The sequence below is a fragment of the Halolamina sp. C58 genome, assembly GCF_051195095.1.
Lineage (GTDB): Archaea > Halobacteriota > Halobacteria > Halobacteriales > Haloferacaceae > Halolamina.
This window is the reverse complement of sequence record NZ_JBNTJY010000001.1, coordinates 1,808,924-1,980,262: the sequence shown is the minus strand read 5'-3', so window position 1 is coordinate 1,980,262 and position 171,339 is coordinate 1,808,924. Positions and strand designations below refer to the sequence as shown.

The 171,339-nt window shown below is 69.3% G+C and carries 175 protein-coding genes, 3 tRNA genes and 1 pseudogene (1 of these 179 running past the window's edge); 88 read left to right on the top strand and 91 right to left on the bottom strand.

The annotated features are described in order from the left end of the window. The first annotated feature begins 209 nt into the window (after positions 1-209). A tRNA-Cys gene (locus ACQUSM_RS10370) sits at positions 210-285 on the top strand. 114 nt (positions 286-399) lie between these two features. On the opposite strand, the gene ACQUSM_RS10365 is transcribed toward ACQUSM_RS10370, so the two are convergent. After that, positions 400-867 (bottom strand): nucleotidyltransferase domain-containing protein, encoded by a 468-nt coding sequence (locus ACQUSM_RS10365; protein WP_435118242.1) that lies wholly within the window; start codon positions 865-867, stop codon positions 400-402. 2 nt (positions 868-869) lie between these two features. After that, on the bottom strand, positions 870-1,319 hold the full coding sequence (locus ACQUSM_RS10360; RefSeq protein ID WP_435118240.1) for a universal stress protein: 450 nt from the start codon (positions 1,317-1,319) through the stop codon (positions 870-872). A gap of 105 nt (positions 1,320-1,424) precedes the next feature. Here ACQUSM_RS10360 and ACQUSM_RS10355 point away from each other — a divergent pair, with 105 nt between their 5' ends. Then, the gene (locus tag ACQUSM_RS10355; RefSeq protein ID WP_435118238.1) at positions 1,425-1,928 is read left to right on the top strand and encodes a hypothetical protein; all 504 of its coding nucleotides are present in this window, start codon (positions 1,425-1,427) and stop codon (positions 1,926-1,928) included. A 12-nt stretch (positions 1,929-1,940) separates the two neighbouring features. On the opposite strand, the gene ACQUSM_RS10350 is transcribed toward ACQUSM_RS10355, so the two are convergent. The 6 genes from ACQUSM_RS10350 to ACQUSM_RS10325 all read right to left on the bottom strand — a co-directional run bounded on the left by ACQUSM_RS10350 (position 1,941) and on the right by ACQUSM_RS10325 (position 7,563). Continuing rightward, on the bottom strand, positions 1,941-2,315 hold the full coding sequence (locus tag ACQUSM_RS10350; protein ID WP_435118236.1) for a CHY zinc finger protein: 375 nt from the start codon (positions 2,313-2,315) through the stop codon (positions 1,941-1,943). A gap of 87 nt (positions 2,316-2,402) precedes the next feature. Then, complete coding sequence (locus tag ACQUSM_RS10345; protein WP_435118235.1) at positions 2,403-2,987, bottom strand: 2Fe-2S iron-sulfur cluster-binding protein; 585 nt, start codon at positions 2,985-2,987, stop codon at positions 2,403-2,405. A gap of 62 nt (positions 2,988-3,049) precedes the next feature. Continuing rightward, entirely contained in the window at positions 3,050-5,209 is a 2,160-nt protein-coding gene (gene ligA / locus ACQUSM_RS10340; RefSeq protein ID WP_435118233.1) for an NAD-dependent DNA ligase LigA, read from the bottom strand. A 50-nt stretch (positions 5,210-5,259) separates the two neighbouring features. Further along, the gene (locus tag ACQUSM_RS10335; RefSeq protein ID WP_435118231.1) at positions 5,260-5,928 is read right to left on the bottom strand and encodes an MBL fold metallo-hydrolase; all 669 of its coding nucleotides are present in this window, start codon (positions 5,926-5,928) and stop codon (positions 5,260-5,262) included. Between the two features lie 69 nt (positions 5,929-5,997). Beyond that, positions 5,998-6,606, bottom strand: coding sequence for an SIMPL domain-containing protein (locus ACQUSM_RS10330; protein ID WP_435118229.1), 609 nt, complete (start codon positions 6,604-6,606; stop codon positions 5,998-6,000). A 45-nt stretch (positions 6,607-6,651) separates the two neighbouring features. Continuing rightward, complete coding sequence (locus ACQUSM_RS10325; RefSeq protein WP_435118227.1) at positions 6,652-7,563, bottom strand: serine/threonine-protein kinase RIO2; 912 nt, start codon at positions 7,561-7,563, stop codon at positions 6,652-6,654. 350 nt (positions 7,564-7,913) lie between these two features. Between ACQUSM_RS10325 and ACQUSM_RS10320 the strand changes: the two genes are divergently transcribed. The 6 genes from ACQUSM_RS10320 (at position 7,914) to ACQUSM_RS10295 (ending at position 13,752) form a co-directional block, all read left to right on the top strand. Beyond that, on the top strand, positions 7,914-8,732 hold the full coding sequence (locus tag ACQUSM_RS10320; RefSeq protein WP_435118225.1) for a lipoate--protein ligase family protein: 819 nt from the start codon (positions 7,914-7,916) through the stop codon (positions 8,730-8,732). 73 nt (positions 8,733-8,805) lie between these two features. Continuing rightward, a complete protein-coding gene (locus tag ACQUSM_RS10315) occupies positions 8,806-9,636 on the top strand; it encodes a deoxyribonuclease IV (RefSeq protein WP_435118221.1) in 831 nt (276 codons plus the stop codon). A gap of 67 nt (positions 9,637-9,703) precedes the next feature. Then, a complete protein-coding gene (locus tag ACQUSM_RS10310) occupies positions 9,704-11,680 on the top strand; it encodes a hypothetical protein (RefSeq protein ID WP_435118218.1) in 1,977 nt (658 codons plus the stop codon). 44 nt (positions 11,681-11,724) lie between these two features. After that, on the top strand, positions 11,725-12,576 hold the full coding sequence (locus tag ACQUSM_RS10305; protein ID WP_435118216.1) for an NEW3 domain-containing protein: 852 nt from the start codon (positions 11,725-11,727) through the stop codon (positions 12,574-12,576). Between the two features lie 50 nt (positions 12,577-12,626). Further along, entirely contained in the window at positions 12,627-13,415 is a 789-nt protein-coding gene (locus ACQUSM_RS10300) for a class I SAM-dependent methyltransferase (RefSeq protein WP_435118213.1), read from the top strand. Positions 13,416-13,461: 46 nt separating this feature from the next. Next, the gene (locus tag ACQUSM_RS10295; RefSeq protein ID WP_435118211.1) at positions 13,462-13,752 is read left to right on the top strand and encodes a hypothetical protein; all 291 of its coding nucleotides are present in this window, start codon (positions 13,462-13,464) and stop codon (positions 13,750-13,752) included. Here ACQUSM_RS10295 and ncsA read toward each other — a convergent pair whose 3' ends face one another. Further along, on the bottom strand, positions 13,753-14,718 hold the full coding sequence (gene ncsA / locus ACQUSM_RS10290) for a tRNA 2-thiolation protein NcsA (RefSeq protein WP_435118208.1): 966 nt from the start codon (positions 14,716-14,718) through the stop codon (positions 13,753-13,755). It abuts the gene before it with no gap. Positions 14,719-14,938: 220 nt separating this feature from the next. Between ncsA and ACQUSM_RS10285 the strand changes: the two genes are divergently transcribed. Continuing rightward, positions 14,939-17,521, top strand: coding sequence for a heavy metal translocating P-type ATPase (locus ACQUSM_RS10285; protein WP_435118206.1), 2,583 nt, complete (start codon positions 14,939-14,941; stop codon positions 17,519-17,521). Positions 17,522-17,985: 464 nt separating this feature from the next. Here the strand turns inward: ACQUSM_RS10285 and ACQUSM_RS10280 are convergent, their stop codons facing one another. Beyond that, positions 17,986-18,951 carry a transcription initiation factor IIB gene (locus tag ACQUSM_RS10280; RefSeq protein WP_435118204.1) on the bottom strand — a complete coding sequence of 322 codons (966 nt, stop codon included), beginning with the start codon at positions 18,949-18,951 and terminating at the stop codon, positions 17,986-17,988. 236 nt (positions 18,952-19,187) lie between these two features. After that, a complete protein-coding gene (ubaA, locus tag ACQUSM_RS10275) occupies positions 19,188-20,003 on the bottom strand; it encodes an SAMP-activating enzyme E1 (RefSeq protein ID WP_435118202.1) in 816 nt (271 codons plus the stop codon). Positions 20,004-20,263: 260 nt separating this feature from the next. Here ubaA and ACQUSM_RS10270 point away from each other — a divergent pair, with 260 nt between their 5' ends. Continuing rightward, the gene (locus ACQUSM_RS10270) at positions 20,264-21,439 is read left to right on the top strand and encodes a YeeE/YedE family protein (protein ID WP_435118199.1); all 1,176 of its coding nucleotides are present in this window, start codon (positions 20,264-20,266) and stop codon (positions 21,437-21,439) included. 47 nt (positions 21,440-21,486) lie between these two features. Continuing rightward, entirely contained in the window at positions 21,487-22,491 is a 1,005-nt protein-coding gene (locus ACQUSM_RS10265; RefSeq protein ID WP_435118198.1) for an NADP-dependent oxidoreductase, read from the top strand. A gap of 244 nt (positions 22,492-22,735) precedes the next feature. Here the strand turns inward: ACQUSM_RS10265 and ACQUSM_RS10260 are convergent, their stop codons facing one another. The 3 genes from ACQUSM_RS10260 to argS all read right to left on the bottom strand — a co-directional run bounded on the left by ACQUSM_RS10260 (position 22,736) and on the right by argS (position 26,658). Continuing rightward, on the bottom strand, positions 22,736-23,326 hold the full coding sequence (locus ACQUSM_RS10260; protein WP_379731748.1) for a 50S ribosomal protein L15e: 591 nt from the start codon (positions 23,324-23,326) through the stop codon (positions 22,736-22,738). A 209-nt stretch (positions 23,327-23,535) separates the two neighbouring features. After that, positions 23,536-24,786 carry a peptide chain release factor aRF-1 gene (gene prf1 / locus ACQUSM_RS10255; RefSeq protein WP_435118195.1) on the bottom strand — a complete coding sequence of 417 codons (1,251 nt, stop codon included), beginning with the start codon at positions 24,784-24,786 and terminating at the stop codon, positions 23,536-23,538. A 123-nt stretch (positions 24,787-24,909) separates the two neighbouring features. Further along, a complete protein-coding gene (gene argS, locus ACQUSM_RS10250) occupies positions 24,910-26,658 on the bottom strand; it encodes an arginine--tRNA ligase (protein ID WP_435118192.1) in 1,749 nt (582 codons plus the stop codon). Between the two features lie 124 nt (positions 26,659-26,782). Here argS and ACQUSM_RS10245 point away from each other — a divergent pair, with 124 nt between their 5' ends. The 3 genes from ACQUSM_RS10245 to ACQUSM_RS10235 are packed head-to-tail and all read left to right on the top strand — an operon-like array spanning position 26,783 to position 29,143. Beyond that, positions 26,783-27,481 (top strand): DUF120 domain-containing protein, encoded by a 699-nt coding sequence (locus tag ACQUSM_RS10245; RefSeq protein WP_435118190.1) that lies wholly within the window; start codon positions 26,783-26,785, stop codon positions 27,479-27,481. Further along, positions 27,478-28,158 (top strand): 3,4-dihydroxy-2-butanone-4-phosphate synthase, encoded by a 681-nt coding sequence (ribB, locus tag ACQUSM_RS10240; protein WP_435118188.1) that lies wholly within the window; start codon positions 27,478-27,480, stop codon positions 28,156-28,158. Before ACQUSM_RS10245 ends, ribB begins: the two co-directional genes overlap by 4 nt. A gap of 49 nt (positions 28,159-28,207) precedes the next feature. Beyond that, positions 28,208-29,143 carry a branched-chain amino acid transaminase gene (locus ACQUSM_RS10235; protein ID WP_435118186.1) on the top strand — a complete coding sequence of 312 codons (936 nt, stop codon included), beginning with the start codon at positions 28,208-28,210 and terminating at the stop codon, positions 29,141-29,143. Positions 29,144-29,189: 46 nt separating this feature from the next. Here ACQUSM_RS10235 and ACQUSM_RS10230 read toward each other — a convergent pair whose 3' ends face one another. The 5 genes from ACQUSM_RS10230 to eif1A all read right to left on the bottom strand — a co-directional run bounded on the left by ACQUSM_RS10230 (position 29,190) and on the right by eif1A (position 32,387). Then, on the bottom strand, positions 29,190-29,585 hold the full coding sequence (locus tag ACQUSM_RS10230) for a DUF6276 family protein (RefSeq protein WP_435118184.1): 396 nt from the start codon (positions 29,583-29,585) through the stop codon (positions 29,190-29,192). A gap of 3 nt (positions 29,586-29,588) precedes the next feature. After that, a complete protein-coding gene (locus ACQUSM_RS10225; protein WP_435118182.1) occupies positions 29,589-30,284 on the bottom strand; it encodes a V-type ATP synthase subunit D in 696 nt (231 codons plus the stop codon). Positions 30,285-30,391: 107 nt separating this feature from the next. Then, positions 30,392-30,934, bottom strand: coding sequence for a KH domain-containing protein (locus tag ACQUSM_RS10220; protein ID WP_435118180.1), 543 nt, complete (start codon positions 30,932-30,934; stop codon positions 30,392-30,394). A 47-nt stretch (positions 30,935-30,981) separates the two neighbouring features. Beyond that, positions 30,982-31,860 (bottom strand): serine/threonine-protein kinase Rio1, encoded by an 879-nt coding sequence (gene rio1, locus ACQUSM_RS10215; protein WP_435118178.1) that lies wholly within the window; start codon positions 31,858-31,860, stop codon positions 30,982-30,984. Positions 31,861-32,090: 230 nt separating this feature from the next. Next, positions 32,091-32,387, bottom strand: coding sequence for a translation initiation factor eIF-1A (eif1A, locus tag ACQUSM_RS10210; protein ID WP_379731289.1), 297 nt, complete (start codon positions 32,385-32,387; stop codon positions 32,091-32,093). Between the two features lie 96 nt (positions 32,388-32,483). Between eif1A and ACQUSM_RS10205 the strand changes: the two genes are divergently transcribed. From ACQUSM_RS10205 to ACQUSM_RS10195, 3 genes are read left to right on the top strand one after another with little or no spacing between them, the layout of a single operon-like run. Continuing rightward, complete coding sequence (locus tag ACQUSM_RS10205) at positions 32,484-33,212, top strand: ABC transporter ATP-binding protein (protein WP_435118177.1); 729 nt, start codon at positions 32,484-32,486, stop codon at positions 33,210-33,212. Further along, complete coding sequence (locus ACQUSM_RS10200; protein ID WP_435118176.1) at positions 33,209-34,801, top strand: hypothetical protein; 1,593 nt, start codon at positions 33,209-33,211, stop codon at positions 34,799-34,801. The genes ACQUSM_RS10205 and ACQUSM_RS10200 overlap by 4 nt, the downstream gene beginning before the upstream one ends. Positions 34,802-34,842: 41 nt before the next feature. After that, on the top strand, positions 34,843-35,022 hold the full coding sequence (locus tag ACQUSM_RS10195; RefSeq protein ID WP_435118175.1) for a DUF7470 family protein: 180 nt from the start codon (positions 34,843-34,845) through the stop codon (positions 35,020-35,022). Positions 35,023-35,044: 22 nt separating this feature from the next. On the opposite strand, the gene ACQUSM_RS10190 is transcribed toward ACQUSM_RS10195, so the two are convergent. Then, complete coding sequence (locus ACQUSM_RS10190; RefSeq protein WP_435118174.1) at positions 35,045-36,043, bottom strand: tyrosine--tRNA ligase; 999 nt, start codon at positions 36,041-36,043, stop codon at positions 35,045-35,047. Between the two features lie 116 nt (positions 36,044-36,159). Here ACQUSM_RS10190 and ACQUSM_RS10185 point away from each other — a divergent pair, with 116 nt between their 5' ends. After that, entirely contained in the window at positions 36,160-37,044 is an 885-nt protein-coding gene (locus tag ACQUSM_RS10185; protein ID WP_435118173.1) for a mechanosensitive ion channel family protein, read from the top strand. Positions 37,045-37,069: 25 nt separating this feature from the next. On the opposite strand, the gene ACQUSM_RS10180 is transcribed toward ACQUSM_RS10185, so the two are convergent. Both ACQUSM_RS10180 and rnz read right to left on the bottom strand, forming a co-directional pair. After that, complete coding sequence (locus ACQUSM_RS10180) at positions 37,070-39,073, bottom strand: DUF460 domain-containing protein (protein ID WP_435118172.1); 2,004 nt, start codon at positions 39,071-39,073, stop codon at positions 37,070-37,072. A gap of 62 nt (positions 39,074-39,135) precedes the next feature. Continuing rightward, positions 39,136-40,068, bottom strand: coding sequence for a ribonuclease Z (rnz, locus tag ACQUSM_RS10175; RefSeq protein ID WP_435118171.1), 933 nt, complete (start codon positions 40,066-40,068; stop codon positions 39,136-39,138). 162 nt (positions 40,069-40,230) lie between these two features. Here rnz and ACQUSM_RS10170 point away from each other — a divergent pair, with 162 nt between their 5' ends. From ACQUSM_RS10170 to ACQUSM_RS10160, 3 genes are all read left to right on the top strand, one after another. Beyond that, positions 40,231-41,787 (top strand): DUF4382 domain-containing protein, encoded by a 1,557-nt coding sequence (locus ACQUSM_RS10170; RefSeq protein ID WP_435118170.1) that lies wholly within the window; start codon positions 40,231-40,233, stop codon positions 41,785-41,787. A 114-nt stretch (positions 41,788-41,901) separates the two neighbouring features. Next, positions 41,902-42,924 carry an AAA family ATPase gene (locus ACQUSM_RS10165; protein WP_435118169.1) on the top strand — a complete coding sequence of 341 codons (1,023 nt, stop codon included), beginning with the start codon at positions 41,902-41,904 and terminating at the stop codon, positions 42,922-42,924. After that, entirely contained in the window at positions 42,924-43,535 is a 612-nt protein-coding gene (locus ACQUSM_RS10160; RefSeq protein WP_435118168.1) for a protein sorting system archaetidylserine decarboxylase, read from the top strand. The genes ACQUSM_RS10165 and ACQUSM_RS10160 overlap by 1 nt, the downstream gene beginning before the upstream one ends. Positions 43,536-44,032: 497 nt before the next feature. Here ACQUSM_RS10160 and ACQUSM_RS10155 read toward each other — a convergent pair whose 3' ends face one another. Next, complete coding sequence (locus ACQUSM_RS10155; RefSeq protein WP_435118167.1) at positions 44,033-45,097, bottom strand: TIGR01177 family methyltransferase; 1,065 nt, start codon at positions 45,095-45,097, stop codon at positions 44,033-44,035. Positions 45,098-45,217: 120 nt separating this feature from the next. Between ACQUSM_RS10155 and ACQUSM_RS10150 the strand changes: the two genes are divergently transcribed. From ACQUSM_RS10150 to ACQUSM_RS10120, 7 genes are all read left to right on the top strand, one after another. Next, the gene (locus ACQUSM_RS10150) at positions 45,218-45,778 is read left to right on the top strand and encodes a TATA-box-binding protein (protein WP_435118166.1); all 561 of its coding nucleotides are present in this window, start codon (positions 45,218-45,220) and stop codon (positions 45,776-45,778) included. Positions 45,779-45,782: 4 nt separating this feature from the next. Continuing rightward, positions 45,783-46,184 (top strand): DUF7473 family protein, encoded by a 402-nt coding sequence (locus tag ACQUSM_RS10145; protein WP_435118165.1) that lies wholly within the window; start codon positions 45,783-45,785, stop codon positions 46,182-46,184. A 59-nt stretch (positions 46,185-46,243) separates the two neighbouring features. Beyond that, positions 46,244-47,545: an amidohydrolase gene (locus tag ACQUSM_RS10140; RefSeq protein WP_435118164.1), complete on the top strand. Its 1,302-nt coding sequence runs from the start codon at positions 46,244-46,246 to the stop codon at positions 47,543-47,545. 8 nt (positions 47,546-47,553) lie between these two features. Beyond that, positions 47,554-48,756: an MFS transporter gene (locus ACQUSM_RS10135; RefSeq protein ID WP_435118163.1), complete on the top strand. Its 1,203-nt coding sequence runs from the start codon at positions 47,554-47,556 to the stop codon at positions 48,754-48,756. Between the two features lie 185 nt (positions 48,757-48,941). Then, positions 48,942-50,225 carry an adenosylhomocysteinase gene (locus ACQUSM_RS10130; protein ID WP_435118162.1) on the top strand — a complete coding sequence of 428 codons (1,284 nt, stop codon included), beginning with the start codon at positions 48,942-48,944 and terminating at the stop codon, positions 50,223-50,225. A gap of 589 nt (positions 50,226-50,814) precedes the next feature. After that, positions 50,815-51,363 carry a Holliday junction resolvase Hjc gene (gene hjc, locus ACQUSM_RS10125; protein WP_435118161.1) on the top strand — a complete coding sequence of 183 codons (549 nt, stop codon included), beginning with the start codon at positions 50,815-50,817 and terminating at the stop codon, positions 51,361-51,363. Between the two features lie 44 nt (positions 51,364-51,407). Beyond that, the gene (locus ACQUSM_RS10120; RefSeq protein ID WP_435118160.1) at positions 51,408-51,614 is read left to right on the top strand and encodes a DUF7472 family protein; all 207 of its coding nucleotides are present in this window, start codon (positions 51,408-51,410) and stop codon (positions 51,612-51,614) included. Here the strand turns inward: ACQUSM_RS10120 and ACQUSM_RS10115 are convergent. After that, positions 51,605-52,744: a DNA primase gene (locus tag ACQUSM_RS10115; RefSeq protein ID WP_435118159.1), complete on the bottom strand. Its 1,140-nt coding sequence runs from the start codon at positions 52,742-52,744 to the stop codon at positions 51,605-51,607. The two genes, ACQUSM_RS10120 and ACQUSM_RS10115, sit on opposite strands and share 10 nt — an antisense overlap. A gap of 191 nt (positions 52,745-52,935) precedes the next feature. Next, the gene (locus tag ACQUSM_RS10110; RefSeq protein ID WP_435118158.1) at positions 52,936-53,925 is read right to left on the bottom strand and encodes a replication factor C small subunit; all 990 of its coding nucleotides are present in this window, start codon (positions 53,923-53,925) and stop codon (positions 52,936-52,938) included. A 764-nt stretch (positions 53,926-54,689) separates the two neighbouring features. Between ACQUSM_RS10110 and samp2 the strand changes: the two genes are divergently transcribed. Then, positions 54,690-54,890: a ubiquitin-like small modifier protein SAMP2 gene (gene samp2 / locus ACQUSM_RS10105; protein WP_435118157.1), complete on the top strand. Its 201-nt coding sequence runs from the start codon at positions 54,690-54,692 to the stop codon at positions 54,888-54,890. A 53-nt stretch (positions 54,891-54,943) separates the two neighbouring features. Further along, positions 54,944-56,068, top strand: coding sequence for a GNAT family N-acetyltransferase (locus tag ACQUSM_RS10100; protein ID WP_435118155.1), 1,125 nt, complete (start codon positions 54,944-54,946; stop codon positions 56,066-56,068). 7 nt (positions 56,069-56,075) lie between these two features. On the opposite strand, the gene ACQUSM_RS10095 is transcribed toward ACQUSM_RS10100, so the two are convergent. After that, entirely contained in the window at positions 56,076-56,285 is a 210-nt protein-coding gene (locus ACQUSM_RS10095) for a TOBE domain-containing protein (RefSeq protein ID WP_435118154.1), read from the bottom strand. Between the two features lie 80 nt (positions 56,286-56,365). Continuing rightward, complete coding sequence (locus tag ACQUSM_RS10090; RefSeq protein WP_435118153.1) at positions 56,366-57,778, bottom strand: phosphoglucomutase/phosphomannomutase family protein; 1,413 nt, start codon at positions 57,776-57,778, stop codon at positions 56,366-56,368. A gap of 92 nt (positions 57,779-57,870) precedes the next feature. Here ACQUSM_RS10090 and ACQUSM_RS10085 point away from each other — a divergent pair, with 92 nt between their 5' ends. Then, the gene (locus tag ACQUSM_RS10085) at positions 57,871-58,482 is read left to right on the top strand and encodes an NADPH-dependent FMN reductase (protein WP_435118152.1); all 612 of its coding nucleotides are present in this window, start codon (positions 57,871-57,873) and stop codon (positions 58,480-58,482) included. A gap of 29 nt (positions 58,483-58,511) precedes the next feature. On the opposite strand, the gene ACQUSM_RS10080 is transcribed toward ACQUSM_RS10085, so the two are convergent. Next, positions 58,512-58,772: a GIY-YIG nuclease family protein gene (locus ACQUSM_RS10080; protein WP_435118151.1), complete on the bottom strand. Its 261-nt coding sequence runs from the start codon at positions 58,770-58,772 to the stop codon at positions 58,512-58,514. Between the two features lie 126 nt (positions 58,773-58,898). Beyond that, positions 58,899-59,054, bottom strand: coding sequence for a DUF7563 family protein (locus ACQUSM_RS10075; protein WP_176330522.1), 156 nt, complete (start codon positions 59,052-59,054; stop codon positions 58,899-58,901). 297 nt (positions 59,055-59,351) lie between these two features. Between ACQUSM_RS10075 and ACQUSM_RS10070 the strand changes: the two genes are divergently transcribed. Then, entirely contained in the window at positions 59,352-59,519 is a 168-nt protein-coding gene (locus tag ACQUSM_RS10070) for a DUF1931 family protein (protein ID WP_053946871.1), read from the top strand. Positions 59,520-59,579: 60 nt separating this feature from the next. Here ACQUSM_RS10070 and rpiA read toward each other — a convergent pair whose 3' ends face one another. The 5 genes from rpiA to ACQUSM_RS10045 form a co-directional block, all read right to left on the bottom strand. Then, a complete protein-coding gene (rpiA, locus tag ACQUSM_RS10065; protein ID WP_435118150.1) occupies positions 59,580-60,266 on the bottom strand; it encodes a ribose-5-phosphate isomerase RpiA in 687 nt (228 codons plus the stop codon). A gap of 60 nt (positions 60,267-60,326) precedes the next feature. After that, entirely contained in the window at positions 60,327-61,460 is a 1,134-nt protein-coding gene (locus ACQUSM_RS10060; protein WP_435118149.1) for an ORC1-type DNA replication protein, read from the bottom strand. Positions 61,461-62,063: 603 nt separating this feature from the next. Then, positions 62,064-63,059 (bottom strand): radical SAM protein, encoded by a 996-nt coding sequence (locus ACQUSM_RS10055; protein WP_435118148.1) that lies wholly within the window; start codon positions 63,057-63,059, stop codon positions 62,064-62,066. Between the two features lie 91 nt (positions 63,060-63,150). Further along, entirely contained in the window at positions 63,151-63,996 is an 846-nt protein-coding gene (locus tag ACQUSM_RS10050; protein ID WP_435118147.1) for a VOC family protein, read from the bottom strand. Between the two features lie 70 nt (positions 63,997-64,066). Then, entirely contained in the window at positions 64,067-64,921 is an 855-nt protein-coding gene (locus ACQUSM_RS10045; RefSeq protein ID WP_435118146.1) for a hypothetical protein, read from the bottom strand. 80 nt (positions 64,922-65,001) lie between these two features. Here ACQUSM_RS10045 and ACQUSM_RS10040 point away from each other — a divergent pair, with 80 nt between their 5' ends. Further along, complete coding sequence (locus ACQUSM_RS10040; RefSeq protein WP_435118145.1) at positions 65,002-66,093, top strand: DUF373 family protein; 1,092 nt, start codon at positions 65,002-65,004, stop codon at positions 66,091-66,093. Here the strand turns inward: ACQUSM_RS10040 and ACQUSM_RS10035 are convergent. Further along, entirely contained in the window at positions 66,090-66,932 is an 843-nt protein-coding gene (locus tag ACQUSM_RS10035) for a polyprenyl synthetase family protein (RefSeq protein WP_435118144.1), read from the bottom strand. The genes ACQUSM_RS10040 and ACQUSM_RS10035 overlap by 4 nt on opposite strands. 105 nt (positions 66,933-67,037) lie before the next feature. Here ACQUSM_RS10035 and ACQUSM_RS10030 point away from each other — a divergent pair, with 105 nt between their 5' ends. Further along, on the top strand, positions 67,038-67,661 hold the full coding sequence (locus tag ACQUSM_RS10030; protein WP_435118143.1) for a methyltransferase domain-containing protein: 624 nt from the start codon (positions 67,038-67,040) through the stop codon (positions 67,659-67,661). 22 nt (positions 67,662-67,683) lie between these two features. Here ACQUSM_RS10030 and ACQUSM_RS10025 read toward each other — a convergent pair whose 3' ends face one another. Next, positions 67,684-68,175 (bottom strand): type IV pilin, encoded by a 492-nt coding sequence (locus ACQUSM_RS10025; protein WP_435118142.1) that lies wholly within the window; start codon positions 68,173-68,175, stop codon positions 67,684-67,686. 38 nt (positions 68,176-68,213) lie between these two features. Then, positions 68,214-69,512, bottom strand: a complete 1,299-nt coding sequence (locus ACQUSM_RS10020) for a DUF7096 domain-containing protein (protein WP_435118141.1) — start codon at positions 69,510-69,512, stop codon at positions 68,214-68,216. Positions 69,513-69,608: 96 nt separating this feature from the next. Between ACQUSM_RS10020 and ACQUSM_RS10015 the strand changes: the two genes are divergently transcribed. The 12 genes from ACQUSM_RS10015 to thsA all read left to right on the top strand — a co-directional run bounded on the left by ACQUSM_RS10015 (position 69,609) and on the right by thsA (position 82,794). Next, the gene (locus tag ACQUSM_RS10015; RefSeq protein WP_435118140.1) at positions 69,609-70,652 is read left to right on the top strand and encodes a helix-turn-helix transcriptional regulator; all 1,044 of its coding nucleotides are present in this window, start codon (positions 69,609-69,611) and stop codon (positions 70,650-70,652) included. Positions 70,653-70,719: 67 nt separating this feature from the next. Further along, positions 70,720-71,517, top strand: a complete 798-nt coding sequence (locus ACQUSM_RS10010; protein ID WP_435118139.1) for an electron transfer flavoprotein subunit beta/FixA family protein — start codon at positions 70,720-70,722, stop codon at positions 71,515-71,517. Continuing rightward, positions 71,514-72,467: an electron transfer flavoprotein subunit alpha/FixB family protein gene (locus tag ACQUSM_RS10005; RefSeq protein WP_435118138.1), complete on the top strand. Its 954-nt coding sequence runs from the start codon at positions 71,514-71,516 to the stop codon at positions 72,465-72,467. Before ACQUSM_RS10010 ends, ACQUSM_RS10005 begins: the two co-directional genes overlap by 4 nt. Positions 72,468-72,796: 329 nt before the next feature. Continuing rightward, positions 72,797-73,129, top strand: a complete 333-nt coding sequence (gene ahaH, locus ACQUSM_RS10000) for an ATP synthase archaeal subunit H (RefSeq protein WP_435118137.1) — start codon at positions 72,797-72,799, stop codon at positions 73,127-73,129. After that, the gene (locus ACQUSM_RS09995; RefSeq protein ID WP_435118136.1) at positions 73,116-75,260 is read left to right on the top strand and encodes a V-type ATP synthase subunit I; all 2,145 of its coding nucleotides are present in this window, start codon (positions 73,116-73,118) and stop codon (positions 75,258-75,260) included. The genes ahaH and ACQUSM_RS09995 overlap by 14 nt, the downstream gene beginning before the upstream one ends. A gap of 182 nt (positions 75,261-75,442) precedes the next feature. Next, the gene (locus ACQUSM_RS09990) at positions 75,443-75,700 is read left to right on the top strand and encodes an ATP synthase subunit K (protein ID WP_053946888.1); all 258 of its coding nucleotides are present in this window, start codon (positions 75,443-75,445) and stop codon (positions 75,698-75,700) included. A 21-nt stretch (positions 75,701-75,721) separates the two neighbouring features. Next, positions 75,722-76,303: a V-type ATP synthase subunit E gene (locus ACQUSM_RS09985; RefSeq protein WP_435118135.1), complete on the top strand. Its 582-nt coding sequence runs from the start codon at positions 75,722-75,724 to the stop codon at positions 76,301-76,303. Continuing rightward, positions 76,300-77,355, top strand: coding sequence for a V-type ATP synthase subunit C (locus ACQUSM_RS09980; protein WP_435118134.1), 1,056 nt, complete (start codon positions 76,300-76,302; stop codon positions 77,353-77,355). Before ACQUSM_RS09985 ends, ACQUSM_RS09980 begins: the two co-directional genes overlap by 4 nt. After that, positions 77,352-77,678 carry a V-type ATP synthase subunit F gene (locus ACQUSM_RS09975; RefSeq protein ID WP_053946891.1) on the top strand — a complete coding sequence of 109 codons (327 nt, stop codon included), beginning with the start codon at positions 77,352-77,354 and terminating at the stop codon, positions 77,676-77,678. Before ACQUSM_RS09980 ends, ACQUSM_RS09975 begins: the two co-directional genes overlap by 4 nt. 2 nt (positions 77,679-77,680) lie before the next feature. Then, on the top strand, positions 77,681-79,447 hold the full coding sequence (locus tag ACQUSM_RS09970; RefSeq protein ID WP_435118133.1) for an ATP synthase subunit A: 1,767 nt from the start codon (positions 77,681-77,683) through the stop codon (positions 79,445-79,447). Then, positions 79,447-80,886, top strand: coding sequence for a V-type ATP synthase subunit B (locus ACQUSM_RS09965; RefSeq protein ID WP_435118132.1), 1,440 nt, complete (start codon positions 79,447-79,449; stop codon positions 80,884-80,886). Before ACQUSM_RS09970 ends, ACQUSM_RS09965 begins: the two co-directional genes overlap by 1 nt. A 255-nt stretch (positions 80,887-81,141) precedes the next feature. Beyond that, the gene (gene thsA / locus ACQUSM_RS09960; protein WP_435118314.1) at positions 81,142-82,794 is read left to right on the top strand and encodes a thermosome subunit alpha; all 1,653 of its coding nucleotides are present in this window, start codon (positions 81,142-81,144) and stop codon (positions 82,792-82,794) included. A 672-nt stretch (positions 82,795-83,466) separates the two neighbouring features. Here thsA and ACQUSM_RS09955 read toward each other — a convergent pair. Then, positions 83,467-83,566: transfer RNA gene (locus ACQUSM_RS09955), tRNA-Arg, on the bottom strand. A gap of 84 nt (positions 83,567-83,650) precedes the next feature. Here ACQUSM_RS09955 and ACQUSM_RS09950 point away from each other — a divergent pair. From ACQUSM_RS09950 to ACQUSM_RS09940, 3 genes are read left to right on the top strand one after another with little or no spacing between them, the layout of a single operon-like run. Beyond that, a complete protein-coding gene (locus ACQUSM_RS09950; RefSeq protein ID WP_435118131.1) occupies positions 83,651-84,232 on the top strand; it encodes an AAA family ATPase in 582 nt (193 codons plus the stop codon). Next, positions 84,229-84,645: an RNA-binding domain-containing protein gene (locus ACQUSM_RS09945; RefSeq protein ID WP_435118129.1), complete on the top strand. Its 417-nt coding sequence runs from the start codon at positions 84,229-84,231 to the stop codon at positions 84,643-84,645. Before ACQUSM_RS09950 ends, ACQUSM_RS09945 begins: the two co-directional genes overlap by 4 nt. A 4-nt stretch (positions 84,646-84,649) precedes the next feature. After that, positions 84,650-85,123, top strand: coding sequence for an HPP family protein (locus ACQUSM_RS09940; RefSeq protein WP_435118128.1), 474 nt, complete (start codon positions 84,650-84,652; stop codon positions 85,121-85,123). Here the strand turns inward: ACQUSM_RS09940 and ACQUSM_RS09935 are convergent. The 8 genes from ACQUSM_RS09935 to ACQUSM_RS09900 form a co-directional block, all read right to left on the bottom strand. After that, positions 85,113-85,670 carry a magnesium transporter gene (locus ACQUSM_RS09935; RefSeq protein ID WP_435118127.1) on the bottom strand — a complete coding sequence of 186 codons (558 nt, stop codon included), beginning with the start codon at positions 85,668-85,670 and terminating at the stop codon, positions 85,113-85,115. The genes ACQUSM_RS09940 and ACQUSM_RS09935 overlap by 11 nt on opposite strands. After that, positions 85,667-86,248 (bottom strand): magnesium transporter, encoded by a 582-nt coding sequence (locus ACQUSM_RS09930; protein WP_435118126.1) that lies wholly within the window; start codon positions 86,246-86,248, stop codon positions 85,667-85,669. Before ACQUSM_RS09930 ends, ACQUSM_RS09935 begins: the two co-directional genes overlap by 4 nt. Before the next feature lie 43 nt (positions 86,249-86,291). Continuing rightward, the gene (locus tag ACQUSM_RS09925) at positions 86,292-87,542 is read right to left on the bottom strand and encodes an MFS transporter (RefSeq protein WP_435118125.1); all 1,251 of its coding nucleotides are present in this window, start codon (positions 87,540-87,542) and stop codon (positions 86,292-86,294) included. Between the two features lie 116 nt (positions 87,543-87,658). Then, a complete protein-coding gene (gene nirK, locus ACQUSM_RS09920) occupies positions 87,659-88,783 on the bottom strand; it encodes a copper-containing nitrite reductase (protein WP_435118124.1) in 1,125 nt (374 codons plus the stop codon). 166 nt (positions 88,784-88,949) lie between these two features. After that, positions 88,950-90,335, bottom strand: a complete 1,386-nt coding sequence (locus tag ACQUSM_RS09915) for a signal recognition particle protein Srp54 (protein WP_435118123.1) — start codon at positions 90,333-90,335, stop codon at positions 88,950-88,952. A gap of 53 nt (positions 90,336-90,388) precedes the next feature. Further along, entirely contained in the window at positions 90,389-90,964 is a 576-nt protein-coding gene (locus ACQUSM_RS09910) for a hypothetical protein (RefSeq protein ID WP_435118122.1), read from the bottom strand. Between the two features lie 38 nt (positions 90,965-91,002). Next, positions 91,003-91,656 (bottom strand): hypothetical protein, encoded by a 654-nt coding sequence (locus ACQUSM_RS09905; protein WP_435118121.1) that lies wholly within the window; start codon positions 91,654-91,656, stop codon positions 91,003-91,005. A gap of 53 nt (positions 91,657-91,709) precedes the next feature. After that, the gene (locus ACQUSM_RS09900) at positions 91,710-92,231 is read right to left on the bottom strand and encodes a hypothetical protein (protein WP_435118120.1); all 522 of its coding nucleotides are present in this window, start codon (positions 92,229-92,231) and stop codon (positions 91,710-91,712) included. Between the two features lie 78 nt (positions 92,232-92,309). Between ACQUSM_RS09900 and ACQUSM_RS09895 the strand changes: the two genes are divergently transcribed. Further along, positions 92,310-93,458: a PQQ-binding-like beta-propeller repeat protein gene (locus tag ACQUSM_RS09895; RefSeq protein WP_435118119.1), complete on the top strand. Its 1,149-nt coding sequence runs from the start codon at positions 92,310-92,312 to the stop codon at positions 93,456-93,458. Positions 93,459-93,467: 9 nt separating this feature from the next. On the opposite strand, the gene ftsY is transcribed toward ACQUSM_RS09895, so the two are convergent. From ftsY to ACQUSM_RS09855, 8 genes are all read right to left on the bottom strand, one after another. Continuing rightward, a complete protein-coding gene (gene ftsY, locus ACQUSM_RS09890) occupies positions 93,468-94,556 on the bottom strand; it encodes a signal recognition particle-docking protein FtsY (protein WP_435118118.1) in 1,089 nt (362 codons plus the stop codon). Positions 94,557-94,562: 6 nt separating this feature from the next. Next, positions 94,563-95,024: a prefoldin subunit alpha gene (pfdA, locus tag ACQUSM_RS09885; RefSeq protein WP_435118312.1), complete on the bottom strand. Its 462-nt coding sequence runs from the start codon at positions 95,022-95,024 to the stop codon at positions 94,563-94,565. Then, positions 95,024-95,200, bottom strand: a complete 177-nt coding sequence (gene rpl18a, locus ACQUSM_RS09880; RefSeq protein ID WP_435118117.1) for a 50S ribosomal protein L18Ae — start codon at positions 95,198-95,200, stop codon at positions 95,024-95,026. Before rpl18a ends, pfdA begins: the two co-directional genes overlap by 1 nt. Before the next feature lie 136 nt (positions 95,201-95,336). Continuing rightward, on the bottom strand, positions 95,337-96,002 hold the full coding sequence (locus ACQUSM_RS09875) for a translation initiation factor IF-6 (protein ID WP_435118116.1): 666 nt from the start codon (positions 96,000-96,002) through the stop codon (positions 95,337-95,339). Between the two features lie 7 nt (positions 96,003-96,009). Beyond that, positions 96,010-96,288, bottom strand: coding sequence for a 50S ribosomal protein L31e (locus ACQUSM_RS09870; RefSeq protein ID WP_435118115.1), 279 nt, complete (start codon positions 96,286-96,288; stop codon positions 96,010-96,012). After that, complete coding sequence (locus ACQUSM_RS09865; RefSeq protein WP_049981178.1) at positions 96,288-96,440, bottom strand: 50S ribosomal protein L39e; 153 nt, start codon at positions 96,438-96,440, stop codon at positions 96,288-96,290. The genes ACQUSM_RS09870 and ACQUSM_RS09865 overlap by 1 nt, the downstream gene beginning before the upstream one ends. Before the next feature lie 50 nt (positions 96,441-96,490). Further along, the gene (locus tag ACQUSM_RS09860; protein ID WP_435118114.1) at positions 96,491-97,015 is read right to left on the bottom strand and encodes a hypothetical protein; all 525 of its coding nucleotides are present in this window, start codon (positions 97,013-97,015) and stop codon (positions 96,491-96,493) included. Positions 97,016-97,044: 29 nt separating this feature from the next. Further along, positions 97,045-97,734, bottom strand: a complete 690-nt coding sequence (locus ACQUSM_RS09855; RefSeq protein WP_435118113.1) for a DUF5828 family protein — start codon at positions 97,732-97,734, stop codon at positions 97,045-97,047. Between the two features lie 117 nt (positions 97,735-97,851). Between ACQUSM_RS09855 and ACQUSM_RS09850 the strand changes: the two genes are divergently transcribed. The 3 genes from ACQUSM_RS09850 to ACQUSM_RS09840 are packed head-to-tail and all read left to right on the top strand — an operon-like array spanning position 97,852 to position 100,264. Further along, on the top strand, positions 97,852-98,232 hold the full coding sequence (locus ACQUSM_RS09850; protein WP_435118112.1) for a helix-turn-helix domain-containing protein: 381 nt from the start codon (positions 97,852-97,854) through the stop codon (positions 98,230-98,232). Positions 98,233-98,274: 42 nt separating this feature from the next. Beyond that, positions 98,275-99,576, top strand: coding sequence for a threonine synthase (gene thrC, locus ACQUSM_RS09845; RefSeq protein ID WP_435118111.1), 1,302 nt, complete (start codon positions 98,275-98,277; stop codon positions 99,574-99,576). 43 nt (positions 99,577-99,619) lie between these two features. Next, entirely contained in the window at positions 99,620-100,264 is a 645-nt protein-coding gene (locus ACQUSM_RS09840) for a DUF7095 family protein (protein WP_435118110.1), read from the top strand. 42 nt (positions 100,265-100,306) lie between these two features. Here ACQUSM_RS09840 and ftsZ read toward each other — a convergent pair whose 3' ends face one another. From ftsZ to ACQUSM_RS09825, 3 genes are all read right to left on the bottom strand, one after another. Further along, on the bottom strand, positions 100,307-101,506 hold the full coding sequence (ftsZ, locus tag ACQUSM_RS09835; protein WP_435118109.1) for a cell division protein FtsZ: 1,200 nt from the start codon (positions 101,504-101,506) through the stop codon (positions 100,307-100,309). A gap of 3 nt (positions 101,507-101,509) precedes the next feature. After that, entirely contained in the window at positions 101,510-101,683 is a 174-nt protein-coding gene (locus ACQUSM_RS09830; RefSeq protein ID WP_435118108.1) for a ribbon-helix-helix domain-containing protein, read from the bottom strand. Positions 101,684-101,868: 185 nt separating this feature from the next. Then, complete coding sequence (locus ACQUSM_RS09825; RefSeq protein ID WP_435118107.1) at positions 101,869-102,348, bottom strand: double zinc ribbon domain-containing protein; 480 nt, start codon at positions 102,346-102,348, stop codon at positions 101,869-101,871. 155 nt (positions 102,349-102,503) lie between these two features. Between ACQUSM_RS09825 and ACQUSM_RS09820 the strand changes: the two genes are divergently transcribed. Continuing rightward, positions 102,504-103,115, top strand: coding sequence for a translation initiation factor IF-2 subunit beta (locus ACQUSM_RS09820; RefSeq protein ID WP_435118106.1), 612 nt, complete (start codon positions 102,504-102,506; stop codon positions 103,113-103,115). Between the two features lie 57 nt (positions 103,116-103,172). After that, the gene (locus tag ACQUSM_RS09815) at positions 103,173-103,529 is read left to right on the top strand and encodes a hypothetical protein (RefSeq protein WP_435118105.1); all 357 of its coding nucleotides are present in this window, start codon (positions 103,173-103,175) and stop codon (positions 103,527-103,529) included. Positions 103,530-103,622: 93 nt separating this feature from the next. Here the strand turns inward: ACQUSM_RS09815 and ACQUSM_RS09810 are convergent, their stop codons facing one another. The 9 genes from ACQUSM_RS09810 to ACQUSM_RS09770 form a co-directional block, all read right to left on the bottom strand. Further along, positions 103,623-104,162, bottom strand: coding sequence for a DUF7261 family protein (locus tag ACQUSM_RS09810; RefSeq protein ID WP_435118104.1), 540 nt, complete (start codon positions 104,160-104,162; stop codon positions 103,623-103,625). Then, the gene (locus ACQUSM_RS09805; protein WP_435118103.1) at positions 104,159-104,566 is read right to left on the bottom strand and encodes a DUF7262 family protein; all 408 of its coding nucleotides are present in this window, start codon (positions 104,564-104,566) and stop codon (positions 104,159-104,161) included. Before ACQUSM_RS09805 ends, ACQUSM_RS09810 begins: the two co-directional genes overlap by 4 nt. Next, on the bottom strand, positions 104,559-105,215 hold the full coding sequence (locus tag ACQUSM_RS09800; RefSeq protein WP_435118102.1) for a DUF7263 family protein: 657 nt from the start codon (positions 105,213-105,215) through the stop codon (positions 104,559-104,561). The genes ACQUSM_RS09805 and ACQUSM_RS09800 overlap by 8 nt, the downstream gene beginning before the upstream one ends. Continuing rightward, the gene (locus tag ACQUSM_RS09795; protein ID WP_435118100.1) at positions 105,212-105,682 is read right to left on the bottom strand and encodes a DUF7266 family protein; all 471 of its coding nucleotides are present in this window, start codon (positions 105,680-105,682) and stop codon (positions 105,212-105,214) included. Before ACQUSM_RS09795 ends, ACQUSM_RS09800 begins: the two co-directional genes overlap by 4 nt. Beyond that, complete coding sequence (locus ACQUSM_RS09790; RefSeq protein ID WP_435118099.1) at positions 105,679-106,404, bottom strand: DUF7289 family protein; 726 nt, start codon at positions 106,402-106,404, stop codon at positions 105,679-105,681. Before ACQUSM_RS09790 ends, ACQUSM_RS09795 begins: the two co-directional genes overlap by 4 nt. Next, entirely contained in the window at positions 106,401-108,305 is a 1,905-nt protein-coding gene (locus ACQUSM_RS09785; protein ID WP_435118098.1) for a type II secretion system F family protein, read from the bottom strand. Before ACQUSM_RS09785 ends, ACQUSM_RS09790 begins: the two co-directional genes overlap by 4 nt. After that, a complete protein-coding gene (locus ACQUSM_RS09780) occupies positions 108,302-110,518 on the bottom strand; it encodes a type II/IV secretion system ATPase subunit (protein ID WP_435118097.1) in 2,217 nt (738 codons plus the stop codon). The genes ACQUSM_RS09785 and ACQUSM_RS09780 overlap by 4 nt, the downstream gene beginning before the upstream one ends. Positions 110,519-110,635: 117 nt before the next feature. After that, positions 110,636-111,340, bottom strand: coding sequence for a DUF7530 family protein (locus ACQUSM_RS09775; RefSeq protein ID WP_435118096.1), 705 nt, complete (start codon positions 111,338-111,340; stop codon positions 110,636-110,638). Further along, positions 111,341-112,246 (bottom strand): NAD(P)H-binding protein, encoded by a 906-nt coding sequence (locus ACQUSM_RS09770; protein ID WP_435118095.1) that lies wholly within the window; start codon positions 112,244-112,246, stop codon positions 111,341-111,343. A gap of 126 nt (positions 112,247-112,372) precedes the next feature. Here ACQUSM_RS09770 and ACQUSM_RS09765 point away from each other — a divergent pair, with 126 nt between their 5' ends. Both ACQUSM_RS09765 and ACQUSM_RS09760 read left to right on the top strand, forming a co-directional pair. Beyond that, a complete protein-coding gene (locus tag ACQUSM_RS09765; protein ID WP_435118094.1) occupies positions 112,373-112,801 on the top strand; it encodes a nuclear transport factor 2 family protein in 429 nt (142 codons plus the stop codon). Positions 112,802-112,849: 48 nt separating this feature from the next. Beyond that, complete coding sequence (locus ACQUSM_RS09760) at positions 112,850-113,908, top strand: zinc-dependent alcohol dehydrogenase family protein (RefSeq protein ID WP_435118093.1); 1,059 nt, start codon at positions 112,850-112,852, stop codon at positions 113,906-113,908. Here the strand turns inward: ACQUSM_RS09760 and ACQUSM_RS09755 are convergent. Continuing rightward, positions 113,895-114,926, bottom strand: coding sequence for an NAD(P)/FAD-dependent oxidoreductase (locus ACQUSM_RS09755; protein ID WP_435118092.1), 1,032 nt, complete (start codon positions 114,924-114,926; stop codon positions 113,895-113,897). The genes ACQUSM_RS09760 and ACQUSM_RS09755 overlap by 14 nt on opposite strands. Before the next feature lie 127 nt (positions 114,927-115,053). Between ACQUSM_RS09755 and ACQUSM_RS09750 the strand changes: the two genes are divergently transcribed. The 8 genes from ACQUSM_RS09750 to ACQUSM_RS09715 all read left to right on the top strand — a co-directional run bounded on the left by ACQUSM_RS09750 (position 115,054) and on the right by ACQUSM_RS09715 (position 121,754). Next, positions 115,054-116,022, top strand: coding sequence for a DUF4129 domain-containing protein (locus ACQUSM_RS09750; RefSeq protein ID WP_435118091.1), 969 nt, complete (start codon positions 115,054-115,056; stop codon positions 116,020-116,022). Continuing rightward, positions 116,019-116,579 (top strand): DUF7269 family protein, encoded by a 561-nt coding sequence (locus ACQUSM_RS09745; RefSeq protein WP_435118090.1) that lies wholly within the window; start codon positions 116,019-116,021, stop codon positions 116,577-116,579. The genes ACQUSM_RS09750 and ACQUSM_RS09745 overlap by 4 nt, the downstream gene beginning before the upstream one ends. After that, the gene (locus ACQUSM_RS09740) at positions 116,576-117,850 is read left to right on the top strand and encodes a DUF58 domain-containing protein (protein ID WP_435118089.1); all 1,275 of its coding nucleotides are present in this window, start codon (positions 116,576-116,578) and stop codon (positions 117,848-117,850) included. Before ACQUSM_RS09745 ends, ACQUSM_RS09740 begins: the two co-directional genes overlap by 4 nt. After that, on the top strand, positions 117,847-118,341 hold the full coding sequence (locus ACQUSM_RS09735) for a DUF7519 family protein (RefSeq protein ID WP_435118088.1): 495 nt from the start codon (positions 117,847-117,849) through the stop codon (positions 118,339-118,341). Before ACQUSM_RS09740 ends, ACQUSM_RS09735 begins: the two co-directional genes overlap by 4 nt. 41 nt (positions 118,342-118,382) lie before the next feature. Continuing rightward, positions 118,383-118,467, top strand: a tRNA-Ser gene (locus ACQUSM_RS09730). A gap of 306 nt (positions 118,468-118,773) precedes the next feature. After that, entirely contained in the window at positions 118,774-119,886 is a 1,113-nt protein-coding gene (locus ACQUSM_RS09725; protein ID WP_435118087.1) for an ABC transporter substrate-binding protein, read from the top strand. Between the two features lie 68 nt (positions 119,887-119,954). Then, positions 119,955-120,191, top strand: a complete 237-nt coding sequence (locus tag ACQUSM_RS09720) for a hypothetical protein (RefSeq protein WP_435118086.1) — start codon at positions 119,955-119,957, stop codon at positions 120,189-120,191. Positions 120,192-120,203: 12 nt separating this feature from the next. Continuing rightward, positions 120,204-121,754 (top strand): TrkH family potassium uptake protein, encoded by a 1,551-nt coding sequence (locus ACQUSM_RS09715; protein ID WP_435118085.1) that lies wholly within the window; start codon positions 120,204-120,206, stop codon positions 121,752-121,754. Here the strand turns inward: ACQUSM_RS09715 and ACQUSM_RS09710 are convergent. Beyond that, on the bottom strand, positions 121,751-122,590 hold the full coding sequence (locus ACQUSM_RS09710) for a fructosamine kinase family protein (protein WP_435118084.1): 840 nt from the start codon (positions 122,588-122,590) through the stop codon (positions 121,751-121,753). The genes ACQUSM_RS09715 and ACQUSM_RS09710 overlap by 4 nt on opposite strands. A 73-nt stretch (positions 122,591-122,663) precedes the next feature. Between ACQUSM_RS09710 and ACQUSM_RS09705 the strand changes: the two genes are divergently transcribed. Continuing rightward, positions 122,664-123,131, top strand: a complete 468-nt coding sequence (locus ACQUSM_RS09705; protein ID WP_435118083.1) for an NUDIX domain-containing protein — start codon at positions 122,664-122,666, stop codon at positions 123,129-123,131. Between the two features lie 33 nt (positions 123,132-123,164). On the opposite strand, the gene ACQUSM_RS09700 is transcribed toward ACQUSM_RS09705, so the two are convergent. The 3 genes from ACQUSM_RS09700 to ACQUSM_RS09690 form a co-directional block, all read right to left on the bottom strand. Then, positions 123,165-123,932 (bottom strand): Nif3-like dinuclear metal center hexameric protein, encoded by a 768-nt coding sequence (locus tag ACQUSM_RS09700; RefSeq protein WP_435118082.1) that lies wholly within the window; start codon positions 123,930-123,932, stop codon positions 123,165-123,167. Between the two features lie 69 nt (positions 123,933-124,001). Next, the gene (locus ACQUSM_RS09695) at positions 124,002-125,378 is read right to left on the bottom strand and encodes an ATP-binding protein (protein ID WP_435118081.1); all 1,377 of its coding nucleotides are present in this window, start codon (positions 125,376-125,378) and stop codon (positions 124,002-124,004) included. A gap of 52 nt (positions 125,379-125,430) precedes the next feature. Next, positions 125,431-127,224, bottom strand: coding sequence for a flippase activity-associated protein Agl23 (locus tag ACQUSM_RS09690; protein ID WP_435118080.1), 1,794 nt, complete (start codon positions 127,222-127,224; stop codon positions 125,431-125,433). Between the two features lie 109 nt (positions 127,225-127,333). On the opposite strand from ACQUSM_RS09690, the gene ACQUSM_RS09685 reads away from it, so the two are divergent. After that, a complete protein-coding gene (locus ACQUSM_RS09685; protein ID WP_435118079.1) occupies positions 127,334-128,470 on the top strand; it encodes a thiolase family protein in 1,137 nt (378 codons plus the stop codon). Between the two features lie 521 nt (positions 128,471-128,991). Beyond that, a complete protein-coding gene (locus ACQUSM_RS09680; protein ID WP_435118078.1) occupies positions 128,992-129,897 on the top strand; it encodes an MBL fold metallo-hydrolase in 906 nt (301 codons plus the stop codon). Positions 129,898-129,973: 76 nt separating this feature from the next. On the opposite strand, the gene ACQUSM_RS09675 is transcribed toward ACQUSM_RS09680, so the two are convergent. The 4 genes from ACQUSM_RS09675 to ACQUSM_RS09660 all read right to left on the bottom strand — a co-directional run bounded on the left by ACQUSM_RS09675 (position 129,974) and on the right by ACQUSM_RS09660 (position 132,104). Continuing rightward, on the bottom strand, positions 129,974-130,552 hold the full coding sequence (locus tag ACQUSM_RS09675; protein ID WP_435118077.1) for a hypothetical protein: 579 nt from the start codon (positions 130,550-130,552) through the stop codon (positions 129,974-129,976). Positions 130,553-130,589: 37 nt separating this feature from the next. Next, the gene (locus ACQUSM_RS09670; RefSeq protein ID WP_435118076.1) at positions 130,590-131,120 is read right to left on the bottom strand and encodes a DUF1102 domain-containing protein; all 531 of its coding nucleotides are present in this window, start codon (positions 131,118-131,120) and stop codon (positions 130,590-130,592) included. A 367-nt stretch (positions 131,121-131,487) separates the two neighbouring features. After that, on the bottom strand, positions 131,488-131,868 hold the full coding sequence (locus tag ACQUSM_RS09665) for a PIN domain-containing protein (protein ID WP_435118075.1): 381 nt from the start codon (positions 131,866-131,868) through the stop codon (positions 131,488-131,490). Then, entirely contained in the window at positions 131,865-132,104 is a 240-nt protein-coding gene (locus ACQUSM_RS09660; protein ID WP_435118074.1) for a hypothetical protein, read from the bottom strand. Before ACQUSM_RS09660 ends, ACQUSM_RS09665 begins: the two co-directional genes overlap by 4 nt. Positions 132,105-132,221: 117 nt before the next feature. On the opposite strand from ACQUSM_RS09660, the gene ACQUSM_RS09655 reads away from it, so the two are divergent. From ACQUSM_RS09655 to serS, 4 genes are all read left to right on the top strand, one after another. Beyond that, positions 132,222-134,195, top strand: a complete 1,974-nt coding sequence (locus ACQUSM_RS09655) for an AMP-dependent synthetase/ligase (RefSeq protein ID WP_435118073.1) — start codon at positions 132,222-132,224, stop codon at positions 134,193-134,195. A gap of 87 nt (positions 134,196-134,282) precedes the next feature. Next, positions 134,283-136,160 (top strand): cation:proton antiporter domain-containing protein, encoded by a 1,878-nt coding sequence (locus tag ACQUSM_RS09650; protein ID WP_435118072.1) that lies wholly within the window; start codon positions 134,283-134,285, stop codon positions 136,158-136,160. A 206-nt stretch (positions 136,161-136,366) separates the two neighbouring features. Beyond that, positions 136,367-136,759 (top strand): hypothetical protein, encoded by a 393-nt coding sequence (locus ACQUSM_RS09645; protein ID WP_435118071.1) that lies wholly within the window; start codon positions 136,367-136,369, stop codon positions 136,757-136,759. Positions 136,760-137,351: 592 nt separating this feature from the next. Continuing rightward, positions 137,352-138,728, top strand: a complete 1,377-nt coding sequence (serS, locus tag ACQUSM_RS09640) for a serine--tRNA ligase (RefSeq protein WP_435118070.1) — start codon at positions 137,352-137,354, stop codon at positions 138,726-138,728. A gap of 3 nt (positions 138,729-138,731) precedes the next feature. Here serS and ACQUSM_RS09635 read toward each other — a convergent pair whose 3' ends face one another. Next, positions 138,732-139,079 (bottom strand): nuclear transport factor 2 family protein, encoded by a 348-nt coding sequence (locus tag ACQUSM_RS09635; RefSeq protein ID WP_435118069.1) that lies wholly within the window; start codon positions 139,077-139,079, stop codon positions 138,732-138,734. Positions 139,080-139,156: 77 nt separating this feature from the next. Here ACQUSM_RS09635 and ACQUSM_RS09630 point away from each other — a divergent pair, with 77 nt between their 5' ends. Further along, positions 139,157-139,654, top strand: a complete 498-nt coding sequence (locus tag ACQUSM_RS09630) for a DUF367 family protein (protein ID WP_435118068.1) — start codon at positions 139,157-139,159, stop codon at positions 139,652-139,654. Between the two features lie 485 nt (positions 139,655-140,139). On the opposite strand, the gene ACQUSM_RS09625 is transcribed toward ACQUSM_RS09630, so the two are convergent. Next, on the bottom strand, positions 140,140-141,000 hold the full coding sequence (locus ACQUSM_RS09625) for a hypothetical protein (protein WP_435118067.1): 861 nt from the start codon (positions 140,998-141,000) through the stop codon (positions 140,140-140,142). A gap of 269 nt (positions 141,001-141,269) precedes the next feature. Further along, positions 141,270-141,655: pseudogene (locus tag ACQUSM_RS09620) on the bottom strand (IS5/IS1182 family transposase); the annotation flags it as partial. Positions 141,656-141,753: 98 nt separating this feature from the next. Here ACQUSM_RS09620 and ACQUSM_RS09615 point away from each other — a divergent pair. The 4 genes from ACQUSM_RS09615 (at position 141,754) to ACQUSM_RS09600 (ending at position 146,122) form a co-directional block, all read left to right on the top strand. Beyond that, the gene (locus tag ACQUSM_RS09615; RefSeq protein ID WP_435118066.1) at positions 141,754-142,710 is read left to right on the top strand and encodes a hypothetical protein; all 957 of its coding nucleotides are present in this window, start codon (positions 141,754-141,756) and stop codon (positions 142,708-142,710) included. Between the two features lie 416 nt (positions 142,711-143,126). Continuing rightward, positions 143,127-144,137 carry an ABC transporter ATP-binding protein gene (locus tag ACQUSM_RS09610; RefSeq protein WP_435118065.1) on the top strand — a complete coding sequence of 337 codons (1,011 nt, stop codon included), beginning with the start codon at positions 143,127-143,129 and terminating at the stop codon, positions 144,135-144,137. Further along, positions 144,134-144,904 (top strand): ABC transporter permease, encoded by a 771-nt coding sequence (locus ACQUSM_RS09605; protein WP_435118064.1) that lies wholly within the window; start codon positions 144,134-144,136, stop codon positions 144,902-144,904. The genes ACQUSM_RS09610 and ACQUSM_RS09605 overlap by 4 nt, the downstream gene beginning before the upstream one ends. A gap of 48 nt (positions 144,905-144,952) precedes the next feature. Next, entirely contained in the window at positions 144,953-146,122 is a 1,170-nt protein-coding gene (locus ACQUSM_RS09600; RefSeq protein WP_435118063.1) for a CBS domain-containing protein, read from the top strand. A 1-nt stretch (position 146,123) separates the two neighbouring features. Here ACQUSM_RS09600 and ACQUSM_RS09595 read toward each other — a convergent pair whose 3' ends face one another. Both ACQUSM_RS09595 and ACQUSM_RS09590 read right to left on the bottom strand, forming a co-directional pair. Further along, positions 146,124-146,474, bottom strand: coding sequence for a P-II family nitrogen regulator (locus tag ACQUSM_RS09595; RefSeq protein WP_435118062.1), 351 nt, complete (start codon positions 146,472-146,474; stop codon positions 146,124-146,126). Continuing rightward, the gene (locus ACQUSM_RS09590; protein WP_435118061.1) at positions 146,467-148,011 is read right to left on the bottom strand and encodes an ammonium transporter; all 1,545 of its coding nucleotides are present in this window, start codon (positions 148,009-148,011) and stop codon (positions 146,467-146,469) included. The genes ACQUSM_RS09595 and ACQUSM_RS09590 overlap by 8 nt, the downstream gene beginning before the upstream one ends. Positions 148,012-148,361: 350 nt before the next feature. On the opposite strand from ACQUSM_RS09590, the gene ACQUSM_RS09585 reads away from it, so the two are divergent. Continuing rightward, positions 148,362-149,327: an NOG1 family protein gene (locus ACQUSM_RS09585; protein ID WP_435118060.1), complete on the top strand. Its 966-nt coding sequence runs from the start codon at positions 148,362-148,364 to the stop codon at positions 149,325-149,327. Here the strand turns inward: ACQUSM_RS09585 and ACQUSM_RS09580 are convergent. The 3 genes from ACQUSM_RS09580 to ACQUSM_RS09570 form a co-directional block, all read right to left on the bottom strand. After that, a complete protein-coding gene (locus ACQUSM_RS09580) occupies positions 149,225-150,664 on the bottom strand; it encodes a TIGR00341 family protein (RefSeq protein ID WP_435118059.1) in 1,440 nt (479 codons plus the stop codon). The genes ACQUSM_RS09585 and ACQUSM_RS09580 overlap by 103 nt on opposite strands. A gap of 166 nt (positions 150,665-150,830) precedes the next feature. Next, on the bottom strand, positions 150,831-151,073 hold the full coding sequence (locus ACQUSM_RS09575) for a hypothetical protein (protein ID WP_435118058.1): 243 nt from the start codon (positions 151,071-151,073) through the stop codon (positions 150,831-150,833). Next, the gene (locus tag ACQUSM_RS09570) at positions 151,070-152,764 is read right to left on the bottom strand and encodes a sugar-transfer associated ATP-grasp domain-containing protein (protein WP_435118057.1); all 1,695 of its coding nucleotides are present in this window, start codon (positions 152,762-152,764) and stop codon (positions 151,070-151,072) included. The genes ACQUSM_RS09575 and ACQUSM_RS09570 overlap by 4 nt, the downstream gene beginning before the upstream one ends. Positions 152,765-153,021: 257 nt before the next feature. On the opposite strand from ACQUSM_RS09570, the gene engB reads away from it, so the two are divergent. The 3 genes from engB to mutL are packed head-to-tail and all read left to right on the top strand — an operon-like array spanning position 153,022 to position 158,012. Then, positions 153,022-153,645: a GTP-binding protein EngB gene (gene engB / locus ACQUSM_RS09565; protein WP_435118056.1), complete on the top strand. Its 624-nt coding sequence runs from the start codon at positions 153,022-153,024 to the stop codon at positions 153,643-153,645. A 51-nt stretch (positions 153,646-153,696) separates the two neighbouring features. Beyond that, positions 153,697-156,357, top strand: a complete 2,661-nt coding sequence (gene mutS, locus ACQUSM_RS09560; protein ID WP_435118055.1) for a DNA mismatch repair protein MutS — start codon at positions 153,697-153,699, stop codon at positions 156,355-156,357. Further along, positions 156,354-158,012 carry a DNA mismatch repair endonuclease MutL gene (mutL, locus tag ACQUSM_RS09555; protein ID WP_435118054.1) on the top strand — a complete coding sequence of 553 codons (1,659 nt, stop codon included), beginning with the start codon at positions 156,354-156,356 and terminating at the stop codon, positions 158,010-158,012. The genes mutS and mutL overlap by 4 nt, the downstream gene beginning before the upstream one ends. 6 nt (positions 158,013-158,018) lie before the next feature. Here the strand turns inward: mutL and ACQUSM_RS09550 are convergent, their stop codons facing one another. Then, a complete protein-coding gene (locus ACQUSM_RS09550; protein WP_435118053.1) occupies positions 158,019-158,333 on the bottom strand; it encodes a DUF7573 domain-containing protein in 315 nt (104 codons plus the stop codon). 83 nt (positions 158,334-158,416) lie between these two features. On the opposite strand from ACQUSM_RS09550, the gene ACQUSM_RS09545 reads away from it, so the two are divergent. From ACQUSM_RS09545 to ACQUSM_RS09530, 4 genes are all read left to right on the top strand, one after another. Then, on the top strand, positions 158,417-158,911 hold the full coding sequence (locus ACQUSM_RS09545; protein WP_435118051.1) for a DUF7529 family protein: 495 nt from the start codon (positions 158,417-158,419) through the stop codon (positions 158,909-158,911). Positions 158,912-158,986: 75 nt separating this feature from the next. After that, a complete protein-coding gene (locus ACQUSM_RS09540; protein WP_435118050.1) occupies positions 158,987-159,382 on the top strand; it encodes a 30S ribosomal protein S6e in 396 nt (131 codons plus the stop codon). An 18-nt stretch (positions 159,383-159,400) separates the two neighbouring features. Then, positions 159,401-159,877 carry a DUF7112 family protein gene (locus ACQUSM_RS09535; protein ID WP_435118049.1) on the top strand — a complete coding sequence of 159 codons (477 nt, stop codon included), beginning with the start codon at positions 159,401-159,403 and terminating at the stop codon, positions 159,875-159,877. 49 nt (positions 159,878-159,926) lie between these two features. Further along, a complete protein-coding gene (locus tag ACQUSM_RS09530) occupies positions 159,927-160,361 on the top strand; it encodes a DUF5807 family protein (RefSeq protein WP_435118048.1) in 435 nt (144 codons plus the stop codon). A 600-nt stretch (positions 160,362-160,961) separates the two neighbouring features. On the opposite strand, the gene ACQUSM_RS09525 is transcribed toward ACQUSM_RS09530, so the two are convergent. Together ACQUSM_RS09525 and ACQUSM_RS09520 are read right to left on the bottom strand one after the other, a co-directional pair. Continuing rightward, on the bottom strand, positions 160,962-162,149 hold the full coding sequence (locus tag ACQUSM_RS09525) for a DHH family phosphoesterase (RefSeq protein ID WP_435118047.1): 1,188 nt from the start codon (positions 162,147-162,149) through the stop codon (positions 160,962-160,964). A gap of 43 nt (positions 162,150-162,192) precedes the next feature. Next, the gene (locus ACQUSM_RS09520; protein WP_435118046.1) at positions 162,193-162,654 is read right to left on the bottom strand and encodes a universal stress protein; all 462 of its coding nucleotides are present in this window, start codon (positions 162,652-162,654) and stop codon (positions 162,193-162,195) included. 606 nt (positions 162,655-163,260) lie between these two features. Here ACQUSM_RS09520 and ACQUSM_RS09515 point away from each other — a divergent pair. Both ACQUSM_RS09515 and ACQUSM_RS09510 read left to right on the top strand, forming a co-directional pair. Further along, entirely contained in the window at positions 163,261-164,547 is a 1,287-nt protein-coding gene (locus tag ACQUSM_RS09515) for a glucose-6-phosphate isomerase (protein ID WP_435118045.1), read from the top strand. 69 nt (positions 164,548-164,616) lie between these two features. Continuing rightward, entirely contained in the window at positions 164,617-165,330 is a 714-nt protein-coding gene (locus tag ACQUSM_RS09510) for a CPBP family intramembrane glutamic endopeptidase (RefSeq protein WP_435118044.1), read from the top strand. 6 nt (positions 165,331-165,336) lie between these two features. Here ACQUSM_RS09510 and ACQUSM_RS09505 read toward each other — a convergent pair whose 3' ends face one another. Continuing rightward, positions 165,337-165,795, bottom strand: a complete 459-nt coding sequence (locus ACQUSM_RS09505) for an NOB1 family endonuclease (RefSeq protein WP_435118043.1) — start codon at positions 165,793-165,795, stop codon at positions 165,337-165,339. Between the two features lie 2 nt (positions 165,796-165,797). Then, positions 165,798-166,043, bottom strand: a complete 246-nt coding sequence (locus tag ACQUSM_RS09500) for a PRC-barrel domain-containing protein (protein WP_053947046.1) — start codon at positions 166,041-166,043, stop codon at positions 165,798-165,800. Between the two features lie 145 nt (positions 166,044-166,188). On the opposite strand from ACQUSM_RS09500, the gene infB reads away from it, so the two are divergent. After that, positions 166,189-168,009, top strand: a complete 1,821-nt coding sequence (gene infB / locus ACQUSM_RS09495; RefSeq protein ID WP_435118042.1) for a translation initiation factor IF-2 — start codon at positions 166,189-166,191, stop codon at positions 168,007-168,009. Positions 168,010-168,187: 178 nt separating this feature from the next. On the opposite strand, the gene ACQUSM_RS09490 is transcribed toward infB, so the two are convergent. From ACQUSM_RS09490 to ACQUSM_RS09480, 3 genes are all read right to left on the bottom strand, one after another. Further along, a complete protein-coding gene (locus tag ACQUSM_RS09490; RefSeq protein ID WP_435118041.1) occupies positions 168,188-169,726 on the bottom strand; it encodes a sensor histidine kinase in 1,539 nt (512 codons plus the stop codon). Between the two features lie 85 nt (positions 169,727-169,811). Next, complete coding sequence (locus tag ACQUSM_RS09485; RefSeq protein WP_435118040.1) at positions 169,812-170,186, bottom strand: DUF5811 family protein; 375 nt, start codon at positions 170,184-170,186, stop codon at positions 169,812-169,814. A gap of 81 nt (positions 170,187-170,267) precedes the next feature. Beyond that, positions 170,268-171,339, bottom strand: partial view of a DUF2298 domain-containing protein gene (locus ACQUSM_RS09480; RefSeq protein WP_435118039.1) — the end only. The gene runs 1,304 nt beyond the window's last position; 1,072 of the gene's 2,376 nt are visible here — the last part of the coding sequence; its start codon lies off the right edge, out of view; its stop codon occupies positions 170,268-170,270.

The following is a 171,339-nucleotide window of genomic DNA, read 5'->3' as shown; positions in this document are numbered from 1 at the left end:
CACGGAAGTTAAGCTCACCTACGTGTGGGCGAGTACTGGCGTGGGCGACCCGCTGGGAAAGTGCACTCGCCGTCTCTTCATTCATTGCGGTATTCTCGTCTTGTCGAGCGGTGAGCGAGTCGATCGCTCCCCGTTCGTACTCTTCCGACACACAGCGAAAGCGCCCGATACGGTACGCTTAAACGATTGAGTGTCCAACCACCAATCGCGCCAAGGTGGCAGAGTTCGGCCTAACGCAGCGGCCTGCAGAGCCGCCCATCGCCGGTTCAAATCCGGCCCTTGGCTTACTACTGACGACGATTGACGAGTAGCGCCAGCCGTCGCGACCGTCTCTATTCGTTCGAGGACCGTGACGAGATTCTCCGTCGATGAGAGTTCGGATATCCGGACGAACCCCGACTACCGATCCGCGTGCGCGGCGAGCAGTTCCGCGCGCTCGTGTCGTCCCAGTCGCTCGTAGGCGTCGGCCTCGTACTCGAGCGAGAGCACCGGCACCGATCGCCCGTCGAGATCGACGAACGCCCGGTGTGGCTCGATCTCGACCGGCGGTTCCCACGTCCCGTCGGGGCGCCGCTTCTGGACTGCGCCCATGATCTCGACCCGCAGTCCGTGCAGTTCGACTGCACCGAAGTGGGACGCGATACGTTCGGTCGCCGAGTGTGAGACGGGATCGAGAACTCGGTCGGCGAACGCCTCCTCGATCGCGTACGCGCCGGCCGCGGTCGTCTGCACGTCGATGTCGTCGGGCTCGACGGGGACGCCCTGGAGCGCGAAGCTGGCGCTGCCGGTCAGCGCCCACGGCACCTCGTCCAGTCGGGCTGCCAGCGTTTCGATCGCGTCCCGGTACTGCCCGTCGAGCGGCGGCACCGCTACGCTTCGACCTCGGTCTTCTCCACCAGCACGGGCCGCTCCGTCAGTCGAAGCACCCGGTCGGTAACGCTGCCCAGCAGCGCGCGGTACTCGTCGGGTCGGCGTTTCGTCCCGAGCACGAGCAGGTCGGCGTCGGTCTCGTCGGCGTAGTCGACGATCGTGTTCGAGGGGCGACCGTGCCGGAGCGTTTCGACGCAGTCGACGCCGGCGTCGCTCGCGCGCTTCCGGACGCCCGCGGTCGTCTCCTCGCCGTGTTCCTCGAGCGCGTGCTCGGGACCTTCGGCCTCGTCGACGTACTCGTCGCCGCTGTAGGCGTTGTAGACGGTCTCGTCGACGACGTACAGCACGTGGAGTTCGGCGTCGTGTGCGGCAGCGAGCTCGATCGCGTGGGACTCGGCGTCCGTCGAGGCGGCAGTTCCGTCGGTCGACAGCAGGATTCGGTCGTACATTCGTCCAGACGTTACACTGACAGCTACAAATTACCTCGGCATCGGGGCCGGCGATCGTCGCCCAAAGAGGAACCGTTTTTACGCCGGGTCTACCACCATCAGGACATGCAACGACGCGCTGTGGCAGTCGCCGCCGCCCTCTTCCTGATCGTGGGGGCGCTGTCGCTCGGACTGGTCCTCACTTCCGAGGCACCGGCGCTCAATGCGGCGGACGACTCGGTCTACCAGGAAGGTGACGAGTTCACCGTCGGCGACCGGACGTACACCGTCGCGACGGTCGAGGCGAGCGAGTCCAGCGGCGGCGGCCACGGTGGTGGGGGCGGCGTGACGTACGAGGCAGTGATCGAGTGGCAGAACGAGACCGGGGCGACCCAGAGCGCCTCGGTCGGCCAGCACGGCAACGTCACGCTCTCCGGCGAGACGTTCTTCGCCCACTTCGAGTCGGGCGAGGAGGTCGTCATCTCGTCGAACTTCGAGACGCTCCGGCAGTACAACACCGCGACCGAGCAGTACCAGGAGCACACCAACGGGCTCTGGGGCGTCAGCATCCTCACCGGCTCGACGCTCATCCTCCTGCTCGGGATGGCGTACCTCCCCTCGCGGTACTGAACGGCCTCGTTTTCACGCCGCCGTTTCGAACAGTTCTTCGGCGAAGTAGCGGTCGTAGTGTCGCCGACAGCCGGGGTTGAACTCCGCGCCACAGTCCGGACAGCGGTCGTCGCAGTCGACGTACTCCGCGACGGTCAGCACCGTCCCGCAGACGCCACACAGCACCGCGTCGGCGCTCTCGTCCTCGGTCGGTGAGCGCCCCGCCGCGTCGTCGCCCCACCGTTCGGGCTCGTGGTCGGCGGCCGCGAGGTGACACTCGTAACACGGGTAGAACGTTTCACAGCACGGGAACCGGATCGCGATCACGTCGAGCTCGCTGTCGTAGTGGCGACACCGCGTCTCTGGGCCGACGTCGACGCCGCGGACCGTGTGGCCGTGGACATCCATGCGTGACACTCGGGCGTCCTGTCACAAGGGCGCATCGGCGCACCGGCTGTCCGGGCGGGGAGGTGTCGAAGAAGAACCGTGCCGCAGTCAGGGTGCTTCGCCCGTCTCCAGCGTGAAGTCGTCACGCGGGTAGGCGACGCAGGTCAGCGTGTAGCCGTTCTCGAGCTCCTCGTCGGAGAGCATCTCCTGGTTGTCGTGCTCGACGAAGTCCTCGCTCGGGCCGTCCTGAATCTGCCCGGCACAGGAGACACACTGCCCCTGCCGGCAGGCGTAGGGGAGGTCGAACCCCTCGTCCTCGCCGGAGTCGAGGATGGGCTGGTTGTTCGGGAGCTCCACCGTCTCGCCCTGCTTGGTGAACTCCACTTCGAAGTACTCCACCTCGTCCTCGGGGATGTCCCCGGGCCCCGAGCTACCGGCGTCGGTCTCACCTTCGAGCTCGCCCTCCTCGGCGGCCTCGCCACCGACCGCGGCCGCGGGCGCGCCCCCGCCACCGATGGATCGGTTGTACGGCTCCGGGAACTCCGTCTCGGGCACGCTCGCGGCCCGGCGTTCGAGCACCTCCTCGGAGATATCCGGGGCGGACTCCCACTCCGTGCCGCGGACGTAGTGGAACACCGCGACCGCCCCGCTGAGGACGACGGCGAGCCCCAGCGCGGTCGTGTTCACAGCCATACTCGGGATTATTGGTTGCCCGGGTTAAGGTGGTTGTGATTCCGCGCGTCGGCTGCCGGCGTTCACTCGGGTGGATACTCGATCCCGCGGTCGTCGAGGAGCTCCGCGAACCCGTCCTCGTCGACGATCGGCACGTCCTCGGCCGCCGCGTCCTCGCGTTTCGTCCGTCCGGGATCGTCGCCGGCGACGAGGTAGTCGGTGTTGCCCGACACCGAACTCGTCGCGTTCGCGCCGTGGGCCTCGACCAGCGACTGCGCCTCGTCGCGCGTGACCGAGAGCGAGCCCGTGAACACGAACGTCAGCCCGTCGAGTTCGTCGCCCGCGGTCGTCGACTCGGGTGGTTCGGGCTCGACGCCGGCCTCGCGTAGGCGCTCGATCACTCGGCGGTTGCGCTCGTTCCCGAAGAACTCCGCGACGTGAGTGGCGACCGTCGGGCCGAACCCTTCCACCTCCCGGATCTCGGCCTCGTCGGCCGCCATCAGGCCGTCGAGATCGCCGAACGCCGCCGCCAACTCCGACGCCATCGTCGGCCCGACCTCGGGGATCCCCAGCGCGGAGAGAAAGGCCCCCAGCGACGGCGACTTCGAGTCCTCGATCTCCTCGCGGAGCTTCTCGGCGCTTCTCTCGCCCCAGCCCTCCAGTTCTGCCAGTTCCGCGGCGTCGATCGCGTAGAGGTCGGCGATCGACTCCTCGATCAGCCCAGCCTCGACCAGCTGATCCGCCGCCTCTTCGCCGAGCCCCTCGATGTCCAGTCCGCTGTCGCCGGCGTAGTGCTCGACGGACCGCTTGAGCTGGGCCGGACAGGAGAGCCCGCCCGTACAGAACCGCAGCGGGCCGTCCGCCTCCACGTCGCTGCCACAGACCGGGCACTCGTCGGGCAGTTCGAAGTGGCCCGCGGAGTTGTCCTCGACGACCTCGTCGACGTACGGGATCACGTCGCCCGCGCGCTCGACCGTCACCACGTCCCCCACGCCGACGCCCAGTTCGGCGATCTCGGACTGGTTGTGGAGGCTGGCCCGCGAGACCGTCACCCCGCCCACGTCGACGGGATCGAGCAGCGCGACCGGGGTGAGTCGGCCGGTCCGACCGACCTGCACGACGATGTCGGCGATCCGGGTCTCCTCGGTGCGGGCGGGGAACTTGTAGGCGTACGCCCATCGGTAGTGCCGCGAGGTGGTGCCCAACTGCCGGCACTGATCGCGGTCGTTCACCTTCAGCACGGTGCCGTCGATCTCGTAGTCGAGCTCCTCCCGGACCGCTTGGAGATCGTTCCGGAACGCGATCGCGTCGTCGACGCCGTCGACCAGTTCGTGGCGGTCGTTGACCTGCAGCCCCCACTCCGGCAGCTGCTGGTGTTCGTCCCAGTGGGTGTCGATCCCGTCGAGCGCCAGCCCACCCACGGAGGCGGCCTCCTCGCCGTTCTCGGGGCCGATCTCCTCGATCGGCGCGGGCTCCTCCTCGATCCACAGCACGTCGTAGAAGAAGCAGTCGAGCGGGCGCTCGGCGGTCACCGAGGGGTCCAACTGTCGCAGGCTGCCAGCGGCGGCGTTGCGGGGGTTCGCGAACGGCTCGTCCCCCCGTTCGACGCGCTCGCGGTTGTGTTCCTGGAACCCCGACAGCGGCATGTGGATCTCCCCGCGAACGACCAGCACCGCGGGCGGGTCGCCGCGCAGGCGTTGGGGGACCGACGCGATCGTCCGGACGTTCTCGGTCACGTCGTCGCCGGTCTCGCCGTCGCCCCGCGTCGCCGCGCGCTCGAAGCGCCCCTCGACGTAGATTATCTCGATCGAGAGCCCGTCGAACTTCGGCTCACAGACGTAGTCGACCGCGGCGTCGTCGCCGAGTTCGCGGCGAACGCGGTCGTCGAACGCCCGCACGTCCTCGGCCTCGCCCGAGGAGTCGATCGACAGCAGCGGCACCACGAGATCGACGCTCTCCAGTTCGTCCATCGGCTCGCCGCCGACGCGCCGCGTCGGCGACCCCTCGGTGTCGAGGTCGAACGCCGACTCCAGCGTCTGGAGGCGCTGGAACAGCTCGTCGTACGCACGGTCGGAGATGACGGGGTCGTTCTCGACGTAGTAGCGGTAGTCGTGGTAGCGGATCGCCTCGCGGAGCTGTTCGGCCTGCTCGCGGGCCTCGTCGGTCGAGAGCGCCTCGGTCGGCGCGAACTCGGTGTCGGGCTCCCGGACGTAGGGGTTGTCCGCGGGCGCGTCCTCGGTCATGGCTCGGGCTGGGGCGGGCGGCGTGAAAAACGGTCCCGTCGGCGCGGGCGCTACTCGCCGTTCGCGATCTCGCGGACCCGGTCGTCGCCCGCTTCGACGTAGCCGCCGTGGAAACAGATCGTGTGGTCGAACTCGAGTTCGCCGAGCAGCGCGACCGACTCCATCGCCCGCTCCATGTCGGGGGTGTGCTGCTCGGCGGGCCCGTGGAGCTCGCCGTCGGCGGCGGTCAGCGCGTCGCCCGCGATCAGCAGGTCGGCCTCGGGCAGGTGGAACGAGCTGTGGCCGGGCGCGTGACCGAACGTCTCGACCAGTTCGAGCGGGCCGGCGAGCGTGCTGAAGCCGACGCCGTCGATGAGCTCCACGTCGACGCGGGCCGGCGGGTAGCGCTCGTCGTCGGATTTGACCGGGAACTTCCGGCCGTCGACGTAGGGGGCCTCGGCCCAGTGGGCGAACGTCGGCGCGCCCGTGCGGTCCTGCACGGTCGCGAGTGCGCCCGCGTGGTCGCCGTCGTGGTGGGTGAGCACGACGAACCGCACGTCGTCGAGCCCGAACCCGTGCTCCCCGAGCGCGGCGTCGAGCTCGTCGGCGTACCCGGGCAGCGTCGTGTCGAACAGGATCAGCCCCTCCTCGGTCTCGACGGCGGTCGGCGTGAACGTCCGTTCGGCGCCGCCGAGGTCGAGCGTCACGGGCAGGCTGTAAACGTGGTCGGTGATCTCCATGCGCCGCCGTTGGAGCCGACGGGTGGTAGAACTGACGGCGGCGGCCCGTCGGCGGGTTCGGGGAGGTCGCTACTCCAGTTCGTACGTGGCGTCGACGCTGGCGGTGAACTCGATCTGCCCGGCCGGCACGCCGGCGCTGACCTCGGTCGCCAGCGCCTCCTCGACGATGCTGTCGAACCCCATCGTCTCCTTCGTGGCGAGGCTGACGACCGGCCCGAGCGCGTGCCCGTCGGCGGCCGCGACGATCTCGGCCTGCGCTCGGGCGTTCTCCGTGGCGGCGGCCAAGAGTTCCTCGCGGAGCTCCTCGCGCCGGGACTCGGTCACGCGGGGCTCCGTCCGGGTCACCGTCCCCCCGGCGGCCGCGACGGCGTTCGCAATGTCGTCGCCGGGGAGCCCGTCACACCGGAGTTCGACGGTCGCGCTGGCGACGTACGGGTCGTCGCAGTCGGGGTCGAACAGCTCGTCGGCCGAGGTGACCGAGCGCCCGGTGATGCCGTCCTTCGCGTCGTCGACGGCGTCGGGGAGCTCCCGGTCGAGCTCGGCGAGCCGGTCCTCGACCCGGCGCTGTGCGCCCGACACCGTCTCGCCGTACCCTTCGACTTCGACGACGAACACCGCGTACTCCGGCTCGGTTTCGACGGCGGCCTTCCCGGTGACTTCGACGGTCGGACTGCTCATACTCATGTTGGTGAAGCGAACGGTATACGCTTTCGGGCGAGAAGCCTACGCCTCGAACTTCGCGACGCTCCCGAACTCGCCGTCCCGGATAGCTTTCGCTAGCGCCCGGGTGTCGACCTCGTCGGGCATCTCCTGTGGGTACTTCTGTCGGAAGAAGCCGACGACGTTCTCCACGTCGCGTTCGAGCAGCTCGTCGGCGTTCTCGTGGTCGGTCGCGACCGCCTGCGGCCAGTCGAACACCGTCACGCCGCTCTCGGCGACGGCGACGTTGTGCTGGCTCATGTCGGCGTGGACGTAGCCCGCCGCGTAGGCGTCGCGGATCTCCCGGAGCACGAGGTCGCAGACGCCGACGACCTGCTCGCTGGGCAGCGACGCTCGCTTGAGTTCGACGCCCTCGAACTTCTCCATCAGGATCGCGTGGCGGTTCTGATCGACGGGTCGCGGGACGGACACGTCGGGGTAGAGGTCGGTGAGCACCTCGTGCTCGCGCTCGGCCGCTTTCCGGGCGGTGTAGAACCACGAGACGTGGTTGCGGTCGGCGGTGTACTCCCGCTCCTTGTCGACTTTCCGGAACTCCGTGTAGCCTTCGCGGTGGAACTTCAGCGCCATCGGCTCGTAGGACTGCACCTCGTACACGTCGCTCTCCTTCCCCACCCCGAGGGAGGCGCCCATCCCCTCGATCGTGCCGCGTTCCGAGAAGGCTCGGAGGGCGAGGCAGTCGTACCCCTCGAACGTGAGGCGGTACCCCTCGTACTGGATCGTCTTGCGCTCGATCAGTTCCCGGTCGGCACAGCGATCGATCCGGTAGTCGACCTCCTCGGCGGTCATGTCGGCGTACTCGGGGAGCTTCTCGCGCTGGACCCACTCCGAGAAGCGCATCCCCTGTTCGAGCCCGGAGAGGAGGTAGAAGTCCTCGGGTTCGAGCTCGGCCATCACGCTCGCGACGTTGCCGACCATACGTGGATTCCGTGTTGCGTGGGAAAAAGGGTGCCGCGTTCTTCGTCTGATTCGTTCTCTTTGGTGCAGCGACGACGGTTGTCAGCTACTGGAACGCTGGAGTCAGCAACACCGTGAAAGCCCCTGCCTGCTCCGGTCGGGGGGCTCGCTGCGCGCGTTCGTTCGCTTCGCTCACTCACGTGCTTACTTCGCCCGCCGTCCCGGAGCAGGCAGCCCCTTTCAGTCCCGCCCGGACTGCACAGCCCACACACCTCCCCAGCCGACTCGCTCCCTTCGGTCGCTCGCGCACGGAGGCGCGACCGCTTCGCGCCACCGCAACCGCTTTTCCCGCTCCCCCCTCACTCCGACCCATGACCGACCACGCCGACCGGGAGTGGCGGCTGATCCGCGAGGAGGCCCGCCCCGGCCCGCTGCAGATGGCGCTGGACGAGGTGGCCGCCGAGACCGCGGCCGCCGGCGGGCCACGAACGGTCCGTGTGTACCGCTGGGCGCCGTCCTGTCTCTCGATGGGGTACGGACAGGCCGTCGAGACCGTGGACTGGGACCACTGCGAGGCGGCGGGCGTCGACGTGACCCGGCGGCAGACGGGCGGCGGCGGCATCTACCACGACAACGAGGGCGACATCGCGTACTCGATCGCCGCGCCCGCCGACGAGCTCCCGGGCGAACTGATCGAGAGCTACCACGAGCTCTGCCCGCCGATCCTCGACGCGTTCGCGCGGCTGGGAATCGACGCCGACTTCGTCGAGGAGGAGCGCCCGCCGATCTACGAGCCCGCCTGTTACCTCCGCGGGCTTCACCCCGCCCACGACGTAGTGAGCGACGGCGGCGCGGGCCGCAAGCTGGCCGGGAACGCCCAGTACCGCCGGAAGGACGCCGTGATCCAGCACGGCTCGATCACCTACGACGCCCGGCCCGAGGCCCACCTCGCGGTCTTTTCGAACCCCGACGTGACCGTCGAGCAGTTCGAGGAGCGCGTGGCAGGGATCACCGACCTCGTCGACGCGAGCCGCCCCGAGGCCGTCGACGCCTTCGAGAGCGCGCTTTCGGAGTGGGCCGACGCCGACGAAGGAAGCTGGACCGACGAGGAGCTGGCGCGCGGCCGGGAGATCGCGGCCGAGAAGTACGAACACGACGCGTGGGTCCGCGAGCGCGACGCGGAGCGGTAGCGCGACATCGTCCGGTTGCCGGCCGCTCCCCCGCCTTCGAACCGCTTTTGGGAGTCGCTCGCGCAGTCGAACCATGCTCAAGATCGGCGCACACGTCTCGATCGCCGGCGGCGTGGACAACGCGGTCGAGCGACAGGTCGAGATCGGCGGCAACTGCGGGCAGGTGTTCACCCACTCGCCGCAGGTCTGGGACCACGGCAGCATCGAGGACGACGAGGCCGAACAGTTCCGCGAGGAGACCGAGGCGGAGCTCGCCGGTCCGTGGGTGATCCACTCCTCCTACCTCGTGAACCTCTGTACGCCGAAGGAGGATCTCCGGGAGAAGAGCCGCGACTCGATGCAGCAGGAGGTCGACGCGGCCGACCGCCTCGGCATCGAGTACGTGAACGTCCACCTCGGCGCCCACACCGGCGCGGGCGTCGAGGGCGGCATCGAGAACGCCGCGAACGTGATCGACAGCCTCGACGTGCCCGACGGCGTGACCGTCCTGGTCGAGAGCGACGCGGGCAGCGGCACCAAGCTCGGCGGCCAGTTCGAGCATCTCGCGAGCGTGATCGATCAGACCGACGAGGAGATCGGCGTCTGTCTCGACACCGCCCACATGTTCGCGGCGGGCTACGACCTCTCGACGCCCGAGGCCGTCGACGAGACGGTCGCAGAGTTCGACGACGTGGTCGGGACCGAGTACCTCCACTGCATCCACCTCAACGACTCCAAACACGAGTGCGGCACCAACAAGGACGAGCACGCCCACATCGGCGACGGCCACATCGGCGACGACGGCATGCGCCGGATACTCAACCACCCCGAGTGGCGCGACCAGCCGTTCGTGCTGGAGACGCCGACGGAGGACGGCCGCAGCTTCGCGTGGAACGTCGAGCACGTCCGGGAGCTCCGAGAGTAGCTGTCACGCCCCAAGTAACACATATACGTCTCTACCGACTCGCTCCTCCCATGTATCGGGGGCAGCGATGACGCGGGCCGCGGTGTCGTTCTCGTTCTCGGACGGCCAGCTGACGGTCCGTGACGAGGCCGGCGGCGGCGAGATGACCCTCACCGTCGACGGCGACGCGACCCCCACACCGGCGACCGACGCGTGGTTCGACGTGCCGGTCGACGACGCGGTGAGCGTGCCGAGTTCGTCGATCGAGATCCACGGTGGGGCCTCCGCCCAGATCCGCTGCCCCGACGGCGAACACTACGGGGCGATCGACGACGGCGAGTTCACGATCCCCGGCGAGGCGTACGTCGACATCGACGCCGCGCTCAAACTGCTCGTGTACGTCGACGGCGAGATCACCGGACGGCTGGTGGGCGGCGGGGAGAACCCCGAGTCGCTGCTCGTGACTGTCGGCGAGCAGTCCCAGGTCGTCGTCGGCGCTCGCTCCTACCACGAGGCGCCGGTCGCCACGCTGTCGGTGACCGACGACCCCGAGGACCTGATGACGGCAGCGTCGTACCTCGGCTCCGCGATCAAGGAGTGGTCGGCCGAGCGCTCGTGGCCGACGCTCCGGGGCCACCCGCCGGCGATCGAACACGGCGAGGAACTCCACGTCCCCGACGATCTCTCCAAGCCCGAACCCGACGTGACGGTTGCCGTCCCCCGGAACACGGCCGACGTGCTCCGGGTGACGCCGCTCGCCCACTACTTCGGCGCCGACGTGGTGCCCGGCGACCGCGCGGAGCTCCGACTCGGCAGCCAGCACGTCGAGCCGCTGGGGACGGGCGCGGATCTGGAGCGGTCGGTCGACGACCTGCTCGGCCACGCGCTCGTGCTCGACAGCCTCGTCCGCATCGGCGGCTACTACTCCATGCCACGCTACGAGTACGACGAGCTCGGGCCCGAACTCCCGTTCTACCCGCCGGAGCTGTACGACGAGCCGATCCACCGACAGCTGCTCGAGTACCTCGAAGTGCCGTTCGACACGGTGGCCCCGTACGTGCCGGACTGGCCGGCTGTCGGGACGCTCCGGCCGACGGCGACCGACGCCGAAGCGGTGCCGTACCTCCTGAACACGCTCGCCCGCGTCCACGTCACCGACGACGGAATCCCGCGAACGCCCGCCGACGCCGAGAAGCCGGTCGACCTCTCGACCAGTCCCGACGTTCCCCAGCACGTCGCCGCCCTCCCGCCCGCTGCCCGTACCCGTGCGAACGCCCACGAGCGCCGACCCGCCGAGGGCGCCGCCGTGCTGTTCGTGGGGTTCGATCAGCCGGAAGGGGACCACTTCGCCGCGGTCGACTGGGAACGGTTCGATCTCGACGAGCCGCCGACCGCCGACTACCGATCCGCCGTCACCCGCGACGAACTCCGTGCGTTGCTCCGGGAGCCGTACGCCCACGTCCACTACGCGGCCGACGTCACGCAGTCGGGGTTCGTCTGCGCCGACGGCGTACTCGGGTTCGACGAGCTCCCCGACGGCACCGTCGGATCCGTGACGTTCCGGTGGGGGCGGCCGTCGACGGAGGGGATAACCGGCCTCCACGACGCCGTCTCGGTCGCCTGTCTGACCGACGAGTCGCTCTCGTTCGAGGCCGCACAGGAGCTCGCGGTGTACCTCGTGCTCGGCTGTTCGGTCGCGTCCAGCGCCCGCCTCGCGGGCGTCGATGGAGTTCGGTACCTCGGCATTCCCACGCTCGCGGTCGCGCGCCGCCCCGTCGGCCACCCGCCGCTCGTTTCCCGGATCGAGCGCGTCGGCGACGAGGAGTACCACGTCTCCGCTCGGCTCGACTCCCACGAACACGATCCCGTCGGCCGGGTCGCCGCCCTCCGCGCCCAGAAGGCGCCGAGCACCTACCAGCTCGCGGGCACCCGGCAGCTGTTCGACGAGCCCGTCTCCCGGGAGGAGCTGTCGACGTATCTCACGCACGACAGCATCTTCCGGTTCGACTGGTGCTCGGAGGCCGAGCAGACGCCGTCGGTGCCCGACGACCTGCTGCCGGAGTAGCCCGCTTCCGAGGGAGACTTACGACGGCGCGCCCAACACCGCCTATGCGACCGCTCCTCCTCGTCGCGCTGCTCTCGCTGGTCGTCGCGCCCGCGGCGGGCGCCGGGACCGCCGCGGCGTCGGCGCCGGCAGCCCAGACCGACACCACGCTGTCGGGCACCGTCAGCTACCTGAACGGCACCGCCGTCGCGGACGCGACGGTGATCGTCGGCAGCGAGGCCCGCCTCGGCGACGCCACCGAGGCCGAACTCCGCGAGATCGCGGCCGACCCGCCCGAGGGCGTCGTCACGGCGACGACCAACGACTCCGGCGGCTACGAGCTGACGGTCCCCGGCGAGATCGACGCCGAGGTCGTCGTCGCCGTCGCCGACGACGGCGCGAGCCCGCCACGGAACTACGTCGCCGGCGAGATGGATCTCACAGTCCGCACGACCGCGACGCTCTCTTTCGAGCCGGGCGAGGTGACCGCCGAGCCGGGCGAGCGCGTCTACGTGCCGTTCTCGCTGACCAACACCGGCGACCAGCCCGTCGAGGGACTCTCGCTCTCGCTCACGCTGCCGGAGGGGTGGAACCACGTTTCGGCGAGTTCCGAGACCGGGACGTACCACCAGAGCAACCGGACGTTCACTTGGCGGACCGTCGAGCCCGGCGAGCGCGTCGAGGCGGAGTTCCGGATATTCGTCGGGCTGAACGCGATCAACGACTCGGCGGAGACGTACGAGCTCGCGTCGTTCGCCGACAGCCGCACCCACCCGATCCGGGTGCCAGCGGCGGCGGTCACCGTCCGCTACCCGACCGAGGCGACGCAGGCGGATATCCCCGGCTTCGGTCCGACGGCCGCGATCGCGGCGATCGCCGCCCTCGCCGGCGCGGCCGCGCTCGCTCGCCGGGACTGATCGCCCGTCCGACCGACCCGTTTTTCCTCGCCGCGCCCCGACCGCCGGCCGTGCGGGAGTTCACTCCGGAGTATCTCGACCACACGCGCCGCGGGATGTGGGAGTCGACCGCGGCGCTCGAACCGCTGGATCTCGGGCGCCGCGAGCGCGTGCTCGACGCCGGCTGTGGGACGGGCGAACTCGCTCGCGTGCTCGCGGCCGAGACCCCCGGCGAGGTCGTCGGCGTCGACGCCGACACGGAGCTGCTGGCGGTCGCCCGCGAACGGACCGGCATCCCGACGATCGCCGGCGACGCGACGCGGCTGCCGCTTCGCGACGATGCGGCCGATCTCGCGGTCTGTCAGGCGCTGCTGATCAACCTCCCCGACCCCGCCGCGGCGGTGCGGGAGTTCGCCCGCGTCTCCGACGACCTCGTCGCGGCGATCGAGCCGAACAACGCGGCCGTGGAGGTGTCATCGACCGTCGACGCCGAGGAGCGACTGGAGCGGGAGGTGCGGGCGGCGTACCTCGCAGGCGTCGAGACGGACGTGGCGATGGGCGAGCGCGTCGCCGACCTGTTCGAGGACGCCGGGATCGAGGTGGTCGACCGCCGGACCTACGAGCACGAGAAGCTGGTCGAACCGCCGTACAGCGAGCCGGCGATGGAGAGTGCCGCCCGGAAGGCCAGCGGCGCGGGCATCGCCGAACACGAACGGGAGCTTCGCAACGCGGGCGCGGACTACGACGAGCTCCGGGCTGCGTGGCGGGAGATGGGCCGGACGGTCGTCGACGAGATGGGCGAGGCGACGTATCGCCGCCGCGAGGTGGTGCCGTTCGAGGTGACCGTGGGGCGGGTCTGACTCGCGTCCCCGACTATTTTACCGCTTCCACGGGAGCTACTCCCCGATGCCCTCCCGAATCAGCGAGATCGTGTTCAGCGAACCGTCCGGGCGCCTCCACTCGATCGTCATGTTCGCGAGCGCCACCTTCTTCCTCGGGTTCTACGCCTACGCCCACGCCGACACCTCGGCGGGGTGGCTCCTCGTCATGGCGGCCGGGAACGTGCTGTCCGGGATCGCGGAGTCGCTCCCGGCGGACCGACGGCGCGCGGCCGGCGCCTTCCGGATCGCGGCGGTCTCGGTGCTTCTCTGTCTGTTGATCGGGATGGTGGTCGCGCCCGAACTCGTCGTCGGGTAGCTACACCGCTTCCATCGACGCCAGCAGCCGACACTTCCGGCAGACGTCCGCCGAGGTCGTCGAGCCACACTCCTCGCACTCGCCGAGGTTCCCCGCCTCGTCGCCGCCGTACGCCTCGGCGGCCAACTCGGCGAGCTCCTCGTACCCCGACATGATCGAGTGGCGCGTCCCGGGGTGGTTCTCCTCCAGTTTCAGCAGCAGCTCCTGTATCTCCCCGCGGTACGCCTCGCTGGCGTGGGGGCACTCGGTGATGTGGGCCGGCAGGTCGTTCACGTGGGCGTACAGCGCCACCTCCTTCTCGGGAATGTCCCGCAGCGGCTTGGCCCGCGGGACGAACGAGTCGCTCTCCTCGCGGTCGTCGAAGCCGCCGATGGAGGCGTCGAAGTGCTTGGCCACCTGCTTCACGTCGCCCTCGAGGAAGTTCATCAGCGCCGTCTGGGCCTCGTCGTCGAGGTTGTGGCCCGTCAGCAGCTTGTCGGCGTCCAGCTTCTCGGCGTACTCCTCCAGCAGGTCACGGCGGAACACGCCGCAGTACGCACAGGGCGCCATGTTCTCGGGGTCGTCCTCGACAACGTCGTCCATCCGCACGCCGAACTCCTCCTCGTAGCCGACGACCTCGTGGGCGATCCCCAGCTCCTCGGTCAGCTCCTCGCTGGCGGCCAGCGACTCGTCGCGGTACCCTTCGATCCCCTCGTGGATCGACAGCGCCACCAGTTCGATCCGGGGGTCCTCGCCGAACGTGTCCGCGAGGATCTCCGTCAGCACGACCGAGTCCTTCCCGCCGGAGAGCCCGATCACCCACGTCTCCGGGTCCTCGGGCGTCGCCTCGCGGGAGACGAGGCTGTCCTCGCGCACCCGGCGGCGCACCCGCTTCTCGACCGACCGCGTGAAGTGCTCCTCGCAGAGATGCGCCCCGGAGTAGGCGGCGTGCATCACCGCCTCGGAGCCGCACCGGTCACAGTCCATTTGTCGGCGGTAGCCGACCGCCGGGGATACGGGTTTCGCTCGGCGGGGCCGCGGCGGCTCGCCGTTTTCCCGCTCCATCACCCCATCGCCCTCCCAACAGTACCACCCTGGCGCGATCGAAACCGGGGGTTTGCTTTGGTTTCCAAAATCTGAGCGCGTTCGAGCGTTGGTTCTGAAGGCGCAAACGCACTAAGGGAGGAGCCCCTACACGTACCTAACCATGGGAACACGCACAGCACAACTGAACGTCACGGGGATGTCCTGCGCCAACTGTTCGGCGACGGTCGGCGAGGCGCTGGACGAACTCGACGGCGTCGTCGAGGCGAACGTCAACTACGCCACCGACGAGGGGTCCGTCGAGTACGACCCCGAGGAAGTATCGCTCGGCGAAATCTACGACGCCGTCGAGGCGGCCGGCTACGGCGTCGTCTCGGAGACGGCGACGATCGCCATCTCCGACATGTCGTGTGCGAACTGCGCCGACACGAACGAGAAAGCGCTGGAGGGCGTGCCGGGCGTCGTCGACGCCGAAGTGAACTACGCGACCGACGAGGCGCAGGTCACCTACAACCCCGAGGATGCCTCGCTCGCGGCGATGTACGACGCGATCGAGGACGCGGGGTACACGCCGGTCCGCGAGGACGGCGACGACGAGGGCGAGTCCGCCCGCGACGCGGCCCGAAACGAAGAGATCCGCAAACAGCGCCGGCTCACGCTGTTCGGTGCCGCGCTGTCGGCCCCGCTGCTGTTCTTCCTGCTCGAACACTTCTTCTTCGATAGCCTGCTCGCCGACTCACTGTTCGGCGTGCCGCTGGGCTGGGTGATGTTCGGGCTCGCGACGCCCGTGCAGGTCGTGCTCGGCCGGCCGTTCTACAGGAACTCCTACAAGGCGCTCGTCACGAACGGCCGCGCCAACATGGACGTGCTGATCGCGCTCGGCTCCACCACCGCGTACGTCTACTCCGTCGCGGCGCTTTTGGACCTGATCGCGGGCAGCCTCTACTTCGACACCGCGGCGCTGATCCTCGTGTTCATCACGCTCGGCAACTACCTCGAAGCCCGCTCGAAGGGGCAGGCCGGCGAGGCGCTGCGGACGCTGCTGGAGATGGAGGCCGACACCGCGACCGTCGTCGACGACGAGGGGAACGAGGAGGAGATCCCCCTCGAGGACGTGGAAGTCGGCGACCGGATGAAGGTCCGGCCGGGCGAGCAGATCCCGACCGACGGCGTGGTCGTCGACGGGCAGTCCGCGGTCGACGAGTCGATGGTGACAGGGGAGTCCGTCCCCGTCGAGAAGACCGAGGGCGACGAGGTCGTCGGCTCGACCATCAACGAGAACGGCGTGCTGGTCGTCGAGGCGACGAAAGTCGGCGCGGACACGGCGCTCCAGCAGATCGTGCAGACGGTGAAGGAGGCCCAGTCCCGCCAGCCCGACATCCAGAACCTCGCGGACCGCATCTCCGCGTACTTCGTGCCGGCGGTGATCGCGAACGCCCTGTTCTGGGGCGTCGTCTGGTACCTGTTCCCCGGGACGCTGGCCGGCCTCGTGAACGCGCTCCCGCTGTGGGGGCTGGTCGCCGGCGGCCCGGCGATCGCGGGCGGGACGGTCTCGGTGTTCGAGTTCGCGATCGTCGTGTTCGCGTCGGCGGTGCTGATCGCCTGCCCCTGCGCGCTGGGGCTCGCGACGCCCGCGGCGACGATGGTCGGGACGACCATCGGCGCCCAGAACGGCGTGCTGTTCAAGGGCGGTGACGTGCTCGAACGCGCGAAGGACGTCGATACGGTCGTGTTCGACAAGACAGGGACGCTCACCGAGGGCGAGATGGAGCTCACCGACGTGGTGGTGTTCGACGCTCCCCGCGCCGACGGCGACGCCGCACCGGACGGCGGGCAGCTAACCGAACGCGAGCGGCTCGACGAGGACGACGTGCTGCGGCTCGCGGCGACGGCCGAGAGCGGCAGCGAGCACCCGCTGGCTCGCGCGATCGTCGACGGCGCCGAGGAACGCGGGATCGAGGTCGGCTCGGCCGAGGAGTTCGAGAACGTTCCCGGCCACGGCGTCCGGGCGACGGTCGACGGGAGCGAGGTGCTGGTCGGCAACCGGAAGCTGCTCCGGGACAATGGCGTCGACCCCGAGCCCGCCGCCGAGACGATGGAACGACTCGAAGGGGAGGGGAAGACGGCGATGCTGGTCGCCTACGAGGGCGATCTCGTGGGCGTCGTCGCCGACGCCGACACCGTGAAAGAGAGCGCGAAGTCGGCGGTGAGCCAGCTCCGCGAGCGCGGGCTCGACGTGATGATGCTCACCGGCGACAACGAGCGGACCGCCCGCGCGGTCGCCGAACAGGTCGGGATCGACCCCGACAACGTCCGCGCGGAGGTGCTGCCCGAGGACAAGTCCGACGCGGTCGAAGCGATTCAGGAGCAGGACCGGCAGGCGATGATGGTCGGCGACGGCGTCAACGACGCCCCCGCGCTCGCGGTCGCGTACGTCGGGACCGCGATCGGTTCGGGGACGGACGTGGCGATCGAGGCCGCCGACGTGACGCTGATGCGCGACGACCCCGTCGACGTGGTGAAGACGATCCGGATCTCCGACGCGACGCTGCAGAAGATTAAGCAGAACCTCGTCTGGGCGCTGGGCTACAACACGGCGATGATCCCGCTGGCGTCGCTGGGGCTGCTCCAGCCGGTACTCGCCGCGGGCGCGATGGCGATCTCGTCGGTGTCGGTGCTGACGAACAGTCTGCTGTTCCGGCGGTACGACCCCGAGGAGGATTACGAACTGCTGGGGCTGCGCTAGGGGGTGTTCCCTCTCCTTCGTTCGTTTCTGTTGATATTCTCGAGACCGATCGGTGTTTGATATCGGTAAGTACAGCAACCTCTTTTACCGGGGTCCTCCCTCGCTTTGCTCGGTCGAACCCCGGTAAAACCCGTTCATGCCAAAAGCCGGACCCTCCCTCCGGTCGGGTCCGGAGAACCGCTCGCTTCGCTCGCGGATGCTGCTCAGGAGAGTTACTCACCGCGAACGAGCGAAGCGAGTGAGCGGCCAAGAGCCGACCGGAGGGAGGCTCGTAGGCTTTTGGTCGAGCTTTTGCAAGGGCCCTCCGGGGCCCGCAGCAAAAGGTCGGTTTGCAGTGCTACTTATCAGCTGTTTCACCGCCGGATTCGACGATTCGGATTTCGTCGCGGACGAAGGGAGTAGGTTCGGCGAAGAAGCCACAGACGCGTCGATTATCGCCGCCGGCCGTCGATCTCCACGTCCGTTCAGGCGGCGCTCGCGGTCGGCCCCGTCTCCGCGGCCTGCAGCAGCTCCTGGTAGCGGTTGCGGATCGTGACCTCGCTCATGTCCGTCGCCGCGCTGACCTCGCTCTGGGTGAGCGCGTTGTTGGTCAGCACGCCCGCGGCGTAGATCGCGGCCGCGGCCAGCCCCACGGGCGACTTGCCCGAGTGGACGTTCTGGGCCTTGGCGGTCTCGAGCAGCTCGCGGGCGCGGCGCTCGGTCTCGTCGTCGAGCTCCAGATCGCTCGCGAACCGCGGGAGGTACTCCAGCGGGTCCGCGGGCTGGACCTCGAGCTTCAGCTCCCGCACGATGTAGCGGTAGGCGCGCTTGAACGTCGCCTGATCGACGCGGGAGACGGCGCTCATCTCGTCGAGGCTGCGGGGGACGTTCCCCATCCGTGCGGCGGCGTGGAGGGAGGCGGTCGCGATCCCCTCGATCGAGCGGCCGGGCAGCAGGTCCTGATCGAGCGCCTGTCGGTAGATCACCGACGCGGTCTCGCGGACGTTCTCCGGCAGCCCGAGCGCGGAGGCCATGCGGTCGATCTCGCCGAGGGCCTGCTTGAGGTTGCGCTCCTTGTGGTCGCGGGTGCGGAACCGCTCGTTCCACGTCCGCAGGCGCTGCATCTTCTCGCGCTGGCTGGCCGAGAGCTGGTTGCCGTAGGCGTCCTTGTTCTGCCAGCCGATGTTGGTCGACAGGCCGTCGTCGTGCATCATCTTCGTCGTCGGGGCGCCGACGCGGGACTTCTGGTCCTTCTCGCCGGCGTCGAACGCACGCCACTCGGGCCCGCGGTCGATGGCGTCTTCGTCGACGACGAGGCCACAGTCCGCACAGACCGTCTCGGCCTGTGACTCGTCGGTCTCGAGGTCGCCACCGCACTCGGGGCAGTGGTGCTCCTGCTCGTTCTCTGCCCGCTCGGTCTCGGCTTCGCGGTGGGTGGTGTTGGTGCTCATTGGATCGGAACCGAAGTGATACCCGGCTCGGTGCCGGGCTGTCTTCACTCTAGGGTAGGAGAGAAAAGTATATAACTCTTTTGCCCGCTTCGATACCGCTTCTCACGCTGCTACCGGCCGATTTTGGCATGTAGAATCGATACAGACCGACCGATAGCTTCTTACGTGGTATAACCTTGGGTAAGCCTCACACGGACGCCACGCTGGGCGGGAGTTTCGGCCACGAAGAGGGAGGATCAGTCGCCGGCGATCTCACAGCCGCCGTCGTAGTCGACGCCGGACAGCGAGTCGATGCCGTCGTCGCCACAGACCGGGCAGTCGGGGTTCTCGCGGTACGGCACGGTCTCGAAGCTGAGCTCCCGGGCGTCGTAGAACAGCAGCCGGCCCGAGAGCGCGTCGCCGAGCCCGAGCAGCACCTTCACCGCCTCGGTCGCCTGCAGGCAGCCGACGGTGCCGGGCAGCACCCCCAGCACGCCCGTCGTCGCACAGTCCGGCACCGTGCCCGGCTCGGGCGGTTCGGGGAACAGACAGCGGTAGCACGGCCCGTCGGGAGTGAGCGTGGTGATCTGCCCCTCGAACTTGTAGATCGCGCCGTGACACAGCGGGACGCCTTCGATCCTGCAGGCGTCGTTGAGCATGTACCGCGTGGGGAAGTTGTCGGTGCAGTCGACCACCACGTCGTACTCCGTCACGAGCTCCCGGGCCTCGTCCGGCGCGATCCGGCGTTCCATCGCCTCCACGTCCACGTCGGGGTTGAGTTCGGCCACGAACTCGGCGGCGCTCTCGGCCTTGGGCCGCCCCACGTCGGCGTCGCGGTGGATGATCTGGCGCTGGAGGTTCGAGCGCTCCACAACGTCGTCGTCGACGATGCCGAGGTGGCCCACGCCCGCGGCCGCGAGGTACTGGATCACGGGCGCGCCGAGCCCCCCGGCGCCGACGACCAGCGCGCTGCCTTCCAGCAGGCGCTTCTGCCCCTCGGGCCCCACGTCGTCGAGGATGATGTGCCGGGAGTAGCGGTCGAGCTGCGTGGCGTCGAGCGAGAGGTCGGTCATGGAGCCGTGTTCGGGTCCGGCGAGGGTTAAGCGTACGGACGGTGGCGAACCCGACACGGCACCGTTCGCCGCCGGACTCCCGCCTTTACAGGCAATTATTGCCGTAGGCGCCGATCACGGTTTTCGCCGGTATCGAACGCAATCCCGGCGGAAACGGGCGATACGGCTGGATACGCCCGCTGTGGCGTGCACTCGATCGAGGCGCGATCACCCGCGGCGGCGCCGTTCATACCCCTCGGGCAGGTAGCGGTGCTCACCCAATGGACTCGACGTTACTCGTCGCGTTGACCGTCGGCCTCGGGCTCGGCGTGTTCCTACAGAAGGGGCGGTTCTGCTTCGTGCACGCGTTCCGCGACCTCTTCGCGTTCAAGGACACCCGGGTCACGAAGGGCGTGCTGGCGGCGACGACGCTGACGATGGTTTTCTGGAGCATCGCGTACTCGCTGGGCTACTACCAGGGGTTCTGGACCCCGGGCTGGGGGCTGACCGGCCTGTTCGGCGGCTTCGTCTTCGGCGTCGGGATGACGTACGCCGGGGGCTGTGCGACGGGCACGCTGTACCGCGCCGGGCAGGGCTACCTCCACTTCTGGCTCACGCTGCTGTTCATGGGCGTCGGCTACGTCGCGTTCACGGTCGCCTACCCCACGCTCCAGAGCACCTACTTCGCGCCGCTGACGTTCGGCGAGGGGATGACGCTGTTCGAAACCTCGCCCATCCCGGCGCCCGCGCTGGCGCTGCTGATCGCGGCGGTCGTCGTGCTCGTGTACGCCACCATCGTCGGACGCAACGCGGCGGGCGGCGAGGGTCGCAGCGGCGAAGCCCTCGCCGACGGCGGCGTCCCGTCGGCGCGCTCGGCGCCCGTCGCGGGCCTGCAGTCGTTCGTCCGCGGCACTCGCGCGTACGCGGACGGTCTCCGCGAGGCGTGGCGCGATCCGATCGCGAACAGCAAGCGGCCGTGGGACCCCCGGACCGCCGCGCTGGGGATCACCGCGCTCGCGGTCGTCTGGTTCACGCAGGTCTCCATCGTCGGCGTCACCGGTCCCGAAGCGCGCTGGGCGGGCTACCTGCTGAACCTCACGGGCGTCGACGCCGGCTCGTTCGAGTACTGGGGCTCGGTGCTGTTCCAGGGCGCCGGCGTCACGCTCACCGTCGACATGGTGATGATCGCGGCCGTGATCGGCGGCGCGTTCCTCGCGTCGCTCTGGAGCGGCGACTTCTCGATCCGCGTCCCGAAGCGCCGCCGCCTCCCGAACGCGGTGTTCGGCGGCTTCCTCATGGGCGCGGGCTCCCGGCTGGCGCCGGGCTGTAACATCGGCAACATCTACTCCGGGCTCGCGGAGCTGTCGGTCCACTCCTTCATCGCCACGGTGGGGATCGTCGCGGGCGTCTACGTCATGACCCACTGGCTCTACCGCGACGTGGGCTGTGCGATCTAGCGTGTCGGCGCCGTAGCCTCCTTCCCGGCGGCGCCCCACGTCCCTGTATGGTTACGACAGCGCGCTACTTCCTCGCGGAGCGACCCGACGGCGTGCCGGACGACGACACGTTCGACCGGCGGACGGTCGAACTCGACGACCCCGCACCCGGCGAGGCGCTCGTCAAACTCCGCTACCTCTCGGTCGACCCGTACATGCGCGGCCGGATGGACGCCGGCGAGTCCTACGCTGAACCGTGGGAGGTCGACGAACCACTGCAGGGCGGCGCGGTCGGCGAAGTCGTCGACGAGACGGGCACCGAGTTCGAGTCCGGCGACACCGTCGTCGGCAACATGTCCTGGTCGGAGTACCACCTCGCCGACGGCGACGACCTCCAGCGCATCGAGACCGGCGCGCTTCCGGTGTCGACCGCGCTAGGCGTGCTGGGCATGCCGGGCCGGACGGCGTACTTCGGCACGCGCGAGGTGCTCGAACCTCGTGCCGGCGATACGGTGGTCGTCAGCGCCGCCGCCGGCGCGGTGGGGTCGGTGGTGGGCCAGCTCGCGAAGCTGCAGGGCGCCCGCGTCGTCGGCTTCGCGGGTAGCGACGAGAAGTGCGAAGTGGTCGAGGACGAGTTCGGCTTCGACGCCTGCATCAACTACAAAGCGACCGACGACTACGTCGCGGCGCTCGCGGAGGCCGCACCCGGGGGCGTCGACGGCTACTTCGACAACGTCGGCGGCCCGATCACCGACGCGGTGTTCAGCCACCTGAACGTCGACGCCCGCGTGGCGGTGTGCGGGCAGATCGCGCTGTACAACGCCGAGGAGACCCCGACCGGCCCGCGGAAGCTGGGGAAGCTGATCGAGACCCGCGCTCGGGTCGAAGGGCTGCTCGTCGGCGACTTCGCGCCGCGGTTCGAGCAGGCCACCGCGGATCTCGCGGAGTGGGTGGCGGCGGGCGAGATCGAGTACCGCGAGACGGTGACCGAGGGGCTGGAGAACGCCCCCGACGCCTTCCTGGGGCTGTTCGAAGGCGAGAACGTCGGGAAGCAGGTGGTGCGAGTCGAGTAAGGTCTACGGTGGTTTCGTAGTTGCTCCTTCGACGACAGCCGCGAACAGCAGCTCACTCGTAGACCACTTGCGACCGCACCGCCCCGTACAGCCCACGAGTCTCCCCAACCGATTCGCTCGTTCGCTGCGCTCACTCGCTCATCCCTCGCGCTCGGGTCGCGCACGGAGGCGCGACCGTTTCGCGCCGACCGCACAGCAGCAGCTACTCGGTCTGCATCGAAAGAAAACGGACCAGTGATCGACCTTACTTCCCGCCGCGGTCGCCCGACGCGACGCTCGGTCGGACCTTCTCGGCACCCTTCCCGCGAGTGCGGAGACCGCGGTTGGACTTGCCGGCGTTGGTGAGGCCACGGAACGCGCGGCCGGTCTGGGAGTCGTCGCATATCCAGTTGAGGTCGTCGTCGTTCTGGATCGCGGCGTGTTCGGGGTCCACGAGGATCGCCTCGAACCACTTCTGGGAGCCGTCCTCACCGACCCAGTAGGAGTTCAGCACGCGGAGGTTCGGGTACTTCCGGGTCGCGCGCTCCTCGGCGATCCGCTGGATCGAGGTCCGGCGGCCGAGGCGGTTGACGCCCTGTCGCTTCGAGCGGCGGCCCGCCTTGTGTCGGCGCTTGCGCGCGCCGCCCTTGCGGACGGCGATGCGGACCACGACGATGCCCTGCTTGGCCTTGTAGCCGAGTTCGCGGGCCTTGTCGAGGCGGGTCGGGCGCTCGATGCGCTCGATGGCGCCCTGTTCGCGCCACTCCTGTTTTCGCTGCCACTGGAGCTCGGCGAGCTTGCCGTCGCCGGGCTGCTTCCACGCGTCCTTGATGTGGGAGTAGAAACTTCGTGCCATGGTTCTCTGCGGGCGCTTGCGATTCAGTCTGAGGGGGCTCCGCCCCGTCGGACCACATTTCGTCCCGAGCTATCGGGTGCCCGCTGGCGTCCCGTCGACCAGCGAGTTACCCGTCAGTATTCGGGATTCGGTGGTAAGGGTTTCGAAGCGCCCCGGATTCCGTGCCTGTCCTGAAGCGGACGGAGCGGACCGACGCCGAAGAACCCGGCTTAGACGCCCGTCTCGTACCGCAGGATCCCCGCGATCCCGCCGAAGGCGTTGAGCAGCTGTTCGCCCTTCTCGAAGTCGGTGCTGATGAACTTCGTCTCGGTGCCGCGCTGGTCGGCGATCTCCATCAGGTGGTCGACCACGTCTTCCCGCTCCTGCACCTCGGCGGGCTCGCCGCACTCCGAGCACTCGTGGTCGGTCGTGTTGTGCCGACGCTCGACGGTCTCGTACTCGGTGTGGCCGTTGGGACACTCGTAGATCACCACGTCCTCGGTGAGATCCTCCGAGAGCAGCAGGCGGTCGACCGAGCCCATCACGAGGTTCTCCCGGGTCGGCCCCAGCCCGTAGGTGGCCTCGCCGCCGGTGTGGAGGTTCTCGAAGAACTCCTCCATCTGGTTCTTGTCCTCGACCAGCTCCTGGTCGGCCAGCGCCTCCTGCCCGGCGTCGACGAGGTCGTACAGTCCCGACTCGTCGGTGTACGCGATGTCGAACTTCCCGAGCACCTTGTCCTGCAGCTCGTGGTGGAGGTAGTCGCCGTCGAGGAACTCGTCTTTCGTCGGCGACGGACCGCCGACGAGGATCCCGTCGAGCTCGTGGCGCTTGGGCACCATCAGGTCGTCGGCCATCTCCGCGACCTCCTGATAGAAGTTGTCGATCGCTTCGAGGCGCAGTCGGGCGAATCGCTGTGCTGACTGGCCACCCTTTCGCTGCTTGCCCGGCACCAGCGAGGAGGCCGACTTCACGGGCTCGACGCGCTTGCCCTTGAGCCAGCCGACGTTGGCCTCCCGGCGGTCGAGCACGATCAGGCCGAACAGCCCCGAGTCGGCCATCATGTGCTCCAGCGGCTCGATCAGGAAGTTCGAGTCGCAGTGGTAGCGGAACGACTCGATGGGGTCCGGCGGCGACTCCAGCGTCCGGGTGATCATCTCGGTCTGCCCGCCGCCGGAGTCGATCGCGCCCGAGAAGATCACCATCCCGTTCTCCGGCGGGTAGGTGTCGTAGTAGCGCAGGCGGTCCTTGATCGACGTGAGCGCGTCCTGCACGTTCGTCCGCGTCTGCTTGGACTTGATGTTGGCCGCCTCGGAGTGCTCCTGCGTGACGTGGGCGACCACGTCGGAGACCTGTCGGTCCTCGGGGATGTAGATGGTGACGAGCTGCGTTCCTGATCCCTCGTACTCCTCCAACTCTTCGAGGAGCTTGCGGAACTCGTACTTCCGCCTGTCCTCGCTTGTCTCTTCGGCGTCGGTACTCATTAGTTCAGGATAGGCGCCATCGCGTGTAAGTACCTGTTGACTGCCCCGTTCGTCGAACACGCCTCCGGCGACGCCGAAACCGGCCGCGAACGGGACGCTGGCCGGCCGTGACGCTCCCCGGCGCTACATCGACTCCGGCGCGGCGACGCCGAGCACGTCGAGCGCGTTCCCGACCGTGTGTGCCGCCGCGGCAACGAGCGCCAGCCGCGCGTCACGCAGTTCCTCGCTCTCGGCTTCGAGCACCGGACACTCCCGGTAGAACGCGTTGAACCGCTCGGCGAACGTCCGGGTGTACGTCGCGACGCGGTGGGGTTCGAGATCCTCGGCGGCCCCCTCGACCACCGCGGGGAAGCGGGCGATCGTCCGGAGGAGGTCGCGCTCCTCGGGCGTTTGGAGCAGGTCGCCGTCGACCTCGGCGGGCACCGACTCGCCGTCGAGGATTCCGCGACAGCGGGCGTGGACGTACTGGACGTACGGCGCCGACTGCGCCTCGAAGTCGAGCGCGCGCTCCCACTCGAACGTGATCGCCTTGCTCGGCTGCTTGGCGACGATGTCGTAGCGAACGGCGCCGATCCCCACCTGCCGGGCGATCCGATCCACGTCCTCGTCGTCGAGCTCGTCCTCGCGGATGCGGTCGTCCATGCGGTCCTCGACCTCCTCGCGGGCGCGGGCGACGGCCTCGTCGAGCAGGTCGTCGAGATCGACGCCCGTCCCCTCGCGGGTGCTCATCCCCTCGCCGCCGGGGAGGTTCACCCACGAGTAGAACTGCTGGTCGAGCTGGTCGGTGTCGTGGCCCAGCAGCTGCAGTGTCTCGTTCAACTGTTCGAACGTGAGCTTGTGGTCCTCGCCGATCACCGTCACCGCGCGGTCGAAGTTCTCGAACTTCCACTCGTGGTGGGCGATGTCCCGGGTGGTGTACAGCGTCGTCCCGTCCGAGCGCAGGAACACGAAGTTCTTCTCGATGCCGTGCTCGGAGAGATCGAGCTGCCACGCCTCCTCCTCGTAGACGGCCTCGTCCAGCGCCTGCAGGCGTTCGACCACGTCGTCGGTGGCGCCGGTGCGCATGAACCGCGTCTCCTTGACGAACTCGTCGAACGTCGCGGGGAGCCGTGAGAGCGTCTGTGTCATGCCGTCGAGCACCGTGTCGACCACCTCGCTCACGCGCTCGTACGTCTCCTCGTCGCCCGCTTCGAGCCCCTGCATGATCGACTCGATCTCCTCCTCGGCGGCCGCAGTGGCGGCCTCGTCGGCGTCTTCGAGGTAGCTGTTCCCCTTCCGGTAGTACCGCACCAGCTCGTAGTCGGGCTTCTCGCGTTCCGGCTCCGGCAGCTCGCTCTCGTCGAACGTCTCGTACGCCCACGTGAACAGCGCCATCTGTCGGCCGGCGTCGTTGACGTAGTAGTGCCGCTCCACGTCGTAGCCCGCGTAGTCGAGCGCGTTGGCGATCGCGTCGCCGATGATGGGGTTGCGGGCGCGGCCGACGTGGACCGGGCCGGTGGGGTTCGCGGAGGTGTGCTCGACGACGACCGACTCGCCCGTCGGCGGGCGCTGGCCGTACGCCTCGTCGCCGGCGGCGACGAGCGTGTCCTCGTAGTACGACTCGTCCGGCGCGAAGTTGAGGTACGGCCCCTGTGTGGTGATCTCGCCGACGTACTCGTACTCCGCGGGGTCGATCTCCGCGGCCACTTCGGCGGCGACCTCCGGCGGCGGCGCGCCTACCTCGCTCGCGAGCCGGAACGCGACGCTGGAGGCGAGCACCGCGTCGACGTCCGCCGGCGGCTCCTCGATCCCGAGGTCGTCGGTCGGCAGGTCGCGCGCGGCCAGCGCGGCCGCGACCGCGTCCTCGACCGCCGACCGGAACTCGATGAACATGGGCGACCGTTCCGCCCGGTGAATAAAGGGGCTTCCGAAGCGTTCGGCCGGGGCAGCGCCCGTCACGGTTCTGCACCGCACCGCATCCAGTATCGTTAAGCGTCTCGATACTGAACTACGTCCCATGCAAGAGACGACTGCGGGCGTCGACGCCGCCGAGGTGGCGGCGCTGAAGGAGATCGCGCTGTCCGGCGGCGTCGACGGCGAGCGGAAGGTGTCGTGTGCGGCGCTGGGCGAGCGTCTCGACGCGTCGAGTCAGACCGCCTCCCGACGGCTCCAGCGGCTGGAGTCCGCGAACCTGATCGAGCGGGAGGTCGTCGCGGACGGGCAGTGGATCTCGCTGACCGCCGACGGGAAGTCCCGGCTCCGCGGGGAGTACGCCGACTACCGCCGGCTGTTCGAGGACGACGCCGCGCTGACGCTCTCGGGGACGGTGACCGCCGGCGCCGGCGAGGGGCGACACTACATCTCGCTGTCGGGGTACAAGCGCCAGTTCGAGGAGCGACTCGGCTACGAGCCGTACCCGGGCACGCTCAACGTCGATCTCGACGAGGGGAGCACCCGGAATCGGAGCGAGCTCGCGGCCGTCGAGGGCGTCCGCATCGACGAGTGGGAGGACGAGGAGCGCACCTACGGCGCCGCGACCTGCTACCCCGCGCGGCTGGACGCCGACGCCGGCAGCGTCGAGCCGGTCCACGTGATCGTCCCCGACCGCACCCACCACGACGAGGACCAGATCGAGCTCATCGCCCCCGAGATGCTGCGCGACGAGCTCGGGCTGGCCGACGGCGACGAGGTCGCCGTGGAGATCGAGGCGGCATGAGTTCGACGACCGACACCGTCGACAGCGTGGCGGCCGCACGGGACGCCTTCGCCCGCGGGGAGCCGGTGCTGATCCACGACGCCGCCGACCGCGAGGGGGAGGTCGACGTCGTCTACCCCGCGCGGGCGGTCGACGCCGACGCGGTCCGCCGGCTGCGCAACGACGCCGGCGGGCTGATCTGCGTCGCGATCACCGACGCGGTCGCCGAGGCGTGGGGGCTGCCGTTCCTCGCGGACGCGCTCGACCACCCCGCCGCCGAGGCGGCGCATCTGGACTACGACGACCGCTCGTCGTTCTCGCTGCCGGTGAACCACCGAGAGACGTTCACGGGGATCACCGACGACGACCGCGCGCTCACGATCGGCGAACTGGGCGCGGCGGCCGACGGCGCCGTCGCGGGGACGTTCGACGCCGACGACTTCGCGGAGTCGTTCCGCTCGCCCGGCCACGTCACGCTGCTGCGGGGCGCGCCGGACCTGCTCGCCGACCGGCAGGGCCACACCGAACTCGGCCTCGCGCTCGCCGCGGCGGCCGACCGCGAGCCGGCGGTGGTCGTGTGTGAGATGCTGGACGGCGAGACCGGCGACGCGCGAACGCCCGGCGACGCGCGTGCCTACGCCGAGCGCGAGGGGCTGGTCTACGTCGAGGGGCGGGATCTGCTGACCCGGCTCGACTGAGGCCGGCGTTTCTGACGATTTTAAGACCCCGCCGTCCCCATACGCGGGTATGAGCGCCTTCGAGGAGATGGAGCAGGACGGGACGATCTGGATGAACGGCGAGTACGTCGACTGGGAGGACGCCCAGGTCCACGTGCTCACCCACGCGATGCACTACGGGACGGGGATCTTCGAGGGCGTCCGCGCCTACGACACCGAGGAGGGCACCGCGATCTTCCGCTGGGAGGAACACCTCGATCGCTTCTACAACTCCGCGAAGCCGTACGACATGGAGATCGAGTTCTCCCGCGAGGAGCTCACCGAGGCGACGCTGGAAGTGATCCGGCGCAACGACCTCGACTCGGCGTACGTCCGTCCGCTGGCGTACTACGGCTACAACTCGCTCGGCGTCTCGCCCGGCGACTGCCCGACCGACGTGACGATCGCCGCGTGGCCGTGGGGCGCCTATCTCGGCGAGGAGGCGCTGCAGAACGGGATCGAGGTGAAGGTGTCCTCGTGGCGCAAGCACGCCTCCAGCCAGATCCCGACCAACGCGAAGACCACGGGGCTGTACGTCAACAGCATGCTGGCCGGCGAGGAGGCCCGCCGCCACGGCTACGAGGAGGCGATCGTCCTGAACAAGGAGGGCAACGTCGCCGAGGGGCCGGGCGAGAACCTGTTCCTCGTCCGCGACGGCGAGCTGTTCACGCCGGGGCTGAGCGAGTCGATCCTCGACGGCATCACCCGGGACACGGTGATCACGCTGGCCGAGGAGCGCGGCTACGAGGTCCACGACAACGTCAGCATCTCCCGCGGCGAGCTTCACACCGCCGACGAGCTGTTCTTCACCGGCTCCGCCGCCGAAGTCACGCCGATCCGGCAGGTCGACAACGTCGAGATCGGCGAGGGCGGGCGCGGGCCCATCACGGAGGAGCTCCAGAGCGCGTTCTTCGACCTCGTGGAGCGTCGCACCGACGACCACGAGGAGTGGTTCACGTACGTTTAGACCGACACGCTGCGCCGGCTCCGTTTTCGCTTCTTCGCGGCCGTTCCTACCGGAACGACGCCAACTGCTGACTCCGCCGCCCGATATCGAACGGCGGGTCGAGTTCGTCGACCTCGGCTAACCGTTCCAGCGCCAGCCGCACGTCGACGCCGGCCCGCTCGGCCGCCTCACACAGTTCTTCGATCGCCGCGCGCTCCAGCGCCAGCGAGTCGAGCTTCCCCAGCGCGAGCGCGAACGCGACCCCGCCGCGGCCGGTCGGGAACGACTCGTGGATCGCCGAGAAGTCGGCGTTCTCGGGAACGTCGTCGACGCCGGCTTCGCTGGCGGCGACGGTCCGCAGACAGGAAGAACAGATCGCGCTCTCGGTCGCCGGCGCGTGTTTCCGGAGCGCCGCCGGGACGGTGAACGCGACCACCGGGGCGTCACACGCCGGACAGGACACGACTCAGTCGGCTTTCGGCGACGCGGGGGTCGCGCCCTCGCGCTCGTCGGCTTCGATCTCCGCCTCGTCCTCCTCTTCCTCCTTCTTGGCCTTGATCTTCTTGAGCCGGAAGATCTCCTCGCGCTCCTGCTCCTCGAGCTTCTGCTCGATGTACTCCTGATTCTCGTACAGCTCGGGCAGGAGCTTGAACTCCAGGGCGTTCACGCGGCGCTTGGTGGTCTCGATTTCCTCGAGCATCTTCTTCATCGCAGTCTCGACCTCCGCGGCGAGGATGATCGAGTCGATCAGCTCCTCGTACGCCTCGGCGGTCTCGTCGATGCGCGCCGAGGAGCCGATCAGCCCGTACCCCCGCTCATCGATGGGTTTCCGGACCTTCGAGGCCTCGATTTGGGGCACCACGACGCCCATGATGTTCTTCGACTGGGTCGTGATCTCGGGGTGCTCCTTCAGGGCGGCGGCGGCGCCGCGGACCGCCACGTCGCCCTCCATCGCCCGCGTCATGTCGAGCTTCTGCTGGGCGGTCTGGTAGTCGGCTTCCAGATCGCTCCGGATGTCCTGGGCCTGATCCAGGATGTCCATGAACTCCATGATGAGGCCGTCGCGCTTCTGCTCCAGCGTGTCGTGGCCCCGCTCGGAGAGTTCGATGCGGTCCTCGATCGCCATGAGGTTCTTCCGGGTCGGTTTGACGTCCTCCGCCATTCTTAGGGGTCTCTTCCGGCCGAAGGTGGTTAATAGTTGTTAGTCCCGGTCGAGAGCGATCGACCGCTGGCCGCGACGGACAGAACGATTCGAAGAGAATCGCCGATTCAGGGCTGCTCGCGGACGTTCCAGCCCTGCTGCATCTCGTTGTGCTTGCGTTCGAGGAACGAGTAGACGGCGCCGTGGGGCGCGCCGTCGAGGATCATCCCGGCCGCGCGCCGGACCGCGTCGATCTCCTCTGGCTCGCCGATGATCCCCAGCGTCGAGCCGTAGATCACCACGTTCGCGCCGGTGAGCTGTTCCATCAGCTCCCGTGTCCGGCCGTCCTCGCCGATGAGCCGACCTTTCTGTCGCTGCAGGTCGTTGTCGTTGCGCGTCTGTTCGGTGAGGTCAATCAGGTCGAGCCGTCGCAGGTCGCTCTCCAGCAGCCCCAGCGCCGTCTCGGGCTTGAACCCGCGGCCGATGGCCTTCACGATGTCGGGCGCGGCCATCGCGTCGATGGGGTCGCCCACCGTCTCGATGCCCACGGACCCGTCCTCGGAGTCGATGTCGAGGCGAACGCCGGCGCGCTCCTCGATCTCCCGCATCGTCTCACCTCCCGAGCCGATGAGGACGCCGATACGGTCCTGTGGAACCGTTACGTGTTGCATGACGCGGTTTAGCCGCTGGAGGGTTGTAAGCGTTCCTCGTCGGTCGTTCACGCGGGGCTGTCGGGCTCACCCGACGGATCGGCGTCGGCCTCGGTGACGTACGCTTCCAGCTCGTCGCCGGTCACGTCGAGCCCCTGCCGCGAGAAGAACGAGGCGACGTTCTCGCAGTCGCGTTCGAGGAACTCCCCGGCGTTGGGGTGGTGAACGGTGACCGCCTGCCCCATGTCGATGATCACGAGTTCGCCCTCGTGGACGATCATGTTGTACTCCGAGAGGTCGCCGTGGACGAGGCCGGCGCTGTAGAGCCGGCGCATGTACTCCCGCACCACCTCGTACGCCTGCTGGGGGTTCTCCACGTCGACCTCCGCCAGCCGGGGGGCGCGGCGCTCGTCGGCCTGCCCCACGAGCTCCATCACGAGCACGTTCCGCTGGACGGCGATCGGTTCGGGAACGCGCACGCCGGCCTTCTCGGCGCGCTTGAGGTTCGCGAACTCCTTGCGGGTCCACGCGAGCACGGTGGCCTTCTTGTTGTCCTCCAGCCCCTCGAACCGCGGGTCGCCTTCGAGGTACTCCCGCATCTGCCGGAAGTCGGAGGCGTTGATCCGGTAGATCTTGACCGCCACCTCGCCCGCCTCGCCGCGGGCCTCGTAGACGTTGGCCTCCTTGCCGGTCGACAACGGCCCGCCGAACGCGCCGACGTGGCCGTCCTGCACCAGCTTGTACAGCGCGCCCAGCGTGGCGTCGTCGAAGGCGCCCTGCTCGACTTTGAACTGCTCGGTGTTCTTCAGCCGCTTGCGGAACTCGTCGAACTCCCGGTCCTGCCGTCGGGCGGTGCTGTCCGCCTCGGTGTCGGCGACCTCGATCTCCTCGAACTCGTCGCCGGGCTCCGCCATCTCCTCGTCGACGAAGCCGTAGTCCTCGCTCATTCACTCTCGTTTGGGCGTCGCCGCGTAAAAGGATGGTCCGAGCCGATCACGTCGACGAGAGCCGCAGGCTCTCGTCTGCCATCGAGGGACTACGTCCCTCGGGCAACCGGAAGCCGCCGGCCTCCGGTGACAACCAGAAATCGGAGATTTCTGGTGACGGCCAGCGACCTGTCGCGCGCTCCGTCGCGCGACGGCGGAGCCCTTGCCGTGATCGTGCAAGCCGTTGGCGTTCAGATGTCCGTCTCAGTGACGTACCCGCCCTCGCGCAACTGCTCGGCCTCGCGGTTCTCGTAGCGGTGTTCGATGTCGGCCTTCTCGTCCTGCCAGTCCCACGGGCTCACGAGCACGAGGTCGCCCTCGCGGATCCAGTCGCGCTTGCGCATCCGGCCGGGAATGCGGGCGGTACGTTCTTCCCCGTCGGCACACCGGACCGTCACTCGATTCGCGCCGAGCATCTCGACTACCTCGGCGAACAGCTCGTCGTCCTCGGGGGCCCGGATCCCCTCGGGGAGGTCGTCGTTGCTCATCAGCACCGGCTTGGACGGTGGGGTGGTTAAGCGCTGTGGGATTTCGGACCGGCGACACGCACAAGCTATTTGTCACGTCGTCCGGTCGGTCCGGCCGTGACTCCCCCGGCCATCGAGACCGACGGGCTCCGCAAGCAGTACGGCGACACCGTCGCGCTCGCGGGGCTGGATCTCCGGGTCGAGCGCGGCGCGGTGTACGGCTTCCTCGGCCCGAACGGTGCCGGGAAGACGACGACGATGCGGCTGCTGACGACGCTGCTGCGACCCAGCGGCGGCGAGGCGTGGATCTGCGGCGAGCCGGTGACCGACCGTGAGGCCGTCGCCCCCCACGTCGGTCACCTGCCGGAACGGCCGCCGCTGTACGACGAGCTCACCGGTCGCGAACAGCTCCGCTTCGCCGGCGAGCTCCGGGGGCTCGCGAGCGAGGCCGCCGACCGACGGGCCGACGAGCGCCTCGACGCGCTCGGACTCGACGCCGACACCGACCGGATATCGACGTACTCGACGGGGATGCGCAAGAAGCTCGGGATCGCACAGGCCACCCTCCACGAGCCGGACGTGCTCTTCCTCGACGAGCCGACCAACGGGCTCGACCCCCGGGCCGCGCGGGCGGTCCGGGACCGACTGACCGCGCTCGCCGCCGACGGCACGACCGTCTTCCTCTCGACGCATATCCTCCCGGTCGTCGAGGAGGTCGCCGACCGTGTCGGCCTGCTCAACGCCGGCGAACTGATCGCGGCGGGCCACCCCGAGCGCGTGATCGACCGCGCCGAGGGCGGCGATCTGGAGGACGCCTTCCTCGAACTCACTCACGAGGAGCGATGAACTGGCGCCGCCGCGCGCTGCTGGTCGCGCGAGTCCACGTGCGCCGGCGCGTCCGGCGGGCACTGGATCGGCCGAAGCGGAGCCTGCTGCTGGTCTCGCTGTTCCTCCTCCCGGTCGTGTCGCTGTTCGCGCCGGACCAGTTCGGCGGTGGCGGCTTCGCTGTCGGCCCCGACGGGACCGTCTCCGCCGATGACGGCGCCGCGACCGCCCGGATCGCGGCGATCCTGCCGCCGATGTTCACGGCCGTTTGGCTGTTCCTCTTTCTGGCCGGCGCGTTCACGGTCGACGACCGCGTCGACGACGTGGACGGCGGCGACCTGCTCGTGCTCGGCGGCGGGATCCGCGCGACGGTCCTCGGCGTCTCGATGGCCGAGCACGCTCGCCGCCTCGTCCTGTTCGGCATCTGGTTCCTCGTCGGCGTGATCGCCGTGATCGTCGCCGGCGCCGGCGTCACCGCGCTCCCGCTCGGCGCGGTCGGGTTCGTCCTGTTGCTGGTCTCGGCGACGACCGCGGGCCACGCCGTCGGCCTGTTCGCTCGGCGCGAACTGCTCGACCGCGGACTCCCCGTCAGGCGGACGGGCGTCGGGCTCGCCGTCGGCGTCTACCTCGCGTTCGTCGCGTTCGTGACGCTCCCGATCGGCGTCGATCTCCCGCTCCGCGAGGTGGGCGCGGCGCTGCCGACGGCGTGGTTCGCCGACTGGCTGCTCCTCGAGTACCCCGGTGCGACGGTCCGTCCGGCCCGGCTCCTCGGCAGCGTCGCGTTCGGCGGGGGTGTCGCCGTCGCGGGCTTCCTCGCGAAGGAGCGCCTCGCCGCCGACGTGTGGTTTCGCGATCCGGGTCCCGAGCGCGACGCCGGAGACGGGGCTGCCCTCGACGCCGCCGGCACGATCGGTCGACTCGTCCGTCCGGTCGTCGGCCCCGCGGCTGCGGCGGTGACGTGGCAGGTCCTCCTCCGGCGCCTTCGTACCCCGGCCGTGCTCTCGATTCCGGTGGTCGGCTTCCTCCTCGTCGAACACGAGCTCCGCACCGGACTCCCGGCGGGCTGGTACCCCTTCGCTGTCGCCGGCTTCGCCGCGCTCGCGCTGCCGGCCGCGGTCGCGCTCAACCCCCTCGCCGACGAGGGCGTCGGGCTCCCGCTCGTGCTCGCGAGCGGCCTCGGCGGGCGGTCGTTCGTCGCCGGCTACACCGCCGCCGCGGCGATCGCGGCGTGGCTCGGCACCGCGGCCGCGTTCCTCGCCGCCGGGGTTCTGTTCGGCGTCCGACCGCCCGCTGCCGCCGCCGCGCTCGTCGCGGTCGTCCCGCTGGCGCTCGTCACCGCGCCCGTCGCGATCGCGGCGGGCACCGCGCTCCCGCGGAACGACGCCCACGAGACGGCCGCCAGCGAGGGTGTCGGCTTCCCCTCGAAGTACGCGTTCGCGGTCTACGCGCTCGTCGTCGCGGTCGTCGCGGCGCCGTTCGTGGCTGCGGCGGCGTTCGCTCCGGGGACGCTGCTGCTCGGAGGCGTGGGATCGCTCCTGCTGGGCGGCGTCGCCGCCGCGGTCGGAATCCGGGTCGCCGCATCGCGGTTCGAGTCGTTCGCCCTCGACTGAGCACCGCTGCCGTTTTGAGGACACCCCCCGGAGTCGGGGGTATGTACGACCGACTCGGGGCCGGCGGTGTCGCCGGCGTCGTCCTCGTCCTCGCCGGGATCGCGCTGGTCGCGTGGCAGGCGCCGATCGTCGCCGCCGGCCTCGCGTTCGTCCTCGCGGGGCTGGGGCTGGTGGTCCGTGCGCTCGTGGGGAACGTGATGCGGCAGTTCGGGATGGTCTAAGCCGAGAAACGTCGGACCGTCGTTAGCTGCGCTGCTCTCTGAGCTTCGCCCGCCCCGGCTCGATCAGTTCGTCGAGGTACCGCGCAAGCGTCGGCTTCGCGTCTGCGGGGTGGAGCTCGCCCGACGCGAAGTCGGCCTCCAGTTCGTCGTAGCTGTCGTACTCGAGGTCGCCGCCGTACTCCTCGGGCCGTTCGACGACCACCTCGTCGAACCGCGGGAACACGTGGTACTCGAAGATCTCCAGCACGGGGTTGTTGCGCTCCTCGCCGTCTTCCGTCGGGTCGGGGTCGACCTCGCCCGCCGGGCAGAACGCGCCGTTGACTTTCTCCTCGATCTCCTCGCGGGAGTCCTCCATCGAGATGGTGACGCCCGAACTGCTGGACATCTTCCCGATCCCCGTCGAGAGCTCCGAGATCAGCGGCGTGTGCAGGCAGGTCGGCGACTCGTAGTCGACGCTCGGCAGCGTGTCGCGAGCGAGCATGTGGACCTTCCGCTGCTCCATCCCGCCGACCGCGAGATCGATGTCCAGCCACTCGATGTCGAGCGCCTGCATCAGGGGGTACACCGCCTGCGACACCGTCACCGAGTCGCCCGAACCGATCTCCGACATGGCGCGTTCGGCCCGCGAGAGCGTCGTCTCCAGTTCGAGCGCGTGGAGGTCGAGCACGTACTCCTCGTCGAACTGGAACTCCGACCCGAGCCGGAACTCGGTCTTGTCCTCGTCGAGGCCGTAGGCGACGAACTGCTCCTGCATCCGCTCGGCGGTGTCCCGGATCTCTTCGAACGTCCCCTTCCCGTTGAGGTAGGCGTGGACGTCCGCGAGCAGGATCACGACCTCCATCCCCGCCTCCTGCAGGTCGATCAGCTTGTTCGCCCCGAGCATGTGGCCGATGTGGAGCACGCCCGAGGGCTCGTAGCCGACGTACGCGCGCTTCCCCTCGGGGTCGGCTGCCAGCTCCTCGACCTCGTCCTCGGTGACGACCTCCGCGGCGTTGCGGGTGATCAGGTCGTGTGCGTCCATACGTCCGAATTTCGGAGCGAGCGGTTAGGCCTTCTGGATGCGTGTGAACGAGCCGCGAGTCGCCGACCTCGCCCGTCGGCGGTCGGGTTTTTGCTGATGGGTCTACACGTGGGGGTATGCTCGCTCAAACCTCCCCGGCCTGGCTCCGGGAACTCCTCGCGGGGTACGGTCCGGTCGTTCGGGAGCTGTTCTGGTTCACGGTCGGCCTCGTCACCGTCTACGCGCTGGGACGGCTCCTGCTCGTCCCGGCGGTGACCCGGATCGTCAGTTCGCGCAACCGGAACAACCCCACTATCGCGTCGGCGACGAGCACCTACCTCCGGGTGCTGCTGGTCGGCTTCGCGGTGCTGACGGGGCTCGTCGCCGCCGGCTACGGCAGGCTCCTCTCGAACTCCGCGGTGATCATCGCCGCCATCACCTTCGTCACCGGGATCGCGGGCCAGCAGATCTTCGGCTCGCTGATCAGCGGCATGTTCCTCGTCGCCGACCCCGACTTCAACGTCGGCGACTGGATCGAGTGGGACGGCGGGCAAGGCACCGTCGAGGCGGTCCACTTCCGGGTCACCCGGGTCCGCACGCCGAACAACGGCACCATCGCGGTGCCGAACACCCAGCTCACCGACTCCTCGCTCACCCGCCCGTTCGGCCGGGATAGCTACCGCGTCACCGAGCAGATCCTCGTCGGCTACGATCAGGACACCGAGCACGCCCTGCTCGAACTTCGACAGACTGCCGAGGAGGACGAGGCGGTGATGGCGGAGCCCGCCCCGAACACGCGGGTGCTCGACCTCGGGCCGAACGCGATCACGCTGCAGGCGGAGTTCTGGATCGACGACCCGATGGACCGCAACATCGTGACGATCCGGTCGGACTTCCGCCGCCGGGTGAAACGCCGCTTCGACGAGGAGGGGCTCACCATCGCGCCCCCGTCGGGGCAGTCGCTCTCGGGTGAGATCACCGTGGAGAACCGCGGGGAGACGCCGACGTCGGGCGGGGACTGACGCCCCCGGCGACGACGGCGTTCGTCTACGCTCCTTCCCCGCCGAGGCGCTCGTCGGCGCGGTGTTCCGAGATCACGCGGTCCATCATGCTCTCGGTCTGCTCGCGCCGGCGTTCCGCGGCGCGCTCTTCCCAGTCCGCGATCGCTTCCTCGACCTCGCTCTCGCGGGCGACCGCGAGCTCGTCGACCTCCTGAATCGTCACGGGATCGGCCGGCGCCACGGGGATCTCGTGGTCGAACAGCACCGTGTCGGCCTCCTCGGAGAGGTTCCCGTTCTTGAGCACGAGCCGCGGCTCGGTCTCGGCGAGGCGTTCGGCCGTCGACGTGCCGGCGCCGCTGGCGTCCCGGAGGTAGAGCACGTCGCCGGCGGCGAGGCCGAACTCCTCGTCGGCGCGCTCGATCGCGTCGCGGGTGAACTGGGGGATCGTCTTCACCGCGACGAGATCGCGGTCGCCCGCCACGTCGCTGAAGTTCGAGTGGTCCAGCTTCCAGAGCGTCTTCAGCCGGGCGAGCTTCTCGTGGAGTTCCTCGTTCTCGGCGATGGCCTCGTCGCGTTCGCGTTCGAGGCGTTCCGCGCGGCGCTCCAGTCGGTTCACCTCGCGGCGCTCGCGGGCCTCGCGGCGCTCTTTCTTGCGGGCGTCGCTGAGTTCGCGCTCGTACTCGCGGATCTCGTTCTCCTTCTCCTCGAGCTCTTCCTCCAGCTCCTCGGCGTGTTCCTTGAGTCGCCCCACCTGCGCTTCGAGGTCGCGGATTCGCCGTTCCTCCTCGGTGAGCTCGCGCTCCTCGTGTTCCTGTTCGTCCGGCTCGTCGCCGCCGTCGTCGGTCAGCTCCCGGACCACGGCCTCCACGGACTCCTCGCCGGAGACGACCCGGGCGATCACCGCCTCGCGGTCGAGCTTCGGGGGGACTTTCGCGGCGATGCGCTCGAACTGGTCCTCGTGGTCGTCGACGGCGAACAGCGCCGCCGCGAGCGCGTCCCGCTCGTGGTCGTTCTCGTACTCGTGGTCGCGGGTGCGGTGGAGCTTCTCGTCGACCGGCAGGTCCGACTCGGGCGTCCAGCCCGCCGCGTCGAACGATCGCCGGAACTTCTCGACGGTCTCGGGTATCGGCGTCACGTCCGCGGCGACGAGCATGGGTCGACCGCGCTCGATCAGCCACTCCGTGAGTTCGGCGGTGTCGCTCGTCCGCGAGGAGAACAGGTCGTGGACGGTGCCGTCGAGCCCCACCACTGCCGCGGCGGTGGTCGTCCCCGGGTCGATGCCGACGACGACGTGGTCCCGACGCTTCACGAGCGGTTCGAACTCGATGCCGTCGCGGCGCTCGCGCTCGATCTCGATGCGCACGTCGCCGTTCCGGGTCGCGGAGACGGGGATCTCCTCGGGCCGGGCCTCGACGGTGAAGACGGCGTTGGAGAGGCCGCCGTACTTCTCGGTCACCTCCTTCTCGTAGTCGAGGTTCGCGCCGTCGAGATCAGACTCCACCTCGCGGGCGGCCTTCCGGACGTTGCCGTGGATCCGGCGGGTGAAGCGGTCCTCGCTCCACCCGCCCCCACCACCGGTCGAACGGCCACGGGAGACCTTCACCGTGGTCGTGTCGCCGAACGCGGTCACGCGCTGGCCGACGTTGCGGTGGGCCAGCCGCGCGGCCGCTTCGGCCTCCTTCATCGGCTTCTTCGCGTAGGGGACGCCGTAGCGCTGGGCGACTCGCGAGAGCGGTTCGGGGCGGTTCGCGCCCGTCACCTGCACGAGATCGGTGCCGGCGGGGAGCGAGCGGAGAAAGCCGACGAGGGCGTTCTTGTCGGCCGCGAGTTCGTACATGTTGTCGACGGCCAGCCGGGTCGGCTCCGCCTGCTCGATCAGGCGGCGGAGCTTCCGGCGGGAGACGGCGTCGCGCTCGACGCCGGCCTCCCCCTCGTCGCCCTCGTCGGGGCGGAGGATCACGAGAGCGTACGTCGGCGCGTCGCCGCGGACGTCGCCGCTCTGGATGTCGACGCCGAACACCGGCCCGTCGGTGGGGCTCGGGGCGTTCACACCCCGAAGGAGGCGGTCGTCGGGTAAATATCCGACGCCGGGATGGACGTTCGCCCCCGTGTCTACGCCGCGTCGGGGAACGGGAGCTCCACCGTCTGCCCGTCCTCGGCAACGAAACACTCCCCGTCGAACGCCGCGCCGGCCTCGTGCTCGTGGCCCGAGACGTCCCCCGGGTATCGCGAGGAGATGTGGGTCAGCGCCAGCCGCTTCGCGCCGGCGCGCTGGGCGATCTCGCCGGCCTCGCGCGCGGTCGCGTGCCCGGTCGAGCGCGCGCGGTCGGCCATCTCGTCGTCGAACGTCGCGTCGTGGATCAGCAGGTCCGGCTCCTCGGCGACGTCGACGGTCGCGTCGACGGGCCGGGTGTCGCCGGTGTACACGAGCGAGCGGCCCGGTCGCGGGTCGCCGACGACCTGTTCGGGCTCGATGACGCGGCCGTCGTCGAGTTCGACCGGCTCCCCCGCGTGGAGCTTGCCGTACGCCGGCCCGGGCGGGATCTCCAGTTCCTCCTCGGCTTTCTCGCGTTTGAACCGGCCTTTGCGGTCGTCTTCGAGCAGCGCGTACCCCTGTGAGGTGGTGCGGTGTTCGGTCTCGAACGCGCGGATCTCGAACGCGTCGCCGTCGATCGCGACGCTGCCGGGTGCGACCTCGTTGATGCGGACCGGGAACGCGGTGTCGTGGCCGCCGGCGGTGATCAGGTCGCGGAGCTTCCGGCGCGAACCCGGGGGCGCGTGGATCGACAACGCGTCCGTGCGATCCTGGAAGTCCCACGTCTGGAGCAGGCCGGGCAGCCCGAGGATGTGGTCGCCGTGAAGGTGCGTGAGGAAGACGTGTTCCACGTCGAACCCGGTGTTGAACCGCATCATCTGCCGCTGGGTGCCCTCGCCGCAGTCGAACAGGAACCGCTCGCCCTCGCGGTTCACCATCACCGCGCTGGGCGCGCGCCGCGTCGTGGGGACGGCCCCGCTGGTACCGAGGAACGTCGTCCGGAGAGTCATGTCCGTGGCTGCTCGCGGCGGGAATAAACGGCTGTCGACTCGGCGAACGTTCCCCGTGGGGTTCCTGTCGGGCTCGCGGGCTTTATCCGACTGAAATCCCTGCCCATCCGACTGAAACGCCATCGGGGGTTATCCCGCTCGGCCGAGTTGGGTTCGACTACGATGGAACGACAAACTGTTGCGACGGTTCTCGCCGCGGCCATGCTCCTCCTCGCGGGGTGTGGCTCCGGCGTCGCTCCGGGCGGGGGCGACGGGGGCGGGGAGGGGACGGTCAACATGTACGTCAGCGACCAGAACAACGCGATCGACGACTTCGAACACCTCAACGTCACGATCACGCAGATCGCGGCCCACCGGGTCGACGACGAGAGCGAAACCGAGGCGTCAGAAACCGAAGTTTCGGCGACGGAGCCCTCCGAAACCGAGGAGATCGACCCCGAGGACGACGGCTGGGTCACGCGGGACGTGGACAACGTCACCGTCGACCTGACCGAACTGCAGGGCAAGAACGCCACGATGGTCGGGCAGATCGACGCGCCCAACGGCACGTACGACAAGGTGTTCGTCCACATCAGCGACGTGAACGGCACGCTGACCGACGGCTCCTCGACCGACGTGAAGCTGCCGAGCAGCAAGCTCCACCTCAACGAGGAGTTCACGGTCGGCAACGGCGAGGAGATCGACTTCGTGTTCGACATCACCGTCGTGAAGCGCGGCCAGTCGGGCAGCTACAACATCCAGCCCGTCGCGAGCGAGTCCGGCACGGATCAGGAGATCGAGGAGCGTCCCGCCGCACAGGAGGGCGAATCTGACGACGAGGCCGAGGAGACCGAGACGGAAGCCGCGTCGACGGAGGATACAGAGACGGCGACACCGGCGGCCGAGACGGAGGCGAGCCTCGACTTCTACGTCAGCGACGAGCGCAACGCCATCGCCGACTTCGAACACCTCAACGTCACCATCGAGAAGGTCGGCGTCCACCGCGCCGACGGCGGCGGCGAGAACGAGAGCGCGTGGGTCGAGAAGGACGTGAACAACGCCACCGTCGACCTGACCGAGCTCCAGGGCGCCAACGCCTCGAAGCTCGGGACGCTCGGCGTCCAGAACGGCACGTACGACAAGACGTTCGTCTACGTCTCGGCGATCAACGGGACGCTCACGAACGGCGAGTCGACGAACGTGAAGCTCCCCAGCGAGAAGCTCCAACTGAAGAAGGAGTTCACCGTGGGCAACGGCGAGTCGATCGACTTCGTGTTCGACATCACCGTGTTCAAGGCGGGCAACTCCGGGAAGTACATCCTCAAGCCGGTTGTGAGCGAGTCCGGTACCGGCGATCAGGTCGAGATCGAGGAGAAGGACGATCGCCCCGAGGAAGCCGAAGAGAACGAGACTGAGGACGAGGCCGACCAGCCCCTCGAACTCTCGCTCGACGGTAACGCGACCGCCGGCGAGAACGTCACCGTGACGGTCACCCAGAACGGCAGCGCCGTCGCCGACGCCGTCGTGACGGCCAACGGCGAGGAAGTCGGCGAGACGGGCGAGAACGGCACGATCGTCGTGACCGTGCCCGCCGACGCCGAGGAGCTCGAACTCGCGGCCGAGAGCGGCGAGGCCGAGGGCGAACTCGAGGTCGCCGTCCAGCAGTCCGGCGGCGAGCAGACCGCCACGGCGACCGCGACCGACACCGAGTCGGCCGCCCTCGCCGGGTCCGTCTTCTAACCACCGCGACCGCGCGGTTTTCGGTCCTTCTTCCGAGCGCCCACCCCGATAGCGACGGCGCCAGCGTCGCCCGGACCGGGGAGTTCTTACCGCCCGACGGGCTACCCCCTCCCAATGGACGAGCCGCTCTGGACCGAGCGCCACGCGCCCGCCATCGCGGACCTCCCGCAGGCGGAGACCCGCGAGCGCCTCGAGCGGGCCGTCGACGAGCCGATGAACCTCGTCGTGCAGGGGCCGCCGGGGGCGGGGAAGACCGCTGCCGTGCGGGCGCTGGCCCGCGAGGCCCACGAGGACTACGAGAACGACCTCGTGGAGATCAACGTCGCGGACTTCTTCGACCGCACGAAGAAAGAGATCCGGGAGGACCCCCGGTTCGCGCAGTTCCTCGAAGGCCGCAGTCGGATGGCCAAACGGGACATGATCAACCGCGTGCTCAAGGAGTCCGCGAGCTACGCGCCGGTGTCGGGGGAGTTCAAGACGGTCCTGCTCGACAACGCCGAGGCGATCCGCGAGGACTTCCAGCAGGCGCTCCGTCGGGTGATGGAGCAACACCACCGCACCACCCAGTTCGTGATCGCGACCCGCCAGCCCTCGAAGCTGATCGCGCCGATCCGGTCGCGCTGTTTCCCCGTTCCCGTCCGGGCGCCCAGCCACGACGAGATCGAGACCGTGCTCGCGGAGATCCTCGACACCGAGGGCGTCGCGTACGACGACGACGGGCTGGAGTTCGTCGCGGGCTACGCCGACGGCGACCTGCGGAAGGCGGTGCTGGGCGCCCAGACCGCCGCCGCCCAGCACGACGAGGTGACGATGCAGGCGGCCTACGAGGTGCTCGACGACGTGGGCCACGACGACGAGCTCTCGGCGGCGCTCTCGGCCGCGGCGGCGGGCGACTTCTCGACCGCCCGCTCGACGGTCGACGACCTGCTCGACGAGGGGTACGACGGCGAGGAGCTGCTGCAGGAGCTGCTGCGGGTCGCCCGCAGCGACTACTCGGGGGAGAAGCTCGCGCGACTCTACCGGCTCGCGGGCGAGGCCGACGCCGACCTGATCGAGGGGAGCGACGACACGATCCACCTCACCCACCTGCTGAGTTCGTGGGCCGCGGGCCGCGAGCATCTGCGGGGGGAGGCCTGATGGCCCTGCCCGGGCCGTCGCTCGCTCCCGGCGTGCTCCGCTACGGGCTCCCGCCGCTGTTGGCCGGCGTCGTGCTGACGCCGTTCTCTGGGCCGTTCGGCCTCGGACTGGTCGCGCTGGGGATCGCGGTGATCCTGTTCCACCGCGATCCCGAGCGTGAACCGCCCGAATCAGGGATCGTCGCGCCCGCGGACGGCAGCGTCTCGGTGATCCGCGAGGAGGAGGGCCGCATCCGCGTGGGCGTGTTCATGAACGTCACCGACGTGCACGTCAACCGTGCGCCCGGCGCCGGCACCGTCGAGTCGGTAACCCACCGCCCCGGCGCGAACAAGCCGGCGTTTTCGAAGGAGTCCGACCGGAACGAGCGTGTCGAGATCGACTGCGGCGAGTACGAACTGTCGCTGATCGCGGGCTGGTTCGCGCGGCGGATTCATCCGTACGTCGAGGAGGGAAACTCGATCGAGCGCGGCGAGAAGGTCGGCCACATCAGCTTCGGCAGCCGCGTCGACGTGCTGCTGCCCGAGCGCGTCGAGCACGCGGATCTGCGCGTGAAGGAAGGTGAGGACGTTCGGGCCGGGGAGACCGTGGTCGCGGTGGAGTCCGGGGAGTAGGCTGTTTTGTCGGCTGTTGAGGTGGGATTGTGAACAGGACCGCGGAGTTCGTTATTATCGACGGTGGGCGTACCGCGTATCTCGGTGTCCCAACTCCGAACAGGACCGCGGAGTGAGCTAGACCACTTGCGACCGCACCGCCCCGCGCAGCCCACAGACCTCCCCAGCCGACTCCCTCACTACGTTCGGTCGTCCCTCGCGCGCTCGTTCGCGCCGTCGCGCTCACATCGCGCGCCACCGCCGGCTGCGGTAGCGGGGCGGTGGACGCCTCGCGCTCGCCACGGTCGGCGAGCGCGGGGGGAGGGGTGGGGACTCGGTACTGTGCCGGACCTCGTGTCCGGCACCTTGCGGTCACAAGAGGTCTATGAACGAGCTGCTGTTGCTGTCCGCTGTCGCAGTTGCCGACAAACGAGATGCTGTTGCGGTCGCAGTTGCTAACTATCGAGTACTGTCGCGATCCCTGTTCGAGCAGCCACAGCCGGACCACGACACCTCCCCTACCGACCGTCCGGCCGTTTCTCAAGCACGTGTACGTGCCGCGTCAGCGACCGATGTACCCGGCGCTCGAAGCGATCCGTGACCCGCCACGCAGTCCCCGAAACCGCCTCGCGCCAGTCACGGTCGGCCATCAGGACGCAGGTCGCGTCGGCGCTGCTCACCCGCGCCGCTTCCGACAGCGCCCCCTCGACCAGATCCTCCAACCGATGCGTCGCGATCTTCGACTGCCGGCCGTACGGCGCATCGAACGCCACGCCGTCGACGGCGCCCTCGCGCAGCGGCAGCGCGGTCGCGTCCGCCCGCGCGACCGCCGAATCGACGCCCTCGACCAGCGCGTCGAGGTTCTCCTTCGTCCCGCGGACCATCTTCCACTGCGCGTCGGTCCCTACGAGATCAGCGCCGACGAGGCCGGCCTCGATCAACAGCCCACCCGTCCCGCACATGGGGTCGAGAATCCGCCGTCCCGGCGCCGCGCCGGCGATGTTCGCGAGCGCCCGGGCGTCCATCGGCGCCATGCTCCCGGGCTGGAAGAACGGCCGGTCCGTGGGCTGGCGCTCGCCGAAGTCGCGCTGGGACTCGCAGTCGAGCCAGCCGAGCACGCAGACGCCGTCGCTCGCGGGAATCTGCCCCTGCTCGGCGGCCGCGGCGTCGCTGTCCGGGTCCGGGAGCCCGTCCTCGGCGGAGAACAGCGCCCGGAGTTCGTGGTCCGGATCGTCGAGGTCGACCTCGAACCCGCGGTCCACGAGCACGCCGCCGAGCCGGCGTTCCGCCTCTGCGGTGCTCACGCCCGTGAGCCCGCGTACGTCGCGAGCGCGGACCGCGACCGTGCCCTCGCGGTCGATCCTCGCGGCGTCGAGCGCGATCGCGGCGGCGTCGATCCCCGCCTCCGTCCGGGCGACCAGCTCGTCGGCGGCGTGGGTGTACGCCAGCCCGCGGAGGCGGTCGCGGTCGACGTGGCCCGCGCGGGCGAGGCCGGGGGCGAGCAGCTCGACGCCGGCGGCGGCCGCCTCCGCCTCGCGGGCCGCGAAGGCGTCGTCCTCGCCGGCGAGTTCGAGACAGTACACGCCCGAGGGTGGGTCGGGGGTGGGAAAGAGGCTGACGCTCCGTGCGTCGGCGCCCCCGCTGGGGGTTCCGTTCTGCCGGACCCACCAACCTATTTAAACCTCACAGTTAACCTTAAAGCGATGACCGATCCCAAGGAGACGATCACCATCGAGAACGTCGTTGCCTCGACGGGCATCGGCCAGGAGCTCGATCTCCAGAGCGTCGCTATGGATCTGGAGGGTGCCGACTACGACCCCGAGCAGTTCCCCGGGCTGGTCTACCGCACGCAGGAGCCGAAATCCGCCGCGCTGATCTTCCGTTCGGGCAAGATCGTCTGCACCGGCGCGAAGTCGACCGACGACGTCCACGAGAGCCTCCACATCGTGTTCGAGAAGCTCCGGGAGCTGAGCATCCCGATCGAGGACGACCCCGAGATCACCGTCCAGAACATCGTCACCAGCGCCGACCTCGGCGAGAGCCTCAACCTCAACGCCATCGCGATCGGGCTCGGGCTGGAGAGCATCGAGTACGAGCCCGAGCAGTTCCCCGGGCTGGTCTACCGGCTGGAGGAGCCCGACGTGGTCGCGCTGCTGTTCGGCTCCGGCAAGCTCGTCATCACGGGCGGCAAACAGCCTGCCGACGCCGCCGAGGCCGTCGACGTGATCACCGAACGGCTCGACGACCTCGGCCTGCTGGACTGACAGCGTGGTCTCCTTGGCCGTCGTTCCCCACGTAGCCACGCTACAGGCGGCGCCGCTGCAGACCCAAGCCGTCTCGGTGATCGCGACGTGGCTCCTGTTCTCCGCGTTCCTCTCTCTCACCGCGTTCCTCGCCGCCCGGAACCTGCTCGGCGACGTGTCGCTGCGCCCGCACGCGCTCGTCGGCCCGCCGATCGCCGCGATCGCCTTCCTCGCGGCGGCGTTCGAGTTCTCGCCGCTGCTCGCGCTCGTCGCCGCGCTCGCCGTCGACGCCGCCCTCTTCCGCTACATCCACGGTCTGAACCGCCGGCTGCTCGCCGGCGTCGTCGTGATCCACTTCACCGTGAGCGTGATCCTCGGGGCGGTCCTGTTCAGCCTGATCGCGCTGATCGGCTCGGCACCGGTGTAGCCCGGCAGCCGTCGCCGCGGAACGACGGCTTAACGCCCCCGGCCCCGCCACTGCCGGGCATGAATACGCTCCGCATCGCGAACGGTCGCGTGCTCCGCCCGGATCACTCGATCGCCGCGGCCGACGTGCTGATCGACCAGTCGACGGGCGAGATCGAACGCGTCGCCGCCCCCGAGGAGATCGACGCCGCGGCGGACGAGACGCTCGACGCCGACGGCGGGCTCGTCGTCCCGGGCCTCGTCAACGCCCACGGCCACGCCCCGATGACGCTGCTCCGGGGGTACGCCGACGACAAACCGCTCGACGCGTGGCTGCAGGAGGACATCTGGCCCGCGGAGGGCGAGCTCACGGCCGAGGACATCCGGGTCGGCACCGAGCTCGCGGCGGTCGAGATGATCCGCACGGGGACGACCGGCTTCGTCGACATGTACTTCGAGGAGCCCCACGTCGCCGGGGTCGTCGAGGAGTCGGGGCTGCGCGCGCTGCTGGGCCACGGCTTCGTCTCCGTCGGCAAATCCGACGAGGACGCCCGCGAGGACATGGAGAAGAGCGTCAACTTCGCCGACCAGTACGACGGGCTCGCCGGCGGCCGCATCTCGACGGCAGTGATGCCCCACTCGCTGACGACCGTGAACGAGGAACTCCTCCGCGAGGCGGTCGAGCGCGCCCACGAGGCCGATCTCCCGGTCCACATCCACGCCAACGAGACGGAGGACGAGGTCGCGCCGATCGTCGACGAGCGCGGCGTTCGCCCGCTGGAGTACGCCGAGGACGTCGGCCTGCTCGAGGACGACGACTTCCTCGCCCACTGCGTCCACATCGACGACGCGGAGATCGACCTGCTCGCCGACTCGGGCGCCGTCGCGGTCCACTGCCCGGCCTCGAACGCCAAACTGGCCTCCGGGATCGCCCCCGTCGCCGAGATGCTCGACGCCGGCGTCACCGTGGGGCTCGGCACCGACGGCGCGGCGTCGAACAACGATCTGGACATGTTCGACGAGATCCGCGACGCGGCGATGCTCGGGAAGCTCGGCGCCGACGACGCCGCCGCGGTGCCGGCGAGCGCGGCGATCCGGATGGCCACCGAGGGCTCGGCGGCGGCGCTCGGCTTCGACTCGGGTCGGGTCGAGGCGGGCGCGAACGCGGATCTCGCGGTCGTGGATCTCGACGCCGCACACCTGACGCCACAGCACGATCTGGTCAGCCACCTCGCGTACGCGACGAGCGGACAGGACGTGCGACACACGGTGTGTGACGGGCAGGTGCTGATGGAAGACCGGGAGATTCAGACGCTGGACGCCGAGGCGGTGACGGAACGCGCCGAGGAACAGGCCGCGGCGGTGGCCGACAGGGTGGAGTAGCCGGGCGGATGGACCGTACCGACCTTCGGTTCTCGGGCTGGGAGCTGGTCGCCGCTGCCGCGCTGGTGATGGGTGCCGCGGGGATCTACCAGTTCGGCTGGTCGTCGATCCGCCTCCCGCTCGGGAGCCGGCTGGGGGCGCCGGAGTCGGCGCTCGGCACCGTGTTCACGCTGTTCGTCGTCTTCCAGACGCTCGGGCAGTTCCCCGCGGGCTGGGTTCGTGACCGCTACGGCCCGCGACTCCCGCTGCTGGCGGGGGCCGTCTGTCTGACCGGCGGCCTCGCGGCCATCGCGGTCGCGCGCTCGCTGCCGGCGGCCTACCTCGGCTACGCGCTGGGCGGTATGGGCGTCAGCGCCGTCTACACCGTCGCGGTCAACACGCCGGTGAAGTGGTTCACCGACCGTCGCGGGCTCGCCACCGGGATCGTCGGTATGTCGTTCCCCGGGCTCAGCTTCTTCCTGATCCCGGCGCTTCGGGGCGGCGTCGTCGCCCAGTTCGAGCGGACGCTGCTGGTGCTCGCGGCGGCCGTCGGCGGCGTCGCGCTCGCGGCGGCAGCCGTGCTCCGGGACCCGCCGTCGACGACGCCCGACACGGACACAAGCGTCGACGCCACGGACGACGACGCCGTCGGGTGGCGCGACGCGATCCGGACGTGGCAGTTCTGGCTGCTGTATCTCGTCTTCGTCGCCGTCAACGGCGTCGGGCTGATGGTCATCGGCAAGGTCGTCTCCTTTGCGTCGGCGCTGTCGCTGCCGGCGGCGGCCGGCACTGCTGCGGCGTCGGCGGTCGCGCTCTCCGAAGCCGGCGGGACCGTGGTCGGCGGGAGCCTCTCGGACCGGTTCGGCCGCCGGCGCACGGTCACGGTGTCGCTCGTGCTCTGTGGGGTGGCGCTCGCGGGCGCCGTCGCCGCCGGGGAGGCCGGCTTCGGCGCCGGGTTCGTCGTACTGATCGGCGCCACTGCGCTGTTCCGTGCGCCGGTGTTCGCGGTGTTTCCCAACCTCGTCGCCGACTACTACGGTCGAGCCTACTCCTCGGAGAACTACGCGGCGCTGTACACCGGGAAGCTGTTCGGCGGCGTGCTCGGCGGGACGGTCGCGAGCGGGCTGGTGCTCGTGATCGGCTGGTCTGCCTCCTTCGCGATCGGGGCCGTCCTGGCGGTGCTGGCGGGTGTGGCGATGGTGTTCCTCCGACCGACCGCCGCCGCGAACTGACCGTTCGATCGGCACGGCTGGCGGTTGCCGTGCCGTCCGTTCGACCGTCACGGCCGGCGGTTGCCGCGCCGTCCGTTCGATCGTCACGGCTGGCCGTTGCCACGCCCCACCTTCGGCGCGCCCGGGTGAGCGTTCCCGGACGCCCCTTCGACACGGTTTTGCCCACACCACCAGAACCCCCAGCCATGAGTTCCTACGAGCGCGTCACCGCGCACGTCGACGACCCCGAGGCGCTCCGCGAGGAGGGCCGCCGGAAGATGGACTGGGCGCTGCAGCACATGCCCATTCTCCAGTCGATCCGGCAGGATTTCGAGGCGGAAAAACCCCTGACGGGAGAAACGATCGGGATGGCGATGCACGTCGAGGCCAAGACGGCGATCCTCGTTGAGACGCTCGCACTCGGCGGCGCCGAGGTCGCGGTCACCGGCTGCAACCCCCTCTCGACCCACGACGACGTGTCTGTCGCGCTGGACGACGTGGACAACGTCACCTCCTACGCCGTCCGCGGCGTCGACGACGAGGAGTACTACGCCGCGATCGAGTCCGTGATCGATCACGAGCCGACGATCACGGTCGACGACGGCGCGGACATGGTGTTCCGCATCCACCAGGAGCACCCCGAGCTGATCGACTCCATCGTCGGCGGTGCCGAGGAGACCACCACCGGCGTCCACCGACTGCGCGCGATGGACGACGACGGCGAGCTTCAGTACCCGATGTTCGCGGTCAACGACACGCCGATGAAGCGCCTGTTCGACAACGTCCACGGCACGGGCGAGTCGGCGCTGTCGGCGATCGCGATGACGACCAATCTGTCGTGGGCCGGCAAGACCGTCGTCGTCGCGGGCTACGGCTACTGCGGCAAGGGTGTGGCCTCCAAAGCAGCAGGGCAGGACGCCAACGTCGTCGTCTGTGAGGTCGAACCCCGCAAGGCGCTGGAGGCACACATGGAGGGGTACGACGTGCTCCCGATGGCCGAGGCCGCGGCGGAGGGCGACGTGTTCGTCACCACCACCGGGAACAAGGACGTGATCACCCGCGAGCACTTCGAGAAGATGCAGGACGGCGCCATCCTCGCCAACGCGGGCCACTTCGACGTGGAGATCAACCTCGATCATCTCGACGAGCTCGCGGTCGACCGCTACGAGGCCCGCGACGGCGTCGAAGCGTTCGAGATGGACGACGGTCGCCGGCTGAACGTGCTCGCGGAGGGGCGGCTCGTGAACCTCGCCGCGCCGGTCGGGCTGGGCCACCCCGTGGAGGTGATGGACCAGTCCTTCGGGATTCAGGCCGTCTGTGTCCGGGAGATCGTCGAGAACGGCGACAGCTACGAGGCCGGCGTCCACGAGGTGCCCGACGAACTCGACAAGGAAGTCGCGGAGGTGAAGCTGGCGGCCGAGGGTGTCGAGTACGACCAGCTCAGCGACGAGCAGCGCGAGTACATGGACTCCTGGCAGCACGGGACGTAATTCTCGGCGCGTTTTCCGGAGGGTTTGCTGGCGTCGTCGACCGCTTTCGAACAGGTGACTCGCACAGCAACAGCAGTTCGAGGCTAGACCACTTGCGACCGCACCGCCCCGCACAGCCCTCGTCCCTCACCAACCGACTCCCTCCTTCGCTCCGCTCAGTCGGTCGTCCTCCGAGAGAGCAAGCTCTCTCGTGCCCTCGTTCGCTCCGCTCACGAGGACCTCGCGCGCTCGTTCGCCCACGGAAGGGTCGTGCGGGCGACCCACGCGTCGCCCGCACTGCCAGCGAGACCGTCGGTCTCGCCCTGCTCACGTCGCGCGCCGACCGCCGCAGCGGTGCGGTCGCGGTGGACGCCTCGCGCTCGCCAGCGGTCGGCGAGCGCGGGGGGAGGGGTGGGGACTCGGCGCAGCGCCGAGCCTCGTGCTCGGCGCACTGCAGTCGCAAGGTGCCAACGATAGAGTTGCCGTTGCTGTCCCAGTAGTCAACGATAGAGTTGCCGTCGCGGTCGCTGTCGAACGCACTACCCAATACCCTCACGTCTCCCACCTTTCACCGACCGCCTTTTGCCCCCTCGTACCCCACTCTCACCCAATGCCGACGAACAAGAAAGGCGACCGGCGCGAGCGCGAGCTCGTCAACCGGCTCGACGACGCCGGCTTCGCCGTCATGCGCGCGCCAGCGAGCGGGAGCGCGACCCAGCGGGAGCTCCCGGACGTGCTCGCGGGCAACGGCGAGAGCTTCTACGCGATCGAGGCCAAATCCTCCGCCGGCGACCCGATCTACCTCACTGGCGAGGAGGTGCAGGCGCTCGTCTACTTCGCCCAGAACTTCGGCGCGAAACCCCGGATCGCCGTGCGGTTCGACCGCGAGGACTGGTACTTCTTCCACCCGAGCGACTGCTACACGACCGACGGCGGCAACTACCGCGTGAAGAAGGAGACCGCGCTGGCCGACGGCACCGACATGGCCGAACTCGTCGGCGACACCGAGAAGGTCACGCTGGAGGAAGCGACCGAGCGCGGCACCGCGACCACCGATCCTGCCGGGGACGACCACCCCGACGACGGCGTCCGGAAGCTGCTCCAGGCCGTCGCCGACGGCACCCTCACCGTCGACGAGGCGGCCGAGGCGCTCGACTGAGCCGCATCGAAGTGCTTTAGGGCGCTCCCGGGCGACTCCGGGGTATGGATATCGAGGAGGGCATGGGGCGGAAGATCGTGCTCTCGATCGCCGCCGTCGTCCTGTTCATCGTCTCGTTCGTCGTCGTCGGCACGACTTTCGGTGTCGACGAGGGACTCTCCGCGACCGGCGGCCTCGCGATGGTGGGCGCACTGACCGGGTTCATCCTCCTCATGGGGGCACTGGGGCTGTACTTCGCGAGTCAGGACTGAGCCGGCTCCCGATCGCGCCAGTCGACGCGCTCCTCCGGCGGCATCTCCCGCAGTCGCTCGCGGTACAGCACGAGCGGGTGGTTCGCGCGCTCGCGGTGGCCGTTCTGGTTCGTACAGATCCCGTAGGCTTCGAGCGTCTCGCACGACGGCGGCGGGTACTGCGCGCCGCGTTTCTCCCCGAGTCGCTCGACCGCGTAGCGAACCTGCGCCTCCTCGAGCGTCGTGTCGGCACAGAACGCCGCCGCGCCGTCGGCGTCGAGCCCGATCGCGGCAAGGAAGGAGAGGAGCGCGAACGACTCGGTGTCGTCCAGCGGCTCGGTCTCGGCCCGGGTCAGTAGCTCGTCGAGACAGTCCGGGAACAGGTCGGGCACCACGGCGTCGATGTCCCGGACGCTCACGCGCTCGCCGAGCAGGTCCCGCAGCGCCGACAGCGGCGCCGCGAGCGCGTCCTCCAGCGCGTCCCGGCGGTCGTCGCCGAGATCGAACGGCAGCCCCGCCGCCACGCGGCGGCGAACGGCCTCGACGAGCAGCCCCTCGCCGTCGCTGCCGTACAGTTCGCCGCGCTGGACTCGCACCTCGCCATCGGCGAGCTCGCGGTTCACCAGCCGCCACTCCTCCCCCCAGTCGTCGCTGAGCAGGAGGTACCGCTCGACCGCGACGCGGTACCAGTCGCGATCGGTCGCGCCCGCGCTGCGGTTCCGCTCCGCGCCGGCGAGCCGTTCCTCCCGGACCGCGCCGTCGAGGTCGAACTCCCGGAGGATCTGCGGCAGCGACACCGAGGCGTCGGTCGTGCTGCGCAGGCCGTCGTCGCCGCTGGTCACGTCCTCGGCGAAGCGGGCGGCGGCCGTCGACGCCTCCGCGGCGGCGTACTTCTCGACGGCTTTCTCCTCCGACAGCAGCGAGACGAGCACGCGCGCGACGGGATAGGAGAGCAGTTCGGCCTCGTCGCTCCACCGCCCCGGCTCGGCGGGCGCGGTAGTTCCCTCGGTCAGCGCGCGCTCGACGCGCTCCCGGCCGCGCTCGACGGCCGGGTCGCCCGACTCGGCGAGTTCGGGCACCGAGGCGCCCAGCTCCCCGACGGCCTCCCGGGCCGCGTCGAAGAACGGGTAGCGGGCGTGGATCGGCTGCATACCCCGGGCTTCCGGAGGAGTGTGAATAAGCACTTCGGACCCGACCTTTTTCGTCGTCGGGTGCGCCTCCGGCGCACCGCTCCTCGAAAAAGCTCGACCAAAAAGGCCGCTCGCTCGGGCTTCGCCCTCGCTCGCGGTGACTAGTTGGTGTCCTTCCGCAACCGCGACAGCGACGACTTTTCGTCGCCCCGCTACTCCTCGTCGTCCAGCGACAGCGCCGCCAGCAGCGCTTCCAACTGCACTTGCTCGTTCGCGCCCTCGGCGATCCGGTAGTCGGCCTCGCCGAGGCGTTCGAGCAGCCGCACGACCGCGCGGTCGTCGAGGTCGAACTCCCACGCCGACCGGTGGAGCTGGTCGACGATGTCGCCGCCGGCCATCCCCACGTCGGTCAGCAGGGTGTCGAGCGTCGCGCGGGCCTTCGGGAAGTCGCCGGCGACGGCGGCGGCGACCATCTCCTCGACCTCCTCGGGCCGGGCGGTCGCGGTGACCGTATAGACCGCCTCCTCGTCCACCACGTCGCCGGTCGTCGCTGCCGCTTGGAGGTTGTTGATCGCGCGGCGCATGTCGCCGTTGGCGGCGTAGACGAGCGCGTCGAGCCCCTCGTCGGTGATCTCGATGTCCTCGGCCTCGGCGATCTCCCGGATCTGTCCGGCGACGGCGTCGTCCGAGAGGGGGGAGAAGCGGAACACGGCACAGCGGGACTGGATCGGGTCGATGATCTTCGAGGAGTAGTTACAGGAGAGGATGAAGCGGGTGTTGTCCGAGAACTGCTCCATCGTCCGGCGCAGGGCGGACTGGGCGTCGGAGGTGAGGGAGTCGGCTTCGTCGAGGAAGATGATCCGGTAGTCTTCTCCCCCAAAGGCCGAGCGCGCGAAGTTCTTGATGCGGTCCCGGACCACGTCGATCCCGCGCTCGTCGGAGGCGTTGAGTTCGAGGAAGTTCCCGCGCCAGTCGTCGCCGTAGATCTCGCGGGCGATCGCGGTCGCGGTCGTCGTCTTCCCGACGCCCGCCGGGCCGGTGAACAGCATGTGGGGGAGTTCGCCGCCCTCGACGTAGCTCTTCACGCGCTCGATCGTCTCCTCCTGCCCGTGGATGTCGTCGAGCGTCTGCGGGCGGTACTTCTCGATCCAGATCTCCCGCCCCGTGCTCTCGCCGGCGTCCTCGGCGTCGGCCTCGCTCATGGGTAGAGAGGGGCGCGGCCGGGGCATAAACGGACCGGACCCGATTGCGATTCGTTTTGGTTCGAGTGGTCTCCAGGGTCGCAATGTCGACGGAGAACACCGTGAAAGCCCCGAGGCGCTGGGCTCGGGGGGCTCGCTGTCGTTCGAGAGAGCGAAGCCCTCTCGTGATGACGAAAGACGCCGGAGGCGTCTTTCGAACCACGGTCCTCGGCTCGCTCCGCTCGCCTGCGGTCCTTGCGTCGCCCGCCGTCGCCCAGCGCCTCGCCCCTTTCAGTCCCGCCCGAACAGCCCACACGCCTCCCCAACCGACTCGTTCGCTCCTTTCAGTCGCTCACTCGTCCCTCGCGCTGAGGCGTCGACGAGAGCCGCAGGCTCTCGTCTGCCAATCAGAAATCGGAGATTTCTGATGACGCGGCACGAGGCCGCGCCCGTTTCGCGCCGACAGCCGCGGCGGTGCGGTGGCGGTGGACGCCTCGCGGCCGTCGACGGTCGACGGCCGCGGGGGGAGGGGTGGGGAGTCGGGGCTGCGCCGGACCTCGTGTCCGGCGCACTGCGGTGGGCGGGACTGAAAGGGGCTGCTCGCTCGGCGAACCCCGGCGACGTAAGCACCGCAGCGAAGTGAGGAGCGCAGCGAGCCGCGGGAGCCGAGCGAGCAGGGGCTTTCACGGTGGTGTTCCCTATCCCAGAGCAGTTACCGAATCTACCAGAACCAGACGCCCTTCAGGAGGACAACCCTCAAACCCACTCCCCACCCACCCAAACCCATGCAGCTAACGGTCGAGGTCGTCGGCGAGGACGAACGCACCGTCACCGTCGCCGACGACGCCGACTACGCCGCGGTCGTCCGCGAAATCGGCTACAGCCCCCACGAGGTGACCGTCCTCGTCGACGACTCGCCGGTCCCGGAGGACGCCCCCGTCGAAACCGACCACGTGCGCGTGCTGCGGCTGATTGCCGGCGGCTGAACCCGGTATCGGGCGGGCGTCGGCGTTTTGTACTCTCGGCTCCACGTCCCACCATGAACAGCGGGTTCGTGCTGCCGAACGTCGGGCCCGGCCCCGACCCGCTCTCACTCGGGGAGCTGGAGGCGGATTTCGCCGTGTTGCTCCTCCACCGCGACTTCTACTGCAGCGAGTGCCGCCAGCAGGTCCGACGCGTGAAGAAACGCTACGACGAGTTCGAGGCCCGCGACGCCGAGGTGGTGTCGGTGCTCCCGGAGGACCGCGAGACGGCGGCGGAGTGGCAGAAGCAGTACCACCTCCCGTTCCCCGTCGTCGCCGACCCCGACACCGAACTCGGCGACCGCTACGACCAGCCCACCCGGTTCGGCCTGCTCGGCAAGCTCCACGACGTGATCGGCCGGATGCCCGCGGTTGTCCTGCTGGATCTCCGCTGGAGCGACCCCATCGAGACGTACGCCCACCGCGGCGACTCCCGGACCGATCGCCCCCGGATCGACGAGATCCTCGACGCGATCGACCACGCGGCCACGCTCGACGCCGGCGACACGGAGGAACACGCCGCCAGCGAAGCCGCCCCTCCCGTCGAGAACGAGCAGTCGTCCGAACCGCCGACTGTCGACCGCGTGCCGCCGCGTTCAGCCGACGACACCCGGCCCGCCGACCCCGGCGCGACGAACGGGGGATCGACCGCGACCGAGACACGCTCCGGGGACGCGTCGACCCCCGACGAGGGGGCGGAACTGCTCGACGGTGAGCGCCCGCCGAAGCCCCAGCGCCCGCTCCCGGCGCCGGAGAGCGTCGACCTCCCCGAGGACGTGGAACTCCGGCGGGGGACCGACGACGACGTGGTCGCCGCGATGCGGGTGCTGCAGGGCGCGCTACTCGACATCGACGGCTCGACGGTTCGGGACGCCGCCCCCGAGGGCGAACTGTTGCTCGCCGAGGCCGGCGACTGGATCGTCGGCGCGCTGGTGCTCCGGGACGGGCACATCGAGGGCGTCGCCGTCCGGCGGAAGCGCCGGGGGGAGGGGATCGGCTCGGCGCTGATCGAGGCGGCGGTGGCCGACGAGGACGGCACCGTCACCGCCGACTTCCGCGCCGGCGTCCGCGGGTTCTGGAAGGATCTCGGCTTCGAAGTCGAGCAGGAGGGGAGTCGGTTCTGGGGCGTCCGGCACCCCTGATCGGCGCTTACTGCTTCCCGACCATCACTTCGCTGGCCTTGATCACGGCCTCGACTTCGTCGCCCGCTTCGAGGTCGAGCCGGTCGGCCGAGCCCCGCGTGATCGTGGACGTGATCGTCTGTCCGTCGGGGAGCTCGATCACGACCTCCGCCATGATCTCGTCTTTCTTCACTGACTGGACGGTGCCGGAGACGGCGTTTCGCGCGCTGAGTGCCATGCTGGTGTCAACGGAACGACCGAAGATAGCGTTTCCGTGAGCCGAGATATCTCGGCGCAGCCGAGCGTCGGCCGCTGCCGTCAGATCAGCGGTGCGACCAGCTCCCGACCGGCGTCGAGCACCGCCTCGACGCGGGCGGCCGTCGACGCCTCCGCGTACACCCGGAGCTTGGGCTCGGTACCGGAGGGACGCACGAGCAGCCACGAGCCGTCCTCGCAGAGGAGTTTGAAGCCGTCGACGGTGACGGTCCGCTCGACCGGGACGCCCGCGACCGCGTCGGGGATCTCGTCTTCGAGATCGTCGAGGACGCGTTCCTTCTCCGAGTCGGGGCAGTCGAGGCTGACCTTGTCGGCGACGATCCCGCCGTGCTCGGCTTCGAGGCGCTCGATCCGGTCGTCGTACGGCTCCTCGGCCTCGATCGCGCAGGCCAGCAGCGCCATCAGGACGCCGTCTTTCTCCCGGACGTGGCCGCGGATCGAGAAGCCGCCGGACTCCTCGCCGCCCATCAGCGCGTCGTGTTCGCCCATCGCGTCGGCGACCCACTTGAAGCCGACCGCGGTCTCGACCACGCGCTCGCCGTGGGCCTCGGCGACGCGGTCGATCAGGAACGTCGTGGAGACCGTCCGGACCGCCGGCCCCGACTCGTTCTCCAGCAGCGCGTCGTACGTCGCGGCGAAGAAGCGGTTCTCCCCGAGGTAGCCCGCCGGCGTGATCACGGCGATGCGGTCCGAATCGCCGTCGTTCGCGATCCCGATGTCCGCGTCGCCGTCGACGACGTGATCGGCGAGCGCGTGGAGGTTCGACTCGGCGGGCTCGGGCGCGCCGCCGCCGAACTCGGGATCCTCGTCACACCGCAGGCGCTGGATCTCGGCGCCGGCCTCCTCCAGAACGGCGTCGGTCACCCCCCGGCCGGAGCCGTGCATCGCGTCGTAGGCGACGGTGAGCCCCGAGAGGTCGACGGCGCCGTTCTCGGTGCTGAACCCGTACGACGCCACCAGCTCCGCGACCGCGTCGGCGTGGGGAGTCACGAGGTCGTCGCGGACGACGGCGCCGCGTTCGCCCTCCGGGAGCGCCTCGGGCTCGCCGAGGTTCGCCTCGATGCGGTCCGTAACCTCGGGCATCGCCGGCGCGCCGTCGCCGGGGAAGTACTTGATCCCGTTGTACTCCGGAGGGTTGTGGGAGGCCGAGATGATCACGGCGCCCGCACAGTCCCGGTCGACGGCGTTCCACACCGCGGTCGGCGTGGGGACGTCCCGCTCGGGCAGGATCACGTCGAACCCGTTGTCGGTGAGCACGTCGGCGACGCTCTCGGCGAACCCCGGCGAGGAGGGCCGGGCGTCGTAGCCGACGACGACCGGGGCGTCGACGCCTTCCTCGCGGAGGTAGTCGGCGACGCCCTGTGCGACGATGCGCACGCGGTCGTCGGTGAACGTGTCGAGGGTGGCCCGCCAGCCGTCGGTGCCGAACTGGATGGCGTCGGTGGGGTCGGTCATGGGTCGTGGTTGGTGGGTCGGCCTCAAAAAGGGAAGCGTCGCGCCGCGGCGTTTCGACCCCCTTTTGGGCGGGTGTCCTGAAACGCGTTCACATGACCCGAGTCGTCGCCGTCAGCGGCAGCCTCCGCGACGGGAGTTACACGAAGGCCGCCCTCCAGTACGCGTTGGACGCCGCGGCGGCCGCGGGCGTCGAAACCGAGCTGATCGACCTCGCGGCGGTCGACCTGCCGTTGTACGATCCGGACCGCGACACCGCCGCCGCGGGCGACGCCGCGGAACTGCTCGCGCGCGTTCGCGCGGCCGACGGCGTGCTCCTCGGCACCCCCGTCTACCACAGCTCCTACTCCGCGGCGTTCCGGAACTTCCACGACTACTGTAGCTTCGACGAGTACGAGGAGACGGTCGTGGGGCTGCTGGTCACCGCCGGCGGCGGCACGATCGCCGACACGCTCAACGACATGCGCACCACCGTCCGCGGCGTCCACGGCTGGGTGCTGCCCACCCAAGTCGGGCTACGGAACGCCAGCAGTCGGTTCGCGGAGCGCCGTCGGGAGCCCGACCCGGACGAGATCGGTGCCGACGCCGCGTACGCGTTCGTCGACGACGATCTCCGTGCTCGGACCTGCACGCTCGGCTACCGCGTCGGCACGTACGCCCGGCGCGCGCCGGCGTTCCTCGGCATCGAGGACGAGCCCGAGTGGTGACGGGCCGTCTACCATCCGACGGCGGCGTCTCACTCCAGTTCCGGCGTCGGCGACGATTCGACTAACCGCTCCTTCTCGGCCCGGGAGAGCTGTTTGATCTCGTGTTCGCGGGACATCGCCGCCGACTTGGTCTCGAAGCACTCGACGTGGACGGGCTCGACCGGGGTCCGGCCCCGAGTGTACTTCGCACCCTCGCCGGCGTCGTGCTCGGCGACGCGCCGAGCCACGTCGGTGGTGTACCCCGTGTACAGCGTGTCGTCCGCACACGAGAGTACGTAGACGTAGTGCACGGTCGTCCCAGCGGTGCCGGGCGCCTAAGCGGTCCGGTCCGAAGCGGCCCAAAAGTGGGAGCGGGTCGGGGGCCGGCGCGGCGCCGTACCACGCCGGGAACGTGGCGGTCGTGTGGCGATACCCCGTCAGTGGGTTTCGGTACGGGTCCGGTCCCGGGCGACCTCCGCGATGCCGGCGTTCGCGGCACACGAGGGACAGGCGTCGAGCCGGCCCTCCTCGTCGGCGAACACGCGGGCGAATCGCTCGGAGACGTGTGACCCGCAGTGGTCACAGCGTGACATCGGTTGTCCGGTATCCACCGGTACCGGCGATTGTGGGTACGCAACCCACGGGTCAATAGGTTTATGGGTATTCTCACCCCGACGGCGTGAAACGAACGGCTCCGGGCGTCGTCCCCCGGTTTCGTTCAGTTCGCGCCGGTCGTATCTCCCGGTTTTCGGCCCCGATCGTGTCGGCGCGACGACGCCGATCGAGCGGTGGACCGCCACACCTAAATGTCCTGATTTCGGGCCGTGGCGCGGTCCCTTCGGTCGATTTGGGAAATCTTATTAAGAGGGGTCGAGTAGCATGGGACGCACATGTCCAACCTTATCGTCAAGGCCGCCGTCAAGGAGTACCTCGATGAGAAGAACGTCGCTTCGGACTTCTACGACGCCCTGGACGAGGAAGTCGAGGAGCTGCTCGACGACGCCGCTCGCCGAGCCGAGGAGAACGACCGAAAGACGGTCCAGCCGCGCGACCTTTAAATCCGGTAGCAGTCGTTCGGTTTCCGTTTTTCGCGACCCAACCGAGTAGCGGCGCCGCCGTCAGTACGACGTGATCTCGACGCCGTCGTCGCTCCCGACGTGGAGCTCGTCCGCCAGTCCGACGAACAGCCCGTGTTCGACGACGCCGGGGACGGCCGACAGCGCCCGTGCGAGCGCCTCCGGGTCGTCGATCTCGCCGAACGCGCAGTCGAGGACGAGGTTCCCGTTGTCGGTGACGACAGGGCCGTCCTTGCGCTCGGCCGTTCGGAGTTCGGGCTCGCCGCCGATCGACCGGACGGCGTCGGCGACCGGGGCTCGTGCGTCCGGCAGCAGTTCGACCGGGACGGGGTGTGAGAGCCGGTCCGCCTCCTTGGTCGGGTCGGCGACGACGACGAAGCGGTCGGCGGCGCTGTCGACCAGCTTCTCCCGTGCGTGCGCCGCGCCGCCGCCCTTGACGAGCGCCCCCCCGGCCGCGACCTCGTCGGCGCCGTCGATCGCCACGTCCGGCAGTGACTCGTCGAGATCCGTCAGGGGAACGCCGACCTCGCGGGCCAGTTCACGGGACTGGAACGAAGTGGGAATCCCGCGGACGTCGAGCCCGGCGTCGACGCGATCGCCCAGCGCACGGATCGCGTGGGCGGCGGTGCTGCCCGTTCCGAGCCCGACCACGTCGCCGTCGTCGGGGATCTCGGCCGCCGACTCCCCCGCGCGTCGCTTCGCGTCCTCGCCGCCGCCGGTCTGCTTCATGCGCCGGCGTTCGACTCGAGGGGAAAAAGACCCGTCGGCGCTGCTCGCGCGCCGCGATCGCTATTCGTCTTCGAGCCGGTCCAACACCGCTTCGGGCTCGTACGCCAGCGAGAGCGAGCGCGAGCGCCCGCGGCCCTCCACGTCAGCGTACTCGGTCTCCAGCACGCCGAGCTGTTCGAGCTTCTTGACGATCTCGGAGTAGCGCGTGTAGCCGAGGTCGGTCTCCTCGTGGAACGCGTCGTACACGTCGCCGGCCTGCTCGCCGCCGTGTTCGGCGACGACCCGGACCAGCGCGCGCTCGGAGTCGGAGAGCTCCCGGAGGCTGCGCGCGAGGTGGACGTACTTCGAGCGCTCGTACGCCTCCTCGATGTCCTCCTCCGCGATCGTTCGCGAGCCGCGCATCTCGGCGTTGAGGCCGGCGCGGCGCAGCAGGTCGATCCCGACCCGGAGGTCGCCGCTCTCGGCGGTGAGTTCGGCGACCCGGTCGAGTTCGGGCGCCGAGAGCACGTTGTCGTGGAAGCCGCGCTCGACCCGTTCCCGGAGGATGTCCACGATCTCGGGGGCGTCGTAGGACGGGAAGAAGATGTCCTCGGGCCGGAACACGCTCTGGACCCGGGAGTCGAGCTCGTCCATCACCGACAGCGAGAGGTCCGAGGAGACCACGACGACGCCGATGCGCGCGCCGGTGTGGGTCTCGTGGGCGCGCAGCAGCGAGTACAGCGTGTCGGAGGCCTCGTTCTCGTAGAACAGGTAGTTCACGTCGTCGAGCGCGACGATGAGCACCTCCTCCTCCTCGACGAGGCGGTCGGTCACCTGCTCGAACAGCTTCTTGAAGGAGACGCCGGAGGAGGGCGGCTCGTAGTCGAACACGCTCTGGAACAGCCGCGAGAACACCGCGTACCGCGTCGAGTCGACCTGACAGTTCACGCGGACGGTCCGGACGTTCGGCGCCTCGACGCCGAGCTCGCCGAACAGCTTCTGGACCGCGGTGGTCTTGCCCGTGCCCGGCGGCCCGCGGATCACGGTGTTGAGCGGGCGGGAGCCCCGGACGGCGGGCCGGAGCGCGTACTTCAGGCTCTCCAGCTGGCTCTCGCGGTGTTTGAACGTCTCGGGGACGTAGTCGACTTCGAAGACGGACTCGTCGCGGAACACGGACTCGTCCCACGAGAGCATGCCGTCGGGGTCCCCGGTCATGGCTCGATGTGGCGTCGGTGACCACTTAACGGTTTACGAGCGATGGGTGGGGTGTTTGGACTGTGTGGGCGGTGCTGGGTTGACAGGTGGCTCTATGGAGGTTTCAGGAAGTGGTCGGCAACACCGTGAAAGCCCCTGCCCGCTCGGCTTGGGGGCCTCGCTGCGCTCCTCGGTCGCTCCGCTCCCTGCGGTGCTTGCGTCGGCCACCGTCGCCGAGCGGGCAGCCCCTTTCAGTCCCGCCCACGGCACAGCCCACAGACCTCCCCAGCCGACTCCTTCGTTCACTCCGTTCACTCAGTCGTCCCTCGCGCGCTCGTTCGCGCACGGAGGCGCTCACGTCGCGCGCCACCGCGACCGCGGTGCGGTGGCGGTGGACGCCTCGCGCTCGCCGACGGTCGGCGAGCGCGGGGGGAGGGGTGGGGATTCGGTGCTGTGCCGAGCCTCGTGCTCGGCACTCTGCGGTCACAAGTGGTCTACGAACGAGCTGCTGGTGCGGTTGCTGTTTCAGTTGCCAACGATCGAGATTTCGTCGCCGTCGCGGTCGCCGTAGCTGTCGAAAACACGCGAAACCAAGAGACTGTGCCCGACAAATCCGCTCCAGAATCAGGCCAGCGGCGTTCGCTCCACAACGGTCCCGTCGTAGTTGGGGTACTGCTCGACGATCTCGCCGTCGTCCACGTCGCCGTCCTCGACCATCTCCTCCAGCAGCCACCACGCCACCTCGACGTGGTCGGACTTCACCGTGTAGTACTCCTCGGGCACGCCCAGCTCCTCGAAGCGCTCGGGCTCGGCGTAGCTCTTGCCGTAGACGAGCGTCCCGTCGTCGGTCACGTCGTCGAACTCCCGGCGGACGTTCCGGGCCATCCGCTTCAGCCGGCGGCGGTGCTGGGCGGCGTCTTTGAACACCGAGGTGCAGAAGTACACCTTCTCGTGATCCCCCATCACGTCGAGGATGTCGCCGCGGGAGTCCTCGACGGCGCTCATGTGGCCCTCCTTGCGCTCGAACCCCTCCTCCTGCATCCGGCGGTAGTTCCCGTCGGACATCTCGAACTCGTTGACGTTACAGAACTCGGCGGCGCCCTCGTCGAGGAACTCGAGGAACTCCGGCTCGGGCCGGATGCCGGGGATCTCGAACGCCGGGGTGAGCCCCTCCTCGCGGGCGATGTAGAGGATCTCCTCCCACTCCGTGCCGTGCATGTCGCCCCACAGTTCCAGCGGCGGGTGGAAGCGGATCTCGTCCAACCCCGCCTCCGCGAGCCGGCGCATGTTCTCCCGGCCGCCCGGGATCCCGGTGTAGAGGTGGATGTGGTGGTCCTCGCCGAACTCGTCTTTGAGCAGTTCGATGTAGTGGCAGGTCCGCTCGAGCACTTCCTGTGGCTCGCCGCCGGTGATGGAGGAGCCGAGCGCGTCCATCTTCTTCGCCTCCGCGATCACGTCCTCGTCGCTCTCGACGGGCCGCTCGTTGGCGTACACCTGCTCGACGTTCTTCCGGTTCTCGCCGAGGGGACAGTAGAAGCAGTCCCGCTGGTCACAGTAGCCGTAGACGAACATCACCATCTTGCCGCCCTTGGCGCACTGTTCACAGCCCTTCGAGATCATCAGTTACCCTCGCTACCCGGCCGAGCCCCAAAAACGGCACGGTGCGGCCGTGTGCCGGCGTCTCACGGACTCGCCCCGGCCGACGCGGCGGTCACTCTTCGGCCCGGAACCGCACCTCGATCCCGTCCGGCCCCGTGACGGCGACGGCGCCGTCGATCGCTGTCGGCTCGTATCGGCTCCCAGCGAGGCGGTCCCGGAGTGCGTCGAGCGCGTCGTCGTCCGGGAGCACGACCTCGAACCACGACAGCCCTGCGTCCGCCGCCGGCGCCGACCGACGCTGCCACGTGTTCGCGCCGAGGTGGTGGTGGTAGCCGCCCGCGGAGACGAACGTCGCCCCTCGCACCGTGCTCTGCTGTTCGAACCCCACCGTGTCGATGTAGAACTCCGCGAACGCCTCGATCGAACGCACTTCCAGGTGGACGTGGCCCACGTCCGTCCCCTCGGGAACCGTCGACTCCCCCGCGGCAGCGCTCGCGACGGCGTCGAGGTCGAGCGGATCGGTGCCCATCTCGACGCGTCCGTCGTCGCCCCGGGGCCACTCCGCACGCGGGAAGTCGCGGTAGATCTCGACGCCGTTCCCCTCCGGGTCCGAGAGGTACAGCGCCTCGCTGACGCGGTGGTCCGAGGCGCCGTCCAGCTCCCACCGGTCCCGAATCCGGGTCAGCGCGTCGCCCAGCGCCGCGCGCGACGGCACCCGGAACGCGTTGTGGTACAGTCCGGCGCTCTCACGGGGCCGCGGAGAGAGGTCGCCGTCCGAATCGAGAACGAGGAGCGGGGTATCGGCGGCGCCGAGGACTGTCCGCGACGACGACTCGGAGAGCGTTTCGAGTCCCACGACGTCCCGGTAGAACGCGGTGGTCTCCGCGAGATCGTCGACGCGGAGCGCGGTGCGGCCGATACGTGTCTCCGGCGGAAGCGGATCCGTGGAACTCGACATCGTTACGTCGACGGTGGGCTCGCGGGCGTATATCGCTGCGGGAACAGGTGCCGACCGCCGCGACCGTAGCTCACCCCTTCCACGCGTACCACAGCATCGGCGCCGCGAACAGCAGCGAGAACGCGCCGGCGTACGCCACGACGAGCATCCCGCCCTCCGGGGTGTCGCCGACGAGCAGGGCGAGCCCCGGGCCCGTTGCCAGCACGCCGAGCGCGACCAGCGCGACGACCGCCCGTTCGGCGCGACCGATCGGGTCGGCTTCGGGGTCGGCGGCGACACCGGCGTCGAGGCGTTCGCGAACCACGCTCGCCCGATCGCGCGGGACCGCGAGCACGCGAGGGTTCCGGAACCCGTCGGCGCCGCGGGCGTACGAGAGCAGGAGGATCGTCGTTCCTCCAACGCCGACCGACCGGACGCCGGAGAGCGTCCGCAGATCCACCGCGGTGTACTGTGTCTCGAGTCGGAGATCCCCGTCGATCGCCCCTTCGGTCGACAGCGCCATCGCGAGGAGCCCCGCCGCGACGCTCCCGACGGCGACGGCGCCCATCGCGACTCGCGAGTGCAGGGAAGCGGCCAGCATCGCGGCGCCACAGAGCGCCGACGCGGCGAGCACGCCCCACCAACTCGGCTGCCAGCCGTCGTCCCGCGGCGACGTGTCGACCTCGTCGCTCCGGATCGCCGCCAGCACCGGCGGCCGGGCGAGCGCCACGACCGCGGCGACGCCGAGCAGGAGCAGGAGTCCGATCGAGCCCTCCCGGACCGCGACGAGGGAGAACGCGACACCACCGACGGCGAGCACGAGCGCGATCGCGCCCAGCGGTGCGTACAGCCCGTAGGCGAGCAGGCCGAGCCAGCGGTTCGTCTCGGGTGTGACCACCCAGGACAGCGGCGGGGAACCGGACGACTGCGGGGACTCGGGGACCATACCGACGGGCAGGGCGTCCCGTAGCATAAGCGTACCCACCTCCCGAAAACAGATATGGCCCCGCGTCGTATGCCCCCGTGATGCTGTTGGTCCTCGCGGTCGACCTCGACGACGACCTCGGTCGCAAGACCGGGCTCTCGACGCCCGTACTGGGCAGGGAGGACGTCGAGGACGCGGCCACGCGGCTCGCGACCGCCGATCCCGAGGACTCCGACGTGAACGTGCTGTTCCAGGCGATCCACACCCGCGACGAGCTCGCCGGCGAGGGCGAGGAGGTCGCGGTCGCCGCCGTCACGGGGTTGGACGGGAGCGACGTGAAGGCCAACCGCGCGGTGGGCGAGGAGGTCGACACCGTGCTCGCGGCGCTCTCGACCGGCGAGAACGTCCGCGCGGTCGTCATCACCGACGGCGCACAGGACGAGTCCGTGCTCCCGGTGATCCGCTCCCGGGTGCCGATCGACGGCCTGCGGCGCGTCGTCGTCCGGCAGGCGCAGGACCTGGAGTCGATCTACTACACGATCAAGCAGGTGCTCGGCGACAAGGAGACCCGCGGGACGCTGCTCGTCCCGCTGGGCGTCCTCCTGCTGGTCTACCCGATGGTGTTGGTCGCCAACGCGTTCGACGTCGCCGGGGTCTCGGTGCTCGGCGTGCTCTCCGGGGTCCTCGGGCTCTACACCCTGTTCCGCGGGCTGGGGCTGGAGGAGGCGGTCGACGACGCGGTCGAGGAGCTCCGCCAGCTGCTGTACGCCGGCCGGGTGACGCTGATCACCTACGTCGTCGCGGTCGCGCTGGTCGCGATCGGCGGCTGGCAGGGGTACGGGGCGGTGACCGAGGGGGCGTCCTCGGTCCAGCTGCCGACCCAGGCCGCGGTGTTCGTCCACGCCGCGGTGAGCTGGTTCGCGGCCGCGGGCGTCACCTCCAGCCTCGGGCAGGTCACCGACGAGTACCTCGACGGCGCGTTCCGCTGGCGCTACCTCAACGCGCCGTTCTACGTGCTCGCGATCAGCGTCGTGCTCGACGCCGTCTCGGGATTTTTCCTCCCCGGCGAGGGCGCGATGGCGATCACCGACCTCGCGCTGGCGCTGACGGCGGGAACGCTACTCGGCGTGTTGAGCACGCTCACGTTCGCGATCGCGGAGAACCGTTTCCCGGCGAGCGCGGAGGCGGCCTAACGCTCCCGGCTGACGACGTACTCCGCCAGCTGTTCGAGGTACTCCCGCGCTTCGCCGTCCTCGACGGTCGCCGTCGCCAGCGCGTCGAGCGCGCGGTCGGCCTCCTCGCGGGCCCGGTCGTCGGCCTCCTCGGCCGTGAGGTCGGTCACCTGGATCAGCGAGGGTCGGTCCATCTCGGCGTCCTGCCCGGCGGGCTTGCCCAGATCGGCGGCGTCGCCGGTGGCGTCCAACACGTCGTCGCGCATCTGGAACGCGACGCCGACGCGCTCGGCGTACTCGCCCATCGACTCGACGGTGAACCCGTCGGCGCCGGCGGCGATGGCGCCAACTTCGGCCGCCGCACGGAACAGCGCGCCCGTCTTCCGGCGCGCCAGCTCCATGTACTCGCTCTCGTTTTCGGGCTCGGAGACGAGCTCGGTCGCCTCCCCCTCGCCGAGCTCGACCATCGCCTCGGCGACGACGCCCATCGCGTGCTCGTCGGCGGAGAACAGCGCGAACGCTTCGCCGAGCAGGCCGTCGCTCGCGACGATCGCCGGGCCGTAGCCGTACTCCGCCCACGCGCTGGGAGTGCCGCGGCGGATATCCGACCGGTCGATGATGTCGTCGACGACCAGCGAGGCGTTGTGTACCAGTTCGATCCCGACGGCGAAGTCGACGGCCTCCTCGGGGTCGCCGCCGGCAGCCTCGCAGGCCAGCAGCGTCACTGCCGGCCGGACGCGCTTCCCGCCCGACAGCGTGACGTGAGACAGCCGCTCGGCCAGCTCGGGGGGCTCCACCGACTCGACAAGCGCCGACAGGCGCTCGTCGACGAGTTCCACCCGACGGTCGAGCGTCTCCATTACGGCTATCTCGGGGAGGATCGCCCAAGTACGTGACGATAGCCACCGATCCCGCCGCTCCGGAAAACCGCAGCATTATGGCCCGCCCGCGCCAAGACGGGGCCAATGGGAGTTCTGGAGGACAAAGCTCGGGCACGGACTTTCTACAAGTACCTCTCGAAGGTGTACGACACGGTCAACCCCCTCGTCTGGAACGAGGAGATGCGCGACGAGGCGCTCTCCCGGACCGGGATCGAACAGGGCGACCGCGTGCTCGATGTGGGCTGTGGCACCGGGTTCGGCACTGAGGGGCTGCTCCAGCACACCGACGACGTGCACGGGCTGGATCAGAGCGTCCACCAGCTCGAGAAGGCGTGGGCGAAGTTCGGGAAGACCGACCAAGTAAAGTTCTACCGCGGCGACGCCGAACGCCTCCCGTTCGCGGACGACAGCTTCGACCACTACTGGTCCTCCGGCTCGATCGAGTACTGGCCCAACCCCGTCGACGCCATCGAGGAGGCCCGTCGCGTCACCAAGCCCGGCGGCACCGTCCTGATCGTCGGCCCCGACGAGCCGAGCAACAGCCTGTTCCACAAGATTGCCGACGCGATCATGCTGTTCTACGACGCCGACGAGGCCGACCGCATGTTCAGCGAGGCCGGCTTCCCCGAGCGCGAACACGTCGTGATGCAGGCCAACCCCGGAAGCCCGCGGGCGATCGTCACGATCGCGACGGTGCCCGAGGAGTAGCCAGACTCGTCGCTCCCGCTTCTCAGTTCACCCGTGTCGAGAGCGATGCGATCCGTTTCCCGCCGTGAAACAGTTCGACGGTCAGCCGCGCGCCCGGTTCGAGCGCCGGATCGTTCGTCGCCGCGACCCGGAGCGTCGCCGTCTCGCCGACGCTCCACTCGTCGTCGGTCTCGGGGTTGAACGCGCCGCTCGGCCCCCCGTGGAACCCCTCGGCGGCGAAGAACGGCACCGGCGGCTGGTGGGTCAGCTTCTCGCCGTCGACGCCGATCTCGACCCGGAGCGCGTCGAGCTCGATCGGATCGCCGCCCGCGTGGCTGATCGTGATCCGGTCGCCCTCGGCCGCGAGGTCGAACGTCGCCGTCGCCGACGGCCCGGCCAGCGCGGTCGCCTGTCCGAGAAGCGCGGTTCCGACGACGGCCGCGACCGCGACGGTGATCCCGACGAGCACGACCGCACCGAGCGCCGGCGAGACCGCGCGGTCGGTGTCCGCCGGCGAGGGGAGTGCAGGGAGCACGACGGGGTTGGCCGCGCTCCCCTACTTCAACTCTCGGCTCAGGCGTCGAGCGTCGGCGGGGCGGTCGAGTTCGTCTCGACGTACGCCGCGGTCGTCTCGTCGCCCACCGCGAGGACGGTGTAGCTCCCGCGCGGGGAGATGGCCCAGAGCGTGCCGTCCTCGCCGGTCCGACCGACTGCGGTCCGCTCGGCCTGCCCTTGACTCAGCGTGATCGCGAGGTCGATCGGGTCGCCCGACTCGGCGTCGGTGACGCTGATCCGGAGCGGCCCGCCCGGGTACGTGCGGTTGACGGTGACGTTGATCCCGTTGATCGTGTTCGAGGCGACGGCGTTCGAGTCGTACTGGTCGAGCGCGAACCGCTGGTACTCCTTGAACACGGCTTCTTCGCCGCCGTCGACGAACGCCGTCAGTGACCGTTCCGGTCCGGTGACCGTCACGATGCTGATCGTTCCGGAGGTGGTCGCAGAGGTGTCCCCGAGCCTGAATATATCGGGGTAGCTTGCTTCCACTATCTCGCTCGCCTCGTCGGGACCGATCGTCGCGTCAGTGGTTCCCGAGTACTCCGCGCCGCGGTACGCCTCGCGGTAGTAGCTGCCGTCGTCGACGGTCGCCAGCTCGTACCCCTCGGGGCCGGTGGTGACGAAGAACTGCGTCGGCCCGGCGGTGCCCCGGATCGCGTTGACGGCTCGTTCGCGGACGGGGCCGCCGAACGTGCGCAGTTCGTACTGGATCTCCGTCGGCCGCGAGAGGCTGAACCCGTCGATCTCCTCGGCGAGGTCGGTCAGCCGCACCATCCGCGCTTCGAGCGCGTCGGCCTTCGCCGAGATGGTCGCGAGCTCGACCACGAACTCCTCGGGGGTAAGCTCGCCGTCGTTGAACGCCTCGATCGCCTCCTGCTGGCGGTCTCGCAGCGTGATGATCTCCGTCTCGACGGTCGAGGAGGCTTGGATGATGCGTCGGCTTCGCTCGCTGTCGTCCTCGGCGGCCCGGACGTACTCGACGATGGCGGCGGTTTCGATCTCGACGGCGCTGACGTTGCTGTTGAACTGGGTCGCCGGGCCGAGGTTCAGCGTCGCGCCGTCGATCTCGGTCCGCTGGACCGCGCCGTCGGGCACGACGAGCACCCGCGTCTGATTGCTCCCGTTCGTCGGCGCGTCGACCTGTGCGGGCGTCACTGCGCCGTTGGTTCCGGACCCGTCCGTCGGCGTCGCGCCGATATCGTCCCGGAGGTCGTCCGTCACCGCGGTGTCGACGGATGTGCCGACCGCGCCGACGCCGGCCGGCGCCACGAGCGCGAGGGAGAGGGCGAGCACCGAAAGCAGCGCGAGGGACCTCATCGATCCACCGTACCGCGGCCTCCCCCTTAAATCTCGCCGGAGCGAGTCGGAGGGGTGATAGAAAGCGTTTTGCCCGGGGGCTGTCACCCTGGGGACATGCGGTACGTCCTCGTCGCCCTCCTGTTAGTCAGTGCGCTCTCGGGCGCCGCAGTGGCTCAAGAGTCGCCCGACATCGACGCGGCGACGACGACGTTCGACGTGAACCTGCAGGCCGACGGCGACGCCGACTGGACGGTCCGGACGACGATCCCGTTCGACACCGACGAGGAGCGGGCGGGGTTCCGGCGGTACGCGGAGCGGTTCGCTGACGGTGAGGTCTCGAGCTCGCCCGGGATCGCCTTCTTCGAGTCGGCTGCGGCGGCCTCGTCGTCGGTCGCCGACCGGGAGATGAACATCACGAACGTCGACCGCGGCTACACGGTGGGCAACGAGTCCGGGACGCTCCGCCTCCGGTTCCACTGGACGAACTTCCTCGCCCCCGTCGACGACGGCTACGAACTCAGTGACGCGCTGCTGATCGAGGACGGGACGTGGCTGCGATCGCTCGAACCCGGCCAGGAGATCGCGATCCGGACGCCACCGGGGTACGAGATCCAGCGGAGCAGCATCGAGGCGCGACAGGAGAACGACTCGCTGGTCGTCGTCGGCCCCGAGTCGTTCGACCCGCAGGAGTTCTCGATCACCTACGCCCCGGAAGCGGGCAACGGACCGGGCGAGTCGCCCGGCTCGCCGAACGGCCCCGCCGACGGCTTCGACCCCCTCGTCGCGGTGCTGTTGGGGCTGCTGTTCGTCGCCGTCCTCGTGCTGGCAGTGTGGCGCTGGCGTGGCGGCGAGCCCATCGCCGAGGTCGCGAACGGCGGGAGCTCGCCACCGTCGCCCGACGAGGCCGAGGTCGAGCACGAGGAGTCGGAGGCCGACGGCGTCGACCCGGAACTCCTCTCCGACGAGGAGCGCGTCGAGGCGCTGCTCGAACGGAACGGCGGGCGGATGCGACAGGCCGACATCGTCGAGGAGACCGACTGGTCGGACGCGAAAGTGTCCCAGCTGCTCTCCCGGATGGCCGAGGAGGGGAGCGTCGAGAAGCTCCGACTGGGGCGGGAGAACGTGATCTCGCTGCCCGACGGCGAGGACGAGGAGTAGCCGCCGGCTCCCCGTTCGCTGGGGCATAGCGAAAGGATTTACCCCCGGCCGCGGGAATTTGGAGCCGATGAAGATTCTGGTGACCGTCAAGGAGGTGGCTGCCGTCGAGGACGACTTCGAGATCGACGGGCTGTCCATCGACGAGCGGTACCTCGAGTACGACCTCAACGAGTGGGACGACTACGCCGTCGAGGCGGCGGTCCAGATCGCCGAGGCCGCCGACGAGGACGTGGAAGTCGTCGCCGCCACCATCGGCCCCGAGCGCAGCGAGGAGACGATCCGGATGGCGCTCGCGAAAGGCGCCGACCGCGCGGTCCGCGTCTGGGACGACGCGATCGCCGAGCAGACCCTGCTCGACGTGGACGCCAAGGTCAGCGTGTTCGAGCAGGTCGTCGCCGAGGAGGAGCCCGACCTCGTGTTGACGGGCGTACAGGCGGCCGACGACGCCTTCGGCGCGACCGGCGTCGCGCTCGCGAACCGCGTCGGCTACCAGTGGGCGGCGGTCGTCAACGACCTCGACTACGCGGCCGGCGACGACGTCGCGACGGTTCGACGCGAACTGGAGGGCGGCGTCGAGGAGATCACCGAAGTCGACCTCCCGGCGGTGCTGTCGATCCAGACCGGGATCAACGAGCCCCGGTACGCCAGCCTGCGCGGAATCCGACAGGCCCAGCAGAAGGAGATCGCGCCCCACGACCTGAACGATCTCGGCCTCGACGCCGAGACGGTCGACGGCGCGCTCGAACTGGTCGACATGTACGAACCCGAGAGCGAGTCCGACGCGACCATCTTCGAGGGCGGTGCCGAGGAGACCGCCGCGGAGTTGGCTGCCGTGCTGCGGGAGAAGGGGGTGGTCGGCGAATGAGCGATGTACTGTTCGTCGCCGAACACCGCCGCGGCGACCTGCGCGACGTGAGTTACGAGGGGATCTCCGCCGGGCGCGAACTCGCGGACGCGCTGGGCGGCGAGCTCCACGTGGCCGTGATCTCCGGCGCGGTCGAGGAGTTCGCGGCGTCGCTGAACACGCCGGCGGTCGACGCGATCCACACCGTCGACGCCGGCGAGGAGTTCGACCACGACACGTACGCGGCCGCGACGGAGGCGCTCCACGCCGAACTCGACCCGGCCGCGCTGCTGCTGCCGAACTCGGTCAACGGGCTCGACTACGCGCCCGCGGTCGCGGACTCGCTCGGCCTGCCGTACGCGACCGACGCGGTCGACATCGCGTACGACGACGGGCTGACCGTCACCCGCGAGATGTACGGCTCGAAGGTCGAGACCACCGTCGACGTAGCGGGCGACCAGTTCGTCGTCAGCATCCGCGGCGGCGAGTGGGCCGCCGCCGACGGCGCCGGCGACGCCGAGGTCACTCCCTTCGAGTTCGACGCGTCGGGCGTCGACGACGGCGCCCGCGTCCAGGGGTTCGAGGAGGTCGGCGGCGGCGACGTCGACATCGGCGAGGCGGAGTTCCTCGTCTCCATCGGCCGCGGGATCGAGGAGGAGGAGAACCTCGACCTCATCCGCGATCTCTGTGACGCGACGGGCGCGACGCTCTCCTCGTCGCGGCCGATCGTCGACAACGGCTGGCTGCCCAAGAACCGTCAGGTCGGCCAGTCCGGGAAGCAGGTGACGCCGACGGTGTACCTCGCGATCGGCATCTCCGGCGCGGTTCAGCACGTCGCCGGGATGAAGGGGTCGGAGACGATCATCGCGATCAACAACGACCCCAACGCGCCGATCTTCGACATCGCGGACTACGGCATCGTCGGCGACCTGTTCGACGTGGTGCCGGCGCTGATCGAGGAGTTCAACTAGGAACCTGAACCTCTTTTGCGGGGGCATGTCCTCGCGGGCGACTCCGTCGCCCGCTGCGGCCAGACCCCCGCAAAACCCGTTCATGTCGCCAGAAGTCTCTGACTTCTGGCTGCTAACCAGAATCGCTCCGCGATTCTGGTGATGCCAAAAGCCCGCTCGCTCGGGCTTCGCCCTCGCTCGCGGTGACTACCGCTCCGCGACAACTACTGCTCCACTCCGCAACGATTACCGCTCCGCTTCGCGACGGCTCCCGCTTCGCGGCCGGTAGTGGCCGCCTCGCTTTCGCAAACACCTTATACGCCCCGGAAAAACCACGAACCGATCAGCTAATGCCCAGACCGGAAGTTCTTGATCGGATCAAGGAGGCGGAGGACGACGCCGACGAGATCGTCGAGGAGGCTCGCCGGGAGAAGGAAGAACGCATCGCGGAGGCCCGGGAGGAGGCAACCGAGATCCGGGAACAGGCCGAGCAGGAGGCCGACGAGCTCGAGGCCGAGCGGCTCGAAGCGGCCCGCGAGGAGATCGAGCAGGAGAAAGCGGAGATCCTCGAGGAGGGTGAGGAGGAGCGCGAGGCCCTGATCGAGGAGGCCGAAAACAACATCGAGGAGGCCGTGGAGTACGCGGTCGACCAGTTCGAGGAGGCGGTGCATGCTCAGGCCTAAGCGGATGAGCAAGCTCTCGGTGGCCGGCTCCAAGCAGGTGATGGGGTCGGTTATCGAGGTCGTCCACGACGCGAACGTGCTCGACGTCTCCGAGTACGACGGCTCGTGGGAGGGGTTCCAGCCGGGCGACCCGGAGGCCGAAGCCGAGGAGGCCTCCGAGAAGCTGGTGACCGTCCGCTCGCTCAAGAGCATGCTCGACGTCGACGCCGAGTCGGTCGACGCCAGCCGCACGGTCTCCGAAGCAGAGATCGAGAGCGAGCTCCCCGAGCTACAGGACCGCGTCAACGATCTCGACGACGAGCGTGACGACCTGCGGGACGAGCTCCGCGCGATCGACGAGCAGCTCGACGCCGCACGCCCGTTCGTCGACCTCGGGATCGACCTGAACCTGCTGTCGGGGTACGACAGCCTCGAAGTCGCGGTGGGTCGCGGCGACGAGGACTCCGTCGAGCGCGAACTACTCGACGCCGAGGGCGTCCGACAGTACGAGATCTTCACCGGCGGCGACGTGCTCGCGGTGTTCGTCTACCCCAGCGAGCACGCCGAGGACGTGCTCGACGAGGCGCTCGTCGGCGCGGCGTTCACGGCGATCGACGTGCCCGACGCCGCGGTCGCCCCGGAGTCGTACGTCCGTGAACTCGAAAGCGAGAAACAGGCCATCGAGTCCGATATCGCCGAGATCGAGGACGATCTCGCCGAGATCCGACGCCAGCACGCCGAGTTCCTGCTGGCCGCCGAGGAGCATCTCTCGATTCAGGTCCAGAAGGCCGAGGCGCCGCTCTCGTTCGCGACGACGGCGAACACGTTCGTCGCCGAGGGCTGGGTGCCGACGGAGGAGTACGAGGCGGTCAACGCGGCGCTGAAAGACGAGCTCGGCGACCGGATCGAGGTCGAGGAGGTCGAGCGTGCCGCGTTCAAGTCCGACGGCGAGGCGGTCCACGAGCACGGCGAGGCCGTCGCCGACGGCGGCACCACGATCGGGACGGACGAGCCGCCGGTCGTGCAGGACAACAACGGCCTCGTCCAGCCGTTCGAGGTGCTGGTCGAGGCGATCGGCCGGCCGAACTACGACGAGTTCGACCCGACCGCGCTGCTGTTCCTGACGTTCCCGCTGTTCTTCGGCTTCATGATCGGGGACGTGGGGTACGGGCTGGTGTACACCGCCATCGGCGGGTTCCTCTACACGCAGTACGACAGTCCCGGCTTCAAGAGCATGGGCGGCGTGACGATCGCGGCGGGGCTGGCGACGATCGTGTTCGGCTTCCTCTACGGCGAGATCTTCGGCCTCCACACCGTGAGTGAGGTCGTCTGGGGCGGCCACGCGCCGCTGCACAAGGGGCTGATCCCCGAGTACAGCTACTGGGTCCCCGGCTGGATCCTGATCAGCGCGATGGCCGCGCTGGTCCACCTCAACATCGGCTACGTGCTGGGCTTCTTCGAGGAGCTGCAGTTCCACGGGCTGAAGGCGGCAGTCGTCGAGAAGCTCTCGTGGATCTTCGCGATGAACGGCCTCTGGATCTTCATCGCCAGCAAGTGGTTCGCCGGCTCGAAGCCGGAGTTCATCTTCACCGTGTTCGACAGCGGCGAGAAGGCGGCGTTCGCGCTCGGCTTCAGCGGCTTCCCGGTGATCGTCGGGCAGGCCGGGATCGGTCTGTTCCTGCTGGGCGCCCTGCTGCTGGGGCTCGGCGCGCCCGCCGAGCTCGTCGAGATCTTCGACGCGCTGGTGAACGTGCTCTCCTACGCCCGACTCGCGGCGGTGCTGCTGGCGAAGGCGGGGATGGCCTTCGCGGTCAACCTGTTCTTCTTCGGCGTCGCCGTCACCGGTGAGGGCGAGAACGCGTCGTGGCACTTCATGACCGGCCACGCCTACGAGGTCGGCGACATGTACCACGGCCACGAGGTCACCGAGATCATGTTCGGCGGCCTGATGCACGGCGGCGTGGCGTCGCTGATCGGCGGCATCCTCGTGCTCGTGCTGGGCCACGTGCTGGTGCTCGCGCTGGGTGTGACCAGCGCCGGCCTGCAGGCGGTCCGCCTGGAGTACTACGAGTTCTTCTCGAAGTTCTTCGACGGCGGCGGCCGCGAGTACGAGCCGTTCGGGCACGAGCGTCAGTTCAGCCGACAGGACTGACGCCGCCCCCGCGATCGTTCCGTCACGCTGACGATTTTTCGGCGGCTGACGCCCTCGGAAGCGGCGCGTGTGCGCCCGAGTCGCACGGTTCTCTCGGGCACTTTGGGAAGGTTTATGACCGTCGTGGGGCCAACTACGGCTTGTTCGGAGACGACTGACTACGAACCCGAGTTGATACCCATATGTTCGAAAGCGCACCCCAATTCGCAAGTCTCGTACTGCAGGAAGGAGCCAGCGGCCCCGCCATCACCTCGACCGGTATGGCAGCCCTCGCCGTCGGCCTCGCCGGGCTCGGCGCGGGCTACGCGGAGCGAGGTATCGGTTCGGCCGCCGTCGGCGCCGTCGCGGAGGACGACGATCTCTTCGTGCAGGCACTGATTCTGACCGTCCTGCCGGAGACGATCCTCATCTTCGCGCTGGTCGCCATGATCCTGGCGTAACTTTCCTCTCCCTTTCCGCTCATGAGCTTGGAAACCGTCGTCGAGGACGTTCGAGACGAAGCCCGCGCGCGTGCCGAGGAGATACGCGAAGAGGGCGAGAGCCGGGCAGAGGAGATCATCTCGGAGGCGGAGGCCGACGCCGAGGAGATCGTCGAGCAGCGCGAGCAGGACGTCGAGGCACAGATCGACGAGGAGCGCGAACAGGCGCTGTCGAGCGCGAAGCTCACGGCCAAACAGAAGCGCCTGGAAGCCCGTCGTGACGTGCTGGAGCAGGTCCGCGAACAGCTCGAGGAGCGCGTCGCCGAGATCGACGGCGAGCGCCGCGAGGAGCTGACCCGGTCGCTGCTCGATTCGGCCGCCGAGGAGTTCGACGATGACGCGGACGTACAGGTGTACGGCCGCGCCGCCGACGAGGAGCTGCTGACCGACCTGCTCTCGGAGTACGAGGGCTGGTCGTTCGCCGGCACCGAGGACTGCCTCGGCGGCGTCGTGGTCAGAAGCGAGAGCTCCCGCGTCAGCGTCGACAACACCTTCGACTCCGTGATCGCGGAGGTCTGGGACGAGGAGCTCAAACGTATCAGCGAAAAACTCTTCGAAGAATGAGCGCTACCGGCAGTTCCAACCCGGAGTACGTCAACGCTCGCGTGAGCGCCCGGCGTGCGACGCTGTTCGACGAGGAGGACTACCGGAAGCTGGTGCGGATGAGCCCCGACGAGATCACCCGCTACATGGAGGAGTCGACGTACCAAGGACCGATCAACCGACTCGGTTCGCGGTTCTCCGGCGTCGACCTCCTCGAGTACGCGCTGAACGCGGGGCTGGCGGAGACGTTCGACGAGCTGCTCGCGTGGGCGGACGGCCGCCTCTACGAGCAGGTCGCGCGCTACCTCCGGAAGTTCGACGCGTGGAACGTGAAGACAGTCGTCCGCGGCATCTACGCCGACGCCGACACCGAGGCGGTCGAGGACGATCTGATCCGTGCCGGCGAGTTCGACGATGCGCTCCTCGATCAGCTGGTCGAGACCGAGAGCATCGAGGCGGTCGTCGATCTGCTCGACGGCACGATCTTCGGCGACGCCCTCGCGGCGGCCGCCGAGGAGTACGAGGAGACCGGGACGCTCGTCCCGCTGGAGAACGCCATCGACCGCGCGTACTACGAGAACCTGTTCGAGGGCGTGACGAGCGCCTCGGGCGCGGGCCCGGAGTCGGCGTACGCCGAGTACCTCCAGGCCGAGATCGACTTCCGGAACGCGCGGAACGCGCTCCGGCTCGCCCGCAGCGGCGCCGAGATCGACCCCGCGGAGTACTACATCGAGGGCGGCGCGCTGTTCGAGCCCGAGGAGCTGTCGGCGCTCTCCCGGGACAGCGAGCAGTTGGTCGAGCGCATCCGCGAGAGCCGGTACGGCGACGAGCTCTCGACCGCGCTCGACGAGCTCGCGGAGGCGGACAGCCTCATCGAGTTCGAGCAGGCGCTCGACGCGGCGCTGCTCGAACACGCACGCAACGCGGCACACGCACACCCGATGTCGGTGTGCCCCGTGATCGCGTTCGTGCTCGCGAAGGAGCGTGAGGCGGACAACATCCGTGCCATCGCCCGAGGCAAGGAGGCGGGGCTCGACCCCGACGATATTCGGGCGGAACTGGTGGTACGATGAGTCAGGAGATCGCCGTGATCGGAAGCCCGGAGTTCACGACCGGGTTCCGCCTCGCCGGCGTCCGGAAGTTCGAGGACGTTCCCGAGGAGGAGAAGGCCGAGCGGCTCGACGACGCCGTCGAGTCGACGATCGCCGACGACGACGTGGGGATCGTCGTGATGCACGACGACGACCTCGACCACCTCTCGCGGGGGACCCGCGAGGACGTCGAGACCAGCGTCGAGCCGACGTTCGTCACGCTCGGCGGCGGCGCCGGCAGCGGCGGACTGCGCGACCAGATCAAACGAGCCATCGGTATCGACCTGATGGACGACGAGGACTAACAATGAGTCAGGCAACAGACGTCGCCGCGGAAGACCGCGGCCAGATCGAGAGCGTGAGTGGTCCGGTCGTGACCGCCGTCGACCTCGACGCCCGGATGAACGACGTCGTCTACGTGGGCGGCGACGAGCTGATGGGCGAAGTTATCGAGATCGAGGGCAACGTCACGACGATCCAAGTGTACGAGGAGACCTCCGGGGTCGGCCCCGGCGAACCCGTCGTCAACACGGGCGAGCCGCTGACGGTCGACCTGGGGCCGGGGATGCTCGACTCCATCTACGACGGCGTCCAGCGACCGCTGGACGTCCTCGAGGAGAAGATGGGGTCGGCGTTCCTCGACCGCGGTGTCGACGCACCCGGCATCGACATGGAGAAGCAGTGGGAGTTCCACCCCGAAGTCGAGCCGGGCGACACCGTCGAGCCCAGCGACATCGTCGGCGAGGTGCCCGAGACCCAGACCATCGACCACAAGGTGATGGTCCCGCCGGACTACGAGGGCGGCACCGTCGAGTCCGTCGAGGAGGGCGAGTTCACCGTCGAGGAGACGATCGTCACCCTGGAGAACGGCGAGGAGATCCAGATGCACCAGGAGTGGCCGGTCCGAGAGTCCCGGCCGGTCGAGGAGAAGCAGACCCCGACCGAGCCGCTGATCTCCGGCCAGCGCATCCTCGACGGCCTGTTCCCGCTCGCGAAGGGCGGAACGGCCGCGATCCCGGGCCCGTTCGGCTCCGGGAAGACGGTCACCCAGCAGAGCCTCGCGAAGTTCGCCGACGCCGACATCGTCGTCTACATCGGCTGCGGCGAGCGGGGCAACGAGATGACCGAAGTGATCGACGACTTCCCGGAGCTGCCCGACCCCCAGACCGGGAACCCGCTGATGGAGCGGACGACGCTGATCGCGAACACCTCGAACATGCCCGTGGCCGCACGGGAGTCCTGTGTGTACACGGGGATCACGATCGGGGAGTTCTACCGCGACATGGGGTACGACGTGGCGCTGATGGCCGACTCCACCTCCCGGTGGGCCGAGGCCATGCGCGAGATCTCCTCCCGGCTGGAGGAGATGCCCGGCGAGGAGGGGTACCCGGCCTACCTGGCCGCGCGCCTCTCCCAGTTCTACGAGCGGGCGGGCTACTTCGAGAACATCAACGGCAGCGAGGGGTCGATCTCGGTGATCGGCGCCGTCTCGCCGCCGGGCGGTGACTTCTCGGAGCCCGTCACCCAGAACACGCTGCGTATCGTCAAGACGTTCTGGGCGCTGGACTCCGACCTGGCCGAGCGCCGGCACTTCCCGGCGATCAACTGGGACGAGTCCTACTCGCTGTACAAGGACCAGCTCGACGAGTGGTTCGAGGAGAACGTCGACCCCGAGTGGCCCGACCGGCGACAGTGGGCCGTCGACGTGCTCGACGAGGAGAGCGAGCTCCGCGAGATCGTCCAGCTGGTCGGGGAGGACGCCCTGCCCGACGACCAGCAGCTCACCCTCGAAGTCGCGCGCTACATCCGCGAGGGGTGGCTCCAGCAGAACGCGTTCATCGAGGTGGACCAGTACTGTCCGCCCGAGAAGACGTTCCAGATGCTGGGCGCGATCAAGAAGTTCAACGACGAGGCGTTCGAGGCGCTCGACGCGGGGGTCCCGATCGACGAGATCACCGAGATCGACGCCGCGCCCAAGCTCAACCGTATCGCGACCACTCCCGACGACGAGGTCGAGGAACACGTCGAGGAGCTGCGAGACGAGATCGAGACCCAACTCCGCGAGCTCTACTGATGAAAGAGTACCAAACCATCACCGAGATTTCCGGCCCGCTCGTCTTCGCCGAGGTCGACGAGTCCATCGGGTACGACGAGATGGTGGAGATCGAGACCGCCGACGGGCGAGAGCTCCGTGGGCAGGTGCTCGAATCCGCCGACGACCTCGTCGCGATCCAGGTGTTCGAGGGCACGAGCGGTATCGACCGCGACGCGTCCGTGCGGTTCACGGGCGAGACGCTGAAGATGCCCGTCACCGAGGACCTGCTCGGGCGGGTGCTCGACGGGTCGGGCACGCCGATCGACGGCGGCCCCGACATCGTCCCCGACGAGCGTCACGACATCGTCGGCGAGGCGATCAACCCCGTCTCCCGGGAGTACCCCGAGGAGTTCATCCAGACCGGCGTCTCCGCCATCGACGGCATGAACACGCTGGTCCGCGGCCAGAAGCTGCCGATCTTCTCCGCGTCGGGGCTCCCCCACAGCGAGCTCGCGCTCCAGATCGCCCGACAGGCGACCGTCCCGGAGGAGGACGAGGAGAGCGACGACGGCGAGGGGTCGGAGTTCGCCGTGGTGTTCGGCGCCATGGGGATCACCCAGGAGGAGGCCAACGAGTTCATGGCCGACTTCGAACGCACCGGTGCGCTGGAGCGCTCGGTCGTGTTCATGAACCTCGCCGACGACCCGGCGGTCGAGCGGACGGTCACGCCGCGGATGGCGCTGACCACCGCCGAGTACCTCGCCTTCGAGAAGGGGTACCACGTGCTGACGATCCTGACGGACATGACCAACTACTGCGAGGCGCTGCGAGAGATCGGCGCCGCGCGTGAGGAGGTCCCCGGCCGGCGTGGCTACCCCGGGTACATGTACACCGACCTGGCCCAGCTCTACGAGCGGGCCGGCCGTATCGACGGCCGCGAGGGCTCGGTGACCCAGATCCCGATCCTCACCATGCCCGGCGAGGACGACACCCACCCGATCCCGGACCTGACCGGCTACATCACCGAGGGGCAGATCGTGATGGACCGGGACCTCGACAGCAAGGGGCTCGAACCGCCCGTCAACGTCCTGCCCAGCCTCTCCCGGCTGATGGACGACGGTATCGGCGAGGGGCTGACCCGCGAGGACCACGGCGACCTCAAGGACCAGCTGTTCGCGGCGTACGCGGAGGGTGAGGACCTGCGCGACCTCGTGAACATCGTCGGTCGCGAGGCGCTGTCGGAGACCGACAACAAGTACCTCGACTTCGCCGACCGCTTCGAGGCGGAGTTCATCGATCAGGGGTACCAGACCAACCGCGACATCGAGGAGACCCTCGACATCGGCTGGGAGCTCATCTCGCTGCTCCCGAAGACGGAGCTCAACCGTATCGGCGAGGACCTGATCGAGGAGTACTACGTCGAGGACCCCTCGGTCGACGCCGACACCGACTCCGAGGAAGCGCCCGCGGACGACTGACGACGCTCACTCTCTCTTTCCCTTCTCCCGTTTCCGCCCTCGCCAGCGCTCGCTCCCCACGCGTGCGCGGAGTGTTAACCGCCGCCTCCGTGGCGCTCCGGGACGGATATTTAAACCCTGTCGTGTGAACAGTTAGCAAGCCGTCGTTGCGGCTGTATGCGTGGGTGTCTCACGGTTTGAACGTAACATCTTTATAGAACCACGGACAATCTGTCGGTGAACATGAGCCAGCAACAGCGTATGGGCAATCAGCCCATGATCGTACTCTCCGAGGACAGCCAGCGAACCTCCGGGAAGGACGCCCAGGAGATGAACATCACGGCCGGGAAGGCCGTCGCCGAGTCGGTCCGCACCACGCTCGGACCCAAAGGCATGGACAAGATGCTCGTCGACTCCTCGGGCGGCGTCGTCGTCACGAACGACGGCGTGACGATCCTGAAGGAGATGGACATCGATCACCCCGCGGCCAACATGATCGTCGAAGTCTCCGAGACACAGGAGGAGGAGGTCGGCGACGGCACCACGACCGCCGTCGTCGTCGGCGGCGAACTCCTCGATCAGGCCGAGGAACTGGTCGAGTCCGACGTCCACCCCACCACGATCGCGCAGGGGTACCGACAGGCCGCCGAGAAGGCCAAGGAGATCCTCGACGAGGAGGCCATCGAGGTCACCGCGGACGACTACGACACCCTGACGAAGATCGCCGAGACGGCGATGACGGGCAAGGGCGCCGAGACGGCCAAGGACACGCTGGCCGAACTGGTCGTCGACGCCGTGCTCGCGGTGCGTGACGACAACGGTATCGACACGGACAACGTCTCCGTCGAGAAGGTCGTCGGCGGCTCGATCGAGAACTCCGAGCTGATCGAGGGCGTCATCGTCGACAAGGAGCGCGTCAACGAGAACATGCCCTACGCCGTCGAGGACGCCGACGTCGCGCTGTTCGACGGCGCCATCGAGGTCAAGGAGACCGAGATCGACACCGAGGTCAACGTCACCGACCCCGACCAGCTCCAGCAGTTCATGGAGCAGGAGGAGGAGCAGCTCCGCGAGATGGTCGACCACCTCGTCGACGTCGGCGCGGACGTGGTGTTCGTCGGCGACGGTATCGACGACATCGCCCAGCACTACCTCGCACAGCACGGCATCCTCGCGGTCCGTCGCGCGAAGAACGACGATCTGAAGGCGCTGGCTCGCTCGACCGGCGCGACGACCGTCTCCGCCCTCGAGGACATCGAGGAGGAGGACCTCGGCTTCGCCGGTAGCGTCGCCCAGAAGGACATCGGCGGCGACGAGCGCATCTTCGTCGAGGACGTCGAGGAAGCCCGCTCGGTCACGCTGGTGCTCCGCGGCGGCACCGACCACGTGGTCGACGAGCTCGAACGCGCCATCGACGACTCGATCGGCGTGGTTCGCACGACGCTGGTCGACGGGCAGGTGCTGCCCGGCGGCGGCGCGCCCGAGACCGAGCTCGCGCTCCAGCTCCGCCAGTTCGCCGACTCCGTCGGGGGGCGCGAGCAGCTGGCCGTCGAGGCCTTTGCTGACGCGCTGGAAGTCATCCCGCGCACGCTCGCCGAGAACGCTGGTCTGGACCCGATCGACTCGCTGGTCGACCTGCGCGCCAGCCACGACGGCGGCGAGTTCACCACGGGTCTCGACGCCTACACCGGCGACATCATCGACATGCAGGAGGACGGCGTCGTCGAGCCCCTCCGCGTGAAGACCCAAGCCGTCGAGTCCGCGACGGAGGCCGCGACGATGATCCTCCGCATCGACGACGTGATCGCCGCGGGCGACCTCGCCGGCGGTCAGGTCGGCGACGACGACGGCGACGACGGCCCCGCCGGCGGTATGGGCGGCGGCATGGGCGGCATGGGCGGTATGGGCGGCATGGGCGGCGCGATGTAAACGAGGCGGGAAAACTCGCCTCCGGCGAGGCAAACCGCCTCGGAAAGCCGAGCGGGGAACGAACGTGACCCGCGAAGCGAGATCGGTCTCCGACCGATCTTCCGTCGGTAGTCGGACTTCGCTGGCGACTTCGAGGAGATCGCCACCGAAGCCCGCCCGCCGCAACGCTCCCGAACCGAGGTCAGACATGCACACACCCCGGAAACGGGGTGAAACTTCTCCCGCGTTTCTGTACGACCGTCACATTTCTCCGGAATTTATTAGTGAACGCCTACCCGCGTTTCAGTCACCCGACTGGTCCGTCGGGTTGTCAGAGGCAGACCGGCGGGTCCTCTCCCGCTTCGTCAACCGGGTTCGCTCCCGGTTTTTCCGACGCGTGTCGGTTTCACACTCCCGAGTAATCGAAGCGAGGAGACGACTCGGACGGCTGTCGCTCGGCGGCCGAGTCACTGCCTCCGGTACGGCTGGACGCGAACCACGGTCGTTCCCGTTCGCTTGCGCACCTGCCTACTTCGAACAGCACACGCGACGCTCTCGGGTTCACTTCGTTCGAGACGGGAGCGGGCGCGGTGGGATTCGAACCACGGTCGGACGTGCTCGCTTCGCTGCGCGCGACCTCCCTGATTCGAATCCCACGTGCCGTTTTCACGGCTCGCTTCGCTCGCCGGAAAACGGGCGCGGTGGGATTCGAACCCACGACCACCGGATGGCTCCCCCCGCGGGACCACCGGGGTTAGAAGTCCGACGCTCTGTCCAGCTGAGCTACGCGCCCTCACACGTCCATTACCCTCGGCGAGCAAAAGCGGCCGGGTTCGTCCCGTAGCCCTTAACCCCGCCAGCCGAGAACCCCGAGCCGATGCGAATCATCGGCACCGTCGGGCTGCCGGGCAGCGGCAAGGGCGAGGCCGCCGCGGTCGCCCGGGAGGAAGACATCCCCGTCGTGACGATGGGCGACGTGATCCGGGCGGAGACGCGGCGGCGCGGCCTCGACCCCAGCGAACACCACGGCGAGATCGCGGGCAAGCTCCGCGAGGAGGAGGGCGAGACCGCCATCGCCGACCGCTGCATCCCGATGGTCCGGGAGGCCGCCGAGGGGCAGGACGGCGAGCCGGTCGTGCTCGTCGACGGCCTGCGCTCGATGGCGGAAGTCGAGCGCTTCGTCGACGCCTTCGGCGAGGAGTTCCTGCTCGTCTCCATCGAGGCCCCCTTCGACCTGCGGGCGAAGCGGCTGGGCGACCGCGGCCGCGAGGCGACCGATCTCGACCGCGAGAAGCTCCGGGAGCGCGAGGAGCGCGAACTCGGCTTCGGGATGGGCGAGGTGATCGACGCCGCCGACCTCACGATCCACAACGACGACTCGCTGGAGCGCTTCCGCGAGCAGGTCCGGGCGGTGCTGGAGCGCGGGACGACCGACATCGACGACGGAGCCCACCAATGATCTACAGTATCGACGTCACGATCGAGGTCCCGGTACAGGCGACGGAGGTGGCCGACCGCGTCGAGGACGCCGTCACCAACCTCTTCCCCGACGCGGAGTTCCGGCGCGAGCCCGACCGCTTCGTTGCCGAGAGCCACTCGCTCGACGCGTTCTCGGACGTGCTCCACGAACAGGAGATCCTCGACACCGCGCGCCGGGAGTTCTCCAACGGGATGGACGAGGAGGGGTTCGCGTTCGACCTGAAGAAACAGCCCGCCTTCGAGGGCGTCGTCAACTTCGCCGTCGGCTCCGAGGACGAGCTCGGCGACATCCACGTCCGCGTCGACGTCCGGGAGCCCGGCGTGGAGTCGTTCATCGACCACGTCGCCCCGCCGACGGAGGAGGGGCGCCCGGTCGACCCGGACGACCGCTGAATCGATGTTCTCGGTCAGAGCCGGCGCCCACGCCGGCGTGTTGCTCGCGGTGACCGGCGCCGCCGCCGTGCTCACCGGCCGCCCGTTCCTGTTCCCGAGCCTCGGCCCCTCAGCGTACCTGTTAGCGACGACGCCCGACGCGGCAGTCAGCCAGCCCCGGAACGTCCTCGGCGGGCACGCGATCGGCGTCGTCGCCGGGCTGCTCGCGACCACCCTGCTCTCGCCGGGGCTGGTGGTGATCGACCCCATCGCGCCGCTGTCGCCCGAAATGATCAGACTCGCCGCCAGCGCGGTCGTCTCGGTCGCGCTGACGACCGGCGGGATGCTCGCGACCGGCTACGAGCACGCGCCGGCGTGTGCGACGACGCTGATCGTCGCGCTCGGCCTGCTCTCCACACCGACGGAGGGCGCAATCGTGCTCGTGGCGATCGCGGTGCTGGTGGCCGCCGACGCCGTACTCCCGCACGCTAGAGCGTGAGCTGGACGACCGCGAACAGCACCACCACCCCGAGCACGTCGCAGGTGTTCGTGACGACGGGAATCACCACGTCGTCCGGGTCGAGCCGGTAGCGGTAGGCCACGTACGTCGCGCCGAGCGTGATCCCGACCGCCAGCACCGCGAGCACCACGCCGCTGAGAAGCGAGATCCAGACGACGGTGCCGACGGCCAACTGCGCCCCGCCGAGCAGCGAGCGCAGCCCCCACGCTCCCGCGCCGACGACGGGAAACAGCGTCACCGCGAGCGCGACGGTCGCGACCGCGTTGCCGGCCAGCGACTCGTCGGTCGGCGAGAAGTCGAGCGTGCCGAGGTGAAACGCCGTCGAGAGCCGCGACGCGAGCACGCTGCCGAGGTTGCCCGCGGTCCCGATGGTGACGGGGACGAGCACCAGCAGCGTCGGGTACCGGTAGAGCTCTGCTTCGAACGTGCCGAGCACCAGCCCCGAGCCGACCTCGACCATCGTCATCACGAGCAACACGGGCAGCATCGCCCGCGTGATCGCTCGGACCGTCCAGTCGGTCGTCACGCCCCACCCCCCAGCGCCAGCACGACCCGCACCGCGACCAGCAGGAACGCGACGCCGACCACGTCGCCGGTCGTCGTCACCACCGGCCCGACCAGCGTGTCGGGATCGCGCCCGCGGCGGTAGCCCGCGAACACGACGACGACCACGACCGCAGTCAGCGCGACGCCGGAGAGCAGCCCCGCGACGAGGCTGATCCCGACGAGCGTCGTCGCGGCGGCCACCGCGTCACCGAGCGCCGTGAGGATCAGGAACACCGCGACCGCGGCGACGGCGCTCGCGAGCAGGCCGTTCGCGAGCGCGGCCGCCATCGCCCCGCGCAGCCGTCGGTTGCCGAGGTCGACCCGCGGCTCGACCAGCCCCTGGTGGAGTCCGGTCGAGAGCCGCGCGCCGAGGCTGCCGTACACGTTCCCCCGCGTCGCGAGCAGCGCCGGCACGAGCACCAACAGCCCGGGGACCGCCCGGAGTTCGGCCTGCATCCCGCCGAGCACGACGCCCGCGAGCAGCCCGCCGACGACGCTCGCCCCCAGCGCGGGCAGCGCCGACTCGTACGCCTCCCGGGCGACGGCGAGGACGCTCATCGACTGTGGCGTCGGCGCCGCCGGTGAAAAACCCCCGAGCCGGCTACCGCTCGCGGCTCAGCAGCGCGATCAGCCCCAACAGCGCGAGCGCGACCACGAACGAGCCGCCGAGCGCCGCGAACGCGGCGTCGTACCCCTGCGTGTCGATCAGGAACCCCGTCACCCCGGGCGCGATCGCGCCGGCGGTCATCAGCACCGTCCGCACGACGCCCAGCCCGCCGCCGGCGGCGTCGTCGGGCAGCAGCGACATCAGGTACGCGCTCCGGACGGGGCGGAAGCCGTGACAGCCCAGCCCGAACAGGGCGACTGCGGCGCCGACGGCCGCGACACCCCGCACCGAGAGCAGCAGCGCCGCGCCGGCGACCGCGGCGGCGACAGTCGCGAACAGCATCGGCAGCCGCCCCACGCGGTCGGTGAGCTCGCCCGTTCCCAGCTGGACCAGCGACACCACGAACAGAACGGAGTAGATCGTGTTGGCGACGGCCCGTCCCAGCCCCGCCCCTGCGTCGGCGGCGAGGTAGCTCGGCAGGAACGCCACCACCCCGTTGTAGCCGAACGCGAACGCGACGGTGACGCCGACGAACAGCGCCACGCGGGGCGGCTTCATCAGTTCGAGGTAGCCCAGCAGCGAACTGTCGACCCCGCTGTCCCCGCCGTCGGACGCGTCGACGGCGCCGCGGCCCTCCAGATGCCGCGGCGTCTGCCGGACGAACAGGACGGCCAGCGCCGCGACCGCGAGACCGCTCGCGAGGAAGAGGCCGCGCCAGTCCGGCAGCGCGTAGGTGACCGCAAGCGGCGCCGCGACGCCGCCGAAGGCGGCGACGGTGTCGAGCACGCCCAGCGCCCGCCCCGTCCGCTGCTCGTGAACCGTCGCGAGCAGGCGGACGGCGACGGTCTTGTGCGCGCCCGTCCCGACGCCGATCAGGAGCATCCCGGCGACGACGCCGAGGAATTCCCCCGGCACGGCCGAAACGGGGCCGACCGGCACCGGGAGGTCGGGCAGCGGGAGCGGGACGACCAGCGCGAGCGAGCCGAGGGCGGCGACGACGGCGCCGGCGGCGATCACCCGGACCGGCCCCCGTCGGTCGGCGATCACGCCGGAGGGGAACTGCATCAGCGCGTACACCGTCATCAGCGCGGAGAACGCCAGCCCGGTCGCGGTGTTGGAGACGCCGAAGGCGGCCTGAAACGGGTCGAATAACGGCGGGAACAGGTAACGCACGAACTTCGCCATGAACCACAACAGCGTCGTGAGAACGAGCGCGTCGTAGCGCGCGAGGCGGCGAAGCTCCATCGGGGCGGGCTACCCCGGCCGCGGGCAAAAAGCGCGCGGATGCGGCGAGCGGTTCGGGGTCGGCGGCGTGACCGACGCCCGGCCGTCGTCGGGGTGGGACGCCCCGGGCCGGCGGTTCAGTAGATCGGCCCTTCCTCGTCCTCGCCCGCCGGAGTGTCCGGCGACGGGTCGAAGATCTCGGGGCGTTTCTCGCCCTGCACGTCGACCATCGCCATCAGTCCGCGTCGGGCGACCCGCGACAGGGCGTGATCCACCAGCTTGATGCGTTCCGGCACGGGCGTGTCCATCTCGCCGATCATACAGCTCCCCGGCGGGACCTTCATCGTCTGGACGTTCCTCTCGGCGGCGGCCTCGAGGTCGCCGTTCTCGGGGAGGGCGCCGTCGCGGTACGCCCGACTCCAGACGTTCCCGATCGGGTGGAAGTTCGAGGAGTAGTTCGGGCCGCCGGTCACCATGAAGACGCGCACTCGATCGCCCTGGTTCGTCTTGATCGTGCCGTGGTTGTCCGGGGTGAACGGGTACTTCTCGCCGTTGAACAGCACGTACGTGGGCTGCTCGTTCGCCATCGCCTCGAAGTCGAAGCTGTGGTGGCCCTCCTCGCCGGCGGGTTTGTCGGTGTACACCTCGTGCTGGCCGAGGTACAGCTCCTGATCGACCGGCGGGAGCCCCTCCTTGGGTTCGACGAGGATCATCCCGAACATCCCGCTGGAGATGTGCATGTCGAGGTTCGGGACCGCACAGTGGTAGATGTAGGCGCCCGGGTACTCCGCTTTGAACTCCATCGCGTTCTCCTCGCCGGGCGACGCGGTCGTCGCGACGTTCCCCCCGCCGGTGCCGTAGACCGCGTGGAAGTCCACGTTGTGGGGCATCGCGTTGTCCGTCGCGTTCTCCAGGGTGAACGACACGGTGTCGCCCTGTCGGACGCGGATCATCGGCCCCGGCACGCGCCCGTCGAACGTCATGAAATTGAACGTGACGCCGTCTTCGATCTCCGCGACGTGCTCCTGAGCCGTGAGCAGGACCTCGTGCCGTTTCGGTTCGCTGCGGCTGATCGGATCCGGAAGCGTGGTCGGATCGGCGGCGATCCGATCCACGTCGATCGACTGCTGTGCTGCGGTCTGCGACGTCGTCTCTCGTGTGGTTTCGGTGTCCGTGGTGGGTGCCGCACTACAGCCAGCGAGGGATGCTGTCCCCCCGAGCCCGACCGCCTGTACGACTCGTCGCCGGGTCGTCTCGAACATGTGGAGTCACCTCCCACACGGCTCTTGGGGGGTACCGTCCTTCAATCGGGGTCGCGATTATCGGATATCAAAAATCGGACTCGAACATGTTCTTTGAGGACGTATAAGCAGGGTCGAGGATCCGGAACGGCGCTCCCACCTCGAACGTCGGCTTCGCGGGGACCGACTACCCGAACGGCCCCATGCCGCCGAGGCCGCCGCCGCCGTCGCCGCCCTGCATCTTCTTCATCATCCGCTGCATGTCGCCGTCGCCCATCCCCTGGAACTGGTTCAGGGTCTTGTCCATCATCTTGTGCTGCTGGAGCAGCTCCTGCACCGTCTCCTCGTCGGTGCCCGAGCCGCGGGCGATGCGCTTGACCTGCTGGGCGCCGATCGAGCGGGGGTCTTCGAGCTCCTCGTCGGTCATCGAGTCCATGATGACCTCGAAGTTGCGCATCCGGTCCTGAGTCACGTCCATCGCGTCGTCGGGGAGCTGGTCCATCATCCCGCCGCCCATCCCGGGGATCATGTCCATCACCTGATCGAGCGGCCCCATCTTGTTCATCGCGTCCATCTGGCGCTGCATGTCCTTCAGGGTGAAACTCCCCTCCAGCATGTCCTCGGGCTCCCAGTCCTCGTCCTCGTCGCCGGTCTCCTCCATCGCGCGCTCGACGCGCTCGGAGAGCTGCTTGAGGTCGCCCATCCCGAGCAGCCGGGAGATGAAGCCGTCGGGCTCGAAGCGCTCGATGTCCTGCACCGTCTCGCCGGTCCCGAGGAAGGCGATGGAGGAGTCGGTCTCGTTGACCGCCGTCAGCGCACCGCCACCTTTCGCGGTCCCGTCGAGCTTGGTGATCGTCACGCCGTCGACGCCGATCGCGTCGTCGAACTCCCGAGCCTGCTCCTTGGCGCCCTGCCCGATGGCGGCGTCGAGCACCAGGAGGTTCCGGTCGGGGTTCACTTCGCGTTCGATCTCCTCGATCTCGTCGATGAGCTCGGACTCCAGCGCGTGTCGGCCCGCGGTGTCGACGATGTGCACGTCGGCGTCTTCGGTCGCTTCGAGGCCGTCGCGGGCGATCTTCACGGGGTCCTCGGCGTCGGGATCGCCGTAGAAGGAGACCTCCGCGTTCTCGGCCATCTGCTTGGCCTGCTGGTAGGAGCCGGGCCGGAACGTGTCGGTCTGGATGACCGCCGGGCGTAGCCCCTTCTTCGAGAACCACCACGCGATCTTGGCGGCGGTCGTCGTCTTCCCCGACCCCTGCAGCCCCGAGAGCATGATCGTCTGGGGCTCCAGCGGGATCTCGGTGGAGTCGCCGACGACCTCGACCATCTCCTCGTAGACGATCTTGAGGATGTGGTCCCGCGCGGAGGTGCCGCCCGGCGGCTCCTCGTTGAGCGCGCGCTCCTCGATGTTCGAGGAGAGATCCATCACCAGGTCGACCTCCACGTCGGCCTGGAGCAGCGAGCGCTGGATCTCCTTCACGATCTCCTGGACGTCCTCCTCGTCCAGGCGGGACTTCCCGCGGAGCGTGTCCATCGTGCTCCGGAGGGAGCTCCCGAGATTGTCGAGTACCATCTTACCCCACTGTTGTCGGCCGACCCATAAACGCTTGTCCGTCCGGCAGGCCCCTACGACACCCGGACGCCGAAGCTGGTGACCCGCTCGAACCGCGCGGGGACCCGGACGAACGTCGCCGCCACGTCGCCGCGGGGGTCGGGCTCGCAGTCGGCCTCGCGGTCGACCGCCCGGTAGCGGAGTTCGACGTCGGCGCTGCCCGCCGGCGCGTCCGCGTCCTCGCCCCACGCGAGCCGTTCCAGCTCCCAGCGCTCGCAGGCGTCGACGGGATGCTGGTGGACGAGCACCAGCGCCGAGGCGAACTCGGTGTCCTCGATCAACGACAGCGCGGCGTCGACGCCCGCGGCGCCGTCGGCGAAGTACAGCGCCTCCCGGTCGTCGCGATCGGCGACGAGCCACTGGCTGTCCGTCCACCCTCCGACCGGGTCGACCAGCGTCGACCGCACCGCGGCCGTCTCGGCGGCGGTACGGACCGTCCGGCTGACGGGCTCGCCGATCCCCTCGTCGTACGTTCGCTCGCCCGCCGTCGCGGTCGGCGTGGCGGTGCCGTCGTCGACGCCCGAACAGCCGCTCAGTCCCGCGAGCAGCGCGCCGGCGCCGAGGAGGGCCTGTCGTCGCGTGCGGGCCATACCAGAACCCACGCCCGCCGCTCCGGTAGTCGTTGTGCCTACAGCCGGACGACCCGCACGTCGTCGAAGTAATGCGTCGCGTCGGACTCCCAGACGACGCTCACGCCGAGCGAGAGGAACAGCGTCTCCGGCACCGAGTCGGGCTCCCACGTGAAGCTGTACTCCTGCCACCCCTCGGCGAGGTGGAGCGGTTCGCGCAGGCCGCCGTAGGGGGCGCCGTCGACGTTCGAGGAGTTCTGCCCCGGGTCCGGGAAGTCTTCCTCGGCGTCGGGCGCTTCGGGACCGAGGTACGCGACCGCGTTCCGGAGGATGTTGAACGACTCCGACTCGCTCCAGGCGTCGAACGTCACTTCGAACGCCTCGGCGTCGCCGGGGTCGATCTCGGTGGTCGCCCACGCCGTCCCGTCGTCGTGGTCGCCCTCGGTGAACACCGAGAGGCTCCAGTCGCCCTCGCCGGCCTGCGCCCGCGAGCGCTCGATCGCCCACTCGAAGTCAGATAGCTCCTCCTCGGGGCCGATGTGGGCGGCCGTTTCCCAGCCGAAGCCGTCCTCGAAGCTCTCGGTGAACAGGGCGCCGTCGGCGCCGTTGTCCGGCATCGAACAGCCCGCGAGTACGCCGCCGAGGCCGACCGCGACGCCGGCTTTCAGCGCGGTTCGACGGCCCATCTGCCGACCGACTCTGTCGTCACTCATGGCTGAACGGACGTTTCACGGAGCCAATTGCTTTTCGACCACTCGCGTTCGCGTCACTCGTTCGCGAGCGTCCAGACATCCGCCTCGCCGCCGGTGCGCGTGTCGCGCTCGCCGACGCCCTCGATCACCTCCCGCGCGAACGCCGCGGCCTCGTCGAGCTCGCCCGGAACACCGGCCTCCAGCCGACCGAACGCCAGCTCCGCGCCCGTCCCGAGCGCGACCGGCGAGTCCTCGATGACGCTCCCGTCGGCGTACACCGCCCGGACCCGTGCACGACCCTCGTCGTCCCGTGCGGCGACGGCGGCGTCGGTGCCGACCGTGCCGGCGGCGTCGGTCGCCATCCGGGTGAACGGCTCGATACCGGGGTTCTCGCCGTGGTCGGTTTCGTACGCCCGGCGTTTCCCGTCGAGCTCGCGCCGGAACTGATCCGGGTCGGCGACCGCGGCGGCGCCGCAGTCGTCGAACGCCGCGAGCCGTTCGGCGCGCTTGCTGCTGACGGTGTGGTTGTCGACGACCAGCCTGTCGGCCGCGAGCACGGCGCCTCCCTCGGTCTCGAACGCGACGACGGTGGGCATGGGCCGGGGTTGGGCGTCCCGACGGAAAACCGTCCCGCGCCGGAGCGGCCAAGTGCGTCCGCGGCCAACCCCGGACGAATGCCCTCCCGACGCGATCTGCTCGCCACGATCGGCGCCGGCGCGGCCCTCGGGCTCGCCGGCTGTGCCGGCCGCGATTGTACGCCCGTCGAACCGACCGGAATCGACTGGCCCAACCCCGGCGGCGGCCCCCGGAACGCCGCCGCGGCGCCGGATCTGCCCGCTCCCGGCCGCGTCGCGGAACGCTGGCGCGCGACGCTCGCCCCCGAGGGGGGTTTGGACGCGTTCGCGGGCGTCGTCGCCGACGGCGACCGGCTCGTCGCGCTCGGCCGCAGCGGGGACGCCGGGTTCTGGAGCCAGTTCGACGCCCGGACCGGCGAGCGGACGGCCCACGCCGAACTCCCGGCGACGATCGCCGCGCCGCCGGTGCTCGTCGACGGCCACACGGCGCTCGTGTTCCAGACGGCCGACGGCGCCTCCCTCCGCCTGCTCGACGACGGCGAGGTGGTCGACCGCCACTCGCTCGCGAACTACCCGACGACGCCGCGCGCAGCCGACGGCGTCCTGTTCGGCGGCGACGCCGACGGCGCGTACGCCGCCGAACTCGGGACTGGGGAGCGCTGGCGCCAGCCGTTCGGCGACCCCGAGGAGGCCCCGGCGATCCCCTACCCCCCGACGGTCGACGAGGAGCGAGTGTACGTCACCGTCACGAGCGCGAGCGACCGCGGCGTGTACGCGCTGGACAGGCGCGACGGCGAGATCCTGTGGTCGGCCCCGGGGGTACGTGCGTTCCGACCGCCCGCCCGGAGCGGCTCGCTCCTGCTCGTCCCCGTGCAGTCCGGGTTGGTGGCGCTCGACGCCGCGACCGGCGAGGAACGGTGGACGACGCCGACGCGTGACGACCGCCCGGCGTTCCCGCCACCCGCGGGGCTCGGGGCACAGCTCGCGCTCTCGGACGGCGGGGCGGTCCACGGGATCGACCGCGCCACCGGCGAGAAGCGGTGGTCGACCGACCTCGACAGTCCGGACCGGCCGGCCGTCGTCGGCGACAGCGTGCTCGTCGCCGCGGACGGAATCGTCGCGCTGGACCTCGCCGACGGGAGCGAACGCTGGCGGCTCGACGGCGTGTCGGCGGCGCTCCCGCTGGGCAACGGCGTGCTCGCGCGGCGCGGGGACGAGCTGATCGCGTGTACTGTCTGCGAGAACTAGCCCGGGGAGCTACGCCTCGTCGGCGAGTAGCTCGTCGACCAGCGCCTCGGGGTCGAACTCCCGGATGTCGCCGTACCCCTGCCCGGTGCCGAGGAAGAGGACGGGCTTGCCCGTCACGTGGGCGATGGAGATCGCGGCGCCGCCGGAGGAGTCGGCGTCGGCCTTCGTCAGCACCGTGCCGTCGATCTCGGCGGCGTCGTCGAACTCCTTGGCGCGCTCGACCGCGTCCTGTCCGGCGACGGCCTCGTCGACGAACAGCGTCATCTCCGGATCGACCACGCGGTGGATCTTCTCCAACTGGGTCATCAGGTCGTTGGAGGTGTGCAGGCGGCCGGCGGTGTCGCCCAGCACCACGTCCACGTCGTTGGCTTCGGCGTACTCGACGCCGTCGTAGATGACCGCGGCGGGGTCGCCGCCCTGCTCGTGGGAGATCACCTTCCGGCCGACGTTCTCGGCGTGTTTCTCGATCTGCTCGTTCGCGCCGGCGCGGTACGTGTCGCCGTTCGCGAGCACGGAGCTGTAGCCGCGCTCGCCCAGCCACTCGCTCATCTTGGCGATCGAGGTGGTCTTGCCGACGCCGTTGACGCCCGTGAACACGATGGTGACGGGCTTGTCGGCCTCGGCGATGCGCTGCTCGAAGTCGAACTGCCCGACGGAGATCACGTCGACCAGCGCGTCGTGCAGCGCCTCCTCGACCAGTTCGGCGGTGGTGTCGACCTGCTTGCGGCTCTCGCCGATCAGCTGCTCGCGCACCGCGTCGAGGATCTCCTCGGCGACGCTCATCTCCACGTCGCTCTCTAACAGCGCCATCTCCAGCGACCAGAGCGGCTCCTCTAAGTCCTCCTCCTCGATGATGACCCGCCCGGTCGCGAAGGCGGCGGCCTGCCGGAGCCGGCCGGGGCCGCCGTCGTCGTCTTCCTCGTCGCTCGACTCGCGGTCCGGCGCCGCGGCGGGGGTCGAGGGTTCGTCGTCGGCCGTGTCGTCGGCCGACTCGGCCTCCGCTTCGGCCGCAGCCTCGGCTTCGGCCTCCTTCTCCTCGACCTCCTCCTCGACGTCGTCGCGGAACGAGCCGAGCTTATCCTTCAGTCCGTCGAACATAGGGCCTTACTGGCCGCCTTCCTCGTCGCCCATCTGCTGCATCTGTTGCATCTGCTGCTGCTGCATCTGCTGCTGCATCTGCTGGGCGCGCTGTTCGAGCTCGGCGCTCTCCTCCTCGAGCTCGGTGATCTCCTCGCGCACCTCGCTGATGCGGTCGTCCAGCGACTCCTTCTTCGACTCGAGGGCGTCGATCGCGTCGCCCTGCTCCTGCTCGGCCGCGTAGCCGCCGCCGAGGTCGACGATGATCTCGTCGATGTCCTGAACCTCCGCGCGGACGTACGCGCCGCCGCCGAGGGGGACCTGCACCGTCGAGTCGCTGTCGAGCGTCTCGATCGCCTCGATGGCGTCGTCGACGCCCGCCTTCTCCTCTTGGAACTCCGCGATCTCGGCTTCCTTCTCCTCGATCTCGGCGTCGAGCTCCTCGAGCTCCTGGGAGAGCTGCTGCAGCTGCTGCTGGCCACCACCCATCATGCGGCGGTCACCTCCGTGATCTCGATCTGCGTCCGCTGGAGGTTGTGCTCCGCGCCGAACTGGGAGAGCACGTGCTCCTCGGCGACGTTCTCGTTCTCGGCGTCGACGCTCCGCTCGAAGGCCTGTCGCCCGTCCCGGGCCTCGAACGTACCGCTCACAGTAAACTGACTCATAGCCGAGAATGGCCGGGCGAGCGGGAAGTAGCTTCCGAAAGGGTACTCGCTCGGCGACGGCGGGCTCACGAGAGCCACGGCATCGAGCGCCGCGAGCGTGACACGGCGGTCACGCCCGGTCACTCATCGCGGCTCCCTACTCCAGATAGCCCAGCGTGTCCTCGATGCGGCCCAGCTCCGGCCCGGTGGTGTCCTGCCCGACGACGTACCCCTCGTCGGTCGCGACCAGCCCCGAGCCGACCAGCGGGGCGCCGTAGTTGATCGTCCCCACGTCGGCGTACACGTCGAGCAGTTCCTCGACGGTCTCCAGTTCGGCCTCGCGGGCGTCGGGCTGACAGAGCACGCCCTCGTTCGTCGCGACCGCGGCGGTGCCGACGGTGTCCACGTCGCCCAGCGACCCCCGTTCGACGGGGACCGCGAGCGCCTCTTCCACGACGCCGACCTGCTCGTCGGTCAGGTCGGGGTGGACGTACGCGCCGCTGTCGTTAGCGAGCACGACGTTGCCGGCGGCGTTGATCTTCCCCGGCAGCCCGTAGACGGGCTTGTCGGTCGCCGTCTCGATCCGCTCGCGCTCGCGTTCGGTGACTCGACCGGAGACCAGCAGGCCGTTCTCGTTGCCGACCGCGAGCGCGCCGACGGTGTTGGAGCCGGCAACAGTGGTCGGCAGGGCGTCGACGCCGAGCTCGTCGGTCATCCCCTCGATCACGTCCTCTTCGGCGTCGGGACGGATCAGCAGACAGTCCTCGGTCGCTCGCGCGAACACCCCGACGTACGAGGAGCCGGCGAAAGCCGCGCGGAACACGGCGTGTTTACTCCGCCGGCTCGGCTTCGACGACCGTCTCGCCGTCCTCGTCGAACCGTGCGGCCCGCACGCGGATCGAGCTCGGGGGCTTGCTTCGCCCGCGCTCCCAGACGACCTCGTTGACGGCCGGGTCCAGACGGACCTCCTCCTCCTCGACGGAGAACTGGGTCGCGAGGTGCTCGGTGACGATCGACATCGCGGCGTCGGCGCGCTCCTGCTTGGGCGCGCTCTTGGCGTCGCGGAGCGGGACGGTGACGACCCGCTCCTCGAAGTCGCTCGCGCTCATTACTCGTCGATGTTAGAGCGCCGCCAGTTGCGCCGCTTCGGGTTGCGGGTGACTTCCATGTCGGTCTTCATCATCACCCACGCCGGCACGCGGGAGTTCTGTCGCTCCTTCTTACCGAGTCGCTTCTTCTGCGCTTTCGATTTCTTCCCCATAGTGGCCGCCAGTTCCCTCGCTCGACGTAAAACGCTGTCCATCCGCGCGCTCAGGGCTCGACCCCGAGGTGGACGGTGAGCGTGACCACGTCGCCGCCCCGGGCCGCCCGATACGCCCCGCAGGCCCGGTGGTTCCCGTCCAGCAGCCGCGGGGGCCACTCGCCGTCGCGCTGCCACGCGACCGCGGCGCCGAACTCGCGGTCGGGGTGCTCGGCGAACCACGCGACTTTCTCCGCCGCGCCGGGGGCCTCCGCGGCGACCGACCCGTCGTCCAGCCGTTCGACCGCGCCCGCGACGGTGCCGTCCGCCGAGAGCCACTCCCACCCCGACCCCGGGAACGTCCCCAGTTCGCCGACTTCGTCGCCGTCGAGCGCGACCGCGTACCACTCCAGTCCGTCGACGACCGGCTCGGCGGGCTCCTCGTACGTGTCGGTCAGCTCCCGCAGGAGTCGCTCGCGACTCCACTCGGTCGGATCGGCGTCGGGGTAGGCGTCCTTCCGGGCCTCGCGCTCGACCCACGCCCGGAGGACGGTGTCGACGGCGATCGACTCGCCGCGCTCGGTCCAGTCGGTCACGGTGAGATCCCTCGGGAGCGTGGAGAAAGTTAGTTCGTCGTCGACTTGGAGCTCCCCTCGTTGTCGGGGGAGGAGAACTCCGCGCCCTCGGCGGCCTCGGCGGTTTCGACCTGCTTCTCGGTGTCGACGTGCCAGCGGTCGACCTCGGCGTCGTACTGCGCGAGGCGCTCGCTGACCTCCTGTTTCAGGTCGTCGTCGTTGACGTTCACCTCGAACACGAACTCGGTCTCGTCGCCCCGGGAGCTGCGCTGGACGTTCGCGCTGATGAGTTCGTTGTCGAAGTAGTACGGCGCGAGCTGGGTCATCACCTTCCGGTAGACGGTGTCCTCGACGGTCCGGATCGCTTTCCGGCCAGCCGAGTCCGCGGCGCGGGTCGCGTAGTCGATGGAGTCCTGCCAGCGCTCGATCGCGCCGCCGTTGTCGCCCTCCTCGACTTTCTCGTAGGACTCGGTCAGCTTCTCGCCCGCGGACTTGATGTCGTCCTCGGGGCCTTTCCCCTCGCGCTCGCCGGGGCCCTCCTTGATGCTGGCCTGTTCGGCGGTCTTCTCCTCGACGTCCTCGCCGAGGGTCTCGTGTGCTTTGGGGCGCCACTCGTCCCACTCCTCGAACGCCTCGCCGTCGACGCCGGCGTCCCGGAGCGCACGGCTGATCCGCTCGCCGTGTTCGACGATGTCGCCCCACGAACCGCGCTGTTTGAAGCCGGCGATGCTCTCCTCCATCTTCTCGCCGGAACGAACGTCGTGCGGCCACATAAGTCCACGCAGTCCGTGTTCTCACGGCGCACAGCCGGTGCCGGTGGCGCTCGGCTTTTAGCGCCGGCCGGCCGACCGCGGGGTATGCGCGACAGCGCGAGCAGCCCGGCGATCCCCGACCTCGTCGAGACGGAATCGCCCGATTTCCGGGCGATCCTCTCCTGTGTGTTCGGCGTGCAGGACCACGAGAGCCGAACGTATCTCGTCCTGCTCGACAGCCCCGACAGCACCGTCGCGGAGCTGGCCGAGGAGCTCGACCGCGACCGCAGCAACGTCAACCGCTCGCTGACGGCGCTGCTGGAGAAGGGGCTGGTCGAGCGCCGGCGCCGTCTGCTCGACCCCGGCGGCTACGTGTACGAGTACACCGCCGTCCCGCTCCCCGAAGCCAAGGAGATGCTCCACGAGGCGCTGGACGAGTGGGTCGAGCACGTCCACGAGCGCATCGACGCGTTCGGCCGGGACTGATCGCCGGCCCACTTTTCTCCCCCGCGCTCTCACTCTGTCTCGATGACCGACGCGCTCTCGCTCGACGCCCCGGCGCCGACCCGGCCCGACGGCGTCGACGCCGACTGCTGGCTGGCCTGTATCGACTGCGGCGCCACCTACCCGCCGTTCGAAGCGGTGCGCTACTCGTGTGACGACTGCGGCGGCCTGCTCGAAGTCCGCTACGCCGACCTGCCCGACTGGGACGCGTTCTCGGGCCGGGGCGTCTGGCGCTACGCCGACGCGCTCCCCTTCGAGACGGGGCGCACCGGCCCGATCGATCCGGAGAACCCTGCAGGAGTGAGTCTCCCCGAGGGCGACACGCCGCTTTACGAGGTGCCGACGATCGAGGCCGACCTCGGACTCGACCGCCTCCGCGTCAAGCACGAGGGGATGAACCCGACGGGGAGCTTCAAGGACCGCGGCATGACCGTCGGCGTCGGCGCCGCGGCCGCGGTCGGCGTGGACCGGCTGGCCTGCGCGTCGACGGGGAACACCTCCGCCGCGCTCGCGGCGTACGGCGCCCGCGCGGACCTCGAGACGCTGGTGCTCCTCCCCGCCGGGAAAGTCGCCGCCGGGAAGGTCGCACAGGCCGCGATCCACGACGCACGCATCCTCGAAGTCGACGGCAACTTCGACGACTGCCTCGACATCGTTCAGGAGCTCGCGAACCGCGGCGAGGCGTACCTGCTGAACTCGCTCAACCCCTTCCGGCTGGAGGGCCAGAAGACGATCGGGCTCGAGATCCTCGAACGGTTCCGCGACGAGGAGGGCGGCTTCCCCGACCGGATCGTGCTCCCGGTCGGCAACGCGGGCAACACCGCGGCGCTGTACAAGTGTTTCCGCGAACTCGTCCAGGCGGGCGCGCTCGACCGCGACGACGTGCCGAAGCTCACGGGGGTCCAAGCCTCGGGCGCCGCTCCGTTCGTCGAAGCGATCGAGAACGGCGCCGAGACGGTCAAGCGCTGGGAGCACGTCGAGACTCGGGCGACCGCGATCCGGATCGGCGAGCCCGTGAACGCGCCGAAGGCGCTGCCCGGCGTCCGGGAGACGGGCGGCACCGCCGTCGCCGTCGAGGACGAACAGATCACCGCGGCCCAGCGCGACCTCGCCGGCGAGGGGATCGGCGTCGAGCCCGCCTCCGCCGCCTCGATCGCCGGGCTGCGGAAGCTCCGGCAGCGCGGTGAGATCGACGCGGACGAGCGCGTGGTCTGTCTGACGACCGGCCACCTGCTGAAAGATCCCGAGGCCGCGACCGCCGCCAGCGACGACCCCGAGCCGGTCGAAAACGACGTGGACGCGGTGCTCGATCTCGTCGGCGAGTAGTCGGCCCGACACGCTCTTGGCGCCGCCGCCGCTCCGTCCCGGCATGGAGCGTACCGCCGCGCTCGACCGCGTCGAGCGCCTGCTCGACACGATCGAGTCCGACACGATGCCCGTGCCGGTCCGGGAGGTCTGGCTGTACGGCGACGCCGCGCTCGGGCTCGACCCCGTCGACCGCCTCGACGTCTACCTCACGAAAGACATCCTGCTGGAGAGCGACGACGCGGCCGCCGACCGCTTCGAGCGGGAGTACGGCGTGAAAGGCGTCGGCAGCACGGTCCGTGCCGAGTGGGCCGAGCAGTTCCCCGACTGCCTGCGCGCCAGCGAGAACGGCTACGCCGCACCCGAGAAATGCCTGGCCGCCCACCTGACCGAGGCGGACGAGCCGATCCACCTCGAAGTGTGTAACGCACCCTTCGGCGACAACGTGACCCAGCGCCTGCAAGGGGCGCTTGACCGCGACGCCTACGAACAGGTGCTCGACCCCCGCGGGGCCTGCCTCTGGATCGACGGGGAGCGCGAGACCGAGACGATCGAGAAGCTCCGGGCGGGCGAGCTCGCGTTCCCGACGCTGCCCGAGGCGCTGGAGATGCTCGGCGCCGACGAGGCGGACGCGCGTGCCGCCGCCGAGGCGGTCCAGCGCCGCCGCGCGGAACAGGACGGCGCGACCGTCCGCGGCGACGTGGTGTAGGCGCAGCTATTCGCGGGTGAAAAACGGGAGAACGGTGCCGCGTCAGCGGATGACGTCGACGCTGCTGTCGCTGTCGTCGTGGTCGCGGCCGCCGCCGTCGCGGGCCGCGCCGCCGCGCTGCGTGGCCTCCTGTGCGTTGCTCTTGGCGTCGAAGTCGACGTTCTCGAGGTCGTCCTCGTTGAGCGCGCGTCGGGACTCGTTGGCCTGCTGCTGCGTGCCCGACCCGAGCACCTGTGCCGACTGGACGCCGGTCATGATGGCCATGACTCGCACTTTCCCCTTGTACTCCTCCTGGATTCGGGCGCCCCAGATGACGTTGGCGCTGGCCTCCAGCCGTTCGGTGATGTTGTCGGCGATCCCCTCAGCCTCTTTGAGGGTGAGGTCGGGACCGCCGGTGATGTGGACCAGCCCACCGGTGGCGCCGCGGTAGTCCACGTCCAGCAGGGGGTGGTTCATCGCGTCGTTGACCACCTCGTCGGTCTTGTTGGAGTCTTGGGTCTCGCCGACCAGCATCACCGCGACGCCGCCCTGATTCATGATCGTGGACATGTCCGCGTAGTCCAGATTGATCAGGCTGGGCTGGGTGATAGTCTCCGAGATGCCCTTGACCGTCTCCGCGATGATCTGGTCCATCACGGAGAACGCTTTCCCGATCGGCAGGTTCGGGACGTAGTCCAGCAGACGGTTGTTGTCGAGCACGATGATCGAGTCCGCCTCGTCGCGGAGCCGCTCCAGCCCCTCTTCGGCCTTCACGGTGCGGGCACGCTCGACGTTGAACGGCGTCGAGACCATCCCGACGACGATCGCGCCCTGATCCTTGGCGATGCTCGAGACGACGGGCGCGGCGCCCGTCCCCGTCCCGCCGCCCATCCCGGCGGTCACGAACACGAGGTCCGCGTCGCCCAGCACCTCCTTGATCGTCCCCTGGGCCATCTCGGTGGCGCGCTCGCCCATCTCGGGGTCGCCGCCCGCACCGAGCCCTTGGGTGAGGGACTTGCCGACGAGGATCTTCGTGTCGGCTTCGATCATCTTCAGGTGCTGCTTGTCCGTGTTGATCGCGATGGTCTCGGCGCCCTCGACGCCGATGTTGTAGAGGCGGTTGATCGTGTTGTTCCCCGCCCCGCCGGCACCGACGATGACGATCCGGGGGTCCCCGAACTCGTCGTCGTCGGTGTCGACGTCCTGCATCGATCGCTGCTCGGCCTCCGCGTTGTCGAGTGCGTCCTGAACGATATCCTGCATGTATTACACCTTGGCCAAGCTGCGATCACGGCCGCCGTCGGCCGTGTCGTTCTCATCGATCATCTCACGGACGGCCGAGCGAATCGCTTCGCTGCGGTTGGGGAACTCCCCAGTCTCGACCATCTGTTCGACCTCTTCGACCTGCTGTCGTGGAATTCGCAGTGTGACACGCTCCATGTTGGTTTCCCCCGGTAAGACGAACCGGCGCGAGCCGCCGCCTACAGTCCCGTCCGGCCGGGTTCCCCGCCCCGCCGGTTCTGTAAGACGACCGTCTTACGCGTGCACACCAACGTAGCTATCTGATAAAAAGCTTCCGCCGGTTTCGGTCGGAATGTAAGACATCGCCCCCGATGTCAGACACCCTACGCGCGGTCGAACAGCTCCGAGGTCGGGCTGCGGCGGCCACATCCCGGGCAGAACGTCCAGTCAGATCGGATCTCCTCGCCACACTCGCAGTGGGCCTCGCGGCGGCGTTCCTCGCCGCAGTTCGGGCAGAACGAGTGGTCGGCGCTCACGGCCGCTCCGCACTGTTTACACGTCGTTTCGTCGCCCTCGGCGCTCTCCGTCGCGACGTCGACGCTCGTCTCACCCGCACCCTCGACGCTCGCTTCCCCGTCGAGGTTGATGTTGACGGTGAGTTCGGGCGCCGCCGCTCGGTCGTCGTCGGTCGTCGACCCGCCGCTCCCGCCAGCGTCTCCCGTCACCTCCCGCTCGCCGCCCACGTCGGGGTGGCGGTCGAGGAACTCCCGCAGCGCCTCGCGCATCACCTCGCTTTTGGACGCGTCGAGCGCGTCCAGCTGCTCGACGAGCGCGTCGTCGGCGCGGAAGGTGATCTTGCTCACACCCGACCGGTTGGGTCGCACCCGTTAAGTAGTTTCCCCAGACCCGTCGGAGCGACGGTCGCGCGGCCGTTTACGCCCGCGCTCGCGCACGCGTTGATTCACTCTCTCGCCGGCTCCTCGGAAGTCATAAACCTCCTCCGCCGGTTATCACGGGTATGGAGTACGAGGAGCAACTCGATCGGGCGCTCGAGAACGTGCCCGAACTGGGCGGGAGCGACGAGCGACTCAGCGTCCCCGACCCGCAGGTACAGAAAGACGGGGCGTTCACTCGCTTCACCAACCTCAAGGAGATCGCCGACGCGCTCTCGCGGGAGGCCGAACACCTCCACCGCGAGATCCAGAGCGAGCTCGGCACCGCCGGCCAGTTCGAGGACGGCCGCTCGCGCTACAACGGGAGCTTCTCCCAGCGGGACCTGCAGGCCGCCATCGACAGCTACATCGAGGAGTTCGTCCGCTGTTCGGAGTGTGGCCTGCCCGACACCCGGCTGGTCAACGAGGACGGGACGATGATGCTGCGGTGTGAGGCGTGTGGGGCGTTCCGCCCGGTCACCAAGCAGTCCACGAGCAGCAGTCAGGAGACCACCACCGACATCGAGGAGGGCGAGACGTACGAGGTCGAGATCACCGACACCGGTCGGAAGGGTGACGGCGTCGCCAAGCGCGGCGAGTACACCATGTTCGTCTCCGGCGCCGAGGAGGGCGAGACGGTTCGCGCCCGGGTCAACAACGTCTCGGGCAACCTCGTATTCGCCCGCAAAGTGAACTAACCGCCCACGCTCCTGCCGGCCGCCACTCCCTTGCCTGTCGCCACCGTATCCTGAGGTATGCCCGACGATGTTCCCCCCGACGAGCAGGCCGAACGCCGCCAGCGCGACCGTCGCGAGCGACAGGAGGAGATCCTCTCGGAGTTCGAGTCGGCCGTCGACGACGTGAAGTTCCCGAGCAACAGCGCCGAGATCCGGGCGGAGCTCCGTGACGCCCCCGACGAGGTCGTCGCCGAGGAGGAGTCGCTGGGCAGCGTGCTCGATCGCCTCGACGACGAGTTCGAGGACGAACAGGCCGCCCGCGACGCCATCATGGAGGAACTCGGCGAGGCCGAACACGCCGATCCCGCGCGAACTGAACGCGAGGAGATCGCCGAGACCGAACGCGAGACGCCGGGCAACGTCGACGAGACCTGATCGGTCTCGTCTGCTCACGATCGCTCCGCTCTCGTGACCGTCGACGAGATCGGCGAGGGAGACGGGCAGTAGTCGCCGACGACCCCGAGCCCGTCAGCCGTCGGCCCGGACCACGACGGTCAGCGCGGTCTCCCCGCGGTCGTCGACGACGCTGAGGTCGTACGCGACCGCCAGCAGGTGGGTTTCGCCCGCTCGTTCTTGGACAACCATCCCGCCGATCGCCTCACAGTCGCCGAACAGTCGGCCCGCACCGCTCGGGCAGTTCGCCGCCGCCCACGCGTTTGCGGCGCTCCCGTTGCGCTCGATCCGGACCGCGACCCCCCGTTTCACCTGCGCGGCCTCGATATCCCGCTCCCGCGGCGCGAGCGACGCGTTCACCTGCGCGACCGCGCCCGCCCGGCCCTGCCACGGGTGGCCGACCGCTTCGCCGCCGGCGTCGTACACCGCGCGTTCGAGCAGGCGAATCGTCTCGCTGCCGGGGCTCTCCGGCTCCGTCGATGCTGCCACGTCCTCGTGGTACCCCAGCTGGAGGTACGCGAAGCCCAGCGGGATCAGCGCCAGCGCCAGCATCGCCGCCGCGACGAGCACCGTCTGCCCGCGGTCGCTCCCCCGACTCCCCGGTTCCCGGCTCACGCGTACCACACCCGGATTACCACCCGCCCACCCACGGTCGGCACCGTCGCGCGGCCGGTCGGCACGCCGGTCGGACGCCGGAATCCGACGGCGCCGTGTGGCGTCTCGACCCGGTACATGAGGTTCTCCGGCAGGATCCGCTCGACGCGGTGGGCGAGCGCCGCCCGTTCGCGCTCGAACGCCGATTTGGACTGGGTCACCTCCGAGAGCCGTGTCAGGCCGCCGTGCTGGGGCGGCTCCCGGGAGAGCACCGTCCCGGCATCGTCGGCGTAGCGATCGAGCTGGGCCTCGTCGACGCCGGCGGCGGGCAGCCCGAGCGCGAACGTCGCCGTCGCTGCGAACAGCAGCAGCACTCCGACGCCGGCCTCCACCATCGTGAGCGAGAGCTGCCCGCGGTCAGCCATCGACGGTCACCCGGAGCGTGGCTTTCTCGGTTCGCAGCGGCCGCGACTCGACCCCGACCTGTGCCGTGCCGCCGTCGAAGCTCAACGTCACTGTCTCGTACCGCGAGGGTTCGACGACGAACTGCCCGACGAGCCCGCCGGGGTCGTGGAGGACGATCCGGCCGTCGGCTCGGACCGTCTCCACCGTCGATCCGGGGCCGAACGTCAGTTCGACGCGGTCGGTCCGACGGGGGAGCGTGAGCCCGTCGCCGTCGCCGACGGCGACCGACCGAGAGCGCGTCGTGCGCTCGGCGACGAGCACCACTCGCTCGACGGTCGTCCCGGTCGGCTCGCCGCGTTCGAGTAGCGTCTCCCCGTCCAGCCGAATCCGGACCGAACGGTTCGCGACCGGCGGCGCGAGCGCGTCGAGGTCGGACGGCGAGAGCGCCTCGACCGCCGCCCGATCGAGCACGTTCTCCCGAACGGTCGTCGCGTCGGCGCTCACGAGCCGCTCGGCCGCGGCGCCGGCGGCGCGGCGCTCGCCGGGGTCGCGGTCGGTGCCGGCCAACGCCCCGTCGGCGATCACCAACCCCAGCGCGGTCGCCGACACCAGCGCGGTGAGCGCGACCGCCAGCGAGAGCAGGTTCGCCTGCCCGCGGTCGTCGCTCATCGTCCACCTCCGAGCTCCTCGCGTGCAGTGAGTTCGACGCGGAGCCCACCACGGTCGCCGGTCACGACCACCATGGCGTCGTCGCTGCTGTGCCACACCCCCTCGACGGACACGACGCGCTCGGGGAGTGCGAGCCGAGCCCGGGCGTCGACGGCCGCGGCGGGGTGATCGAGCACCAGCGTCCGGTTCTCGACGGCGATCCGGTAGTTCTCGCCCCGGATCGACCGCGGCAGGTCGACACCGTGGACGGTCCGGGCGTCCCGTGCGGCCGGCGGCACCGCGTTCTCGACGCGCTCGGCCGCCGCGACGACCGCACGATCACCGATCTCGGCGCCGACCGCGTCGCGGTAGTCGGGCACCGCGCCGCCGTACAGCGCGGTCGTCATCGCGCCGACGAACAGCACGACGATCCCGACCTCCAGCGCCTTCCCGACCGCGGGCGTGACCCCGCGATCGTCCGAGATCACGTCTCCACCTCCAGCTCCGTCTCGTGGACGACGAGATACCCCGTCCGCTCGCCGGGGAACGCGGCGACGACGCTCCCGTGTTCGTCGCCGTCGAACGTCCGGCGGCTCGCGGTCGCGTTCGTCCCGGCGAAGTGGCGCTCCCACGCGCCCGGGGTCGCGGTCTCGATCGCGAGGCGGTACTCGCCGCTGCCGAGTTCGTGGCGCTGGTGGCTCGTGTCGGTCCGCAGCGTCGCGGAGACGCCCTCCCCGGCGACCGAGGCGCTCCCGCTCGCGTTCAGGACGGGGAGCCCGACGAGCAGGAGACCGTCGCCGGTCGCGATCGGTGGCGCTTCGTCCAGCCGGGAGGCGTTGCCGACCCCGCGGGCGACGGCGCCGGCGAGGAACGTCACCCGGCGATCTCCCGCCTCGAACACGATCGCCCCGACTTCGTGCTCGGCAACGACGCCCTCGCTGTCGAGCAGCCTGACCGTCCGTGGTTCGACGGTCAGGTGCCCTTCGCCGAACGCGAGGTCGTGGCGTGCGACGCCCGTCGACGTCGACGGCTCCATCGCCGCGAGGGAGTCGGCCACGCGGTCGGCGTCGGCCGCCGCGGCGTTGCTCTCGACCATGCTGCCGACACCCGCCGTGAGCGCGCCCATCGAGATCGTCGTGATCGCGAGGAGGAGCGCGACACCGACGACGTGCGACTGTGCGCGGCGGCACGATCCCTCGCTGTCGCTCACGCCAGTCCCACCCCCGCGAACACCGCGGCTGTCAGCCCGGCCAGCAGGCTGGAGTGCAGCAGCGCGTCGTAGGGGCCGCGGCTGGCCATCCCCGCGAACCAGCCCGCGGCGATCGAGGTCGTGGCGGCGACGACCGCGAACCGGAACCGCTCCCGCTCGGGCTGGATCGCGTTCGGGTCCAGCGCGAACCCGGCGGAGCCGGGCATCGCCGACAGCTGGCTGAACCCATCGAGCACGTACAGGTCGACGGCGAGAACGATCGCGACCACGAGCAGCGCCGTCACCCAGCCGACGCCGACGTACACCGCGAGATCGCTCCGCAGCGCCTTCTTCTCGTGGTAGAGCTGGCCGACTTCGGTCTGGAGCGTCTCGAACACCGACTCGGTGTCGCTGCCGGCGTCGAGCGCGCCCGTCACCAGCCCCATCGTCTGGGCCGCGAGCGGCGTGCCCACGCGATCGACGAACCGCGACAGCGCCGCAGTCCGGCGGTCCGTCCCGCCGGGGCTGTCCGACAGCGAGAGGTCGAACGCCAGCGAGGCCACGTCCCCCTGCAGCGGGCCGAGATCCACGTCCTCGGCCACCAGCTCGACCGCCTCGCCGAACGGCCGCCCGAGCCCGACGTGGCCCGAGACGGCGTGGACGAACTCCTGGATCTCCCGATCTTTCGCGTCGTCGATCCGCGCCCGGCGGACCGCGACGGCGCCGACCGGGACACCCCACGCGACGTACCCCGCGAGCAGCGAGCCGAGGGGGTGGACCCGGACGAGATGGCCGGCACCGATCCCGACGAGCGCCAGCGGCGCGAGCACGAGCGCGGCGCTCGCGGGGTTGGTCGGTGCCGAGCGCAGCGTCGCGAGCGCGCCGTCGGGCCGGCTGTACGTCACCTGCCGCTCGGTCGGCCGGAGGTGGCCGACCGTCGCCGCCGCGCCGGCGCCGACGAGCAGCACGAACCCGGCGGCGCCGTAGATCAACACCGCGCGCTGGGTGATCGACCCCAGCGGCGTCGATATCGGCGCCGAGAGCCCCGGCGCGAGCACGCTCATCACGGTGAGCACGACTACCAGCAGCGCGGGCATCACGAGCAGCACGACGAACAGCTCCGCGACCAGTTCGAGGAACCCCTCGTTGCGCCGCTGGGCCTGGGAGCGCTGGTGACCGAGCATCCGGGCCTCGAGGCCGAGGTAGTTCGCGAGCGCATCCCCGCCCTGCTCGCTGTGTTCGCGGAACTTCAGGAGGAACGGCGCGAGCGTGTCCCGCGAGGGGGTGTCGCGGGCGACGCGGCGCAGCCCCTCGTCCAAGCTCCCGGTGAGTGCGGCGGTGTTGAGCACCTTCCGCGCCGCGACCGCGGTCTCGCCGTAGGCGTCGTTCTCGGCGACTTTCCGGAGCATCGCCCGCGGCCCGTCGGCGCCGGAGGAGAGCGCGTGGAGGTAGCGGGCGGCGCCGGGGAGCGTGCGCTCGATGTCGGCCTTCCGGGCGCTCGCCAGCCAGCCGAGGTAGCGCCCGCCGAGGGCAATCACCCCGCGACGGGTCACGACCCCGACAACCGTTCCGACGACGGCGCCGACGAGCAGGCGGGGCGGGCGCGGCGCGACGCCCACGGGTGCGACCCGCGCGAGCAGTCCCGCGAGCGCGTCGTACGTGCCGGGCGGCGCCGCAAGCGCGATCGCGAGCGTCGGCACGACCGCCAGCACCGCCGTCAGCCACGCGAGCCCGTGGAGGCGGGCGACGTACACGTCGAAGCCGACGCCGAGGTCGGTGCCGCGGTACTGCTCGCGGTGGGCGCTGTGGCGCGCGGCGTCGGCCTCGCTCGCGAACAGCGTGTACAGCGTCCGATCGAGCACCGAGAGGCGAGAGGACGCGGCGTCGGCGTCGACCGCGCCGGGGATTCGCTCCGCGCTCATCGCTCGTCCTCCCCGTCGGCGACCGCAGTCCGGCGGAGGCGTTCGACGGTCGCTGCCTCGTCGGTCCGGAGATCCGCGAGCAGGTCGAACAGCTCGTCGAACTCCCGGACGCCCTCGTCGTCGAGGAACTCGACGTAGCGACGCTTCCGCCGGAACTCCCCCTCGACCGCCTCGGGTGAACGGTCCGTCGCGGCGGCGATCCGATGGAACAGCCGGAAGCCGCGGTCGTCGGGCGTCGCGGGGTCGGTCGGCCCGGAGAGGGTGAACGCCCCGGCCACGTCACGGGCGAACACTTCGTTGACGTGGATCGTAGTGTCGCCCTTCTCGACCACTTCCCCCGCGCCGGGCGGGAGCTTCTCGGCCTGTTCCGGCGAGAGGAACTCGACCGCCCGGGCGACGTAGCGATCGCCGTCCGAGCGGTGCGGGAAGACGACGAGGTCGATCTCCTCGAGCAGGTAGGCGGGGACGCCCTGCTCGACCACGCGGTTCACGAGCGTCCGGACGTCCTCGGCGTGGGTGGTGCCGACCACCCCGTGGCCCGTGTTCACCGTCTCGGCGAACGTCTCGAAGCTCTCGGGCGTGTTGATCTCCGCGATCACCTCCGTGTCGGGGTTGAGGTAGTTCGACTCCGTCATCAGATCCGCCATCGTCACCCGCTTGTACTCGCTCTCGTGATCGCGCGTGGTGAGCGAGACGCCGGTCTCGTGGGGCAGGCGGACCTCCCGCGACCCCTCGTCGATGGAGACCGGGCGGTCGTCGTACGGGACAAAGGGCATGTGGGCGTTCATCAGCGTCGTCTTCCCCACCCCGGTCGGTCCGGAGAACAGCACCACGCCCTGGTGCTCGTAACAGAGCCACAGCAGCGCGACGAGATCGACCGACAGCGTGTCGTTCCGGAGCAGATCGACGGGCGTCATCGCCTCGGCGGCCTGCTTCCGGATGGAGACGTGCGGGCCGCCCTCGCTGATCACCGGCAGCGCGACCGCACACCGCACCGTCTCGGCGACACCCGGGGGGTCGAGGTTCACCTTCGCGCTGGGGTTCGAGGCGTCGAGTTCGACCCCGTCGCTCGCCGCCAACTGGGTGACGACGTTGACGAAGCTGCTCTCGCCGTCGAACGCGAGGTTCGTCGGCACCCGCCCGCCGCCGGCGATCTCGCTGCGCGGCACGACCTTCACGCGCTCGCCGACGCGGTTGGCTTCGATGTCCTCCAGATTCGGGTCCCGGATCGGCACCGTCAGCGGCCCCTCGCCGACGTAATCGCGGAGCACGTGGTAGACGAGGTCGTCGAGTCGGTCCGACGCGTAGCGATCGTCGACCGGCGGCAGCCCCACGCCGAGATCCGCCAGCGCCGACTTGATCCTGTACTTCGCCGACGCCAGCCACTCGCGGGTGTTGCGCCCGGTGAGTCGCCGGGAGAGCAGCCGCCGCGCGCGCTCGGCGACGAACGCGCGGCGGTCGACGCCGTCGCCGATCACGTCCTCGGTGCTGGCCTCCCAGACGCGCTCCTTGCACTCCGCGATCAGCTCCTCGTCGCCGGGCAGCAGGTCCGGCTCCAGCACCGCGTACCGCGTGGCGAAGCGGTCGCTCCCGAGCATGCCGTCGCGGTAGACGACGACCGGGACGGGGTAGCCCGCGAACTCGACCTCGTAGCGCCGCAGGCGCTCGGCCGCGACGCGATCGACGAACGCGCCATCGGCGTCGAGATCGGTCACCGCGGGGGCGAAGTCGGTGGTGTGGACCACGAGGCTGCCGTCGGCCGCCGCCTCGCTGTCGGCGACGCCGACCTCGTCGTCGAGCGCCAGCGGCGTCGCGTCGCCGAGCAGGCGGAGGTCCCGCAGCGCGTGGTAGTGCAGCCGCCGGCGCGCACCTGTGCCGCCCGAGAGCAGGCGGTCGAGGGTGCGCTCGTACTTGGGTGAGAGCCCCGACTCGGCGCGCTCGACGGCGCCCTGTCGCGTGAGCGGGCGGCGGCGCCGGGTGCCGGCGAAGTGCTCGCGGACGCGATCGAGTTCGGCGCGCTCGCTCGGCGACAGCGGCGGTTCGCGGGCGTCGTAGGCGAACTCGGCCGCCTCGCTCTCGTTCCGGGAGACGGTGGCGACGACGCCGGGCGTACTCTCGTACTGGGCGAGCGTGTCGGGCGCGTACCACGCGTCGCCGTCCTGTGGCGGGGCTGGGGCGGGCACACGGTCGAACCGTGGTTCCGTGGTGGACATGGGGATCTTGGAAACCGTTGTTTCGCTATCTGGTTTAAACGTTTTGACGAAGAATTAATTTCTGAAAATATCGTCCCTGCGCGACCGACCCCTGTCGTCGCAACGGACGAACGCCGCTCAGTCGCCGGCGCCGATCGCGCGGCGCTGGAGGGCGACGGTCGCGATCGAGACGACGACGACGGCGAACAGGTGGCCGACGACCGCGGCGACGAGCACGGGGTGGCCGAGCACGAACGGCACCATCGCGACCTGTACGCCGGCGAACGCGACGTTGAGCGCGTCGAGGCGCGTCAGCTTCGCGGTCGTCTCGCGGTCGAAGCCGTACCGGAGCGCGCGCCAGAACCCCACGACCGTCGCCCACCAGCAGGCGCCGATACGGTAGATCACGTCCCACGTGACGAGCAACAGGAGCACGACGGCGATCACCGGCGGCTCCGGGCCCAGAAGCTCCGTCAGGAGCGAGCCGCCGTCCCGCGGGTCGACGACGAACAGGTAGGTGACGAACAGCACGAACGCGAGCACGCTGAGCGCGAGTTCGATACTGGAGCCGAACAGCAGCCGGCGGTACGTTCGCGGCGGCTGGAGCCGGCGGACGGTCCGGCTGAACGTCAGCATCAGCCAGCTGCCCGCGACCGCGACGACGATCGCCGCGGTGCCGGCCGGCACCGCCGCCCAGAGATCGTAAATGGCCGCGACGGCGAGGACGATCGCCTCGAAGACGACGAACTGCGTGAGCAGCGCGGTCCGATCGGAGAGGTCCAGCCCCGGCACCGCGCTCACGAGGCTCTCGTACACCCACGTCTCGCCCAGATCCGGCGCCATTCAGCGCCCCTCGGCGGCTGCCTCTTCGTCGAGCGCCTGCTCCACGGCCGCCTCGAACGGCGTGCAGTCGACGGGGACCAGCGACTGGATCCGGTCGTCGGTCACCACCACGTCCGTCGCCATGCCGTCGATCAGCGGGTACGCAACGCCGGCGGGCACGTCCGTGACGAGGTCGACCCAGTACGCCGAGAGCCGCGGGGTGAGCACCGGCACCGGGACGATGATGGGTTCGCGCCCAGTCAGGACGCGACCCACCGTCGACAGCATCTCGCGGTAGGTCAGCACCTCCGGGCCGCCGATCTCGAACGTCCCGTCGGCGGTCTCGGGCTCGTCGAGTACGCCCACGAGGTACGCGATCACGTCGTCGATCGCGATCGGCTGGACCCGCGTGGACACCCAGCGCGGCGTGATCATCACGGGGAGCCGCGAGCCGAGCTGGCGGACGATCCGGAAGCTGGCGCTGCCCGCGCCGACGATGATCGCCGCCCGGAGCACGGTCAGATCGTACTCCCCGCGGCCCAGCACCGTCTCGACCTCCCGGCGCGAGCGCAGGTGGGCCGAGAGGTCGTCCCCGTCGACCCCGAGCCCGCTGAGGTAGAGCACGCGGTCGACGCCGGCCCGCTCGGCCGCCGTCGCGAAGTTTCGTGCACCGCGCCGGTCGCGCTCCTCGAAGCCGCGGCCGCCGCCCATCGCGTGGATCAGGTAGTAGGCGGCGTCGACCCCCGTGAGCGCCTCGTCCAGCCCCGACGGCTCCAGCACGTCGCCCTCGAACACGGTCACGCCCTCCGGGGCGTCGTACGTCGATCGGTCCCGGACGAGGACGGAGACTTCGTGGCCCGCGTCGAGCAGCGCCGGGATCAGCCGCCCACCGACGAACCCGGTCGCCCCCGTGACGAGAACGTTCATACGCACGGTGGGTCCCGACGCCGCTTAGGTGCTGTGCCGGCGCTGCTCCCTCCGAAGCGAGTCGCGGGACCCGGATCGTCGTGTCACTGCCGGTAGCGTTATTCTGTGCCACTTGTTACCATTACTATGGGAGAGCTGACCGAGGCGGATATCGACCGGAAAGGCATCGTGCTCGACTACTTCCGACGGCTCGACAGCGGCGGCGACCTGCTCGAACTGTTCGCCGAGGACGCCCGCGTGTTCTACCCGAAGTGGGGGATCGCCACCGGCCGGGAGGAGATCGGCGAGATGTTCGGCGACGTGGGAGGGGTGGTGAACGCCATGAACCACGACTACGAGACGTTCAACTACGTGATCGACGGCGACACGGTGGTCGTCGAGGGGACGAGCACCGGCGAGACCGCCGACGGGACCGAGTGGCGGCCCGACGGCGAGCCGGGCGGCGGGCGCTGGTGTGACGTGTTCGAGGTGCGCGACGGCGAGATCGCGCGGCTGTTCATCTATCTCGACCCGGACTACGCGGGCCGGGACACGGAGCAGTACCCCTGGCTCTGAGCCGCCCCACCGACAACCCTACCCACACCCCACCCCAACCCCGGCCAAATGCGCGCCGCAGTGCTCCGCGAGTACGGCGAACCGCTCGACGTGACCGAGCTGCCCGACCCTGAGCCCGCGCCCGACGGCGCCGTCGTCCATGTCGAGGCCTGCGGCATCTGCCGCAGCGACTGGCACGCGTGGCAGGGTCACGGCGAGTGGGCAGACGATCAGGTGCCGCTTGACTACGTGCTCGGCCACGAGCCGGCGGGCCGAGTGGTCGCGGTCGGGGAGGACGTCGACCGCGTCGCCGTCGGCGACCGCGTGGTCGTCCCGTTCAGCCTCGGCTGCGGGGGCTGTGGCGAGTGCCGGACCGGCCACGGGAACACCTGCGAGGACGGCCTCGCGCTGGGGTTCGAGTCCGCCGTGCCCGGCGCGTTCGCCGAGAAAGTCGGCGTCCCCCACGCCGACCACAACCTCCAGACCCTTCCGGAGGGCGTGAGCTTCCGGGACGTCGCCGCGGTCGGCTGTCGGTACATGACCGCGTTCCACGCGCTCGCCCACCGCGCCGACGTGGGCGGCGGCGACTGGGTCGCGGTCCACGGCTGCGGCGGCGTCGGGCTCTCGGCGGTCCAGATCGCCGACGCGCTCGGCGCGCGACCGATCGCGGTCGACGTGAGCGACGCCGCGCTCGCCCGCGCCGCGGACGTGGGCGCGAGCGAGACGGTGAACGGGAGCGACATGGACGTGGTCGAGGAGATCCACGAACTCACCGACGGCGGCGCCGCGGTCAGCCTCGACGCGCTCGGGCGCGCGGAGACCGCGCGGAACTCCGTGCAGTGCCTGCGCTCCCGCGGCACCCACGTGCAGGTGGGGCTGACGACCGACGCCGAGAAAGGGGAAGTGTCGCTGCCGACCGACTGGATGACCCGCTGGGAGATCGACTGGCTCGGCTCGCGGGGGATGCCGCCCGCACGCTTCGACGAACTGCTCGCGATGGTCGACGACGGGACGCTCGACCCCGGCGCGCTCGTCGGCCGCGAGGTCGGCCTCGACGACGTGTCGGACCGGCTGGCGGCGATGACCGACTACGACACCGACGGGATCGAGATCCTCACTTTCGACTGACCGCCTCGCCGACCTCGAGCCCGTTCTCCAGCGCGGCGTGGAGGCGGGCCTCGCCGGCGACCCAGTCGCCCGTACAGTAGAGCCCCTCGTCCTCGGCGGCGGCGAGCGGGCCGGCGAGCGCCCCGTCGTCGGGCAGCGCGTAGCGCCACCCCTGATGGTCGGTCCAGTCGGGGTCGACCAGCCGCTCGTCGCCGACGATGTCGGCGGCGTGGCTCGCGAGCGCGTCGACGTTGCTCGCCGGGTCGTCGTCGTAGTGCTCGACCGACCAGTCGTGGTTGGCCTGCACTACCAGCAGCGACTCGCCGTCGGGGACGTGGCCGCGTTTGCACTCCTCGCGGGCGATCCAGCCCACCTCGTGCTCCTTGTCCGTGTTGACGAGCGCGTAGTACGGCAGGTCGAGTTCGAACGGGTAGTGAAGCACGGCGGTCCAGATCGTTCGGTACGGCACGTCCTCGACGGCCTCGACCAGCGACTCACGCGCCGGCGACGCCCAGTCGGCCCCGCGGAGCAGGTCGGCGGTCTGGGGTGCGGGCGGGTTCAGGAGCACGGCGTCGAAGGGGCCCCACACCTCGCCGTCGGCGTCGACGAGCGTCCACGTCTCGGACCCCGAATCGTGCCGGAGCGTCTCGACCCGCGTTCGGCGGTGGATCTCGGCGTCGGTCCGGCCGAACAGCCGTTTGGCGATCTGTGTCAGCCCCTCGCGGTAGGACCACTTGTGGCCGCCGGGCTCACGGCCCGGCGTCACCTCGCCGGCCTCGTCGAACGTGTCGATCCGTTCGGTCACGTCGACGAGCCCGTCGTCGTCGAGCGTTCGAGTCAGGAGCTCGCGCACGCGGTCGCTGTCGGACTTCACGTAGTTCGCGCCGTAGTCGTACGTCAGTTCGCCGTGTCGCCGTGTCGCTGCGCGGCCACAGAGCCCGCCGGACTTCTCCAGCACGGTCACGTCTGCCTTCCCGTCGAGGACGAATGTCGCGGCGGCGGCCGCGCTCCCGGCGCCGACGACTCCGATCTCGGGCATACCGGCCGTGCGGGCGCCACACGTATCAAGCGGGCCGGTGCCGGCACGCCCGGCGCCGTCGGCGTTCCCTACGACGATCGCTTTCGTCAACGAAACCACTATACCTTGGTTGTAACAACCACGCGGTGTGCAGCGGGACACTGCGGTCGCGATCGTCCTCGCCCTCCTCGCCCTCCTCGCGATCGGCGCCGCGGGCGCCACGCTGGAGAACCCTGCCGAGACCGACTCCGGGTCCGGATTCGGCTCCGGAAGCGGGAGCGGCTTCGGGAGCGGGAGCGGCGGGAGCGGTGACGGCAACGGGAGTTCGACCACCGGCGGCAGACCCATGCAGCTGGGCGGACAGGTCGGCGGCGCCTGTATCGCCGCCCTCCAGACGCTCCCGGCGAAACTGCTCCTGTTCGGCTCCGTCGTCGCGCTCGCGGGCTACGTCTGGCGGCGGACCGACTCGCCGGGGATGGGGCTCGTGACGGCGGTCCTCTACGGGCCGATCGTCTACATGCTCTGGTACGCGCTCGCGACCTGTAAGACGATACAACAGGCGTCGCCGGCCCGACAGTCGGCGAACGCGACCCGGACCGCGAACGGGAGCGCCGGCGGCAGCGGCGGGCTCGGCGGCGCCGTCGAGACGACGACCAGTCAGCCGTCGGTCCTGCTCGTGATCGTGCTCGTCGTGCTGGTGCTCGCGGCGATCGTGCTCCTGTACGTCGCGTCGGCCGACGACATCGTGAACTCACAGATCGATCGTGAGGCCGACGAGGAGGAGGAAGTGAACCCCGACATCGCGGCGGTCGGCCGGCTCGCCGGCGAGGCCGCCGACCGGATCGAGGCGGGCGACGCCTTCGACAACGAGGTGTTCCGCGCCTGGGTCGAGATGACCCACCACCTCGCGGTCGAGCACCCCGAGTCCTCGACGCCGTCGGAGTTCGCGGCCGCGGCCGTCGACGCCGGGATGGCGCCCGACGACGTGCGCGAGCTCACCGAGCTGTTCGAGGAGGTGCGGTACGGCGATCAGGACGTGACCGACGAACGCGAAAAGCGCGCGACCGCGGCGCTGCGGCGGATCGAGGAGAGCTACGCCGAGGAGGGCGAGGAATGAGGCGCGCCCTCGCCGGCCTCGGCGCCGTCGCGGTGCTCGTGGGGCTGTTCGTCTCGTTCCAGCAGGAGTTCGCGGGGCTGCTCCCGGGGAGCTGGATCTTCGTGCTGCTGATCGCGGTCGCCGCCGGGATCCAGTCGGTGAGCACGATCCTCGCCCGGCGCCGGACGCCGATCTACGAGACGGAGACCGGCGACCCCGAGCGGCGCTACGAGGCGCCGACGCCCGGCGACGACGTCCACGAGCTGATGGGCTTCGCGAGCAATCGCTCCCGTGGCGCTAACCGCTCCCGCGATCAGGTCCGCGAGCGCCTCGTCGCGGTCGCGGCCGCCGGCATCGCCCACGCCGAGGGCTGCACCGAGAGCGAGGCGCGCGACCGCATCGAGCGCGGCGAGTGGACAGACGACCCGGTCGCGGCGTGGTTCCTGAGCCGGGACGTGCGCCTCACCCCCGCCGAGCGGGCACGCCTGCTCGCGGCGGCGCCGTTCTCGCAGTACGAGGCGGCGTTCGATCGGACGGTCCGGGCTGTCGACGAGATCGCGTCCGGGGGTGACCGATGAGCGCCGCCGACGCGATCGATACCGAGCACTGGGCGGGGATCGGCGCGCTGGCGTTCGTGGCGTTCGCGCTCGGGCTGCCGTTCCAGCGGCCGGCGCTGTTCCTCGTCGCGCTGGTCGGCGTGGGGTTCTCGGCGTACGCCCGGCTGGGCGAGGCGCCGCCGGTCGACCTCAGCGTCGAGCGGGAGCTGTCCGAGGCGTCGCCGAGCCCCGACGAGGAGGTGACGGTCACCGTCACCGTCGAGAACGAGGGCCCGGCGACGCTGCCGGATCTCCGGCTGATCGACGGCGTGCCGCCGGGGCTCTCGGTCACCGACGGCGCCGCGCGGCTCGGCACCGCGCTCCGGCCGGGCAAGCGCGCGACGTTCAGCTACACCGTGACGACGAGCCGCGGGAGCCACGAGTGGGAGCCGCTGACGGCGATCGTCCGCAACGCCAGCGGCTCGCGGGAGCGCAGCGTCGAGATCGAGGCGGGGACGACGCTGCGCTGTCTCCCGACGCTCGAAGCCAGCAGCGACCTGCCGCTGCGCGGGCTCACGACGCCGTACTCCGGCCGGGTCGCGACCGACGTGGCCGGCTCGGGGCTGGAGTTTCACTCCACCCGGGAGTACCGCCGTGGCGACCCGCTCTCGCGGGTGGACTGGAACCGCTACGCTCGCAGCGGCGAGCTCTCGACGGTGTCGTTCCGCGAGGAGCGTGCGGCGACGGTGGTGCTGCTGATCGACACCCGGGAGGACGCCTACCGCGCGCCGGACGAGGAGACGCCCAACGCCGTCGAACGGAGCGTCGAAGCGGCGGGCGAGGCGTTCTCGGCGCTGCTCTCGACGGGCGACAGGGTGGGGATCGCGAGCTTCGGTCCCGAGGAGTGCTGGCTCGCGCCCGCGACGGGCGAGCGCCACCGCGCGACCGCCCGACGGCTGCTCGCGGACCACGCGGCGTTCTCGGTCTCGCCCGCCGAGGGGCCGTTCTACCCCTCGATCTCGCTCCGGCGGCTCCGGCGACGGCTCCCCGCGGACGCCCAGATCGTGCTGTTCAGTCCCGTCGCCGACGACTACATCGCGTCGGTCGCCGAGCGCCTCGACGCCTACGGCCACCAGCTCACGCTGATCAGCCCGGATCCGACGACCGACGACACCGCCCCGCACCGCCTCGCCCGGCTGGAACGCGACACGCGGCTGCGGAACCTCCGGAGCCACGGCATCCGGGTGATCGACTGGGGCGACCGCCCGCTGGCGGTCGAACTGGCACGGGCGACCCGGAGGTGGTCCAAGTGACAGAGATCACCCGCGAGCCGTCCCGCTTCGGCATCGCCATTTCGGCCGGGTTCGCGCTGCTGTCGATCACCGCGACGGCGCTCGTGGCGCCGACCGGCGCCGCGGTCTCGGCGGTGGGCCTGCTCGTCCTGGTGGCGGGGCTGGTGCGCGCGTCGCGCCGGCTGGTCACCAACGGCGGCGGGCTCCTGCTCCTCGGCGTGCTGTACGCCGGCTACTCCGGCGCGCCGCCGCTGCCGGTGCTGATCGGCGCGCTGCTGGGCGTGCTCGCGTGGGACGCCGCCAGCAACGCCGTCTCCGTCGGCGAGCAGCTGGGGCGGGAGACCGACACGACCCGGGCGGAGGTCGTCCACGTCGTCTCGTCGTTCCTCGTCGGCAGCCTCGCCGTCGCGGTCGGCTTCGGCGTGTACGTCGCCGCCGCGGGCGGGCAGCCGATCGCGTCGGTGTTCCTGCTGGTGGCCGGCGCGGTCGCGCTGGTGAACGCGCTCCGCTGAACCGTAACCGATTAACCGGAGCACGTCCCACGGTTAGCTGAGCCGAGGTAGCCTAGCCTGGCCAAGGCGGTAGATTCGAAATCTACTGTCCTCACGGACTCAGGGGTTCAAATCCCCTCCTCGGCGTTTCTGTCGTACGACGCGCCCAGCCCGGAGCGTCGGCTCCGGGCACGGCGCCGTACGCGGTAGTAGCCGTACGGGGATTTGCATCAGGGAGTGAAGCGAACGGAGTGAGCGGAACGACTGTGGTTCAAATCCCCTCCTCGGCGCTTCTGCGTTCTCACGCCGACTAGCGTCGCGTTTGCTACCCCGTCGAGCCCCGTCCGAACCCTCCGTCCACCCCACTGTCGCTCGCACCTCTCCACGACCTCACACGTTTTGGCCTGCCTAAACTTCGACGGGCTTATACACGATTAGGCCGGCCTAATTCCCATGGCAGACCAACCGAAGTCGACGCGTCGAGCGTACCTCGCGAGTGGAGCCGCCGTGACCGCCGGCCTGCTGGCGGGCTGTACCGGCGGCGACGGAACCGACACCCCGGCCGGGAGCGGCGGCAGCTACACCGTCTCCATGGAGCCGGTGGGCGAGGTCGAGTTCGACGGCGTCCCCGAGACGTGGGTCGCCAACAACGGGAGCTGGGCCGACATGGGGATCGCGCTGGGACAGGCGCCGCCGGAGGCGCTGTGGCTCACCAGCCGCTACCACACCCAGTACTACGACGAGATCGACGGCGTGAGCGTCGACACCGAGGGGATGACCGACCTGTATCAGGACGGCGTGAGCATGGAGCTGTTCTACGAGCTCGGCGCCGACGTGCACGTCATCGACCCGAACTTCCTCATGAACCGCTTCAGCGGGTGGGAGCAGGCCGACGTCGACGAGATCGAGGAGAACGTCGGCCCCTTCTTCGGCAACAGCATCTTCTCGACCGGCTACGGCTGGCACGAGGAGTACCAGTACTACGACCTCTACGAGGCGTTCGGCAAGCTCGCCGAGGTGTTCCAGGAGACCGACCGCTACGACGCGTTCACGGAGCTGCACTCGGAGTTCCAGTCGAACGTCGAGGGGGCCGTACCCGCCGAGGGCGAGCGCCCCGAGGCCGCGGTCGTCTGGGCCGCCGGCAACGAGCCCGAGTCGTTCTCGCCGTACATCGTCGGCGAGGGGACGAGCTTCAAGCACCTGCGCGAACTGGGCGTGCAGGACGCCTTCGCGAACACCGAGGTGCGTGACTTCCACAGCAACCGCAGCGAGGTCGACTACGAGACGCTGCTCGAAGTCGATCCCGAGGTGCTGCTCTGCCGCGGCCACGAGCACCAGACGGCCGAGGAGTTCCAGAACACCGTCGTCTCGTTCATGGAGAACCACGACGTGGCCAGCGACCTGACCGCGGTGAAAAACGGCGACGTGTACCGTGCCGGCCCGCTGTACCAGGGGCCGATCACGCACTTCGTCGTCACGCAGCGGCTGGCCGAGGACCTCTACGGCGTCGACGAACGGCTGTACGACGCCGGCCGCGTGAGCGACATCGTCAACGGCGAGTTCTGACTGCTCGGTCGCCTCCCCTTTCGACCCCGCACACGGGGTTTGATAGTCCCGCCCCGAGAACGACCGGTATGAGCACCGAAGAGCCAACCGAGCAGTGTTACTCCGAGATCGTCTCTCGGCTCGAGGAGGGCGAGCGCGAGACGATCGCGGAGGCGGCGGCGCTGCTCGCGAGCACCGCCGACCGGATGGCCCAGCTCGAGAGCGACGACGGGGCCGAGGGGATGGCGGTCGAACTCCGGCGGATCGCGGACGAGCAGGCCCGGATCGAAGAGATCGCACTCTCGCCCCGATCGGGCGCGAACTGACGCCGTCGCTCGATGGGTTTCGATCTGAACACGTACGTCGAGTACCGAGTGAGCGTCGGCCTCGTCGGCCGCGTCCTCCAGTACATCGGGCTCGCCCCGCTGGTCCCGCTGCTGGCCGCACTCTACTACGGCGAGAGCCCCCTCCCGTTCGTCGCGACCAGCGCGGTCATGCTCGCGGTCGGACTGCTGTTCGAGCGCGTGCTCGGCCGCGAGGGCGAACTCGGCCGCCGTGAGGCGTTCCTGCTCGTCAGCCTCGCGTGGCTGGTCGTCCCCCTCGCGGGCACCGTCCCCTACCTCGTCGCCGGCACCGGCACGGTCGCGTCGCCGGTCAACGCGCTGTTCGAGTCGATGTCGGGCTTTACGACCACCGGCGCGACCGTGCTGGGCGCGATCTCCGTCGACCGCCACGGCCACGCGATGCTGCTGTGGCGCCAGCTCACCCAGTGGCTCGGCGGCATGGGGATTCTCGTCCTCATGGTCGCGATCCTGCCGGAGATCTCCGTCGGCGGCGCGCAGGTGATGAACCAGGAGGCGCCGGGGATCTCGCTGGAGAAGCTCACGCCCCGCATTCAGGAGACCGCCCGCGCGCTCTGGGGCATCTACGCCGGCTTCACGCTGCTTGCGGCGCTGGTCTACTTCGCGCTCGGCGCCGTCGGCGTCGCGCCGAACATGGACCTCTACAACGCGGTCGCCCACGCGCTCACCACCCTCCCCACCGGCGGCTTCTCGCCGGAGCCCCGCAGCGCCGAGGCGTTCGTCCCCGCGATCCAGTGGGCGATGATGCCGTTCATGCTGATCGCCGGGACCAACTTCGCGCTGTTCTGGCACGTGTTCCGCGGGGAGCCCCGTCACCTGACGGAGAACGCGGAGTTCCGGGCGTACCTGCTCGCCGTCCTCGGCGTCGGCGCGGTGCTCTCCGCGGTGCTGTACCTCGGCGTCGGCATCGCGGAGGCGCCCGCGAACGTGGACGCGATCGCGGGCAACGTCGAGAACGCGCTCCGGCAAGGGTTGTTCCAGACGATCGCGATCGTCACTACCACCGGCTACGCCAGCATGGATCTCAACACGTGGGACGCCTCCGCACAGACGATCCTGCTGTTCGCGTACTTCCTCGGCGGCTCGGCCGGCTCGGCGGCGGGCTCGATCAAGATCGTCCGCTGGGTGATCGCCAAGCGCGCGACCGACCGCTCGCTGTTCGTCGCCGCCCACCCCGACGCCGTCAGGCCCGTCCGGCTGAACGACGAGGTCGTCGAGGAGGAGACGATCATGGAGGTGCTCGTGTTCGTCGTTCTCTTCCTCGTGCTGTTCGCGCTGGGGACGGTCCTGCTCTACCTCGACAGCCACCGCACGCCGGGATTGACGCTCTCGGGACTGGAAGCGATGAGCGCATCCATCGCGACGCTGGGCAACGTCGGCCCGGGCTACGGGCCGGTGGGACCGATGGACAGCTTCCTGCCGTTCTCCGACGCCGCGAAGCTGTTCATGGTGTTCCTGATGTGGATCGGCCGGCTGGAGATCCTCTCGGTGCTGGTGATCTTCACGCCGTCGTTCTGGAGTCGCTAGTACCCCAGCCCCGTCAGCGTCTCCCGGATCGGGTCGAGGTACGCTTCGCCGAAGTGACGCAGGTGGACCAACAGCGGCAGCAGCCGGTAGATCGGTCGCCGGTCGGCGACCCCCTCGGGCAGCCCCGCTCGTTCCCGGTAGCGCTCGCGGAAGGCGTCGCCGCCCGTGCCGGTCCACGCGACGTAGGCCAACTCGACCTCCGGATCGGCGTAGTAACACGCCGGATCGAGGAACGCCCGCACCGTCTCGCCGTCCGTGATCAGGTTCTCCGCCCACACGTCGCCGTGGATCAGCGACGGCTCGGGATCGTGATCCAGCAGTGTGGGCAGCTCCGCCACGAGCGCGTCGATCCGCTCCCGATCGGCGGCCGGAAGGACCCCCTCCGCGGCCGCGTGCTCGGCCATGTACGCCAGTCGGTGCTCGCCGAAGAACGTCGGCCAGTCCGGGGTTCGGGGGTTCGGCAGGTCGAGCTTCCCGGTCAGCGTGTCGAACGGGAAGCCGAACGCCGGCGCCTCGTGGCCGTGCAGCGCGGCGAGCCGGTCGGCGAGGTCGCGCTCGACGCTCGGCGTGATCGCCGACCCGCCGTCGACGAACGCCAGCAGGAGGATGTCCTCGGTCGCGTGATACACCTCGGGCACCGCGAGTCCGCGCTCGGCGAGGTGACGGAGCATCCGCGCTTCGATCCGGAGGTCGGTGTCGGCGGTTTTCGCGACGACGCGCCGCCCGTCGGCGAGATCGACGCGGTGGACGCTCCCGACCTCGCCGCCGTCGAGTTCGGTTGTGTCGGCGACAGCGCCGCCCCACGACTCGACGGCATCCCGGAGACGATCGTCCATCGCGTCGGGGTTGGGAGCGTACGGCAAAGCCGCTTCGGTAGCGTTTTCTCGCCGGGAGTGACGTGGCAAGCCTGTGCCCGAGAACACCGACGCGAAAAGCTGGCGCGACATCCGGCCGGTCGCACTAGCGGTCGTGACGCGTGCCACCGACGGCGGCGAAGAGCTTCTCGTCTTCGAACTCCGCGACGAGGCGGCCGACGAGACGTTCTACCGTCCGCCCGGCGGCGGGGTCGAGTTCGGGGAGGCCGCCGCCGACGCCGCCGAGCGGGAGTTCGAGGAGGAGTTGGGTGTGGCAGCGACGGCGGGCCGCCGGATTGCGGTCCTCGAAAACCGATTCACGTTCGAGGGCGAAACGGGCCACGAGTACGACTTCGTCTACCGAGTCGAGCCGAGCGAGGACGTCTCCGACCGCGAGGAACTGACCGGGACGGAGACGGACGGGAGCGAGTACCGGGTGACGTGGAAGCCGCTGGCAGCGTTCCGCGCGGCTGAACCGCCGCCGCTCTACCCCGAGGGGCTCGCGGCGGCGCTCTCCCGCTGACGCTCTTTCGACGCCGAACTCGCTGCCGCCGGCTCAGAGCCCGGTCGGGTGGTCGACGAACACCGTCTCCAGTCCCCACTCCTCGGCCAGCGCCTGCAGCGACCGCACGCCGAACGTCTCGGTCGCGTAGTGGCCCGCCAGCAGGACGTTGATCCCCGCCTCGCGGGCCTCGTGGTACAGCTTCCCCTTCCCTTCGCCGGTGATCAGCGCGTCGGCGTCCGCGTCGACGGCCTCGTCCAGCCAGTCGGCGCCGCTGCCGGTGAGCACCGCCACGCGTTCGACTTCCTCGGGGCCGAACCCGAGCGTCTGGACGCCCTCGCCGCCCGTGTCGAGCTCGTCGGCCAGCAGCTCCGAGAGCGCGCCGACGTCGATCGGCTCGGTTCGCTCGCCGAGCAGGCCGACCGTCTCGGGGCCCACCTCGCCGAACGGCTCCCGCGCGACGAGATCGAGCAGGTCCGCCACGCCGGCGGCGTTGCCGATCGTCGGGTGGCCGTCGAGCGGCAGGTGGGAGACGTACAGCGGGAGGTCGTTCCGGACCAGCGGCTCGATCCGATCGTACTCCCGGCCAGTCACGCGGTCCAGCCCACCCCAGACGAGCCCGTGGTGGGTGACCAGCGCGTCCGCGCCGGCGTCGATCGCGGCCTCGATCGTCGCGTCGGCGGCGTCGACGGCGAACGCGACGGTCTCGATTTCACCCTCCCGGCTGCCGATCTGCAGCCCGTTGGGGCTGGCGTCCACGTCGGCGTACGCGTCGGTGCGGAGCTCCTCGTCGAGCCTGTCGAAGAAGTCTGCGCGGTCCATGCCCGTGCCGTCGAGCGCGGACGGTTTGTACCCCGCGGCTCCGGACGCGAAGCGGGGCAGGTCGGCGCCTCAGTCGTGTGAGGCTTCCGTCTCGACTTCGTGCTCGTGTCCGTGAGCACCGTCGTGTGAGTGGTCGTGGTCGGACTCGGTGTCGCTCCCCGGCGAGCCCTCCCAGTTCTCGAAGTCGTCCATGTTCTTGAGGTTGTCCCGCTCCTCGAACCCCTTGACTGCGTCCATCACGTCCTCTTGGGTGAGTTCGCGGCGGCCCTCGGTCAGCGCCTGCAGCACCGCCTCCCGCAGCACCATCCGCAGGTCCGAGCCCGTGAGCCCCTCGGTCTCGTCGGCGACCGCCTCGGGGTCGAACTCCGCCATCTGCATGTCCTGCGTGACGATCCGGAGGATGTCCGCACGCATCTGCCGGTCGGGCTTGGGGAAGTTCACGACCTCGTCGAAGCGCCGCCACGCGGCGGCGTCGAGCTGGTCGGGGTGGTTCGTCGCGGCCACCGTGAGCACCTCGTCGCGGACCAGCGAGATGTCGTCGATGCTCTTCAGCAGCGTGTTGACCGCGCGCTTGAGCGCGGCGTGCTCGTCGGACTTCCGGGTCTTCGCGACGGAGTCGAACTCGTCGATGAAGAGGATACAGGGGGAGAGCCGCTTGGCGACCTCGAACGTCTTCTCGACGTTCTTGGCGGTCTCGCCGAGGTACTGGCTGGTGACCATCGACAGCTTCACCTCGACGAACGGGAGCCCGAGCTCGTGGGCCAGCCCGCGGGAGATGGTGGTCTTCCCGGTGCCGGGCGGGCCGACGAACAGGATCTTCCCGATCTCGCTCAGGCCGATGCTCGCGAGGTAGTCGCGGTTCTCGATCGCGGTGACGATCTTCTGGACCTCGTTGCTCTGGTCCTCGGTGAGGACGAGGTCGTCGAGCGTCGTCTCGATCTCCTCGGGCGCGAGGATGTGGACGAGGTCGAGCATCTCGGCGTCCTCCTCCTCGTCGAAGTACTCGTCGAGCAGCGAGTCGATCCAGACACGGTCGGCCTGAATGGGCTGGTTCTCCTCGCGGGCCTGCTCGCGGGTCACGTCCACGTCCGCCTCGTCGTCGTTCTCGGCGGCGTAGGCCAGCGTGGGGTTGGCCGCGAGCCGGTCCTCGTCGGCGTGGTCGAGATACCACTCCAGCGCCATCTCCGGCTGGGTCAGCGAGATCTCGCCGGAGAACTCGGTGCGCTGGGTGAAGAGGAGATCCGAGACGGCGTCCCAGGGGTGATCGACGCTGGTGGCGGTTCGCGCGCGGTCCTGCGTGACTGCCAGCGGACGCTCGATTGACCCGTCGGACCAGAACACCTGCCGGTACCGCGGCGGGAGATCGTCCTCGTCCAGTTCTTCCGCCTCGGTGTAGGTATGTGCGGTCAACAGGAACTCTACGACGTCGACTGCAGGGTCGCTCATCCCGATACCGTTGCCGGGCCAATCGGTTAAGCGCGTCGGACCCCAGCCCCGTTCAGGAGTGAACAGATCTGTCCGCCGCCCCGTCGCCGAGCCGCGACTCGTCGACGAACACGACGACCGCCTGCTCGTGGTAGAGCCCGAGCTCGTAGCGCGTCCGCTCGTACCCTCGTTGGTCGAGCACCGACGCCGCGCCGTCGGCTTCCGGGGGCGCGGCGAACACGACCGGGGGGATCGACTCGCGCTCGCGCAGCGCCGCCGGGTCGCGGGCGTACGACGACTCCGCACCCGCCCGCTCGACGTACCACGCCATCGGCAGGCGGTTCAGCCACCAGCCCAGCCACTGCTCCCCCGCCGTCGGCGGGTCGTCGTCGATCGTCTCGTTCGGGAGGTAGTACGCCTCGCCGTAGAACAGTACGCCGCCGTCGTCTGCCGAATCGTCGACGGCCGCCCCCATCGACGAGAGGTCGTCGGGCGGCTGGGCCGACTGTGCGAGCACGTTCACGTACAGCGGCGGCGTGATCGAGCTCGCGGCGACGACCAGCGGTACCTGCACCGCCGAGAGCACGACCAGCGCCGCCAGCGCGTACCGGGCGTAGCGCCGACGCGTCCCCGCGTCCGGGAGCGTGTCGGCGTCGGGGAGATCGACGGCCCACGCCCGTTCCCGAACGATCGCGATCCACCCCACGGCGGCGGGGACGAACAGCGGGAACGCGATGTGGAGGGAGATCCACGGCGCGGGGATGTCCGTCGCCAGCGGGTAGCCGAGCATCGCGGCGACGCCCCACGCGAAAAGCGGGACGACCAGCGGTCGCGACGGCGAGCGGAGCTCCCGGACGAACGCGACGCCCGCGCCGACGACGACCGGGAGCGCGCCGACCAGCAGGTAGCCCAGCAGCTTGCCGGCGTAGATCGGGTAGGAGTGCCCTCGACTGCTGGCCCAGAAGCTGGAGGCGAACGTCTCCCACGTCCCCACGGTCGCGCGTTCGATCAGCGCGAGCCAGCCGGCCTCGCCCGCGAGTGCGGCGCTCAGCGTGGGGTCGCCCGCGGGACCGCGCGGCGCGAGGAAGAACACGACCGGGACGAGCGCGACCAGCAGCGCCAGCGGCGCGGCGGGGAGGTGCCGGGCGAGCGCGGCGCGAGCACGACCGATCGCGCTCCGGAGCGCCGCCGTCGCCGCGGTTTTCGGCTCGCTCTCGTCGTGCCACGGCAGCAGCGGGACCACGGCGGGCCAGCAGATCGCGACCGCCGCGGTGCCGAGAGCGCAGGCCGCGTACAGCAGGACGTTCTCCTTCGTCGGGATCGCGAGCCCGACGAACAGCCCCGAAGCGAGCACGTGGCGTCGACGCCCGGTCGCGAGCGCCCGGACCGCAAAGCCCAGCGCGAACAGCGCGAACACCGCCAGCGGCACGTCCGAGCGCATGAACCGCGAGTAGTAGACGAGGCTGGGCGTGACCGCGAGCAGCGCCGCGAGCGCGACGGTTTCCGCGTCGTCGAGGCCGACATCGAGCGCGCTGGAGGCGGAGGTGGCGGTCCGGCGGAACAGCAGCGCCGCAAGGGGCGCGAGCCCGCCAAGAACCGCGACCGGAAGGCGGGCCGCGAACGCCGTCGGGCCGAGCAGTTCGAACAGTGGCGCGACCGTGATAGGGACGAACGGGCCGTGGATCACCGGGCGGTAGGCGAAGCCGGCGCCGCGGACGTACCGCAGCGTCCAGTAGGCGACGCGGGCCTCGTCCCAGTGCATCGTCCGGGCGCCGAGGGCGACCAGTCGGAGGAGGAGGGCCAGCGCCGTCAGCGCCAGCACGGCCGCGACCGGGCGACGGCGCGCCCAGCGAGCGGGGCGGAACACGTCCGGAACGGTCCGGCCCGGGCTGTAAGTACTTTCTCCGTCGGGAACTCTCGACCACGCACGCCGCGTTCGGTCGGATTTATCCCCGTGCCGCTCCCAACCCCGAGGTATGTCGACACCTGTCGTCGTACACGCTCGACGGACCCCGCAGGGGAAAGAGGACGGCGTCTTCGCCGACACCCGGAGCGAGGACCTCTCGGTGCCGCTGATCGAGGACGCGCTGGAAACGACCGGCGTCGCCCCGGAGCAGGTCGAGGACCTGATGTGGGGCGTCGCCCAGCAGCGCGGCGAGCAGGACAACAACGTCGCCCGCGTCATCTCGCTGCTCTCGCCGCTGGGCGAGGGGACGCCGGCGACGACGATCAACCGCTGGTGTGCGTCGTCGATGCAGGCGATCATCTCCGCCTCGGACGCGATCGCCGCGGGCAACCGCGACTGCATCATCGCCGGCGGCGTCGAGAACATGAGCCGCGTGCCGATGGACGGCGACTCCTACGAGCACCTCCACCCGGCGCTCTCCGAGCAGTACAACGTGTTCCAGCTCCAGATGGGGATGACCGCCGAGAAGGTCGCCGAGGAGTACGACGTGAGCCGCGAGGCACAGGACGAGTACGCCGCCCGCAGCCAGCAGCGCGCGGTCGAGGCCACGGAGTCGGGCCGCTTCGACGACGAGATCCTCCCGATCGAGACCGACGAGGGCGTCGTCGAGGAGGACGAGGGGCTCCGCCCCGGCACGACCGCGGAGAAGCTGTCGGGCCTCCCGCCGGCGTTTACCGGCGACGGGACGGTGACCGCGGGCAACTCCAGTCAGATCTCCGACGGGGCGTCGCTGGTGATGGTGACTTCGGAGGCGTTCGCCGAGGAGCACGGGCTCGATATCGTCGCCGAGATCGGCACGAACGAGGTCGCCGGCGTCGATCCGACGGTGATGGGGATCGGCCCCGTGCCCGCGACGAAGGGACTGCTGGAGCGTGCGGGGACGGAGATCGAGGATTACGACCTCGTGGAACTGAACGAGGCGTTCGCCTCCCAGTGTGTGTACGCCCAGGAGGAGCTGGGGATCGACGACGACCAGTTCAACGTGAATGGTGGGGCCATTGCGATCGGTCACCCGCTCGGGGCCAGTGGGGCGCGGCTGCCGGTGACGCTGCTGCACGAGATGGAGAAGCGCGGCGATAGTCGGGGGCTGGCGACGCTCTGTGTCGGCTTCGGGCAGGGTGCGGCGATCGAGTTCCTGATGGACTGAGGCTGATACTGCGGTTTTCGGTTGTGTGTGAGCGCTTTCTTTGTTGGGGGTAGTTTGACCGCGAACAGCAACAGCAGCTCGTTCGTAGACCACTTGCGACCGCACCGCCACGCACAGCCCACATTGCTCGCGGCTCACTCCGTTCGCCGCTCGCTATCGAGGCGGTTTGCCTCGCCTACGGCGAGTTTTCCCGCCTCGCTTCCTCCCCAGCCGACTCGCTCCCGTTGGTCGCTCGTCCACGGAGGGACTCGCGCTTCGCGCCGACAGCCGCAGCGGTGCGGTGGCGGTGGACGCCTCGCGAGCGCCAACGTGGCGCTCGCGGGGGGGAGGGGTGGGGATTCGGTGCTGTGCCGAGCCTCGTGCTCGGCACTCTGCGGTCACAAGTGGTCAGCAATCGAGCTGCTGTTGCGGTCGCTGTTCCGGTAGTCAACAATCGAACAGCTATCGCGGTTACTGTACCAGCCACCACCCATCGAGAAGTCACCAGAATCGTTTTCTCCCGCCCCACCGGCCACCAACGTATGGCCATCGGCGACGTTCAGGCAGTCTCAGGCACCGAGAACGTCCACTACGTCGACACCGGGATGTACGACACCCCGCAGTACGGCTCCGTCTACGTCATCGACGGCGAGCGTACCGCCGTCGTCGACTCCGGCACCGGCGGCGACTACGAGCAGATCGCCGGCGCGCTCGACGAACTCGGTATCGACGCGCTGGACGCCGTCGTCCTCACCCACGTGCACCTCGACCACGCCGGCGGCGCCGGCCGGCTGCTGGAGGACCACCCCGGCGCGCAGGCGTACGTCCACGAACGCGGCGCGCGCCACCTGATCGACCCCGATCGCCTCGTCGCCGGCACCAAGGACGCCGTCGGCGAGCAGTGGCAGTACTACGCCGAACCGGTGCCGATCCCCGAGGACCGCCTCACCCGACTCGCGGACGGCGACGCGGTGGATCTCGGCGACCGGACGCTCACTGCCCACGAGGCGCCGGGCCACGCCCCCCACCAGCACGTGTTCCACGACGCCGACGCGGGGATCGTCTTCACCGGCGACGCCGCGGGGATCTACGTCCCCGAGGTGGACACGATCCGGGAAACCACGCCGCCGCCGCAGTTCGGTCTGGATCAGGCCCGCCGAGACGTGTCGACGATCGCGGATCTGGAGCCGGAGATCCTCGCGTTCGCGCACTTCGGCCCGCGCGGGTACGACGCGGAGCAGTTGCAGGGGTACAAGCGCACGCTGATGGAGTGGGTCGAGGCCGTGCGGCGGAAGCGGGCTGAGCTTGGTGATGACGAGGCGGTGATCGAACACTTCGTGGACCACGCCGACGAGATGGCCGGCGGCGAGGTGTGGGGCGAGGAGAAGGCCGAGGCGGAAGCGCGGCTGAACACCCGGGGAGTGCTGGCGTATCTGGAGCAGCAGTAGTCCCTCAGAACTCGCCGTCGAGCGAGCAACGCGGCCCGCCGAGGGGGTCGACGGCACCGCGTGCTACCGTGGTTCGTCAGTCGCCGCCGGTAGCGACCGCGTTGATCGTCAGATCGATATCGTACGCCTCGTCCCGAATGGGGACTCCGTGCGTGTCGATCTCTAACCCGCAGACGAGCGGGCCCGATCCGACGCCGAGTTGTGAGGACGGACTGCTCTCGGTGAGCAGATCACCCGTGTCGACGTTGTACATCGTGACCGACGGCACCCCGTCGGTCGTCTCTTGGGTACTGTACACCTCTACCGGCCGAGTCCCTTGGTTCCGAACGGCGAACAAGCCGGTTTCGTCGTGGGCAGCATCCCCGCCGAAGCGGTAAACCGAGTCCGTACCGAGGCCCTCCGGGTCCGTCGACTCCCCGGTCGGATAGTCCCCCTCGTCGTCGCCGGGAATACTGAACTCCAGAGTGCCACTGTCGATCTCGGAGCGTTCACCGCCGCCACGCTCGTTCAGCCTGAGAAACGCGTAGGCGTCGTCGGCGACGCCGATGGAGACGCTTCGCTCGACGTTGGCGAAGTTGAACGCACCGGAGCCGACGACGAAGCTACTCGCACCTGCAACCCCTGCGAGTCCGGTTAGGAGACGACGCCGTTTCATGGTTTATGGATGGATAGCTCCGTTCGGAGCGACGGAGTTAGTTCCCCGCGGACGCGTCAGCCACCACGTTGATCTGGGTGGGCAGGTCGGCCGCAGAGTTGTTCCGAGTCAGGACGACGAGGTTGACGTACACCTTCTCGCCCGGATCCAGTGCGTACGGGTTCCCGTTGCCCTCGATGGAGTTGTCGAAGTCGGGCTGGTCGTCGTTCGGAACACCGGACCACGAAACAGTATCGGCGCCGTTGCTGTCGTCGTCGTCGTTGATCCAGACGCCGACCGACTGGTTGCCCTGGTTCTCGATGCTGAAGACACCAGTGAACGAGTAGTCCGAGTCCTCGTTGATACCGGACCCGCCCGCAGCGGTTTCGAAGTCGAAGCCGAGAGTGTTCCCGTTGTTGTTCGTGTACTCGCTTTCGCTTTCGAGTGCCAGGAACGCGCTGTCGTCCCCGGCAGTGGCGATCGTCATGTCCCGTTCCACGTTCGCGAAGTTGAACGCGCCCGTACCAATGCCCGCCGCGCCAGCAGCGGTCAGCGATCCCAGACCAGCGATGAACTTTCGTCGTTGCATTGTCGTTTGACCTCGTTCGCGTCCCGAGCTTGCCTCGGGAACGCTTCATCCACCACATACCCCCCTTTGTAAGTAGTATTGACTCGGCTGACACGATTCAGGGGAGACCAGTTAGATATCCTGAATTTCTCCGACCAGCCCTGAGAACCGATCCCGAACCCACAGACCCCCTCTGACCGCGCCTCAAGCCGGCCTTGAGACACCCTCCAAAACCGGTTCCCTCTGGCGTTTCGACCGTTCACCCCTCGATCCGGAAACAACGCCGAGAAACGGAACTCGCGTGGCCGAACCGCCGTCAACGACAGACTGTGCGATCAGGATGTCGAACGAAGCGGCACTACTTACGGAACTAACGGCGCCGACGCAGTCAGTACGTCTCGACGTCGACGCCCAGTGCTTCGAAATCTTCGGGGTTCCCCGTCAACACGGGTTCGTCGTACACTTTCGCCGTCGCACCGATGTAGCAGTCGCCCCAGTCGACGCCCTCGGACTGATGGCGAGCGTAGAGTCGTCCCGCGATCCGAGCGATACGTTCGTCGACGCCGACGGTCGGGTAGCCGTTCAGCGCGTTCTCGACCTGCCGGCGCTCGGCGACGCCGGCCACTTCGACGCCGTAGAACAGTTCGAAGTGAACCTGTACCGGGACCCGGCGCACGACGCCCGCCTCGAACAGCTCGACGCCCTTCCGGAACGCGTCCGGGTCACCCCGACGAGTCAGATCGAGGAAGTAGGAGGTGTCGTAGATCACGCCTCCTCCTCGAACGCTTCCCGCGCGCGCTGGAGGCGATCGGACTCCTCGTCCAGCATCTCGTCGATCTCCGCCTCGACGGCGTCGGCGTCCTCGGGGGAGAGCATCTCCCGCGTCTCCGACGGGTGCGGGCGGTCGAAGTACCGTGCGATGGTCTCGGCCATCGTCTCGTCCTCCCGTTTGGCGGACTTGATCTCCTCGTGGAGCGCCTCGGGGATCCTGACCGTCTTCGACATCGTGTGTACGTCGTATACGCACCTCGCGCACTTTACTGTTCGCCCCACAACACAACCCCAAGCAACACCCCCGTCGTGTACGGAGCTTTATGGTCGTTCCCCGCCCATCCCGACGTTATGGACATTCGCGACGCCGAACGGGGGTTCGACCACCCCGTCATCGACGACGACACGCTGCCGGCGATGTTCGAGGCCAGCGCCGAGCGCAACGCCAGTGAGGTGGCCCAGCGCTACAAAGGAGGGATCTACGACCGCTCGCTGGTCGCCGAGGGCGTGATCCCCGAGGCGCCGTCGGGCGACTACGCCGAACTTCGCTACGAACAGACCCGCGAGATCGTGCGCCACCTCGCCGCCGGGTTCCGCGATCTCGGCGTCGAGGCCGGCGACCGCGTGGGGATCTTCGCCGACACGCGGATGGAGTGGGCCCAGGCCGACTTCGGCGTGCTCGCCGCCGGCGGCGTGGTGAACACCGTCTACAGCGGCTCCTCGGAGCACCAGACCGAGTACCTGCTCGGCGACGCCGGCTCGGAGGGCGTGGTCGTCGAGAACGGCGACCTGCTGCACAGGGTGCTGAACGTCGAGGACGAACTCGACCTCTCCTTCATCGTCGTGATGGACGAGCCCGCCGACGGTAGCGGCGCCGCGGCGGCGGTGCGGGACCGCGACGACGTGCTCACGCTGGGCCAGCTCCACGACCGCGGCGCCGACGCGTTCGACGAGGACGCTTACGAGGGCTGGCTCGACGAGCGCGACGGCGACGACCTCGCGAGCCTCGTGTACACCTCCGGCACCACCGGCCAGCCGAAGGGCGTGGAGCTCACCCACTGGAACTTCCGGTCGAACGTGAACCAGTGCTACCGGCGGTTCGGCCCCCGCCCCGACCGCGACCCCGAGATGCCGACGACCGACACCGACACCGTTGCGCTATCCTTCCTCCCGCTCGCCCACGTGTTCGAGCGACTGTCGGGCCACTTCCTCATGTTCGCGGCCGGAGCGACCATCGCCTACGCCGAGAGCCCGGACACGCTGCGGGAGGACTTCAAGCTGGTCGAGCCGACGACGTTCACCAGCGTCCCGCGCGTGTACGAGAAGCTGTACGCCGCCGTCCGCGAGCAGGCCAGCGAGTCGCCGGTCAAACAGCGCATCTTCGAGTGGGCCGTCGACGTGGCCCGGAAGTACGAGCGCACCGAGAACCCCGGCACCCTGCTCTCGCTGAAACACGACATCGGCGACAAGCTGGTCTACTCAAGCGTCCGCGAGGCGCTGGGGGACAACGTCGACTTCTTCGTCTCGGGCGGCGGCAGCCTCTCGGAGGATCTCTGCCGGCTGTTCCACGGGATGGGCATCCCGATCCTGGAGGGGTACGGCCTCACGGAGACCGCGCCCGTGCTCAGCGTCAACCCCATCGAGGACCCCAAACCCGGCACGATCGGCCCGCCGGTCGTCGACGTGGAGACGAAGCTCGACGAGTCCATCGGCGTGATGGGCGACGACATCGCGGGCGACACCGGCGAACTGCTCGTCCGCGGGCCGAACGTCACCGACGGCTACTGGGAGAAACCCGACGCGACCGACGAGGCGTTCGACGACGCCGACGACGGCGGCGACCCGTGGTTCCGGACCGGCGACGTGGTCGAGATCCGCCCCGACGGCTACATCGCGTTCCGCGAGCGGGCGAAACAGCTGCTGAAGCTCTCGACGGGGAAGATGGTGCCGCCGGGGCCGATCGAGGACGCGTTCGCCGACAACGAGCTGATCGAGCAGGCGATGGTCGTCGGCGACGCCCGGAAGTTCGTCGGCGCGCTGATCGTCCCCGCGTTCGACGCCGTCCGCGCGTGGGGCGAGCGCGAGGGGCTGGACCTCCCCGCGGACGACGACGAGCTCTGTCACGACGACCGCGTCCGCGACCGGATCCAGCGGGAGATCGAAGCGATCAACGAGGGGTTCGAGAGCCACGAGCAGATCAAGCAGTTCCGGCTGGTGCCCGAGGAGTTCACCCCCGAGAACGACCTGCTGACCCCGACGATGAAGAAGAAACGACGAAAGATTCTCGACCGCTGGAGCGACGAGGTCGAGGACCTCTACGAGTGACTGGCCGCGGTAGTCAGCCTTAAGCCGCCCCCACCGGACAGTTTCCGTGTGAGGGCGAACGGATCAGCGACAGCCGAGGTGCCGTAGATGGCCGGGAACGAGGCAGCCGTGCTGATCGCGGTCGTCGCCGGGATCGTCGGCATCGGCGTGATCGCACAGGTGCTCTCGGACCGCTTCCGGGTGCCGAGCATCGTCTTCCTGATCGCGGCGGGGATCCTGCTCGGCCCGGAAGTGACCGGACTGCTCAACCCCGAGGAGTTCGGGACCGCCGCGCTGTCGGCCATCGTCGGGCTCTCGGTCGCCATCATCGTCTTCGAGGGCGCGTTCCACCTCCGGATCGAGGAGATCCGCGAGGCGCCGAAGACGGCGTTCCGACTCGTCACCGTCGGCGCCGTGATCGCGCTGGTCGGGACGGGCGTGGCGGTCCACTACCTGCTCGGAGTCGGCTGGCTCGTCGCGTTCCTCGTCGGCTCGCTGCTCGTCGCGACCGGACCGACGGTCATCGCGCCGATCCTCGACGTGGTTCCGGTCCGGGACCGCGTCGGCGTCGCGCTCGACACCGAGGGGATCGTCAACGACGTGACCGCCGCGATCACCGCGGTCGTCATCTTCGAGATCATCACCACCGGCGCCTCGGGGCCGAGCGCGCTCGTGACCCTGTTCGCCGAGCGACTCGGCTACGGGCTGCTCGTCGGGATCGGGATCGCCGCGCTGCTGTACTACATGCTGCAGTACGTCGACCTCTCGCCCGGGAACGCCCCCCGGAACGCACGGCTGCTGGTGCTCGCGGGCGCGCTCGTCGCCTACGCGGCCGCGAACTACCTCGCCAGCGAGGCCGGCGTCGCCGCCGTCGCCGTCGCGGGCATCCTGCTCGGCAACGCGGACGTCCCCTACGAGGAGGAGATCTCGGCGTTCAAAGGCGACGTGACGCTGATCGTGCTCTCGTTCGTGTTCATCACGCTGGCGGCGCTGTTGGAGTTCGAGGTGCTGCTCGATCTCGGGCTGGCCGGGATCGCCGTCGTCGCCGTCGTCGCGCTGGTGCTCCGGCCGCTGCTGGTGTTCGTCTCCAGCGCGGGCGACCGGATCACCACGGAAGAGAAGCTGTTCATGAGCTTCGTCGGCCCGCGCGGGATCATCCCGGCGTCGGTGGCGACGCTGTTCGCCATCGAGCTCCGGAGCGAGGCGATCGGGATGCCCGAGGCGGCCGACGTGCTCGTCGGCACCGTCTTCCTGACTATCCTGCTGACCGTGCTGTTCGAGGCGGGGCTCGCCCGCCGGATCGCGGAGAAACTCAACGTCATACCCATGCGAGTCATCATCGTCGGGGGCGGGTCGGTCGGGCGCGAGCTCGCGACCCGCCTCGAAGACAGAGGCGAGAACGTCGTCATCGTGGAGAACAACCAGGAACGCATCCAGAAAGTCCGCGACGCCGGGTTCACGGCCCACCACGGCGACGGCACCGACACGGACGTGCTCCGATCGGCCGGCGCGGACAACGCCAAGATCATCGTCGCCGCGACCGGCGACGACGACGCGAACCTGCTGATCTCCCAGCTCTCCCAGTCGAAGTTCTCGCCGGAACGCGTGATCGCGCGAACGAACAACCCCGAGAACGTCGACGCCTTCGAGGAGCTGGGCGTTCGCACCATCTCCTCGGCGATGGCCACCGCACAGGCCATGGACAACTACATCGAGCGCCCGGCGCTCGCGAACTGGATGCAGGGGATCGGCGAGTCCGGCGACGTGCAGGAGATCGAGGTCACCGCGGATCCGCTGATCGGCGAGTCGATCCGCGACCTCGGCCCGCAGCTCCCCGAGGGCTGTCTGATCGGGCTGGTCTGCCGCGGGGAGGAGTCGTTCGTCCCCGAGGCCGACTTCACGCTCGAGCGCGGCGACCGCGTGACGTTCATCGGCCGGAAGGAGTCGGTCCGCGAGGCGATGAAGTGGGCCCACCCCGAGGAGTAGCGAGGCGGGAAAACTCCCCTTCGTGGAGGCAAACCGCCTCGGAGTACGAACGGCGAGGCCGGCAAACGTCGCGAACGGAGTGAGCGACGGGAACCGGCCGCGAAAACGAGCGTGGAGGAACGACCCGCGAGCCGCGGTCGCCGTAACTCTCCGCGCCGCCGACCGATACCGACGACGGTTTCTCTCCCGAACCCCGACGGTCGGTGATGGCGCTCTCACGCCGTGCGTTCCTGCCCCTCCCGGTCGTCGTCGCGCTCGCCGGCTGTACGTCGCTCACCAACGACGAGGTCGAACTGGCCATCGAGAACCGCAGCGGCGGCGCCCGGGACGTGACCGCGACGGTGACGCCCGTCGCCGAGTACGACGGCAGTGACCCGCCCGAGCCGGACTTCGAGGGGACGGTTCCGCCCGGCTCCCGGCAGTTGGTCCCCGACGTGGCCCCTTCCCCCGACGCTGGTGAGAAACCGATCCCCACCCGGGTGCACATCGTCACCGGTCCGTACGAGGACGTGCAGGAGGTGGCAGTGACCGGAACGGGGACGATCGACGTGCGGATCACGCGGAACGGGCTGGAGATGTTCTTCGCGGCGCAGGACTGATTCGGGGTTTTGTTCGGTAGTTCTGGAGGAACCGCACAGCCCACACTGCTCGCGGCTCACTCCGTTCGCCGTTGCCGGCGGCTCTGCCGCCGGCTGCCAGCGGGACCGAAGGTCCCGCCTCGCTCGCTTCGAGGCGGTTGCCACGCCTTCGGCGAGTTTTTCCCGCCTCACTTCTCCCCAGCCGACTCGTTCGCTCCTTTCAGTCGCTTACTCGCCCCTCGCGCTCGGTTCGAACACGGAGGCGTCGTGCGGGCGACTCACGCGTCGCCCGCACTGCCAGCGAGACCTTCGGTCTCGCCCTGCTCACGCTTCTCGCCAACCGCGGCCGCGGTGCGGTGGCGGTGGACGCCTCGCGAGCGCCAGCGGTCGGCGCTCGCGGGGGGAGGGGTGGGGACTCGGCGCTGTGCCGGGCCTCGTGCCCGGCACCCTGCGGTCGCAAGAGGTCCGCGAACGAGCTGCTGTTGCTGTGGCGGTCGCCGATGGTCCCAGTATCGTTTCCGTCGCACTTACCACCCCAACAGCCGACGCCCACGACTGCCACTGATTCCCATCGACCCGACACGGTTTTCCCGAATCACCGAGAAGCCCGCCCATGATCAGCCGACAGACGCTCCGCGAGGAGCCAGAGCGCGTCCGGGACGCGCTCGACGCGAAGGGCGTCGACGACGTGGACCTCGACGAGATCCTCGAAATCTACGACGAGTGGCGCGACCTGAAAGCCGAGGGCGACGACCTCCGCCACGAGCGCAACGAGGTCAGCCGAAAGATCGGCGAGCTCAAACGCGAAGGCGAGGAGGAGGAAGCCCAGGAGGCCATCGACCGCTCGAGCGAGCTCAAGGAACGCCTCGACGAAGTGGAGGACCGCGCCGACGAGCTCGAAGCGGAACTCGAGGAGCGCATGATGCGGATTCCGATGCTCCCGGACGACGACGTGCCCCGCGGGGCAGACGAGAGCGAGAACGTCGAACGCCGGCGCGAGGGGTTCGACGACCTGCGCGACCTGCCCGAGGAGGTCACCCCTCACTACGATCTCGGCGAGGAACTGGACATCCTCGACTTCGAGCGCGGCGCGAAAGTCAGCGGCGGCGGCTACTACTTCGCGAAGGGCGAGGGCGCCCGCCTCGAACACGCCCTGATCCAGTTCTTCCTCGAAACCCACCGGGAGCAGGGGTACACCGACGTGTTCCCGCCGATCCCGGTGAACAGCCGGTCGATGGAGGGCACCGGCCAGTTCCCGAAGTTCACCGAGGACGCCTACCGACTGGAGGGGAGCCACGACGAGCCGTACGACGACGACGACCTCTGGCTGCTCCCGACCGCCGAGGTGCCCGTCACGAACCTCCATCGCGACGAGATCCTGCTCGACGACGACCTGCCGCTGAAGTACCAAGCGTACTCGCCGAACTTCCGGCAGGAGGCCGGCGAGCACGGCACGGAAACGCGCGGGATCGTGCGCGTCCACCAGTTCAACAAGGTCGAACTGGTCAATTTCGTCCGGCCGGAGGAGAGCGACGAGCGCTTCGAGGGGCTGGTGGCGGAGGCCGAGTCGGTGCTGCAGGAACTGGGGCTGCCCTACCGCATCCTCGAGATGTGTACGGGCGACCTCGGCTTCACGCAGGCCAAGAAGTACGACATCGAGGTCTGGGCGCCCGGCGACGACATGGACGAGGGGCCCGAGCAGGGCGGTCGCTGGCTCGAAGTCTCGTCGGTGTCGAACTTCCGGGAGTTCCAGGCCCGGCGGGCGGGGATCCAGTACCGGCCCGAGCAGCACGAGTCGGCGGAGTACCTCCACACGCTCAACGGCTCGGGCGTCGCCGTCCCGCGCGTGCTGGTGGCGATCCTCGAGTACTACCAGAACGACGACGGCACGGTCGACGTGCCCGAACCGCTCCAGCCGTACATGGGTGGCCAGGAACTCATCGAGGGGCAGGAGCCCGTGGGTGAGAGCGCAGTGGGAGACGGGAACTGAGCGCTATTTGGTGAACGTCCGCAGATCGACGATCGCCCCGTCCTCGACGGTGAACAGGTCGACGAACGCGAACAGTTCCTTGCCGTCCTCGGCGAACAGCCGGCCGTGCGCCGCGACCTCCCGTCCGCGGGCGTCGTCGTCGGTTTTGGGCAGGAACAGCGTGTCTACCGCGTGGACGGTGTCGGTTCGGGGTCGTTCGTTCATCATGAACTCGACGAACCGTTCACGCCCCTCGATCGTCCGGTCCGGGCGGTCGTGCCGGAAATCCGGGGCGAGCACCGCCGCGAGCCCGTCGGCGTCCATCGCGTCGATGGCCTCGTAGTAGCGCTCCACCGGATCGGTGTGGCTCATACCCCACGTCGGGCCAGCGGGGCCAAGAAGGCGCGGGTCTCCGGGGGGCATTTGTCGCTCGGGCGCCGAGGATCGGTGTGGACCTGCACGTCCGGTACGAGGGTGACGACGACCCCGAGAAGTGTACCGCCCGGAAGCTCGCGCGGTTCGACCTCGCCGAACTCCACCGCTCGGACCGCGCGACGCCGTACGGTGTGGTGCTCAACCCCCACGCCGACCGAGCGCTCTCGCCAGCCGACCGCGAGGCCGCCGAGCACGCACTGGTCGCCCTCGACTGCTCGTGGGAGTCCGCCGGCGAGAAGCAGTTCACCATCGACGGCGACCACCGCGCGCTGCCGTACCTCGTCGCCGCCAACCCCGTGAACTTCGGGAAACCGATGCAGCTCACGACCGTCGAGGCGTTCGCCGGCGCGCTCGTGATTCTGGGCGAGAACGACCACGCCGAGCGAATCCTCTCGAAGTTCACCTGGGGCGAGACGTTCCTCGAACTCAACGAGGAGCCGCTCAGGCGCTACTCGGAGTGTGACGGCTCCTCGGAGGTGGTCGAGATTCAGCAGGAGTATTTGGATCGATGAACCGCAGAGAGCGATATCGAATCCGTTCCAGAGATTCGGCGTTTGGATCTCTACAAACCAGTTCAGGTAAGCCAGCAGTGGTTGTTGCTTCCAGATCGAAAAACCCCGCCCCGACGACGCAGGCACGACCAGCGGCAGCGCGCAACGGCCGCGGCCGTAGCGACTCGGACTTTCGAGTGGTACTCCCAAGGATTATCCGAACACTACCCCGAATCGGGAAGAAAATTTAAAGTAGAGTTTAATTGCCGGACCGGGCCGACCGCTCAGCAAGGATTGTCCGGAAGAACGAGAGCCCTATTGCGATCAACAGTAGGCTTCCGACAAGCTGAATCAGGGAGACGAGTGATTCAAACCCTTCGGTGGTAATGACGGTGCCACTCCACCAAGGGAGCGATACCATCACGCACACAACAATCATCAGCAGTATCCTGTTTTTGTATTTCATGCTTAGGGTGATCTACTGAAATGTGGTCTGCCGCGTTTACTCAGTACGCATAGCAGTCTCCCGCTGGGAAGACGTAGGTGTCCGGCGGTGAAAAGACTCCGGGGTAGGTAACACACAGTCCCAGAGAGTTGATCTCACAGTCGGTGTTAAGTAAGTCCTCGAGGGACTCGGCAAGCCCACAGCTCCCGGTCAGTACTGTCCCTACGGCAACTGTTCCGACAGCAGTTGAACCCGGCTCGGGGATCAACATCAGGATCCCTCCTGCAATAGTTGTAATCCCAGCGAGAACCCCACAGACGGCGCCGTTTGCGGCGTAGGTGCCGCTAACCATACAGTTCCATGGCCAGTCTTCAGATGATATAGAAGCCTGCAAAGCCCGCCTACGCTGTAACTCAGTAACCTCGACAACTTCCTCACTCGATTCGCCCAGAACTTCGTTAGAGTCCTTCAAACCGTCGTCATCCCCTTTCCCTACCGTTCGAGGAGTACACCGATACCCTGTTCCCTCGATAGTCGCCTCCGCGGTAACAGTTCGACCCACATCGGTAGGCGTTACCTCGCTATCGTACAGCCTCAGTTGGAGACTTCCACTACGAGATCCGTCCGAACTCTCGAGCGAAGCGTCGACCAGGACATGCTCGGGGAACTCGTTGGCACTTAGTCGATGACCCGATAGAGAGCCCATCTCTATCTCGTAATCTTTCTCCTCGAGAAAACTTCTCATCTTCTCCCCCGACTCTACCGAGGTAGCCTGTTTGAGAGTTCGCTTCGTCTGGGCGGCGGTTAGCTGTTCAGAGCGGAGCCCGGAAACGTCCGGACTATGATTTGCTTCGTCGCCTGCAGTAGCGAGTCCCGAAAGGGATCCAACTGCAACCGTGGACACGCCGATCTGTTTCAACACACCTCTTCTATTTAAGTTACTCTCGTCCGATATTACAAATAATACACTACATCCTAATAAAATAAATTTTGGGGTGGTGTTACAAAGCGGTGTTCAGATAAGCCAGCTGTAGTTGTTGCTCCCAGCTCGAAAGCCCCGCCCGTCCGACCCGGCCCCGACGACGCAATCACGTGACCAGCGGGAGCGCGCACAGCGAGCCCCGCGACCGCAGCGACTCGGGGCTTTCGAGTACCCGGAGCTATTGACTTATCTGAACACTACCGCTTGGTGATGCGGTCTTCGACCCTGGACTCGATGTCTTTCAGGTCGTCAATGTTTCGCGGATTGTACGGAGCGACTGGCACGGCCTCCAGCGGACTGCCGGAGGTCGTGCCAGTCGAGGACGTCGTACAGCCGAAGCCGTAGTAGTACTCGTCGGTTGTTGGATCGTCGTTCCACGAGGGAGCGTCGTTGTATCGGATCGCTTCGACATCGGTCGAATCAACCGCGTACGTTGAGTCGAGCCTGTCGACGTCATCGTCAGTAGCGTGCTCTCGGTCCGTGAGAAGGCGATCACCCGTGTCTCTACATGGCGGTTTATTGAGTCCGCAGTAGTACCAGACAAGCCGTTCTGAAGTTCTCGTGCAACTTGGCGTGGGCCGTCAATCTCGTTCCAAACCCTGCAGCCTCGCTTGGGCGTTCTATGCCTCTTTCTTATCGCTTAACTAAGTCGTGGGAAAAATAGATAATGGATTAGTACATGGTATCATTCGAATGAAAACGAACGTAGTTGATTACCTCCATCAGCCGGAATACACCGGTGAAAACAGATGTGAACCGTGTACGGTGCTGAATCTGATTATTGCTGCGTTGCTTGGCTCTATCGTCGCGCGCAAATCAAAGCTCGGAGGAGTACTCACAGTGGTGATCTCTGTCGGTTTGATTTATCTACGGGGGTATCTCGTTCCAGGAACTCCCACCCTGACAAAGCGGTATCTCCCACCGAGCGTCCTTCGCTGGTTCGGTAAAAACCCCGAGCCAGAGATAGCAAGCGGGTTTGGTGATACTGCGATAGCAGACTCCTCTTCAGTAGATGCTCCGGATCCATCAAACGATGAGCAGGCAACTGCATCGAACGGTTCACCCAGTCGAAACGGAACGGGTGCTGAAGATGCTGGCTCATCCAAGGCTACGGAGCCAACCGAGGGGAGTGATTTGGAAACCTACTTCCTAAAACACGGCATTTTAGAGCCCTGTTCGAATACGGATGACCTCTGTCTCACCGAGCCGTTCGAGACGGCCTGGTTCGACGAAATTGAACCACTGCGAGACGCCGAGATTCACACGTCTGAGGTCGTCAAGGCCTTTGGAGTTGAAGACGATGCGAACCAGTTTGAGTTGGTTACCCGTGACGAGGCACGTCTTCTGCGATCCGAATCGACGCAGATCGGTCAGTGGCCCTCCCGCCAAGCGCTCGTCGCGGATATCGCCGCCAGCCGTGTCCTTCAGTCGTGGATATCCGATTGGAATTCGTATGATTCTCAGCACAAGGGACAGCTCCTCAATAGCCTGCGGATGTTTCTCGAAACGTGTCCAACAACAGGCGGAGACATTCAGACCGGGGAGGAGGTAGTCGAATCCTGCTGTAGCTCACACAAGGTCATCGCGGTCACCTGTGAAGAAACAGAGGAGCGGCTCTTTGAACACCGTCTAGCCAACGTTGAAACCTGACTAGAACGTATTGACAGGGTAGATTTCAGCAGTATCGGGCTGTCAGACGCTGTTTCGGCTTCCTAGCTACCACCAACCGAAACAGCGTCTGACCCCTCGGCGCTGCTGGAACTTACGTCGCGCCGTTCTAAGGGATCGATTAATGAGGGGAGCTACGCCCTTGCCTTCCGTACTACCGAATTGCGTCGCAGCTGCTTTTCGGAAAGACTTCTGAGAGCGATGAATGCGCCGAAGAAGCCTGCTACGGCCGCGAGCGTTCCGAGGCCGCGACTTTAATTACGGGGTCGGGTAACCGTATTCGATCGCCGGCTGATTGTCACTCGTTTGGAGGTGATCCATGTTCGAAAAGTTTGGTTCGACTGCCCACCCGTGTCGGCAGCTACTTCCCTGTTGAACGTTTATTCAACCGCGTTCACATGGCGGCGATAGATGTCGACGGGCTCACCAAGCGCTTCGGGGAGACCGTCGCGGTGGACGACCTCTCGTTCACCGTCGATGAGGGGGAACTGTTCGGCCTGCTCGGCCCCAACGGCGCGGGCAAGTCGACGCTGATCAACATGCTCGTCACGCTGCTCGGACCCACCGAGGGGACGGCGACGGTCGACGGCCACGATATCGTCGACGACACCGCGGCGGTCCGCAACAGCATCGGGATCGTGTTCCAGGAGCAGGCGCTCGACGAGGAGCTCACCGGCGAGGAGAACCTCGCCTTCCACTCCCGGCTGTACGGCCAGTCCGCGGCCGAGCGCGAGGAGCGTATCGACGAGATCCTCGACCTCGTGGGGCTCGACGCGGAGCGCGACGATCCGGTCGGCACGTACTCCGGCGGCATGAAGCGCCGGCTGGAGATCGGCCGCGGGCTGCTCCACGAGCCCGCGGTGCTGTTCCTCGACGAGCCGACGACCGGACTCGACGCCCGGACGCGGCGGGACTCCTGGGAGTACATCCGCCGGCTCAACGAGGAGGCCGGCGTCTCGGTCGTGCTGACGACCCACTACATCGAGGAGGCCGAACAGCTCTGTGACCGCGTCGCAGTCGTCGACGACGGCGAGATCGCGGCGATCGACGCCCCCGACGCGCTCACCGAATCCATCGGCGGCGACGTGGTCAGCCTCGAACTCGACGGCTCGACGGACGCGCTCGGAACCCGGCTCGCGGCACAGTCGTGGGTCTCGGCGTTCTCGGCCACCGACGCCGGCCTCCGCATCACCGTCGACCACGGCCGGCAGCGCATCGCGGACCTCGTCCGCCTCGCCGACGACGCCGGCGTCCCGGTCACCGCCGTCGACGTGCGCGAGCCCAACCTCGAGACCGCGTTCCTCTCGCTGACCGGCGCGACGATGGCCGAACGCGAGGCCGACGAGGCCGACGGCCCGGCGTCGGACGACGCCGAGGCAGTCGTCGGCGCCGCCGGGGGTGACCGATGAGGCGGATCGGCCCGCTGGCGATCTACGCGCTCTGGCTCCGGGACGTGAAGCGGTTCGCCCGCACCCCCTCGCGGATAATCGGCTCGATCGCGATGCCGCTGCTGTTTCTGGTCTTCCTCGGCTTCGGCTTCAGCGGCGCGGCGATCCCCGGCCTCCCGGAGGGCGTCGACTACCTCCAGTACCTCGTCCCCGGGATGGTGGGGTTCACGATGCTGTTCGGCGCCTCCTTCGCCGGCATGTCGATTCTCGCGGATCAGGAGGTCGGGTTCCTGAAGGAGATCCTCGTCGCGCCCGTCAGCCGCACGTCGATCGTGCTCGGGCGGATCGCCGGCGGCTCGACGACCGCGCTGGCGCAGGCGGCGCTGATCCTCCTGCTGTCGATCCCGCTGGGGTTCGAGATCCGGAGCCTGCTCTCGCTCCCGCTGGCGGTCGTCGTCCTCCTGCTGATCGCGACCACGTTCGTCGGCTTCGGCGTCGCGCTGGCGTCGCAGTTCAGCGACAGCGAGGGGTTCGGGCTGGTCGTGCAGTTCGTGATCTTCCCGATCTTCTTCCTCTCGGGCGCGATCTACCCGGTCGGGAGCCTGCCCGCCCCCGTGAGCACGCTCGCGCTCGCGAACCCGCTGACCTACGGCGTCGACGGGCTTCGCGCCGTGCTGGTGGGCAGTTCGCGGTTCCCGCTCGCGCTCGATCTCGGCGCGCTCGTCGTTTCGTCGATCCTGACCGTCGCGATCGGCACGTACCTGTTCGAGCGCGTCGAGGCCGTGTAGGGGTGGGGTGACCAGTCGTTTTACCTGCGGTCGCGCAGTACGTTCACCATGGCGAGCTTCCAGATCGGGCGAATCTACGGGATCCCGATCAAGATCGACGTGACGTTCCTGCTGGTGCTCCCGCTGTTCGCGTGGGTGATCGGCTCGCAGGTCGGTTTCTGGGTCGAGATTCTGGGGATCCTCCCGTCGCCGGTGCCCGGAACGGCGCCGTTGACCGAGGGTAACACGCCCTGGATACTGGGCGCGGCGTCGGCGATCGGCCTGTTCGTGGGCGTGCTGTTGCACGAACTGGGCCACTCGCTGGTCGCGATGCGCTACGGGTTCGAGATCGACTCGATCAAGCTCTGGCTGCTCGGCGGCGTCGCCCAGTTCACCGAGATGCCGGAGGACTGGAAACAGGAGTTCTCGGTCGCCGTCGCGGGGCCGATCGTCAGCGTCGCGGTCGGCGTGGTCTCCTACGCCGCGTTCGTTTCGACGCCCGGCAGTCTCCCGGCGGTCCAGTTCGTGTTCGGCTACCTCGCGCTGGTGAACGTCATGCTCGCGGCGTTCAACATGCTGCCGGGGTTCCCGATGGACGGCGGGCGCGTCCTGCGGGCGCTGCTCGCACGGAACCGCTCGCACGTCCGCGCGACCCAGATCGCGGCGACGGTCGGCAAGGGGTTCGCGATCCTGCTCGGCTTCGTCGGCCTGCTGGGTTTCGACCTGATCCTCGTCGCGGTCGCCTTCTTCATCTACATGGGCGCTTCGAGCGAGGCCCAGCGAACGGTCCTGAAGGCGGCGTTCGAGGGCGTCACCGTCCGGGAGATCATGACGCCGGCCGAGGAGCTGCAGACCGTCGACGAGGAGACGACCGTCGCCGAACTCATCGGGCGCATGCTCCGGGAGCGCCACGTCGGCTACCCCGTGTTGCGAAACGGGGAGTTCGTCGGGATGGTGACGCTCGAAGACACGAAGTCGGTTTCGGAGGTCGAACGCGACGCCTACCTCGTCGAGGACGTGATGAACTACGACGTTCCGACCCTCGACCCCGACAGCGAACTGATGGACGCGCTCGACGCCTTGCAGTCCCACCGCACGGGCCGGCTCCCCGTCGCCGACGAGGACGGCAACCTCGTCGGCCTGCTCTCCCAGACCGACCTCGTGATGGCGTTCAACATCTCCCAGACCAGCGGCGGGCTGGCGGGGCTGGGCGGGCAGGAGCTCCCCCGACAGCCGTAGGTTACACCGCCTCGGGACCCTCCTTTCCGGTCCGGATCTGTACCGCGTGACTGACCGGGAGCACGAACACCTTTCCGTCGCCCTTCTCGCCGGTGTGGGCGGCGTCGCGGATCGCCTCGACCACGTCGGTCGTGGGAACGTCCGCGACCACGCACTCGATCTTGGCTTTCTCGTGGAGGTCGACGGTGTACTCCTCGCCGCGCCACTGCTCGGTTTTCGCGGGCTGGGACCCCCGACCGGAGACCTCCGTCACCGTCAGCGAAGGGGCGCCGACTTCTGCCAGCGCCGCCTTCACGTCGCCGACTTTCTCCCGGCGGACGATCGCCATCACCATCTCCACGTCGTCACTCATCGGCCTCACCTCCGTCCGTCTCGTCGACCGCTGGCGGCGTCGTCCCGCAGTCGATGGTCGGCGACGCCGTCCCGCTGCCGTCTGCCGAGTCGTCACGGTCGGGGATCGGCTCCCCCATCGGGACGCCGGTCGGGACGCCGCCGTCGGTTTCGACGCGCCCGGCCTCGTCCTCGGTCGGCGGCCTGCCGCCGTCGGCCCCGTCGGTCGGCGGTACCGTTCTACCGCCGTCGGCGCTCACCGTCGGCTCGGGCGCGCCGTCGCCGGTGAACTCGGGGTAGACCGAGACGCCGTGTTCGCCCTCGTCGAGCCCGAGCTCCTCCTCTTCCTCGCTCACGCGCAGGCCGAACAGCGCGTCGGCGATCGTGAACGCGGCCGCGGTGCCGACCACCGCCCAGAGCGCGATGATCGCACAGCCGACGATCTGCATGATCAACTGATTCACGCCGAGGAACGACCAGGAGCCGCCCTGTACGCCGAAGACCGGGATCAGGATCGTCCCGAGCGCGCCCGCGGCGCCGTGGACCGGGAAGACGCCACACACGTCGTCGATACCGAGCTCGTCGACGACGAAGCGGTACGTCGGCAGCACGATCGCGCCGCCGAGCCCGCCGAGGATCAGCCCGCCCCACCACGTCACGTGGGGGACCGCGCCGGTGACCGCGACCAGTCCCGCCAGCAGGCCGTTGGCGGTCCAGAGCGGGTCGGGCTTCCCCTGTCGGCGGGCGGACATCGCCATCGCCGCCAGCGCGCCCGCGCCCATCCCGAGCGTGGTGTTCAGCGCGACGCGGCCCAGCTGGGCACCCAGCAGCTCGTTGCTGCTGTTGAAGATCGCCGACGTGCCGACGTTGAAGCCGTACCAGCCGAACGCGAGGATCAGCGTCCCCAGCACTGCCAGTAGCATCGAGTGGCCGGGGATCGGCTGGCTGTTGCCGTGCTCGTCGAAGCGACCCGTGCGCGGGCCGACCATGTACGCGCCGGTCAGCCCGGCGAGCCCGCCGAGCATGTGGACGACCGTCGCGCCGGCGAAGTCGAGGTAGCCGACGCCGAGCAGGTCGGCGACGAAGCCGGGGTTGTCGCCCGCCGCGAGCAGGCCGCCGTCCCACGTCAGCCCCGTCGCGACCGGGTAGATCACCGCGGTCATCGCCGCGGCGACGAACACGTACGCCTTGAACGACATCCGCTCGGCGACCGCCCCGGAGACGATCGTCGCCGCGGTCATCGCGAACACCGCGCCGACGAGCCAGCCGATCCACTGCCCCGAGTCCGAGACGTACGCGAACGCGGCCCCGACGTCGAGCGGGGAGGTGCTCGTCAGCGCGGCGACGACCACCGAGAGCCCGAAGCCGACGAGGAAGTACGCCAGCACGCCCAGCGTCCAGTCGGTCATGTTCTTCATCAGCACGTTCCCCGCGTTCTTCGCGCGGACCTGTCCGGCTTCGAGCAGCGCGAACCCCGGCTGCATGAAGAAGATGAGGAACGCGACCACGAGCGCCCAGACCGTGTTGATCCCCTCCGCGACGGCCGGTTCGACGGGCATCAGTGGTCACCCCCAATCGAACCACGGTTCTCGCTCGTCGATAGCGTACGGAATCCGGATTTGACCCCACATACGTTGGAGTCGATGGATAAAACTGTAACGTTCGTCGGTTCCATGTGCAGTCGAACCTCTGCGATCCGTGGTACGTAATACCTCGCTTCCAAATCAAAATTTACTGAGCGAAATAAAGTCAATTCGTAAAGAAATAACCGCATATCGGGAACAATACAGGTGATAATTCGTTATAGATTGGTCGTTCGAACTCTCGGGCCTTTTCGAACCGCGTGGGATCGACGCGGGAGCTGGACGGACGCGTTTTTACGCGCTGGCCGGCTACACTCCCGTAATCGATGACTTTCGAAGATCTACCGACCACGCCCCGGTCGGAGGAGCTCCTCGACAAGGCGTTCTCCCGGGCGTCGCGGACGGGGCGGGCGAAAGACCCCTACGAGGCACAGGAAGCGATGCTGCGGACCGCCGGCAACATCCTCTCGGACAACCTCCAGAACGTCGCGGGCGCGTGGCCCGACTTCGACTACGTCGACCCGTTCTACTACGAGCTTGCCGACGCGATCGTCGACGTGGACCGGCTGCGACAGGCGCTGAGCGAGGTGACGTGGGCCGGCAACCAGATCGAACAGCTCCGCGACGAGTACGCCTCGAAGATCCGCAACAGCGACACCGACACCGCCCGCAAGCACCGCAAACAGGCGTTCGCCCGGATGGCCGACATCGTCGAGGAGATCGAGGACGACCTGCTCGTCGTCGGCGAGGCTCGGGACGAGCTCAAGACGCTACCGGACATCCGGCCCGACGAGCCCGCGATCGTCGTCGCGGGCTACCCCAACGTGGGGAAGTCCTCGTTCGTCAACGAAGTGACCAACGCGAGCAACGCGATCGAGTCCTACCCGTTCACCACGACCGCGGTCCACGTCGGCCACTTCGAGCGCGACCACATCCGCTACCAGATCGTCGACACGCCGGGGCTGCTCGACCGCCCCGAGGAGGAGCGCAACGACATCGAGGCGCAGGCGGTCTCGGCGCTGCGCCACCTCGCCGACGCCGTGCTGTTCGTCGTCGACGCCTCCGGCAACTGCGGCTACCCGCTGGACGCCCAGCTCGAACTCCGGAACGAGCTCGACGAGCGCTTCGACGCGCCGGTCGTCACCGTCTGCAACAAGTCCGACGTGTCGACCGACGTCGAGGCCGACGCCTACATGAGCGTGGCCGAGGGGGAGAATGTCGACGGCGTGCTCGACACGATCGTCGCGGCCGTCGACTGGGAGCCCGACATCCCGCCCTCGCGCAACGCCTGAGTCGCCGGCGCGTCACCCGCGCCGCCCGCCGTCTCGACCGCCGTGTACCGCACCGCGACCGCGACGTTCTCGCCGTTGCTGAGACCGAACGGGCCGCCGTCGATACTGTCGATCCGGTCGGCGAGCCGCTCGGCCAGCGCCGGCGGCTGCTCCCCCGGCGGGTAGCCGACGGTCACCACCACCCGTTCGGGGCTACGGAACGGGAACGCGGCGCCGTGCTCCACCTCGAACGTGATCAGCGACAGCGATGGCTCCCCCGCTAACAGCGACTCGGTCTCCGCGCGGGCGTCGTCCGCGAACGCCGCGCGCTGGGTGGAGGCGTACGTCGCGCCCGCGAGCACCGTCGAGAGGATCAGCACCGTCACCGCCAGCGCGCCGATGCGCTTGGCGGTGTCCTTCCGGGCCTCACCCACGTCGAACCACTGCTCGGGCTGGTACCCCTGGTACCAGAACACCGCCAGCGCGACGAGGTTGATCGAGAGGAAGTTCACCGCGACCAGCACCGCCGAGCCGACGACGGCGCTCGGTCGTCCCCACGCGATCCCGATGCCGACGACGGCGGTCGGCGGCACCAGCGCCGCGGCGATCATCACGCCCACGAGCGCCGAGGAGACGCCCGAGGACAGCGAGAGCGCGCCCGCGATCCCGGCCGCGAGCGCGACCACCAGCGACGGCACGCCCGGCGAGAGCCGCTCCCGGACCTCGCCGATCGCGAACACCTCGTTCACGCCCATCGGGACGATGTTCCCGAAGCGCAACAGCCCCGCGAACGCGACCGCGCTCGCGACCGCGAGCAGCGCGCCCGCGGCTTGGAGCTTGATCCCGCGCACGAACAGCTCGCGGTCGTCGACGACCGACCCGACGCTGGTGGCCATCGCCGGCCCGATCAAGGGGGCGATCACCATCGAGCCGACGACGACTGCCGGCGAGTCGAGCAGCAGCCCCGCGGTCGCGACGACGGCGCTGACCGCCGTCATCACCAGAAACGGCACCCAGTCCGGCGCGAGATCGGCCGCGCGCGTGACCAGTTCGTCGCGGGCGATCCGCTCGCCCTCCGCCCCCTCGGTCCACTCCTTCTCCAACTGGTCGTAGCGCTCGGAGACGACCGTCTCGGCGTCGAGCACCACCGTGTAGGCGTCGCGGTCGATTCCGGTCTCCTCTCTGAGCTGGTCGAGGATGGGTTCGACGGCGTTGGTCGGCAGCGGGAACGAGACGACGCCGGTGTAGCGCCGGCCGCTGGTCTCGTCCGACAGCGCGTAGTCGATCCCGTTCTCGTCCAGCACCGAGAGCACGGCCTCCCGCTTCCCGGCGGGGATCATCACCTGTACGAGTCGCACGGCTGTGTCTCTCGGGGACCGAACAAATAGGCGACGACCGGGCGCGGCGCGAGCGGCGGGACGGTGACACTGCGGCGCCGCCGAACTGAGGGGTGCCGTCACCCCCTAAGCGTGTTCTTTCGGGCTGAGGAGCGTCGATGGACGGATCGAGGCCGGTCGCGGGCTGTCAGAGGGAGTCCTCTTCGGCGCCGACGAGGCCGCGGTACTGCGCAACCCGATACGTGGCCACCAGCGCGAAGCCCAGCGGGACGAGCACGAAGAAGCCGACGATCGCGTCCATCCTCGTCAGCGGGCCCGGGAACTGCCCCCTCGTGAACGGCGGGACGGCGATCAGCACGAGCGGGAGGAGGATCAGGCTCACCGTCATCAGGGCCGCCATGAGTCGGTTCCAGGAGCGTTCCCGGGTCATTGGCGGACCTCCTGTTTCCGCGGCTGTGCCGGCGGGTTCTCGGACTCTGTCGCCTCCCAGCCCTGTTCCGCCCACCACATCGCTCGGCGGACGCGTTCGTGTGCAGTCACGAACTGGACGTCGTCCGCCCGTGACTCCGCGAACCGGAGCCGGCGCAGCAGGCCGTCCATGTTCGCGTTCTGGATGCCGAGCCCGGGCCGGCGGTTCACCTCCAGAACCATCGGGCCCCGATCGGCGTCGAAGACGATGTCCACGCCGGTGTAGCCGAATCCAGACGCGATGGACGCGCGTGACGCCGTTTGGAGTACGGACTCCCAGTTCGGGATCCTGAACTCGAGCGACGCCCCCGTATCGGGGTGGGTATCGACGAAGGCGTTCCGTGTCTGCTGGTACCCGCCCGACGCCGTCCCCGACGCGATGTCGACGGCGACGGCGACGGCGCCGGTGTGAATGTTGGCCGTCCCCTTCGACTCGACCGTCGGCAGCCGTGACATCGCCATTATCGGTATCCCCTGGAGAACGATGACACGGAGGTCCGGGACGCCGCTCTCGACGCGGCTGGCCAACAGCCCGTCGGGGTCGACGACCGCTTCGACGATCGCGCTGTTCCGGGCACCGTAGTCCCCGTTCCCGCCGACACAGATGTTTCGGGCGTGGGAAACGACCTCCTCCCTCGTGAGCTCACCCCGGTTCGTGGTGAAGGCTCCGTCGGAACCCGCACGGCCACGAACGACCAGCACCCCCCGTCCACCGCTCCCGTCGGCCGGCTTGACGACGAACCGATCGTGCTCCTCGAGGAACGAGTCGAACCGCTCCAGCCCCGACTCGTCGTCGAGGAGCATGAACGTCTCCGGTGTCGGGATGTCGAGTCCGTGGAGCAGCCGCTTCATCTTCACCTTCGTGAACCCCGACATGAGCGGTGCCGGATTGTACCGGCTGATGAAGTCCCGATTCCGTGTTCGCATCGTGAGGATGCCGCTGGCGTCGTCGCCGAGCGACCGCGTGAGGCGTCTGAACCGGAGGTACTCGCCCAGCCGGATGTTCGTGCCCGCTCCGAGGAAGATGTTGATCGCCGCGAGCCCGACCCAGCTTTCGGGGTTCTGGCTGACAAACGAGACGATCGGATCGGCCCCGGCGACGAGCGCGGCTGCGACGACCCCGACGAGCGTGAACGTCAACCGCCGGGACGCCGGGGCCCAGCCGGTTTCGACGACGCTCTCGACGAATCGTTCGGCGTACCAGGTGGTCAGGATTATCGGGAACAGCAACACCGCGTTCAGCGATGGGATTCCTCGTACCTGCCCGACAGCTTGCATGGTGAACACCGCGATCCCCGTGATCACCAGCAGCGCCGCGACTCTGTGTGGCGTACCGAGGTCGAGCCCGGTCAACGTGGTTCGGGCGGTGACGGTCACGACGAACGGGTACGCGATCATCAAAAAGCCCCAAAGTGGGCCCACCTCGACCCACGCGAACGCCAGGATCGCCGGCCCGAACACCCCGAAAGTGGACATCCCGGCTTCGTTCCGGAGGATCGCGATTACCGTGCCGGCGAGCATCAACTGAAAGACAAACGTGATCGATGCGGTGACCGTGAGAAACGACGGGACGTTGGTTCGCAGGTAGAGCGTCGCCAGCAATAACCCGAGTAAGAGCGCGAGAACCGAGGTCTGATCTCTCCAATTAACCATGCCCTACTGAGGACTTACTTCAGCTTAACTTTGCTGGATAGTGATAACTCAAACGAACGGAAGGATATTTCGCCGACGATCGAACGCCGGCCGGACGGTCGTTCTGGGGTCCGAGAAGCCGAGTTCGGAAACATTGTCGCTTCGGGGGGAGCCTACTGATTCGACGGAGCCACCGACTTCTCTATTGCAGTTATTACTTTACGACCCGTCCTCGCCGACCCGTGAGCGTTAACCCCGGCAGCCGGCTATCGACGACTATGCCTTTCGAGAACCGACCGAACCGCGGGGACGAGGTCGTCCTCGTCGGTCGGTCGAACGTGGGGAAGTCGACGCTGATGCGGGAGCTGACGGGCCACAGCTTCGACACCGGCGGGAAGCCGGGAGTGACTCGCCAGCCCAACCACTACGACTGGGCGGGACAGGACTTCATGTTCACCGACCTGCCGGGGTTCGGTTTCATGTCCGGCGTCGACGAACAGCAGCGCGAGCGGATCAAGACCGACGTGGTGCGCTACGTCGAGGAGAACGCCGACGACATCCTCGCGGGGGTGCTGGTCGTCGACGGGAAGGCGGTGATCGACATCATCGACCGCCACCGCGAGAACGGCGACATCCCTCACGACGTGGAGATGTTCCACTTCCTGCAGGACGTTCAGGTCGACCCGATCGTCGCGGTCAACAAGATGGACAAGGTCGACGACCGCGACGAGCGGCTGAACGACCTCTGTGACCGGCTCGGCCTGTTCCCGCCGTGGCAGCAGTACCGGGAGACGATCTGTCCGATCACCGCGAAGACCGGCAGCATCGAGCCGCTGGAGGAGGTGCTCCGCCAGCGGTTCCGCGAGGCCAAGCGCGACGAGCTCCTGCAGTTCGTCAGCTGAGCGTCGATCCCTCGCGTAACGCTCTTCCGCTTCGGCACCCCTCTTTCGGGCATGTCTGCGGTCACCGGGCCCCCGCCGGAGCTCGACGAGCGCCGGGACGAGCTCACGCCGATGCTCCAGCAGTACGTGGATCGCTGCCGGGAGCACGACGACGCGCTCGTGCTGTTCCGGGTGGGGGATTTCTACAAGACGTTCTGCGGCATCGCCGAGGAGGTCGCTCGGCTCTGTGAGCTCACGATGATCGAGCGGGAGGACTCAACGGGCACCTACGACGCGGCGGGGATCCCCGTCGACAACGCCGCGGAGTACATCGAGCGCCTGCTCGAGGCCGGCCACCGCGTCGCGATCGCCGATCAGGTCGAGGACCCCAGCGAGACAACCGGGATCGTCGAGCGCGCGGTCACCCAGATCATCACGCCCGGCACCGTCGTCGACGACGAACTGCTGTCACCCGACTCCACCTACGTCGCGGCGGTCGTCGGCGACGACGAGGCGTTCGCGGTCGCGAGCGTCGACGTGTCCACCGGCGAGTGCCGAGTCGCCCCCGCAGCCGACCGTGCGAGCGCGCGGGCGGAGGTCGCCCGCGTCGGCCCCGCCGAACTGCTCTCCGGCCCGGGCGCACCCGATCTGGACGCCGACTGCCCAGTCACCGACTGGGGCGACGACGCCTTCGCCGCTGACGCGGCCCGCGAGACGCTGGCGAACTACGCCGAGCCCGACCGCTTCACCGGGGTCGAGGCCCGCGCCGTGGGCGGGCTGCTGGCCTACGCCGAGTACACGCAGGGCGACGACGGTTCCCTCGACTACGTCTCCCGCGTGCAGCGCTACGACCCCGCGGACTGCCTGCGACTCGACGCCGCCGCGCTCCGCAGCCTCGAACTGTTCGAGAACCGCGCCGGCGGCGACCGCGACGGCGACACGCTGTTCGAGACGGTGAACGAGACGGTCTGTGCGCTGGGACGGCGCCGGCTGGCGTCGTGGCTCCGCCGCCCGCTGGTCGACCGCCGCGCGATCGCGGCCCGACTCGACGCCGTCGAGGAGCTCTCGACCCGGACGCTGCTCCGCGAGGAACTTCGTGACGAACTGGGCGCGGCGTACGACCTCGAACGGCTGGTGTCGCGAGTCTCCCGCGAGCGAGCGAACGCGCGGGACCTGCGCTCGGTCGCGGGGACGCTCGCGATCGTGCCGGAGCTGAAAGACGCGCTCGACGACGCGGAGTCCGAGCGCCTCCAGCGACTCCGCGAGGACCTCGACGAACTCGCCGAAACCCGGGCACTGATCGAGGACGCGATCGCGGAGGACCCGCCACAGGAGATCACCGAGGGCGGCGTGATCGCCGACGGGTTCGACGACGAACTCGACGAGGTGCGCGCGACCGAACGCGAGGGCCGGGAGTGGGTCGCCGACCTCGAAGCCAAGGAACGCGAACGGACGGGGATCGACAACCTCGAAGTGGGCCACAATCAGGTCCACGGCTACTACATCGAGGTGACCGACAGCCACCTCGATTCGGTGCCCGAGGAGTACCGCCGGCGGCAGACGCTGAAGAACTCCGAGCGGTTCGTCACGCCCGAACTCCGCCGCCGCGAGGACGAAATTCTGGGCGCCGCCGAGCGCGCCGACGCGCTGGAGTACGACATCTTCCGTGAGGTGCGCGCGGAGGTCGCGGACGCGGCCGACCGCCTGCAGGCTTTGGCCGACGACCTCGCGGCTCTCGACGCGCTCCTCTCGCTCGCGACGGTCGCCGTCGGGCCGGATTTCTGCCGGCCAACGTTCCACGACGGCGACGAGCCACTGGAGATCGAGGCCGGCCGCCACCCCGTGGTCGCGCAGGCGCAGGACGAGTTCGTCCCCAACGACGCCGACCTCCCCGCCGGCAGCGTCGCCCTGATCACCGGTCCCAACATGAGCGGGAAGTCGACGTACATGCGGCAGGTGGGGCTGATCTGCGTACTCGCGCAGGCCGGCGGGTTCGTCCCGGCGGCGTCCGCGAGCCTCCCCGTGCTCGATCGCGTGTTCACTCGCGTCGGCGCCAGCGACGACATCGCGGGCGGGCAGTCGACGTTCATGCGCGAGATGAGCGAACTCACGGACATCCTTCACGACGCGACCGCGGACTCCCTCGTTCTGCTGGACGAGGTGGGCCGGGGCACCTCCACCGCCGACGGGCTCGCGATCGCCCGGGCCGCCACGGAGTTCCTCCACGACGAGGTGGGCGCCCGGACGCTGTTTGCGACCCACTACCACGACCTGACCGCGCTGGCGGACGAGCGAGAGGGGGTGTTCAACCTCCACTTCACCGCGATTCGGGACGGCGACGACGTGACTTTCCTCCACCGCGTGGACGAGGGACCATCTTCCTCCTCCTACGGCGTCGAAGTCGCGCGGATGGCCGGCGTGCCGGAGCCGGTCGTCGACCGCTCGCGGGAGCTGGTCGAAGACGACGAAGCGGCTGCGGAGGCGACGGCTGACGCGGCGCCGGAGCCGACGCAGGCAGCGACCGACGGCGCAGGCGTGGACACCGCCGACACGCTGGACACCGACGACGCCGAACCCTCCCCGCCGCCGGGCCAGCGGACGCTGCCCGGAACCGAGCCCGAGGACGGCGACGAGATCGCAGCCGAACTCCGCGAGATCGACCTCGCTCGCACTACCCCGATCGAGGCGCTGAACCGCCTGCAGGAGCTTCAGGACCGCGTCACCGACGAATGAGCCACGAGGCCGACCCGCCGACGGTCGAGCATCTCGACGAGGCGACGGTCGATCGCATCGCCGCCGGCGAGGTGATCACCCGGCCCGCGCGGGTCGTGGGCGAACTCCTCGACAACGCACTCGACGCCGGTGCGGACTCGGTCCGGATCGACGTCGACGGCGACGGCACCGAACGGATCAGGGTCGCGGACGACGGCCACGGGATGGCCCGCGCCGACGCCGCGCGTGCGGTCGAACGGCACGCGACGAGCAAGCTCCGTGACGCCGCGGCGCTCCCGGCGACGACGAGCCTCGGCTTCCGGGGCGAGGCGCTGCCGAGTATCGCCGATGCGGGCCGGCTCGAACTGGTGACCAGCGACGGCAGCGAGCCCGGAACCCGGCTCGTCGTGGACGGCGAGGGAGATATCCGGATCACCGACGCCGGGCGCGCCCGCGGGACGACCGTCGTCGTCCGGGACCTGTTCGCCGACCGGCCGGCCCGGCTGGCGTCGCTGGGCGGCGAGGGCGCGGAGTTCGCGCGGATCTCCGAACTGGTCGCGCGCTACGCGCTCACCCGTCCGGGGGTGTCGTTCTCGCTCTCCCACGACGGCCGCGAGGTGTTCGAGACGCCCGGCAGCGGTGCCTACGAGGACGCACTCGCGGCCGTCTACGACCGCCACGTCGCCGCGCGGTCGACGACGTTCGCCCACGAGACGACGCTGTCGGACGGCGAGACGCTCCACGTCGAGGGCGTCCTCGCGTACCCTTCCACGACGCGCGCCGATCGCTCCCACCTCCGGACCGCGATCAACGACCGCCCGGTCGTCGACGGTGGGATCCGTCGCGCGATCGAACGCGGCTACGGCACGCTGCTGCCCGACGGCCGGCACCCGATCGCGGTCGTCGCGGTGTCGTTGCCGCCCGAAACCGTCGACGCGAACGTCCACCCCGCGAAGGCGGAGGTCGCGCTCTCGGCGCGCGACGCGGTGGAGGCGGCGGTCGAGACCGGCGTGAACGACGCGCTCACAACCGCGGATCTCCGGCGGTCCGGCGAGGTGGCGATGGGGCTGGATGAGTCGCTCGCGCCGAAAGAGAACGAGTCAGCGCTGGCCGACGCCGCGGTGCTCGGACAGTTCCGCGAGACGTACCTGCTCTGTGCCGAGGGCGAGGAGCTGCTCGTGATCGACCAGCACGCGGCCCACGAGCGGGTGAACTTCGAGCGCCTGCGGGCCGCCGTTTCGGGTGCGGAGATCGAACGCGTCGATCTCTCGCCCCCCGAAACTGTCTCGCTGTCGCCCGCCGAGGCCGCGGTCGTCGAGGAACGTGCCGACGAGCTCGCGGCGCTGGGGTTCGACGCCGAGCCGTTCGGCGGGGCGACGGTGAAGCTCTCGACGGTCCCCGCGCCGCTGGGTCGGCCCGCCGACGTGGGGGCGTTCCGAGAGACGCTCGCGGCGCTCGCGAGCGGCGACGATCCCGCTGATGCCCGCGAGGACGCGCTCGCGGATCTGGCCTGTCACCCGTCGCTGAAGGCGGGTGACGCGCTGGAAACCGACGAGGCACAGGCACTCGTCGAGCGACTCGGGCAGTGCGAGCAGCCGTTCGCGTGCCCGCACGGTCGGCCGACGGTGCTCAGCGTGAGCGAGGAGACGCTGGCTGCGGGGTTCGAGCGAGAGTAATCACCGCTACCACTCCTTGCAGTCCGGACAGACCAGCGCGTCCGGGTCGAGATCCGGGTTCTCCGCGGCTCCGCCCTCGCCCGCGTGCCAGCGCTTCTCCACCGTCGCGCCGCAGGCCGCACACTCGGCGCCATCGGGCGTCGACGTGTAGGTGAACGTCGGTGTCTCCGGGGTTTCAGTGGTGGAGTCGTCCGATTCCGGGGCGTCGTCCGGATCGGGCGCGCCGTCCTCGGGATCGATCGCCCCCTCGTCGGCGTCTTCAGCGTCGTCTCCGCCTCCCTCACTCCCCGCGAAGTCAGTGAGGCTGGCGTCGTCGCTCATGCTCCCGAGTGGGGCCGGCGGGGGTTTAGCGCTGGCGTCCCGCAAGCGAACCCTTTTCACCCGTGACGGGCCGTTACCCGGGCATGGACCCCGGACACCCGCTGCAGGGCATGACCGACCTCTGGGACGACACCATCGACGACATGCAGGCCACCGCCGAAGAGCTCCGGGAGTCGGGCTGGGAGACCGTCGAGCTCCGCCCCGGCGCGGTGACGCCGCTGCCCCGGCTGGAGACCGACGACGGCTACGAGGACGACCGCACGGGGTTCGACGTGCTCGTGCCGGGCAACGAGTTCGAAGCGGTGCAGGAGGCGGTCGACGACGCCGAGTTCGACGAGTACGAGGCGTACAACGCCCAAACGGACGGCGTCGTGTTCGCCGTCGTCGTGATGAAGGCCGAAGATGCCGGCCGGGCGGTGCTGATCCCGATCTACTACGAGGTCGAGAACGCCGAGGAGACGGTCCGCCGGATCGAGGCCGAGGGCGAGAGCCGGCTGTACGTCCGGCCGCTGGACGACAGCGAGCGCGTGCTGTTCGTCCAGCGACAGCCCGCCGCGCTGCTGCCGGGCGAGGAGTAACGGCCGCGCTCGGCCCACCCCCGCCGGAACGGGCGGTTTCGACGTGTTTTTCAGCCGCGGCCGAGATTTTCGGGTATGGCCGAACTCAAGCTCGTCGTGTCGGACCCCGACACGGGCAACACGTACCAGACGGAGGTCGACGGACAGGACGCCAACCGATTCATCGGGCGCTCGCTGGGCGAGGAGGTCGACGGCGACGTCGTCGGGCTCTCGGAGTCCACGCTGAAACTGACCGGCGGCTCGGACGCTGCCGGCCGACCGATGCGCGAGGACGTCTCCGGCTCGAACCTCAAGCAGCTCCTGCTCGAGGGGGGCGTCGGCTACCACCCCGAGAAGGACGGCGAGCGACGCCGCGTCACGGTTCGCGGCGCGGAGTTCAGCGAGGAGAGCGCGCAGGTCAACGCCAAGGTGATCGGCGACGAGGACGTCGCGGCCGCCTTCGGCGAGGGCGCCGACGAAGACGAGGAGTAAGCTTTCTCTCACCTCTCGATGGCCGATCGCATCCCCAGCGACCACGCTAGCGTTCGCACCGAACGGGCCGAAGTCGCGCGCAGCGGCGGCACCCGCCGACCATGCCTCCGACTCCCGGCGGATCTCGACCTCGAACCCGGCTCGTTCGTGCGTGTCGTGATCGACGGCGAGGAGCGCCACGCCGAGGTGCGCGAGGACCGCTCGGGGTTCCTGCTCCGCGGCGCCTACGACCTCAAAAGCGAGGCCCGCGATCCGGGCCGTGCCGAGAACCGACTGGTCGAGTGGCTGCAGGCACAGGAGCGCGAGCCCGGCGATCCCGTGGAGGTCGACGAAATCGACCCCGGCGAGCGCTACGGGATCAGGCTGCCGGGCGAGCGGACGTTCTACCGCGACACCAGCGGGCCGGGCGGGTCGCTGCAGGATATCGCGAGTGATCTGGACGGCGAGGGTAGCGATCCGGACGGCGCCGGTGACGACCCGTTCGATCTCGACTGAGCCGACCGGAACGCGGTCGCTTTTTCCCGCTCAGGCGCCTCGTCGGGGTATGAGCAAGCTCTCGGAGTTCCTCGCGGGCGAGCGGCTGGAGGACGTGGCGCTGTTTCTCGCCGAGGATCAGTTGGACGACGCGGGCAAGCTGGCTGACGCCGGCGAGGAAGTCGACGGCGGCGTCGTGCTCGTCCGCCCCGGCGAGCAGGGCCGGAAGCTGTTCGACGCCGGCACCGGCAAGGACGCGATGGAGTTCGCGAAGGAGGCGATGGGCGAGGGCGGCAGCGTCGACGCCGACCTTTCGGGCGGTGAGTGTCCGGCCGGAGAGGGGGACGAACACGAGGTCCAGTACGTGTTCGCGTTCGCGGAGGCCGAGAACCCCGAGGTCGGCGGGCTGTACGCCGACGGTGACGTGATCCATGCGTATGCGAAGTGTGCCTGCGGGGAGTCGTACTCCGAGAAGTGGGTGGTCGGGAGTCGGTCGGCGGAGTAGGTCCGGGTTGGTTTTGTCGGTACTGTCGTTCTCGACTGCGTTTCGGATGGAACAGCGACCGCGTACAGCGACGGCGACAGCAGCTCGTTCGTAGACCACTTGCGACCGCACCGCCCCGCACAGCCCACACCGCTCGCGGCTCACTTCGTTCGCCGCTCGCTATCGAGGCGGTTTCCCGCTCCCGTTGGTCGCGTTTTCCCGCCTCGCTCCCTCCCCAGCCGACTCGTTCGGGCTTCGCCCTCACTCGTCCTCCGAGTGAGCAAAGCTCCCTCGTGCCCTCGTTCGCGCACGGAGGCGCTCACGTCGCGCGCCACCGCCGCTGCTGGGCGGTGGCGGTGGACGCCTCGCGAGCGCCACTCACGGCGTCACCAGAACGCTTCGCGTTCTGGTTGGCAGCCGAGAGTCTTCGACTCTCGGCGACGCTCGCGGGGGGAGGGGTGGGGAATTGGTGCTGTGCCGGGCCTCGTGCCCGGCACACTGCGGTCACAAGTGGTCAGGCATCGAGCTGCTGTCGCGGTCTCAGAAGGCACCGATCGAGACGCTGCCGCGGCCATCGACACGACCAACCCCGGAAAGAGTACCCCAAACCCCGAAAACGACTCAGTCCGACTCTTCAGCTAACGCCTCGAACGCGCGCCGAATAACCGTCCGCGCCGCCTGCCCCTCCGTCGTCCAGTGCTGGGCCATGTCCAGCATGTCGTCGTAGATATCCGGCTTACAGCCCGCGGCTTTCGGGTGGCCGCCGCCGTTGACCTGCCCCGCGACCTCGTGGCAGCGCTCGAACCCCTCCGACCCGCGGATGCTCGCGCTGCCGGAGGGTTTGACGATCACCGCGGCGTCACAGCCCTGCTCCCGCAGCGCCTCGGCGACCTCGTTCTGCGAGCAGCGGCCGTACGTGAACCCGACCGTCCAGTCGCCGATCTGTCGCTCGTTCGCCCGCGAGACCGCGGCCTCGATGCGGCGTTCCTTCTCGACGCGGCGGTGTTCCACGTAGTCGAGCACCGTCTCCGGCAGCGCGGCGCCGTACTCGCCGACGACCGTGGCGTACTCTTCCGGGCCGCTCCAGTAGGCGTAGTCCGCGAGGTCGTCGCTGCGCTCGTCCTGCTTCAGCCAGAGGTCGTGGTCGCGCGTGACCTCCGCGAGTTCGGCGTAGCGCTCGTCGAACGCGTAGTCGAGCGAGCGCAGCGCCACGTCGGTCGTGCACTCCTCCTCGCTGTCGCCGATCACGAGGTCGACACCGGCGTCGCGGACCTGCTGCTCCAGCTCCTCGCCCCACTGGTGGTGATCGAACCACCGCACCTCGCCGCAGCGATCGACCAGCGTCTCCAGATCGTCGGCGATGTACTCGTAGCTGTCCGGGCAGATGTCACAGACGAACAGATCAGTCCCCGCCTCGACGTACTCGGCGACCAGTTCGAGGGACTCCTCGATGTCCCCCGGGCCGGAGGCGACCAGCGCGACGGTCGATCGCTCGTGGGGCTCCTCCTCGTCCTCGCCTTTCTCGTCGTCGTCCTCCGCCTCCTCGTCGGCCATCTCCTGGGCCAGCGCCTCCTCGAAGGGGGCCACGTCGAGCGCGGCGTCGCGGGCCTCCCGGATCAGCGCGACACAGCCCAGCCCGTCGGCGTCGGAGTCGGTGATCACCACGGTGTCGGCGCCGTCGACCGCTTCCCGAACGCGTTCCTCGGTACGGTCCTCCTCCAGCGAGTCGGGGTAGAAGAAGCCCTTCCCGGGCAGCAGCGAGCGCCGGTGCAGCGAGAGCTCGCTCGTCTCGATGAGTTCGTCGTCCATACACGACGGTCGGCGAGCCGGGGTATAAGCGCCGTGGAACGCCCTACGCCGTGGCTTCCGGTCCGTGGTCCCCGTCGGCTTCCCCTTCCAACTGCCGGACGGTCAGCACCGGGACGGGACAGCGCCGGACCACGCTCTCGGCGACGCTGCCGATCAGGTAGCGGTTCTCGCCGTGACGCCCGCGTGTGCCGATGGCGACCACGTCGGCGTCGACCTCACGGGCGTAGTCGGAGATGGTCGCAGCGGGGCGGCCCTCCCGGACGGCGGTGGTCACGGCGCTCTCCGCGCGGGTGGCGACCGCGGCGACGGCGTCCTCGCCGTCGTCCTCCAGCCCCGTGCGGAGCTCCTCGCGGACGCTCTCGGGCGAGGACTCGATCTGCCCCTCGTCGACGACGAACAGCGCGTGCACGTCGGCGTCGAACCGCTCGGCGAAGTCGAGCGCCACGTCGACCGCCCGCTGGACGCTCTCGGAGCCGTCGGTGGCGATGACCAAGGTGTCGAACATACGCGTTCGGTTCGTGCGGGGAGGGATAACTCCGACGGGCCTGATTCGTTCTCTGTGGGTTCGAGTCTCCTGTTGGGTGCGGTATGGTCCTCTCTGTCTGTTTCTGCTTGCAAGGAGACTGCTGGGTCAGCAACACCGTGAAAGCCCCTGCCCGCTCGGCTCGCGCGACTCGCTGCGCGCTTCGCTCACTACGTTCGCTCTAGTGCTTGCGTCGTCGTGCTTCGCCGAGCGGGCAGCCCCTTTCAGTCCCGCCCGACCGCACAGCCCACGCACCTCCCCAGCCGACTCACTCGTTCACTCCGTTCACTCGTTCGTCCCTCGCGCGCTCGTTCGCGCACGGAGGCGCTCACGTCGCGCGCCACCGCCGCTGCTGAGCGGTGGCGGTGGACGCCTCGCGAGCGCCAATTACGGCGCTCGCGGGGGGAGGGGTGGGGACTCGGTGCTGTGCCGGGCCTCGTGCCCGGCACACTGCGGTCACAAGTGGTCAGGCATCGAACTGCTGTTGCTGTCACGGTTGCTGCCCTCAGAAGCCAACGAACCAGATGCGACTACCACAACTACTGCCGTCTCAGAAGCTACTTCCCCCAGCCACCCACCACTCCACCCATGCGCACCGACATCGGCAACGCGCTCGGCGGCGACCCCGAACTCACCCGCGACGCCCTCGACGAACTGGACGCCGACGTGGCCGCGGCCCACGAACGCATCGCCGACGGGATGGCCGACCGCGAGTTCGGCTACCGCTCGCTGAACCTCCCCGAGACTGCCGACCCCGAGCGTATCCGAAACGCCGTCGCCCCCTTCGCCGACAGCGAGACGGTGCTCACGGTCGGCATCGGCGGCAGCGCGCTCGGCGCCGCGACGCTCGCGAACGCCCTCGAAAGCGACGTGGACGCCTACTTCCTCGACAACGTCGACCCCGAGCACACCACCCGGCTGCTCGACGCGCTCGATCTCTCCCGAACCGCGGTCAACGTCGTCTCGAACTCCGGCACCACCGCGGAGACCCTCTCCAACTTCCTCGTCGTCCGCGACGCGATGGACGCCGCGGGCGTCGACTGGACCGAGCGGACGTTCGTCACCACCGGCCCCGAGGGGAACCTCCGGAACCTCGCGAACAAGCACGATCTGCCCGCGCTGGACGTGCCCGAGGGCGTGCCGGGCCGCTTCTCGGTGCTCTCGACGGTCGGGCTCGCCGCCGCGGCGATCCAAGGCCACGATCTCGAAGCGATCCTCGCCGGCGCGGCCGACGAGCGCGATCGGCTGGCGGGGTCGCTGTACGACTCGCCCGCCTACGCCTACGGCGCGACGACGTACGCGCTGGCCCAGCGCGGCGCGCTGACGAACGCGTTCATGCCGTACGCGGAGTCGCTGGAGACGTTCGCGGAGTGGTTCGCCCAACTGTGGGCCGAGAGCCTCGGGAAGGACGGGCAGGGCCAGACCCCCGCCAGAGCGCTCGGCGCGACCGACCAGCACTCACAGCTTCAACTGTACCGGGCCGGCCCGCGGGACAAGCTCGTCACGCTCGTCCGTCCCACGGAGCGCACGGACCGCGGGATTCCGGAGACCGATCTGGAAGGACTTTCCTATCTCGGCGGCCAGTCGCTCGGCACGCTGCTCGACGCGGAGTTCGAGGCGACCGAGGCGAGCCTCACGGCCGCGAACTGCCCGAACGTCCGAATCGAGATCGACCGCGTCGACGAGCGCGGGCTGGGCGAACTGCTGTTCGGGATGGAGGCCGCCTGCATCTGCTACGGCGAGCTCGCCGACCTTTCGACGTTCACGCAGCCGGCCGTGGAGTGGGGGAAGAAGGCGGCCCGCGGCCTGCTCGGCGGCGGCGAGTTCGAGGAAGCCGAGGCCGTACGCGGGAAGGATCGACTGGTCGTGGAGTAGCGCGGCCGGACGGCGAACGTCGACGCCCGACCGTCACCGCTTTGCCCGGGCAGGCGCTTGCTCCGGGCGATGAGCCAGTCGTCGCCGGGGGACTCCCGGCTGCTCCGGATCGGACAGGCGATCACGCTGTTCCTCGCGGGGGTGCTCGGTCTCAGCCTCGGGAGCTCGCTGTGGATCGGCGCCGCGTCGACGCTGGGGATCGCCGAGGGGACGACGGCGCACCAGATCGTCGGCACCGCCGTGCGGTATCTCGGCTTCGTCGCGCCGGTCGCGCTGTTCGCCGTCGCCGAGGGGGACCGAACGCTGCTGTCGGGGCGCGTGCCGAGCCGTCGAGGGGCGGCGATCGCGGTCGGCGCCGTGGTCGTCCTCCTCGTCGGCCAGTACGTCCTGCTCTGGGCGTTCTCGCTGATCGGCGTGGCACCCTCACAGAACCCCGCGCTGGACCCGGAAACCCACGCGCCGGTGTACTTTCTCTTGATGGTGCCCGTCTCGCTGCTGGTGGTCGGGCCGGCCGAGGAGCTACTGGTCCGTGGTGGGCTGCAGGGCGTGCTGCGGCGGAGTTGGGGCCCGTGGCCGTCGATCGTCGGCGCGAGCGCGCTGTTCGGCTCGCTACACTACATCGGCGGCGGCAGCGGCGCGCTGGCGTACGTCGCGTTCTCGTTCCTGCTGGGGATCCTGCTCGGCTACCTCTACGAGCGGACGGGGAACCTGCTCGTACCGGCCGTCGCGCACGGCGGCTACAACGCGGTGCTGTACGCGATCCAGTACTGGCAGGTGATCTGAGAACAGTCAGGCCGGGTTCTTCCGGGTGAGGTCGCTCCCGCAGATCGGGCAGCGCTCGCGGTCGTCGTCGAACTCGCGGCCGCAGCCGGCGCACTGGAACGTCCACTCGCGTTCCTCCTCGATCCCTTCGCGGGCGATCACCTGCACGTCCACGTCGAGCTTCTCGGCGACGTTCTGCATCGCGTAGTCGTCGGTCACGAGCGTGGCGCTGAGCTCGAACGCCGTCGCGAGCAGGCGCGTGTCGGTCTCGGAGAGCTCGTCGGCGTCGCCGGTCTCGCCGGCGGCCCGGCGCACGCGGTCGACGGTCTCGTCGGCGGGGAGGTGCAGCTCCATCCCCGCGCCCTCCATCGCGTCGAAGCGGTACTCGTTGCCGCCCTCCAGCTCCTCCTTGACGAGCGGGATCGAGACCTGCTCGTCGTCGGTGTGGTACTCGTGGATGAACGCGGACGTGTCGAGGACCTCCATCCTTACCGTTGAACGACGATGTAGTCCTTCACGGCCTGCACCCGGGAGACGGGCACCCGGAACCGACCGCCCTCGTCGCGCTCGAAGTTGACTTTCCCGCGCGGGGTGTCCTCGTTGGGCGAGACCAGCAGGTCGTGGAGCTCCCCCGTCTTGAGGTCCATCGTGATGTTGTACAGCATCCCCAGCTCTGTGCCGTCCGAGCCCATGACTGCCTTCCCCGAGAGGTTCTCGGCGAGTATGTCGGCCATGCGCGGCAAAACAGGGCGCTGTGCAATAAACGCCACGGGGCTGGCTCCGGGTCGCGCGCCCCGGCAGCGCCGCGCGCGGAGTCGAAACAGGTAACTGGCGCCCGCGACTCTCCACAGCCAAGAGACGTTCTCTCGGTGATTTTCGATGCCCGACGCCAACTCTGACACTGACGCGGACGCTGTGACCGACCCCGGATCGCTCCGGACGCCCATCGTCGCCGTGCTCGGCCACGTCGACCACGGGAAGACGAGCCTGCTCGACAAGGTGCGGGGCTCGGCCGTCAGCGAGGGCGAGGCCGGCGCCATCACCCAGCACATCGGCGCCACCGCCGTCCCGCTGGACACGGTGTCGTCGATGGCCGGCGACCTCGTGATGGCCGACGACTTCGACCTGCCCGGCCTCCTCTTCATCGACACGCCGGGCCACCACTCCTTCTCGACGCTGCGGGCCCGCGGCGGCGCGCTCGCCGACATCGCCGTCCTCGTCGTCGACGTGAACGACGGGTTCCAGCCCCAGACCGAGGAGGCGCTGGACATCCTCCAGCGCACGGGGACGCCCTTCGTCGTCGCGGCGAACAAGATCGACACCACGCCGGGCTGGAACCCACAGGCCGACGCGCCCGTTCAGGAGACCTACGAGAGCCAGACCGACCGCGCCCGCCAGCGGCTCGACGAGAACCTCTACGAGATCATCGGCGAGCTCTCCGACGCCGGCTTCTCGGCGGACCTCTACTGGCGCGTCCAGAACTTTCAGGGGAACATCGGCGTCGTCCCCGTCTCCGCGATGACCGGCGAGGGGATCCCCGACCTGCTCGCGGTGCTGATGGGGCTCTCTCAGCGCTACATGAAGACGGAGATGGAGGTCGACCTGACCGGTCCGGGGAAGGGGACCGTCCTCGAAGTGAAAGACGAGAAAGGGTTCGGCGCCACGCTGGACGTGGTGCTGTACGACGGCGAGATCGAGGAGGGCGACCGCATCGTCGTCGGCGGCGTCGAGAGCCCGATCGTGACGGAGGTCCGCGCGCTCCTGCGCCCGAAAGCGCTCTCGGAGATCCGCACGGAGGCGGAGTTCGAACGCCTCGACTCGGTGCAGGCCGCCTCGGGGGTGAAGCTCGCGGCGCCCGACCTCGACGACGCGATGGCCGGCGCGCCGGTCCGCGTCGTTCGCGGCCGGCCGCTGGAGGACGTGATCGCCGAAGTCGAGGAGGAGCTCTCCGAGATCGAGGTCGACACCGCAGACGAGGGCGTGGTGGTCAAAGCCGACACGCTCGGCAGTCTGGAGGCGATGGCCAACGCGCTCCGGGAGGCGGAGATCCCGATCCTCCGCGCGGAGGTCGGCGACGTGGCGCCGCGTGACGTGGCGGTCGCGAGCACCGCCAACGAGGCCGAGCACCGCGTGATCCTCGGCTTCAACGTCGACGTGCTGCCCGACGCCGAGCGCGAGATCGACCAGCAGGACGTGAAGCTGTTCAACCACGACGTGATCTACCAGCTCGTCGAGGACTACGAGGAGTACGTCGAGGAGCGCCAGCGCGAACAGCAGGAGACGGTGCTGGACAAGATCCACCGCCCCGCACGGTTCCGCATCCTCGAAGACCACACGTTCCGGCAGAACGACCCCGCGGTCGTCGGCGTCGAGATCCTCTCGGGGACGATCGAGAACAACCGCCGCGTCGCGAAGTTCGAGGACGGCGAGTCCACGCGCGTCGGCGAGCTCTCCGGGATGCAGGAACAGGGCGAGGACGTGGACGAGGCCCGCGCGGGCAGCCGCGTCAGCGTCGCCATCGACGGCCCGACGGTGGGCCGGGACATCGAGGAGGGCGACGAGCTCTGGATCGACCTGCCCGAGAAGCACGCGAAGATCCTGGAACAGGAGCTGAAAGAGGAGATCCCGGCCGACGAGCGCGAGGCGCTGAACGCGTATCTGGAGAAAATGCGGAAGCGCGATCCGTTTTGGGGGAAGTGAGAACCAGCCGCGGCGAGTGAGCTGCCGGGGCCTCTGTGCCCCGGCTACCGAGCCCACGCCGCGGCTGTGTACGCCGACCACGGCGAGCGACCGGCGACCGACGCCACGTCGGTCGCACGGAGTCGATGCCGTGATCGTGTAGCAACAAGTCGCTGACTGAGCAGCCGATTGGCGTCGATTACGCTTCGTTCTCGACCAGTTCGACACCGGTAAACTCGAACCGCGCTCCGCCGTCCTCGCTCTCGACCAGCGACACGTCCCAGCCGTGGGCGTCCGTGATCTCCCCGACGATCGCGAGGCCGAAGCCCGTACCCTCCTCGGCGGTAGTGAAGCCGCTCTCGAACACGTCCTCGCGACTGTCGGCGTCGATGCCGACCCCGTCGTCGGCGACGGAGAACCCCACGACGCGTCCGTCGTCGGTCACGTCCCCGACCGTGACGGTGAGGCCGCCGCCGTCGGCCGCCGGCGACGGGGGCTCGTCGGCCGGCTCGTCGTTCTCTCCCTGCTGAGGGTCGGGCGAACCGTGTTCCACACTGTTTCGGAAGAGGTTCTCCAGCAGCTGCCGGAGGCGCTCCCGGTCGGCGAGTATCGCGCTCTCGGTCGCGATCGTCAGCGTCGCCGTGCCGGTGTCGACGCCCGACCACGACTCGCGGGCGACCGACGCGAGTTCGACGCGTTCGGTCCCGTCGATCGCGTCGCCCGCCCGGGCCAGCGCGAGCAGGTCGTCGATCAGCGTCTCCATCCGCTCGACCGCGTTCTCGGCACGCTCGAAATGCTCCGCGTCGCCCGTCTCCTCGGCGAGCTCGAGCGATCCGGAGACCACGTTCAGGGGGTTGCGCAGGTCGTGGGAGACGATCGAGGCGAAGCGATCGAGCTTCTCGTTCTGTTGGCGCAGGCGTTCGGTGTTCTGTCGGCGCTGGAGCTCGTAGCTCACCCACTGGGCCAACAGGTCCACGAGCGTCACGTCCCACGGCGAGAACTCCGCGCTCCGGCTCTCGGTGTCGTAGAAACACAGCGAGCCGTACACCTCGTCGCCGAGGTAGACGGGCGCGCCGAGGTAGCAGGCGATCCCGCGTTCGGCGTGGGTGTCGCGCTCGACGACCCGGCTGTCGGTGCGCGCGTCGTTGATCACCAGCGTCTCCCGGTCCGCGACCACCACGTCGCAGAACGACTCGTCGACCGGAACCGACTCCCGTTCCGCGATCGGACCGCCCCCGTCGACGATCTCGAAGTTGGTTTCCTCGCCCCGGACTCGCGAGAGCGAGCCGGCAGCGAGCCCCAACTCCTCGCGGGCGAGCGCGAGCAGCGCCCGGATCTGCTCGTCGAACGATCGGTCGCCGTCGGCGATCACCTCGTGAGTCCGCTTGAGGACGCGCTCGCGTTTCTCCAGCTCGCGGCGCTGTGCCAGCCGTTCGCTGATGTCGTGTCCCAGGACGGCGATCCGGCCGCCGTCGAGGCGCTCCAGATCGAACTCGTAGGCGCAGCCCACCCCGGTGAGCTCCGCTTCGACGGTGGCGTCCCCCGACGTGGCGGCGCGTTCGAGCGCACGCTCGACCGCGTCGGTGTCGTCGAACAGTGCGAGGAACGGCCGGTCCCCCAGCGACTGCTCGGTCGCGTCCGCGGCGGCGGCGTTCCACTCCGAGACGTGGCCGTCGTCGAGGACGAAGAACAGTTCGTCGAACGCGTCGAGCGCGGCCGCGGCGGTCGAGTCGTTCACGTCGTCGCCCGACCACGGGCGGCCGAGGCGGTCGCTCGGTGTCGCTCGGTCCGAAGCCGGCGCGCGCTCGATCGGTCCATCTCGGCTACCGGGCGACGGGAACCGGGTCGTCCCCCATGGCGTACATCACCTGTGCGGCGGCGCTCGCGGCGAGTCCCTTCGCGACCTCGTCGCGGTCGGCGTCGTCGAGCCCGGCTTCGATGTCGTCGGCGTCGGGCTGGAACCCCGCGCTGACGGGGTGGCCCGCCGGCGGGCGGACCGCGACGGTGGCCTCCGGCCCGTCGGAGCCGTAGGTGAGTTCGGAGCCGACGACGTAGCCGTCAGGGAGGTAGGACTCGGTGCGGGAGACGATCCCGGCGACGGCGCGCCGCAGCCCGCGCTTCTCGTCGGGGGAGAGCTCGACGTTGTTCGACGAACCCCCCATGATACCCGGCGCTCCGGCGAAATCTGTGCCGTTCATCTTGCCCGTGTTTGGCGGTATCCCCTGATAAAGTCACCGGCGGTGGAAGCTCTCGAACCCCTCCACGGCGTCGCGCTGGGCTCAGGAACTGCCGTCCGTCGATTCGTCGAGCGCGGCGTGGTCGACCTCGTAGATCGTCACCGCGCCGCCCTCGAACGCGACCGAGAACGCCTCGCGGTCGAACGACCGCATCGAGTCGCCGTACACCTCGCGCTCGTTCGGCCCGACGTAGACGTACGTCACGTCGTAGCGCTCCAGCAGCGCCGCGGCGCGCTCCCAGTCGCCGGCGTAGATGATGTCGACGTGGCGGACCCGGCGCTCGTAGGCGTCCATGCTGCGGTACTCGGCCTGATGATCCCACCCGACGACCGTGGGCAGCCCCGAGAACGTCGACGCCGGGCTCGTCCAGTCGTAGGAGGCGCCGGGCACCTCGACGATCGTCGGTCGGCCCGAGCGCTCGTCGAGCCACTGCAGCGCCTCGTACTCGTTGGCGTGGAAGTTCTCGACGGCCTTCATCCCGTCGAGCGAGGGGTCGTAGTGCCCGCCCGCGACGGGGCCGCCGATCTCGGCGGCGACCATCATCACGGGGAACACCGCGGTCGCGAGGACGACGGCGACGACCAGTACGATCGCGAGCGCCGAGGTCGCGGTCGTCCGGGCGTCGGGCGAGTCCGGGACGGTCTCGCCCAGCGCCTCGATCTGTGACGCCAGCCGGCCGCCGTGCTCCCGGAGGAGCGCGACCGACGCGGCGGCCGCGCCGGCGGCGCCGAGCGTCCACGCCTGCACGCCGACTTTCAGCGACGTGTTCCAGCGCGGGTTGTCGATCAGCGGCAGCCGTGCGTGGGCCAGTTCGAGCGCGGCGAGCAGGCCCGCACCCGCCACGAGCAGCACCATCCCGAAGCCGGCCCGGCCCGAGCGCACGAGCAGCCAGCCGGCGACGATCAGCGCCCCGAGCAGCGCGAGGACGGCGAAGTTCTCGATCACCGCCGCTGCGACGATCGTCCCGAGGAGGAGCACGCCGATCGCGCCGAGCCACGGCGCCGAGAGCTCGTCGACCGCGGGCCACCCCCGGGCGGCCACGTACGCGGCGAACGCGGTCACGAGGCCGCCGTACATGACGAGGAACGCCGGCAGCGGGCTGCGCGGCGGGAGG

Coding starts and splice junctions, on each gene's coding strand:
- ACQUSM_RS09940 (WP_435118128.1), top strand. CDS start 84,650: ATGTTCTCGGTCAGAGCCGGCGCCCACGCCGGCGTGTTGCTCGCGGTG.
- ACQUSM_RS09645 (WP_435118071.1), top strand. CDS start 136,367: ATGGCGCTCTCACGCCGTGCGTTCCTGCCCCTCCCGGTCGTCGTCGCG.
- ACQUSM_RS10140 (WP_435118164.1), top strand. CDS start 46,244: ATGAATACGCTCCGCATCGCGAACGGTCGCGTGCTCCGCCCGGATCAC.
- ACQUSM_RS10030 (WP_435118143.1), top strand. CDS start 67,038: ATGGGAGTTCTGGAGGACAAAGCTCGGGCACGGACTTTCTACAAGTAC.
- ACQUSM_RS10185 (WP_435118173.1), top strand. CDS start 36,160: ATGCTCGCTCAAACCTCCCCGGCCTGGCTCCGGGAACTCCTCGCGGGG.
- ACQUSM_RS09585 (WP_435118060.1), top strand. CDS start 148,362: ATGACTTTCGAAGATCTACCGACCACGCCCCGGTCGGAGGAGCTCCTC.
- ACQUSM_RS09530 (WP_435118048.1), top strand. CDS start 159,927: ATGAGCAAGCTCTCGGAGTTCCTCGCGGGCGAGCGGCTGGAGGACGTG.
- ACQUSM_RS10325 (WP_435118227.1), bottom strand. CDS start 7,563: ATGGTCGGCAACGTCGCGAGCGTGATGGCCGAGCTCGAACCCGAGGAC.
- ACQUSM_RS10320 (WP_435118225.1), top strand. CDS start 7,914: ATGACCGACCACGCCGACCGGGAGTGGCGGCTGATCCGCGAGGAGGCC.
- ACQUSM_RS09900 (WP_435118120.1), bottom strand. CDS start 92,231: ATGCCCACCGTCGTCGCGTTCGAGACCGAGGGAGGCGCCGTGCTCGCG.
- ACQUSM_RS10345 (WP_435118235.1), bottom strand. CDS start 2,987: ATGGCTGTGAACACGACCGCGCTGGGGCTCGCCGTCGTCCTCAGCGGG.
- ribB (WP_435118188.1), top strand. CDS start 27,478: ATGAGTTCGACGACCGACACCGTCGACAGCGTGGCGGCCGCACGGGAC.
- rpiA (WP_435118150.1), bottom strand. CDS start 60,266: ATGAAGCAGACCGGCGGCGGCGAGGACGCGAAGCGACGCGCGGGGGAG.
- ahaH (WP_435118137.1), top strand. CDS start 72,797: ATGCCCAGACCGGAAGTTCTTGATCGGATCAAGGAGGCGGAGGACGAC.
- ACQUSM_RS09715 (WP_435118085.1), top strand. CDS start 120,204: ATGGGTTTCGATCTGAACACGTACGTCGAGTACCGAGTGAGCGTCGGC.
- infB (WP_435118042.1), top strand. CDS start 166,189: ATGCCCGACGCCAACTCTGACACTGACGCGGACGCTGTGACCGACCCC.
- ACQUSM_RS09980 (WP_435118134.1), top strand. CDS start 76,300: ATGAGCGCTACCGGCAGTTCCAACCCGGAGTACGTCAACGCTCGCGTG.
- mutS (WP_435118055.1), top strand. CDS start 153,697: ATGTCTGCGGTCACCGGGCCCCCGCCGGAGCTCGACGAGCGCCGGGAC.
- mutL (WP_435118054.1), top strand. CDS start 156,354: ATGAGCCACGAGGCCGACCCGCCGACGGTCGAGCATCTCGACGAGGCG.
- ACQUSM_RS09610 (WP_435118065.1), top strand. CDS start 143,127: ATGGCGGCGATAGATGTCGACGGGCTCACCAAGCGCTTCGGGGAGACC.
- ACQUSM_RS09510 (WP_435118044.1), top strand. CDS start 164,617: ATGAGCCAGTCGTCGCCGGGGGACTCCCGGCTGCTCCGGATCGGACAG.
- ACQUSM_RS09600 (WP_435118063.1), top strand. CDS start 144,953: ATGGCGAGCTTCCAGATCGGGCGAATCTACGGGATCCCGATCAAGATC.
- ACQUSM_RS09785 (WP_435118098.1), bottom strand. CDS start 108,305: ATGAGCGCGGAGCGAATCCCCGGCGCGGTCGACGCCGACGCCGCGTCC.
- ACQUSM_RS09740 (WP_435118089.1), top strand. CDS start 116,576: ATGAGCGCCGCCGACGCGATCGATACCGAGCACTGGGCGGGGATCGGC.
- ACQUSM_RS10005 (WP_435118138.1), top strand. CDS start 71,514: ATGAGCGATGTACTGTTCGTCGCCGAACACCGCCGCGGCGACCTGCGC.
- ACQUSM_RS10160 (WP_435118168.1), top strand. CDS start 42,924: ATGGCCCTGCCCGGGCCGTCGCTCGCTCCCGGCGTGCTCCGCTACGGG.
- samp2 (WP_435118157.1), top strand. CDS start 54,690: ATGCAGCTAACGGTCGAGGTCGTCGGCGAGGACGAACGCACCGTCACC.
- ACQUSM_RS10110 (WP_435118158.1), bottom strand. CDS start 53,925: ATGAGCGAGGCCGACGCCGAGGACGCCGGCGAGAGCACGGGGCGGGAG.
- ACQUSM_RS09840 (WP_435118110.1), top strand. CDS start 99,620: ATGGAGCGTACCGCCGCGCTCGACCGCGTCGAGCGCCTGCTCGACACG.
- ncsA (WP_435118208.1), bottom strand. CDS start 14,718: ATGGACTGTGACCGGTGCGGCTCCGAGGCGGTGATGCACGCCGCCTAC.
- ACQUSM_RS09865 (WP_049981178.1), bottom strand. CDS start 96,440: ATGGGGAAGAAATCGAAAGCGCAGAAGAAGCGACTCGGTAAGAAGGAG.
- ACQUSM_RS10270 (WP_435118199.1), top strand. CDS start 20,264: ATGGACTCGACGTTACTCGTCGCGTTGACCGTCGGCCTCGGGCTCGGC.
- rnz (WP_435118171.1), bottom strand. CDS start 40,068: ATGACTCTCCGGACGACGTTCCTCGGTACCAGCGGGGCCGTCCCCACG.
- ACQUSM_RS09535 (WP_435118049.1), top strand. CDS start 159,401: ATGGCCGATCGCATCCCCAGCGACCACGCTAGCGTTCGCACCGAACGG.
- ACQUSM_RS10115 (WP_435118159.1), bottom strand. CDS start 52,744: ATGCAGCCGATCCACGCCCGCTACCCGTTCTTCGACGCGGCCCGGGAG.
- ACQUSM_RS09965 (WP_435118132.1), top strand. CDS start 79,447: ATGAAAGAGTACCAAACCATCACCGAGATTTCCGGCCCGCTCGTCTTC.
- ACQUSM_RS10070 (WP_053946871.1), top strand. CDS start 59,352: ATGTCCAACCTTATCGTCAAGGCCGCCGTCAAGGAGTACCTCGATGAG.
- ACQUSM_RS09985 (WP_435118135.1), top strand. CDS start 75,722: ATGAGCTTGGAAACCGTCGTCGAGGACGTTCGAGACGAAGCCCGCGCG.
- hjc (WP_435118161.1), top strand. CDS start 50,815: ATGCCGACGAACAAGAAAGGCGACCGGCGCGAGCGCGAGCTCGTCAAC.
- ACQUSM_RS09775 (WP_435118096.1), bottom strand. CDS start 111,340: ATGGCGCCGGATCTGGGCGAGACGTGGGTGTACGAGAGCCTCGTGAGC.
- ACQUSM_RS09990 (WP_053946888.1), top strand. CDS start 75,443: ATGTTCGAAAGCGCACCCCAATTCGCAAGTCTCGTACTGCAGGAAGGA.
- ACQUSM_RS09575 (WP_435118058.1), bottom strand. CDS start 151,073: ATGACCCGGGAACGCTCCTGGAACCGACTCATGGCGGCCCTGATGACG.
- ACQUSM_RS09910 (WP_435118122.1), bottom strand. CDS start 90,964: ATGGCCCGCACGCGACGACAGGCCCTCCTCGGCGCCGGCGCGCTGCTC.
- ACQUSM_RS09925 (WP_435118125.1), bottom strand. CDS start 87,542: ATGGAGCTTCGCCGCCTCGCGCGCTACGACGCGCTCGTTCTCACGACG.
- ACQUSM_RS09525 (WP_435118047.1), bottom strand. CDS start 162,149: ATGGACGACGAACTCATCGAGACGAGCGAGCTCTCGCTGCACCGGCGC.
- rpl18a (WP_435118117.1), bottom strand. CDS start 95,200: ATGAGTCAGTTTACTGTGAGCGGTACGTTCGAGGCCCGGGACGGGCGA.
- ACQUSM_RS09780 (WP_435118097.1), bottom strand. CDS start 110,518: ATGTCCACCACGGAACCACGGTTCGACCGTGTGCCCGCCCCAGCCCCG.
- ACQUSM_RS09680 (WP_435118078.1), top strand. CDS start 128,992: ATGGCCATCGGCGACGTTCAGGCAGTCTCAGGCACCGAGAACGTCCAC.
- ACQUSM_RS09515 (WP_435118045.1), top strand. CDS start 163,261: ATGCGCACCGACATCGGCAACGCGCTCGGCGGCGACCCCGAACTCACC.
- ACQUSM_RS10045 (WP_435118146.1), bottom strand. CDS start 64,921: ATGGTCCCCGAGTCCCCGCAGTCGTCCGGTTCCCCGCCGCTGTCCTGG.
- ftsY (WP_435118118.1), bottom strand. CDS start 94,556: ATGTTCGACGGACTGAAGGATAAGCTCGGCTCGTTCCGCGACGACGTC.
- ACQUSM_RS09590 (WP_435118061.1), bottom strand. CDS start 148,011: ATGCCCGTCGAACCGGCCGTCGCGGAGGGGATCAACACGGTCTGGGCG.
- ACQUSM_RS09970 (WP_435118133.1), top strand. CDS start 77,681: ATGAGTCAGGCAACAGACGTCGCCGCGGAAGACCGCGGCCAGATCGAG.
- ACQUSM_RS10050 (WP_435118147.1), bottom strand. CDS start 63,996: ATGTCGAGTTCCACGGATCCGCTTCCGCCGGAGACACGTATCGGCCGC.
- ACQUSM_RS09540 (WP_435118050.1), top strand. CDS start 158,987: ATGGCCGAACTCAAGCTCGTCGTGTCGGACCCCGACACGGGCAACACG.
- ACQUSM_RS09870 (WP_435118115.1), bottom strand. CDS start 96,288: ATGAGCGCGAGCGACTTCGAGGAGCGGGTCGTCACCGTCCCGCTCCGC.
- ACQUSM_RS10335 (WP_435118231.1), bottom strand. CDS start 5,928: ATGGAGATCACCGACCACGTTTACAGCCTGCCCGTGACGCTCGACCTC.
- ACQUSM_RS09615 (WP_435118066.1), top strand. CDS start 141,754: ATGAAAACGAACGTAGTTGATTACCTCCATCAGCCGGAATACACCGGT.
- ACQUSM_RS09850 (WP_435118112.1), top strand. CDS start 97,852: ATGCGCGACAGCGCGAGCAGCCCGGCGATCCCCGACCTCGTCGAGACG.
- ACQUSM_RS10035 (WP_435118144.1), bottom strand. CDS start 66,932: ATGGAGACGCTCGACCGTCGGGTGGAACTCGTCGACGAGCGCCTGTCG.
- ACQUSM_RS10010 (WP_435118139.1), top strand. CDS start 70,720: ATGAAGATTCTGGTGACCGTCAAGGAGGTGGCTGCCGTCGAGGACGAC.
- ACQUSM_RS10330 (WP_435118229.1), bottom strand. CDS start 6,606: ATGAGCAGTCCGACCGTCGAAGTCACCGGGAAGGCCGCCGTCGAAACC.
- ACQUSM_RS10285 (WP_435118206.1), top strand. CDS start 14,939: ATGGGAACACGCACAGCACAACTGAACGTCACGGGGATGTCCTGCGCC.
- ACQUSM_RS10310 (WP_435118218.1), top strand. CDS start 9,704: ATGACGCGGGCCGCGGTGTCGTTCTCGTTCTCGGACGGCCAGCTGACG.
- ACQUSM_RS10305 (WP_435118216.1), top strand. CDS start 11,725: ATGCGACCGCTCCTCCTCGTCGCGCTGCTCTCGCTGGTCGTCGCGCCC.
- ACQUSM_RS09815 (WP_435118105.1), top strand. CDS start 103,173: ATGCCCGACGATGTTCCCCCCGACGAGCAGGCCGAACGCCGCCAGCGC.
- argS (WP_435118192.1), bottom strand. CDS start 26,658: ATGTTCATCGAGTTCCGGTCGGCGGTCGAGGACGCGGTCGCGGCCGCG.
- ACQUSM_RS10130 (WP_435118162.1), top strand. CDS start 48,942: ATGAGTTCCTACGAGCGCGTCACCGCGCACGTCGACGACCCCGAGGCG.
- ACQUSM_RS09770 (WP_435118095.1), bottom strand. CDS start 112,246: ATGAACGTTCTCGTCACGGGGGCGACCGGGTTCGTCGGTGGGCGGCTG.
- ACQUSM_RS09550 (WP_435118053.1), bottom strand. CDS start 158,333: ATGAGCGACGACGCCAGCCTCACTGACTTCGCGGGGAGTGAGGGAGGC.
- ACQUSM_RS09830 (WP_435118108.1), bottom strand. CDS start 101,683: ATGGAGCGTGTCACACTGCGAATTCCACGACAGCAGGTCGAAGAGGTC.
- ACQUSM_RS09725 (WP_435118087.1), top strand. CDS start 118,774: ATGGCAGACCAACCGAAGTCGACGCGTCGAGCGTACCTCGCGAGTGGA.
- ACQUSM_RS09700 (WP_435118082.1), bottom strand. CDS start 123,932: ATGGACCGCGCAGACTTCTTCGACAGGCTCGACGAGGAGCTCCGCACC.
- pfdA (WP_435118312.1), bottom strand. CDS start 95,024: ATGGGTGGTGGCCAGCAGCAGCTGCAGCAGCTCTCCCAGGAGCTCGAG.
- ACQUSM_RS10075 (WP_176330522.1), bottom strand. CDS start 59,054: ATGTCACGCTGTGACCACTGCGGGTCACACGTCTCCGAGCGATTCGCC.
- ACQUSM_RS09660 (WP_435118074.1), bottom strand. CDS start 132,104: ATGTCGAAGACGGTCAGGATCCCCGAGGCGCTCCACGAGGAGATCAAG.
- ACQUSM_RS09855 (WP_435118113.1), bottom strand. CDS start 97,734: ATGGAGGAGAGCATCGCCGGCTTCAAACAGCGCGGTTCGTGGGGCGAC.
- ACQUSM_RS10170 (WP_435118170.1), top strand. CDS start 40,231: ATGGAACGACAAACTGTTGCGACGGTTCTCGCCGCGGCCATGCTCCTC.
- ACQUSM_RS10190 (WP_435118174.1), bottom strand. CDS start 36,043: ATGGACGCACACGACCTGATCACCCGCAACGCCGCGGAGGTCGTCACC.
- ACQUSM_RS09520 (WP_435118046.1), bottom strand. CDS start 162,654: ATGTTCGACACCTTGGTCATCGCCACCGACGGCTCCGAGAGCGTCCAG.
- ACQUSM_RS10135 (WP_435118163.1), top strand. CDS start 47,554: ATGGACCGTACCGACCTTCGGTTCTCGGGCTGGGAGCTGGTCGCCGCT.
- ACQUSM_RS09755 (WP_435118092.1), bottom strand. CDS start 114,926: ATGCCCGAGATCGGAGTCGTCGGCGCCGGGAGCGCGGCCGCCGCCGCG.
- ACQUSM_RS10200 (WP_435118176.1), top strand. CDS start 33,209: ATGAACTGGCGCCGCCGCGCGCTGCTGGTCGCGCGAGTCCACGTGCGC.
- eif1A (WP_379731289.1), bottom strand. CDS start 32,387: ATGAGCAACGACGACCTCCCCGAGGGGATCCGGGCCCCCGAGGACGAC.
- ACQUSM_RS10195 (WP_435118175.1), top strand. CDS start 34,843: ATGTACGACCGACTCGGGGCCGGCGGTGTCGCCGGCGTCGTCCTCGTC.
- ACQUSM_RS09485 (WP_435118040.1), bottom strand. CDS start 170,186: ATGAACGGCACAGATTTCGCCGGAGCGCCGGGTATCATGGGGGGTTCG.
- ACQUSM_RS10015 (WP_435118140.1), top strand. CDS start 69,609: ATGCGGTACGTCCTCGTCGCCCTCCTGTTAGTCAGTGCGCTCTCGGGC.
- ACQUSM_RS10355 (WP_435118238.1), top strand. CDS start 1,425: ATGCAACGACGCGCTGTGGCAGTCGCCGCCGCCCTCTTCCTGATCGTG.
- ACQUSM_RS09670 (WP_435118076.1), bottom strand. CDS start 131,120: ATGCAACGACGAAAGTTCATCGCTGGTCTGGGATCGCTGACCGCTGCT.
- ACQUSM_RS09820 (WP_435118106.1), top strand. CDS start 102,504: ATGGAGTACGAGGAGCAACTCGATCGGGCGCTCGAGAACGTGCCCGAA.
- ACQUSM_RS09950 (WP_435118131.1), top strand. CDS start 83,651: ATGCGAATCATCGGCACCGTCGGGCTGCCGGGCAGCGGCAAGGGCGAG.
- ftsZ (WP_435118109.1), bottom strand. CDS start 101,506: ATGCAGGATATCGTTCAGGACGCACTCGACAACGCGGAGGCCGAGCAG.
- ACQUSM_RS09915 (WP_435118123.1), bottom strand. CDS start 90,335: ATGGTACTCGACAATCTCGGGAGCTCCCTCCGGAGCACGATGGACACG.
- ACQUSM_RS10260 (WP_379731748.1), bottom strand. CDS start 23,326: ATGGCACGAAGTTTCTACTCCCACATCAAGGACGCGTGGAAGCAGCCC.
- ACQUSM_RS09505 (WP_435118043.1), bottom strand. CDS start 165,795: ATGGAGGTCCTCGACACGTCCGCGTTCATCCACGAGTACCACACCGAC.
- ACQUSM_RS09805 (WP_435118103.1), bottom strand. CDS start 104,566: ATGGCTGACCGCGGGCAGCTCTCGCTCACGATGGTGGAGGCCGGCGTC.
- ACQUSM_RS09745 (WP_435118090.1), top strand. CDS start 116,019: ATGAGGCGCGCCCTCGCCGGCCTCGGCGCCGTCGCGGTGCTCGTGGGG.
- ACQUSM_RS10220 (WP_435118180.1), bottom strand. CDS start 30,934: ATGCAACACGTAACGGTTCCACAGGACCGTATCGGCGTCCTCATCGGC.
- ACQUSM_RS10100 (WP_435118155.1), top strand. CDS start 54,944: ATGAACAGCGGGTTCGTGCTGCCGAACGTCGGGCCCGGCCCCGACCCG.
- ACQUSM_RS09895 (WP_435118119.1), top strand. CDS start 92,310: ATGCCCTCCCGACGCGATCTGCTCGCCACGATCGGCGCCGGCGCGGCC.
- ACQUSM_RS10245 (WP_435118190.1), top strand. CDS start 26,783: ATGCAAGAGACGACTGCGGGCGTCGACGCCGCCGAGGTGGCGGCGCTG.
- serS (WP_435118070.1), top strand. CDS start 137,352: ATGATCAGCCGACAGACGCTCCGCGAGGAGCCAGAGCGCGTCCGGGAC.
- ACQUSM_RS10040 (WP_435118145.1), top strand. CDS start 65,002: ATGCTGTTGGTCCTCGCGGTCGACCTCGACGACGACCTCGGTCGCAAG.
- rio1 (WP_435118178.1), bottom strand. CDS start 31,860: ATGAGCGAGGACTACGGCTTCGTCGACGAGGAGATGGCGGAGCCCGGC.
- ACQUSM_RS09975 (WP_053946891.1), top strand. CDS start 77,352: ATGAGTCAGGAGATCGCCGTGATCGGAAGCCCGGAGTTCACGACCGGG.
- ACQUSM_RS09905 (WP_435118121.1), bottom strand. CDS start 91,656: ATGAGTGACGACAGAGTCGGTCGGCAGATGGGCCGTCGAACCGCGCTG.
- ACQUSM_RS09685 (WP_435118079.1), top strand. CDS start 127,334: ATGTCGACACCTGTCGTCGTACACGCTCGACGGACCCCGCAGGGGAAA.
- ACQUSM_RS10020 (WP_435118141.1), bottom strand. CDS start 69,512: ATGAGGTCCCTCGCGCTGCTTTCGGTGCTCGCCCTCTCCCTCGCGCTC.
- ACQUSM_RS10315 (WP_435118221.1), top strand. CDS start 8,806: ATGCTCAAGATCGGCGCACACGTCTCGATCGCCGGCGGCGTGGACAAC.
- ACQUSM_RS10150 (WP_435118166.1), top strand. CDS start 45,218: ATGACCGATCCCAAGGAGACGATCACCATCGAGAACGTCGTTGCCTCG.
- ACQUSM_RS10055 (WP_435118148.1), bottom strand. CDS start 63,059: ATGATCTCGAAGGGCTGTGAACAGTGCGCCAAGGGCGGCAAGATGGTG.
- ACQUSM_RS09720 (WP_435118086.1), top strand. CDS start 119,955: ATGAGCACCGAAGAGCCAACCGAGCAGTGTTACTCCGAGATCGTCTCT.
- nirK (WP_435118124.1), bottom strand. CDS start 88,783: ATGTTCGAGACGACCCGGCGACGAGTCGTACAGGCGGTCGGGCTCGGG.
- ACQUSM_RS09675 (WP_435118077.1), bottom strand. CDS start 130,552: ATGAAACGGCGTCGTCTCCTAACCGGACTCGCAGGGGTTGCAGGTGCG.
- ACQUSM_RS10095 (WP_435118154.1), bottom strand. CDS start 56,285: ATGGCACTCAGCGCGCGAAACGCCGTCTCCGGCACCGTCCAGTCAGTG.
- ACQUSM_RS09635 (WP_435118069.1), bottom strand. CDS start 139,079: ATGAGCCACACCGATCCGGTGGAGCGCTACTACGAGGCCATCGACGCG.
- ACQUSM_RS09995 (WP_435118136.1), top strand. CDS start 73,116: ATGCTCAGGCCTAAGCGGATGAGCAAGCTCTCGGTGGCCGGCTCCAAG.
- thrC (WP_435118111.1), top strand. CDS start 98,275: ATGACCGACGCGCTCTCGCTCGACGCCCCGGCGCCGACCCGGCCCGAC.
- engB (WP_435118056.1), top strand. CDS start 153,022: ATGCCTTTCGAGAACCGACCGAACCGCGGGGACGAGGTCGTCCTCGTC.
- ACQUSM_RS10060 (WP_435118149.1), bottom strand. CDS start 61,460: ATGACCGGGGACCCCGACGGCATGCTCTCGTGGGACGAGTCCGTGTTC.
- ACQUSM_RS10350 (WP_435118236.1), bottom strand. CDS start 2,315: ATGGATGTCCACGGCCACACGGTCCGCGGCGTCGACGTCGGCCCAGAG.
- ACQUSM_RS10360 (WP_435118240.1), bottom strand. CDS start 1,319: ATGTACGACCGAATCCTGCTGTCGACCGACGGAACTGCCGCCTCGACG.
- ACQUSM_RS09650 (WP_435118072.1), top strand. CDS start 134,283: ATGGCCGGGAACGAGGCAGCCGTGCTGATCGCGGTCGTCGCCGGGATC.
- ubaA (WP_435118202.1), bottom strand. CDS start 20,003: ATGACCGACCTCTCGCTCGACGCCACGCAGCTCGACCGCTACTCCCGG.
- ACQUSM_RS09595 (WP_435118062.1), bottom strand. CDS start 146,474: ATGAGTGACGACGTGGAGATGGTGATGGCGATCGTCCGCCGGGAGAAA.
- prf1 (WP_435118195.1), bottom strand. CDS start 24,786: ATGAGTACCGACGCCGAAGAGACAAGCGAGGACAGGCGGAAGTACGAG.
- ACQUSM_RS09765 (WP_435118094.1), top strand. CDS start 112,373: ATGGGAGAGCTGACCGAGGCGGATATCGACCGGAAAGGCATCGTGCTC.
- ACQUSM_RS09800 (WP_435118102.1), bottom strand. CDS start 105,215: ATGAGCGACGACCGCGGGCAGGCGAACCTGCTCTCGCTGGCGGTCGCG.
- ACQUSM_RS09930 (WP_435118126.1), bottom strand. CDS start 86,248: ATGAGCGTCCTCGCCGTCGCCCGGGAGGCGTACGAGTCGGCGCTGCCC.
- ACQUSM_RS09945 (WP_435118129.1), top strand. CDS start 84,229: ATGATCTACAGTATCGACGTCACGATCGAGGTCCCGGTACAGGCGACG.
- ACQUSM_RS10295 (WP_435118211.1), top strand. CDS start 13,462: ATGCCCTCCCGAATCAGCGAGATCGTGTTCAGCGAACCGTCCGGGCGC.
- ACQUSM_RS09655 (WP_435118073.1), top strand. CDS start 132,222: ATGGACATTCGCGACGCCGAACGGGGGTTCGACCACCCCGTCATCGAC.
- ACQUSM_RS10280 (WP_435118204.1), bottom strand. CDS start 18,951: ATGAGCACCAACACCACCCACCGCGAAGCCGAGACCGAGCGGGCAGAG.
- ACQUSM_RS09545 (WP_435118051.1), top strand. CDS start 158,417: ATGGACCCCGGACACCCGCTGCAGGGCATGACCGACCTCTGGGACGAC.
- ACQUSM_RS09695 (WP_435118081.1), bottom strand. CDS start 125,378: ATGAGCGACCCTGCAGTCGACGTCGTAGAGTTCCTGTTGACCGCACAT.
- ACQUSM_RS09760 (WP_435118093.1), top strand. CDS start 112,850: ATGCGCGCCGCAGTGCTCCGCGAGTACGGCGAACCGCTCGACGTGACC.
- ACQUSM_RS10120 (WP_435118160.1), top strand. CDS start 51,408: ATGGATATCGAGGAGGGCATGGGGCGGAAGATCGTGCTCTCGATCGCC.
- thsA (WP_435118314.1), top strand. CDS start 81,142: ATGATCGTACTCTCCGAGGACAGCCAGCGAACCTCCGGGAAGGACGCC.
- ACQUSM_RS10225 (WP_435118182.1), bottom strand. CDS start 30,284: ATGGCGGAGGACGTCAAACCGACCCGGAAGAACCTCATGGCGATCGAG.
- ACQUSM_RS09500 (WP_053947046.1), bottom strand. CDS start 166,043: ATGGCCGACATACTCGCCGAGAACCTCTCGGGGAAGGCAGTCATGGGC.
- ACQUSM_RS09710 (WP_435118084.1), bottom strand. CDS start 122,590: ATGGACGATCGTCTCCGGGATGCCGTCGAGTCGTGGGGCGGCGCTGTC.
- ACQUSM_RS10165 (WP_435118169.1), top strand. CDS start 41,902: ATGGACGAGCCGCTCTGGACCGAGCGCCACGCGCCCGCCATCGCGGAC.
- ACQUSM_RS10090 (WP_435118153.1), bottom strand. CDS start 57,778: ATGACCGACCCCACCGACGCCATCCAGTTCGGCACCGACGGCTGGCGG.
- ligA (WP_435118233.1), bottom strand. CDS start 5,209: ATGACCGAGGACGCGCCCGCGGACAACCCCTACGTCCGGGAGCCCGAC.
- ACQUSM_RS10085 (WP_435118152.1), top strand. CDS start 57,871: ATGACCCGAGTCGTCGCCGTCAGCGGCAGCCTCCGCGACGGGAGTTAC.
- ACQUSM_RS09605 (WP_435118064.1), top strand. CDS start 144,134: ATGAGGCGGATCGGCCCGCTGGCGATCTACGCGCTCTGGCTCCGGGAC.
- ACQUSM_RS10235 (WP_435118186.1), top strand. CDS start 28,208: ATGAGCGCCTTCGAGGAGATGGAGCAGGACGGGACGATCTGGATGAAC.
- ACQUSM_RS10265 (WP_435118198.1), top strand. CDS start 21,487: ATGGTTACGACAGCGCGCTACTTCCTCGCGGAGCGACCCGACGGCGTG.
- ACQUSM_RS09570 (WP_435118057.1), bottom strand. CDS start 152,764: ATGGTTAATTGGAGAGATCAGACCTCGGTTCTCGCGCTCTTACTCGGG.